We start from the raw sequence: 212,385 nt of genomic DNA, 5'->3' as shown, positions 1-212,385 counted from the left end.
GCGGGACGATCACGGTGTCGATTGGCAGTGCGGATGCCAGCGAACAGCTGACGATTGACAGCAGTGCGCTGCCCACCGGTGTGACGGCAACCGGGGGTGCCAATGGCACCAACCTTGTCATCACGCTTGATAACGACACAACGATAGCCCAGGTCAATGCGATCCTTGATGCCATTCGTTACAGCACGACTTCGGATACCTTCACTGGTGGCGAACGAACCATCACGACGACGCTGAGCGACGGAAACAATGTGCAGCCGGATGGTGGCAGTGGCACGGTGGATGCGGGTGGTCCCAATCCGTTAAGCCAGACGCTGATCTCGAAGATCACGGTTGTGGAAAAGAATGACCCGCCGGTTGGTGGCGATCAGACGGTGACGACGAAGGAAGACACGGGCTATGCGCTGAAGGAAGCGGACTTCCATTACAGTCAGCCAGGTGGGGAAACCGATAGCTTCAAGGCGGTGCGGATTGATACCCTTCCGGCCAGTGGCACACTGACCCTGAACGGGACGGCAGTTACGGCAGGTCAGGTCATTGCGCTGGGCGATATCAGCGATGGCAAGCTGGTTTATACCCCGGCAGAGAATGTGAATGGCGACGGTGTTGCCAGCTTCACCTTCTCGGTTCAGGACAGCCGGGACGGGTTTGATACGAGCCCGAACACGATCACGGTGAATGTGACCCCGCAAAACGATGCCCCGGACTTTAATGACACCACGGGTGTTGTTGATACGGTGAATGAAAGCACGGATGCCAATAAGGGTGTTCCGGCGACAGCGATCATCACGGGTGCGAATGTTGGTGATATCGACCTTTCAACGACAGGCGCGCTTGATAGCGATACGTTTGGCGGCGGGACGATCACGGTGTCGATTGGCAGTGCGGATGCCAGCGAACAGCTGACGATTGACAGCAGTGCGCTGCCCACCGGTGTGACGGCAACCGGGGGTGCCAATGGCACCAACCTTGTCATCACGCTCGATAACGATACGACGATAGCCCAGGTCAATGCGATCCTTGATGCCATTCGTTACAGCACGACTTCGGATACCTTCACCGGTGGCGAACGAACCATCACGACGACGCTGAGCGACGGGAACAATGTGCAGCCGGATGGCAGCAGTGGCACGGTGGATGCGGGTGGTCCCAATCCGTTAAGCCAGACGCTGATTTCGAAGATCACGGTTGTTGAAAAGAATGACTTACCCGAAATTTCGGGGAACCCGGCTGTTACAGCGACCGAAGATACCGATTATGCTTTTGCTGTTTCGGATTTCCATTTCAAGCAGTCAGGTGGTGAAAGCACGGTTGATACCGAGCTTAACAAAATCACAATCAAGACCCTGCCCGATAGCAACAAAGGCCAGCTTTTGTTGCAAACCGGGACCGATGGCAATTCAAACCCGATTTATAGCGTCGTTACGGCGGGACAGGAGATTTCGGCAAGTGATATTGCGTCGGGCAAGCTGATTTATCGTTCGGATGCTAATCTGAACGGGCCGGAAGCGAAAACCGCATTTACCTACACCGTATGGGACAAGGGCCACGCGAGCAGCAATAATGTTGCGGCAGAATCGGCCGTTGGCACCATGGATATCGATGTTAAAGCGGTAAACGATGCCCCGGTGCTGTCGGGAACCGCAGAATCACCGGCAATGGTTATCAAGAAGGACGGAACCGGCACCACTGGCACGGCCGCACTGGCCACCGGTGTTAGCGTTTCCGATATCGATATTACCACTGACGGCGATGTAAGCAGTTATGGTGGCGGATCAATCACCGTCAGCTTTACGGATGGTTATCAGGCAGGCGACCGGTTGACCCTTAATGGAGGGACGCTGGCCGGTATGACGGGCGTTACCGGTGGTAACGGGTCGGCGCTGGTGATTTCGCTGGCGAATGATGCGACATCTGCCCAGGTCAAGGCGATCATTGAGGCGATCCGTTATGGCAGCGTCGATGCCGATCCAACGGCTGCGAAAACCGACACCACCCGGGCCTTTTCGATTGTTCTGAACGATGGCGATAACAACGCCGACGGGGGAACGATTGATGGCACCAATGATGCCGGTGGGCCGGACAGCCTGAATTCGGCGGCATTGACGGGAACCATTTCTTTCCGTTATCCGCCAACGGCGACGGACGATACCGTTACCGTTTCCAAGCTGTCGACCACGGGGACGGGGAATGTCAAAACCAATGACAATGACCCGGAACATACGCTGGACCCGACCCATGAAGCGGATTTCAGTCTGTCGCAGGTGAATGGCGATAGCGGGAATATTGGCAAAACGCTTACCGGTACCTATGGCACGATTACGATCAATGCGGATGGCAGCTATAGCTATCAGCTTGATACGACCAATCCTGCTGTAGTTCAGCAATTGCCAGGCGATGCTGACCTGACAGAGAGCTTTACCTATGAGATTACCGACAATGACGGGCAAAAAGACACTGCCACGGTTCATATCAAGATTGTTGGTAACAATATTCCACCCGAGGCGACCGATAACAGCAATGCCGTCAAGGTTGGCACCAATGAAACTGCAACCGGCAATGTAATTACGGACAATAACGGGCATGGTGTTGATAGCAACGCCGAAAATGTCAGTCAGAACCTTTCGGTAGTGGGCATTAACGGTGGCAACGGCAATATCGGCACAGCCATTGCGGGGGCCTATGGCACAATTCGCGTCAATGCGGATGGTACCTATAGCTATGTTCTAAATTCATCGAACAGTACGGTTAGAAACCTGCCGGTTGGTCAGACCCTGACCGAGACATTTACCTATACATTGTCCGATGGCATCGATACGGATGTTGCGACGGTCAGAATTACGATCAACGCGCCAAATGTGTCAAAGCCGCCAAGCCCGCCGCCACCGCCATTGCCAACCCCGACTGATCCGGGGCCGGGGGAAACACCGGGCACACCTGATCCGGGACCTGGCGGAACCCCCGGGCCGTCAAATGATCCTTATACCCAGGTTGTAAACACGTTTGGTTCGGGCGTTGATTTTCATTCACCGCTAACCAATCCGGTACGGCTTACTCTGGAATTGCAGGATCGTGTGGCAACAGCAACGGGCATTCAGTTGTTCCCGCTGCCGGCAACCGCGTTTCAGCATACGGACCCAACCGAAACCCTGGATATTGATGCGTCCCAGCCTGATGGGTCACCCTTGCCATCGTTTGTGAATTTTAACGCGCAAAACCTGGTGTTTGTGGTGGACGGCGATGCCGCACGTATTGCCGGGGTGAAGAGCCTTGATATCCGCGTGACGGGTCGTGATACCCACGGCAACGAGGCAACGACGACCTTTACCATTTTGTTCACCGACCGAAATGTTGATGCCCCTGACGAAGGCACAACAGACGGAGAAAAATCGGATGAAGACGGTGGGGACAATGCCACACCAGCAGATGGTGACGGCAATACGCCTGTTGATGACAACGACAAAGCCGATGGCAATTCCAATGCAAACGGTGAAGGGGCGGCACAAGGCGATAATAACGCTGATGGTGCAACAGCGGATGCGCGGGATCAACAGGCGGGACTTGCGGCAAAAGAACGAATGTTGAGCCGTATTGCCGTTGATGCCCAGGCAATGAATTACGGACGGCACGCTATTTTGGCGGAACGAGAAGCCTTGCTGGCGGATTTTGCAGCCCTGTTTAAGGGCTAGCATCGGGGAAGCAGCAAGCGAAGATTTTGACCGGAAGCCACGAGGATGGCTTTCGGTGGGACTGGAGTGAAAAACAAGGGGCCGCCAAGGCGACCTTTAGAAGGGGGAATTCCGTAGCACATCGGTAAGCGGCCATTTCGGGATGGCTGCTGGTGTGTTGTGGAACGAGCTTCTTTTAAGGGGGAAAAGAAGCAAATGGTTACGAAAATGAAAATCACAAGAATTACAAAAACGAAAACGGGCACAATAATTGCCAGCAAGACCTTACCGGTTATGGCGGCATTTCTGTTTTTAAGTGGTTGCGCTGTGAAGATGGAGCCGATTAGCGATGCTGATCTGGCAGCCGCGGCGCAAAGCGACATGGCCCTGATTAAATCATCGGTGCCGGAAATTAACGGGCCGTTGACATTGCCAGATGCCATTGCCCGGGCGTTAAAATACAATCTTGCCAATCGGGTCAAGATTATGGAATCGGCGCTGGCGACAAAAAACTTTGACCTGGCCAAGCTCGACATGATGCCGCTTTTTAAAGCGGATGGCGGTTACAGTGCGCGCACTAACAAAAACGCAACCAATAGTCGCGATTATGCAACCGATGTTGAATCACCATCCTATTCCTATTCCGACGATGCCCAGCATTGGGATGGCAATTTACGCTTCAGCTTTAATGTGCTGGATTTCGGGATCAGTTATTTACAGGCCAAGCAGGAAGCTGACCGTGCTGTTATTGCCCTGCACGCACGTACCAAATCAATGGCGCGGTTGATTCAGGAAGTGCGCACATCGTTCTGGCGGGTGGTTTTGCTCGAACGTGTGGCCCCGGAAGTGGACGATTTGCTGGTGCGTGCAGACCAATCGATGAAGGATCTGGAAACAGCCCGGACCGAGGGGTTGCGTCCGCCATTGGCTGTTCTGGAAGACAAGCGTGCCCTGATTGAAATCATTCAGCAGCTTGAAACCATGCAACAATCGATTGGTGCGGCCCGTATCGATCTGGCTTCGCTGATTAACGCGCCAGCAAAAACTGATTTGCAATTAAAAGTCGGCAGCGATTTTCCGCCCTTGCCGCGTAAACAGCCCGATTTTGACAAGCTGGAATTGTATGCGCTGGTTCATTCCTCGGATTACACCGACGAAATCTATAATCTGCGCATCGCCCAGAACGAATCGCGCAAGGCGATTGCCCGCCTGTTTCCGTCACTGGAAGGGTTTGGATCGCTGAATGCCGATACCAACCATTTCCTTGCCAACCGGTCATGGTATGAAGCCGGTGCGCGTGTATCGTGGAACCTGTTTAACGTGTTGCGGATTGGTGACGTCAATGAAACCAACGACGCGCGCCGCAATATGACAGTCGCCCGGCGTATGGCCGCCAACATGGCTGTGATCACCACAGTCCATGTGTCGTGGCAGGAATATGCCGATGCAAATGCCCGCCTGGACCAGGCCAAACGAATTGACGAAATCGACAAGGAAATTTCCAAGCTGACGGACGAGTCTGTTGCGACGGATGCCGTCACCGGGATGGAGCGAATTCGAAGTGAAATTCGGTCCTTGCGCTCGGCTGTGGCCCGTGTGCTGGCTTATTCCGATGCGCAGGATGCCTATGGCCGTTTCCTGTTCAGTCTGGGACTGGTGCCGGATGTCACATCGTCGTTGAATGCACCGGAAGAGGTTCTTGCCGAAAAAATCAAGGAATCGCTTGATAAATGGGAAGGGGGCGACCTGCCGATGATTGAAAATATTGGGACTATTCCTGATTTTGTTGATGAAAAATAACGCGTGAAATGCCGGGATATGGGGTAAAACAGCGCCATGTCCGGGCGGAGTTTATAGAGTGTTCAGTGTGAAGACGGGAATTTTTGGTGTGGTTCTGGCAGCGACAATGGCGCTGTCACAACCGGCATGGTCGCAAGGTGTTGATGCGGGGAATAGGGATTTACCCGCCCTGATACCGGCTCCTATGCCTGATTCTGCCGGAAATTTCCCGGGGGCAGATGTATCGGGTGATCGTTTTCAGGGGTCGGTTCGGGCCAAGATCCGCCCGGTGCAACATGCCATTTTGTCTGCGCCGCTGTCGGCGACACTGGTGCAATTGGGCGCACGCGAAGGCAGCCGGGTTAAAAAGGGCGAGCCCCTGATGAAATTTGACTGCACCCCGCTTGAGGCGCAGTTAATTGTATCGCAAACCAGACGCAAGGCCGCATTAACCAAACTTGATGTTAATGAAAGGCTGGAGAAAATTCACAATGTCAGCAAGCTGGAACTGTCGTTAAGCCGGTCTGAAGTTGAACTGACGGAAGCTGATATCAAGGGGATCCGGGCGCAATTGGCGCAATGTTCGGTTGATGCGCCGTTTTCGGGGGTCGTGACCCAGCAATTGATGCAGGCCCGCGAATTTGTCCGTGCCGGTGACCCGGTGTTGCGGCTGGTGAATATCGAGGATCTGGAAATCGAGATGGTCGTACCCTCAAGTTTGCTCACACGTTTGCATCGCGGGGACCATTTTGATTTGCATGTCGACGAGTTGAATCGCAACATTCCGTCAACCATCAAATATGTTGTGCGCGAAGTTGATCCGGTAAGTCAGACGGTGCGGGTTATTGGTGCCCCGGTTAAACCCGATGACGACCTGTTACCGGGTATGAGTGGTAATGTCAGTTTTGACTTTAGCCAGACACAATCCGCACAAATTGCGCCGGCGACCCGGTAATGACAACACAGGATAATGCTGCGGGCGCACGTGGCCTTGCCAATCTTTTATTGTTGCAGGACCGAATCCGTGATGCCGATAGTCGGGCGGCCCTTGGTGCCGTTGTGGTTAATGACAGCCGGATCATTGTGCCTTACGACATTGCCGTATGCTGGCAGGGCGAACGGGGACGGGGCGATGTGCTGGCCGTATCGAACCTGCCCGAACCGGAACGGCAATCGGCCTTTACATTGTGGAGCAAGAAGCTGTGTGCGCATTTGTCGCGCGCACGCCATGCCCGGCCAACCCGCATTGCTGTTGAGGATATCGACCAAAGCCTTCAGGTCGACTGGCCGCATTATTTGCCATCTCATTCATTGTGGTTGCCATTGCGGGCGCCGGGTGGGCATGAATTGGGCGGCATGGTGTTGTCGCGTGCCAAGCCTTGGCAGGACGAAGAATTGCGGGTTTTGGAACGGCTGGCAAAAACCACGGCCTTTTCACTGGAATTTCTGATGCGCCGTCGCCGCAGGCGTAACCTGTTACGCAATCGTAAGCGGTTTTTGCTGGCCGGTGTGGCAATCGCGGCAATCGCAGCAGCGATGTTTATCAAGGTGCCGTTGACAATTCTGGTACCTGCCGAGGTGGTGCCACTTAACCCTTATGTGGTGCGCGCACCGTTGCGCGGGGTTGTTGATACCGTGGATGTTGATGCCAATCAGATGGTCAAGGCAGGTGATAGCCTGGTGCATATGGATGCGACTCAGCTTGAAACCGATCTGGCCGTGGCACGCCAGGAATATGAAATTGCCATTGCCGAATATCGCCGCAGCCAGCAGGCGGCCAGTTCGGATCGGGAATCATCGAGCCAGATGCAGGTTTTGCTATCACGCGTGCATCAGAAAAATGCTGAACTGGAATATATCACCGGTCAGCTTGCCCGTGCCGATATCAAGGCCCCGCAGGATGGCATTGTGATTTTGCCTGGCCGCACCGAAATGGCCGGGTTGCCGGTATCGCAGGGCGAACGCCTGATGGTGCTGGCAGACCCGAAATCGGTGGAAATGGAATTATGGTTGCCGGTGAATGACCGTATTCCGTTACATGACGATAACCGGGTGGTTCTGTTTTTAAATGTCGAACCCGACCATCCTTATGAAGCGAAAATGCGAATTGTGGATTTTCAGGCCAAAAACTCGCCCGCCGGGGTGTTGTCGTTTCGGGCGCGGTCGGGCTTTGTTGGCACCGACCGGCCAAGGGTTGGCCTGCGGGGGGTTGCCAAAATATACGGCGATGATGTGCCGTTATATGTGATGTTGTTTCGCAGGCCGTGGGCAGCGCTTCGGCCCTGGCTGGAACTGTAGGGGCGATTTATGGCCGCACCGGCGTTATCCTTTGGTCAGCCCGGACGACAGCAGGAACCGCCACCGGTTTTGCGGCGCGACCTTGATATTGTTCCGGGGGAGCCGGAACGTAATGGGCGCCCGGTTTATATTTTGCATGATGCAGCCGCCGGGCGGCATTTTCAGCTTGATCCGGTAACGGTTGATTTGCTGCCGCTGATTGATGGCAGGCCCGCCGACAAAATTTCACAACTGGCAGAAAAGTTTCTGGGCCATACCGTATCGACCGAGGAAATAACCCGGCTGTTTGGCTTTTTGCGCGCCCATAACCTGGTGCTGTGTGATGACGTGCAGCATGGTCGCCATAAAACCCAGCTTAAAATGAAGCCGGGTTTGGCGGCCAAACTGGTGAAATCCTATATTTCATTTCGGTTGCCATTGTTAACGCCGGACCTGTTTTTAAACCGTACGATTGGCTATGTCCGCTGGCTGGCATCCTCGCCAATGGTGTTTTTGCATGTCTGTGCCGCCCTTGCTGGCATTTACCTGGTGTCGCGTCAGCCCGATGTGTTTTTGCATACCCTGCGCGGATTTTTATCGTTCGAAGGCATTGTCGCCTATGGCCTGGCAGTGACAGCGGTAAAATCGGTACACGAGCTGTCACACGCCTATACGGCCAAGGCGCACGGCTTGCGGGTGCCGGTGATTGGTGTGGCTTTCATTGTGTTCTGGCCGGTTTTATATACCGATACCACCGATGCCTGGCGGTTGCCCAGCCGCCGTGACCGGCTGGAAATTGGTGCTGCCGGGGTTATATGCGAACTGGTGATTGCTGCCTGGTCGATGTTGTTGTGGAACCTGTTTCCTGATGGTCCCATTGGGTCCATCCTGTTTCTGTTTGGCACCAGCACCTGGATTCTCAGCCTGTTTGTCAATTTGAACCCGCTGATGCGCTATGACGGATATTACCTGTTTTCCGACCTGGTGCGCGAACGCAACCTTGAAAGCCGCGCCCATGCCGTATGTCGCTGGAAATTGCGCGAAGTGGTTTTGGGCCTGGGCGCAGTTCCGCCCGAAAAGCCGACTTTGCTGTTGATCGGCTTTGGCTTTACCATCTGGGTTTACCGTTTTCTGCTGTTTTTTGGCATCGCATTGGCGGTGTATCATTTGTTCTTCAAAACACTGGGGATCGTCCTGTTTCTGGTCGAAATCTATTTCTTTATTGCCCGACCGATCATAAAGGAAATCGTTGTGTGGTTTTCATTTGGCAAATTGCTGAAATTCAATTTTGCGCTGATGCGATCACTGGCGGTGCTGGGGGTGTTTCTGGCGTGGCTGTTGATCCCGTGGCAGGGCGACGTCAGCGCGCCAGCGGTTTTAACCCTGACTTATAATACCGTTTATGCGCCAATGGCCGCCCGGGTGGAAAAGGTTTTGGTCACAACCGGGCAGATGGTGAAAAAGGGCGATGTTATTGCCCGCCTGCAATCGCCTGAACTCGATGAACAGATTGCGGTTGCCGAACTTAAACGTGCTGAACTGGCATGGGAAAATGCCAGTATCGGCGTTGATGCCTTGCGCCAGAACCGGGCATTGGTGCTTGCCAGCCAGTTTGCCACCCAGGAACGGGTTTTGCGCGGCCAGCAGGCGCAACAACAGCGTCTGGTGCTACGTGCGCCTGCGTCGGGAAAAGTGGTCGATATGAACGACACCATCAATCAGGGCGCATGGATTGGTGTGGATGAACCGGTTTTATCGGTGGTCGAGGACGGGGCAGAAGTTATCGCCTATCTTGATGAATTGTCGCTGCCCAGAATTGAACCGGGGGCCACGGCCACATTTTATTCCGAAGACGGGGTTCAATTGCCGGTACGGGCCACGGTGTCGCGGATTGATGCCACCGGGGTCACCAACCTAACCGAACCCTATATGCGGTCACAAAATGGCGGACCGATTGAAACCGTGGAACAGCCAGATAAAAGTTTCGTGCCCGGCCGCGCGATTTACCGGGTGGTGTTAAAAAACACCACTGGTGCCAAAGTCCCCAGTGCCGTGCGTGGTAAAGTGATCATCACCGCCCGCCCTGAAAGTCAGTTTAGCAAACTGTCACGCCGCATGGTGTCGCTGTTGCAGCGTGAAAGCCAGCTTTAGGCATTTTATTCTATTTTCATCAGGTTTGCTGTTTTTGGGTCATAAATATAGTCGGCAATGGTCCCTGCGCGGATTTTTTCAACCGCTTCGTCAATGACGAATAGCGGTACTAAAAACCATTCGCGCGGCGTAACGGGATTACCAAAACGATCCTTGATTTCAATTTCCAGCCGGGCGGGAGCAAAAACTCGGTGAATCAGGTTTTCCAGTTTGGTGCGGTTGATATTGAAAAGTTCATAGGTGGCAACAATTTCAACATCGGCCAGCAAAAAAGTGGCATCGAGTTTGGCATTGGCAATGCGTTTTTTTACATCACCACTGGTCACGCCAATTTTGTGAACAATATCGCGGTTTGCCGCAACCAGCGGATGGTCCGATTGGCTGCGCAGGATATAGATTTTGCCACTGGCGGCATCGCCATCCTCGCTGATATTGGCAAAAAGCGGCCCGGCAGCAGGGTCCGAAACCATGCGGCTGGTGTCGTCCTTATACAGGGCCCGCTGAAGCGAGCGTAATAACAGGTTGCTTTCGGTGCCATTGGAATAGATCACCCGCAGGCGGGCATCGGATTCGCCATTGGGGGCCTTGATGGTGTCGCCCTTTTCCGCGACATAGGCCGTCTGCCCGCCCAGAATGAAAAACTGCCCCTGGGCAATGTCGGTTTTTAAAAAACCGGCATCGCGGCGAATTTGTCGTGTGACACGCAAGCCGTTATCAAGATCCTCAAAGACGGATTTGAACAGGGGCGAAAATTTTGCAAAGTCCCGGCATTTTTCGCGATTGGCAATTTCCTCGGCTGCCCGGCGTTCGGCGGTGGAGCGCACATGCCGCAATGTGGTGATGTCCTTGCCATCTGTCATATGGGCATCATCAATGCCCAATTCGGCCAACAGGGCATCGTCATCCATTGCCGCAATATCGACCTGGTTTTGAAGATGCGATTCATCAAACAACCCCTGATGATCCAGCGGGGTTAACAGGGTGCGGCAGTCTTCCTGCGCGCGCAGGCGGTCCAGGCGCACGGCATACAGGCGTTCAAAAATATCGCGGTGCTCGCCATGTTGCGGGGCATGGCCGTGTTCCTCGACAAAATGCTGGATGTCCTCGAACCCGGCGATGATCCGTTCCTCGCGCGGGGTGTGAGGGGCGGCCTTTTTGCTTTCCACCTCAACACCCAGTTCGGCCAACAGGGCATCGTCTTCGTCGGTAAAAAGGTTAACCATTGGCGGCCTCGGCCTTCATGCGGGCCAAAAAGGCAATGCCCTCGGCCATTTTTCGTTCCCAGGCATCGGGCGAGTTTATGTCGGGCAAGCGGCCACGCTCCTGCTTGAATTTTAACGCCCGGCGGGCCAAATCGCGGGCTTCTTCCGGGGTCAGCTTTACCTTTTTGGCCGAAATAATGGCTGCGACTTGTTTGAGCCGTTCTTCGTTCATGGCGACGGACAAAATGGCATAGGCCTCGCCAAAGGGGTTGATCCGGTCAATCATGTCAATGTCGAGTTCGCGCACATCCATGGCAAATTTGCGCACCCCAACCACAAAGGCGATGTTGGCGGTTTTGGTTTCCTCGCCGGTTTTCAGGGCGGTTTCCTTGGCCTTTTGCGTCAGGGTCAGGGCGGCAATGGCGTGCTGGCGCACCGCTTCCTGGTCGGCATTATCAAGTTCAGGATATTTATCCTTGATGATCTTTCCCATCCGCACCTGGGTTAATTCCTCTGGCACCAGTTCCTCGTCAAACAGGCCGCGTTCAATGCTGGTTTTATCCTGGACAAAGGCGGTAATCACTTCGTTTAAGTCTTCCTGGCAAATGCGGGTGGCTTCACGGCTTTTGGGTTCGGCCAGGCCTTTGATTTCAATCTGGAACTGGCCGCTATCTTCGTTAAAGCCAACATTGCATTTATCGGGGTCATAGCCGCCTTCGCCATAATCAAACCCGTCAACCGGTCCGCAGGCCTCGTTTTTCGGTTTGAAATTAAAACGCGGGGCCAAAACCTGTTCCATCAGCAGGCTCGCGGCAATGGCTTTTAGGGTATCGTTGACGGCCTCCGTCACGGCCTCGGCACTGGCATCGGGTTCGGCGATCAGGTTGGTGAAACGGGCGCGTGTTTTTCCTGGCGCATCGCGGGTGGCACGGCCAATAATTTGCACCACCTCGACCAGGCTGGAGCGATAGCCCACCGTTAACGCATGTTCGCACCATACCCAGTCAAAGCCCTCCTTGGCCATGCCAAGGGCAATGATGATGTCCACATGGTCGCGATTATGCTTTTGCGCCGGATCTTTTAAGGCGCTTGAAACGCGGTCGCGCTTGGCCGGGTCATCATCGACCAGATCGGCAATGCGCAAAATCCGCCCGTCCGCGGTTTTGACCAGTTGAAAGCCGGTGGCGGGGTCGGTGCCCTGCCAGTCGCCCAGTTCCTCGATGATATGTTCGACCTCGCGGATTTTGTCGCGCGTGCTTTCGCGTGAATTGACCGACGGAATGTGAATGATGGTTTTTTCACCGGGATCAAGAACCTTTAAAATATCCTCGGCATAGGCCCCGGCATAAAAATAATAGCCAATATCAAGCGATTTCAGATATTTATAGCCATTCAATTGCTCGTAATAGGTATAGGTGACAGTGGCAAAGCGGGCCTCGTCCTCGGGTGAGAGGACGGGCACGGCATCGCCGCGAAAATAGGACCCGGTCATGGCGACCATATGAACCTTGTCGCGCCCGATCAAATAGCCCAGATGTGTGCCCAACCGGTTATCGCCATCGGCGGAAACATGGTGAAATTCGTCCACGGCAATTAACCGGTCATCAAAGGCGGCAATGCCAAATTGCTCAACGGCAAAACGGAAGGTGGCATGGGTGCAGACCAGTATCCGGTCTTCACTGTTTAAAAACGCGCCTAATGATTGCACCTTGCCGCCATTTTCCGCGCCTGGCGCGTTGCACAGGTTCCATTTCGGTTCCACATGCCAGTCAGCCCAAAAGCCGAATTGCGATAACGGCTCATCGGCAAAACTTGACCCGATGGATCGTTCCGGAACCACAATAAGCGCCTGTTTCAGCCCCTGATGATACAGTTTATCCAAAGCAATAAACATCAGCGCCCGGCTTTTGCCCGATGCGGGCGGCGATTTGATCAGCAAATATTGCTCGCCACGCATTTTATAGGCGTTTTCCTGCATCGGCCGCATGCCCAGTTCATTGGCCTTGGTTGATTTGCCATTTTGCACATATGTCACCGAAACCGAGGGGACAGATTTGAGACCGGTCATAAAGTCACTTCCTGTTTGTGTTTTTACGTCCTGTTTCCCCCACGTGCCAGAAAGGCCGGTGAAGCGGGCGGCAGGTGAACGGGCAAGAGGCAATTGTGCAATTTTGCAGCCAGAATGCGCAAGGATCAAAACCCGATCAACAAAAAACAGCGACATTAAAATTCTTTAAGGCGTTGATTTTGATGAATTTGTTGACAGAACCGTCAAGAAGGATGCTGCCAAAATCAAAACACGATCAAAACTTTTACCCTGTCGGGTTTAAGCCCAATACGGAACATACCCTGCACGCGGGTGATTGGGATCGGCGGGTTTGATTTGGTTTTTATCAAGTGCCTGACGAATAACGGTAGATGCCTGGGCCGCGTTTTGTGAAATGATACGGAAATTTTTGAAAAGTATGAAATTTTATTCCAATGGTTGTTCTTTTCCATGCGGCAGGAATTGAGGCAGAACTTCGGCGATCGCCTCTATTTCGGTTTTGAAGGATTTTATGGCTTTTTTTAATGCGGCTTCAATTTTTTCAGGATCATGCACATCATCAACGGTGAAAAAGTTCTTCTTGAAAAACTTCGAAGACTTTTTGTTTTTTTCCGATGCTCCACGCTGGAAACCAATTTTATTCAGATTTCTTTCTTGTGCGATTCGTTCAATTTCTTCAATCAACGCTGTTCTGAAGTTGGAATCCTCTAATGGTCCGACTTCTGCATAAAAGCGAATTTTGCCAGACCCATCGTTGCCATCTGATGTCAGCTGAAGCCATACACTGACCGGAAACCCGCCCCCCCAGCTTTCGCAGCCATGCCAGTATTTATAGTCACCGCCAAAGGCCTCAAACCAGCTTTTCGGTAAGAAATTTATTTTCTCCAGATCAGAATAGACGAAGACAAGGTCTTGATCTTCAACAGAAATAACATCGGGATAGTCAAGATTCTCGCCAAAGACTTTTTCACAGGCAATCGAAAAATCTGTGCTCATTCCGTTTTCGACAATAAAGTCAATAACCCGTCGGTGATTACGGTAAAGCTGGCGTGCAAGTTTTTCCAAATATTCCTGCTCTTGGCTCATTCCCGTTGCCTCTTGTATGACGTCCAGATAATGCTTTAAAAACGTTTCAACTTCGGGTGAAATTGGACGCTGACCCTTTAGAACATGCTGTTCAAGCAAATTGCATATGGATGTATATTGAATCGGCGCATAGCGGCCATCTTCCGGTTCTTCGTCCCACAGCGTCAGAAATATTCCGCGAATATATTGATAGCTGTCTTTTTCTTTAAAAACAGATTCAACATCATTCATATATCTTTCCAGCTGGTTGCTGTGTTGCCTGCTATCGAATTTGTTTTCAATCACAAAAATCCAGCCATTGCGGGCGCTAAGAACAAGTAAATCAATATGGTGCCATTCCCGACGGATCTCTGCATCCATCAGATCGGCCTGAGAGACATCCAGGGCGCTTGGTTTTACGGTGCTGCTATGGCCTTGCAACGCCTCTGACAAGAATGCCTTGAGAAAGCTGTCACCAAGGCCGTGCGTTTCCTGAGGGTTCAATAACCACGCGAGAATGGCCGAGTGGCGAATTTCCATTCGCTCCATTGCCATTGTTTTAATCGGGTTGAACCGGCCCAAATACGCGCGGATCTTCTCCAAATCCACATTATTAACAAACAGGCTTTCCAGTTCGTCGAGCGTTGGTGCCGCCGTCTCATTCTTATCATTCATCATGCCGGGGCTTTCTGCGTCATGCGGGTATAAAGCTCAAACAGTTTTTCCAGCCGTTCGGTATCGTTTTTAAAACGACGGCCGATATAGATGCGCTCCAATACCTCGTCATTGCGCTCATGGGCGGCACGAACCAGCGGAAAGTCGCTATCCATCCGTTTGGGGTCATACATCTCGGCAATGGTGGCGGGAAAATACTGCTCACGGGCCAGTAAAATTTCCTCGGCACAGCGGGTCAGCTCCGCCTTGTCATTTTCGGTTAGTTTCGGCACCGGAAAGGTGTTCCAGCCAAGGGTGTTGGAATAGCGATATCGGGTTTCAAGTTTACCGCAGACTGCTGCAATCCAAACCAAATGCAGGCGGGAGGCTATTAACGCCATGTTCCAAAGTGGTGCGTCATAGAGGGCGAATGCCTGATTCGTTGTTCCCGTGCACCCTTGTAAAGCAATCGTAGGCAAATATTCGCGGGTTTCAGATGATACTTGGGGGGCTAAAATAGTTAACTTTTCTGCTAAATTCCGGTCGCGATATTGATGTGAACGGGAAACTAGTGCATTATAGCTTGAATCTTTGCTTTCTGAGCGCGTGATTCTAACATTTTCGATTCTTTTGGCAATTATTGGGATGCTTAGGGCAAAATATAGGTCTTTGTCATCAATCCACAAGCAATAACGCTGCAATCCTTTTATAAATTCTTGGGCTCCATAAAGAGGTAGTATAAGTTTTCTTGCGTTCGGATATGTTTTTAAAAGATTGTCTTTTTCTACTCGAGAGAGAGAAAGATGGTTGCCATCTCCGGGCAAATTTCCATAGTTCATTTTGTGAATTCTGGAAATTGGTTTGCTGCTGGTATTTACCACAATTGGTGATCCAGGTAATAAGTATGGATTAATTTCCGATACTTCTCGAACCATATCACCATCAAATATTTTTTTTGGCTTATCGGTTCGTCCTACACCAACAATAACTACCGTGACGCCAGCGTTATGAGTTGCGTTGTTTGCCCATTTGAATGAATGATGAGCAAAAATGATTTGCAATCCCTTTGCGAACAAGTGAGGCCAGTATATAGGAATTTGAGTGCCTTGAGTTACTGAGTTTGTTGTTACAAATGCAAATTCTCCTCCATAGTCTTTTACGAAATCCGATGCCTTCTCTATCCAGCCAAATACATAATCTAGAGATGCACTGGATTTAATTTTTGAACCTAAAATATTTTTAAGATCTTTTTTTTGCTCTTTATCTTGGTTTCTTCTTCCTATGTATGGAGGATTGCCGCAAATATAGGTTTCGCCACCCTCATTCTCGAAATCGATTTGGGCCTGATCGAGCGGAGAGTTGAATAAATCGTCGCTATGGAGTTTGACGCCTTTGCCGCCGCGGGCATCCATCAGGCTAAGCCAGTCCAGGCGCAGGGCATTGCCGCAAATGATCCAGTTTTGCGCATCCAGCGGCAGGAAGGTGGCCAAGGCCTCCTTTTGGCCGCGATAAAGCACGTCGCACTGATATTCGGCGATGATCAGGGCAAGGCGGGCAATTTCGGCGGGGAAGTCGCGCAGTTCGATGCCGCGAAAATTGGTTAGCGGTATTTCGGATCGGCGGTCGCCCTCGCCCCGGCGTTTGTTGATTTCGGCTTCAATCGCGCGCAGTTCCTTATAGGCAATCACCAGAAAATTGCCGGAGCCACAGGCCGGGTCAAACACCCGGATGCGGGCGATACGGTTGCGCAGATTAAGCAGTTTGCGCGGGTTTTTATCTGCATCTGCCAGTTTGTCGCGCAGATCATCCAGAAAAAGCGGGTTCAGCACCTTCAGGATATTGGGCACGCTGGTATAATGCATGCCCAATGCGCCGCGTTCGTCGTCATCGGCAACGGCCTGAATCATGGAGCCGAAAATATCGGGATTGATCTGTTGCCAGTCCAGCCCGCCAATATGAAGCAAATAGGACCGGGCGAATTTGGAAAAGCGCGGCACCTCGGTACTGCCGGAAAACAGGCCGCCATTGACATAGGGGAAGGCATCGGCCCAGCTTCTGATGCCAGCTTCTTTGCGATAGCGGCCATCGGATTTGCCATTGTGGCGAGTGGGCGTATTCATGGCGCGGAAAATTTCCGAAATCACCTCGTGGGTGTTCGAGGAATCCGGGGCGCTCATTTGGTCAACGGTGGCGGTAAACATGCCGGTACTGCGAAAAATATCGGTATCTTCGGCGAAAAAGCAGAAAATCAGCCGGGCCATGAAATGGTTCATTTCGTGGCGGCGTTCGGCGCTGGCCCAGTCGGGGTTATCGCGAAGCAATTCGACATATAATTTGTTCAGGCGGCTGGTGGCGCGAATGTCAAAGGCGTTTTCGCGAATTTGCGCAACTGTGCTGATGCCCGCCAGCGCCAGGAAAAAGCCGAAATGATTGGCAAAATCGGCATAATCGCACACCACCACTTCGCCGGTGGTCAGATCTTCGGCCTGGAAGTCGCTGCCATCGGTGGCAAGGATGAATTTTGCCCGGGCGCGTTTGGTGGCGGGGCTGTCTTTTAGCGCGGCAAGGGTTTGGGCAGCCTCGTTCTGTTCGCACACCTTAATATGGATATTACTGGTTTGCAGAACGCCGCCCAGGTCGGATTTGTTCGAGGCTCCGCTGCGCAGCTTTTTGATTGTGGTGGCCTTGTTGCCAAAGGCCTCCAGAAAGGCAAAGGGGAATTCCGCTGCATCAAACGGCTGTTCGGCCAGTGTGGAAATCGCTTCTTCGATTTCGACTGCGTTCACCTTTTTCTCTCCCGGTTTCGGTTTGCCATGCGGTTTTTTGTGCCTGTTTAGCGCCTGTCGGGGGCGAAGATGATACAGGTTCAGGGGCTCGCTATTTCTTCCAAATATTCAGCCGATGGCTGGATCGGAAAAAATAGGTTAATTCAGGCCGGATGCAATGAAAAAGGCGGGTTGGTGCGTATATAAAGTAGCGCCCAGATACAACAAAACCCGTCGCTTTAGGCGACGGGTTTTGATTGGTGGAGCCGATCAGGATCGAACTGACGACCTCTACAATGCCATTGTAGCGCTCTCCCAACTGAGCTACGGCCCCATAATCATTTTAGTATCGTCCGCGCTGCAATTTCCAAGTGCTTGTCCGTTGCAGCGCGGGGATATTTAGAAGGTTAGGTGACGGTTGGCAAGACCTAATTTCAAAAAAAATTAGCGGTCTTCGTCGTTGTTTTCGACATGTTCAAGAACCTCGCCGAGATCATCATCGTCTTCGCCCAGATCAGAGGCGTCTTCGAGAAGATCGTCGTCGATATCGGTATCGACATCATCGTCGAGATCCGAAACATCTTCGATGTCGTCGTCCTGTTTCTTCGGCTTGGCTACGGCCACCCGTTTGGGTTTGGCAACCCCGTCTGCCGTGCCACATTTCGGGCAGACAACCGGTGTCCGATTCAGGTCATAATATTTGGTGCCGCATGCGAGGCAATGACGTTTCTTACCGCGGGCTGACATTACGGTAGACCCTCTTTATACCAATTTTTTACAAAAGTGGAACGAAGGACTACGCCCTTCAATCTGATTGGCCCAATTGCCATCTTGTTACAGCCTTGTCAAAAGGAAATTGCACCTGTTTTCACAATGCTTGCATTCGGAATTATTCACAGCGGGTCATCTGGCGATTTGTGCGTCGTTAAATCCCAAGGATGCTGGCCTGTTACGCATTCTCTATGCTAGAAAATGGCCCGGAACGGTCTTGCGTATTTTTACCCGGTTTTCGCAGGGTGAATTTCGTGCATATTGCCGTTTTAGAAATTTCGTTTATCCAAAGTCCGGTCCCCGTCTCGCTAAAGTTCGGCGCCGGTCTTAATTATGGTCCGGCCCCGGCGGCCCGGTTCGCAGCAAAATACAGGCAGATCAGATGAGTTCAGCGCAAATCAAACGTCCCTTGCAATCCGCCAAATGCGGCGCCCTGACAGGCGATGTGCGTGTACCGGGTGATAAATCGATTTCGCACCGGTCGCTGATGTTTGGTGGCCTGGCGGAGGGCGAAACCCGTATTACCGGCCTGCTTGAAGGGGAAGATGTGCTGGCAACCGCCGATGCCATGCGCAAACTCGGTGCGACAGTTACCCGTGATGACGACGGTACCTGGCATGTCCATGGCGTTGGCGTCGGCGCGCTGCGCGAGCCCGATTCTGTGATTGACATGGGCAATGCCGGTACCGGGATTCGCCTGCTGGCCGGGATTGTGGCCACCCACCCGATTACCACGTTTTTTACCGGGGATGCGTCCTTGTGCAAACGCCCCATGGGCCGCGTTGCCGACCCGCTGGCCGAATTTGGCGCAAAGTTCATCACCCGTGACCGGGGCCGCCCGCCAATGGCGGTGATTGGCACTGACGAAGCCGTACCAGTGACCTATACCCTGCCCATGGCATCGGCCCAGGTGAAATCGGCTGTGTTGCTGGCGGGCCTTAATACGGCGGGCACGACCACTGTGATCGAACCCAAACCGTCGCGCGACCATACCGAACGCATGTTGCGCCATTTTGGTGTCGATGTGGATGTACAGGTAAATGACGATGGCGGTCGCACCGTCAGCCTGACCGGGCCGTGCCAGATGACGGCGGCCGATATTGTGGTGCCAACTGATCCGTCTTCGGCAGCGTTTCCGCTGGTGGCGGCATTGATCCACCCCGAATCGAACGTGACGATTCGCGATGTCTGCCTGAACCCGCTGCGTACCGGTCTGATCACCACCCTGATTGAAATGGGCGGCGATATTACCATTACCAATGAACGCGAAGAAGCCGGTGAAACCATTGGCGATCTGGTGGTGACGGGTAAAAACCGGCTGAAGGGCATTGTTGTACCTGCTGAACGTGCGCCTTCGATGATTGACGAATACCCGGTTCTGGCGGTGGCAGCGGCCTATGCCGAAGGGGAAACCCGGATGTGCGACCTGGAAGAATTGCGGGTCAAAGAATCGGACCGGCTGGCTGCTGTGGCGGCCGGTTTGGCGGCAAACGGCATTATTCACCGGATCGAAGGGGACGACCTGATTGTGACCGGCGGGGTTGTGCCCGGTGGTGGCATGGTGGAAACCCATCTGGATCATCGGATTGCAATGTCGTTTCTGGTGTTGGGCCTGCGGGCAGAGAAACCGGTAATGGTTGACGATGCCGCCCCGATTGCGACAAGCTTTCCGATCTTTGAGCAACTGATGGCGGATCTGGGTACAAATTTTGCCCCGGTAAAAAACTGACCATCAGGCTGTGACGGTTGAAGGCTGCTGTTATTTGTATTTTACGGTGCGGCAGGCTTCGTTTTTGTCATTATAAAATCGGGATCGGAAACACGCATGATCATTGCTATTGATGGGCCGGCAGCATCCGGCAAGGGAACTTTGGCCCGCCGAGTCGCTGCTGCTTTGGACTATGCCTATCTTGATACCGGCCTTTTATACCGGGCAACCGGGGCAAAGGTTTTGGCAATGGGGGGCGATCCCGATAACGCCGAAGTGGCGGTCGAGGCCGCGCAAAACTTGCAGCCCGACGATCTGGAAAACGAAGATTTGCGCGGTGAAGAAGTGGGTAATGCTGCGTCTCGTGTGGCGGCAATCCCGCAGGTTCGTGCGGTGTTGCTGGACTTTCAACGCCAGCTTGCAAAGACCCCGCCGGGCAAGCGTCATGGTGCCGTATTAGATGGCCGCGACATTGGCACGGTGGTGTGCCCCGAGGCCCCGATCAAGTTTTTTCTGACCGCCAGTGTTGCCGAACGGGCAAACCGACGGTTCAAACAGTTGCAGGAAAAAAATCCCGCTGCTATATACGAGCGCGTTCTCAACGAGCTTGAAGAACGGGACGCCCGCGACAGTGCCCGCGACGTTGCGCCGCTGAAGATGGCAGACAATGCGATCCATATTGATACGGACCGCTTGAATGCCGATGCAGTGTACAACGCCGTAATGGCGCATATTCGCACCCATATGGGAACGGATGACTGATCGGGGGTTGTTTCAAACCGTCAGGCGATAGAACCAGGCTATAAGGTGAACGACACTGTCGTTCGCCTTTTCGTGCATGTAAAACCCTTTGGGTTTGACAGGTGCCAGCCTGTTACATCATTTGGCAAAACCCGCCGTGATTTTACGGCAAGACCATCGGATACAACCGATTGGCCGGAATAGTGTCGATACTCGAAAGGAAGTCTGCTTAATGGCAACCGCTGAAGAAGCACAATTTACCACCGGCGAAAACTTCGCCGATCTGCTGGCCGAAACCCTTGGTTCTGAAGACGAGGGATTTGTTGGCCGCGTGATGACCGGTACGGTCGTCAAGAAAACCGACGATGATGCCATCGTTGACGTTGGTTTGAAATCTGAAGGCCGCGTACCGCTGAAAGAATTTGGTGCTGGTGAAGTCAGCATCGGTGACACCGTTGACGTTTACGTTGACCGTTACGAAAACAAGGACGGCCTGATCGTCCTGTCGCGTGAAAAAGCCCGTCGTGAAGAAGCCTGGGTCGAGCTGGAAAAACAGTTCAACGAAGGCAAGCGCGTCGATGGTACCATTTTCGGTCGCGTCAAGGGTGGTTTCACTGTTGATCTGTCAGGCGCCGTGGCATTCCTGCCGGGCAGCCAGGTTGACATCCGTCCGGTCCGTGACGTTACCCCGCTGATGAACAACCCGCAGCCGTTCCAGATCCTGAAAATGGATCGTTCGCGCGGTAACATCGTGGTTTCGCGTCGTGCAGTTCTTGAAGAAACCCGTGCTGAACAGCGTGCCGAACTGATCCAGAACCTCCAGGAAGGTCAGGTTCTTGACGGCGTTGTCAAAAACATCACCGATTACGGCGCATTCGTCGATCTCGGCGGCGTTGACGGCCTGTTGCACGTTACCGACATTGCCTGGAAGCGTATCAACCACCCGTCTGAAGCTCTTCAGATCGGCCAGACCGTCAAGGTTCAGGTTATCCGCTTCAACAGCGAAACCCAGCGTATCTCGCTTGGTATGAAGCAGCTTGAAGCTGATCCGTGGGAAGGTGTCGAAGCCAAATACCCGGTCGGTTCCAAGTTTGAAGGCCGCGTTACCAACATCACCGATTACGGCGCATTCGTCGAACTCGAAGCCGGTGTTGAAGGTCTGGTCCACGTTTCTGAAATGTCCTGGACCAAGAAAAACATCCACCCGGGCAAGATCGTTTCGACCTCGCAGGAAGTCGAAGTTATGGTCCTGGATGTTGACAGCCAGAAACGCCGCATTTCGCTTGGTCTCAAGCAGTGCACCTCTAACCCGTGGGACGCTTTCCTTGCCGCTCATCCGGTTGGCTCGGAAATCGAAGGCGAAGTCAAGAACATCACCGAATTCGGTCTGTTCATTGGCCTGCTCGGCGGTATCGACGGTATGGCTCACCTGTCCGATCTCTCGTGGGATCGTCCGGGCGAAGAAGTCATCAAGGAATACAAGAAGGGCGACGTCGTCAAAGCCAAGGTTCTTGACGTTGACGTTGAAAAAGAACGCATCTCGCTGGGCATCAAACAGCTCAACGAAGATCCGTTCAAAGAAGCTGCTTCGGGTATCAAGCGCGGTGACACCGTTACCTGTGAAATCATTGAAACCAATGACGGCGGCATCGAAGTTTCCGTTGGCGAAGGCGATCTGAAGGGCTTCATCCGCAAGGCTGAACTCGCACGTGATCGTTCGGACCAGCGTCCGGAACGTTTCGCTGTTGGCGAAAAAATCGACGCCCGTGTTGTTTCGGTTGATCGTAACTCGCGTAAGGTTTCTCTCTCGGTCAAGGCTCTTGAAGTCGCAGACGAGAAGAAAGCAATGGCGGATTACGGTTCGGCTGACAGCGGCGCATCGCTCGGTGATATTCTGGGTGAAGCACTGCGTAAAAAACAGCAGGACGCTGAATAAGCATCTGACGCTGAATAATTTGCCTCTCGGGGCGCAGAACGGGTCGTGCTTTGCACGGCCCGTTTTTGTTTTGGGATGTTGTAAGGTTTTTTATCTGTCATCATCGTGGATCAAAGGACGCTGCAAAAGCGTTAGCGAAGGTGAAAACGGGTAAAATTTTGCCCGAACAGGTTTTTCTGCTTGCCAAGCGGGGGAAGAGAAACCATTTGAAAAGGCACAGTTTTTGTTTTTCTTTCAATCAGGTAAGTAAACGTCAATGGCCCTTGATGCCGATTTCATTATTGATCGTCGCCGTTTGAAAAAGTCGATTCTGCGGTGGCGTGTGTTGGCTGTTGTTGCAATTCTGATTGCGATTGTGGTGGGCCTGGCCCGAAGCGGCGTTTTTACCGGCGCAACCGGCCCTTATATTGCCGAGGTTACGGTAGAAGGGGTTATCGCATCCGACCCGCTGATGCTGGCAGCACTTGATAAGCTCGAGCGCGATAATGACGCCGTTGGCGTGATTGTGCATATTGATAGCCCCGGTGGCACCATGGTGGGCGGCGAGGAACTTTACGAATCCTTGCGCCGCATTGGTCAAACCCGGCCAATCGTTGCCGAAATGGGCACGGTTGCCGCATCGGGCGGGTATATGACGGCCATTGCGGCTGATCATATTATTGCCCATCGTGGCACCGTTACCGGATCTATCGGGGTTATTTTTCAATCGATGAATGTGACAGCCGCGCTTGAAAAGCTGGGTGTCGAACCTGTGACGGTGAAAAGCGCACCGCTTAAAGCATCGCCAAATCCGTTTGAACCCGCAACCGACGAAGCCCGTAATGTAATGAAAGGCCTGATTTCTGACATGTTTAACGTGTTTGTCAGCATGGTTGCAGAACGGCGCGACATGACAGTGGAGCAGGTAACAACCCTGGCCGATGGCCGGGTTTATACCGGTCGGCAGGCTGTTGAAAATGGCCTGATCGATGAAATCGGCGGTCGTCGCGAGGCTTTGCACTGGTTGGAACAGAAAAAAGGCATTGCAGCGGATACGCCGGTTGTACCGATAAAAATTGAGGATCCCGATAGTTCGATCATTGTGGATCTGTTTAAGGGCAGCATCGGAAATATGCTGTCATCAGAGGGGCTTAAACTTGACGGGTTGCTAACTGTCTGGCACCCTTAAGAAAAGCGCCGACTTTCCAAAGCGTGAACCAAAGGTTGATACCCAACAACTGCGTAACCGAACTGGATGGGGCTTGAATATGACGAAATCAGAACTGATCGCCCGGTTGGCCGAATTAAACCCGCATCTTTACCAGCGGGATGTTGAACGGATTGTCGCCACCATTTTTGATGAAATCACCGAAGCGCTGGCGCGCGGTGATCGTGTCGAATTGCGTGGGTTTGGCGCTTTTTCAGTCAAAGACCGTGAATCGCGTGTCGGGCGTAACCCGCGCACCGGCGAGGCCGTCCCCGTAAGCGAGAAAAAAGTGCCGTATTTCAAAACCGGCAAACAGCTGCGCGAACGGTTAAACTAAAACCGGCTTTAGGCACAAAGCCCGGAATGGCGCGAACCCGTTGATCAAACGGGTTATGCCGCCTTTGCCCCGACATGTGTGTTAAGGTTATGTGGGTGTTGCCGGTGTCACTGGTTTCACCGGTTCCGTTACATGGGCGTTTTCCGGCCATGGTGGTGCCTGCTGTTGTGATGTGCTCCATACTGCAAGCGTAAGGATCTCGCCATTTTTACGATGGATTGTTCCTTAAACCGGCAGGTTCACACAACATCGGTAACAGGCATAAATGGCTGGCTATATGTGCCCATGTGGTGATTATGCGGTTGGTACAGCACCGGTTTTGCCACGAGCCATGCCCGTATGGCTGGCAAAAAGGTTGGCCGTCGTTATTGACGATATATTGAACCGGTCAGGGTGCCGATGACGGTTCTGGCATGTCGCCGTAACCTGGCAGACAGGGCTGGCACCGTAAAGCAGGAGGTTGAGTTGCGCGTTCTTTACTGGATCATCGCCATTCCGTTGACGATCTTGATCACGATTTTTGCTGTGGCTAACCGCCAGGTCACAACCCTGTCGTTGTGGCCATTGCCCTTTGAAATGGACCTGCCGCTGTTTGTGCCGGTCCTGGGGGCGCTGCTGCTGGGCCTGCTGATCGGATTGTTGTTTGAATGGTTGCTGACCGGAAAACATCGCCGTGCCAATCGCAAAATGGAATCGGAACTAACCCGCATTCGTCGCCAGCAGGAAGCTGCCCGTGAAGAAGAGCGTACGGCCATTGCCAGTCAGAAATCATCGGGTTTGCCCCCGGCGGTCAATGCCGACTCGAAAGCGGATAAAACCAACACAGCGCCGGTGCAACCTGCTGGCGTGTGAGTGTAGCCATATCTGGCTGATCACGGCACGGGTTATATCTGGCAGCGTGCTGATTTGCTGGATAGATAATCAAAGGCGGTTTCCGGTAACGGGGCCGCTTTTTTGATTTTGGGCCGGTTTAATCGCCGGAATTGGGCCAAAAGGAATGGTTTTTAAGTACCGAATCGACTAAAGCCTGTGTCACCCGATATCTGTGAAGCGCCAGAGGGCAGGTTCTGAGGATGTGTCGGGGTTCGCTTGGTCAGTTTTCGGTTGTGGTCGGGGCAGCTGTTTAACGGTGTGCCATTTCGTGCGGCCAGATCGCCCGAACGAACTTTCGGCATATTACGCTGCCCCTGTGTAACTCATCACCGCATCGGCCCCGTATCATTTGCCAACCGGAGGATGCCATGACCGCTCAACTTTCCCAGATTGCTGCGAAAGACCGCATTTTTTGCGCCATCGACACTACCGATCTGGATCACGCGATTGATCTGGCGACAAAGCTTTCAGGTGTTATTGGCGGGGCGAAACTGGGCAAAGAATTTTTTGCCGCCCACGGCCCACAGGGTGTGAAGGCTGTTGCCGCCGCCGGTATGCCGGTTTTTCTTGATGTCAAATATCACGACATTCCCAATACGGTTGCCGGGGCCATTCGCGCGGTGACGCCGCTTGGTTTGAAAATCGTCAATGTGCATGCCGCTGGCGGGCAAGAAATGATGAAACGTGCGGGCGAAGCCGCGCGGGAAGCCGCCGACAAGGCCGGGGTGGCGGCCCCGTGGGTGATTGCTGTTACGATTTTAACCAGCCTGGACCAAAACGATTTGGACGAGATCGGTTTGCGCGGCCCACTGGGCGAACGGGTGGTTAAAATGGCCGAGCTGACACAAAAATCGGGTCTGGATGGTGTTGTGTGTTCGGCCCGGGAGATTGAGCCGGTTCGCGCCGCCTGCGGCCCTGATTTTAAACTGATAACGCCCGGCATTCGTCCGGCATGGGCCAGTAGCGATGATCAGAAACGCATCGTTACCCCGTATGATGCCGTGGCACGGGGATCTGATATTCTTGTGATTGGCCGTCCGATTACCACGGCCGATGACCCGGTTGCCGCAGCACAGCGCATTGTTGACGAACTGGGTTAATTAATCCGTCGTACCGAAGACAGTAAACCCGCCGTGATCATGCAGGCCCGCATTACCCGATGCGGGCCTGTTTTTTGATAAAGCCGGGAATATTGGCAGGGGTAATAATGTGAATATCGCTGGGCGGGGCAATTGCGGTTTCGGGCAATAAGCGGTGCCACGCCATGATATGATGGCAGGCGGTACGCATGTCCTGTCGTAAATCGTGATGCAATACGGCGCTTAGCTTGCCTTGTTGCAACAGGGTTATGTTTTCCGAATCGAGATCATGGGCAATATAAACCTGCGGCGTAAGCCCGTGATCGGTCAGTGTTTGTAAAATCGCCCGGTTACCACCCCCCATTGAATAAACTGCCTGAATGTTGCGGCAATCCTCAATCATGCTTTCCATGCGTCGGGCGGTATCGCTATCAAGCCCGGCACCGCCACTGGCATCAATAATGGGTCGGTTAGGGGCCAGCTTTGCCATCGCGGTAACAAAGCCTGCCTTGCGGGATTCCTCGCCCCGAAAATGCTCGTCGCTCATTGTTATAACAACCGGGCCGGTTTGGGCTGTGGCGGCCAATGTGGATGGCAAAAAATGATGGATCAAATAGGCGGCCGTTTCGCCTGCGGCGTAGTTGTTTGCCCCGGCATAGGCCACATGCGGGGCGTCGGGGATGTCAGTGAAAATGGTGACAACGGGAATATTGCGCGCGCCAAGTTCGGCCATTGCGGTGCGAATATCAGGTTGGTCTTGCGCCTTAAGCAACACCCCCTGGCTCCCGCGTTTGCCAATGCGGTTCAGAATGGCAACAATGTCGCCCGCGCGCATCCGTTCCTGCATCATATAGCGCGGGCGGACAACAGCGGGGTGCAGGCTGGGCAGTTCGGCCTCCAGCGCGTTACGAATTTCGCGGCTAAAGCGTGTCGGGGCTTCGACAACCACATCAATAAACAACTGTCGCCCACGTGCGGCCAACTGGCCTTCCAGGGATGTCAGTTCATCAATGGCATCGTGAACCCGGCGCTGCGTTTGCGCGCTGACATTGGCCCGCCGGTTCAATACCCGGTCAACGGTTGCGGTGCCAAGTCCGGCCTGACGGGCAATTTCCTTGATCGGAAAGCGATGGGTCATGGATCCTCCATTGATGTATTTTTGATGGATTCCAAACCTCAACGCAAAGCATTTTCGCAGTAGCCTTCCTGGGTTGGCGGGCGCATGAACGATCCGCCGCTACCCGGAGGAAACAGCGATGACCCCAGTGGAAAAAATGCACCGCCAAATGGCGAACCGGCATCAGGTTGCGGGCTATTACCGTGAAGCGGACTGCAAAACCGACGATTTGTTAGCTTTGCTGGCACGCGAAACCGTTGCCCGTGATGTTCCCCATGCCAGCGACATCATCAAAAACGTGCCGGTTTATGCGGGCGATAGGCTGCGCGAATTGCAAGGCAACCCGCAGGCCCGCCACGCTGTGATGGCGGAATGGGCACGGGTGATGATGGAGGGGGCCGGGGTTTTGGTTATTGCCGGGGCCTATGATGATGGGACCGTGATTGATGCTGCGACTGCTGAGTATGCGGGCATTATTGCCGATGAAAAAGCCGTCAATGGTATCGCCGCTGACCATTTTGCCACGGCCGGTGCCAATGACCGGATCTGGAATTCGTTGCAAAAGCTGTGTTTGCGCGCACCCGATGTGTTTGCCCGTTATTTTGGTAACCCGGTCATTGAAATGGTATGCGAAGCATGGCTGGGACCAAATTACCAGATGACAGCACAGGTTAATCTGGTGCGACCGGGCGGGCAGGCGCAACAGGCGCATCGTGATTATCATCTGGGGTTTCAAACCGTGGATGAATGCGAAAAATACCCGGCTCATGTGCATCATTTATCGCCGGTATTAACCTTGCAGGGGGCTGTCGCCCATTGCGACATGCCGGTTGAAAGCGGGCCAACATTGCTGTTGCCGTTTTCGCAAAGTTACGCCGAAGGCTATCTTGCGTGGCGACGCCAGGATTTTCGCGATCTGTTTCATGCCCGCCATATTCAGTTACCGTTAAAAAAGGGCGATGCACTGTTTTTTAACCCGGCTTTGTTTCATGCGGCGGGAACCAATTTTAGCGCCGACATTCAACGCATGGCAAATTTGCTTCAGGTATCCTCGGCCTATGGCCGCGCGATGGAGGCCATAGACCGCACTGCGATGTGCAAAGCGCTTTATCCTGTTTTACAGGCCACATTGCAGGCAGGAAATGTGGGGCAAGATGGGTTAAATGCCGCCATCGCTGCCTGTGCCGAGGGATATTCGTTTCCCACCAATCTTGATATTGATCCGCCGGTTGGCGGGCTGGCACCGGAAACGCAAAACCGGCTGTTTCATCGTGCCCTGGCCGAAAATATGACGAGCGCACAGTTCGAAAATGCGTTGAGCGCGCAACAGGCCCGCCAGAAACCCTGATTTCATGGCGTGATATTGACCGGGTGTAAAAGCATGAAAAGGACACGTGGAATGAAACGCCATGAACAAAGCTGTGCTGTCATTATTGGGGGCACACAGGGGCTGGGTTATGCGATTGCCAAACGCCTGCTTGCCGAAGGCTGTAGCAAAATGGTGATTGCGGGGCGCAACCGGCATCGCGGCGAAGACGCTGTCAAAAGCCTTGCCTCCCATGCAGGTATTGATGTTGCCTTTGTTGCAACCGATCTTGCCGACCCGGATGCCTGTAAGGCCCTGATTGATGGCGCGGTATCGCGCATGGGGCGGGTAAATGTTTTGTTAAATGCGGGCGCATCAACCGAACGCGGATCGTTGCGCGATACCACCCAGGCCCAGTTCGATGACATGATGGCGATTAATGCCCGCGGTCCGTTTTTTGCCATGCAGGCCTTTGCCAACCATGCCATTGCCGGTGGTTACGCGGCATCGTGTGTGAATATTCTAAGCATGTCGCACTATTGCGGGCAGTCCTTTTTGGCACCCTATGCCGCATCCAAGGCGGCCCTTGCAACCCTGACCAAAAATGCTGCCCAGGCCCTGCGCCACAAACATTTGCGGTTTAACGGCATTGCGTGCGGCTGGATGGATACACCGGGCGAAGATGCCATTCAGCGCCGCTATCATGGTGCGGGGGATGACTGGCTCGCAAAGGCGGAGGCCGAACAACCCTTTGGCAAGCTGGTGAAACCCGATGAAGTTGCCGGGCTGGCGGCATATCTTTTGGCTGCCGAATCGGGTGTGATGACCGGGGCGATCATTGATTATGATCAGTTTGTTTCAGGCGCGTATCCGGAATGAGTGCGTCTTTGGCCTTGATCTGTTTGGCGAACAGATTGGCAGGATGGTTAATTCCCGGGCATGTTTTTGATATTTGCCGAATTTGCATAGATTCTATGCGTAGAAAGCGATAGTTCCCGGCGGTCTTTGCAGGCAAGTTTGAATCGGTTCAGAGATGTTCTGACGGTGCGGTGTTCGCGATCAGCGAGGCACCGCCTTTTTCGTTTTTAGCCGGTTTTGCCGCAATCAGATGGTGTTTGATGTCAAAAACTGAATTTCGTCAGGGCTTTTTTGCCCGCCTACCCATTCTTGCATTGGCGATGGCATCGTTTGGCATCGGCACAACCGAATTTGTGATTATGGGCCTGTTGCCCGATGTTGCCAGTGATCTGGGGGTAAGCATTCCCAGTGCCGGGCTTCTGGTAACCGGTTATGCGCTGGGCGTAACGTTTGGCTCGCCCTTTCTGGCGATTGGTACGGCCAAAATGGAACGCCGGCGGGTTTTGCTGTTTTTGGTATTGTTGTTTCTGGTGGGCAACATCCTGTGCGCCATTGCGCCAAACTATGCCTTCCTGATGGTGGCGCGCGTGATTACCGCGTTGGGGCATGGCGCGTTTTTTGGTTTGGGCTCGGTGGTGGCAGCCGGGCTGGTGCCGCCCCATAAACGGGTGCAGGCCGTCGCCCTGATGTTTTCCGGGCTCACATTGGCCAATGTTTTGGGCGTGCCGTTTGGGACCGCATTGGGCCAGGCCTTTGGCTGGCGTTCTACATTCTGGGCGGTGGTCGCCATTGGGGTGGTTGCTTTTGCTGCCCTTTACATCTTTGTCCCGCGTAACATAAAGGCCGAAGGCAGCAGCCTTCTGGCCGAGGCCCGTGCGTTGGGCAAAGTGCAGGTTATTCTGGCAATGGCGTTAAGTGTTTTGGCATCGGCCAGTTTGTTTAGCGTCTTTACCTATATCACCCCGATTCTGACCCAGATTACCGGCGTTTCAGCTCAAAATGTGACGCTGGTTCTGTTGCTGTTTGGCGTTGGCTTGACGGTGGGTAATTTTGTCGGTGGCCGATTGGGCGACTGGCGTTTGATGCCTGCCATCATCGTCACCTTCATCGCCCTTGTGCTGGTGTTGATGATGCTGACCGAAACGATTTATCAGGTCTGGCCTGCCATTGTGTCGATCTTTGTGTGGGGCGTGGTGATGTTTGCCCTGGTGTCGCCCTTGCAAATCCGGGTGGTAAACGAGGCCACTGGCGCGCCGAACCTGGCATCCACCCTTAATCAGGGTGCGTTTAACCTTGGCAACGCTGCCGGGGCGTGGCTGGGCGGTTTGGCAATTACGGCCGGTGTCAGTTATGCACAAATTCCGTGGATCGGCGCCATTATTGCGGTTGTCGGGCTGGCGGTTGCCATACTGTCTTATATTCTGGATCGTAAAACAGTGATGGGTGGAGAAACGCCTGTTGGTGCGTAATCATTTCAGGCGCTTGATTTTATAAAAACGGCCCGCTGCCATAATCATAATGCGCGGGCCGTTTTTTGTCTGACGCCGACAGGCTAGGGGTGATCAGGCAAATGCAGTTGCCAGGCTGTGCCAATAGGCCCCGATCATATCGCCATATTGTTCGATGATCAGTTTGATTGAAATGGCGATAGAGACAAACACCAGAAGCGGGCGCACCAGTTTGGCCCCAATTTTCATTACCATGTGCGAGCCAATGGTCGCGCCAATGACTTGCCCCACCGCCATGGCAAGGCCGATTTCCCAAACCACCTCGCCGCCAACAATAAAGGTGGCAAGCGATGCGACGTTGGCAACGAAGTTTAAAACCTTGGTGTGGGCGGTGGCCTTGGTCAAATTGAAGCCCAGCAGGGCAACAAAGGCGATGGAAAAAAACGACCCGGTACCGGGGCCAAAAAAGCCGTCATAAAAGCCAATGCCAAAACCCGCAGTAAAGGCAAACAGGGTTTTGCCGATTTTTTGGTGGGCATCAATATCGCTGGCGCGCGGGGAAAACAGAAAATAAAGAGCAATGGCGATCAAAAGCCCCGGCAGCAATGTCATGAGAATGCCGGGATCGATCATCTGGATCAGGGTAGTGCCCAGGACGGACCCAAGCAGGGTCAGAATAATGGCCAGCACCATATCACCGGGATTAACCAGCCCGCGCCGCATGAAATTGATCGAGGCGGAAAAACTGCCGCAGCTGCTTTGCAGTTTGTTGGTTGCCAGGGCCTGGGTTGGGGTAATGCCCGCCCATAACAGGGCGGGGATGCAGATAAGGCCGCCCCCGCCTGCAATGGAGTCGACAAACCCGGCAATCAAAGCCACGGCAAACAGGATCAACAGCAGATCGACGCCAAATTCCATGCGAATGTTCCGATATTTTGTGCGATAGATTGAAAAACGTTGGCAGCATAAGCAGTTCTGCGATTTCTGCCATTTATTCTTTGTCACGATGACAATTCGGGAATTGTTTTTGGTGTGACGTTTGCCAAAACGACCGGGCACGACTAGATATTGCCCTGCCTGATCAGATAACCCGTTACGAGGTCGAAATGCCCGAATTGCCAGAAGTGGAAACAGTTTGCCGGGGCCTTGCCCCGGTTATGGAAGGGCATGTGCTGGCATCTGTTGTTCAGCGTCGGCCAAATTTGCGAACGCCGTTTCCCGATGATTTCGTTGGGCGTTTGACCGGACGCCGAATCGACCAGCTTACCCGTCGCGCCAAATATGTTGTCGCCTATCTGGATGACGGACAGGTGTTGTTGATCCATCTGGGTATGTCGGGGCGCATGACGGTGATTGAACCAGGCGCGGGTGTGTTGCCAGATGCAGGCAAACATGACCATGTCGACTTTGTTATGGAAACCGGTGTTTTGGTCCGGTTTAATGACCCCAGGCGTTTTGGTCTGATGGCCCTTTCGCATGTTGATGAATTGGCGACGCATCCGATGCTGGCGGGAATTGGCCCGGAACCGTTGGGGAACCAGTTTAATTCCCACATGCTGGCCGAAGCCCTGGCAAAACGGAAAAGCCCGATCAAAACCACGCTTTTGGATCAACGCCTGGTGGCGGGGCTTGGCAATATATATGTGTGTGAGGCGTTGTTTCGTTCGCGAATTGATCCGTTACGCGCGGCCAACAGCCTGAGCCTGTCGGAAATAGACCTGTTATATCGCGAGATTCGCGACGTTCTGGAAGATGCGATCAAGGCAGGCGGGTCATCGTTGCGCGATCATCGCCAGGCCAATGGTGAATTGGGTTATTTTCAGCATAACTTTCGTATTTATGGTCGCGAAGGCGAACCATGCATTACCCCGGAATGTGATGGCACAGTGGGCCGGCTGGTTCAGGGGGGGCGGTCGACATTTTTTTGTGGCAAATGCCAGCATTAAGACGGGCGGGCCTGTCATACCGCCGGTGATGCAAGATTGCAGGGCATGATTGTGGCCTTAATGACGATTTTGGGCAGGAATGTTGCCTGTTATCGCTAAAATCGGTAAAACGGTATGTAATTATGGTTTCAGGCGGTGGACCAGCCGGAATGGCAGAAAATCGCAGTTTGAAAAGGATTCCCCATGACGTACGAAAACATCATTGCCGAAGTTAAAGGCAATGTCGGTTTGATCACCCTGAACCGGCCCAAGGCATTGAACGCCCTTTGTGACGCGTTAATTGCCGATCTGGCGGCAGCCCTTGATGATTTCGAATCCGACGAGTCGGTTCGGGCTATCGTCATTACCGGGTCGGAAAAGGCCTTTGCCGCAGGGGCCGACATCAAGGAAATGATCGATCGCGATTATATGGATGTCTATAAATCCGATTTTATCACCAAGGGCTGGACCCGGATGGCGGCCTGCCGCAAGCCGACCATTGCCGCCGTTGGCGGGTTCGCACTGGGTGGTGGCTGCGAACTGGCGATGAGTTGCGATATCATGATTGCGGCGGATACAGCCAAATTTGGCCAGCCTGAAATCACCATTGGCACGATCCCCGGTGCCGGTGGTACCCAGCGTTTGACCCGTGCCATTGGCAAGGCCAAAGCGATGGAAATGTGCCTGACCGGGCGCATGATGGATGCCGAGGAAGCCGAACGTTCCGGGCTTGTAGCCCGCGTTGTACCTGCCGACTCGCTGATTGATGAAGCAATGAAGCTGGCTGACAAGATCGCATCTTTCTCGGCCCCGGTGGCAATGAAGGTCAAGGAAAGTGTTAATAAGGCGTTTGAGACGACTCTGGCGGAAGGGCTGATGTTTGAGCGTCGCGAATTTCATTCGACCTTTGCCCTGGAAGACCGGGCCGAGGGAATGAAAGCGTTTGGCGAGAAACGTAAACCCGAATTCAAGCACCGCTAGACCTGTTTGAACCGGTGATTCTGACCCTTGAGTCAGAAAGTACCGGAAAACGCGGCTTAGGGCGGTATCGGGGGTTGACGACCCCTTGGGACGGAGCTATAAGCCGCGCTCCGAATTACGTAACATTTTTGTTTTAAGAGACAGGTTCGCAATGGCTCATCATAAATCGGCCAAGAAGCGCATTATCCGTAACGAAGCCCGCGCTGTTGTTAACGGTGCACGTATCAGCCGTATTCGTACCTACGTTAAGCGGGTCGAAGTCGCGCTGCAGGTTGGCGACAAGGATGCCGCTCTGGCTGCTTTGAAAATTGCCGAGCCGGAAATGGCGCGTGGCGCGCAACTGGGTGTTCTTCATAAAAACACCGTTGCTCGCAAAGTATCGCGTTTGACCGCTCGCATCAAAGCGCTCTAATTTTATCCTTCGGGATGGCGAGTCGAAGGCCGCGTTTCTTGCGCGGCCTTTTCGCTGCCGGAATTCCGGAAATTCACCTTTCGTTCTTTGATTGCGAAGGTGGAAAAATCGCGCAATTCCGCGAACGTTTTGAGGCCGAAACCCTTTTAACGTTCTGTTAAAGATCGCCTTGCCTGATGCCTGACGCATCAGTACAGTGTTCCGACTTCGATCGCGATTCCACATCGCGAATAATGAAGAACGAAAAACAAGGGCGCGAGTACGCTTCCATTTTCTTGTAGCAATACAGGCGTGTTGGTCATTTTCGATCAACGCGGCAATGCTTTTTACTGTATTGCGTTGGGAAACTGGCGTCGGGATTTTATGCAACAGCGGGGAAAGGTCTTGAAAGTGCAGCACGCCGTAAGGGGAGCACAGTTTAGCGCCGGTAACTCCGAGGGTAATGCTCCCGGCAGCCAGCAGGCAGCACTGGAAGATCATATTGTGGCAACCTGGAAAAATGTGCGCGAGAAACTGCGCGGTGAATTTGGGGCAACGGCCTATCGATACTGGCTGGAGCCGGTAGCACTGATTACGGTCGAGGCAGGTGTTGCCCGCCTTGGTGCGCCCAACCGGGCCATGCGTGACTGGGTGTCGCAGCATTATCTGGACCGGATTCAGGCGTTCTGGCATGCCGAAGATCCCAATGTTCACTTTGTCGAGGTGGTGGTGGCAACACCCGAAGGTGCGACAGAGCAGACAGCAGGCCGGGCAGCCCGGCAGGATGAAAGCACACATGCCGCAACCTCGCCGGTGCATAACGAACCGGCACAGGCCAATCCGCGTTATACAGCCGCAAATTATGATGCCCCCGGCGCGCGCAAGGCCCCGTGCCAGCCTGCACCGGTTTCTGCCGGGCAGCATATGTCGCATCCGCCGGCAGGCCGCGGTGCAATTGGCAGCATGGCCGATGATGGCATCAGCGCAGCCCTTGATCCGCGATATACCTTTGATAACTTCGTGATTGGCAAGCCGAACGAATTTGCCTATGCCGCCGCCCGCCGGTTGGCCGAGGCCGAATCGGTGCCGTTTAATCCGCTGTTTTTGTATGGTGGTGTCGGTTTGGGTAAAACCCACCTGATGCACGCCATTGCATGGCACATTCGCCGTACCCAGCCGCATCGTACCGTTATTTACCTGTCGGCCGAAAAGTTCATGTATCGGTTTATTCGGGCGTTGCGCGATAAAAACACGGTCGATTTCAAGGATCAGTTCCGCTCGGTCGATGTGCTGATGGTCGATGACGTTCAGTTCATTTCGGGCAAGGACTCGACACAGGAAGAGTTTTTCCACACCTTCAATGCACTGGTTGATCAGGGTCGCCAGATTATTGTTTCGGCTGACAAGTCGCCATCTGATCTTGAAGATATCGAAGAACGCCTGCGCTCGCGTCTCGGGTCGGGTTTGGTGGCGGATATTCATGCGACCACGTACGAATTGCGTTTGGGCATTCTTGAATCGAAAGCCGAACGTCAGCGCGTGGAATTGCCCCAGCGGGTGATGGAATTTCTGGCCCACAAAATTACGGCCAACGTTCGCGAACTGGAAGGCGCATTAAACCGCGTTATTGCCCATTCGCAACTTGTCGGCCGCGAGATCGGGCTGGAGATGGTGCAGGATGTATTGCATGACGTGCTGCGCGCATCTGAACGCCGGGTAACGATTGAAGAAATTCAAAAACGTGTTGCCGAACATTTTAATATCAAGGTTTCCGACATGCATTCGGCGCGTCGCGCGCGGGCGGTTGCCCGGCCACGTCAGGTGGCGATGTATCTTTCAAAACAGCTGACCACCCATTCCCTGCCCGAGATCGGCCGTAAATTTGGCGGGCGCGACCATACGACCGTGATGCACGCGGTACGCAAGGTGGAAGAATTGCACACCACTGATCCGTCGCTTTCCGAGGATATCGATTTGTTGCGGCGCATGCTGGAAAGCTGATCTCGCGATACAGGGGTGTATTTTATAAAACCGGCGACAGGGCGTTGGCCCCATTGTGTCGCCGGTTTTTATTTTGCACCAAACTTTGATCGTTGTGATGGGCCTTGTTAAGGAAACCGTGTTTTAAACCGGCCGTCGGGCGAAAGTTTTTTGAGAGGCGGGGATGCGATTTGTGCCCGGTCATGGTGCTGAAAACCGCAGAAAACCGGGGCTTGTTTTGATGGGGTGAAATTTGGTCGGGCCAATGCAACGACTCCGTTCATTTGCTTGGCTTTTTAGCGTAAAAATCCTTCGATTTTGGGCCTCCCATGTTATAATGCGGCCAACCCAGCCAAAAGGGGTGGGGGTAAGTCGAAAAAATGAATAAAAATCAATTCGTTATATAATTGCAGACAGACGGATAGGACGGGCATGAAGCTGACCATCGAACGCGCGGCTCTGTTAAAATCTCTCACACATGTTCAAAGTGTGGTCGAACGGCGCAATACCATTCCGATTCTGTCCAATATCCTGCTGCGGGCCGAAGAAAATACCTTGTCGCTGACCGCAACCGATATGGACCTTGAGGTAATCGAAACCACCACGGCGGAAGTTTCCGAACCGGGTGCAACGACAACTCCCGCGCATACCCTTTATGAAATTGTGCGCAAATTGCCGGAAGGCTCTCAGGTGCAGATTGCGCTGGAGCCAGGTGCAGGGCGTTTAACCCTGTCGGCGGGCCGGTCGAAATTTAATCTGGCTGTTTTGCCGGTTGATGATTTCCCGGTTATGTCGGGCGGGGATTTGCCGGTCAGCTTTGGTTTGGCTGCGGCCGAATTGCGCGGTCTGATTGATCGGGCTGAATTTGCCATTTCGACGGAAGAAACCCGTTATTACCTGAACGGGATTTATTTTCACGCCGCCGATGCCGAAGGCACGAAAATTTTGCGTGCGGTTGCCACCGACGGCCATCGTCTGGCTCGTGTCGAGGCACCGTTGCCCGATGGTGCTGAAAACATGCCAGGTGTGATTGTGCCGCGTAAAACCGTTGGCGAATTGCGCAAGCTGATCGACGAAACCGGCGAGGCCGTGGATATTGCCTTGTCCGATACCAAAATCCGCTTTGGTTTTGGCAAGGCGGTTCTGACATCCAAGCTGATCGATGGCACCTTCCCCGATTATGAACGCGTGATCCCGTCGGGTAATGACAAAAGCCTGGATCTGGAATGCAAACCGTTTGCCGACGCGGTTGACCGTGTTTCTGCCATTTCGATTGAAAAATCGCGTGCGGTCAAAGTGGTAATGTCAGGCAACACCCTGACCTTATCAGCATCCAGCCCGGAACATGGCACGGCGACCGAAGAACTTGAAATCAATTACGATTCCGATGACATCGAAATTGGTTTTAATTCCCGTTACCTTCTCGACATTGCCAAGCAGGTTAAGGGCGATACCCTGAATCTTTTGATGTCTGACGGGCAGTCGCCGACGATCCTGCGCGATACCGACGATTTGTCGGCATTGTATGTTCTGATGCCGATGCGCGTCTGATCTGCGATTTTCCTGTTGTGGCTTTCCTTGCCCATAATCATCTTATGCAAGACGGTGACCCGATGACAAACCGTCTTGCTGTTTCCCGTCTCGATCTTGGCGATTTTCGCTGTTATGCGCGGCTGCGGCTTGATATCGACGCGGGGCCCGTGGTGTTGACCGGCCCGAACGGGGCCGGAAAAACCAACCTGTTGGAGGCGATCTCGCTTTTGGCACCAGGAAGCGGGTTGCGCCGGGCCAAATTGGGTGAAATTGCCCGAAATGTGCCGGCAACCGATGATGGCAGCGTGCGGGCCTGGGCGGTAAGTGCGCAACTTGAAACGCCTGACGGGCAATATCAGGTTGGGTCCGGGCTTGACCCGCAAGCCTTGCGGCAGGGCCGCGAACGCCGGGCGGTGAAAATTGACGGCGAAGCACAGCGCGGGCAGGCATCGTTGGGCCGGGTATGTGCCGCAGTTTGGCTGACGCCTCAAATGGACCGCCTGTTTCTGGATGGACCATCGGCACGGCGGCGGTTTCTGGATCGGCTGGTATACGGGTTGGACCCGGATCATAGCGGCCGTGTTGCCGCTTTTGAACATGGTTTGCGCAGCCGGGCAAAATTGCTCAAGGCCGGCAAGGCCGATGATAAATGGCTAAATGCCATCGAAGATTCGATGGTGCGCCATGGCATTGCCGTTGTGGTTGCACGTGCCGAATTGCTGGATCGCCTGGTTCGGGCGGGTACCATGGCAATTGGTGCTTTTCCGGCAGCACGTTTGGCGCTGGCGGGAGATTTGGAAAACTGGCTGGAACAGTTTCCGGCTGTAGAAGTTGAAGACCGTATGCGTGCTGCCCTGCGTGACGGGCGGGAACGCGATGCGATGTATGGTGGTGCCGCCGTTGGGCCGCAAAGAAGCGACCTGATGGTGTGGCACGAAGCGAAAAACCAGCCCGCCGCACAATGTTCGACGGGTGAACAAAAGGCGCTGTTGCTGTCAATTGTGATGGCAAATACGCGTTTGCAAAGTCGGGCCCGGGGTGCGGGTCCGCTTTTGTTGCTAGACGAAGTGGTTGCCCATCTTGATGCCGAAAGGCGGGGTGACCTGTTTGACGAAATCGTGGCGCTTGGTGTTCAGGCCTGGATGACAGGTACGGACCGGGCGCTTTTTGATGGTCTGATCGGGCGTGCGCAGTTCTTCCGGGTGGAAGATGCCAGCGTGTCGCCCGAGACGATTTGATCCGTGACTGCCGAGGTTGTGACGCTATGACCAACGAAACAGAAGCTCCGATTGCCGCCGGGATTGATCCGCAGGAATACGGCGCCGAATCCATCAAGGTCCTTCGGGGCCTGGAAGCGGTGCGCAAGCGGCCGGGCATGTATATCGGGGATACCGATGACGGAACCGGTCTGCATCACATGATATACGAGGTGGTCGATAACGCCATCGACGAAGCGCTTGCCGGTCATTGCGATACGGTATGGGTGCAGTTGAACGGTGACGGATCGGCGACGATTCGCGACAACGGCCGTGGGATTCCAACCGATATCCATAAGGAAGAAGGTGTTTCTGCCGCCGAAGTCATTATGACTCAGCTTCATGCCGGCGGTAAGTTCGATCAGAATTCCTATAAGGTTTCCGGTGGTTTGCACGGTGTTGGCATTTCGGTGGTGAATGCCCTGTCAACCTTGCTGAAATTGCGCGTCTGGCGTAACGGCAAAGAATTTTACATGGAATTTTCGGGCGGCGACGCTGTCAAGCCGATGGCCATTGTGGGGGATGCCCCGCTAACCGAGGACGGCACGCCGCTGACCGGGACGGAAGTTACCTTCTATCCTGACGCCGAAATTTTCACGATGACCGAATTTAACCTGCCGACCCTTGAGCATCGCCTGCGCGAACTGGCATTTTTGAATTCCGGCGTCATTCTGACACTGCGTGATGAACGCAGCAGTGATCCAACCGAAATTAAATTGCATTATGAAGGTGGTATTCGCGCGTTTGTTGAATATCTGGATCGTTCAAAAACACGTCAGATTGAGGAATGCGTTTCGATTGTGGGTGAAAAAGACGGGATCACCGTTGAAGTTGCCTTGCAGTGGAACGACAGCTATCACGAAACGACGCTGTGCTTTACCAACAACATTCCCCAGCGCGATGGTGGCACTCACATGGCCGGTTTCCGTGCGGCCCTGACGCGTCAGATCAACAGTTATGCCCAGGAAAGCGGAATCGCCAAAAAGGAAAAGGTTGCGCTTTCGGGGGATGATGCCCGCGAAGGTCTGACCTGTGTGGTGTCCGTCAAGGTGCCGGACCCTAAATTCTCGTCGCAGACCAAAGACAAGCTGGTTTCGTCTGAAGTGCGTCCGGTTGTTGAAAATGTCGTTAATGACAAATTGTCGCAATGGCTGGAAGAACATCCCCAGGATGCCCGCAAGATTGTCAGTAAGGTTGTCGAAGCCGCAACCGCGCGTGAAGCCGCCCGTAAGGCACGCGAACTGACCCGTCGTAAGGGTGCGCTTGATATTTCGTCCCTGCCGGGCAAACTGGCCGATTGCCAGGAACGCGATGCGACCAAAGCCGAATTGTTCATCGTCGAAGGGGACTCCGCAGGCGGGTCGGCCAAGCAGGGCCGCGAACGCGGATTCCAGGCGATTTTGCCATTGCGTGGTAAAATTCTAAACGTTGAACGGGCTCGTTTCGACAAAATGCTGTCGAGCCAGGAAATCGGCACCCTGATTACGGCACTGGGAACCGGCATTGGCCGCGATGATTTCAACATCGAGAAAATCCGCTACCACAAAATCATCATCATGACCGATGCTGACGTCGACGGTGCGCATATTCGAACGTTGCTGTTGACCTTCTTCTATCGTCAGATGCCGGAGATGATTGAACGCGGATATCTTTACATTGCCCAGCCGCCGCTCTATCGCGCCAAACGGGGTAATTCTGTTCAGTATCTTAAGGGTGACCGCGAGATGGAACAGTACCTGACCGCGCAGGGCACCGAAGATGCCCTTTTGAAACTGGCTAACGGAATGCAGTATGCCGGTGCCGATTTGATCCGCATCGTTGAACTGGCGCGTAAAGCCAAGGGATTTTTGGAGCCATTGTCGCTGAAATTGCCAATTTCGGTGCTGGAGCAGGCAGTTTTGGCGGGTGCGCTTAACCCGGCTTTGCTTGATGACGACCAGAAACGTCTGGAATCGGCGCAAACCCTGGCAACCCATCTTGATACCCTGGCCGAAGATTTCGACCGCGGCTGGAAGGGCGAAGCGCCGCTTGACCAGTTGATGGTGTGGCGAATGTTGCGCGGTGTTGAGGAACGCTATGTCATTGATGCCAATATTTTGCGTTCGGCCGAAAGCCGGGCCCTGGCGGGCCTGATTGGTGAACTGCGTGAAGTGTTTGAAGCTGGTGCTGAATTTGGGGCCAAGGACAAGGTCTGGAAAATTCATGGCCCGGTTGATCTGGTTAATGCGGTGATGGAATATGGCCGTCGTGGCATTTCTGTTCAGCGTTATAAAGGTCTGGGCGAAATGAACCCCGATCAGCTGTGGGAAACGACACTGGATCCGAATGTACGTTCGCTGTTGCAGGTGAAAGTTGAACATGCCGATGAAGCCGAAGAGGTCTTTTCGACCCTGATGGGCGACATTGTTGAGCCGCGTCGCGAGTTCATCCAGTCCAACGCGTTGAAAGTCGCCAATCTCGACGTTTGATCGGAATTTTCCACAGATACGATTTCACAGGCCCGCCATTTTGTGGCGGGCCTGTTTGCATTTAAGGGATAAAATGAACAAATTACGCGGGATGCCGAATTAACCGGTGCGCCTGAAATGCCCCCCATAACCCCAGTGTGGCCGCAACACCGCCAATCAGAAAAACCGAGGCATATCCCGAACGGTCAGCAAGCAGGCCGACCACCGGGGCCGTTGCACCATAGGCCAGGTCCTGAAAGGCGGCAAAACCCCCAACAGCTGTTCCACGCAAATGAGGGGGAACCTGTTTGACAACCTCGGATCCCATGGCCGGAAACACCATGGAGCAGCCAATACCGGTGAACAGGGCACCAAGAAAGGCCAGTTCCGGAATGGGGGAAAGCCACAGCAGATATTGCCCCGCAGCTTCGATTGCCAGGGATGCCATCGCGACCGGGGTTCCGCCAATGCGGTCAGGCAGGTGGCCGCAAAACAGCCGCATCGCAACAAAACCGGTGCCAAAACATGTTAGGCCCAGCCCGGCATAGGCCCAGCCACGGCTTAGGAAATAAAGCGAAAAGAATGCCCCCAATGCGGCAAAACCAATGCCTTGCAGGCCAACAACAAGGCCCGCTCGCCAGATACGGCCAATGATTTTCCAAAAGGATTCACGCGGCCCGGCATGGGGCTGAACGGCGGGAAGCCCGTGAATGACCAAAAGCCCGACCAGGGGCAGAAGGATGCAAACCGCCATAAGCCCCGCAAAACCGGCATAATCAAGCAAGGCCAACCCCAATGGGCCACCAGCAGCAAATGACCCATACATCCCCATACCGACCAGAGCGATGACCTTGCCCGAACGGGCAGGCCCCATAAGGCCAATTGCCCAGCTGACCATGCCGACCATGCCCAGGCTTTCGCCCAGACCCAGCAATAACCGGCCCAGGATTAGCAGAACATAGGCACCGGTAACGGGGAGTTGGGGCAGAGCGGAGACAAGGCAGATCACCCCGGCCCCGGCATAAATAACAAGACCGCGCTGCATACAGATTTTACCGCCCAGCCGGTCAGCACTGGCGCCGGTCCGGCTGCGGGTAACAATGGTGGATAAAAAGGCGATGCCAACGGCAAGGCCGCCAAAACTGTTGTTTAGTCCCATGCCATGAACCACATGGATCGGCACAGTGGGAAGAGACATGGCAACCGAAAGATATGAAAGAAAAAGCGCCCCTGTCAGCACAAGAACATAACGATAGGCAGGGTCGAAGCGGGTGGGTTCTGTAATCACATAAAATACTCCGGTAAAATCGGTTAGAGCTGTTTTTCGGGGAGTACGATGTGAATATGCAAACGCACCCTCACCGAACAGGTTCGGCAGATGCGTTGGGTAACGTTAACGCTTACGGCGGGGGGGTGTGTGGCCCACGCAAGAATTATGCGAGATGGATCGTTCCGGTATTGCCGGTTTTAAAAACGTGGCAGGCTGGCTATTTGACCGAACGCCTAGCCTAGGCGCACGGATAATTCGACGTCGTCGTCAAACGGAATCGACATGTATCCCAGTGCAGAAGAACGCACGATTTCAAGATAATAGGGGCTGTAATCGGCATTATCGGCAATAATAAGCGCGCCGGGTTTAAGGTGTTTTTCCACCAGATCCAGAATTTCGGGATACAGACCCTTGGCCCCGTCGAGCAAAACCAGATCAATGGTTTCGGGCAGGTCGTCAGCCAGGGTTTTTAGTGCATCGCCCTGTCGAATTTCAACAAGGTCGATCAGGTTGGCCATAATGAGGTTTTCCTGCGCGCGTTCAACCTTGGAGGGTTCGAACTCGGTCGTGATCAGTTTTCCGCCGCCATTGTCGCGCAGGGCTGCAGCAAGATGCAGGGTGGAAATGCCAAACGATGTGCCAAATTCGACAATGTTGCGGGCATTGCACGCACGGGCCAGCATATAAAGCAAGCTGCCGGTGGCGCGTGATACGGCAAGGGGCTGGTCTTTTAATCGGGTATATAAATCCAGATATTCGGTTTTGCTGTGCATTAACCGGTTTTGTTCGGCTGATGACAATTCGGCAATGCCCGGGCTTTGCAGGGGGGATGTATTGGCAGCTTCGTTAAATAGCCGGTCAAGTAATGGTGCTAGCGGCGGGCTGGTCAGGGTATTTAAGGGGGTCATTTCGGTCTCCGGTTTGGGTCTGGTGCATTCTTGCGCCGCGATAAAAATACGATTAATTATTCGTGTTTCCTATTCGCATTGGCAGGTGCAGTGATGACCGACCCCCGACAGGCGCAGATTTCCTTGCGTCGAAAGCCCAAACAGGCCCGCTCCGCCGACCTGGTCGCGGCGATATTGGAAGCCGCTATTCAGGTTTTGGCCAAAGAAGGGGCGCAGCGTTTTACCACCGCCCGGGTTGCTGAGAAGGCCGGTGTTAGTGTGGGGTCGCTTTATCAGTATTTCCCCAACAAAGCCGCCATCCTGTTTCGGCTGCAAAGCGATGAATGGCAGCAAACCAACGGCTTGTTAATGGGAATATTAAAGGATCGTACCTTGCCCCCGTCCGATCGCCTGCGGGTGCTGGTTCATGCCTTTGTTCGTTCGGAATGTGAAGAAGCCGACATGCGGGTCGCCCTTCATGACGCCGCACCGCTTTATCGCGACGCGCCCGAAGCCCGCATTGCCAAACAAGCAGGCACACAGGCGATACAGGATTTTCTGACCGAAACCCTGCCCGATTGTGACTTTACCACCCGTGAACTGGCCGGTGACTTGATAACAACAACGCTCAGCACAGTGGGAAAGCAGTTTTCGGAAAGCCCGCGAACGGCAGATGAAATGGCGATATATTCCGATGCGATGGCAGATATGCTGTGCGCTTATGTGAACAGTCTGAAATCCGCATGATGCCAAAAATGCTTCGATTGGCGGCAGCGTACTCAAATGTTGCCAATACGTGTCAATACGCAGGATTTGCCAAGGGAATAGCGGGTGCGGCGCGCATTTGCTACTATTTGTTAAGGCATTAGGCGTTTACTCAAAAAAGCAAAATAAACCTGCGATATGAGCGGATTGGGACGTGGACGAAAATAACCAGGTGAAACGAAGTGGCGCAATGGCAGCCCAGGCTGCGTTGCAGGAAATCGAAGAACGCCGTCTGCGTGAAATACGCCGGCGTAAACGACGTATCCGCCTGGCGGCTGCATCGGTTGTTTTGCTGGTGTTAGCCGGTGTTTCAACGGTTGTTACATTGTCAATCCAGACCCAGCTGGATTTCAGCCGCAAGTCCGACCGAAGCCCCGATGTTTTGATTGCAGGATTTGATGGCACGGTAATCAAGAACGTTCAGGGGCATTATAGCCAGGACGTTTCATTAATTACGTTTCCGAAACGACTTCAAAATGTCTTTGTTGCGGCCACTGATCCCGGTTTTTACCATCATTTTGGTGCAGGTTTAAGCGACATTACCCGCATTGTATCGGGCGATCCTGAACCTGGATCTACCCTGACAATGAAGGTTGCCCGCAGTTTTTTCGAGGTGCCCGATACGGGGACCGTACGTAACCTTGAAGAGTTGCTGGTTGCTTTGTGGCTGGAAGCCCGGTTTGATAAAACCACAATTTTACGATCCTACCTGGAGCGCACCTATGTTGGTTCAGGCATTTTCGGGGTAACGGCTGCATCGCGCATTCTGTTCGGGGTGCAGGCGCAGAATATGAGTCTGCATCAGGCGGCGGTTCTGGCTGCTGCAATGAATGATCCCAGGACCCTGAACCCGTTGCATTTCCCGACGGCATCGGCGCATGCGGCCAATATTGTGCTTCAGGAAATGGCGACACAAAAAATGATCGAGCCTGAACAGGTTTCGGCGTTATCGCGCACTGTGCCACAACTTTCACCGCGCATCAGCGAAGACGATTATTCGCAATATGTGATTGATCAGGTGATGGACGAAGTTGCAATTCGGGTTGGTTATACCAGCAAGGATTTGCGGGTGGTTACCAGCATTGACGCCCGCCTGCAAATGATGGCGCAGGATGCGGTAACAGATATCAGCAATTTGCGCCTGAAACCGCGGGGAGCAGACCAGGCCGCATTGCTGGCGATAAGCCCGGATGGGCGGGTACGCGCGATGGTGGGCGGAACAAGCTATGATCCGATGTCGCAAAACCGGGCATGGACTGTGCGCCATTATCCCGGGCGGATGATTAAAATTCTGCCTTATTATTACGCCCTGAATGAAAATCCGGATCCGGCCCAGTGGGTACCCGACAGCCGCAAGGAAATTGAGGGTTGGAAACCGGTTAACCCGGACCGTCAATATCGGGGGCAGGTATCGCTGCGCGATGCCTTTGCCCGTGACGTCAACACTGTTCCTGTCGAACTGACCCACAAATTCGGGCTGGGTAATATGCGCGATTTTGCCGCCGATGTTGGCATTGAAAGCCGCCTGTCTGACGATATTCGTACCGTTGTGGGCCTTGACCCGGTGACATTACCCGATATCGCCCGGTTACATGCCCTGTCGTTAAATGGCGGCGTGACACCCAGAATTACGGTGATTAATTCCATTCGTTCCAGCGCCGAAGGGCAGCCCGTTTTATATCAGCGTAAAACAACAGTACGGGAAAAAACCCTAACTGACGAAGCCATGCTGGCAGTTAACAGTATGCTGGCCGGGGTGACTGACCCGCAGGTAAGGCTGGACCGGCCCTTTGTTGGTTTTGGCGCGTTGGCCGGGCGGGGCAGCGATGCCTGGTTTGCAGGGTTTACCGCCGATCTTTATACCGTGGTCTGGGTGGGCAACGATGATAAAAGCCGCGCCCCTGCCATTCGCCCGGATGTTGATGTTGCGTCACTGTGGCGGTTGTTCATGCTTGATGCATCACAGGGATTTTCGATCCGCTCGGTTGCGCGGGGAACAAGCCAGCGACTGGTGGAAGACGATGGTGTTTCCGACATGTGGAAACGCCATTGGGTTGACCCCAACCCGCCCCTGGCAAACGAACCGTAAAAGACAGAAAATATGGAATGTCGCGTGCCGGTTTTGAAAAATGCCGGACGATGACGGGGGGCGCCGGGACTGTTTTGTTTGGTTTATTGCGGTGTTTTTATCGTACCGGGTGGCGTGTTGGCGTGTGAGTATTTCGCATGTTGTTGTGTCAGGGTTTAATTGTTCAAATTTTGAACAACCCCTGGATCGTCTGTGTTAAGCTGCGCACGTTTTGAGGGGTATGGGGCATAAACAGGGGATTTAAAAATCTTCAGGACTTTGGCAGGTGATTATGCCGTTTAAGCCGTCCGGTTTCGGCTTTTGGGGCTTGTCTTCATCAGATGCGTGTTATTGCCTGTCTGAGCGTGTTTATAAAACATGGTTTCTTAGGAAAATGATGTTTTATTGATAGCGCGGTGCGTAATGGTTTACCTATGCTTGCAAAATGCCAAACAGGCGGATTTTCCCCGTTCTGGACGGTAAATTACGTGCCCATCCCCGTGTTTTTCAGGTTTCGAGGACGATTTTGGCGAAGCGACCCACCCGTAATTCATCTCCGGCACCCAGACGTCGGGCATCGCGTAGCTCTTCGGGCCAGTCGTCTTCGCGTAAACGTCGCCGTGGGGGAAAAAAACGGTCTTTTGGCGCGATCCTGATGTCCTTTGTACCCCGTCCGATGTTGTTGGCGCAGATCATGATGGTTCTGGCCGTTTGGGCGGTGGTGCTGTGTGGCGGGCTTACGGCGTATTACGGCTATGATTTAACCAGCAAAATTGATTTTGATGTTGCAACCCAGCGCAAGCCGCTGGTGCGTATCATGAGCCTCGACGGGGTAAATCTGGCGAATTACGGAGATCGTTATGGTCACCCGGTTGAGGTCGGTGATCTTCCCGATTATGTCGGTCAGGCTTTTGTCTCGATCGAGGATCGGCGGTTTTATCATCATTTCGGTATCGATCTTATTGGCATAACCCGTGCGCTTGTAACCAATATCTGGCGGGGGCACATTGCCGAGGGCGGCAGCACCATTACCCAGCAGCTGGCAAAGAACCTGTTTTTATCACCCGAGCGCAGTTATGGCCGCAAGGTGGAAGAAGTTTTATTGTCGCTGTGGCTGGAGGTGAAATTTTCCAAACGGCAAATTCTGTCGCTGTATTTGAACCGTATTTATTTCGGGTCGGGCGTTTACGGGATAGACGCGGCATCACGGCAGTATTTTGGTGTCGATCCTCGACGGTTAACGCTGTATCAGGCGGCTGTGCTGGCTGGGCTGCCCAAGGCGCCCAGCCGCTATAACCCGCTTGTGGCCCCGGCTCAGGCGGCCAAACGTGCCAATCAGGTGATCGATGCAATGCTTGATACCGGCGTGATCAGCAAACAGCAGGCCCGCACCAATCAGTATAAAAGTGTGACAACCGCGAATGTGGCGCGTGGCGGGCCGAATGTGCGCTATTTTACCGACTGGATTTTGGACCGGGTGACCGACTATGTCGGGTATCACGACCAGGATATGGTGGTGTATACGACGCTGGATTCCAACTTACAAAGTTCAGCGGAAGACGCCGTTAACCGGGTGCTGGACAGCAAGGAGGCCGAAAAGCGCAGGGCCGGTCAGGCGGCCCTTGTTGCCATGACGCCGGATGGTTCCGTCCGCGCGATGGTCGGGGGGAAGAACTTTTTTGAAAGCCAGTATAACCGGGTAACACAGGCTAAACGCCAGCCCGGATCGGTGTTTAAACTGTTTGTTTATCTGGCCGCGCTGGAAGATGAAATGCGCGCCGATGACTGGATGCGCGATGAACCCTATAGCGTTAATGGCTGGAGCCCGCGCAACTTTGACCGTCAGCATCATGGTACGATGTCATTGCGTGACGCGGTGGCAACATCGAACAATACCATTGCGGTTGAAGTTGCAATGAAAACCGGCCTGAACAAGGTTATTGATATTGCCCACAAGCTGGGTGTGTCGTCCGACCTGCCAGCCGAACCCAGCCTTGCCCTGGGGACCAGCGAAGTTACATTGCTGGAAATGACATCGGCCTATGCCATCGTGTCAAACGGTGGCTTTAATATTATTCCCCACGCCATCACCAGGATCGTTGGCCAGGATGGCAAGGTTTTGTATGAACGCGAAGGCGGGTATTTAACGCGCGTGTTAAACCCGGTTACCGCTGGTGAAATGAACAATATGCTGGCGGCCGTGATGGCGAAGGGTACGGGGAAAAATGCCCTGCTGGACCGCCCGGCTGCGGGTAAAACCGGTACCACATCGGATTATCGCGATGCCTGGTTTGTTGGTTATACCGCCGATCTGGTGGCCGGTGTGTGGATGGGCAATGATAACGGATCACCGATGGACGAAGTCACAGGGGGTGGTTTACCCGCCCATATGTGGAAATCCTTTATGTTGCACGCCCATCAGGATTTGCCGGTGCGGTCATTGGGCAAGGCGGCCCTGATGCGGGCCATCCGTATGGGCGAGGACGATAGCTGGAAAAAGTTTAATTCCGGCTTTAGCGGCGGGCACAAATAGCCATAGACCTATCGTGATGATAACTTTCCAGCGACAGGTTACATTATTGCCTGTTTTTTAGGGGCAGGATTGTGGCGGGTATGTTTATGGCCTGTGCCGGCACATGTATCGAAAAAAGAGGCCGGATGTCGGTTGGCGACAATCCGGCCCAAGGAAGGCATTAACAGTTCCGAAAGGGAGAATCCGGAACCGCTGGAAAGACCTTGATAAGCGCCTTGATCTGGGGTGGACGCGGGGAGGTGTCGTGCATGCAGATCAAGGGGGTGTCACGTTATCAAAGCCGGATCAGGACGGGGTTTTCACCGCCTGATGACCCAACTTCTCCAGGAAAGCCAGGCATTCGTCGAGTTGGGATATCTCGACAAATTCGTTGCGTTTGTGGGCTTGTGTGATCGAGCCGGGGCCGCAAATGATGGACGGAATATTGCCCTGCTTCTCAAAGATCCCGCCTTCGGACCCATAGGAAACCTTGCCGGAAACTTCGCCGATGATGTTACGGACAAAGGCAAAACTTTCGGCATCGGTGCAGTCACCCATGCCCGGATAATGAAAGATTTCTTCCCATTCAAAACCGGTATCGGCTTCGCGGGCTTTCATTTCGGTTTCAAGCGTTTCCGTCACACGGGCCTTGATCTGTTCAATTACGCTGGCGGCATCGTGGTCGGGCAGGTGGCGAATTTCAAAGGTAAACTCGCAGCAATCAGGCGTCACATTGGTGGCTGTACCGCCAGAAATGGTGGTGGTCAGCATCGTGCTGTGCGGCACGGTAAAATCGGGGTCAAACGGGCCATTGGTTTCAAATTCGCGGGCGACATCGGAAATAAGGGCAATGGCACGCGAGGCATATTCAATGGCATTGACGTGATGGGGCGCAAAGGACGAATGCCCGGCGGTGCCTGTAACGGTCACACGCATGGAATATTTGCCCTTTTGGCCGTTAATCACCTTCATTTCTGTCGGTTCGCCAATAACAGCCAGGCGCGGCGGATGATCAATTTTTGCCAGATGATCCACCATGCTGCCAACACCAAGGCAGCCCACTTCTTCATCGTAAGACAGGCACAAATGAAACGGGATCGCCAGATCCTGTTTGACGAGTTCCGGGATTAGCGCCAACGCGCAGGCGGCAAAGCCTTTCATGTCGGCAGTACCACGGCCAAACAGTTTGCCGTCGCGTTCGGTCATGTCAAAGGCGGGGCTGACCCATCCTTTTTCAAGGGCCGGGACAACGTCGGTATGGCCTGACAAAACAATGCCGGGCACGTCTTTGGGGCCGATGGTGGCCAGCAAATTGGCCTTCTCACCGGTTTCATCATAAAACAGCGTGGTTTCAATGTCGTATTGGGCAAGGTAATCCTGCACATAACGAATGAGACCGAGATTCGAGTTCTTGCTGGTCGTGTCGAACGCCACCAGCTTGCCCAGAATATCAATGGCAAGGTGCAGGCGGGACATGTTTGTCTGGGTCATTTTTTTCAGCTTCTCGTGTCTCGAATTAATTGGCGGCGCGCACAGTGCTGCGCCATTTTTGCCATTCGCGGCGAATGGTCAGGGCCACGAACAGAATGGTCAGGGCAAAGAAGCCCCAGGAAATCCATGACTGGAAGAAAACACCAAGGTCACCGCGCGAAATCGCCAGCGAGCGGCGCATATTGTCTTCAAACATCGGGCCAAGGATAAAGGCGATCAGGAACGGGGCGGCAGGGATGTTCAGCACCATCATGATAAAGCCGACAATCCCCATGACCAACAGCACGGCCACGTCAAACGGGCTGGATGCCACCGAATAGATGCCAAACACGCACAGAATAACGATGCAGGGCAGCAGCAATTGCTGCGGAATGCGCGAGATTTTGGCAAAGCCGCTGGCGGTCAGTTTACCGGCAACAAACAGGAAGACCGAACTAAACAGCATGCCAATAAACAGCGAATAAACTTCGCCGATATTGTTCTGGAATAACAGGGGGCCGGGGGTCAGGCCGTGGATCATGAAGGCACCCAGCATCACACCGGTAATCACGTCACCCGGAACGCCAAGGGCCAGAAGCGGGATCATGGTCGCCCCGCAGCAGCCGTTATTGGCCGATTCAGATGCGGCAATGCCTTCAAGTTCGCCTTCGCCAAACCGGTCGCCATTTTTCGAGGTGCGCCGCGCTTCGCTATAGGAAAAGAACGCCGCCGTTGACGGGCCAATACCGGGAATGGCACCCAGAATAACGCCGATAAAGCTGCCCCGGATGATGGATTTCAGGCTACCGCGAAATTCCTTCATGGTCAGGCGGTTGTCGCCCAGTTTCATGGCCTGAGTGTTTTCCTCGGGGCGGAAAACGGCAAGTTTCAGCATTTCGGGCAGGGCAAACAGACCGATCAGAACCGGCACAACGCCAAGGCCGCTTTTCATATCTTCGGTCATGGCGAAACGGAAGGACCCGTACATATCTTCGCCAACGGTTGCCAGCAACAGGCCAAGGCAGGCCGCAACAATGCCTAGCAGCAGCGAACGCCCGGAAATACTGGCGACAATGGTTAGCGAGAACGCCATCAGCATAAAATATTCCGGCGGGCCCACACGCAGGGCAAAAATCGCCAGCGGGGCGGCCAGAAAGATTAGCGAGATGTTGGAAATAAAGTCGCCAATACAGCTTGAAACCAGCGCCATATTGAGCGCCTTGCCGCCTTTGCCTTCACGGGCCAGCGGGTAACCGTCCAGCACGGTACAGGCCGCCGATGCGGTACCCGGCGTTTTGATCAGGATGGCCGAAATCGAGCCGCCATAGGTGGACCCTTTATAGAGGGCAACCAACAGCAAAAGGCTGGTGACGGGCGGCATATAAAAGGTAAAGGGCAGGGCCAGCGTTACGGCCATTGTGCCGGTCATGCCGGGGATTGCACCAATAATGACTCCACCCCAGATCCCGGCAGCCATAACGATAAAATTGGGCAGGGTTGCGACAGCGGCAAAGGCGCCAAGCAATTCATTCCACATGGTGTTTTCTCGTCAGATCAAATGCAGCAGACGGGCAAGGGAAAACCATTTGCCGTGCGGGAAGGGGGTGTGGGTGATTTCGGTGAAAACCACATACAGAAAAATCGGAAAAATAATACTCAGCCCGATCATCCATGCCTTGCGCGAAAAATCGCCGGTCATGATGAAAAGGAAGGCCAGCAACACGATGGTTGCGGTCAGAAAACCGATTTTCGGCATCAGATAAACAAAGGCGGTAAAGCCAATGATCATGCAGATGAAACGATAGACAAAAATACGGTTGGCATACAGATAGGCACCAATCGATGTAATCTGGTCGCTGGAGCGGCGGCGCATTTTCGGCACCGCCAGACCCAGGGCCAACACCCCCATAACAAGGCCGACCCAGCCAATAACGCGGGGCCACATGTCAGGGGGTGGGGCAAACCCCGGAATAAAGGACGGAACCCGAACATAAACCGGGATCAGAACAAACAGAACAAGGGCAAAAAATGCCGTTGCTACCAGTCCGGTATAAAAATCGCGGTTGGGGATCATGGTTCCGCCTCGCATCCTAAAAACGGGGTAAAATTTTACTGGATATAGCCAAATTTCTTGGCCAGGCCATGATACAGGTTGAACTGCGATTCGACATAGGCTGACGGATCTTCATCACCGATAACCGAGATGGAGCCGCGTTTTGCCGCCAGATCAAGCCATTGTTCGTTGGTCGCAACCTTGCCCAGAATGTCTTTCCATTTGGCAACAACATCTTCCGGCAGGCCCTTCGGCGCGTACAGGCCGCTCCAGCCGCCAACCTGTGCTGCGGTGGCATAACCCAGTTCCTTTGCCGTCGGAACGTCGGGCAAATCAGCCATACGTTTCGGGGCATAAACCATCAGCGGGCGCATTTTGCCGGCCTGGATGTGGGGCATCAGCGAACCGGCCGAAATGGCCAGGAAGTCAACATGGCCACCCAAAAGGGCCGCTGCCAATGCTCCGCCGCCTTTATAGGGCACCAGGGTCGATGCGCTTAACGGGTCAAGACCGGCATCAGAAAGCAGTGCCTGAACCGAAAAACCGTCAATCGCGGTCGGGCCGGATGCAGCATAGGTGGTTGCACCGTTGCTTTCCTTGATTTTGGCAAGCAGGTCATCAACCGTTTTGATATCGGATTCGGCATTAACAGCCAAAATCATCGGGGTTGCTTCGAGAATGCCAAGGAAAGTGTAATCGTTCCAGGCAACCGGGCTGTCGGTATAAACAGCGGGGTAAAGTGCCATGCCAACGCGCGACAACAACAGGGTGTAACCGTCCGGGTCGGATTCGGTGACGAAACGTGCGCCGTTCATGCCGCCATTACCGGTTTTATTCACAACAATGACCGGCTGTTCGTTGGTGTAGTTGCGCGCAGTTTCTGCAAGCGCACGACCAGCAAGGTCAGAGGCGCCGCCAGCGCCATAAGGAACAACAAGAGTAATGGCTTTTTCCGGGTAGGAATCAGCTTGTGCTGCGGACGTGAATGCCGTTGCGGCCGCAAGGGCTGCAACACCCAGTGCAGCTTTCTTCAGATGATGAAACATTTTCATGTCTCCCTGGAGGTGGTGGCGTTATTGCCAAGTGATGCTTTTTGTTTTGTGTCTGAAACATGGCAAACTATAACTATTGAAGCAAAAAATTAATTTCAGTATTACTTATGTAAATACTGAAACCTATGCAGAGGGGGTGGCATGAATTTGCGTGAACTGGAAAGTTTTAATGCTTTCATGACCTATGGCACCGTCAGCAAAGCGGCCGAGGCGATGAATATCAGCCAGCCAATGGTTAGCCGGATGTTGGCGAACCTTGAAAAATCGGTGGGATTTGCGTTGTTTATCCGTAAACGCAACCAACTGGTTGCAACCGAGGAGGCCGTCCAGTTCCATCACACGGTATTGCGCACCCTGAACGGTTTTCGCGACCTTGAAAGCAGTGCGCGGGCCATTGCCAACCAGCAGCTTGGCAGCATTCGCATTGCCGCCCAGCCGATATATGTTGATACCTATCTTTTGGATGTTATCGCCAAATTCAAGGCGTTACACCCTAACGTGTCGGTCAGCATCACCGATTCCGGGATGGAAGGCATACTGGAAATGGTGACATCGCGAAATTGCGACCTGGGTATTGGCATTACGCTGGACCTGATGGATCGCGATGTAGCGATGATGCGCCTGGCCAAATGTCGCGCTGTTTGCCTGATGCCGCGCGATCATCGCCTTGCCGGGTTTGAAACCATTGATATTGATTTGCTGCGCGGCGAAAAATTTATCGAGCTTAGCAACGGCAGTCCGCTACGTACCAAGGTTGATTATATTTTTCAAATTGCCGGGCGCTTGCGCCATATCGCGGTCGAGGCACGCACGGTGCGCACCATTTCCCGGCTGGTAGAACGTAATGTCGGTATCGCGATCAGCGATCCGTTTGCCGCCTTGCTGGTCGATCAGGACCGGGTGGTGGCGCGCCCCCTGACCCCGGAAATTTCGTGGGATGTGGCGGTGTTTCATGCCAACCGCGAATTATCAAACGTGCAGCGCAGTTTTTTGGCGTTTCTGCGCGACGAATTGCCGCATCTGCGCGATGCAGGATGTGTGCTTTAACCACGCCAGTATCGGGTTTTATGCCTTTTGGTCAAAGGCCAGCTTGGCGGCAAGTGTCAGAAAAACGCAGCCGGTAAAAACCTGAAATGTACGGGCGATGCGGGCCGAACGCGCCAAAAACTGCCCCAGCTTTCCGGCAAAGCCACCAACCAGACAGTTAATGATGGTGCCGCCGATATTCAGGATAACCCCCAAAAGCAGGAATTGCAGCAATACCGATCCGCGTGCGGGATCGACGAATTGCGGTAAAAACGCCAGCACAAAAACAATGATCTTCGGGTTCAGCAAATTAACCACGATGCCGTCGCGCCACGCCCGAATGGCCGATCCTTTGCGGGTTTCGGTGGCCTTTAATGTATCGTTTCGGTTTCTAAACGCCTGGAATGCCAGCCATACCAGATAGGAAATGCCGGCCCAGCGCAGCATTTGAAAGGCAACCGGATGGGCCGCAAGCAAAGCCGCCAGCCCTAATCCAGCCAGCAATGTATGTACAAGCGCCCCTGTCGAAATGCCAAAGCTTGCCGCCAGCCCCGCCCGTGGCCCCGATTTAATGCCTTGCCCCAAACAAAACAGCATGTCGTTGCCCGGCGTCATATTAAGGGCAAGGGCCGTTGGGATAAAAACCAGCAATGTTTCAAGCGGAATGAGCACGGTCTGTCCTTAAAGTTGGCCGAGGGATACCGGGTGGGTGATTTTTATAAAAGCAACAGCCTGTCAAAATGCCGCAGGTATAGAAATTTGCCAAGCCGGGGGTTGATTACTCGCCCGCACCAAAACGGTGTAGCCCTGAACCGTTGCGTTTTAACCAGTGTTGCTGTTTGGCCGAGGCCCCGTAAAGGTCGTCAACCACCTTCCAGAAACGTGGGCTGTGGTTAAGTTCCTGTAAATGGGCCACTTCGTGGGCAACGACATAATCCAGCACATCTTCGGGCGCTAAAATCAGCCGCCAGCTAAAGGATAAATTACCCCCCGACGAGCAACTGCCCCAGCGCGTGCGGGTATCCTTGATCGAAATGCGGTTGATTTTTTTGCCGATTTCTTCGGCATAGGCATGGGCGCGCGGGGCTATTTCCAGTTTGGCCTGTTTTTTCAGCCAGTCGGCGACTCGTCGGTTGCTGTGTTCGATGGCACCCGAAACCCAGATGACGCCCGATTCCGCCCAAACCCCGCGTTTGGCATCGGGCACGGCGCGAATGGCATGTTCATTGCCCAAAAACGGCACCCACGCGCCGGGGACAAACAAAACCCGGTCGGGCAGGCGCGACAGGTGCGCTTCGATCCAGTCTATATGCTGGCGCAGCATCGAAAGGGCGGTTTTACGCGATATACCGTTGGGAACGACGACTTCCACGCCATCGAAGCCCGGATCGATCCGCAATTTAAGCCGCGACGCGCGCGCACTGATGCGCAGGCGCACGGGCACAGGCCCCAAACGCGGCAGGTCAATTTCGGTTTCTTCGATGTTATTTGCCATATTGGTGTGGATAATCGCCGAATCTGTTAAAAAAGCACGCCAAATTTACGCGTTTTTACCGGTAGGTGCATCTTGGCCCTTGCCCGTTACATGGGTTTTCCTATACTCCGCGCGCAAGGTCCAGGGTCCAGACCTGTTAATATGGGTACACTGGCAACTGTCATGGTCGCGAAATACAAGAAAAAGCCCGCAGAGCGGGCGCACCCCCGGTCAAGGGATTTGACGCAGGAGGTCGCGATCATAACAGGTGTCCTTCGGATCGATCAGATTTGTACAGGCTGCTTTGTCGCAAAATCTTGAAAGATGTATATCTTCCGGCGATTTTGCTTCGCGCATCCGTACAAATCTGATTGACCAGTGTGCTTATATTAACAGGTCTGGACCCATGGTCCAGATTTGGTGAATGTTTCGTTTGGGTTCCCGTGATGACATGGGATGACGGCGAAACCACGCTGCCCCGGCATAACATCGGAAGAAGAAAGGCGTCACAGCATGAGCAATCCGGTTAAAAAGGTGGTGCTTGCCTATTCGGGCGGGCTGGATACCTCCATTATCCTGAAATGGCTGCGCGAAGAATATAATTGCGAAGTCGTTACGTTTACCGCCGACCTCGGCCAGGGCGAGGAACTGGAACCTGCCCGCAAAAAAGCCGAAATGTTTGGCGTGAAAGAAATTTTCATCGAGGATCTGCGCGAAGAATTCGTACGCGATTATGTGTTCCCGATGTTCCGCGCCAACGCCCATTACGAAGGTGTTTACCTGCTGGGCACCTCGATCGCACGGCCGCTGATTGCCAAACGCCAGATCGAAATCGCTGAAATGGTCGGGGCCGATGCCGTTTCGCACGGTGCGACCGGTAAAGGTAACGACCAGGTTCGTTTCGAGCTGGGCTATTACGCGCTGAAGCCCGACGTCAAGGTGATTGCCCCGTGGCGTGAGTGGGATCTGAATTCACGCACCATGTTGCTTGATTTCGCCAAAAAGCATCAGATTCCGATTTCGGCTGACAAAGCCGGTGGCGATGAACCCCCCTATTCAACCGATGCTAACCTTCTGCATATTTCCTATGAAGGCAAGGCACTGGAAGACCCGTGGGGCAAGCCGGACGAAAACATGTTCGTGCGCACCGTATCGCCGCAAAACGCGCCCGATGCGATCACCACGATTGAAATCGAATTTGAACAGGGCGACCCGGTTGCCATTAACGGCGAACGCATGAGCCCGGCCACCTTGTTGACCGCGCTAAACGACGTTGCCGGTAAAAACGGTATCGGTCGTCTTGATCTGGTGGAAAACCGTTATGTTGGCATGAAATCGCGCGGTGTTTACGAAACCCCGGGCGGCACCATTCTGGCAACCGCACATCGTGCAATGGAATCAATCACGCTGGACCGTAATGCAGGTCACCTTAAAGACGAGTTGATGCCGCGTTACGCCGAAATGATCTATAACGGCTATTGGTGGTCGCCGGAACGTCAGGCCCTTCAGCGCCTGATCGACGATACCCAGAAAACGGTTAACGGCGTTGTTCGCCTTGATTTGTACAAAGGCAACGTCACCGTGACCGGTCGTAAATCGCCTAATTCGATTTACTCCGAAGCCCACGTGACCTTTGAAGCCGACACCGTTTACAACCAGCGCGATGCCGAAGGCTTTATCAAGCTGAACGCCCTGCGTTTGCGTCTTGGTTTTGATCGTAACAGCGTTAAATAATCGCTGCTGGCGACAGGAACCGACTATTTGGAACGAGGGGTGTCTGGCACCCCTCGTTCTGTTTTAAGGACCCGGACACACGCGATGCAAAGATACAAATGCACTGTCGAATATGATGGTCGCCCCTATCATGGCTGGCAGTATCAGGATGAAGTCATTTCGGTTCAGCAAGTGTTTGAAGCAGCCCTTGAAAAGCTGGTGAAAACATTTGTTCGCGTTCATGTGTCGGGGCGGACCGATGCCGGGGTTCATGCGCTGGGCCAGGTGGTGCATTTTGATCTGGAAAAGGTTTATTCCGCCGAAGCGGTGATGAACGCCCTGAACCATTATTTGCAACCTGCCCCAGTGGCTGTGATCAGTGCCGAAATGGTCGATCAGGATTTTCACGCCCGGTTCGGGTCGAAAAAACGCTATTACATGTACCGGATTATTAACCGCCGGCCACCGTTGACCTTTGAAGCAGGGCTGGCATGGGGGGTTTATAAGCCGCTTGATATTTCCGCCATGAATGAAGCCGCCCAACATCTGGTTGGCACCTACGATTTTACCAGTTTTCGCGCCACCGAATGCCAGGCCAAAAGCCCGGTAAAAACGCTGGAGCGATTGGAGGTGGTGGCATGTGCGGATAAAGAAGTGCGCATTTATGCCGAAAGCCGGTCCTTTTTGCATCATCAGGTGCGCAATATGGTGGGGACCCTTGTGCTTGTGGGCAAGGGAAGCTGGCAGCCCGTTGATGTGAAGAAGGCTCTGGAGGCCAAACGTCGAAGTGCGGGTGGCCCAACAGCCCCGGCAGACGGTCTGTATTTTGTTCGGGTGGAATACTAGCATTCGCCGTAAGGCGGGTTTCAGCACCGGACCAGGCAGCTTTTCTGTGGAACCCCTCTAATTTAGAATGGTAATCATTTGAAAAATGGCAATTTTTCGGAAGTTTCTTCTTTTGCGTGTGTGAAATTTTTTCCTTCTCCTGTATTGTGATGCATCTGCCTGATCCCAATAGGTAAAAGAGCCCCGGCAATCTTTTCGTCATTCTTCGAGCAGGTTTCCGTAAAGGGGGGCAAGAATGGGAGAGACCTCTGAGATGAAAAATAGCATTGTCTTTAAAGTCACTGCGGCGTCGGTAGTGATTCTGATTGTGGGGATTATGCTGCTGGGGGGCGTCATCATGCAGCGCGTCCAGCAACAGGTTAGCGATACCAGCCTTCAATCACAGAAATTGAACCTGCGTGTTGCGGCAATGATCTTTCAGAACGAAAGTCCGGACCTTAAGGTTACCATTGATAAATCTGGCGAGACAACGCGGCTGGTGATGCCCGAAATTCCCGATTTGTCGTCCCACGCCATGATCGACAAAATCGGAACCGCAACCGGTGAAACGGCAACCGTGTTTCAGTGGGTTCCCGACAAGAAAGACTTCATTCGTGTTTCCACCAACATCATCAAGCCGGATGGCACGCGCGCCGTCGGCACGTTTCTGGGAAATGGCAGTGCGGCCTATCAGCCTGTAACGTCGGGTAAAACCTTTCGGGGGGAAGCCCTGATTCTGGGCAAGGAATATGTCACCCAGTATACGCCGATCTTTAATACCGCCGGTGCCGTGCAGGGTATTTTGTATGTTGGTATTACAAAGGCCAAAGTAGCAGCGGTATCGGGTTCTATTGGCATGCGAATTGTGATTGCCGGCATTATTGTTGCCGTGATCGCGGCGATTTTGCTGACCATTTTGCTGCGCCGCCAGTTGGGGCCATTTCATGAACTGGGCGAAACGATCGAACAGTTTGTCGGGCGCGATTTTTCGGCCGAAGTGCCCCATACTGATCGTGGGGACGAAGTTGGCGTGATCGCAAAGGGGCTGTTGCGTTGGCGCGAAGCAGCCCAGCGAATTGGGGAGGCCGAAGATGCCAAACTGGTTGCCGAACGCAAGGCGTCGGCTGAACGCCGCGACCAGCGCAATGTGCTGGCGACCGAACTTGATGCATCTGTAGGTGAAATTATTACATCAGTTCGCCAGGCAACAGAAGGCATGGTGCGATCTGCCCGGCAAATGAGTGAATCGGCCAATCATTCGATTGAACAAAGCCGGAATGTCAGCAATGCCGCCACGGATGCCGCGCGTAATGTCCAAACGGTGGCAGCAGCAACCGAAGAGCTTTCGGCGTCGATCAATAATATTGGCGGGCAGGTTGAAGACTCGACCTCGATTGCGACAACAGCCGTAGATGAAGCCTCGCGGGCCAATGAAATGGTTAGCGGCCTTGCCGTTGCCGCCGAGCGGATTGGCGAAGTGGTCAGCCTGATTAATGAGATTGCTGCCCAGACCAACCTTTTGGCCCTGAATGCCACGATTGAAGCCGCCCGTGCGGGTGAAGCGGGCAAGGGTTTTGCTGTGGTGGCACAGGAAGTTAAGAACCTTGCCAATCAGACTGCCAAGGCAACCGATGAAATTGCCCAGCAGATTGGCTCGATCCAAAGTGAAACCCGCCTGACGGTTGAAGCGATTGAAAAGGTCACCCGGACCATTGCCTCGATCAGTGGCATTACCGGCGGCATTTCAACTGCCGTGGCCGAACAGAACACCGCGGTCAATGAAATTGCATCCAGTGCGCAAAGTGCGTCTATCGGATCAACCGAAGTGGTTGAAACGATTGATGCTGTTTTACATGCCGCCAGCGACGGTGGCACAGCCGCAAGTGAACTGGAACATTCTATGTCCGATCTTTCGGTACGGATTGAAACCCTGCAAACCAAAGTTGGCGAGTTTTTGGAACGTTTGCGCGCAGAATAGAATTACCGGACTGCGAATGGCAAAAAGCTGGCAATGGAAACGTTGCCAGCTTTTTGTGCGCCAGTTCACTGTGTAACGGGGGCAAAGTGGGATTGGCGAAGACGCCGTCAAATAAGGGTTGTGGTTACTGTGGTGCGGTCCTATTCCTTTGTTGGCTTTCGCCGTAAACATTTCAGGGAATACCCAGATGCCCTTCGATTTTCCGATTTTTGCTGGCGTTGTTGCTGTGCTGGCAGTCTTTATTATTCTGCAAAGTGTGAAGATTGTCCCGCAGGGGTATCAATACACACTGGAACGGTTTGGCCGTTTTACCCGGAGCCTTAGGCCGGGGCTGCATATCATTGTACCGCTGATCGACCGGATCGGCCGTAAAATGAACATGATGGAAAGCGTGCTGGATGTGCCATCGCAGGAAGTGATTACGTCGGATAACGCGATGGTCACGGTTGACGGTGTGGTCTTTTACCAGGTGATTGACGCAGCCCGTGCCGCCTATGAGGTTAACCGTCTGGAAGTGGCGATCCTGAACCTGTCCATGACCAATGTGCGCACCGTGGTTGGCTCGATGGATCTGGACCAGCTGTTATCCCAGCGCGATCAGATTAACGAACGGCTGCTTTCCGTGGTCGATAGCGCGACTGACCCGTGGGGCCTTAAAATTACCCGTGTGGAAATTAAGGACATTACCCCGCCGCGTGATCTGGTGGACTCGATGGGCCGTCAGATGAAGGCCGAACGTGAAAAACGTGCGCAAATCCTTGAAGCGCAAGGATCACGCGAAGCTGCCATTTTGCGGGCCGAAGGTGAAAAACAGTCCAAAATTCTGGAAGCTGAAGGTCGCCGTGAAGCTGCTTTTCGCGATGCTGAAGCCCGCGAACGTGCCGCCCAGGCCGAAGCAGAAGCCACAATGGTGGTGTCCAAGGCGATTGCCGACGGTGACATTAACGCGATCAATTACTTTGTTGCCCAGAAATATGTTGAATCGCTGTCGCAAATTGCCTCAAGCCCCAACAGCAAACTGGTGTTTATGCCCCTTGATGCGTCGGGTGTTGTCGGTTCCATTGGCGGTGTTACCGAACTGATCCGCAATCTGGGCGGGGATGGCGGTGCTGCCGGCGCAACTGGTGCCTCAAATGCCCGGCCTGGCCCGTGGGGTGGTAAATAACGGTTCTGTTCACTGCTTTTGAGTGGTGATTGCCAATATCGGGGCATCAGGCGGTTTGTTGCGCCATGATGCCCCCATTATCGTCATTGCGTTAACCATGAAAGGCCAATCAAGGTGGATTTTCTGATATCGGCGGGGGTGACGTATTGGCATTGGTGGAGTTTGGCCGCCATTTTGCTAGTGCTTGAAGTGATGGCACCGGGGGTATTCTTTTTATGGGTGGCGTTTGCCGCGGCTCTCACCGGTATTGTCAAACTTCTGTTTGGCGGCATGAGCCTGGAAATCCAGTTGCTGGTTTTTGCCGTTTGCGGGGTGGTTGCGACCTTTGCCGGGCGGCGCTGGGTTATGCGCCGTATCAACGCCAAAGGCGATGACGACAACGCTGAATCAACGGGTTTAAACCAGCGAGAACAGCAATTTCGCGGCCGGATCATTACCCTGCCCCATGATATGACCGACGGTGAAACCCGCGTGGTGCTGGATGGCACTACATGGCGGTTATATGTCGGCCAATTGTTAAAGGCAGGCGATCAGGTGCGGATAACCGCAATTAAAGGCACGATTTTGCAGGGTGAAGTGGTTTCGCGGTAATTTTGCGACTGCTATTGTCCATCCTTATCCAAACAGCCAATGCCACAAAAACGGAACTGTCAGGGCCGTGGCGATGGTGTTTAACCCCATCGATAACCCCGAAAATGCCCCTGCGGTTTGGTTGACCTGAAAGGCACGTGCGGTGCCAATACCGTGGGCGCCCACCCCCATGGCAAAACCACGGGCGCGCCAGTCGGTTAAGCCGACAAGGTTCATTACAGCGGGGCCAAGTGTGGCGCCGACAATGCCGGTCACAATCACACAAACAGCGGTAAGCGCGGGAACGCCGCCAATTTCCTTGGCAATGCCCATGGCCACCGGGGTTGTAACCGATTTTGGCGCCAACGATGCCAGTGTTTCCATACTGGCACCCAGCATATGGGCGATGGCAACGGTGCTGGCGGTGGCCATTAACGACCCGAACAGTACGCCAAAGATAATCACTGGCAGGGCGCGTTTTAGTGTTTCCATCTGGCGAAACAGCGGCACGGCAAGGGCCACGGTGGCCGGGCCAAGCAGGAAGTGAACAAACTGTGCGCCGTCAAAATACACCGAATAGGGTGTGCCGGTGAAATGCAGGATGGCGGCAATAATGGCGATGGCGATGACCACCGGGTTGCAAACCGGGTTACGGTCGCTTTTTTGATACAGCCAGAAACCGATGGCATAGGCAACCAGTGTAATCGTCAGCCCGGTTAGTGGTTTGGTCGAAAGATAAACCCATAATTGTGTCAGATCAGCCGGTTCCATTATTTGGCCCCTTCATTTTGCGTATCGGGCGATGCCGGGGCCCGGGGCAGTAATTTTGACATCAAAAATGCGGTGGCCGCGATGGTTAGCAAGGTGGAAATCACCAGCGACGCCACAATCGGCAGCCAGTCGCTTTTTAACCGGTCTATCTGGGTGATAACGCCAACACCGGCGGGCACAAATAACAACGAAAAATGCATCAGCAAATTATCGGCCGCATCGGTCAGTTCCCTGGGCGGTTTGCGTTTGATCAGCAGGCCAATAAACAACAGCCCCAGGCCAATTACCGGGCCGGGTACCGGCAGGCTGAACAGTTCGGATATGACTTCGCCAAAAAGCTGGCAAACAAGGATCAGGGCAAATGCGGCAATCATCTTTGGCCTCCCGATATTTCGTTTATTGTGATCGTGGTCACGTTTTTCAATTTCTTACTGTGACATACCCTGCTTTGCTGCCGATAACTTTTATTAATAATGAAAAACGCCCGTGCATTTTTGGCACAGGCGTTGGTAACGCGCTAAATCTGTCTCTGTTTCCAAGTCAGCTTATAAAATTGCCAGCACATCTTCGGGCGGGCGGCCAAGGGCGGCTTTGTCGCCATTAACAACAATGGGCCGTTCAATTGCGCGCGGATGGGCCACCAATGCGGCGATCAGATCGGCGCCGGTTAAGTCGGCAATGCCTTCTTCGCGGGCTTCTTTTTTGCGCATAATCTGCTCTGGTTCCTTGCCCAGCTTTGCCAGAATATCGCTAAGTTCGGCTATACCGGGCGGGTTGGACAGATAATCAACCACGGTGGGCGTAATGCCTTTTTCCTCGATCAGGGCCAGTGTCTGGCGCGATTTGCTACAGCGCGGGTTATGGTAAATGGTGACGGTCATGCTCGGTTCCTGTCATCAGGGGATGATGCGGTGAAGGGACATCTCAAATATCATGCCCGGTTAAAGGCCATCAATAATTTGCAAAAGGTTTTCAAGGTCCTCGGTGTCGCTATCAATGATGCGGGTGGCGATATCATATGAAAACCCTTGCCGGGCAAGGGCTGCCAGATCCTTGTCGTGTTTTTCTTCGCGCTGGTCGGGGTGGCGAAACGGGCCAAGGCGGCGGCGGCGGGCATAGGCTGCTGCGGCGGCCAGGTTAGGATCGGTACCGCGCATGTCATTATGACCCGCATCATCGGCCTCGTCGCGCAAATCGGTGATGGTTTGATCGACCAGATTTGATGCAATGCCGCGGGCGTTCAAATCGGCCCCGATTACGCGAATCGCCTTGCCCTTGCGCAACATCGACCGCGCCCGGCCCAGCGCATAGGCCTGATCGTTCAGGAAACCCGCTGTTTCGCAGGTATTTAAAACGCTTTTCATCCAGTCTTCGGCTTCTTGCGGGTCGGTGTCGTATTCGGCAATCGACAGGCGGATTTTACCGCGCATCAGTTTTTCCAGCCGCGCCCGCGATGCGGTAAAGTGTTCAAGATACCAGGTGGCATAATTCATCAAATAGTCACGGGTTACCCGGCGGGGCTTTTTGGGGCCCTGCTTTGCGTCATCCTTTTTGCCAAAACCTTTCGTCTTGCGCGGTTCTGTCGGAGGTTCGGCAAATTCTGTTGCCGTGTCCGTTGCGCTTTGACGGGGCGTTTTCGGCGGGGTCTGGGAAGAAAGTTTCTGTTTTGACATAATCTCTTTGCGGGCTGCCCTTGCGTTTGGGGTGCAACTATCCCTATTTTACCGGCAATTGTCTGTGAATTTCGAGGAAAACCAATGCAAGAGCTTGCTCCGCGCCAAATGGGCGCGATCAACTGGCTTGGCCTGTGGACGCTGTATGCGAAGGAAGTGCGCCGTTTTTTGAACGTGCATCTTCAAACCGTTGGCGCGCCTGTGGTCACCAGTCTTCTGTTTCTGGCGGTCTTCCTTCTGGCCCTTGGCCGGGCCGTTGAAACCGTTAATGGCGTACCGTTCGCCACTTTTCTTGCGCCGGGTCTGGTGATGATGACCATGGCGCAAAACTCGTTTGCCAATACCTCCAGCTCTATCCTGATTTCAAAGGTACAGGGCAATATTGTCGATGTTTTGATGCCGCCACTTTCGGCATTTGAACTGGTTGCCGGTTTTGCCCTGGGGGCTGTAACCCGGGGTATTATGGTGGGCTGTGCCACCATCATTGCCATGGCGTTCTTTGTTGATGTGCAGATCCACAATATCTGGGCGATCCTGTATTTTGGCATTTCGGCATCGTTGATGTTGTCGCTTTTGGGGATTGCCGGGGGCGTGTGGTCGGAAAAATTCGATCATATCGCCGTTGTGACCAACTTTGTCATTACGCCGCTGTCGTTTTTGTCCGGTACTTTTTACAGCGCCGAACATTTACCCGAAGCGGGCCGGGCACTGGCGCATTTTAACCCGTTTTTCTATATGATTGACGGGTTTCGCTATGGTTTTATCGGCATCTCTGACGGCTCTATTACCACCGGCGTTATTGTGCTTTTGTGCGTAAACATTTTTCTGTCGATCCTGTGTTATCGCATGATCAAAACAGGGTACAAACTGAAGGCTTGATGACGGCGGGATAACGCCAGTTTCAGCATTAAATTCCGTTTTTGGGCAGCATTCGGCATCGGATGCTGCCCAACTTATTTGTGCAATGCGTTAAAAACCGTATTTTGCCGCATTGACAGGGGGCGGGAATCTCTTGATACTCCGCAGCTTTCCGGTATTCTGCCGGTGCTGACCAGATGGTCAGGAATGGAATTTTACCCTAATCGAGGACATAAACTGTGATTACACCCGTCATGCCGACCTATGCGCGGGCCGATTTGGCCTTTGAGAAAGGTGAAGGACCTTATCTCTATGCGCAGGATGGGCGACGATTCCTCGATTTCGGGTCGGGTGTGGCCGTGAACTGCCTGGGCCATGCGCATCCGCATTTGGTTGCGGCCATCACCGAACAGGCCAACAAGGTTTGGCATACGTCGAACCTGTACCGGGTGCCGGGCCAGGAAAAACTGGCAAAACGGTTTGTCGAGCATACCTTTGCCGATACCGTGTTTTTCTGCAATTCCGGTGCCGAAGCCAACGAAGCGGGCCTGAAAATGCTGCGCCGTTATCAGTATGTGAATGGCCATTCTGAAAAGAATCGCATTCTGGTTGCCAGCAACGCCTTTCACGGGCGGACCATTGGCACCTTAACTGCCGGTGCCAGCGATAAATACCGCGAAGGTTTTGGCCCGATGCCCGAAGGGTTCGATCGGGTGGCATTTGGCAATTTGAATGAGTTGCGCAATGCCATTAGCGAAAAAACTGCCGGTATTCTGGTGGAACCGATTCAGGGTGAAGGCGGTATTATGCCCGCCCCGAAAGGATACCTTGAAGGTTTACGCAAGGCGGCCGACGAATATGGTCTGCTGGTGATGTTTGACGAAGTGCAAACCGGCATTGGCCGGACCGGCAAGCTGTTTGCCTATGAATGGTCCGATATGCTGCCCGACATTATTTCTTCGGCCAAGGGACTTGGCGGGGGATTTCCGGTCGGCGCCCTTTTGGCCAATGAAAAGGCAGCAGCGGCCTTAACACCGGGTATGCATGGCTCCACCTTTGGCGGTAATCCGCTGGCGATGGCGGCGGCAAATGCGGTGCTGGACGAAGTTTTAAAGCCGGGATTTTTCGATAACGTTCTGGCCATGAGCAAATTGATCCGTGACGGGTTGGCAGCGATTGCCAAAAAACATCCCGGTTTCATTGACGAGGTGCGTGGCACCGGCTTGCTTTTGGGCATGAAAATGGTCCCGAACAATGGTGATGTGGTGGGCAAATTGCGCGATCAAAACCTGCTGACGGTTCCGGCAGGCGATAATGTTGTGCGGTTGTTACCGCCGTTAAACATCACGAAAACCCAGGTGGACGAGGCGCTGGCGGCGATTGATGCCGTGGCGGCTGCCTTTACCTCGTAAGGAATAAGTTAATGACGGATATCAGACATTTTCTGGATATCGAGGGCATGTCCACCGGGACACTGCACGATATTCTGACGTTGGGAGATAACGAAAAGGCAGGCAAGGCCCCATTTGGGGCCAAGCCGCTGGCAGGTAAAACGCTGGCCCTTATTTTTGAAAAACCCTCAACCCGAACCCGCGTTTCCTTTGAAGTGGGCATGCGCCAGCTTGGCGGGGATGTGGTCGTGCTTGATGCCGCCAGCAGCCAGCTTGGCCGGGGCGAAACCATTGCCGATACGGCGCGTGTTCTTTCGCGCTATGTTGATGCCATCATGATCCGCACCACCGATGAATCCAAATTGCTGGAACTGGCACAATATGCCACCGTTCCCGTGATTAACGGTTTGACCGATCAAAGCCACCCCTGCCAGATCATGGCGGATTTGATGACGGTGCGGGAGCATAAAGGCAAGCTTGACGGGCTTAAATTTGCCTGGGTCGGTGACGGCAACAATGTTTCGACATCGATGATTCATGCGACGTCGAAATTTGGTTTCTCGCTTGATATGGCCTGTCCGGTGGGGTTCCGCCCGCAGCAGGGCCTGATCGAGGCTGCGAATTCCGCAGGCGGAAAAGTCCGCCTGACCGAATTTGACGATGCCCTGGCCGGGGCCGATGTGGTTGTGACCGATTGCTGGGTGTCGATGGGCGACAAGGATGCCGATGCCCGCATGAAGGCCCTGGCCCCCTATCAGGTCAATGCCGCGGCAATGGCAAAGGCGAACAAGGATGCCCTGTTCATGCACTGCCTGCCTGCGCACCGCAATGAAGAAGTCACCGACGCCGTCATTGATGGCCCGCAATCTGTGGTGTTTGACGAAGCTGAAAATCGTCTGCATGCACAAAAGGGCATTCTGCTATACTGCTTTAACGGCTTGCCTGCATAAAAATTCGTCCTAGATTAGGGACAGATTTTAGGGCGAACAGTAATGTTCGCCCTTTTGGCATTTGAAACGAATTGCAACCATCGGAATCTGATCATGCAAGTTGCTGTCGATTTTTGTCAGCCCTTTACGTTGGAACATTCCAACATCCGTGGCCGCTTTGCCCGCCTGGGTCCAAGTGTGCAAACCATTGTCGGGCAGCATAATTATCCGCCACTGGCAAACGACCTGCTGGCTGAAATCATAGCGCTGGCGGTGTTGCTGTCATCCGCCCTGAAATATGAAGGGCTTTTTACCCTGCAAACGTCGTCTGACGGGCCGATCAGCATGCTGGTGGTTGACGTGGATAGCGATGGCAACATGCGCGCATGCCTGCGGGTGGACGAAGAACGGCTAAACGCCATGATCGCTGCCGAGGAAGCTGGCGAAGACGCGTTGCGTGGCAAGGTTCATAAACTGATGGGGCATGGGCATATTGCCTTTACCGTCGATCAGGGCGATGACCATGAACGCTATCAGGGCATTGTTTCGCTGGAAGGCGAAACGCTGTCGGAATGCGCAGAATCCTATTTCAGGCAGTCTGAACAGCTTGAAACCGCCTTTAAAATGGAAGTCCATCGTGGTGAAACCGACCGTGACTGGTGGGTTGGCGGTATGTTTGTGCAACGCCTGCCCGGCAGTGCCTCGGGCGATGCCCTAACCCCGGAACAGGATACCGAATGGCAGGATAACTGGAACCGGGCCAAAATCCTGATGGCAAGTGCCACGGCAACCGAACTGGTGGATATTTCGCTATCGGCCCATGATCTGATCTGGCGGTTGTTTCACGAAGAAGAACCGCGTGTATTTGATCAGGACCATCTGCAGTTCAAATGCCGCTGTTCACGCCACAAAATCGAAGGGGCGCTGGCGTCCTATCCGCTGGAAGAATTGCTTGATATGCGCGAAGCCCATACCAATGAGGTTGGCGTGACGTGCCAGTTCTGCAATGCACATTACGGTTTTAACGAAGCCGACCTGCGGGCATTGAAAGCGGATAATACAGCCGAACACGAAGCTGGTTCCGGCGCGTAAGGGCCAAAAAAGCCTTTAATGCCAACATGGTCACAGGCTTGCCTTAATCCTTCTGCATCGTCACCATGACAAACAGCACCAAACCTCATTGATCAAAGCCGATCAATGAGGTTCTTGGTTAGCGTGTAGGCTTTGCCGATGCCTTTGCCTTATGTGGCACAGGTCGTGTAGCGCCGTCGCGATGTCTTGCTTTTGCCGGGATATCTTATAGAGAGCCGGTATAAAAAGCCGGGGGATGACCCCGGTTCGATATGTGATGATAATGTTTTGGAGAACGGGGTCATGATGGGGTTGTCTATGCGTGGCATAAGCCTGGCGTTGGCAGGGGGAATGGCAATGATGACGGCGGCGTGTAGCAGCGCCCCGGTTCAAACGTATCCCGATGTTACATGGCGGCATCTGCAACCAATTGCCTTTTCGGCGGGGCCGGTTGAAAAAGTTGCGGCTTATGGTGTGCCTGCGGCAAATGATTTGCAACCTGATTTGCCCTTTAATCTGGGCCGGATGGCGATGAACTGGCCTGATGACCGGTTACAAACCGTTGGCACCAATGATATTTTGCGCTACAGCGTCACCGATGCTGAAATTACCACGGCCAATCTTAAAACCAAAAGCGGCATAACCGGAATGTTCACCGATGATCAGTCGCAAAAGGTTGATCTTAAGGTCGGTGCGAAGCTGGAACTGATGTCGGAAGATGGCACGCCAAAAGGTGAGGTTGCCGCAGTGGTTGAACGCAGCCGGACCCTGTCAGAATCGATGTCGGTGGCCGAGCGTGAAAAAGCAATTTACAACGAAACCGCCGCCCTTTTGATGGACCTTGACCGTGAACTGGACAAGCAAATCCACAAAAACCTGGCCCGGTACGTTTTGAAATAACCTGGGAGAGGAAAATTGCTCAATCCAGGATGAATTACCGCGCAAGATGTGATGCAATGGCAGGGTAACCCTGATGAACGCCCGGGCGCAGGCTCCGGTTTGACTGGGATTGGTCGATGATTGCGGTGCCCCTGCCATTTGTTGTTGCTCTGGTTCTGGGCATTTATGCCTTGCGGCTTGGCACGCGGTGGCGGCTTGACCGTCGCGTGCGTCGCCCGGTGATCTTTGCGCTGGCCTGTGCCATCTTGCTGGTGGCTGTTGGTTTGCGCTGGCAATTTGACATCGCATTTTTTCGGTTTTTATTGCCGGTTCTGGCATCTGTTTTACCCGTTATTTCCTGGATCTGCTTTGCCAGTTTTGATCCGCCCTTGCTGACATGGCGGCGGGTGGTAACGCATGGCTTTTTTACGGCATTGATTTTGCTGTGTTCGTTGACATGGGATTACTGGCATCCGCCGATTGATTTTTTGTTGTGCGCCCAGTTTGCAGTTTATGGCCTGTTGTTGCTGCGCCGGGCGGGGGCGGGTGATCGTTTTTACGGTGATATCAACATTGGTGAAATTGGTTCGGCCCGGCGCATTGTTGCCGCGGCCGGGGGTGTGTTGATTTTATCAGCCCTTGTCGATGCGGGCATTGCCCTTGATTTTGCCTGGCAAAACGGCCTTCATGTCCGCGAAATTGTTGCCAGTGGCAATGCCGTTATGCTGGCGTTTTGCGTGTTCTTGATTGTGCGCCTTGGCAGGCATGTGGCCCCGGCGCCCGCATATGGCGAACCGATTGAGGCTGAGCAGAAAACCCCAAGCCGGTCACAACACAGTGTGCCCCCCGGCACGTCGGTAAACCTTGAAAATGCAGCATCTGATCGCGATATTGCCGCAGCAATTGACCAGCTCATGCAAACACGCAAACTATACCGTGATCCGGCTTTGACGCTGGACCGGCTTTCGCGCCGGGCGATTATCCCGGCGCGCGATATTTCACTGGCGATCAACCGGTTTTATGGTCGCAATATTTCGTGCATCATTAACGAATATCGAATTGCCGAGGCAACGCAATTACTGGCCGATACGGACAAAACCGTTACTGATATTCAGTTCGATTGCGGGTTTCAGACCAAATCAAACTTCAATCGCGAATTTCGCCGGGTAACGGGCATGAGCCCGCGTGACTATCGTAATCGCAATGCTAACCAGCCCGGCACATTCATGACGCCGTTTAATGCTGTGCCAGAAACGCAAGAATTCGTTGGCTAACGGCGTGATGAATGCGGGTGCGATCCCCGTTAATGCCATCCTTGCATATAATGCCATCCCCCGGTGTATCGTCTTCCAGCAATGCAATGGCGTTTGCCTTGCACAATTGTAAAAAGCTGAAATGGGCGGCGTCTTTAAACACGCTGATTTCCCTGAATTTGGCCGGTAGATGATCAAACAGATAGCGTGACTCAAGTTCTGATGGAACTTTGGGGGTTGGGCTGCCTGCGGCAATAATCAGTACCGGGATGTTAATATGGGCAAGGCTGTCCTCGCTAAAACCCCGTGCCAGCCCAAGATCAAGCGACACAACCCGTTTTATACGTGGATCACGCATATCCTGTGCCAGTTTGGTGCGCTCAGCGGTGGTTTTGCCAATGGCAAAGTCGCGAACAACATCACAGGCGGCCAAATCGGGGTGGGTTTCGCAATCGCGCGTCATTTTATCGGCATCCATGCGTGCGCCTGCTACCTCAAGAGCCGTCCAACCGCCCAGCGAATGGCCAATGACCGTGATGTTTTCCCGGTCGATAAGCCCGGACCACAGGGCGTGGCCTTCCAGTGCTGAAATCACATGTGAAATATCGACCGCCCGCTGCCACAGCAACGCGCCGGTTGCGGGTTCAAGGTCGCCGCTGGTGGTGCCGGGGTGGTTAATGGCGGCAACAATATATCCGGCCCGTACCAGTGTTGTTGCCAGCCACGCCTGATTGCGCCAGTTACCGCCAAACCCGTGCGACACCACAACCAGCGGATGGCGGGTGTTATCGGGCGTGGCATCAACAAGGGCGCGCTGGCCGACAAAGGCCGCGTTATCGGCTATCAGGCTGACGGGGTGGCTGGTTGCAGCGGCAGGATACCAGATAACCCCAGCAAGGGCGCGGAAAGGGCCATCTGCCGGGATTTCAAGTTTTTGAAAACCGGGTTCCTGTGCATGGGCAGGGGAAAACTGAGTGGCTATCAGGCCCAGCACCAGCACAGACATTAAACAAAATTGACGCATCAAAGAAACCTTTCACGGGTAAGAAGATTGCTTTCTTTTGAGGCGAAATTCTTCCCGCTGGCGACCTTGATCGCGATCTGGGTCCTTTTTGGCGAGGTTTTTTGCCCTGAAGGCCATCCCTGTTTTGAGGTGGCAGGTGCATTCTGTTTTGGGTGTTCCTGCGATGGCGTAGAAATGTATTTTTGCCAAAACTAAAAAAATATCACCGCTGATGGAATAATCCGCGTTGCCACCTGTCTAACTATTATCACATCCCGGACAGGAGCTGCCTCGATGACCCTTCCCCGATTTTTAAGCCGCCATATTGGTGGTGCCCTGATGGTCTTTACCCTGCTGGGCGCTGGTGCTGCGTTTGCCCATAATGGTGTTGATCATAGCAAAAAACAGCCCGACGCCGTATCGGGCATGGCTATGGAAAGCCCTGCAACATCCGGGGCGGCGACATCGGAAACCCTGGATCACGAACAGCCGTTTTTGCAGGGTAATGCCGCCGCAATGAACAAAATGATGGCCGGGATGAATGTGCAACCTACCGGCGATATTGACCGCGATTTCGTTGCGATGATGGCCCCGCATCATCAGGGTGCCATTGATATGTGTGTCGCGTTTTTGCCCTATGCCCAAAACCCTCAGCTTAAACGTTTGTGTCAGGAAATTATTGTGACGCAGCAGCAGGAAATTGCCGCGATGCTTTTAGCCATCGGCAAGGATTTGCCACCCTCAAGCCCGGCACCCACGCAGTAGTCGGCACCGTGCAAATCACCTGATTAATTACGGCGCACGCCCTTGCACGGTTTTGAAAACCCCCATCCTGCTGTTTTGCCTGCCCTGAATGTGCCGGGCTTTCCACTGGCGCATTCTGTTTCCGGGGCTAGGTTTGTTTTCCCGCCTGGCCCCGGCTTTTTTCCCCTCACCAGTCTTTCCCGATCTCCCTTCTTCTCCCCCAATCTGTAAATGTCTGGAAACCCATGAAACGTTTATTCGCCTCAACCTTTTTAACCTGTAGCCTGTTTGCCGGGGTCAGTGCGGCATTGGCCGGGCAGGCACCACTGGCTGATACGGCAAAGGATATTCCGATCAGCCACCACGACCGGGTTTATGCCGCCGAACAGTTTTCAAATACGGTTTCGGTGGTGGACCCGGCAGACAATAAATTGCTGGGTGTTATTCGCCTGGGCGACCCGCAACCCCGAAACTTAAGCCCGTTATATCGTGGGCAGGTGCTGGTGCATGGTATGGGTTTTGCGCCCGACCATAAAACGCTGGCCGTTGTTGCCGTGGGTAGTAATTCGATTTCTTTTATCGATACCGCCACCAACAGCGTCAAACACACCACTTATCTGGGCCGCTCTCCGCACGAGGCGTTTTATACCCCCGACGGCAAGGAAGTGTGGGTGACCATTCGCGGGGAAGATTATGTTTCCGTGATTGATGCCGACACCTTCGAGGAAAAGACCCGCATCAAGGTGCCCGCCGGGCCGGGCATGCAGATATTTTCGCCAGATGGCAAATATGGCTATGTCTGTTCGTCGTTTAACCCGGAAACACTGGTGATTTCGGTGGCAGACCATAAGGTGGTCGGCCATATCAAACAGGCCAGCCCGTTTTGCCCCAATATTGCCGCCAGCCCCGACGGCAAACAGGTTTGGTTTACGCTTAAAGATATTGGCAAGGTGCAGGTATTTGATGCACGCCCGCCCTTTGACGTGATCAAAACCATTGATACAGGACCGATCACCAACCACGTTAATCTGGTGCATAATGCCAATGGTACCTTTGCCTATGTCACCATTGGCGGCCTGAACCAGGTTAAGGTTTTTAATGCCAAAACGTTTGAACAGGTGGCAACTGTGCCGGTGGGCAAATTGCCACATGGCCTGTGGCCGTCGGGCGATGGTACGCGCATTTATGTGGGCCTGGAAAATGACGATGCCCTGGCCGCGATCGATACGCTGACCAACAAGGTCGTGGCAACCGTTCCCATCGGGCAGGCCCCGCAGGCGGTGAATTATGTGCCAGGTGCCGTTACCAGTGGTGATGGTATGGCAAACCTGCAACAGTTGGGGGAAACCGACAAGGCGGTACAGTTTGTGCTGCACCCGGTTGGTCATATTGATCAGCACCCCACCAGTGTGTCACTGTTTGATCAGGGCCTGACACAGGTTGTTCAGGCATCGGTAAGCGGGTTGGAACCGAAAAAGGACTATGTGCTGGCCTTGTCCAACCATGCCGATGGCAGTGGGGCCTTGCAGGCGATTGCCGCCTTTAAGGCCAACCCGGTTGGTGCGGGCATTGTCAACGCGCTTGGCCCTATTCGCCAGCTTGTTCAGGGTGAAGAAGGGGTCGCCAAACGGTACCTGGTTATTGCCAATGGCACGGTTGCCAATATTGGCGCGCCTGTGCAGGTGCAGGCGGCGAATTAAGCCTGTTGAGTGATATTGATGCTGCCCGGTGCCAATCATTTTAAACTGGTGCCGGGCAATATGTTTTGGGTGCCGTCATGAAAAACAGGTGTATTTCAACACCAGCCCGGGCCGGGGACCAGCGCGATGCATGATGATATGAGCCGAAAGATCGCGCCGCTTATTCCGGCATTGCGCCGTTATGCGCGCGCCCTGATGAAAAACCCCAATGCCGCCGATGATCTGGTACAGGATTGTCTTGAACGGGCGATCAGCCGCTGGCATCAGCATCGTGTTGATGGCAATACCCGCACATGGATGTTTACGATTTTGCATAATCTGGCGGTCAATAACTGGCAGCAGGCGCGTTTTCGCGGGGTACATGTGGCGATTGACGATGTTGGGGATGCGGCATTTTCCCATCCACCGCAGCAGGATGAAAACCTGCATTTGAACGATGTGATGACCGCCCTTGACCAGTTGCCAGATGATCAGCGCAGCGTTGTTTTGCTGATATCGGTCGAGGATTTATCCTATGCCGATGCCGCAAAGGTGCTGGGGGTGCCGGTGGGTACGGTGATGTCGCGTTTGTCACGCGGGCGCGAACGCCTGCATCAAATCCTTGCCGGGGCCGCAAATGGCACGGTAGAAAAACCCCACGGACCAGCTTTGCGGAGGGTGAAATGAGCAATCGGCCGATCACCGAAGACGACCTTCATGCCTATGTTGATCTTGCGCTGGATGCCGTTCGTCGCGACGAAGTTGAACGTTATCTGGCCTGCCACAAAGATGTAGCTGCCCGCGTGGCCGGTTATCAGAAAGACCGTGATCTGTTGCGTAATGCCTTTGCCAGCGTTGCCGAGGAACCCGTGCCATCCCGTTTGAGTGTGGACAGCATGATGGTCGCACAGCGCCACGTATCGCCCTCTCGGGTGTGGCAACTGGCCGCTGTGGCGATGGTGATGCTGGTGGTGGGGGCGGCAGCGGGCTGGTCGGTCCGTGGACAATGGGGTTTGTCTGACGCGTCTGTGGTCATGGCGACAAATTCTGCAAGCGGCATTGCTGCGCTGGCAAGTGAGGCGGCCGATAGCTATGAGGTTTATGCGCCGGATCGTTTTCGCCCGGTCGAAATGCGCGCCGATGACAGTGCCGATTTTGTGAGCTGGGCATCACAACGATTATCGCATCCGGTTCGGGTGCCCGACCTTGCACCGGCAGGGTACCGGTTTATGGGCGGGCGCATTATCCCAACCGCGCAGGGGCCGGCCGCGATGCTGATGTATGACGATGACAAGGGGGGGCGGATGGTGATGCTGACCCGCCCGATGAAACTGGATCAGAATGCACCCATGACAAGCAGTCACCGGGGTGCCCTTGGCGGGTATAGCTGGGCGGACAAGGGGTTGGGCTATAGTGTGGTGGCCCCGCTAGGGGATGGTCTTTTGCATCCGCTGGCCGATGAAATCCGGCGTCAGTTGGGCCGTGATACCTGATAAGGCAAAGGCGTGCGAACCTGAACGGTTGCACGCCTTATATTATTTGCCGACTGCCGTAGGCGGGCCTAGCGGAACAGCATTACCGGCACATGGCAGGATCGCACCATTTCGGTGGTGGTGCTGCCAATGATCAGGTTGCGAATGCGCGAATGGCCATAGGCCCCCATTACCAGCAAATCATACCCGTCTTTTTCGATCCGGGTTTTGATAATGGTTTCTGCATCGCCTTTTTCAACCGCACTTTCGGTGGTAATCCCGGCATTTTGTAAAATCGCAACCGCGTCATCCAATGTCTGGCGCGCATCGCTGTTTAAATCCCCTGCCGCCAAAAGCAGGCAGGAAAGCCCTTTAAACACCTTGCTTTGGGCAATGTGGTCAATGGCTTTCATTACGCTGGGGCCACCATCAAACGCGATGACAAACTTTTCAATCGGTTTGAATGCGCGCGAGGTTACCAGAACCGGTTTGGTCGCGGCCCGCACCACACGTTCCAGATTGGACCCCAAATGCATTTTGGCAAAATCGGCGGCTTCGCCACGTTTGCCGACAATGATCAGGTTGGTGTCTTTTTCAAATTCGGCAATGGCTTCAATCAAATCACCGTGACGCAGTTTGGTGCCAACCTCGGCAATGCCCTGGCTTTCAAGTTGTTCTTTGGCTTCGGCCAGTAACAGGCGGCCATGTTTTAAGGCCAGCTTGGCTTTTTGTTCGTCAAGATCGGCCAGTTCCTGAAGCAGGGCACTGCGTGCGCCCAGTTTCAGGTTGCCGCTGAAATCGGCATTTTCGCCATTGGTGTGGCGGCGCCCCAGAATGTGCATCAGGTCAACCGAGGCGCCCGCGCGCCCTGCAACCCAGGCTGCATGGTCGCAAACGCTGTGCGAATAGACCGACCCGTCGATCAGTGCGATCAAATGTGTCATTGGATATGTTCCCTTAATGCCCCATCAGACGTTCAAATGCGCCGGGTTTATCGTGAAGGGCCAGTTTATCAACAATGGTTTCACTGGCGTCATTGAGGCCAATCAATTCCACATCGGCGCCTTCGCGGCGGAATTTAAGCACCACCATGTCAAGCGCCGACACGCTGGAAATATCCCAGATATGTGCATGGCTGACATCAATCACGACTTTATCGAGGGCTTCTTTAAAATCAAAGGCCTGGGTGAATTTTTCGACCGATGCAAAGAAGATTTGCCCTTCGACATGATAGGTCCGGGTGGCACCATCGGTTGAAATTTCGCTGCGGATACGGAAAATTTGCGAAATTTTCCAGGCAAAGAAAATACCTGACAGCAAAACACCAACCAGAACGCCAATCGCCAGATTATGGGTTGCAACCACGACAACCACCGTTGCCAGCATAACAACCGATGAACTGCGCGGATGGGTTTTAAGGTTTTTGATCGACGACCAGCTAAAAGTGCCGATGGAAACCATGATCATGATGGCAACAAGGGCCGCCATCGGAATGATCCGTACCAGATCCCCCAGAACCACGATCAGGATCAGCAAGAATATACCGGCCAGAAAGGTCGATAACCGGCCACGACCACCCGATTTAACGTTAATCACGGACTGGCCGATCATGGCACAACCTGCCATGCCGCCAATAAAGCCGGTGCAGAAATTGGCAATGCCCTGGCCGTAACATTCGCGAATGCGGTTGCTGGATGTATCGGTCAGATCATCCACAATCGATGCCGTCATCAGCGATTCAAGCAGGCCAACTGCCGCAACACCTGCCGAATAGGGCAGAATGATCAGCAATGTATCAAGGTTGAACGGCACATTGGGGATCATGAAGGCTGGAAAGGCATCGGGCAATTCGCCCATGTCGCCGACGGTATGGAAATCGGCCGTGATAAACAGCGAAATGGTGGTCAGCACCACAATTGCCACCAGCGGCGAGGGTATAACCTTGGTCAGGCGCGGGAACAGGTAAATAATAGCAAGGCCCCCGGCGACCATGACGTATGTTACCCACGGCACATTGATCAGTTCGGGTAACTGCGCCATAAAAATCAGGATGGCAAGGGCGTTAACAAAGCCGGTCATCACCGATTTGGAAACAAATTTCATCAGGTTACCCAACCGCAAAAGCCCGGCAACCATTTGCAGGATACCGGCCAGAACCGTCGCGGCGAGCAGATAATCCAACCCGTATTCCCGCACCAGCGACCCCATCAATACGGCCGTTGCGGCCGTCGCGGCCGAGATCATGCCGGGGCGGCCACCAAAGATGGCGGTAATCACGGCAATGGAAAAAGACGCATACAGGCCAACTTTGGGGTCAACGCCAGCGATGATGGAAAAGGCGATGGCTTCAGGTATCAGCGCCAGCGCCACAACCATGGCCGACAATACGTCACCCCGGATATTGCCAAGCCATTCGGCGCGTAGTTTCGGTAGGAAATCTGTGTTCACAGGAATATCTCCAGTCGTCCCCCGTCCCGCGGTGGATGCCGTGGGTCGTCATTTTATTGGAATGGGCGAAATCGTGAAATGGTCGGCCGGTCTGGTGCCTTGCCGTTCGGACATTTAAGGTGCGCCGGGAAAACAGGTTCCGTCGCAGTCACATCGCGGCAATGAATGTGTGGCACCTTACATCAAACCAAAATCCGTTATTATTCAAATCAAATGCTGCGGCGCAGCGGCTTGTACCTACCGCAATTTGGATGGAAAAACAACCTTGCCGCCGGTTTATACTGTGTCATTTCATGGCAAAAACCGCGCCTTTTCAATGCAAAGGCGCGGTTTTATATAATGTTATTAAACTGCTATAGCGATCACGCCGTTTTGGCGCTTTAATCGCGATGCTGGATTTCTCCCAGAAAATCGTCAATCTCGCGGCGCAAATTATCGGCCTGTTTTGCCAGGCTGTCGGCAGCACGGGTGACATCGGCGGTGGCGGTTTCGCTGCGTTTGGCGGCATCACCAACCCCGGCAATATTGCGGGTAACTTCATCGGTCCCTTGTGCGCTTTGCTGGGTATTGCGCGCGATATCGCGGGTGGCGGCCCCTTGTTGTTCGACAGATGCGGCAATGGTGGTGCCGATGGTATTGATATCGCTAATCACGGCGGAAATCGCCTGCATCGAAAGCACGGCTTCGCGGGTGGCTTCCTGAATGGTGATAATCTGATCGGTGATTTCACTGGTGGCCCGGCTGGTTTGCGATGCCAGCGATTTAACCTCGCCCGCCACAACAGCAAACCCTTTGCCGGCGTCCCCGGCGCGGGCGGCCTCGATGGTGGCATTCAGGGCTAAAAGGTTGGTTTGCCCGGCGATATCGTTAATCAGGGTTACAACTTCGCCAATGCGATCTGCACTTTGTGCCAGGGTTTTAACCAGATTATTGCTTTCATCGGTGCGGGTAACGGCGCCCTGGGCGATTTCGCTGGATTTATGGGCCTGATCGCTGATTTCATGGATGGATGCGGATAATTGCTCGGCAGCAGATGCAACCGATTTGACATTGCCCGATGCCTGACGCGCAGCAGCAATGACGTTGCTGCTTAACAGGTTGGTTTGGGCCACGGTTTCGCCCATGATACCGGCGCTGGCGCGCATCGATTGCGATGCCTGTTGCACCAGTGTCAGCGCTTCATCGCTGCGGGTACGGAATTTGTCGATCGAGCGGCGAATTTCTTCGGCGCGGTCCAGTTTGCGTTGGCTTTCGGCCTCGCGTTCGGCGGTCAGGCGGGCGTTTTCGCACAAATTGGTGCGAAACAGGGCCAGTGTTTCGAATATGCGGCCCACAGCGTTGCGGCTACCCGGTTCGGGAATGGTGATATCGAGCTGACCGTGCGCCAGACGTTCCATCAGCGATACAGCCTGGGTTAACGGGCGGGTAATGCCGCGCCCCAATGACAGACCAATCAGAACAGCAATTGCCGCCACACCCACCAGCAACATCAGCGAAAAGTTGCGCATCCAGATGGCAGGCGCAAAAATTTCATCGCTGTCAATTTCGGCAACCATGGCCCAACGGGTATTTTCAAATGTCATCGGTACATAGGATGACACCACATTGGCGGCCCGATAGTTTAAATCTTCCATTGTGCCGCTTTTGCCTGCCAGGGCATCGCGCACCTGTTTGGTGTTGATTTCGCGGCTCAGGCTGGTGCTTTCATTGCCCATGCGGCTGTCGTTGCGCATGAGTAAATCCTGGCCGACCAGGTAAATTTCGCCGCTTTGGCCCAACCCTTCGCTTTGTTGCAAAATATCGTTTACGCGCGCTACCGGAATTTCTACGGCAAACACACCCACCCGGCTTTTGCCATCATCGCCAAAAACCGGCGTTGCCAAAAAGGCATTGCTGGTATTGCCTGCCGGTTGATACAGGCTGAAATCCTCGAAGGCGATTTGCCCCGGCATGACCTTGTTCGCGGCGTTAAACACCCGGCCCAAAGCAGTTTTTGCCCCTTCACCGGTGGCAACATTACTGGCAAAATCGTTACGTTTTGCCTCGGAATATAAAACAGCGCCATCGTTGTTGATCAGGAAAATATCGGCATAACCGCGTTCATGCAGTAACTTATCCATCCAGGGATGATACTGGTGATGGATATCAGACCAGGTCGAACCATCCTTGGCCTGTAATAAGCGGTCGCGCTGGTCCACCGGGTTGGGGTTTTGGCTGATATACAGGTTTTGCAGGGTTTTTTCCGGGGTTTCGCCCAGGTCAGACCAGGCAAAGCCAAACAGTTTCATGGCCTGGCGAATGGCGGGGCTGTCGGCCTGAATCAGCAAATCCTGCCGCACTGATCCCAGATATTGCGCAAGCTCGCTTTGCCGTGAATTGGCAAGGGCGTAAAGTTTGTCGGTGGCCCCTTCATTTAAGGCATCGCGGGCAATCACATAACTGGAAATGGCCGTGATGGCAGTGGCCAAAATTGCAATCAGGGCGATAACAGACGGAATGACCCGTCGTAATGACATTCTGGCTAAAAACCCCACGATGCGCCTTTCTGTTTCTTGCAGCGTTGGTCATAGACCAAACGCTCTTTATTACTCAAATATATAGAGTTTTATCTATGAGGCTTTGCAGGTTCGGGGAAATCACAACTGTGTGCTGTTAAGGTGATACAAATGTGAACGATCATTCCAAAATGATGCTTGCCAAAACTGGCCCTGCAAACGCAAAGCACGAATCGTTGCGCCGGGGTCGGTAAATGGAACCGGTTACGCTGGTTCGCAGGGGCGAAGCGAGATAGCGGCTTGGAACCGGGATGCAAAAAGGGCGGCATCGGTTAAGGATGCCGCCCTTGAATGTTACTGCCTGTAAAACCGTTTTGGTTAACGGTTCTGGCGGTTGTCGATCAAATCATTGACCACGCCCGGGTCGGCCAGGGTCGAGGTATCGCCAAGCTGGTCATATTCGTTCGCTGCAATTTTACGCAGGATACGACGCATGATTTTGCCCGACCGGGTTTTGGGCAGGCCCGGCGACCATTGCAGGTAATCGGGGCTGGCAATCGGGCCGATTTCCTTGCGCACCCATTTCACCAGTTCGGCACGCAGTTCTTCGGTGGGTTCCTCGTCGGCATTCAGTGTGACATAGGCATAAATGCCTTGTCCCTTAATGTCGTGCGGAACCCCAACAACGGCGGCTTCGGCGACCTTGGGGTGGGCGACAAGTGCGCTTTCCACTTCGGCAGTGCCCATGCGATGGCCCGAAACATTGATCACGTCATCGACACGGCCTGTGATCCAGTAATAGCCGTCTTCATCGCGGCGGGCACCATCGCCGGTGGTGTAGGTGCCGGGAAAGGTTGAAAAATACGTCTGGATAAAGCGTTCATGGTCGCCGTAAACCGTCCGCATCTGGCCCGGCCAGCTGTATTTGATCACCAGGTTGCCGTCGGTGGCACCCTCAAGTTCCTTGCCTTCATGGTCAAGAAGGGCAGGTTGAATGCCAAAAAATGGCACACTTGCCGAACCCGGTTTTAAATCGGTTGCACCGGGCAGCGGTGTAATCAGGATACCGCCGGTCTCCGTTTGCCACCAGGTATCAACAATCGGGCATTTACGTTTGCCAACATGTTCATGATACCATTCCCATGCTTCGGGGTTGATCGGTTCACCAACCGACCCCAGAATGCGCAGTGATGACAGGTCGGCCTTTTCCACCCATTCGGCCCCTTCACGCATCAGGGCGCGAATGGCGGTCGGCGCGGTATAGAAGATATTGACCTTGTGCTTGTCGCAGACTTGCCAGAAGCGCGATGCATCAGGATAGCTGGGCACACCTTCAAACATCAGGGTGGTGGCCCCATTTGCCAGCGGTCCATAAACGATATAGCTGTGCCCGGTGACCCAGCCCACATCGGCGGTACACCAGTAAACATCACCATCATGGTAATCGAACACATATTGATGCGTCATCGACGCATAAACCAGATACCCGCCCGATGTGTGCAAAACGCCTTTGGGCTTGCCGGTCGAACCCGATGTGTAAAGCACAAATAACGGGTCTTCGGCGTTAACTTCGGTTGGCGGGCAGTCGGGCGATGCGGCATCGCAAACATCCTGATACCAGACATCGCGTGCGTCATTCCAGGGAATGTCCTTGCCGGTATGTTTAACCACAACCAGTTTTTCCACGGTCTTCACACCGGGATGGGACAGGGCTTCGTCGGCATTGCGTTTAAGGGCAACACCCCGGCCGCCACGCAGGCCTTCATCCGATGTAATGACAACCTTGGCACCGCAATCTTCCACCCGGCCCGCCAGGGCTTCGGGCGAGAAACCGCCAAATACGATGGAATGAATGGCACCGATGCGTGCGCAGGCCAGCATTGAAACCGCCGCTGCCGGGATCATCGGCAGGTAGATGACAACGCGGTCGCCTTTATTCACACCCATGGTTTTCAGGGCGTTGGCAAAACGGCAGACGCGTTCGTGCAGGTCTTTATAAGTGATATGTTCGGAAACTGACGGGTCGTCACCCTCAAAAATGATCGCGGTCTGATCGCCGCGCGTCGCAAGGTGACGGTCCAGGCAGTTGGCCGCAACGTTCAGCGTGCCGTCTTCATACCATTTGATATAAAGATTGTGCGGGTCATAGCTGACATTTTTGACTTTGGTGTAAGGCTTGATCCAGTCAATGCGCTTGCCGTGTTCGCCCCAGAAGCCTTCCGGATCCTCGACCGATTGTTTGTACATGGCATCGTATTTGGCCTTGTCGATCAAGGCGTTTTTGGCGATTTCCTCGGAGACGGGATAAACGTTCGCAGACATTGTTAAGCCTCTTGTTCGTTTCCTGTGGTCGGTCACGGGTTTCAGGGGCCATTTGCAATATGGCATCGTGGCCGATGCCAACCCCTGATTTTTCCGGCTAACCGATTGATGTGGCCGTTTTATGTTTCACCGAAATCATTCTGATGCCCGGTTTTACGCCGTCAATCGCTGGCCTTTGTATTGCCCTATGCTAACGATCCGGGCCGTCGCAGGAAATACAACTTAAGACGGGGGCAAACTGCCCGGTCCGGGCGACGCGATGTGAGGCGACAAAATCCCGGACAGCCCGAAAGGTTCTGGCGTCGGTTAATTATCTTGTTGAAACATAGGTGAATTTTACGGAAATTTCCAGTGAAGGTTGCGTCTTTGACAAAGGCAGGCCTGCATTGGGATCCGAGGGGGCGGTTCCATAAGTTTTCTGCCGGGGGGCGAAAAACAGGTTGGAAATGAAAATGCCGTGCCACCCCGCTGGCGGGAATACGAACTTCGTCAAATAACGGGATGGCTGCTGGATTTGACGGAACAAAACAGATACAAGCAGAAGATATTGCAATCAGATGGTGTGGTTATGGATCCGGTTTCTCTTGCCGTGGGCGGCATTGCGGTTTTGGTGGTGTCGCTGATTTTCAGTGTGCAATTGGTTAAACGCGCAAGGGACTCGGCCAAAGCCGAAGCCGAGGCGCATAATGCCCTGCTGGCTGCACAGCTGGAACAAACCGAAGCCACCCGGCGCGAGCTTGCAACCGAACTGGCCCAGTTGCGTGATCGTTTTGACGCCGCATCGGAAAAACGCGCCATTGCCGAAACCACAGCCAACCGGGTGCCGGGGCTGGAAAGCGAAATTCGCGAATTGCGCGTGTCGCTGGAGCATTGGCGCGAAAAAGGGGCCGAGCTTGAAACCTCGCTGGAAAAAGAACGCGAAGCCGCACAGGAAAAGCTGCAAATGCTGGATGATGCGCGGGTCAAGTTGCTTGACAGTTTCAAGGCGCTTTCGTCCGATGCCCTGAAAATTAACAATGATGAATTTATGAAAATGGCGCGTGAAAATTTCTCGCGTCTTCAGGAAGGAGCCAAGGGCGACCTTGAAAAACGCCAGCAGGCGATTGACGGGTTGGTAAAACCGATCCGTGAACGGCTTGAGGCCTTTGATATAAAGGTTAACGAACTTGAAAATTCACGCAAGCAGGCCTATGGCGAGTTGCGTGAACAGGTGGGGTCGCTGGTAACGTCGCAACAGCGCCTGTCACGCGAAACGCAAACCTTAAGCTCGGCCTTGCGGTCCAGCTCATCGGTGTCGGGCAAGTGGGGCGAATTGCAGCTTAAACGCATTGTCGAGCTGTCAGGGATGCTTAATCATTGTGATTTTGAAGAACAGGTTCACTTTAAAACCGACGAAGGCGACCAGAAACCCGATATGGTGATTCGCCTGCCGGGCGGCAAAAACATTGTCGTCGATGCCAAGGCCCCGACATCGGCCTATCTGGAAGCGATTGAAGAAAAATACGATGATGATCGCCGTGAAGCCCTGATGACAACCTATGTTGCCAATGTGCGCAAGGTTATCACGGGGCTTTCCAAAAAATCCTACTGGAAATCTGTTAATTCACCGGAATTTGTGGTGTTGTTTTTGCCCGGTGAAAGCTTTTTTTCGGCAGCGCTGGAGCGTGACCCCAGTTTGATTGAAGACAGTTTTCGCGACGGGGTCATTTTGGCAACGCCCACCACGCTTTTGGGCCTGTTAAAGGCGGTGGCTTACGGTTGGCGGCAGGAAGCCCTGGCCGATAACGCCCGCGAGATTAGCGAAATTGGTCAGCAATTGTTTGATCGCCTTGGCGCGCTGGCCAAAAACTTTACCGCCATGGGTAAATCGCTTGAAGGCACGGTTAAACATTACAACAAAACGCTGGGGTCGCTGGAAAGTTCGGTTCTGGTATCGGCCAAGCGGCTGAAAGATAAGCAAATCGTTGCCGATGATCGCGAAATTGATCAGCCGTTGCAGTCTGAAACCCATGTGCGTCAGTTAAGTAAGCCCGAACTGACAGCCGATTTGCTCGAAGATAGCGGGCACCGATAAGACCATGGTGGTTGTGGTCCATTGCGGACCGTGTGAGATCATCTTTGTTTGGGGGACGGGGACGGACTTCTTGACTCCCATAACTTGCGGTCTTATCTCCAAGCCCGACTTATATTATATTGAAACCGTTCCATAGGGGGCGGTTTCATCTTTTGCATCCGGAAACCTGACATGGCCTTGCGTGAAATACTTATCGTTCCTGATCCCCGCTTAAAGCAGGAATGCGACCCGGTATCCGAGGTGAATGATGAAATTCGCCAGATTCTGGATGATATGCTGGAAACCATGTATGACGCGCCGGGCATTGGCCTTGCTGGTCCGCAGATTGGTGTGATGAAGCGCCTTGTCGTGCTTGATGTTTCCGACGACAAGGAAAAGCCCGAACCCATGAAGCTGGTGAACCCGGAAATCATCTGGGAATCCGAGGATTGCTCGGTTTATCAGGAAGGCTGCCTGTCGATCCCCGATCAATATGCCGATGTTGAACGTCCGCTTGAAGTTGGTGTGCGTTACCTTGATGAAAACGGCAAGGCACACGAGATTGAGGCAGACGGCTTGCTGGCAACCTGCATCCAGCACGAGATCGACCATCTTGATGGCATTCTGTTTACCGATTATCTGAGCGCACTGAAACGCAACATGATCCTGAAAAAGGTTATCAAGCTGCAAAAGAACAAGAAGTCAGCCTGATTTTTCAGATTGCACTTTTGCCATATCAGATGCTGCCCAAAGGACCGGTTTTACCGGTCCTTTGATGTTTTGGGCTTGTCTGTTTTTGTTTTTGCAGGCGCTATTCTCCGCTTGTTTCGGTATTGAGACGGTGCGCAACGGTCTTTTCCGAAAATGTGACGTTGAACTGGCGAACGCTGCCAAATCCCGCTCTCTCCCTACCTCAAAATGGATGCTTTCTGCGCGTCCGAAAAATTCGATGCTGTCATATCTTTCGCTCCATTTGCTAACCAGAAATCTGGCGCGGAAAATTCAAATCAAAAACGATCCAATTTAAAGGGTGCAGAGCAAAAGGGTTAACGAAACTCTCACGAGCGCCCAACCAGGACCGCACTTGCAATGACATCAAAAAGGTATTCGGCTCGTGGCTTGAACGACTGTTGGTCGCCAATCCAGCCAAGCGCACCGATCAGAGCAAACAAGTCGCTTCCCTTCATATCTTTGCGCGCAGTCCCTTCTTCCTGAGCGCGTTTAAGAAGTCGCTCGCCTGCATTGCGTAAGTTTTCGCAGGAGGCATGAAGTGCGGAGTCAGGGTCGGTTATCGCTGTCGCCATCATCGTCACCACGCCACTGTAAACCTGCACGAAGCCGACAGCGTCACGGAGCCAATCCAACAGGGCCTCCCCTGGCAAAGTCGAAGGTTCCAATTCGTCGGCCTTTGCCGTCAGCTCTTCGAGACTCTTTCGGAGCAGGGCATCAAGCAACGCCTCACGTGTCGGAAAGTGGCGCAAAAGCGTTACGTGGCTCACTTCGGCCCTGCGCGCGATGTCGCGTAGGGACGCGTTAGCTCCTTGCTCCGTGACGACGTCCCGGGCCACGACCAGCAGGTGATTATAATTTTCCTTAGCGTCGGCGCGCATTGCTAATCCTTGACAAGTGTAACACTGGTACTTTTATATGTACCAGTGGTCCGATAATTATAGCGATCACGATAGCAAGCACAAGAAGGAATGATCGTTTTGCGCTACAAACTATTTGGAAAGCATACGGGACTGCGGGTCTCCGAACTCGTTCTTGGAACCGCCAATTTTGGTACAGCATGGGGCGGGCATGGAGCCGAACCGGAAGAGGCCCGTCGAATTTTAGATACCTATGCCGACGCAGGCGGCAATTTCCTCGACTCGGCGAATGGGTATCAGGAGGGCCAGTCGGAGACGGTTCTTGGTGACTTGCTCGGCGGGCGGCGCGACGAGTTTGTCCTGTCGACAAAGTTCGCAGTCAAGACGAATGCCGACTCCGGTCTGCTCGTCACCGGAAACAGTCGGCAGGCAATGGTTCGCTCGGTCGAAGCGAGCCTGAAACGCCTTAAAACGGATCGCATCGACCTGTATTGGGCACATGTTTCCGATGGCGTGACGCCGCTCGAGGAAATAGTCCGAGGCTTTGACGATCTCGTACGGGCGGGCAAGATCCTCTACGCGGGGCTTTCCAATTTCCCGGCTTGGCGGGTCTCGCGTGCCGCGACAATTGCCGAAATCAGGGGAGCGGTCCCCATTGCGGGAATCCAGGTAGAGCACAGCCTCGTCCAGAGGGCGACCGAACAGGAACTCATTCCGGCCAGCCAGGCGCTGGGCCTCGGGGTTGTGGCTTATTCACCGCTCGGTGGGGGCGTACTAACGGGCAAATACCGTTCGGGGAAGTCCGAAAACAGACGAGACGAAGCTTGGGCCGGCGCGGGTTTCCAGCCTGAAAATTCACAGCAGCGGACAGCGATCATTGATACCTTGATTGATGTTGCCGACGAGGCCGGCGTAACACCCGGCGAGATAGCCATCGCCTGGGTGGCTGCCAAGGGCTCGCTCCCTATTATCGGGCCACGTACACTTTCCCAACTTCAATCCAACCTGGCCGCGGCCCAGGTCGTTTTGTCGCCAGAGCAGGTATCGCGCCTTGACGGCGTCAGTGCGATAGCGCGGGGATATCCCTACACTGTGCTTGATGACCCGCGGATCCAGGACCTCATCACAGGTGGGAAGTTCGACCAGATAGATTTTCCAGCGGAACCTGCCGCATGACCTAAAGGCTAACCTGCGGCAATGGCGGCAGGTTCGTTTTCAAACATCTGCTCACACATTCAAATCCCAAGTTCCAAGTCCCAAGTCCAAACAAGCGTGTCTCGTTGTTCCGGTATTTTTGCACTTGGGGTTTGATCAAATCATTCAGTCACTTAAACCTGATTTGGTGAAGGATGTTACCGAATGCCGTTGAGGTGCGTGCGGTCGTCGTAAATGTTAAAAAAGCGATGTCCGTCCGCACTTTCAAGCCATTCCAGCACGGCAGTGAAGTTTTTGAACCCGGTTTTTCATACCACGCTCGGCACAAGCCCATTGGGAAGTAGAACCCCAGCCAGATCGCCCGGTTTTGTGCCTTGTTTGTCAGGGTTTGGATGAATGCCGGGATATCGGACATATCATCAATCAACCAGCCATTATCATTACGCCGGGCATGGGCCTTTCAACGCCCTTTGCCGCGACGGACCGGTCGGCATGGTAAATTTCATCGATCTTATAGGGTGTCTTTGTTTGGGCGGCAGGGCGATGATGCGGGTAAACCGACACGCGGCTTGTATTTTGTCGATCATAACGCCAAATTGCCCGCATATCAGTTTGCCCTTTACGATGAAATGGTTTGGTCATGACGAAATTGCGAATTGCCTTTATGGGAACGCCGGATTTTGCCCTGGTAGCACTTCAGGAACTGGTCAAGGCAGGTCATGATGTGGTGTGCGTATATTCCCAGCCGCCGCGCCCTGCCGGTCGCGGGCATAAGGAAACACCCACCCCGGTTCATGCCTGGGCTGCCGATCACGGGATCGAGGTGCGGACACCCGTTTCATTGAAATCCGATGCCGAAAAACAGGCCTTTGCCGATTTGAACCTGGATATCGCCGTGGTTGCGGCCTATGGCCTTATTTTGCCAAAGGCGATTTTGGATGCGCCCAAAATGGGCTGCCTGAATATTCATGCCTCCCTGTTGCCGCGCTGGCGCGGGGCCGCCCCGATCCAGCGGGCGATTTTGGCCGGCGATGCCAAAACCGGTGTCACCATTATGCAAATGGATGTTGGCCTGGATACGGGCGATATGCTGCTGATGGATGAAATCGCCATCACCCCGGAAACCTATGCCAGCGGTTTGCATGATGATTTGGCCGAAATGGGCGGACGGTTAATTGTCGAAGCCCTTGAAAAACTGCCTGCCGGGCAGCTTTCGGCCACGGTTCAGCCCGAGGACGGCGTTACCTATGCCGCCAAGCTGGAAAAAACCGAAGGCAAACTGGATTTCACCGACGATGCCGCCCTGCTGGAACGCAAAATTCGCGCTTTCACGCCCTGGCCCGGGGCCTATTTTGATTTTGGCAAGGAACGCATCAAGGTGCAGGCCGCAAGGCATATTGTCGATGCCAGCGGCCAGCCCGGCGAAATTATCGATGATCAACTGACCATTGCGTGTGGTGCCGGTGGGGGATTGCGGCCGACCCGCATTCAACGCCCGGGCAAGGCGGCAATGGATACCGAAGCGGTCTTGCGCGGTTATGACAAGCTGGCAAAAGGCGTTATCGTTTCCTGATTTTGCCGTTATCGTGGAGGCAAAGCCTTAAAGCACTTTTCCTTTAATATGCCAATTGTCTCCACCAGCCCCACAGGAATGACGCATGACGGAAATTCGCCTTGCCACCAATCACGATGGCGAGCAGATCAGCGATCTGATTGCCAAAGTATTTGCCGAATATCCCGGTTGTGTTTTTGACCGGGCGGCTGAATTTCCCGAATTGGATGCCATCGCCGATGATTTCGCGCCATTGGGGGCGATCTGGGTGGCTGAAAACGCGGAGGGGCAAATTATCGGCTGTCTTGGCATTAAGCTTTCCGATGATCAGACAGTCGCCGAACTGCACAAGGTTTATCTGGATAAATCCAGCCGCGGGCAGGGCCTTGCCCAGCGTCTTTTATCCCGTGCGCGGGACTGGCTTTTGGCGCAATACCCCGCTTGCCAGGAACTGGTGCTTTGGACAGATACCCGCTTTGTTGTCGGGCATCATTTTTACCGTAAATGTGGTTTCATCGAAACCGGTCAGACCCGCATCCTTGATGACCTGAGCAAATCGGCAGAATTGGCCTTTCGCGCCGAACCGGCAACGGTGTTGGCGGCGACTTATAACAACTTGCACTGATCGAAACCGATCCGTGCAGCCCTCAATCGGCGGGCGGGTTTCTTCGAACCCCTTGCCTTTCACGGCATAAGCCGTGCGGCGCTGTCGCGCCTAACCCGTTCTCAATGCGTTTCACTCATAGAGAACGGGTATTAAAGCTCTTTGCGCTTAATTGTGTGGCTTTGGCCGGTCATCCATCTGAAGGTTTTAACCCCGGATACACAAACAGCCTGACCAGATTGATCAGGCTGTTTTTTATTATCCTGTGTCGGAGGTCCCGGTCTAGCTTGCCTGGCCTTTGGCAGCGGCTTCGGGGTTCAGCGCCTTTTGGCTGGTTTGTGGCAGGCTGCCATCTTCGCGGCGCACGGAACGGGCATCCCGCATGCCCAGCTCCCACGGCGGGACCGGGGTGAATTTCTCGGCCAAAAAGTCGACAAAGGCGCGGACCTTGGGCGACAGGTGCCGTTTATGCGGATACACCGCCGAAATCCAGGCGCGATCATGGATAAAATCGGTCAGAACCGGGGTCAAGCGGCCCGCACGGATGTCTTCATGGACCAGATATTCCGCCAGTCGTGCCATGCCCAAACCGGCGACAACGGCGGCATGCAGGGCATCGCCATCATTTGCCGAAAAACTGCCCTGGGCGCGAAAGGACATATGGCCTTCGGGGGTTTCAAAATGCCAGTCATTGAAGCTTTCGCGCGAGGATAGATGCAGGCAGTTATGGTTCACCAGATCCTGCGGCTTGCGCGGAATGCCATTCTTTTCCAGATAATCGGGCGATGCGACGATAAAGCGCCGGTTCACCGCATATTTACGCGCAATCAGCGAGGAATCTTCAAGTTCGGATAACCGGATCGCCAAATCGTAACCATCGTTGACCAGATCGGTAAATTTATCATCCAGGGTGAGTTCGATCCGCACATCGGGATACATATTGAGGAATTCCGGAATCAGCGGCACCACCTGGTATTTGGTAAAAGCCACCGATGCGTTGATGCGCAATGTGCCGCGGGGCGCGGCATAAAGCTGGGTTACAACTTCTTCGGCTTCTTCAATTTCGTTAAGGATGGTGCGCGCGCGTTCATAAAAAGCGCGGCCTTCCTCGGTCAGGCTCAACTGGCGGGTGGTCCGCATCAGCAAACGTGCCCCTAACCGGTCCTCCAGCCTTGATATGTATTTTGATACCGCCGATGGCGACAGGCGCAAGGCCCGGGCCGCTGCGGAAAAGCTGCCTTCTTCAACAGCATAGACAAAGATTTCCATTTCTGCAGCGCGATCCATCAGCGTTTCCTCAGATCATTTTCGTGATTTGTGATCATTGTTCATAAGTAATGTGCATATTGAGGTAATTCCCCTTCGCAGTAAAGAGAATTAGATTGTTTTTCAGACGAGGCGGCGATGGTGCCGCAGAAAACGAAATTCAAGGAGGTCCATTATGAGGACGTTTGCTGACATCAAATTGCTGACGATTGAAACCAGCGAGATCGAAGCTGGCGTACGTAAGGGCCAGCAGCTTCGCGCTGAATATATCAGCAGCTTTTTCCGTAACCTGTTCAAGGGTTCCGATGCAAAAGCTGGCCACAACGCGACCCCTGCCGGTACCGTTGGCGGCGCAGCCTGATCACTGATGACGACCTTAACCGTGAGCGCGTTGCCCGCGCTCCGGTATCTACCCGAGTTCTACTATAGCGTCCTTCCTCCCAAGTTATGACGCTGTTTTCCCGACTGGCCCGGACACTTTTGTGTTCCGGGCCATTTTTTTGTTCATCGACACCTGTTTGTGCCGAAATGTGCAAGATGGCCGTGATTTAACCTGTTTGATACCGGGTTGGTCAAAATTGGCCTTTGTCTTTGGATCCTTGATAATTTTGCAAATGCTATCGCTTGGTTCAAGCTGGCACCGTTGCAAAACGTCAGGCGGTATGAGGGTGCCTGAAATGCGGAGGTACATAAAATCCTGGCCGTTCTGCCAGCCATGATAACAGGGTGGCAATGGCCATACCCGCCACCGAAGCCATCAATATTGTTGGTAAATTCACATGAGCGGCAAACAACCAGCCATATATGGGTGGCCCCGCCGAGGAGGCCAGCACCATAATTGCTGTCAGGCTGGAACGTATCGAGCCGATTTCGTGCATCGGTACCAGTTCGGGGACAATTGCTGTGCGCAGCGTTGTGGCAAACCCGGTGGTAAAGCCAGCCAGGGCCATATAAACCGGAATAAACTGTGCCTTTTCGGTCATTGCCAACACCATGACCGCGATCATCAAGGGTACCAAATGATAGGGAAACAGTTTTCGTGCGCCCAGTTTGTCAATCAAGGGACCACTGCCAAAGGCCCCCAGTACCGATGTTATGGCAAAAAGGGTGAAACCCGCCGCAAACCAGCCCAGTTCGATGCCTTTTTGACTGGCAATAACGGCCTGATGAAAAAACAGCGCGGTTAACACCAGGGGTTGCCCCGCGATCATGGGCATTGATAACCAGATATAGGCCGATTTAAACAGGCGTGGATGGGGCTGACTGCGGCTGTCATCTTGTTGTGGCAAGGAAACGGCGGGTTGATCGTGCCGATCAGGCCGGTTTTGTGGGGCAGCGTTGCCTTGTGTGCCGGTTTTTGCCGCTGGTTCGGGTGTTTGAGGGGGCAATTCAGCCATCGCAGGAATGGCGCGAAAGTTGCTATTTCCATGCACAAGCCAGGCTGCAAGCGGCATCATCACCAGCAAAATGGTAATGCCTGCCGCAATATAGGCCCCGCGCCAGCCAAGGGCGGCAATCAGGGCCAGAAAAATTGCAGGCATAATCGCCTCGGCCATGGGAAAGCCAAAAGCGGCAATGGCAAGGGCGCGCCCCCTGTTACGGTCAAAATAACGCGCGACGCTGGTCATGCTGACATGGCTCATCAGGCCTTGCCCGGCGAACCGCAACATAAACAGCCCGCCAACCAGAACAATAACATTGCTTGCAACCGACATCACAAAACAGCCAGCAGCCAGAAATATCATGACGATCAGGCTGTAGCGCAGCATGTCGATCCGGTCGATCATGCGACCGATAAAAGGCAGGGCTGCTGCACTGGCAATGGTGATGGCCGCATACATATTGGCAAAGCCGGTTTCGTTAATACCCATGCTTTGCGAAATGAACGGTACGAACAGGGCGATCAGAAATGTTTGCCCAAAGGCCGAGCCGAAACTATGCAAGGCACCAAAAGCCAACGGGCGTGGTGCCTGCCGCAAAAGGTGAAAAAATGCCATTGAATAACTTGCAGGTTTGAATGTTGATCGTGAATATGGCGGTAATTGTATCGATTCAAGGCAGTGGCGTCTACCCGCCCCGCTGGATAGGTCCATATGACCAAATAGGCGGTTAAGATGGCTGCTTATGAAAAAACGGCATTGCATCAAGGCAATGCCGTTTGAAATTTGAGCCGGGTTTTGCTGCCCGATATTGGTATATCGGGCCGGTTCGGCATTGATTACCCGTGCGAGGTTACTGTTCCGGGCGGGCCGTCAACATCGCATGGTGTGACCTTGATGCTGGCCTGTGCCTGTTCGCCCAGATCAAGGCAGTCCTTTAATTGTGGACTGCATACATGCCAGCCACCCCCGGTGGCCCCCGATGCTGCAAGGTTAAGTTCGGGCAACGGTTGCAGATGCGGGGTGTAAACCCACCAGTCGTTTTTTAGAATCGCATCAGGTGGTGGTTCCATTCCGGCGCCGCTACCCTTGACGCGGGCTTGCACAAGTTCAAGGCCCGCCGGGGTAATTTGGTAATCTTCCTGCCAGCCGGTATGTTCCACCGAATGCATCCACGACAATGTAAAGGCGGTGATGGCAAGGCTGATGGCTTTACCGGCTGTCAGTATGCAAAGTCCCACCGGTTCAGGCCCCCGCCGTGTCGCTGATTTTGCGTAAGCGCAACCAGTGCATAACGCAAAAGAGGGCAAACAGGGCAAAACCCAGAATATCGGTTACCGGGTATGCCGCAATCAGGGTGAAAGCCGCTGCCACGGCAATCAACCGTTCGGGCACGGTCAGGCGGATGTTAAGCGCACCAATCACGGCCATGCCCCATAGGCCAATGGCAATGGTGGTTTTGATAAAGATATAGGCCACTGCCGGCCAATAACCGATTTCATCGGCCATGGGGCCGCCATCCTGAAGCATCAGTGCCGGGGTATAAACCGACATGAAGGGAATCAGGAAACCTGCCGCCGCCACCTTTATCGCCTCGAACGAGATTTTAAGCCCGCTTGCCCGGGCAATTGGCGCTGCGGCAAAGCAGGCCAGTGCCACCGGCGGTGTCAGATCGGCAAGAATGCCGAAATAAAACACGAACATGTGGCTGACAATCAACGGCACGCCCAGTTGCAACAGTGCAGGCCCGGCAATAGACGATGTGATGATATAGTTGGGAATGGTCGGAATGCCCATGCCCAGCACGATGCAGGTGATCATGGTCAGCACAAGCGATAAAAACAGGCTTTGCGAGCCGACATGCACGATGAAAGCACCAAAGGTATTGGCAACCCCGGTAAGGGTCATGGTGCCAATAATGATGCCGACAATGGCGCAGGCCACGCCAACGGGCAGGGCCGTTTTCGCCCCTTCGGCCAGCGAATCACGGCAGATCAGCAAGGTTTCGCGCCCGCCCCTTGAAAGGGCACACCATGCCATTAATGCGACAATGGCGGTGACAATAACGTAAATGCCAAATTCAAGGAAAGCTGCGGCAATCAGACCAAGGCCGATCCAGAAAATTGTGCGGATCGTTCCCTTGGGCAGGCCCAGAATAATTGAACTTCCCAAAATCAGCAGAACGGTAAGCGACAGGCCGACGGTACCCGCAAAAAGCGGGGTGTAACCGGTAAACAGCAAATAAACCAGTACAGCGAGAGGCAGGAGCAGATACCAGCTTTTGCGAATGGCCGCGCGTGGCGATGGCAGTTCGGATTTTGCAATGCCCGACAGGCCATATTTGCCTGCTTCGAGATGGACCATCCAGAAAACCGACGCAAAATACAGAATGGCCGGGATTAACGCCGCCTGCACAACCTCGTAATATTCAACGCCCAGGGTTTCGGCCATGATAAAGGCCACAGCCCCCATCACCGGCGGCATTAACTGGCCACCCATGCTTGATGTGGCTTCAACCCCGCCAGCAAAGGCCGGGCGATAGCCAAAACGTTTCATCAACGGGATGGTGAACTGGCCGGTTGTCACCACATTGGCAACGCCCGACCCGGAAATGGTGCCCATCAATCCCGATGAAATAACGGAAACCTTGGCCGGTCCGCCGCGGGCATGGCCGACAAGACCCATGGATACATCGGTAAAAAGCTGAATCATCCCGGCCTTTTCCAGAAACGCCCCAAACAGGATGAACAGGAAAATATAGGTCGATGACACATAAATCGGAATGCCGTAAATACCCTCGGTGCCATAGGTCATATGGTCGATCACCTGGGTGAAGTCGTAACCGCGATGATTAAGAGGTGACGGCAAATACTGCCCAAACAGGCAATATCCCAAAAAACACGCCGCAATGATCGGCAGGGCCGGGCCCATCAAGACATAAGCCCCGACAAAAACCCCGATCAGGGCAATAATGCCAAAGACAATATCGGTGGTAACCGGATCACCCGCACGCAGGATCAGGTCGTTATATTCGACCCATTGATACCCTGCGACAGCAACACCGGACAGCGCAAGGATCCATGCCAGTGTTTTAACCGGCAGGCTGGATTTGCGGCCAATCGCGATGAGCGGAAAAATCAGCAGCATCAGGAACCCGACATGGATGGCGCGGGTAACCTGGCTGGGGAAATCGATCAGATGGGCGGCAGTTGAAATCTGGAAGGCCGAAAAAACAAACGCGATCCAGAACAGCAAACGCCCTTCGAATGTCGGCGCAAAGCTGTCGACCAGCGGGTCATGGATGGCCAGGTCAGGGGAATCGGCAGGTGCGTGGTGGGCGGATTGGTCTTGCGACATTTAAAGCATATTTCCTTTAACAAGATCCATTTTGCCAGCGCATTCTGCCGCCTGGCAAGGAGAAGTCCGCAGAGCGTAATGGGTTTACGGGCATGGATTTTGACGCGGCCAGGCGGCAGAATGCACTGGCCCGCAGAGTTTGTTTTTGGCGGTGTTTGGTCGTGTTGTATCGCTCGCCCGATGCGCCGTAACGTGCCGCACGCAGTGCCTTGTCAAACGACCCGCCAAAAACAAACAAAATGGGTCTTCTCAAAGGAAACATGCTTTAGGGTCCCCGGCAACGTCGGCAACAGGCAGAAAAGGGATTTCGAATGTGCGGCTAAAACGGCGCGGCACAAAAGCAATCCCGGCCGGAGCATTGCACCCCGACCGGTGAAAAAGCAGCATCAGGCAGGTTCCCTGTGGGCGGTTTCCTGCCTGTGCAAGGCGATTACATGATGCCTTTTTCTTTGTAGTAACGTTCTGCACCCGGGTGCAGCGGCAACGGCATGCCTTTAATGGCATTTTCCAGCTTGATCGCCTTGGCTGCATTGTGGGCAGCTTCCAGGGTCGGCAGGTTTTCAAACAGCTGTTTGGTCATCTGATAGGCGATTTCATCGGAAACGCCGGAATGACTGACCAGGAAGTTGACGATGGCGACAGTCGGAACATCATCGGCCTGGCCTTCATAGGTGCCAGCCGGAATTTCGCGAGCAACATAAGGTGCGCCCAGTTTTTCGGCGACTTCGGCAGGAACCGATACAATGGTTACTTCCATTGAAGCCGACAGATCCTTAAGCGATGCAACGCCAAGACCGGCCGACTGCAAGGTCGCGTCAAGCTGACGGTTTTTCATCAGTTCAACCGATTCTGCAAACGGCAGATATTCAACTTTGCCAAGGTCTTCATAAGACATGCCAGCGGCTTCGAAAATCTTGCGGGCATTCAGTTCGGTGCCTGATTTTGGCGCACCAACAGAAACGCTTTTGCCTTTCAGGTCGGCCAGCGACTTGATGCCCGATTCCTTGGAGGCCACGATCTGGATGTAGTTCGGATAAATGGCGGCAATGCCCCGCAGTTTATCAAGCGGCTTTTTAAAGCCGACTTCTTCGTTGCCTTCCCAGGCCAGTTTAACCGAATCGCCCAGCGCAAAGCCGATTTCGCCACGACCTGCCTGCAACAGGTTCAGGTTTTCAACCGATGCCTTGGTGGACTGGACCTGTGTGCGGGCCCCGTCAATTTTCTCGCCATAGACGTTGGCAAGCGCCGCGCCCAACGGGTAATACACACCCGAAGTACCGCCGGTCAGAACATTGATAAATTCGTCGGCTTTGGCCATAGAGGCTGTGCCAAAGCTCAGTGCTACCGCCATTGCCCCTGCAAGTACGGATTTCGCACGAATGGATGTCATCAGGTCTTCCTCCCTTGAAGATATGAATTCGTTTGCGCCCCGGTGCCGCATCATTCACGGTTCTTACTTCACGCCAGCGTGAAGGCAGCTTAGGGGACTTCCAAAGAATAGGCTAGCCTATATCTGTGGCGGATATACATATTGTCGTACCGGAATTTGTTTGGCATTGCATGCGTTGTATTGCAACAGTGTTTAGTGGGTATGAAAAACCTCAAATATGCCGCATCTGGTTATTTTTTCGCCACAAAGCAGTGTTTTTTGTATAGTCCACGTTAAGTAGTTCAATTTTTGAAACGAGGATCCAGGTGAGTAAGATAGCGCTTGTGGATGACGACCGGAATATTCTGACATCGGTTTCGATGGCATTGGAAGAAGAAGGTTATGAAGTTAGCACCTATTCCGACGGGTCCGAAGCTCTGCACGCCCTGACCAAGGAAGAGCCGGATTTGGCGGTTCTCGATATTAAAATGCCGCGTATGGACGGGTTGGAGCTTTTGACGCATTTGCGCAAAAAAACCCAGATGCCGGTTATTTTCCTGACATCAAAGGATGACGAGGTTGACGAATTGACCGGCCTGCGTCTTGGGGCGGATGACTATATCAAAAAGCCGTTTTCCCAGCGTTTGCTGATTGAACGTATTCGGACCCTTTTGCGCCGGGCTGAAATTATTCGTGCGGGTGGTGTTCGCCCCAGCGGGTCGGACGATGTTATCCAGCGCGGCGATCTGGTTTTGGACCCGTCGCGCCACATGTGCAGCTGGAAAGGCCAGCATGTGAACCTGACTGTGACCGAATTTTTGTTGATTCAGGCCCTGGCAAAACATCCCGGCCACGTCAAAAACCGCGATCAACTGATTGATGCGGCCTATGGTGAACATATTTACGTCGATGACCGTACAATCGACAGTCACATCAAACGGCTGCGTAAAAAATTCCGTGAAACCGACAAGGAATTCAAGGAAATCGAAACGCTGTATGGTGTGGGTTACCGGTATCGCGATACCGCCGCAGCCGTGGTTCCCGGTGCTGTGGGCGTTTCGACCGACTAAACGACAACGACGAATCAACAACCCGGCCAGCGCAAATATGCCGGGATAAAGTACGGATTGCATGAGCGATAAAACTGCTTCGGCACCCCAACAGGGCGGAAACCAGACCGATTCCCGATCCGGCGAGGCGCGTTCTGTGCGCCTCGAGGAACGGCATGGCCTGTTTTCGCCGCTGACATGGCGAATACTGGCCGTCAATGCGCTAGCGCTTTTTGTGCTGGTGGCGGGTATTTTATATCTGGGGCGCTATAAGCAGGAACTGATCCATTCCGAACTTGAAGCGATGGCAGTGCAGGCGGAAATGTATGCTGCTGCCTTGTCGACCGCGGCTGTTGGCCGCGGCGATGATGCCACCGAACGGGTGAAACTGGAAACAGCCCGCGAAATGGTGCGGCGTCTGGTGGGGATCACCGGCGCGCGCGCCCGCCTGTTTGGGGCTAATGGGCAGCTTATTGCCGATAGTCGTAATATCCAGTCCTTTGGTGCTGGTGCGGTGCAGGCCGAAGAATTGCCTGCCCCGGGCGATGATGACGAACTTGCCGAAATCATGCGCAATCTGACCGAAGGGGTTTTATCGCTTTTCGAAGGTGATCAACCCTTGCCGCTTTATGTGGACCCGCCCATTGCCAGCGCATCGGATTACCCCGAAGTGCGTGCCGCCCTTGCCGGGTATTCGCGCGGGGTTGTGCGGGTGGATGGCCGCGGGCGCCGGGTTTTGTCGGTTTCGGTGCCGGTTCAGCGCTTTAAGCAGGTTTTGGCATCGATCATGCTGACCAAAAATGGCGACACGATCGAAAGTGCGCTTCATGCGGTACGGCTGGATATTTTAAAAATCTTTGTGTTTGCTTTTGGCATCACGGTGTTGCTGTCCATTTATCTGGCGGGCGTTATTACCCGGCCCCTTAACCGTCTGGCGCGGGCAGCGGAACGGGTACGACGCAGTAAAAATCGCCAGTTCACCATCCCGGATCTGACTGATCGGAACGACGAAATTGGTGATTTGTCGGGCACCTTGCGCGATATGACGGAAACCCTGTGGGACCGGATGGACGCCATCGAGCGCTTTGCTGCCGACGTGGCCCATGAAATTAAAAACCCGCTGACATCGCTGCGCAGTGCGGTTGAAACCGCCACCCGGCTAAAGGACGCCGAACGCCAGCGTCGCCTGATGGAAATCATTGCCGAAGACGTGCAGCGCCTGGACCGGCTGATTAGCGATATTTCCGATTATTCGCGGATGGATGCCGAATTGTCGCGCGCCGAAAGCGAAGAAGTTGATTTGCGTGTTTTGCTGCAAACCCTGTCCGAGCTTTATAACGCGGGTGGCAACGGCCCGCAGGTAAAGGTAACTGCCCCTGAAAACCTGGTGGTGCCCGCTCTTGAAAGCCGACTGGTACAGGTGTTTCGTAATTTGATTTCCAACGCCCTGACCTTTAGCCCCGAACATGGTGAAGTGCGGGTGCGGGCATGGCGCGATAAAAACCAGGCCGTGATTACCATTGAAGATGACGGCCCGGGCATACCGGCTGGCAAGGAAAAAGCAATTTTTAACCGGTTTTATACCGAACGTCCGTCAAGCGAGAAGTTTGGGCAGCATTCCGGGCTGGGGCTTTCTATTTCGCAGCGAATCGTCGCGGCGCACAATGGTCATTTAAGCGCATCGAACCGAACCCTGGATAGCGAAGTTAAAGGGGCAGTGTTTACGGTGCGTTTACCCCTGGAAACCAGCGGTCGTTAATCCGGTAAAGATGTTTTTTGTGCAGTGCGGGCAGTTTGGGGTAAATCCCCGTTTGACAAGCCGCCTTCGCCCGCGCATCGTTTTGCCCGATATGACACAGCTTCACGCAAACTGTGTCGCGTTTGACGGGCACGGCATTTTGGTGCGTGGTGCGTCAGGCAGCGGCAAATCAGATCTTTCCCTGCGCCTGATTTCGCGCGGGGGATATCTTGTATCTGATGATCGCACCAATATTTCCCTGCAAAACGGGGTGCTGGTGGCGTCTGCCCCCGATGAAATTGCCGGATTGATGGAAATACGCGGATTGGGAATTGTTAAGGGGATTGCGCATTGCCGCCATGCCGAAATTCGCGTGATTGCCGATCTGGTCGAACCCAATTCAAATGATATAATTGATCGTATGCCAGAGCTTGCAAATGATACCCTTTGCGGGGTTTCACTGCCGGTCTGGAAAATCAATGCGTTCGAGGCCAGCGCCCCTGACAAGGTCGAGACGGCTTTGGCTTTGGCTATCGGAAAAATGCGGATTGTATCATGATTGACCTGCCCCGAAATTCCAGCATGGCGCAAGGCGATGCGCGCCGGCCAGACGACACCGACGAGGGGGGTGTTGCCCCTGACGGCACAAGCACAAATGCACGCCTGGTCCTGGTTACCGGGGTTTCAGGGGCCGGTCGCACCACCAGTCTTAAAATTCTCGAAGATTTCGGCTTTGATGCGGTGGATAATTTGCCCCTGCGTTTGTTGCCTAACCTGTTAAGTGGCGATGCCGAATTAAAGGTGCCTGTTGCCATTGGTCTTGATATCCGAACGCGTGATTTTGGGGTGGACCAGTTTGGCGACATTATTGCATCCCTGCGCGCGCAGCCGGGGCTGGATTTAACGGTGGTATTTGTCGATGCCGAAAGCACAGTGTTGCAGCGACGCTTTACCGAAAGCCGCCGTCCGCACCCGCTGACGCAGGATCGGCCGCTGGTGGATGCGATTGCCCATGAAAAACGCCTGATGGCCCCGATTGCCGCCATCGCGGATATGCAAATTGATACCTCGCGCTTAAAGGCAACGGAACTTCGCAAAATTTTACAAGACCAGTTCGCCAGCCCGACATCGGGGCAGATGGCGATTTTTGTAAAAAGTTTTTCGTTTCGCCAGGGGGTGCCGGGCGAAGCCGACCTGGTTTTTGACGTGCGTTTTTTGCGCAATCCGCATTATGATCCCGACCTTCGCAATTTGACCGGCATGGATGTGCGGGTTGGTGAATATGTTGCGCAGGATCGTGATTTTGCCGGTTTTATGGACCGGTTAAAGGCCCTGATCGGGCCGGTACTGCCCCGCTATGCCGAAGAAGGCAAAAGCTATTTGACCATTGCTGTCGGTTGCACTGGCGGGAAACACAGGTCCGTGTATATTGCGCGCCTGCTTAATGACTGGATATCAACACTGGGATATGACGTTCATCTCAGTCATCGTGACAAACCGGCAGAGCCGGATGAAACCAAGCCGGGGGAAATGATTTGATGGAGAAAACTGCATGATCGGGATGGTGCTTGTCACCCACGGCGATCTCGCACGGGAATTTGTTGCGGCGCTGGAACATGTTGTTGGCGCCCAGGACAAGATTGCCGCTGTGTGCATCGGGCCGGATGACGACATGGAACAGCGGCGTGCGGATATTCTGGCTGCGGTCGAAAATGTCGATAGCGGGCAGGGTGTTGTTTTGTTGACCGACATGTTTGGCGGTACGCCGTCCAACCTGGCCATTTCCATTATGGAACAAGCCCATGTCGAAGTGATCGCCGGGGTTAACCTGCCATTATTGATCAAACTGGCATCGGTCCGGGTTGAGGGGACGCTGGCCCAGTCGGTGAATGCCGCACAGGATGCCGGTCGTAAATATATCAATGTCGCTTCGCGTTTGTTAAGCGGCGAAGAATAAGACCATTAAAGGCGCGGCAGACAGGATCCGATTTCCTTCTGTCGACGGGGAACAGAATGTCGCAAACTGAAAAGCGTATCGTTACCATCGTTAATCAGCGCGGATTGCACGCGCGGGCGGCGGCAAAATTTGTTAAACTGGCGGGCGAGTTCGAGGCCCGTGTTATGGTTCGCAACCGGGGAACCGAGGTTTCCGGTGTTTCAATCATGGGGCTGATGATGCTTGCGGCATCGACTGGCACCGAAATTGAAATAGAAGCAACCGGACCTGATTGTAATCAGGCGATTGCGGCATTAAGTGAACTGGTCGAGGCCAAGTTCCACGAAGAATAAAACGGTAAAAACCGATCAGGAAACGTTTGCAAGTTACACCGCAGCACACGACCGACCAGAGCAAGGACGCCTCGGTTACGGGGCGACGTATGATTGTGGGCCTTGGGGCCTCTGGCGGTATCGTCATTGGCCGGGCCTTTGTGCTGGACCGGCAATATATTCATGTTGTCCGCCAGACCATTTCCAGTGACTGCATTGAAGATGAAGTCACCACCCTTCATCAGGGGGTGGATGACAGCATTGAACAATTGCGGCGGTTGAAATCGCAGTCCGGTGCGCTGGAAGCATCGGCATCCGATGAGTTGGGCTTTTTGCTGGATGCCTATATTCAGATGCTGACACAGTCGCGTCTGTTGCGCGGGGCCGAAGACCGCATTCGTCAGCAAAAAATGAATGCGGTTTGGGCCGTTAGCGATGTGATTGACAGCATCGCCCAGCAATTTACCGGCATCAAAGACAAATATATTGCTGCCCGTGCGGCCGATATTCGCGAAGTCGGCCTGCGCCTGATGCGGTGCCTGACCGGCGAAACCGACCGGGCGCTGGATAATGCGCCCCCCGGCGCCATTCTGATTGCCGAAGAATTAAGCCCGGCAGATATGGCCCGCCTGCAACCGGATAATGTGGGGGCCTTTGTTACCGCAATTGGCGGGGCAGAGGGGCATACCGCAATTATGGCCCGCGCCCTTGGCATTCCCGCAGTTTTGGGGGCGGCCGATATCATTCGTGGTATTTCGGGCGGTGATACCATCATTGTCGACGGGCTGCGCGGCGAAGTTATTTTGCGGCCCAACGACGCAGATTTGCGTTTGTATGGCAAACGGCGCGAAGACTGGCTGGCCTCGCGCACCAAATTGTTGGGTTTGCGCAGCCTGCGATCTGAAACCAAGGACAATGTCCTGGTCGATCTGCATGCCAATATCGAATTGCCGGTAGAGGTTTCAACGGTTTTACAAAACGGTGCATCGGGCATCGGGCTTTTGCGTAGCGAGTTCATGTTCATGAACAAAAGCTATCTGCCTGATGAAGAAGAACAATATCAGGAGCTTGCCGGTATTGTCAGCCAGATGAAAGACCTGCCGGTTACCATTCGTACCCTGGATATTGGTGGTGAAAAACTGGCTGTTGCCTTGCAAAATGAAGTTGGCAGCGGGCCGAACCCGGCATTGGGGTTGCGTGGTGTGCGGTTGTCATTGCGCCGCGAGGATTTGCTGGAAACCCAGCTTGCCGCCATTTTGCGCGCATCCTTGCATGGCAGGGTTCGGGTATTGGTGCCAATGGTGGTCACCGTGGGCGAAATGACACGGGTACGCCAGATTTACAACAGGGTGGCAGACCGGCTGCGCGGGGACGGACACCCGCTGCCTGCAACCCTGCCGCCGTTAGGTGCCATGATTGAAATACCGGCCGCTGCCCTTAGCATTGATGCACTGGCCCGTGAATGTGAATTTTTTGCCATCGGGACCAACGATTTAACCCAGTATACCCTGGCAATTGACCGCAGTGACGACCAGGTGGCGCATTTATACGACCCGCTGCATCCTGCCATTTTGCGTTTAATCAGTGATGCGGCAAAGGCCGCAGTTCGAACTGGCATCCCCATGAGCGTGTGCGGTGAAATGGCCGGTGACCCGCGCTATACACCGCTGTTTCTGGGCATGGGGTTGCGCAATTTATCGATGTCGCCGGGAAGTTTGTTACAGGTAAAGCAACGGGTGCGACGCCTTGATAGCCGCACTTCGGAATATCAGACCCAGCAAATTCTGGAACAATGGGACCCGGACCGTATTGCTGTCATGTTGGATGATTTTAACGATCTTGCGTGACGCCGGGCTGGTTTAATCAGGCGATCAGTATTTTCTTTGGGGGATGTGCCACTGGTTATCGGGGGTGCGCATCCCGATATGTGGCAGGACGACGGGCAGAGCGGCGAACAGGCATGTTTGTCGTTACATTTGTTGATGCTGTAAGAAAACACTTGATGTCGATATAAACATATCTTTATATATGCACCAAGCGAGGTTGGCGTTGCCAGCCATATGCATGGATTTCACGGCGGTTTCATTTCCTTTTTCGGTGCAAATCGGCAAAGGATATGAAAGCGCCATATCTGATTGATGGAGACGACATGTCGAACTTTACCGATTGCAAGGTCGCAGACCTTTCGCTTGCTGGCTGGGGCCGCAAGGAAATTGCGATTGCCGAAACCGAAATGCCGGGCCTGATGGCGCTGCGCGAAGAATTTGGCACGACCAAGCCGCTGGCCGGTGCCCGCATTGCCGGTTGCCTGCACATGACCATCCAGACCGCCGTTCTGATGGAAACCCTGATTGCTTTGGGTGCCACGGTTCGCTGGTCGTCTTGCAACATTTTCTCGACCCAGGATCAGGCGGCTGCCGCGATGGCTGCTGCTGAAATCCCGACTTTCGCCTGGAAAGGTGAAACCGAGGAAGAATTCTGGTGGTGCATCGAGCAGACCATCGAAGGGCCGGACGGCTGGAAGCCGAACCTGATTCTGGATGATGGCGGCGATTTGACCCAGCTGATCCACGAAAAATACCCGGAACTGCTGGCCGACATTAAAGGTCTGTCAGAAGAAACCACCACGGGTGTGCATCGCCTGTATGAAATGGCGAAAAAAGGCACCCTTAAGGTTCCGGCCATCAATGTGAACGATTCGGTTACCAAATCGAAATTCGATAACCTGTATGGCTGCCGCGAAAGCCTGGTCGATGGCATCAAACGCGCCACCGACGTGATGGTTGCTGGCAAGATTGCCGTGGTTGCCGGTTATGGCGATGTGGGTAAAGGTTCGGCGGCGTCGTTGCGCAGCCAGGGTGCCCGCGTTCTGGTTACCGAAATTGACCCGATCTGCGCCCTTCAGGCCGCAATGGAAGGTTATGAAGTGACCACGATGGAAGATGCCGCCCCGTTTGGCGACATTTTCGTCACGACCACCGGTAACATCGACATCATCACGCTCGACCATATGCGTGCGATGAAAGACCGTGCGATCGTTTGTAATATTGGCCATTTTGATTCTGAAATTCAGATCAATTCGCTGCGCAATTACAAATGGGATAACGTCAAGCCGCAGGTTGACGAAGTTGAATTTCCCGATGGCAAACGCCTGATCGTTCTGGCCGAAGGCCGCCTGGTCAACCTTGGCTGTGCAACCGGTCACCCCAGCTTTGTGATGTCGGCATCTTTCACCAACCAGGTGCTGGCCCAGATCGAACTGTGGAAAAACCACGCCAATTACGAAAACCAGGTTTATGTCCTGCCCAAACATCTTGACGAAAAGGTTGCTGCCCTGCACCTCGAACGTCTTGGTGTGAAACTGACCAAACTGTCCGCTGAACAGGCTGAATACATCGCCGTTCCGCAGGCCGGTCCGTTCAAGCCGGATCATTACCGTTACTAATTGCGCTGTCTTTTACGGCACAACAAGCAACCGGCCCGCATTCACGTGCGGGCCGGTTTTTGTTTGGAAAAACCGGCCCGCACGTGAATGCGTAAAAGAATGGGGTTCTTTGTATCCGTTGATCCTGCCGGAGGTTTCTTTGCCCCAGATCGAAATTGAATATTCTGCCCGTTTGCCGATCGAAGATGCCCTGCATGATCTTGCCCTTGCCCTGCATCACGCCCTTGCCCTGATTGCGGACACAGAGGTTGCCAGTTTTAAAACCCGGTTATCGCGCCTTGATCATCTGGTGATTGGCGATGGTAACCCGCAAAATGCGATGGTCCATGTTGATGTGCGCTTGCTGTCGGGGCGGACGGATGCGGTGAAACAGGCTGTTGGGCAAAAGGTGCAGGAATTGCTGCTGACCCATTTAAAAGACCGTGTTGGCGATTTCAGTGTTCAGTTCACCACTGAAATTCACGACCTTGATCGCGGGAATTACCACAAAATCGTTCTTTGACTGGCAGTATAGCGGCCTGTCCTGGCCGGGCCGTTATCTGGACGGGACAGGCAGTTTGAACATTTTGCCCGCAGGGCCAAGATTATGGATCGGCGTTTGTCCAATCGTGCCGCTTTGCCCCCAGGCCGCGTGAATATGCCCGCATACATGCAAAAGCGGCTGTTTCTGCATGATGGCGGCATATATGGCGTGGCTGCCCGCGTGGAAGCCGTTCTTTTGCTGGTCGGCAATGCCATGTGGCGGGGCATGGGTGACCAGTACGGCCCGTTCCGGGCAGGCCGATAACAGGATGTCGGCTTCGTCTTCATCCAGGGCGCGGTTCCAGCTTTCATTGTTTGATATTGGGCATTCATAGCCCAGGCCGAAAAATTCCAGGCCCAATAGGCGTATGCCCGTGCCATGCAGCACATATATGTGGGGCTGCTTCGCACAGTGATGGCGCAGTTCGCCAATATCATCATGGTTGCCCGCGACGATGATGATCGGGCAGGGTATTTTGCCAAAAAGCGGCATAAAACCCGCAAGACCATTGCCCTTTTGGGCGAAATCACCCGCGCCAATGACAATATCGGCCGATTGGGCCTGATGGATGATGTTTTCAGCGGCCTTGTGGTTCAAATGTAAATCACTGAAGGCGAGAATCGTCACAAAATGCGCGACATTTGTGGTGTTTGGGGAAACCGGGATGGTTGGAGTGTTTTGCATGATAGTGTCCTTGCAAATTTAATGACCCAGTCGCGACAGGATGACGCCCGTTGCGATCAGCGATACGGCCAGCACGCGGAGGCGGGTGATTTCTTCTTTTAAGACAAAGCGTGCAATCACAATGGCAAACAGAATGCTGCTTTCGCGAAGGGCGGAAACCAGCGCAATCGGGGCTTGCGTACAGGCCCAGATGACAATGGCATAGGCACAAAAGGACCCGGTTCCACCAATAAGGGTATGGACCGGTGAAACCGTGCGCAACGCGCCAATCAGGCCGGGTTTGAACAGGGTGACATAGGCCAGCATCAGGATAGCGTTTAAAATGGACAGCCAACTGTAAAAACCCAGAGCAGAGCCGGCAATGCGCGCCCCGGTCCCATCAACCAGGCTGTACCCCATAATGAAACAGCCCGTGCCAAAGGCCAGCAGGAAGGACTGGATATTTTGACTTTTCCAGGCGGATTGCGCCTGCATGGCAATGCCGGTGGCAATTATCGCAATAGCAGCAAGTTCGATGCCATTTAGGGAGACATCGAGAAAAACCAGCGAGATCATAGTGATCAGCACCGGCGACAGGCCGCGTGCCAGCGGGTAAATTTGTGACAGATCGCCGTGCATATAGCTTCGGATCAAAAACAGTTGATACCCGACATGCAAAAATGCCCCGAAGACCAAATAACCCAGGCTCGCCATATCGGGCGCGGGCGCAAGTATGACCCCGATGAGGGCGACGGGTATATGGGCGAGAACAATTGAAAAAGTGGTAAGATCCTTTCGGGCGGAGCCTTTGACAAAACTGTTCCAGCCGGCATGAAGCAGCGCGGAACACAAAACGGCGAAAAATACGGCAGGCGACATTATTCTCCCCTTCATGAATGCGGCAGGAGAATTGCACCCTTTTAAAAGATGGAATAACTTGTATTTATAGTTTTATTCGTAAGGAAATATTGCGTTGGATACGCGGTTTTTGGAAAGCGTGATCATTGTCGCCGAACAGGGGTCGGTCGCGGCAGCGGCACGCCAGCAGGGTTTGACGGCGGCGGCCATATCGCAACGGTTAAAAACGCTGGAAACCGACCTGGGGGTGGCGCTGTTTCGTCGCAATGGTAAAACAGTGCAACCCACGGCGGAATGTTCACGTTTGTTGCCCTATGCACGCAAATTGGTGGATGAAGCGGCCTTGCTTACGGGGGCACTCGATGAGGAAAGCCTTTCAGGAACATTGAAGATTGGCGCCATTTCATCGGTGATGACCAGCCTTCTGCCGCTGACTCTAAAGCAATTGCGCAAAACCGCCCCCTTGCTGGTGCCCGAAATTTACCCTGGCACGTCAGTGTCCCTGCATGACCGCATCAGCCGCCAGGAACTGGATGTAATTGTTGCCATTGCCCCGCCTTTTGAGCGGTCCAAAGCACTGGAGGCCCGTAATTTGCGTGCTGAACCCCTGATGCTGATGACGCCATCGAACATCATGTTGCAAGATGTGACCGATCTGGCATCCGTTGCTCGCGTTTTAGCCCATATGCCCTATATCCGTTACGATCCGTCGTCGTGGGGCGGGCGGCTGGCAGAACAGTTTTTGGCGCGGCACGGCATTGCATCGCGGCTTTTCTGTACCATTGATTCGCAGGAAACAATGGCCCGGATGGTGCATGAAGGGTTGGGAGTATCGCTGGTACCCGGCTGGATGCAGGTTTATGACACCGGCCTGGATATTCACTGGCACCGTGTTGCCGGTGATGATTTCAACCGCAATATTGACCTGGTCTATCCGGGTGTTTCGCCCAAATCCCGGTTAATTGCCGCCTTTTGCCAGGCGATTATCGATATTCATGACCAGTTGTCATCTGGTATGTCTACATCAGCAGGGCTTCATGGATCGGATGATCCGGGTTATAGCGATGTTTTAAAAGATTGATCAGTTCGCGCGAGAATTGTTTGCCGTCATCAAGCAGTTTGCGCAATTCCGGGTGGTTACGGTCATTCTGGTCTATTTTTTCCAGCCGTTGGCGAATTTCCGGGTCATTCAGGCGCGATAGGAAATGGTCATACAGTTCCAGAGCCGCCAGACTTTTATCGCCAAAGACTGTTTGCAGGCGGGTAATGGGTGGTAATTGCAACAGCTCGGATAGTTTGGCCCGTTTGCCAACATAGTCAAACCCGGCGGTTTCGGCCGCGGCGATAATACCGCCGAAATACAGCATCTTGCGCGAAAAAACCAGTTTCAGGCGGCGCGGTGCCCATGCCTTGGCCCGGCCTTCGCGGGTTTTAATTTCAAAATCAACGCTGATGGTGCGGTAATAACGGATCACATCGTTAACCAGAAACCGGGCAATGGAATCGCGTGTGACATTTTCGGTCACGTAATTGGCGATCAGTTCGTCAAAAAAGGCGCGTTTGGCCGGTTCGTTATACAGCCATTCGCATTCCAGTAAAAACAGCAACCGGCGTGTCGTGATCGAATTTGTATCGCCGTCCAGTCCAATGCGATTGACCAGTTCTTCCGCCGGGACATAGGCCGAAAAAGGCCCGCCAACTGCCGGTTTTTTAGCAACCATTGCCCCTAGAATATCGCCAACCTCGCGATAGGGGGCCAAATTGCGGTCAGCCTCGCGACCGATCAGGAAATAATCCAGATCAGACTGGTTCGATGCTTCGTGGCGGCCAAACGACCCGGTGACAACCACACAAAAAGCACTGCCATGCAGGTGTTCAGCCAGTGCCTGACGCATATCGCACAGGTGCCGGGCAGAATATTCCTGATTTTGGGCGATACAATCGGGCAGCACAGCCGGTTCCGTCTTATCCGTTTTGAAAGGTTTTACTTTTGATATTATTGGCATATCGCCGCGCAATTAAAAACCGGCATTGCAGGATTTGTTACGGTATTGCGTGCAAATAATGCGAATAATTACCAGTAGCCGACTGGCAATTTAACCAATAGGGGAATAAATACCCCTTATAACAATATCGAGACCACCAAACGTGGCCGCAATAATGATACCGGCAGGCACCCGGTACAGAAAAATTGGTTGTTGGACCCTGCAAACAAAGGAGTGCCTGTTAAAGTGCAGCTTCGTAAATTTTTGATGGTGTTGCCCGTGATCGCAGGTCTGGGGGCAACGCCCGGTTATGCTTATGGCGAAACGGAACCGACCTTTAATGATATGACAGCCGAAGAAATTCGCGATCATATCGAAAACAAACACCCTGCAGCCTATTATATTCTGGCGCAAAAACTGTTTAACGATGAACAGCGCCAGGAGGCGGTTTTCTGGTTCTATGCCGGGCAGTTACGTTATCGGGTATATTTGACCTGCCACCCGGATTTGGCACCCGACGGCGACCCGGCCCTGTTTGGGTCGTTAAGTGAACAAATTGGTCGGCCGTTAAACGTATATGCCTTTGGCGATGTGGAAGCCCTGGTTGCGACAATTGACCAGGTGCTGGATTGGGACCGGGAAACACCAAATGGTTTTACGCCAAAACTCCAGTGCGAGGATGCGGTTAAACTGCAACGCGCCGGACTGGATGATTTGCGCCGTATGGTTACCAGCCGGGCAGAAGATATTCGTCAGACACGACGTGAAAATGGCCTTCCAAATCATTAGGAATGCTTGGTTTTAAAAATGATATTCACAAATTTTCCCAATGTTTCTCCACAGGGAAAACGCTGTTTTTGTGCTGTTTTGCACAATCTGCCCACAGAATTTTCCACAGGGTTTGCGGGCGAAAAACAGCCGTGATGACGGCCTTAAAAACAGCCCACGCGAAAAGCAAAAGAACGCAATGTTCAAAAGACTTTCCGGGTAGGCTGTGATGGAGCGGAATTAAGGCTGACCCTAACGCGGCCCCCTTATTTGGCGATGCAGGCAGCGTTACGGCGGCGAATTTGTCCGATAAGCGCAATGCCAGCCAGGGCGATTAGGGCCATGCCATAGCCGTTGGCCGTTGTGATCAGGCCCACCTGACGGACCATCGTGCCTGCCATCAGGGCCGGGACGCTAAAGGCCAGATACGACATGACATAAAAGGCCGACATCAGACCGGCGCGCTGATGCGGAGCGGCAAGTGGTACCAGGGTACGGACCGACCCCAGAAAGCTGCCGCCAAACCCGGTACCGGCAATTAAAAAGCCAAGGAAAAACAGCCATAGCTGCCCGCTATTGATCGCAACGAGAAAAACCGCAACCCCGCAAGCTTGTGTCGCCGTTCCCAGCCGCAGCACCCATGCGGCATTTTTGGTACGCAAGGTTACCACCGATAATGCACCGGCAAGGGTTAGAACCGCAACTGCAATGCCGCCGTTTAACGAAGACGTTAACCCGGTTGCCGCCGCAATAAGAGAGGGTGCTAGCGACAGGGTAAACCCGCCCAGGGCCCAGGCGGCAATGTTGGCCGGGGCAATTTCCAGCATGGCCCGGCGGGCCGCAACTGGCACGGCAATGCGCGGATACAATGATTTAAGCGCACCGGCTTGGCGTTTGGCAGTTTCGGGCAGGCCCCACACCATCAGTGCCTGGATGACCATAATGCCCGCCATGCCCCAATAGGTCAGATGCAGGGGCATTGGGGCATATTCAACCAGAATGCTGGCAATAAGCCCCCCGGCAGCAAGGCCTATGAGGGGGGAAATACTGTTAAAAAGCGGCCCTTTTTCGTGGTCGCTGTCAAACAGGGCAGCGGCAAGGACACTGGTGGCGATACCTGTGGCTAGCCCCTGTAAAATACGGGCAAAAAGAAGCCCGACAATGCCATCGGCATTGATAAACAGGGCCATCGATAATATTTCCAGGATCAGGGCTGCAAAAATAACCGGTTTGCGGCCAATATGGTCGGAAAGTGACCCCAGAATTAGCAGGGAGACTAAAAGTGTGAACGGATAAACCGCAAAAATCAGGGTCAGCATTGGTGCCGAAAAATGCCATGCCTGCTGATAGAGGTGATACATTGGTGTTGGTGCTGCCGAGGCCGCAAGAAAGGTCATTAATACCAGTGACAGAAACCAGCGCACAGCCGGGTGGGGCGCATCGGTAATAGTGATATGAGATGGGGAACTCATCGGCACCTCCATAAAAGCGAATTATTTGCGTTAAGTGCAGTGTGATGTAAAATCTCGCTTAACGCAAATAATTTGTGTTAAGGTGTTTTTTATGACGATTCACAAAGGCATACGCACCGGTGGCCGCAGCGCCCGTGTGCAGCAATCCATCCACACAGCTGTTAAAAGCCTTCTGGATTCCCATGACCGCGCCGATTTGACGGTGCCGATGGTTGCGCAAAGTGCAGGGGTTACACCATCCACGATTTACCGGCGCTGGGGCGACTTGCCAGCGTTGCTGGCCGATGTGGCGCTGGAACGGTTTGAACCCGACGAAAAACTTGCCGACACCGGCAGCTTTCGCGGTGATGTGCTGGCATATTCCGAACAGTATCTTGATGAAATGAGTTCGGAACTGGGCCGGGCCATGTTGCGTGATGTGGTGGCGACGGGCGATAATTGTTGTACGGCGCGCTGTGCCGAAATGATTACGACCCGTCTTGCTGTTTTATCCGAACGTGCACAGGCGCGCGGCGAAAACCACCCCCCGATCGATTTTCTGATCGACGGTATTTTTGCGCCGATGGTTTATCGCATCCTTTTTTCGGCCTCAAACCCGGATAATGCCTATATTCACCGGCTGATCGATCAGTGCCTGCCGGTTCCGGAATAACGGCATAAAGGCGTGTTAGGGAAACATGCATTAAATTGCGGGGCGCACGAAGGGATTTTGCAATGCAAGGTAAAGGCGAAAAGGGTGGTGGCACAAAACCGGCGCAAATACCTATGCAGGCGATAGCGCCGTTGATGTGGCAAACCCCGCGGTTGACCTTGCGTCCGCCGGCACAATCCGATCTTCCTTTTTTAACTGATATGTTTTCCCGCCCGGAGTTAACCCGGCATCGGCCCGACCCCACGCCGGATGATGCCCGGGCCAGTCGCGAAAGGTTGGCCCGCGATATGGCGCACTGGGCAGAACATGGCTTTGGCCGCTGGGCGGTTTTACGTGATGGACAACTGGTCGGTTTTGGGGGTGTGGCGCGGTCGCTTCATTATGACGCGCTTAATCTTTCCTATCATTTGCATCCCGATTACTGGGGGCAGGGGTTCGCCAGCGAAATCGCCCGTGCGGCGGTGGCGTTTGCCTTGCATGATTTACAGGCACCCTTGATCATTGGCCTGGCCCGCGCGATTAATCCGGCCTCGCAACGGGTGCTGCTTGGGGCCGGGTTGGTATATCAGCGCGATGTTTTGCTGTATGGCGAAATGACCGGGCTGTTTGAATTGCGATCATCAATTCAGGAACGGGTGAAAAACCACCAACCTGTGTGACGTTATATCAAATCCCGTTGATTAAAACCGATCAACCAGCCCGTCTATTGGCGGGCGGGCTCGACGAAGCCCGTGTGCCTTTCGCGGCACTGGCCGCACGGCGTCGCGCCTATCAAATTGTCGATGAGTTCCTGTCATCGGCAATTGGTATTAGCCCAGATAAATCTGGCTTGACGGGTAACGAATGCGCGGTGGCATTCGGGTGGCCAGGAAAAAACCCAGCGTAAGCGGGCCAACCCGGCCAATAAACATGGTGATGATGATAATGGTACGGCCCAGTGTATCAAGCTCGGTGGTAATGCCGCGTGACAGGCCAACAGTCCCAAAGGCCGAAGCAACCTCGAACATCAGGTCAAGAAAATCGCCGTCATGGGAAATGGTAATTAAAAACAGGGCGGCTGCCACAATCAGCATGCTGATCATGGTAAGTGCCAGAACCTTCAGGACTTCTTCCAGGCCGATGGCGCGGCCAAAGGCATGAAGTTGCTGACGACGTTTAAAAAACGCCACCGTTGCCAGCAACAAAACAATAAAGGTCGTGACCTTGATACCCCCTGCCGTTGATGTGCTGCCCCCGCCAATCAGCATCAATAAAATAAAGGTCAGGGTCGTGCTGTCATGCATCCCGGCAATATTAATTGTGTTAAACCCTGCTGTACGGGTTGTGGTGCCCTGAAACCAGCTGATCTGTAATTTATCAAAAATACTGGCGATATGGCCCAGCGTGGCAGGATTATTCCATTCCAGAATGGCAAATGATGCAACAGACCACAGGATCAGGGCTGCGCTGCCACTAAGCATTAATTTGCTGTGCAGGGAAAATTTTTGCCAGTGACGCACATAATAAATGTCGGACAGCACGCTAAAACCCAGCCCACCAATCAGCAACAAACCAGGCACAGTCAAATTGATCAGCGGGTTGGTGGCATAGCGGGTTAAACTATCGGGAAACAGGGAAAAACCGGCATTGTTGAAGGCGGAAACCGCATGAAACAATGCCTGCCAAATGCCTTCGGACCAGCCTGCATCGGGGACAAACACAAACGCCAGCAAAATGGCCCCGATCAGCTCGCATAGCAAAACAACCCGCAAAATAACCTTCACCAGCCGGATCAGGTCCGCGACAGAGGTCTGGTTTAAATCCTCGCGCAAATAGGTGCGGTGTGGAATATCAATTGGCAGGCCGAGCACCGAAAGTACCAGTGCCGCAAAGGTCATTAACCCCAGCCCGCCCAGCTGGATCAGCACCAGAACCACAATTTGGCCGAACAAATTAAAATGACTGCCCACATCCACAACGGACAGGCCGGTAACCGTCACGGCCGATGTGGCGGTAAACAGGGCATCTGACCATGCCAAAGGCTGCGAAACGCCGGGAACCTTCAACAGGCAGGTGCCCATAATGATCAATATGGCATAGGTTGCTGCCAGCACCGCCGGCGGCGGGACACGAAACTTTTTCGATGATATTTGCGGCAGCGAAATTTGCATGGGCAGGAACTATAACCTTAAATTCGGGGGCGGCCTATTATAACGGGCGGCAAATATAGTTACGAAACCGTAATGGATGGATGTGCTGTTATTGGGACCAGGGCCGGCTTGTGAAAATGGTCTATAGTCGAAAGGGAAGCCGAACATGTCCAGGTGTTTGCGGGTTTGAAACCGGCTGGTTACCCGTTTTATAACCCGTCGCCAAACAGGCGCAATTCATCCCGGCGACCCAGGACCATCATTTTATCGTCCTTTTTCAGGCGAATATCCCCTTCGCAGCCCAGATATTCGCTGCCACGCATCACGCCAAGGCAGCGGGTTTCGTGTTTTTCACCGATTTTAAGATCGCTTAGGGGGGTGTCTTCCAGTTCTTCGGGGACGTTGATATTGATGACATGGAAATTGTTGCCAAGGCTTAGATAGTCGCGGACAACCGGGTTATGCAGCATTTGTGCAATATGCTGCCCCATTTCCTGTTCTGGCAGGATGACGCGATCTGCGTCCATTTTGCTAAGGATGCGATGATGGGTTTTACTAAGCGCTTTAACCCATACCGTTTTAATGCCCAGCAACTTTACATTCATTGTACATAAAATATTGGCTTCCAGGTCTTCGCCAATTGCGACAACGGCCACATCGTAGTGGTCAGCACCTGCCTGGCGCAGGGCTTCTTCATCACGTCCGTCGGCAATAACGGCCTCTGCCACTGTATTGGCAAGGTCGCTGACGTTTTTTTCATTCACATCAATGCCTAAAACACGGTTGCCAAACCGGGCCAGTTCGGTGGCAATAGTGCCCCCAAAAGTCCCCAGGCCAATAATGACAAAGCTGCGTTTTATCTTGTCTTTTTTTTGCGCCATGAAATGGACCATCCCGGTTTTAAGGTAATATGCGCCAATGTCGGCGTGATGAAAAATAACAGGCAACAAACCGTGTGATGTGATCACCCTTGGGTTTCACAGTCAACGTTGGGTTTGTGCGCTTGTTCCGCCCGCCATGCACAGGCCGGGGCGTAAGGTGGGTTTAGCGATGGCGGGTTTGCACCCTAATCAAACAGGCTGGCAGCGGCAGCTTGTTGTGCCGGGTCTGCCAGATTGCCAACACGGCGTAAAAAACTGTGTTTTTCTTCATAATAGCGTTTTCCAAGGTCGGCAAAGCTGGTGACCGCGACCTTGGTATTGATATGAAATTCGCGTTTGGGCACTTTGGTGGCCTGTTCCGCCCCGATCAGGTTGGCAAGGTCGGCATCGATCACGTCGGCAACCCCGTCCAGTTCGATACGGTTTTTCAGGCTGTGCAGGAATTTGCGAAAGGCGGGGTGGCGGCGCATAAAGGCCGGTTCGGTCAGCAAAAAGTCATTGGCGGCAAAGTCCGGTGCATTATCCACCACAAATTCGCGACATAGATGGTCGGTGGCAAAGCACATGGGGCCGAAAATGAAATTGCGATAGATATCTTCCTTAAGCTGCCAGAATTTATCCAGGCGCTGAAGCGATTCGTCATCCAGTTTTACCGCCGCTTCAAGCAGCAGGCGCGGATGGCAATGTACATAGTGCGGATGCACATATGTTTTTGTGCGGCTGATCCCTTCGAGTGTATCGATATTGACCGGGCCGGTAAAAAGGGTGGCATGCGGGTGGTCGGATTTTTTTGATAAAATCGCAATTACGGCCTCGGGGTCGACATTGTGCTTTTCCAGCAAATGGCGCACCGATAAATCCAGGTCCACTTCACCCATAATGATTTTGTTGGTTAACTGATGGTGGTTCAGGTTAAAGCGCCGGGCGAATTCGGGTTCCAGCGTGTGCGAAAATGGCCCGTGCCCAATATCGTGCAGCAGGGCCGCCGCGCCCAAAAGGTCGCGGTCAGCCTCCGGCAGGCCGTTTAACCGGCAATATTGTTGCGATAGCAAAGCAACACCAATGCTGTGGTCATAGCGGGAATGACGAATATTGGCCGGTTTGCCGTTGGGATGAAACAGATAGTCGATCGCGCCCAGAAACGAAATTTCGCGCAACCGTTCAAACGCGTGCGATGCGATCAGGCGTTTGTGTAACGGGCGGTCAAAGGCCGAGCTGATCTGTGCGCGTTTGAAATGATAACTATATTGCGGCGCATTGGGAAAAAGCTGGTTCCATTCGCGGATGTCTTCGGCGTTAAAGTCGCTGTCAAACAGGTCCTGGGCGATCGGAGTTTGTGGTGCCGGGGGCAGGGCGGGCGAATCCTTGCGGGGCGCTGCCGGTTTTGGCGTGGCGCGCGGTGCAAAAAGATCCAGCTGCGGTTTGACACTCATTCTGATACTAACTGCGTCGATTTTTGATCAAGGTAACGGCAATGGCAGACATAGCCCGATTTCCCCCTTATGTCATTGCGGATTTTCCGAAAATCATCGAAACTGCCCCCAAGGTCAGGACCTGTTAATATGACCGTAATTGTTTTAAAAGCCCGCCTAAACGCGCACAAAATATAAATGGATGATTGGTTGTAATTACGTGACAGGGGTTAGGTCCACATACCGTAAGGCATGTCGGCGTCTTCGTCGTTTAACGATGAAACAGGACCCGTTTGTCATGTCTAAATTATGGCGATTTTCTGCGTTTTCAGCGGGTTATGCAATTTTTTTTGACATCATGCTGCCCGGCATTTCCCGTGCGCAGGCGCAAAGCACCACCTTGCAGGGGAACCCTGAAATTACGGTTCCTGCCGGTGGGTTCCTTTCGGCGCTGGGCGATCTTGGCGTGCGGGATTTAACCGTAATTGGTCTGGCGACATTGGGCGGGGCGGCCATTGCCGGGGCCATCGGCTGGCGGCTGGCTGTGCGGATGCGCCGCCATCTTGAGGAAGCTGAAGACCTCGAATCGCAAATGGAAGACACGGCTGCGCTGTTTACCCATTTGTTTTATGCGGCCCCGGACCCGGTTTATTATTGGGCCCATAAGGGATTTGTCGATGGGGGCAGCCCTGCCCTGATGCGCAGTTTCAGCCTGGCCGTGGATGCGCGTTTTCCCGATTTGCTGGAACAATTGCGCGAAGAAGATGCCCGTACGCTGCAAGACCGGGTACGAACCCTGAAATCCAGCCATGAACGGTTTGAAATCTGGGTTGGTGCGGTGGATGGCCGCAAATTTCATGTTACGGGCACAGTTGCAAGGCGGGACCGCAAATCGTCGGTGCTGGGCCATGCTGTGTGGTTTCGCGATGAAACCCGCCATACCCGCGAACGCGAAAGCCAGATTGGCGATTTTGCCGCCCTTCGCCACGATGTTTCCAGCCTGCGCCATGTGATGGACGAATTGCCATTTCCGGTGTGGCGGCGCGATAGCGACCTGAACCTGGTGGATTGTAACGCCGCCTATGTCGAGGCGGTTGAACAAAAAAATGCTGCCGATGTTATCAGTGCTGGCAGTGAATTAGGGGCGGGTGTGATCCCCGATCATGGCAGGGCGCTGGCGGCGTCTGCCCTTCGCAATCATGAAACCACAACACGGGATTACCACGTTGTCATGCTGGGGGACCGGCGTTTGCTGCGTATTACCGAATCCCCGGTTTTACAGGGCGACGATGTCGGCGGCATGGTGGGGTTTGCCATTGATTGTACTGATCTTGAGGAAAAACAGGCTGATCTTTCGCGCCATGTCCGCGCCCATGCCGAGGTTCTGGAAAATCTGGGTACGGCCATTGCCATTTTTGGCGGTAACAAACGGCTGATTTTCTTTAATGCGGCTTTTGCCGCGCTGTGGGATCTCGACGAGGAATGGTTGCTGGGCGAACCCGCCCTGGAAGATTTGCTGCGCCGTTTGCGCGATGAACGTAAATTGCCCGAGGTCACCGACTTTGGCCAGTTCCGCGATCAGGAAAACCAGCGTTTCACGGATCTTTTAAAGCCGGTTGAAGATCTTTTGCATTTGCCAAGCGGCGTAACATTGCGCCGGTTCGTTTCGCCACATCCGTTTGGCGGGCTGATGTTTGCCTATGAAGATGTTACCGACAAACTGGTTCTGGAAAGTAGTTATAACACCCTGATTGCGGTTCAGCGCGAAACGCTGGAAAACCTGCATGAAGCGGTGGGTGTCATTAGCGGCGATGGCCGCCTGCGTCTGTATAACCATGGTTTTGGCGATATGTGGGCGCTCGATGATGTGTTTTTGGCGGCCGCCCCGCATTTATCCGATGTTATTGAAAAATCGCGCGATTTCTGGTCTGTCCCTGGTGACTGGGGCAAGTTTAAAAGCCGGATGGTGGCGCGCATTACCAACCACGAACCGATGTCGGGGCGCCTCGAACGCAGCGATGGCAGCATCATCGATTTTGCTGTGGTGCCCTTGCCCGACGGGGCGGTGATGATGTCCTATCTGGATGTTACCGACAGCATTCGGGTTGAACGCGCCCTGCGCGAACGGAACGAGGCCTTGCGCACCGCCGATCAGATGAAGTCTGACTTTATTTCGACCGTATCACGCGAACTGACCCGCCCGCTGGACCATATTAACGGGCTGGCCGACCGGATGTTGCCACATCTGCACGGTAATGTGTCGCAATCGGTGGAAATTATCCGTACCGAAGCCCAAAGCATGTTGGCCCTGGTTGATGATATGCGCGACCTGGCGACTCTTGGGTCTGGTCAGGTTGCACTGGAGCTTGATACCGTTGATCCGCGCCGGTTGTTGCGTTCGCTTGAAGCATTAACACGGGCGCGTCTGGCGGAATTGAATGTGTCGTTGCGGCTGTATTGTTCGCGCAATATCGGCTGGATGGTGGCTGATGAACGCCGGTTGAAACAGGCGTTGTTTATTCTGGTGACCAATGTTCTGCGTACAGCACCCGAAGGCAGCGAAGTTTCGGTTGTGGCGCGGCGGCGTGGCGATGATATCGACATTACGATTGGTCTGACCGACGAAACACCGCAACCGATGCTGTTTGAAGGCTTGCGTGACGGCGAACCGGCATCGGCACGGCGTGCTTTGGGTATGGCGATGGTCCGCGCCGTGGTCGAAATTCATGGCGGACGGGTCAAAATCAGTCGCGATGGTCGTGAAATTTCCTGCATTCTTCCGGCGGGCGAAGAAAGTGACCTTGGGTAAGAACCCGGCGGTGAATACATCCCTAAACACAATAAAGCCGCCGTTCCGAGAGGGAACAGGCGGCTTTGCTATTTGGTAAGTGGCGTCGCTGCCCTCAGGCAGTCACGCGAAACGGCACATCGGCTCCGGCCATGCAGGCATCGATATTATCAAGCGCACGGGTGCCCATTGCGGTGCGGGTTTCGGCGGTGGCCGATCCCAGGTGGGGCAGCAAAAACGTGTTGGGCAAATTACGATAGGCGGGCGCAATATTGGGCTCGCCTGCAAATACGTCCAGCCCGGCCGCCGCCAGAGGGCCCGATTTAAGGGCCGTAATCAAATCGGTATCATTGACCACGTCGCCGCGGGCTGTGTTGATCAGGATGGCCCCCTTGGGCAGTTTTTGCAGCAAAGTGGTATTGACCATGCCCCGTGTTTCGGCGGTGGAAGGGCAATGAAGCGACAGGAACTGGCAATGGGGCAGCAAGGCATCGATGCTGTCATGATAGGTGGCACCATTTTCCTGATCAGCGGGCAGGCGTGTGCGGTTAAAATAATGGACTTCCATATCAAATCCGCGTGCCCGTTTGGCCACGGCCTGGCCGATGCGACCCATACCGATAATGCCCAGTTTTTTGCCGGTTACCTGTGTGCCGATCATGTGGGTGGGCCGCCATCCGCGCCAGCTGGCGGTGCGAATTTCGGCTTCGCCTTCACCGGCACGGCGGGCTGCCCCTAAAATCAGCAGCCATGCAATATCGGCGGTGGCGTCGGTTAAAACGCCCGGTGTGTTGCCAATGATCACGCCTTTTTGGGCGGCGGCGGCCAGGTCGATATGGTCGGTCCCCACCGAAAAGGTGGCGATTATTTTAACTTTGGCGGGCAGGGCCTGGAAAAAATCGCGATCAATCGGGTCGCCGACTGAAACCAGTATCGCATCTGCATCCTGTGCCAGCGCCAGAATTTCTTCGCGGGTAAGCGGATTGTCGTTTTCGTTAAGGCGCACATCATAGCTTTCATGGGCGCGGGCTTCGATATCGGCAGGCAGGCGGCGGGTAATGGCAAGAACCGGTTTCATCTTTTCAATCCAGATCATTGGCAGGTATCGATGGTCAGAGTATCGGCGGAACTGCTTTAGAACAATTGATGCATCGCCAGGCGAATGCCGATAACCGTAATTGTCAGTGATAACAGGAAATCCAGCATGACAATGGCGACGGCGTTAAACACGGGCACAGACAGGGTTATCATCACGATGTAACCGCCATAAACCATCATGGCGACGACGGAAATCAGGGCAAATCCACCCGCCCCCAGGCCGGGAAAGGCGGTGCCCAGCAACAGCGCCAGCAAATAGACCCCCATTTGCAGCACGCTTGACCAGTTATAAACCGTAATAAACGCAATATAGCGTGACTGACGTTCCAGCACGGCGGTGATGTGATGCATCACCAAGGGAAAAGCCAGCCATTTGATGACAAAGGCAATGGTTTCAATGCTGAGATAGCGCACCACTGGAAAATCATCGGGTGCGCTGCCCAGATCGTGCCAGCGCAACAGGGCAAAGGCCGGGAAAACAATGACGGCGGCGATAAAAGATCGCCAGAAGCCGTTAATTGTAAAATTAAAATAGCCCACGCCACGCGCATCGCCGTGGGCAATGCGCCATGTGCCATAAAGGGCGCGCAGGGTTTCGGTGGCGATCGTCATGGTAGCGACTGATTTCCGGTTTTGGGCCAACGATATGGCCGTTTTCAAGATTGCATCCAACATAGGGCGTTTTGATCCCGGTTGGAAAGAGGCAGGCTGTGAAATATAACCGGTCAGGCTTTGCACATATGCTGTTTGAGCGGAATGCAGCGACGATGCGCAGATATCTTCGCCATAAAAAATGACGGGCCTTTTGCAAGGAACCCGCCATTTTCATTACATTCCGGTGTTGGCACCTAGCTATCGGGTGCGGATGCCGAACCTGGTTTTATTCGTCACTGTGAACAGACCAGCGCAGAGTGGTTTCCTTGCCCGCAGGCAGGGTGATTTGCCATTTAACCTGCCCTGCCTCAAGATCCTGATGCGGGTTGTTTTCGTCGATAATTTTCCAGTTGGCAGGCAGCGTTTCTTCAACACTCACCGTTTCATCACGCGGACCACTGTTTTTTAAGGTCCATTCCAGGGTTGCGGCAACTTCGTCGGGCAGGTTTTTACGTGCCTGGCGGTCATAGGAAACCACATGGCGGCTGCCAGTAATGTCGCTTGCCTGGCCCAGTGTCAGGTGGGCTTTTTCGCCCGCCGGGGTCAGGTTGATCTGGTCTTCGCCCAGAAATGTCGCAATGCCATCGGTATCGTTGGCATAAATGCGAATTTGTCCTGCCGGCCACGGGCTTTGTTTGTCCGTTCCGCCATCATTTTCGATGGTTAACTGCAATTCTGGCCGGATAAAATCCTGACTTGTGCCTTTGCCGCTGTAATAAATGGATGTGTTGCCATAAAAGGTCATTTCGCGCTGTGCCTTGATCTGGCGGTTATCAAGCAGCGGCAGGGTAACGGCATCGCCGTTTTTCATGTTCAGGCCGTTATAGGGGCCATAAACATGCAGGTTTTCAAATTTGCTGCGGTCGGCTTGCCCGCCCATGCTGTCGGCGCTGGATGACATCAGCATTTCGGTACGCATGGCTTTCGCCATTGGCCGGGGTGAATTCTGGTTGGGGTCACCGGCGATCAGTTGCAGGTTGGCATTTTCAATGTCGCCGCCGCTGTTATTAACGATGCGCGCGCGTGCGCCAAGGTCCAGTGTGCCGGTTTTGCTGTCATAATGCCCGACATAGGCGGTTTGCCAGCTAATGCCGCCAATCAGATAAGCCAGCGATACATGGTCGGTCGCGGCTGATGTGCGAATGGTGGCATCAAGGGACGGGCGGGTTGTATAATCATCGGGAAGGGCAGGCATGACGATGTTTTGCGTTGGCACATATTCAATGCCATCGGCGGTTTTAACCAATGCCTGACCATCAAGAGCAACCAGTGTTGCGCTAATCAGGTCATCATCCCGGCGGATTTTAATATCCTTGCCAATAAACTGCTGCAACAGGGCATACCCGCCGCGGGGGCCGGTTGGCTCGGTTGTGGTGATGAGTTGCAGATTGGCAGTTTTATCTGCCCCGATCAGCAAGGAATCATCAAGCAGGGTTTCTGGCAAATCCATGATTTTAAGGGTCTGACGACCTGCCGAAAGTGATGCCTGGCGTTGTTCGGCGATCATGGTCAGATTGCCGGGGTAAACCGTCATGCGCAATTTTGTGCGATCAGACGCAGCCAGCGGCACCGAGGTTTCGGCATTGTCGGCTGCATCGGCAGCCTGGGCATCGGAAATGGACAAATCGGGCGCCCCGAACAGGGTTGCGCCCAGAATGGTTGCAAGAACAAGACGATTGCGCAGTTCTGATGCCATGAAAGGGTCCTTTTGACGTGTGACAGCCGTTTGGGCCTGAATGGGTTTTAATAACAGGCAGTGTGGCGGGCAAACATGGCATCAAAAAGGAAAACAGCATTTATTTTGCCCGATACCCGGTAACAAGTTTTTGAAATGTTTGCAGCAATTGGTGTTGATACGATTAAAAAACGAATTTCCATCTATCACAAAAAAGGAAGATCCCGGGCTGGATCTTCCTTTTTGGGCGACATATGGCCTGGTTGTGGCCGTACGCGATTGTGGTGGGCGGCAAAAGTGGATTTACACCGTTAACGGATGGCGGAAATCATATTGTGGCTGGTTTAGTCGCACCTGAAAGGCTGTTTGGCGGTTTGTGTCGATCAGGATAGGCGCGCGCAAATTAACGGTCATTTCCACGTCTTGCGCCCCTTCGGCTTTTTGCAGGGTTATGATCAGGATAATGGCCAGATTTTCCTGCGCAATGCCGTGGGACGCGGCAAGCGGATCAATATCTTCATGCGCAATCAGGCCGCTTTCGGCATTATAGGGCGCAACGATAAAGGCAAGTTCCGGATCGGTCAGGCATTGTAACAGTTTGAACGAATTGGATATTTCGCTTGGGAAATTAGCAAGGGCAAAGACGTTGTTATCAGAAAAACCGCTTAGCCCGGCAGGCATGTAAATTGCTTTGTCCCAGCGAAATTCGCGATCCCCCATCAGGGTCGAGATGGTAATTGTCTGCGGTATATTGTTTTCGTTCAATTCATCGCGGATGATATTTTCTAACATGCCTCGCTCCAATACCGTTTCCTGCTGTCTTTTCGTGGCAGCTATTCAAGCATATATTGGCGTGCGGTGCGTGCAGGTAAAGCAACCAGATCAATTTTTATGAAAATAAAATGTGAAATTGCACCAAAACCGGGTGTGCCCTTAAACAGGGCAAGGTGGTAGCGCCCTTGGGCGGGTTGATGGGCTTAACCACAACGCCCCGCTATTGCAGGTTCCGCCAACCAGGCCCTGTTTTGAGATGAAATTCCTGGGCAGGTGCCTATATCACACGGCGAGGGTTGATTTTGTGCGTTTACGCGATTGAAACCGGACTGGGATCGGGGCGGAAAACCCTTTGACGCGAATGGTATCCCGGCTTGGCAGGGCATTTAGAAACATGTGACCGGTGCGGGGTAACTCTTTTTCAAGCTGGCGGGCGAAATCCTCGCTCATGACAAGTTCGGCATTGAGGGTGCGGGTTGCCCGTTCCAGTCGGCTGGCAAGGTTAACCGTTGCGCCAATTACCGCAGGCGTAACCGATTCGCCTTCGCCAATATCGCCAACCACCGCCGGGCCATAATGCAAACCTACGCCAATGCGCAATGGCAAGGTGCTATCGGCGGGGTCCTGTGCGTGCCAGTCGCGAATACGTTCAATCATCGCCTGGGCCGCCGACAGGGCATTGGCGGTGGGGCACGACATGGCATCAAAGGCACCAAAGCTGGCCATCATTGCATCGCCGATATATTTTTCGACAATCCCGCCATAGGACGCAACCTGCGTGGTCATGGTGCCATGAAATCGGTTCAGAAGGCGCATGACATCTTGCGGGTCACGGTTTTCGGCATAGCTGGAAAAGCCGATAATATCGGCAAACAGCACCACACATTCGCGCCGTTCACCAATGCGGATCGGTTCGTCGCGTTCGGCCAGCTGGTCGGCCAGGGCCGCAGGAAAATAGCGCGCAAGATTGCCGTGTGCGCGTTCGGCGGCGGCAAACTGACGGATCAGAATACGCAGCCTTGCCACCATCACAGCACAGGCCAGGGTAAAGACAACAACAATCACCACCTGTTCTGCGAGTGCGGAAACATCCAGATATTCCGGCCGGTTATAAAGCGGCACCTGGCCGTTTTCTCCGGGGCTCCATTGGTCGCCAAAATGCTGCGAAATCAGGATGCCGGGCCGATTAACCAGCCAGATAATGCCGATGACCCAAGCATTGAACAACCATAGGCCGAACCATAAAATCAGGCGTGGTGAAAAGGTCAGAATAACCAGCGCCATCATGATCATGGAAAAGACGATGCCACGATCACGCGCAACAAAACTGTACACCCATGCTTCGTGGTCGATCAGCGGGTGGCGCGGGTCTGGCACGACCGAGACATACACAATCAGCAAGGCATCGGTAATGGCCAGCACATAGAGCAGCCAGCGCCAGTTATGCCCGCGATAGGCGACAAATATTTGAATGGCAACGCCGGGAATAAACCACGTCAACACCTCCAGCAGCGAATACAGCTCGCCGCTGGGGGTGTTGGATTTGCTAAACAGCAACAGGATGAAAGCCAGCATGGCGATGCGCAAAAACGCAACGACAAACAACCCCCGCCGTTCTTCACGGTCGACCAGGCGGTCAAACAGGGTTGGTTTTTCAGGACTTGCTTGCATTGGCCAGTAATTCAGCCAGGCCATCCTTGTCACGTATGACCAAACGACCATCGCGGCGTGTAATCAGGCCGGCTTTTTCCAGTTCCCGCAGCTTTTTGTTTACGGCCTCGCGGGTGACGCCCAGCATATAGCCCAGTTCCTGTTGTGAAAGTGGCAGCGCAATTCGAATGCCTTCCGGGTCCGGCCCGCCATGACGTTCGGCCAGCCATAGCAGGCGTTTGATCAAACGGGCGGTTAAGTCCAGGAAATTGGCATCTTCCAGCAGTGCACTGACCCAGCGCAGGCGACGGCACAAAAGGGCCGTGATATGGCGGCGCAATTCGGTTTCGCGGTCAAAAATCTCGAAGAAATTATCCCGCGAAATATAAAGCAGCCGCGTAGGGCCAACCGCACGCGCACTTGCCGTGCGTGGTTCGCTGTCAAGCAAGGCGATTTCGCCAAAAACAGCGCCGGGTGCCAGCACGTTAAGGACAATTTCCTTGCCCGAACCTGACAGGCTGGAAATACGGATTTTGCCTGCCTCAACGGCATAAAGCCCATCGGCAGGGTCACCTTTTTCAAACAATAAATCACCGTCCGCCAACCGTTTGATGGTGGCGGATTCTGATAATTGCTCCAGCAGGGCCGGATCAAGGTCTTCGAATAAAAAGCTACCTGCGAGAATGCGCGAGGCGACTTTTGCAAACTGTGGTGGTGTTGTGAAACTGTTCACTGCGTCCTCAGGGGAGAAGGCGTAACGTAAGGATCGGAGACTACCGAAGTTCCAACGTATCACGAAAAGGTACATAAGCGGCAAGCCTTTTGCCCGGTCTTTCTGTGGCTTGCACAAAAAAGTGTGCTTTTTGCGTGATATTCACCCGGATACTGGTGTCTTTTGGCGGCAATCGGACTCCCCGGATTGTCGCCATGCCGGAATATCGTTGCCAGTTGCGTTTTCCCCGAGATGTGATTGGCATAAATATCGTTCCGGTAAGCTCGATGTTATCAATCTTGCTTTTTCCGGTCTCGCTGTTCGCAGTGGGGCCGGATTTTTTTGATGGCAGGTTATTGCACCAGGGCACAACGGATAAAATACCGTTATTTATGTGGCGATATTGACTTGTTAGCTGCGCGCACGCAGGGCGGCAGTAAGGGTGCCGTCATCAAGATAATCGAGTTCACCACCGACCGGTACGCCATGCGCCAGCCGGGTGACTTTAACCCCGGTTTCAAGCAGACGTTCGGTAATATAATGGGCAGTGGTTTGTCCATCGACGGTCAGGTTTGTGGCTAGAATCACCTCATTGACGCCGGTATCGACCACGCGTGATACAAGCTGGTCTATGCGCAAATCTTCGGGGCCGATGCCATCAAGCGGGGATAATGTGCCGCCCAAAACATGATACAACCCCTTAAACGATGATCCGCGTTCCAGCGCCCATAAATCCTGCACTTCCTCGACCACGCAAATCATGTCGCGCTGGCGATTGTGGCTCGCGCAGATATGACAGGGATCTGTCACATCGACATTGCCGCAAACGGCGCAGTTGGTCATGGCACGTGCTGTTTCTTCAAGGGCGTGGGCCAGCGGTATCATCAGGGTTTCGGGTTTTTTCAACATCTGCAATACCGCGCGTCGGGCCGAACGTGGCCCAAGGCCGGGTAACCGGGCCAGCAATTTGATCAGATTGTCTATTTCCCGTCCTGTCATGATTTTCCTGTATCACAGATGGCAATGCGTCATTTCTGGCACAAAAATAAAGGGCGGCGCAATGCCGCCCTTATATGGTGTCGTTTCCCGGTGTCATTCGCACCGGTAACGGCCCGTTTTAAAATGGCAGTTTGAAGCCTTCGGGCAGGTTCATGCCCCCGGTTACGTCTTTCATTTTTTCCGAAACCGTGGCTTCGACCTTAACCTTGGCATCGTTATAGGCCGCAACGATCAGGTCTTCGAGGACTTCGACGTCATCCGGATCGACAATGGTTTTATCGATGCTAAGGCCGCGCATTTCGCCTTTGCCATTCAACATTACCTTGACCATGCCGGCACCGGACTGGCCTTCAACTTCCAGCTCAACCAGTTTTTCCTGCATTTCCTGCATTTTGGACTGCATCTGCTGGGCTTGTTTCATCATCCCTGCAAGGTTCTTCATAGCTCGTCGTCTCCTTCGAGATAAAACGCATCATCATAAACCGACCCACTGTCATCGCCTTCGGCCAGTTCCGGGGTTTGATTTACCGGTAAATGCACCGCGACGATTTTTGACGATGGAAATCCTTCAAGAACAGCCTTCACCAGCGGATCAAGTGACGCATCCGCCTTGCGCTGTTCAAGTTCTTCAAGTTCCTGTTCTTTCAGGGTAGCGGCACCCTGTTCGCGCTCGGAAACCGATACAATCCAGCGCTGCCCGGTCAGGCCGTTAAGCGCCTTGATCAGTTGGCTTGATAAATCGGCATTTGCGCCGCGCGCGGGCCGAAAATCAATTCGGCCTTTCTCAAATTTCACCAGATGAAGATAGTTTTTCACCTGAATGGCAAGGCCGGTGGTTTCCCGGTCTGCCGATAGCAAGGCCACCACGTCTTCAAGGCTTTCGGGCATTTTGGCATAAACAGGCTGGTCGGCCTGCTGGGGGGCCGGGGCATGTTGGTGTGAAATGGCCCGTGCGGCATTGCCGCCACCATTTACAACCTGCATCCGTGGCCCACCACCACCACCGCCATTGCCGCCGCCGGCGGGGCCGTTATTGCCTGCTGCCGGGCCATTCAGGCCCGATTTCAGCTTTTTAATCAAATCACCTGGAGATGGCATTTCCGCGGCATAGGCCAGGCGGATCAAAATCATTTCGGCAGCCTGAATCGGCGATGGGGCAATCCGGGTTTCTTCCAGCCCTTTAAGCAGCATCTGCCACGCGCGGGTCAATTGCGGCATTGCCAGCTTGGCGGCAATTTCGCGGCCCCGTTCACGTTCAATTTGTGAAACACCTGGGTCGTTTGCGGCATCAGGTGCCAGTTTTACCCGGGTTAACCAATGGGTCAGGTCCAGTAAATCCTGCAACATCACGGCCGGGTCACCGCCCAGTGCATATTGCGCGCCGAGCAATTCCAAGGCTTCGTTGATTTCACCCTTCATGGTCAGATCAAACAAATCAAAGATCCGTGACCGGTCCGACAGGCCCAGCATGTCACGCACCTGCTGGGTGGTGACCTTGCCCGCGCCATGCGAAATCGCCTGGTCGAGCAGGCTCATGCCATCGCGGACCGAACCATCGGCGGCACGTGCAATTAACGCCAGAGCTTCGTCTTCAATCTCGGCATTTTCCAGCCCGGCGATGCGCTTGTAATGGGCGACCAGTTCGTCGGTTTGCACCCGGCGCAAATCAAACCGCTGGCAACGCGACAGCACCGTGATGGGAATTTTGCGAATTTCGGTGGTTGCGAAAATGAATTTCACATGCTCTGGCGGTTCTTCCAGCGTTTTCAGAAGCGCGTTAAACGCACTTTTCGACAGCATGTGCACTTCGTCGATGATGTAAATCTTGTAACGTGCCGATGTCGGGCGATAGCGCACCCCTTCAATCAACTCGCGAATGTCATCAACACCCGTGCGCGACGCGGCGTCCATTTCCATGACATCGACATCGCGGTCTTCGGCAATGGCGCGGCAATGCTGGCAAACCCCGCAGGGCTCAATGGTGGGGCCACCAGTCCCATCGGGGCCAACGCAGTTAAGTGCGCGCGCAATGATACGTGCCGTGGTGGTTTTACCAATGCCGCGCACCCCGGTCAGAATAAAGGCATGGGCCAGCCGCCCGCTTTCCAGCGCATTGGAAAGGGTCTTGACCATCGGCCCGTGCCCGATCAGTTCGTCGAACGATTTGGGCCGATATTTGCGAGCCAGTACCTGATATTCGCTTTTGGGCGTATCTGGGCTGGCGGTCTGGATCTGATCCGTCATTCATCCGGTCCGGCATGTTTGTGGTACGCGCATGATATGGTGCGCGATTGTGTTTTAACAGCATCGGGCATCACGGGCAAAGGCCGATCTCTGCATTGATGCAGCATTTGCGCCCGTGATCCCATATATCGGTTTGTTTCCTGTCAATATATGGGGTGATACCGGGTGCCGGCCACTTGCATTTGCACATAAATTTACCCAACGCATGACAACGCCAGCGATAAATAAGACAAACCAATATGTGAATATGGAGAAACGCAACCGGAATGGACCGTTGTTGCAAGGGTGAGAGACTGGACCGCGACCCGGAAAAACTCGTTACGGCTGCTACCTTCCGGTCCTGACCGGGTTGGCGAGCGGTCCGTCCACGACCAGCCTCTCGCCCCCTATATCGCGCAGGGCGTTTAAAAACGCAAGGGCCGATTGGGAATTTTTATAAAGTCCATGTTCGGCCTTTGCCTGGGCGGGGTTGGCGGTCTAATCTCTGGCAAATTTAAATGTACGGCTGGCGCACAACATGGGCTGCGGCGGTCATTATTTGCAGGTAGGAAATGGAACAGTTGTTTTATGCGTCTGTCGGGTTTGATCGCGACGCAGAAATTCGCGGTTCATCGCGGTGGCGGCAACAGGTTTTGCGCGAATCCGATGTACGTATTCTGATATGCCATGGCGGTGACCCGCTATTTGTCCAGCCCGAGGAAAGCGGCGAACATGATATTGTCATGCTTGATGCTGCCCGGCTGTTGCAGCTTGATTTTGATCACGAGGCGGCAAACTGGGCTTATCTTGGGCGCCATGCCAGCGGGCCGGTCATCGCCCTTGATGTATCGCCACTCGAAACCGATCGCGATCAGGCAGCCAGCGCGCTTAACGGGGCCTTTGGCGATATGCGCACCCGCATGGCGGCCTTGCCCCACGAGGAAGCCGCCCTTGCCGCACAGGCGCGTGCTTTGTTTTTATGGCAGGCACGGCACCGGTTTTGCGGGGTGTGCGGTCATCCTAATCATATCGCCGAGGCGGGCTATCGGTTGCAATGTTCCAATCAGGCTTGTGGCACTGCGCATTTTCCGCGGACCGACCCGGCGGTGATCATGCTGGTGCATCATGATGACCATGTTTTGCTGGCACGTTCGCCGCAATTTCTACCCGATATGGTGTCGGTGCTGGCTGGTTTTGTCGAGCCGGGCGAAACCCTGGAGCAGGCGGTGCAGCGAGAAGTGTTTGAAGAAGTAGGCATTCGCACAAAAATGCCGCGTTATATTGCGTCTCAACCCTGGCCTTTTCCGGGTTCTTTGATGTTGGGTTTTGTGTGTGAAGCCGAAGATACCAACATCACAATCGATAATAACGAAATTGAATATGCGATGTGGGTGCATCGCAATGATGTGCATGATCTGGGCAGCCGGGGTATCAAGTTACCGCGTGAAATCTCGATTGCACGTTATTTGCTGGAAAACTGGACGCAGGGTCGTATTTGAATTTAACTTTCCCAAATATAGTCAGATCACCAAAATAAACTGACCTTATATGTGAGGAAAATGGACAGGATGATATGTCGGCTATTATGTTTTTTAGCCTTGGTCTTTGCCTCAAGTCCGGCTGTCGCCCAACACAGAACCGATGTTATGGTTGGGGTTTATGAATACAGCGTGGTGCATTTTTACCTGCACGACAAGGAAACAGGGTTTGCCCACGATCTGGTCCGCCGCCTGAATGAAGTGCAGGGCGATTATCATTTTGTGACCGTCGAAACATCTTCCCGTCGTCGTTATAACGATCTGGCGTCGGGACGGATCGATATGATCCTGCTCCAAAATCCGGACTGGAACTGGCGTGGTCGCGATGTCGGGTTTTCGACACCGATTGTCTGGGAATACGATATTCTGGTGGCGGGTCGTGCGCGGGTACCCGGTCCCTCATATTTCAATAATGTGCTGGAGCGTTCCATTGCCGGGGTGTTGGGGTTTCATTATAAGTTCGCCGATTTTCGCGACGACCCCAAACAGCTGACCCGGCTGCTTGATATTTCATTGCTGTATAATGAACCCGAAGTGCTTGAAGCCGTGATTCGTGGTGATGCTGAAATTGGTGTGGTGTCCGCCGGGTTTATGTCGCGCAAATTTAGCCATGTTGCCGATTTGGCCGACCGCATTGCGATGGGGCCGCGTGCCGATAACAGCTATCAGCTTGCATCTGTTATATCGCGCAATGCCCCGATTACGGTTGAACGATATAACAGTTACCTTAATGATTTGCGGGCCGAAAATGCCATTGCCCCGGTTTGGTCGCGGTGGCATCGCGGTGTGTTACCCTGATGCGGATGGCGAATTGCTAATTCCCGATTGGCGGGATGCGGGCGATAACATTGCGCCGAACGGTTTCAGGGCGTTCACGCCATGCAACTAGGCCGGCTTCCGCATTGGCATAGGCCTCGGCCAGTTTTAAAATATCGGCGGCATGATCTTCGATTGTCAGGTTGCCGTAAACATACCCCCATTTTCCCGCCGCGCTCAGGGCGACAGAACATCCCGATTTGCAATTGCTCAGGCATTCAACCGGCACAATATCGAACGATGCCGGGTCGGTGCGGGTTGCCATTTCGTGCGATAAGGCATCATAAAGCCGTTTGCCATCACGATGGCGGGTTGCGTCTGTTTCGCTGTTGCCGGCGGTATCAGAAGCACCGGCGCTGGCACGGCAGGTAATGCAAATATTAAGTCGGGCCTTGGGCGGATTGGCGGTATTGGCAGTCATTATGCGGTGTCTATCCGGGTTGGGGGTCATGCGGTCTGGCGGATGGTTTTGGCCGGTTCGAATGCGTCACTTACACGAAGTTGAACGTTGCTTGCAAGTTGGCGGTTGATCATCGGGTGGGCGGCCTCGTTGATCAGCAAGGCAATGCCGACCGCCGGAAGAGGGGGGAAACCGTCGCTATGGTCAAGGATTTGCAAGCTGTCATTCACTGTAATCGCGGCCAGGGCCGCCACACCAAGCCCGTCGCGCACCAGATGCAAAAGCGATGCGGCCTGCCGGGTCGTTGCCAGCAATTGAAACGCCCGGCCTGATTTTGAAATTGCGTCAATTGCCCAGGCGTGAAATTTGCAATCTTCGGCAGGCAGAACCAATGGTAGCGGATTTTTGAGGTGCTGTTGATGTTGTGCCGATGTGGCCCAGACACCGGCCTCGCGACGTAAAAAATACCCTTCCTCGCCTTTTTCCGACCGGCTGATAATGGTTAAATCCAGTTCGCCCTGATCAAGCATCCGGCGCAAAATGATGGTCGGGTTGATCGAGATGAAAAACTGTACAGCCGGGTGAATGTCACGAATGGCACGCATCACCACAGGCAGGATTTTTTCTGCATAATCATCGGGGCAGCCGATACGAACGGGGCGTGATATGGTTTCACCCCGGATACTTTCCCGTGCTTCATCCTGTAACGAAAGAATACGCCGGGCATAACCTACCAGGGTAATGCCTTCGTTGGTCAGGGTGACATTGCGCCCTTCGCGGCTAAACAGTTTTTGGCCCATGGTTTCTTCCAGCCGTTTCATTTGCATGGAAAAGGCCGATGGCGTTCTGCCCACGCGGTCAGCTGCCCGGTTAAAACTGCCGCATTCGGCAAAGGAAACAAAACTGCGCAAAAGGTCGGCATCCATAAGACGATGTCCTGTCTGTCAATTGGGGCTGTCCGGATATGATAGCGGTAGATCGATCAGAAATAATCATCAATAAAATTGACCAATAACATCAAAACTATTCGATTGTTTGCCACGGTACCAGTGGCAAATATAGCCAGGCGGGGCCGGCCCGATCGCCAGAGTTCATGAAAACAGATAGATATTCAGGAATGAAACCATGATTTTGCATGATTTTTTGCCGTCGGGTAATGGCTATAAGATCCGGCTGCTTTTACGTTTTTTGGGGCAGAAATTTTCCCTGACCGAATACGACCTGACAAAGGGTGAAACCCGCACCGGGGATTTTTTAACCCGCATTAATCCGGTTGGGCGTATTCCGGCACTGGAATTCGAGGATGGGCACGTATTGGTGGAAAGCAATTCTGTTTTGCTTTTCCTGGCTGAAGGTACGCAATGGTTGCCTGAAGATAAATGGCAACGTGCAGCGGCCATTCAATGGCTGTTTTTTGAGCAATACGAACACGAACCCAATGTTGCTGTGTTGCGGTCCTGGATGAGTGTGAAGGGCATGCCTGACTACGGACAGGTCATGTTGCCATTTAAGCAGGCCGGAGCACAAAATGCACTCGATGTGATGGAAAACCGCCTGAAGGACCATGACTGGCTGGTGGGCGCGCAATGTTCGATCGCCGATATTTCCCTTTATGCCTATACCCATGTAGCGGACGAAGGCGGAATTGATATGAGCCGGTTTCCCGGAATTAATCGCTGGATTGCGCGGTTTGCAGCCTTGCCGGACTATGTGCCGATCACGTGGAAACCGTGATACTGGCCTGTGAGTGAAAACAGGCCGGGGGCTAACAGTATTTCCCGGCCTGTCTTGATGTGCGCGTGGGTAAAAGGCTGATTTTGGCGGTCATTTTTTCATGCTGAGCGGCTGAACCGTACCGCGATGTTTGGCAATCATTTCCTGTTCGTGACGTGCCCCGGCTGCATCGGTCAGAAAAGTGAAAATACCAAAACGTTCGCCTTTGGTAACCGGCATGGCTTCGTGCAATAACGAGCATGAAAAAATCAAGGCACCCCCCTGGGGCGGCGCATAAAGCGCCTGGCCATATTCGGGGAAATTGACCTGCCCGCCTTCGTAGGTCAGCGGGTTTAAATTAAGCGACACGGCAAAACGGCGATGGGCAGTAAAGGTGGTTTTATTATCGCGGTGGCGGCCAAAAAACCCTTTGTCATTGCTATGATAATTACCAATGCGCAGGGCTTCCATGCTGGCGGTCTGAAACTGGAATGCCTTGAAAATTTCGGGCAGTACCCGTTTGACGATGCGGTTTTTGACCGCAGTAAACAGTTTTTCATCAAGCAATACGACATCGTTGCGCACCTTGATGGCGGCATCGCCGCTTTGGTTGGTTTCCCCACCTTTGGAAACGCCATTGGCCTGTTTGTCGCCTGTGCGCCAATACGCCAGCAACTGGTCACACAATGCCGGTTCCAGCACATTATCGATGACCAGAACCGGGGCCTGACGCTGAATAATTGTAAAGGGTGTTATGTCGTGGTTGGCCTGGCAATAGCCCATCGCCATTTCAAAGCCGTTCATCGGTGTGTGCGATGTAAAAACGCCGCCCAGACGCCCATCGGGCCGAATAACAATAAAGCTGGTTTTGGTAATGTCAAATACCGGCATCAGGCGGTTTTCGGGATCAAACAGGATGGTCACAAAATCGGGGATTTCTGCCAGAAAATCGTCGCTTAAGCTGGCTTTTGTGCCGACAATTATCCGATATAACCGAATATGGGCGTCAGACATTTGTTCGGCAAAGCCACGGGCGATTTTAAAATCATCGTGCGACGGCAGCTCCGGCCCCACCCATAAAACCAGGCTGTCGCCTGCGATGCGCTGATCGGTCAGGTCAACCGGTTTGCCATCCAGGCCGGGCAGGGAAATACGCGGCACCGGGTCGCCTTTATAACAGGCAAGAACGGTTTGAGGAGTGGCCTTGGCCGCCGGGGCAGCCGATGCAGCGGCAGGAACGGGTTTTTTCATGATTTGGGGAATCCGGCAAAAACAGGCGGGACAAAAGGCATTACAGGTCGGGCATCATAAATTTATGCCCGGCCTGATCATAGCGGTGTCGGCGCGTTATTGGCAAGCGACAGCAAAATATCGCTTAATCACACGTTTTCTGCTTTTGGCTTGTGCCGGGCATATCAACAGATTTCAGTCGAAAAACCGGGTTAGTAATTCTTCATAGATCAGAACCAGATTGTCGATATCCTCGACCATGGCATGTTCGTCGACTTTGTGCATGCTTTGCCCGACCAGGCCAAATTCGGCCACTTCGCAATATTTGTGAATAAAGCGGGCATCGGATGTGCCCCCTGTGGTTGACATTTCAGGGCGGTGGCCGGTGATTTTTTCGGATGCATCGGCAATCAGCCCGGCCAGTTTGCCCGGCTCGGACAAAAAGGCTTCGCCCGATATTTTAACCTTCAGGTCATGTGCCCCTGCGTGCGCGGCACAGGTATCACGGATCCATTTTTCCAGCTCATAGCCCTGATGGGTGTCGTTAAAGCGGATGTTAAACGCGGCACTGACCTTGGCTGGTACGATATTGGTTGCCGGGTTGTTGGCATCAATGGTGGTGATTTCCAGGTTGCTGGGCTGGAAATGATCGGTACCGGTATCAAGTTCGCGCGATGTCAGGGCATCTAGCACGCGGATCAGGCGTGGGACCGGGTTATCGGCCAAATGGGGATAGGCCACATGCCCTTGCGCACCATAAACCGTGACCCAGCCGGTGATAGATCCGCGTCGGCCAACCTTCATCATCTGGCCCAGATATTTGGGGTTGGTTGGCTCGCCGACCAGACAGGCATCAAATTTTTCGCCGTGCGCGTCACACCATTCAAGAAGTTTGATGGTACCATTCACCGCATCGGCTTCTTCGTCGCCGGTAATCAGCAGGCTGATGCTTTCGTCAAAATCGGGGTTGGCTTCCAAAAAACGGTCCAGCGCACCGACAAAACAGGCAATACCTGTTTTCATGTCCACCGCACCGCGGCCAAAAAGGCGTCCGTCAACGATTTCGCCGCCAAAAGGTGCAACCGTCCATGCTGCTTCATCGCCGGCAGGTACGACATCCGTATGTCCGGCAAAGCAAAAATTACGGCCTTTGCTGCCCCGGCGGGCATAAAGATTATCGATGCTGTCCCAGCCGTCTTCTTCAAACAGTTTGCGTTTAACCTCGAACCCGCGCTGTTCAAGGGCGGTTTGCAAAACATCCAATGCGCCGGCATCAGCCGGGGTAACAGACGGGCAACGGATCAGCGACTGGGCAAGGGACAGGGCAGCGGAGGACATGGGGCAATCTCTTTTGCGGGGGGGGGGCGGGGAACAAACATGCAGGGCACAAACATGGCAAGGGACGAAAACGCGATGTGCGCTTTCGTCCCTTTATAATCAATCACATCATCGGCTGACAGCGATCAATCGCGCAGCAATTCGTTGATCGAGGTTTTGGAACGGGTTTTTTCATCAACGCGTTTGATGATCACCGCACAATAGAGGCTGGGGCCAGGCTTGCCGTTGGGCAGCGGCTTGCCAGGAAGTGAGCCCGGAACCACGACCGAATAGGCCGGAACACGGCCGACAAAGATTTCACCGGTTTCACGGTCGATGATCTTGGTGGAGGCACCAATGAAAACACCCATCGAAATGACGGCACCTTCTTCGACAATCACGCCTTCAACAATTTCCGAACGTGCGCCGATAAAGGCATTGTCTTCAATAATGACCGGGCCGGCCTGCAGGGGTTCCAGCACGCCACCAATACCGGCTCCGCCCGAAAGATGCACGTTTTTGCCGATCTGGGCACAGGACCCAACGGTTGCCCAGGTATCCACCATCACGCCGCTATCAACATAGGCACCCAGATTGACAAAGCTGGGCATTAAAACCGTACCCGGCGCGATATAGGCCGAGCGGCGCACAATGCTGCCCGGAACGGCACGAAAACCGGCGGCTTTAAATTCTTCATCACCCCAACCGGCAAATTTCGACGGAACCTTGTCCCACCAGTTGGTGTTTTCGCCAGGACCACCAGGAATGGTGGTCATGTCGTTAAGGCGGAAAGACAGCAAAACCGCCTTTTTCGCCCACTGGTTCACGGTCCACTGGCCGTCGTTTTTTTCGGGTGATTTTTCAGCCACGCGCAATGTACCGCTATCAAGGGCAGCCAGGGTCTGCTCGACAGCTTTGCGGGTTTCGCCCTTGGTGGCCGAGGTGATCTGGTCGCGGTTTTCCCATGCGACATTGATCACGCCTTCAAGTTCCATCTTGTCCATCTATGGTCGTCCTTGCGGTGTGGCTGGTTTTTTCTTCGCGGCGGAGAATGGGCAAAGCAGACCGTCAAGTCAACTCTGCCTGTCTGCGTATTTTGACTGATTATATCTTTCAACCGTTCCTGCGTCAGTGCAGGAAGGTGAAATAATTATGGCGATGGTGGTTTTCCTGCCCGATCAGCGGGCCGATTTTGCCACCAGCATTTCCAGAAACGCGGGCAGGTCATCTGTTTCATGGTCGATGCGCGGGTCGTCGCGGCCTTCATGTGCCCAGTCGGAATCGCTATGCACCCAAACAGTGGTCATGCCCATGTCCTTGGCTGGCAACAGGTTTTTGGCCATATCCTCAAAATAGATCGCGTTTTTGGGGTTAATGCCATCGCGCGCCAGCATGCGGTCATAGGGTTGTTGTTCGGGTTTGGGAATATAGTCGGCATCGACAATATCAAAGATGGTTTCAAAATGATCGGCAATGCCAAGGCGTTCCATGACCCGCTGGGCGTGGTTGCGTGATGCATTTGTGAAAATAACCTTGCGGCAGGGAAGCGCGTTTAGGGCATTGGACAAAACCGGCGCAGGTGCCACCACTGACAGGTCAATGTCATGGACCTTGTTGAGGTAATCGGCCGGGTCGATTTTATGTTCCAGCATCAACCCGCGCAGGGTGGTGCCATATTGACGAAAATAGGTTTTCTGGATCAGATATGCCTGCTCGGGTGGCAGACCAAGATAATCGCTGACATATTTGCCGATCAGCACGGAAACCTGCGAAAAAAGGTCGCAGCTTGACGGATACAATGTGTTGTCGAGGTCAAAGATCAAGACGCTTTCTTCGGTGACAACCGGCAATGTGGCAGGATCAATCGGCAAGACAGCTTTATTCATCAAATATGTTCCATATTAACAGGTCCGGATCCTGAGGGTGTAGCATCAGATCATAGGCGAATATATGCGGGTTTGGACCCATAAAACATACATAGCGCGACCTGGCCCGATGAAGAAGACCCAATCAGGATTGGGCAAAAGGTGGCAAGATGCCCTTAAATGTCTGGTTGCAGGACGAATTTATGTCTGCATAATTGCATAAAATAAGGTTTTCATTTGGCTATTGCAGATAAAATTCGACAAATAGGCCTAAAGCCGGTTTTAATTGTCAGATTGACGGTCAGGGATTAAACCGTTGCAGGAATGCAAAGACCGCCATGACGGGGGCTTTCGTAGAGAGGCATATTTCTACGAATTAAGCGAAATGACAGTGCCTTTCAGGCATGCGAGGGGCAATTGAATAACAGCCTTAAGAAACACGCATCGTCCTTGCGCAATGAACGGAACCGTTTTGCGGCGCTGGCGTTTGTGTGGGGTGATCTGTTGCTGGAACTTGATGAAGAGTTCCGAATCGTTTTTGCATCAGGGGCATCCGAGGGCATATTGGGCCTTGGCACAGAGCAGATCGAAGGTATCCGTTTTGTGGATTTTCTGGCCTCCAACTTTCGGCCGCTGGTCAGCGAGATGTTACGTGTTGCGCGGCGTCGTGGCCGGATGGACAATGTGCTGGTGCGATTTAACCGCCCGGACGAACGTATTAGCCCGCCGGTATCCATGACCGGATATTTCCTGCCCGATCTGGGGGGGCATTTTTTTGTGGCCTTGCGGGTCACGGTTAATTCGTTGCCTCATGATGTGTTGCAATCCATTCGTCGCGACGGCCCCACCGGCCTGCTTGATGAAGAAAGCCTGTCGCGCGTGGTAACCGAACGGTTGATGGCGCAGCGCGAAACCGGGCAGAATCAGAAATTTTCGCTGTTTACCTTAAATGCGTTTGAACCATTATGTGACCGCATGGAACATGTGGCCCGGGATGAAATGCTGGCAACCATCGGGTCGTTTTTCCGGGCCCATTCGATTGCGGGGGATACGGCCGGGCGTATTAATGCCAACCAGTTTGGTATGTTGCATAATCCCGAAGTGCGCATTGGCGATCTGGAACAGCGTATTGCCGAATGCGCCCTGGATGCCGACCCGCAGGGTAAAGGCATTATTGTTCGCACATCCGAAACCGATTTTACCGCCCATGCCATGCCGCCGGGGGATCTGGCGCGCGGTGTGCTTTATTCCATTCGTCGTTTTTGCGACAAACAGGAACATAATTTTACCTTTTCACGGCTGACAGGGCATATGCCCAATCTGGTCAATGATACCTTTGGTGCGATGCGCGATTTTGGTCAGCGCGTGGACCGCCTGGAATTTGACGCGGTTTATCAACCGATTGTCAGGCTGCCATCGGCCGAAATTCATCATTTTGAAGTGCTGGTGCGATTTTACCGTGAAGATGGCGAATTGATCCCGACCGATCAGCTGATCATGTTTGCCGAACAGGTTAATATGATTCACCGGCTGGACCTGGCGATGATGCGCCGAACCCTGAAATGGATTCGCCAGCAGCTTGACGAAGGTATTGATGCCCGGGTGGCGGTGAATGTTTCGGGGCGCAGCCTGGCCAACCCCGATTTTTGTCGTTCTGTGATTGCTCTGTTTGAACGCAGCAAGGAATCGCTGCCGCAGCTTATGATAGAAATTACTGAAACCGCCGAAATTACCGACCTTGATCATGCCGCAACCTGGCTGGCAAGGTTTCGCCAGTATGGCGTTGAAATCTGTCTGGATGATTTTGGTACCGGAGCGGCAAATTTCAATTATCTTAGCGCGCTTGAGGTTGACTACGTCAAGATTGACGGTCCGTCGATCCATCAGTCGTTAAAAACCCAGAAAGGGCGGGCGTTTTTGCGCTCACTGGTCGGGTTGTGCCATCAGCTTGGTGTTGAAGTGGTGGCCGAAATGATTGAAACCGATGACATGCGCGATCTGGTGACCAAAGCCGGGTTTGATTTTGCCCAGGGCTATTTGTTTGGCAAACCGGAAAAAGACATTACCAGCTATTGGCGCAAGTTGCGCTCAAGACGCGGACGCAAAAAATAATTAAAAAAGATAATCGCCTGGTATGACGGCTTACCGCCGGTTTTGATGTGCAAATGACGACCCTTTTTCAGGGTCGTCATTTTTTTTTGAAAAAAACTGCGCCAGTTTTCCCTGTCCCGCGCGTGGATATCTGTACCGGCCGGCATTCCGGTCGGCTGGCAGGTATGTCAAATCCACAATATCCATATAGGAGACAGGGTCATGCCCAGTATTAACACCAATATGTCGGCCACACTGGCGGTATCGAACCTGAACAAGACCAACGATGAAATGTCGTCAGTCCTGACAGCGATGTCGAGCGGTAAAAGCATCAACTCCGCGTCGGATGATGCATCAGGGTTGGCTGTTTATACCGCAATGTCGGTTGACTATGCCGCATGGGAACAGGCAGGCGATAACGCGGAAGTTGCCAATTCCATTCTGGAAACGGCAGATGGCGGTTTGTCGGCAATCTCGGACATTCTTGAACGCATGTACGAACTGGCATCCGAAGCTGCATCAGGTTCGGTTACCGATACCGAACGTGGTTATCTGGACTCGGAATATCAGGATCTGATTACACAAATTTCCTCGACTGTGGCATCAACCACCTATTTTGATACTCAGTTGCTTGATGGTGCCTATGATGAAGGCTTTCTGGTGTCAGCTGATTCGTCTGATGCGAATGCCACCATCCAGGTTACTCTTTCAACCGATTTCAGTGCGTTGACCCTGGTGGGGACGGACCTTACCGATTCAACCAATGCCACTGCCGCGTTAACAGCTCTTGATGCAGATATTCAAACCGTTTCTTCAGGCCGTGCTGAAATCGGAGCGCTTGAATCCCGGTTTGATTTCGCCTCCGACGTGATTGATACGGCATCGACCAATCTGGAATCGGCAATGGGCGTTTATATGGATGCTGATGTGGCTGAACTCAGTGCGCAGCAAACAGAACTGGGTGTGAAACTTGATTCCGCGATTCAGGCGTTGTCTGTCTCCAATTCCAATCTCGAAAAACTTAGCCGTCTGATGCAATAGGCGCCGCTTTGACAGGATCGCGCCTTGCGCGCGATCCTGATTAATCTGGCTATTTCCCATGTGCGTTGCCAAGGAAACCGGTTATGTCGACCGTTAATTCTGCCACATCGTCAAGCTATGTCTCGTCTTCCTACACATCAGGACTGACCGATATTGATACGGCAGCCCTGGTGCAAGATGCCTATGACGCAAAAATGGAACAGGCCGATGTTATTGATGCCAAAATCGATGACATTGACCTTCAGATAGCTGCATATGAAGAATTGCAGGATTTACTGGGCGCGTTGGAAGACGCTGCCGAAGCCCTGACTGCAGATGCCGAACTGGCCAGTACCCGGGACGACGTATGGGTGGAGAAAACGGCCTATCTTTCATCCTCGGACGGGTCGGTGACCGCCAGTGATGTTGTTGGTGTGCTGGTCGATGATGCGGCAACGACGGGGACTTATGAACTGGAAGTCACCCAGATTGCCACGGCCCATAAAATTGCAGGCGATGTTGCGACAAGTGCTACTGAAGCAGCCGGGATATCGGGCGATTTAAGCCTGGCCCTTGGCGATAGCGACAGTGTTGAGATTACCGTTAATACGAATATGTCGCTGAACGATATTGCCGATGAAATCAACAAGCAGAAATCTGCCAGCGGCGTGTCGGCATCGGTTCTGCAAATTTCAGATAGCCAGTTCATGCTGGTTTTATCGGCCGCCGATACCGGCGAGGAAATTAATTTTTCCACGGGTGGAGCTGATACATCTTTGGCCCAGTCATTGGGGCTGATTGGTACGGATGGCAGTTACAGTAACGAACTGATTGCCGCTCAACCGGCAATTTTTTTGGTCGATGGTGTGGAAGTAACCCGTAATAGCAACACAGTTGATGACGTTATTAGCGGGGTGACGCTGTATCTTTATGATGCTGAAGAAGGCACGACAATTACTCTTGAAGTCGATGATGACGCCAGTTCTGCGTATGATGCGATCGAGGCCTTTGTCGACGCCTACAACGATTTCCGCAGTTTTGTTCTAACCAATCAGGCCTATACCGTCGGCACCGGGGCGGACGAGGACGCTGTTTTATTTGGTGATAACCTGCTGTCGTCGGTATCGCGTGATGTTTATGACGCACTAGGGTTTCGTAGTGATTCCAGCCTTTATCAGTCGCTGTCATCGATTGGCATTTCCTATGATGACAGCAACTATCTTGTCATTGACAGCGAGGAGCTGGAAAACGCGCTGGTGTCGGATTTTGACACGGTTTCGGCGCTGTTTTCTCTGCAAACCGACACCAGTTCGGATGATCTGCTGGTTTATGATGCCGACGGCACTTATAGCGGCAGTTTCACTGTCAATATCACGATGAACGATGACGGCAGTATCGCATCCGCCGATGTCGACGGGGATGACAGCCTGTTTACCGTAAGTGGTAACAAAATCACCGGGGCTGAAGGGTCGGTATATGAAGGGGTGACACTTTATTTTGGCGGCAGTGAAAGCAAGTCTGTTGATGTCACCGTCACACCTGGTTTGGCATACGGTCTGAAAAATAGCATCGACACCTATACTAATACATCGGACGGATTCCTAAGCGACCGGATCGACCGACTGGGAAAGCAGACCGACGACCTTGAAGACGAAGTTTCCGACATCACCCAGGATGCAGAAGATTACGCGGCCAAGCTGATTGATCGTTATTCCGTTCTCGAAACAAAAATGTACCAGTTGGAATTATTGCGTGACCAGCTGGAAGCCCTATGGGGAAATGACGATGACTAAAATGAAACTTCGTAACAAATCCCGATCTCGTGATGCCCAGCACCCTCCGCACCCGGCATTAAGCCAGTTTGTCGGGGCCAGTAGCCTTTATAACAATGCGCTGCGCACGACTTCACCCGTGACCATGATGGTACTGGCGATTACGCGTGTACGTCAGCATTTGCGACAGGCCGCCAAACACCGGGCAGAAGGCCAGTTTGAAGAAGAGATTCGGGAACGGTCATTGGTGTTGGGCAAGCTGCGCGGCTTGCGTGCGGTGGTCGCCCCGAATGACGCACCAGAACTATCGCGTGATTTGATGGCTTTTTATACGCGCATGTTGCGAGTTCTGACCCGTGCTGGCCGTGATATTCCCCGGGAAACCAGATATTCTTATGTTGATCGCCATCTTGAGGCTATGGCGCGACAGTGGAATCAGATAGCTTTGGGCAATACGGAAACGGCCAGTTCATTGCAATCCCCGGAAAAATCCCGGTTCAATCAGGTTTTGTGAGGCATCGTTGAACGCAGGCCTTAGCCAGAATATGACAACAGCAAACCATGCCCGCGAAGCGATATCGCGCAGTGCCGGGTTATCAGGGCTGAGCGATGAGGCATTGGTCGAACGCGTTGTCGCCGGTGACAAGGCGTCATACCGTGTGCTGGTTGAACGATATTACCGGGCGATCCAGGGGATCGCCCGGCGCATGGGCCTGCCCTCGGGGGACTGCGAAGATGTCGCGCAGGACGTTTTCGTGCGTGTCTGGCTGCATCGGGAACAATGGCGTCCTGATGGGGCAAAGTTTAAAACCTGGCTTTATCGAGTGGCCGTTAACCGGGTAATTGATTTTAAACGTCGTCCGCGTCCGGTTGAAAATGTTGAAATAGAAGAAACACCCGACGATGCGATGTCACCGGTTGAAAAACTGGCCCGGCATCAGGAATTTGTCCGGCTCCGGGTGGCAGTAAAAAAGCTGTCTGAACAACAACAAATTGCCATCAATCTGTTTTATGATCGCGAACTTTCCAATGCAGAGGCGGCTGAAATCGTTGGAATATCGGTTAATGCAATGGAATCTTTGCTAAAAAGGGCACGAAAGCGGTTAAGGGAAGAATTGAAGAATATCCTTTAGGCGCTATTCTTATTGAATTGTTCGAACAGGTAAGTTCGTCCTATGGAAAAAGCGGTGGCCAGTGAATATCAGCGAATTTGAAAACTTGCTGGATCAATATGGATGGGACATAGCGTTCTGGCCAGAGCCGTTTCGCCAGGAAGGCAACAGGTTCGTTGCACAGAATGGCGAAGCTGCTGAACTGATCCGGCATTTGCACAGCCTTGAAGACGATTTTGCCGCCGACCCGGTACCTATGGGGCGGCATAAGGCGATTGACGATATTTTTGGCGCAATCGAAGCCGCCGAAAATGACAGTTCCATCCCGGATGAGCGGGAAATATCCAGCCGCTCAACGGGGAAACAAACCCCTTTTGACACAGGTGATAACGGTGTGGACGCAGATTATCGCGCCCCGCTTTCTGACGACATGGTGAGTGAGAAACCGCGTCGCTATGTACCTGTCGGGTCGCCTCGTAACGCAGGCGAGCGTAATAATACACAAATGACCGCCGGCACAGGCGGCCAAACCGGGCACGACAGAACAAACCAGGGTGCGACAAACGTGAGTGCGGCCCAGCCCGTCCGTACGGCTATTCCGCGTAGCTATATGATTTCTGCGGCGGCAATGTTGCTTTGCATGGTTTTCGGTTTTGTTTTCGGGGTGACGTTTACCGCCCGTCAGGGGTTTTCAAATACGGCCGAAGCCGATGAACTTCCCGTTGCCAGGATTGTAGACAGGCATCTCTATGATCTGGCTATGCCAGATAATGACACAACCGGTGATCAAACCGGGCAAGATGCCGTCGAGGAAAAACCAAATGATAAATGATCGTCGCAAACCGACATCGACTGCCATATTCCTGATGGCATCTATGGCATTGAACCTTTTTATTCTGGGTGCGTTGGCTGGTAATTATTTTGCAGGTAGCGGTACGATGCTGCCTTTTGAGCGTTCGGGACCAAAGCTTGAGGGTCACCCTTCGGGGCCGCCCCCTTTGCGCATGATGATTAATCTGCGCGAAAACCTGTCCCCCGAAGGACAGGCCGTGTTTGATGAGGAAATGGGACCGGTGATGGATCTGATTGGTCAGAACCGGGACGCCGGCATGTTCAAGCACATGGCAACGGTTTTGTTAAAGGAACATCCCGATGATCGCGAAATTACCGATACCTTCCACAATTTTGCCAGAACAGTAAGCGGCGAGGTTGAAATGGTGCTGGACCATATGGCGCGTATGGCTGTGCGACTATCTGCTGATGACCGTTACCAACTGGCGATCAACACACCACCTCTTTCACGTCAGGGGCCGCCACCTGGTCGGTAATCGAATTGTTCGGGTTTTGAAAAAGGGCGCTTTGGCGCTCTTTTTTTGTGCCAGATACAAATAATTGAATTTTGTGCGCCAGTTTTTGCCTGCCCAACCGTGAAATCAACAAAGCGATCCCTGATCATGTTATTTCCCGGAGGCGATGATGAGTTTCCTAAGCGGTCTGACAACCAGCACTTTAAGTGCTGCCTCGTCAACAAGCAGCACGACAGCGTCGAGCACAACCAGTTCGACCGATACCGATAGCAGCACATCATCGACCTACGACACCTATATGACGCTGTTGTTAACCCAGCTTCAAAACCAGAACCCGACCGATCCCGAAGACACATCGGAAATCACCACCCAGCTTGCCACCTTTGAGCAGCTTAATCTGGCCGAGCAGAACAATTCCCTGCTGACCGATTTAAGCAGTTCGTTGCAGTCACTTCAGGGGGTGGTCGAAAACTCGGCAGCGCAATCGTATCTGGGCACCGACATTGTTGCCCTTGGCGACAGCGCCCCCCTCGAAGATGGCGAAGCCGAATGGTATTTCGTCCTTGATGACGATGCCGCCAGCGTCAATTTGAAAGTGACCGATGAGGACGGCAACGTGGTTTATCAAACCACGACCACCGGGGACGAAGGATCAAACAACTTTGTCTGGGATGGCACACAAAGCGACGGATCGGTGGCGACGTCGGGTGTTTATACCCTGTCGGTTACAGCCGCAGATAGCGACGGTAACTCGGTTGATTCCCAAATATTGATGACCGGTGTGGTGTCCGCCCTGGACCTGACCGGGGATGACGCCGTTTTGTACGTGAATGGCGTTGATGTCGATCTGGACGATGTCCAGGGCACGCAAACCGTTTCCTGATGTGAAGGATTGATATCATGAGCCTGAGCAGCGCACTGAGTTCAGCCGTTTTGGGGTTAAACGCCCAATCCACCTCGTTAGGGGTCATATCGGGTAATATCAGCAACAGTGGCACCGTGGGGTACAAGGACAGTGCCGCGTCGTTTTCCTCGCTGGTCACAACACCGGGATCAACCACACAGGGGTATTCCAACGGTGTGACCACAACGACGCTGACCAATATCAGTTCCCAGGGGTTGATCCAGTCGGATTCCGATGTCACCAGCCTTGCCATTTCCGGCGACGGATTTTTCGTTGTGACCGATGAAAGCGGCGATGTCTATTACACTCGGGCCGGTGATTTTGACACCGACGACGAAGGCAACCTGGTTAACAGTGCCGGTTATTACCTGATGGGCTATGCGGTTGATGAAAATGGTGACCCGGCATCGGGCACCGTGCCCAGTTCGACCTCTGCATTGACCACCATCAACCTGAACGAATTGACCGGCACTGCCGATGCCACATCAAATATCTCGACTGTCATGAACTTGCCTGCCGATGCGGCAGTTGGTGACAGTTTTTCGGTTGATGTCGAGGTTTTTGACTCGCTGGGTACCAGCAATACCGTGACCTATAATTATGAAAAAACCGGCACCAATGAATGGGAATTGACCTATGGCGACCCGGTTCTGACATCGGATGGCACCACGGTTACCGGTACATCATCGGGCGGGCCGCTGACCATTACATTTGATGGCAATGGCAACCTTTCGGGCATAACCGATACCACCGGTACCGATGTTACCAGCACATCAACATTGACGATCACGGGTTGGACATCGGGTGCCAATGACAGCACGATTACCAACGATCTGGGGACCTCAGGCAGCACCGATGGTTTGCAGCAATCGGCATCAAAGGATGGTGATGGCGACATGACGCTATATTCAGTTTCCAGCGACGGCAGCAATTATAGCGAAGTTGAATCAATTTCGGTGTCGGCGGATGGCGTTGTGTCGGCAACCTTTGAAAACGGTACAACCAAATCAATTTACCAGGTTGTTCTGGCCGATTTTACCAATCCCAACGGGTTAACGGCCTATTCCGATACGGTTTTTAAACAAAGTAATGTGTCGGGCGACTATGTGCTGAACACGCCGGGCAGCGGCGGCACGGGCGATATTTCCAGTTATTCGCTGGAAAGTTCCACCGTCGATACCACGACCGAATTTTCCAAAATGATTATTGCCCAGCAGGCCTATTCAGCGGCGGCCCAGGTGGTTTCAACCACCTCGGATATGTATGACACCCTGCTTTCGGCAGTGAATTAACCTAGGGAAGAATGATGGGTAAAATAGTCAAAACCGAAGCAGTCGCACCTGTGGTACTGGCTGACATTATGTCCCGGCTTGATACGCTGCTAGATGTTGAATGGCGTATTCTGGAACAGGCGCAATACGCCTTGCTGCCCGATATCACCGCCGAAAAGGTTGAATTGCAACGCAATTTGCAAGCAGCGATGCAGAGTGAACTTGCCGCAAGTTCAGCCCGTGGGCCGTTTGCCTGCTTTAACGACAGTTATTTTATGGTCAACGAATTGAAAAAGAAGCTGGATCGCAATAACACCCGGCTTCTGGCGCGCAGGGATGCCTGTTTAAAGCGCATTCGTGCCGGCTGGCTGGCTGTTCGCCCCGATAGCGCAACCCGCTATGACCGTGATGGCGACCTTGCCAGCGACTTTTCCCATGTTTTGTTGAACATGAAACTTTAATCCCGCCCCGAAACCAACGATTGAAAGGCCGTTTCGATGTCCATTCGTGCCGCCCAGACAGCCGCGTTAAGCGCGCTTCAGGCCAGCCAGTCCGGCATTGCGGTGGCGTCGAACAATATTGCGAACGCCTCGGTCGATGGCTACACCGCGAAAACACAAAGCCTTGCCACCAATACGCTGGCCGGTGCGACAACCGGGGTTAATGTTACCGCCACCGGGTCCACGGTTGATAATTATTTACTGAAATCGATCAGCAGTTCCGCAACCGATAGCGGCTATGCCGATGTTTTTACCAACCCGTTAACCACGGTCAGTTCGGCTTTTGGAACGGTGGGCGAGGATGATTCACTTTCCACCCTGATAACCGACCTTGAAACATCGCTGGCGACATTGGCGTCAAATGCCAGCAGCACATCGCAAAAATCACTGGTTCTGGCCGATGCCGAAAATATTGCCGATAACCTCAACACATTGTCGCAAACCGTGCAAAGCGAACGGGGCAATGCCGATCAGCAAATTGATGAAACGGTCGAACAGGTTAATACCCTACTATATCAGATCCAGTCCTATAACGAACAGCTGACCGGGCTTGCTGCCAGCACAGTTGCTGCCAGCGAACTAACCGATGCGCGCAACCAGGCCATCAATGATTTGTCTGAACTGGTCAATGTTACCTATTTCACCGATTCCACCAACCAGACCCAGATTTATCTTGGTGGCACCCAACTGGTAGGAAGCCAGGTAAACGAACTTTCCTACACCCCGTCAGGGGCGGTCAGTACCGACACCACCTTTGGTGACATTACAGTGAATGGCAATGCGGTAACATCATCAATTGATGCTGGTACGCTGGGCGGGCTGATCGAACTGCGCGACGAAACCTTGCCCGATATTCAGGCCCAGCTTGATAATTTGGCGGTCACCCTGATGGATAGTGTCAATGCGATTACCAATCTGGGGACGGCTTATCCCGGTGTTGACGAACTGACATCCAGCCAGTTGGTATCGGCGGGCGATGCCGTGTCGGGCAGCGGGACGGTTCGGCTGGTAGCAACCGATGATAATGGCGATGCCAGCGAAATTGTTGATATCGATCTTTCAACAATCTCAACCGTGCAGGACCTTGTTGATACCATTAACGCCAGCACCAGCCTGAGTGCGACCCTTAATGATGACGGCACCCTGACCATTGCCGCCACCAGCGACGATGCAAATGTTGCGATCATTAATATGGATGCCGCCTTGGGCAGTGACGACCAGGGATTTTCCGATTATTTCGGATTGAACGACATGTTCACCGGCACATCTGCCGCGAATATAAGCCTTAACAGCGCCTGGCAAGATAACCCGTCGCTGCTGCCGACCGGCAGTGGTGTCTTGGATGCCACCCTTGCCGTGGGTGACAATGTTATTGCGGTTGGCAGTGCCGATATCGCCACCAGCCTGTCGGCCATGTTTGATGAAAACCAGTCTTTTGCGGCTGCAGGCGGTATGGGTGCCACCACGTCGAGCCTGTCAAACTATGCGGCTGAACTGTTGTCTGATGTTGCCCGCCAAACATCGGATGCCCAGACAAATGCCGATGTCGCCGATGCCGCTTATAGCGACCTGGTTGAAAGTTTTTCCAATCAGTACGGGGTCAATCTTGATGAAGAGGCCCTGACCCTTACCAATCTTGAAAGTGCCTATAGCGCCGCCGCCTCTGTTATCGATATTACTAAATCGATGATGGATACCTTGTTGGAAATGGTTCAGTAACGGTTTGATTTCATGAGAGTTTCCACATCTGCCATGCAACAATCCCTGATCACCCAGATGCGTAACGTCCAGACGCAGCTTAATTCTGCGTCAGAGCAAAGCACAACCGGGATCAAATCCACTAATTATGCAGGTGTTGCTGATCAGGCTTATGTTTTGACCAGTCTGTCGTCGGAAATTTCACAGGCATCGAGTTATGCCGATCTGGCTGAAAGCATTCAGGGCCGGGTGGATGTTTATTATGACAGCCTGACCAGCATGACCGAAGTTCTGACCGACATGTTAACCGATATTTCAGCCGCGCAAAGCAGCGGCACCGGGTCGGTCATTGGCCTTAATGATTCGGCACAGTCAGCCCTTGATACAATAGCAACCCTGTTAAATACCCAATATGAAGGTCGTTATCTTTATGCCGGTTCCGCAACTGATACTCTGCCGGTTTCGGTTGATAGTACCACCTATGGCGCAATCACCGTACCGTCATCGGCAGATACATCCTATTATGCGGGCAATAGCGATATGTCATCTGCCCGCGTGGCCGATGGCATGACCGTGGATTATGGCATGACTGCCGATATGGATGCCTTTGAAAATGCGTTACGCGCGCTAAACATCGTTGCCAATGCCAGCACTGACCCGATTGATACTGATGCCCTGTCCGAAGCCACCAGTTTGTTGAATTCGGCCCTTGATGGTATCGGCGAACAACAAACCCGGATGTCGTCCGTGCATTCAGAACTGGAGGCCGTGGTCGATATGCATACCGATTTTCAACTGACTGCCGAAAGCATGGTTTCGGATCTGTCCGAAGTCGATATTGCCGAGGCCATGGTGCGGCTTGATACGCTGTCGGTACAACTTGAGGCATCCTATTCCGCCGTCGCAAAGGTTAGCGATTTGTCGTTGTTTGATTATTTGCGTTGATATGGTGTGGCAGGTGGCATGGCAAATGGTCAAATAGCCAAACATTAAATGAGCTGCCGGTATAGTGGCGCTAGTTAATCCAGGCAGTTGGCTGTTTGATATTCATCGCATCGGCAACGCCGTATTTTTCAAGGATGCTGTTGTAAACACCGTTGGCGCGGATGGTTTTGATGCCCTGATTTAAACTGTCAAGCAAAGTGCGGGCGTCGTCAATCTTGCGGGAAAGACAGCTGTAATACGGGGCCTGGCTGATTTCATGATATTGCAGAAAAATCAGGGTGCTGCGATGTTTGTGGGCCACCAGTACCGGTTCGCGAAACGAATAGATGGCATCGATGCGGTTGTTATACAGCATGCCCAGCAAAATTTGTTCACTGCTGGCCGTTATCACGTTTAATCCGGCATTCACGGCGGCAGTTTCCAGGTTATAGCCGGCAACAACGCCCACCCGTAAATCCCGCGCATCGGCAAGTTTTGCAATGTTTTGCGGTACATGTCCGGCAATGGAAAAAAAGCCAATGCGAACGCGCCCCAGTTCTGCCGAATACAACATGTCGCGTTCGCGCTCGAGGGTATAGGAACATGAACAAAGCCCGTCAACACGGCCTTCTTCTGCCAGAAGATAGGCGCGCTTCCACGGGTAAAACGGGGTGTTAACGGTTAAATTGTTAACGGCAAATGCAGCCCGTAATATTTCGACGTCATAGCCAGGCAGGCGAGCATTTCCGTCGATTTTAGAGGGTGGGAAAGGGTTGCAGGCCAATGTAACCGAGCGACGCGCATCCTCCGCACGTGCCGGTTTTACAGACATGTAGCAGGTAATTGCCAGCAAAATGGCAATTGCCAGTCTGAAAGGCCCAAATTTCATTTTCCCGATCCCCCGGATTCAACGTGTCGGTCGTTTTGTTTAGCCAGTCCCTGGTTGCTGGTTTCTTACTGAACCGTTTGGCATTTTTCGTTTATTGTGGCGGCATAAAAAAAGGGCCGACCCGAACCAGGGCCGACCCTTTCGGAAACAGATGGAAACAGGCGTTATTCGGCAGCTTTTATTTCAGCGCTATTCCGAATGGCAATTTCCTTAACTGCATCATCTACATGTTCTTCGAACTTGGCAAAGTTCTTTTCAAAACGTGCGGTCAGGTTTGCTGCTGCTTTGTCATAGGCTGCCTTGTTGGACCAGCTTTCACGCGGGTTCAACACATTGGCCGGCACATCGCCACATTCGGTCGGGTAGGACAGGCCGAAATACGGGTCAGTTGCAAACGGAACATTCCCCAGTTCGCCGTTCAGGGCTGCGTTTAACAGCGCGCGGGTATAACCGATTTTCATACGCGCCCCTTCGCCAAAGCCACCACCGGACCAGCCGGTATTGACCAGCCAGCAATCGGCACCGTGCTTTTCGATCAGCTCGCCCAGAAGTTTGGCATAAACCGAGGGATGACGCGGCATGAAGGGCGCACCAAAGCAGGCTGAAAATGCCGCAGTCGGTTCCTTGACACCTTTTTCGGTGCCGGCAACCTTGGCGGTGTAACCCGACAGGAAGTGATACATCGCCTGGGCCGAGCTAAGCTTTGCGATCGGCGGTAAAACGCCAAAGGCATCACAGGTCAGCATGACAATGTTTTTCGGGTGGCCGCCACGGCCATTTTCCGACGCATTGGGGATAAATTCGATCGGATAGCACGAACGGGTATTTTCGGTGTGGCGCTGGTCGTCAAGGTCAAGCTCGCGGGTTTGCTTGTTCATGACAACGTTTTCCAAAACCGTGCCAAAGGTTTCGGTGGTGGCGTAAATTTCCGGCTCGGCCTCGCGCGAAAGTTTGATCACCTTGGCATAGCAGCCGCCTTCAAAGTTAAAGACGCCATCTTCGCCCCAGCCATGTTCGTCATCCCCGATCAGGGTGCGCGATGCATCGGCCGACAGGGTGGTTTTACCCGTACCTGACAGGCCAAAGAAAATGGCGGTGTCGCCGTTCGGGCCAATATTGGCCGAACAATGCATCGGCAGAACGTTTTTGGCTGGCAGAATGTGATTAAGAACCGAGAAAATCGATTTCTTCATCTCGCCCGCATACCAGGTGCCACCGATCAGCACCATTTTACGTTCAAAGCTGACCATCACGAAGATTTCGGAACGGGTGCCGTCCACTTCGGGGTCAGACTGAAGGCCAGGCGCATGCAGGATGGTAAAGCCGGGGTCGAAATCGCGCAGGTCTTCTTTGGGTGGCTGAATGAACATGTTGCGCACAAACAGGTTGTGCCAGGCATTTTCATTGATGATGCGCACCGGCAGGCGGAACTGCGGATCGGAACCGGCGTAACAATCCTGTACGAACAGTTCGGTACCCTGAAAATATGCGCGCATTTTTTGATACATGCGCTCAAATACTTCCGGGGAAACCGGGCGGTTTACATCGCCCCAGTCAATATCGGCTTTGACAGAATCTTCTTCGACGATATAGCGGTCCTGTGGGGAACGGCCGGTATGTTCGCCGGTCAGGGCGACAAAGGCACCACCCTTGGCAATTTTGCCTTCCGAACGACGGATGGCGTGTTCATAAAGTCCGGCAGCGTCCAAATTCCAGTGAACGGCGCCAAGATTTTTGAGGCCATGTTTTTCAAGGCCTACACGGCTGACAACGGGTCCTGATTGCAGCACAGATCTCTCCTAGTGGGATCAAGAAGTCTGGGGTTTATGTCTTGATATGCAAGGGTCCCGTGGGGTGGGTCCCTGACATTGCGACATATTGTTACAATGACATGGCAAAAGCAACCGCTGCTTTGGGCAAATAACCCGCATTTTGCCCCCCGTTTTCCGAATGTGAAAATGCCATGTTCGTATATGCAAAAAAGGCCGGAAATCTGCCGTTTTATGTCGGTTTTTTGTGCTGTTTCTGACCCATTTCTACCAGAATCTTTTGCCCCTCGATCATGCTGCTTATTGTATGAGGAAAATCGATTCGCAAGACTGTATCGTTACAGGTCAAATTCATGCCGTCACAGTCGATTGTGATCACTTTCCAGCCGGTGGCGGAGTCGTCGCTGGCGGGGGCTTTTTGCATTGCAATTTTGTCAATCAGGCCTTGCTGGCTGGTATTAAGGTGCTGAACCAGGGCGTCGTGGTGTTGGGCAAGCTCCCGGGCGTTACCAAAAACCAGCTGGTCGCCTCGTAACCGCCGCTGTTTGCCAAAACCGCCCACCCAATATGCCGCCACGACATTGACCCGGTAAAACCCGAAATCACCGAAACCGGCATAAAGGGCGGCATCGGGCTGACAGGCCAGATAATAACGTCGCAAAAAATCGTCGTCAGTACGTGTGGCGGTGCCAAATACGGTTAATCGTTGGGTATCGGTCAGGGGCGGGGATGGCGGGCAGGGTGCAGGCGGCGTTGGCGAAGATGCCGTGCCCGGGTTAACGGGCGATGCAGAGGCCACGGGGTCTGCGGGCCTGAATAACAGTGAAACCCTTGGATCGTTATGAATATGGCGGGTGTGATCAGCCAGTTCCGAAATCAGGATGATCGGGGACCCGTCGATATAAATTACCGGATGCACAAAGGATGCGACGGGCCAGCCATTTTCAACCTGGCCATGCTCGCAAGCCAGGGTGGCAAGGGTTGCCCCGGGCGCATTACGCATCAGGCGGCGTAAACTGGTTGTGTCATTTCCAGGCTGGTCGGATGGCTGTTTCACGGCTTGCTTTCCCGGTTACGGTGGCAAAAGGTATGCGCAATTTTAAAGCGTTTATTTAAAATTTTAATCTATCGAATGGTTGTTAAACCGTTGATGCGTCCCGATCTCCATATAAGTAAATTTTTATACTGGGTTTAAGGGGAATATTCGCAGCTGAAATGTCGTAAAAAGTATAGGGATTGCAGATAAATTATACGCAAGGTTGGTTTTCGCTAGCTTAAAGATGTTTTGCATCCCTCTTTTCCCGGCATAGTATCGAACATAGGGGATACTACGGATTACAATGTATTTAGACAGGCACCGACAATGCACAGGCGCCTGTTTGAGTTGAATGTTTGACAGACTGCCGATGGCAGTGTGTTGGTGGCTTGAAGGGGAACGGGATAAGTGACCAGCGAACACTACGATGTTATTCACATTTTAGATGAACCGGGTGAGGAAGGCGTCTTGCAGGAGGACACGGTTGTTTATCCTGCAAGTGTATCTGCGGCACCCTGGAAAATTCTGGTTGTGGATGATGATGTTGATGTTCATGAGGCGACCGAATTTGCCCTGCGCAAGATTACAATTCTGGGCCGCAAACTGGAGCTGATACACGCCTATTCGGGTGAGGAAGGCAACCGCGTTTTTAATGCAAACAGCGACATTGCCGTGTTGCTGCTTGATGTGGTGATGGAAGAAGAACATGCCGGTTTGCAACTGGTACGTCAGTTGCGTGAGCAGGGCCATCATAAACCGCGCATTATTTTGCGAACAGGGCACCCTGGTTATGCCCCCGAAAGCCGCATTATCCGCGACTACGACATCAATGATTACCGCACCAAGGACGAGCTAACCCGCACCCGCCTGATTACAACCCTGACGGCCTCTATTCGTGCCTATGATTACATCAATATGCTGGAACAAACCCGTTCCGGGCTGGAACTGATTATTGAAAGCACGCGCGATCTTTATCATCGCCGCAGCTTTGATCTGTTTGCCCAAGGGGTGCTGGTCCAACTGGCAGCGCTGTTGCGTCTGGAACCGGAGGGGGCGATTTGTGCTATCGGTCCGTCCCAGGATGAAAACAATCCCATTCATGCCTTGCCGATTATTGCCGGTCTTGGGCGGTTTAGCGAGCAGATCGGTCTTGATATTGCCAGTCTGCCCGGGATTGATATTGATGCCCTGAGCCGTCTTCCGTTTAATCATCATGAACCGGTGCTGATTGGCAAAAGCATTGCCATGCGGTTTGCCGCTAACAAGGACCGGGAATTACTGGTGTATTTTGAGCATGCCGGTGGCATTGAAAAAGATGCGATTTCCCTGTTGCGGCTGTTTTCAGGCAATCTGGCCCTGTGCTTTGAAAATCTGGCCCTGATCAAGCGGCTTGATGAACTGGCCTTTGTCGATCAGAAACTTGGCATTCCCAACCATAACGCCTATTTCCGCAAACTTTCCGATATCATCGATATTCATAACAAGGATTGCCATGTCGCCCTTGTCTCGATTGATGAAGCCCCGCAATTTGCCGTGGCTTTCGGGATGGAATTTATCGACCGGTTGATTCTGGCGGTTCATTCCCGGATGAAAGTCATGATTGGCAAGGACATTTTTGTTGCCCGTCTGGGGGAGTTCCGCCTTGCAGTTATCGATGAAAACTGTGTGATTGGCGAAGCGATTTTGTCGTCGGTGTTTGATCACGCATTTATGATCGAAGACAATAACATTGCTTTGTCGGCCACCATTGGCGTGGTCCGCGAAGGGGTGAAAAACCATGAATCGGTTGCTGTGGATCGGGCCGTGCGCACCACATTGTTGCGTGCGACGCAAAAAACACCGGGCCGGGCCATGCTTTATACCCCCGATCTTGAAGATAACATTGCCCGTTCTGTTCAGTTACGGGCCGGACTTCATGATGCTTTGCAAAATGGCGATATCGCATTTCATTTTCAGCCCCAGTTGGCGCTGGGCACCGGTGCCTTGATCGGGGCCGAGGTGCTGGCGCGATGGACATTTAAGGGTGCTCCGGTTTCGCCGGCCTATTTTATTCCGGTGGCGGAAAAAAGCGGGCTGATTTCAGAACTGACATTTCAGGCATTACGGGCGGTGGGGCTGTTTGTGGCCAAACGCAAGGCGCAGGCGTTGCCCGAAATTCGCGTTTCCCTGAACCTGTCGGTATCCGATATCAATCAGAAAGAATTTATTCCGCAATTGTTGAAAAATGTGCGTGACGCGGATTTAACGCCCGCGACATTGCAGTTTGAAATCACCGAAAGTTTCGCAGTGCAAGGGGCCAGCGATGCGCTGGTGGCGATAAACAAGCTAAAAGATGCCGGTTTCCGGTTGTCGCTCGATGACTTTGGTACCGGTTTTTCATCGCTTAGCTATCTTGATCATTTGCCGATTGATGAAGTGAAAATTGACCGGTCTTTTGTCAGCCCGCTTCAGGTTGTGACAGCACGGCAAAGTATTGCCGCATCGACCCAGACAATTGCCGATAATCTGGGGCTGGAGGTTTTGGCTGAAGGTGTGGAAACGGTTGAACAGCACCAGATATTGCGGTTCATCGGTGTAAAGTTTGTGCAGGGGTTTCTGTATGGGCGCCCCATGCCGGAGGCCGATTTTATGACCTGGGAACAAAATTGGGATATGGCAAAGGTTGTTAATCAATGACAACCGCCCGTCGGGGAATGATCAGACGCGCCCAGGAAGGTGTTCTGTCAAGGGCGGTCAGCTTTCATTCGTTGCTTCTGTCACTGCATTTCTGGTGGCTGTTCAGCCTTATTTTCACATTATGTTCCGTGATAATGGTCGCGGGCGTTTTCTTTTGGACACAGGCAGAGCAAAATTCCCTGCGCGAGGATAGGGAACTGGTACTTGAGCGTATTACCAACCGCCGCGAAAACGTGCTTTTCAATGCGTTTATCAGTTTCGAACAACAATTGCTGATTGCTGCAGAAACAGATGACATTCGAAAGTTCCGGACAGAGGAAAACAGTGCTGCGTTCCATTTGTCAGTTATTGTCAATCAGCTGCCAAATATTTTTCAGGCTCGCATCCTTTCAAAGGATGGCATGGAAGTTATTCGGGTTGATCGCATTGGTAATCGTGCTGCCTATATCCCGGCAAACAAATTACAAAATAAATCTGACCGTTATTATTTTAAGCGTGCCCGCAAACTTATGGCAAACGAGATTTATATCTCGCCTCTGGACCTGAATGTTGAAAATGGCACGATCGAACTGCCCTGGCGACCGACTGTTCGGCTGGTTACACAGATTTCTGATAAAAACGGTGATACAGAAGGTTACCTGATTTTCAATATTGATGCTGCGGATATGCTGACCGAGTTTGGGCATTTTGCGCCGCGTAATCTTGATACTGCTCTTCTTAACGAGGACGGATACTGGCTTGCAGGAAAAGAAACCAGCGAACTTTGGGGGTTTATGACGGGCAGCGGCAGGTCCTTGGCAACCGATGATCCTGCTTTGTGGGAACTGCTAAAAAAACAGAAAAGTGAAGGCGTTTTTGAGTATGACGGCCAGCTTCTTACCGTTCGGCGTCTACCGCTGGCGGGTATTGTTGCGGGCGGTGGATTAACCAGCCGCAGGGTTGAAGATAAAAACCTGATTATTTTGGGCAGTACCAGGGTGGAAAGCCGTTTGTTCTCCCCCGAAACACGCGATTTTATTTTTATCGGGATCTGGTTTTTGCTTAGCGGGGCCTTGTCATGGATATTGGCCTATCACGTTATAAAACGTGAGCAATCCCGCGAAATTCAGCAACGCGTAGACGTGCAATTGCAGGAAGTACAACGTATGGCATCGTTGGGACGCATTGTGGCGGGGGTGGCGCATGAATTGCGTACGCCAATTGGCAATGCCCTGACCACGGTTTCTGCCCTGTCCGAAGATGTCGATGACCTGACGGCAGCGTTTAAATCGTCGGAAATAAAACGCAGTACACTGGATCAGCATCTGGCCGACCTTAAAGACGGATGCAAGATTGTTCAGTCCAATATTGAACGTGCCATCGCCCTGATTGGCCATTTTAAACGGACGGCCACCGACCAAAGCACGCAAAAACGGCGGCAGTTTGATTTGAGAAATGTGCTAAATTCGTTGCTTGAAACAGTACGCCCGGAATTTCGCAAAGCCAGCATTGTGGTGCGCAAGGATTGCCCGGCTGGTTTGCAAATGGAAAGTTATCCCAGTGCGATTGATCAGATTATTTTAAACCTGCTGCAAAATGCCAAAATTCATGCTTTTGCCGGGCGTAAATCAGGAACGATATCGGTTCGGGCTTTTAAACTGTCAGAAAAAACGATTTGCATTGAAGTGGCCGACGATGGCGTTGGCATTCCCGAAGAATTCCGCGAGCGCATTTTTGAACCATTCTGGTCAACCAGATGGAACAGTGGCGGCAGTGGTTTGGGGTTAAGCGTGGTGGCAAATGTGGTTAATCGCGTGTTGATGGGCGAAATCACGGTTAACAGCGTGCTGGATGAGGGAACAACATTTCGAATTGTTGTGCCGATAACCGCAAGCCAGGCCAGCATTGCCACCGATGTGCAATATAATGCGGATTAAAGGTCATGCCTTTTAAAGGAAATATACTTTAGCCTTTGGCGTTACCGTCGCCCGGCGGGGGGGGCCCTGTTCCGATGTCAGGTGGTCAGGCTTTTTTGCCGGATCCGGTTTTGGCCTGGCGGTCCCGTGCTGTTTTCAAGATGCGTTTTTTCAGGCCGTCGCTGGCGGTGCGCCATTGGCCGATTTCATCAATCGTGCGAAAACAACCGGTGCAAACCTTGCCGTTTGTGTTTAGCTGGCAAATGCCAACACATGGGGATGATACCGACATTTTTGATGACGCCTGACTTTAGGATATGAACCGGAGAGCGTTGATTTTATCGTCGTCACGCTGACCGGTAGCACGGGTTTTATCGGGCATGTAAAACATGCTGTAAATGCCCGAATGCGTAAAAACCCCCTTTTACGCATGAGGAAACACGCAAAAGGGGGCTTAAAACTGTGATGTCAGTGCAGTTTTGTTTTACGACCCCGTATCAACACCAGGGTCGGGCCTGTTACAGGCGATCAAACCATTGGCTGACCTGCCGGTCGGCTTCTTCGCGTTCGATCCCATAGGCTTCCTGAATTTTTCCGACAAGTTTGTCGCGGCTACCATCGACGCGATCAATGTCGTCATCGGTCAGTTGGCCCCATTGCTGTTTGACGCTGCCGCGCAATTGCTTCCATTTGCCTTCAATTTGATCCCAATTCATTGTGGATCTCCTGTCCTGTCATTTAGGATTATGCGTTTTTAGGCGTCAGACCGCAGGGAATTTTGCGTCGGGCAAGAGCATCTTTTCCCACCGGGCTAACTGGTAATAGAACGGTTGGGCGGGGCAGATGTTCCGCATCTGGGCTGGTACTCTCCTTGTGTCAGTCAGGGGTGTTTTGGTGGAAATGCCAAATTATCGTTGTCCCTCACAGGGATAACGGGCTGGCAAAGGCGGGTTATTTTACCCGGTTTTCGCGTTTGAACCGTTTGGCAGGAAGATGGGAAAAGGCCTTGATCGCCCCTTGCCAGGAAGGTCGAAATTGGCGGTTAGCTAGACATAACTGCGCCCCGGCTTGATCCGGTCGCCCCTTCGGGCTATAGCCGGACAACAAATTATATTTTGGAGTGTGTGAAAGCGCACAAGGCGTGCAGCACGGAGGAAAATGATGCGCGGTTATTTCGGGATCGGGATCGAGGGGGCCAGCAAACCCTTGAATGTCGGCACCCTGTTTCGGTCGGCCCATGCCTTTGGTGCCAGTTTTGCCTTCACCGTTGATGCGGATTTTGAAGACGAAACCAACAATGCCACCGATACCTCAAAGGCATCCGAACAGATGCCGTATTATCATTTCCCCGATCTCGACAATATGATGCTGCCCACCGGCTGTTCGCTGGTGGGCGTGGAACTGACCCCCGATGCGATCGAGTTGCCCAGTTTCAAACATCCGTCGCGTGCGGCCTATGTTTTTGGCCCCGAACGCGGTGATTTGTCGCCGGAAACCCAGGAACATTGCGACTTTATCCTGAAAATCCCGATGAAATTTTGCATCAATGTGGCGATTGCCGCCAATATCGTGATGTATGACCGGTTGATTACGCTGGGCCGTTTTGCCCCGCGGCCCATCCGCGCCGGCGGCCCGACCGAGGAAAAACCGGTGCCATTTCATGGTCGCCAGTTGTTTCGCACCTTGAAAGACAAAAAGAAAGCCAATCCCGAAACGTTCCGCCGTGCCCCGCCGCCTGATTACAGTGTGGTTGATGGTGCGCTGGTCGAAAATGATGACGACGATTGATTGATCGCTGTTTCGGCCTGCCTTTTGGGTGGGTGACATAAAAAAACAACGACCATGCGGGAGGCAACATGGTCGTTGTAAGGAACCACCGGGTATCAGGGGATGCCGGTGGTTGGGGTAAAAGGCACCGCGCAGGCGGAAATATGCGCGATGCTGTAATGACTGGGTCAGGCAGCTTTGCTGCTGCCTGCTGTGCTTGTTTCGCTCTCGCTTTCGCTTTGAATTTCACCTTTATCTTTGCCACTGGGGCTGCCTTGAGGGTTGCGCAGCAAATTGGCAATCATGTGCATCCCGGCATCGCCTTGAAGGGTTAACAGGCTTTCGGGGTGAAACTGCACCGCACTGATCGGCAATGACGTGTGGCGAATGCCCATAATCACCCCGTCACTGCTTTGGGCTGTCACAATCAGGTCCTTGGGCAGGCTGTCAGGGTTGGCAAACAGCGAATGATATCGCCCCACCACAATGTCTTCGGGCAGGCCGGTAAATAGCGGGTCATTGGCATCAAGCCGTACTTTCGACGGTTTGCCGTGCATGGGGGTTGCCAGTTGCCCCAGGTCACCGCCGAAAAATTCAACAATGCCCTGAAGGCCAAGGCAAACGCCAAAAACCGGCAGGCCATGTGCCAGCGCACGTTCGATATTGCCCTTTAAATTGTAATCATCGGGGCGTCCGGGGCCGGGCGATAAAAACACCAGATCGGGTTTGTAATCATCAAATACGGCATCGGGGAAGCCGGGCCGCATGGTCAGGGTTTCGGCGCCGGTGGCGCGGATATAGCTGGCAAGGTTTTGCACAAAGCTGTCTTCATGGTCGATCAGCAACACCCGCTTGCCAATGCCCGACCGGGTCGGGTCATCGACCACAATATTGCTATCGGGCCGGGTGATGGCATCAATCATTGCCGATGCCTTCAGCACGGTTTCAGCTTCCTCGGCGGCGGATTGCGAATCATATAGCAATGTTGCTCCGGCGCGGACTTCGGCAATGCCCTGTTTCAGGCGCACGGTGCGCAAAGTCAGGCCAGTATTAAGATCGCCATTGCACAAAACCGCGCCAATCGCCCCGCCATACCAGGCACGCGGGCTGCGTTCGACATTTTCAATATGGGTCATGGCGGCCCGTTTGGGCGCACCGGTTACGGTAACGGCCCAGCAATGGGTTAAAAATGCATCAAGGGCGTCAAACCCGGTGCGCAGGCGGCCTTCTACATGGTCCACAGTATGGATCAGGCGTGAATACATTTCGATTTGGCGACGGCCAATAATGCGGATCGAACCGGGGTTGCATACCCGTGCCTTGTCGTTACGATCCACATCGGTGCACATCGTAAGTTCGGATTCTTCCTTGGCCGAATTTAACAGGGTTCGAATGTTTTCGGCATCCTCGATGGCATCGCGTCCGCGGGCAATGGTGCCTGAAATGGGGCAGGTTTCCACCCGTTTGCCGCTGACGCGCACATACATTTCGGGCGAGGCACCAATCAGATGTTCACCGTGGCCCAGATTGATCAAAAAGCCATAAGGGGCCGGGTTGCGCCGTTTTAAGCGGCGGAAAATTTCGGACGGGGCAGTTGTGCACTCGGTGCGAAAAACCCGCGATGGCACGACTTCAAACAATTCGCCGCGGGCAAAACGCGGTTTTGCATCATCAACGATTTTGGCGTAATCCCCCTCGGGCATATCATTTTCAGCCAGCTGGTTACTGCCGCGTGAAGGCGGGTGTGCGGCACCGATGCGTGCCATTCCATCCGTTGTGTCGCCATTCGGGGTGCTAAATTCATAATCAAACCGCATGGCGTGGTGCGCGGCGTGGTCAACGGTGATGATGCTGTCGGGCAAATACAGGTGGATGTCCTTATGATCTGCCGGGCGGTCCTGCTTTAAGGCAATCTGTTCAAATTGCAGGGCCAGATCATAGCCAAAACTGCCATATAGCCCCAGTCGTTCATCGCCTTTATGGGCAAACAGGTCGCGCAAGGCACGCACGACTGAAAACAGGCTGGGCTGCTGGCTGCGTTCTTCTTCGGCAAACCATTTGGCGGGCTGCCCTACCGTGCCATAAATGCCATCATCGCCTGCAGTAACACCTTCGATATGCGGATGGTTTTCCAAAACCGGAATGATTACGGGTAATAATACCCGGCCCCGGTCATTTAACGCATGAATGGCAAATCCGCGATCCCGCCCGGTAAATTCCAGTGGCGGCTGGGCAAACCCCATATCCCAGCGCGAATATCGCCCCGGAAATTCATAGGACGATGACAGCAAAACACCCTTTGCCGTATCCAGACTATCAATCAGCCCGGCGGTGGCATTTTCGTAATCAATGTCGATCTGGCGGCGCAAAATGGCAACGCCACCATCGCTGACATATCGGTATTCACCGGTGGGGGTGTCGTCGTTTGTGGCACTGTTTGGCGAAGTCTGGAACGGTGTGGTCACGGGAAGTCTCCTGTTGTGGGGCACAGCCACAGACGGAGAATGTTTTTCAGCTAGATAAAGGGAGTGCCTGAAAACAAAAAACCGCCTGCAAAATCAGGCGGCCGGAATATGGTCAAGACATGGGGTTGGCCGCCCGCTTTAAGCGCGCCACCACCAACGATTTGCAATGCGGATCGGGGTCATGTCTTGTGTTTTCATGGGTAAAATATGCGCGGGCTATCGGGTGACGTCAAGCCTTTTGATCGGATCAGCGAATTTGGTGGCGTTACCGGCCACGGACGCGGTCGGTAACCTCGATCCGCAGGGCCTTACGGCAGTGGGGGCAAAACAGGGTATCATCCACAATATGGCCACGATGAACCTCGCGCACATCATTGATAATCAGTTCGGCCTGTTCATCGGTCAGGCCCAGTTCTTCCTGGTGCGATTGTAGCCGGGTGCGCATGGCATCGGTTAAATGTGCCCCGCCTTGCAAATGTTGTGCGGCGGTCTGACGATAGGTTTCTTCGCGGCGGCGCAATTCACTGCTAAAGGCCGAAGCCAGAATACCGGCAGGTACGGCAACCATGACAATGCCGCTAAGTGCGATGAAAGCAGCCAGAATTTTGCCGCCGACCGTAACGGGCACCACATCGCCATACCCTACCGTCGAGAGGGTAATGATCGACCAGTACAGGGTTTTGGGCAAATTGCCGAATGTTTCAGGCTGTATCTGGTGTTCGAGCAGATAAATCGCGCCTGAACTGAAAATCAGAAAACAAGCCAGCCCGGTGCTGGCCGCCCCCAACATGCCGATTTGTTGGCGCAGAACCGTTGTCAGCAGGTCCATCCCGTGGGAATAGCGGGTAAATTTCAACAAACGCAGTAAACGCATGATACGGATGAAGCGCAAATCGATGTTGGTGAGCAAGAGCAGAAAAACTGGTAAAATCGATACCAGATCCACAAGGGCCATCGGGCTTGCAATATAGCGCAACCGGCCGAACCGACCGGCAAACCGTTCGTCATCCGGCGCGCTCCAGATGCGCAGCAGATATTCCAGGGTAAAGGCCGAACTACAAACAATTTCAATGGCCCAGAACCAGTCGATATGGTTGCGGGCAAAGGGTTCGACGGTGTCCATCACCACCGATGCAACATTGATGACAATCAGCAGCGACAATGCCCCATGCACGGCCATCGTTACCGGTTCGCGGCGCTCCTTGGCGCGCAAAATATCCGAACAGCGTTGGCGCAGGGTTTGGCTCATGAAGAAAGGCTCCGTCTATGACTTTTATGTCGCACCAAAATGCGATCAGGTCGTCATAGTGCGCATCGCTATTTCAGAAAACAGTAATTTATCGATGATGGCAATGACCTGTGCTGTATCTCAATAAAAAACCGTGCCCCGGCCTCATCGGGCCAACGCACGGCATGTTGTTTGTGCAACGGGTTAATAACCCTTGGCTGCACGAATAAAGGCATTGATTTTGCGGGCGTCTTTGACACCGCGCGTACGTTCCACCCCGGATGACACATCGACCCAGGGGGCATTGGAAATTTCAACGGCCTCGGCGATGTTGTCGGGGTTTAGACCGCCGGCCAGCATCCAGTTGCTTGTCCAGGTGCGGCCTGCCAGCAAGGTCCAGTCAAAACTGACGGCATTGCCACCGGGAAGGGTACTGTCTTTGGGGGGCTTGGCATCAAACAGCAAAAAGTCGGCGATACCGTCATAGGTTTTTTCTGCGCTGTCCAAATCTGCGGTAGTGCTTACCGAAATGGCCTTCATTGTTTTGAGGCCAAACACGTCCTGCACTTCTTTTACCCGGTCAGGTGTTTCGCTGCCATGAAGCTGAATCATATCAAGGTTGCCTGCCTTGACGGCGTTGGCGATGGCTTCGTTTCCGGCATCGACAAACAGGCCGACTTTTAAAATGCTGCCGGGGACGCGTTCGGTCAGGGTTGCGGCCCCGTTAAGCGAAATGTGACGCGGGCTGGGCGGGAAAAACACATATCCAAGGGCATCAGCACCTGCACTCATGGCCGCGATGACAGCATCCTCGCTGTTAATGCCGCAAATTTTAACCATACAGCTCATGGCAGATCCTGTTTGTAATGATTTCATATAACAGCGTGTTGATATTTTTCCTTACCAGAAACCAACCATCTTCAACAGGATATTTCTAAAAACTGCTGCTTTCCACTGGCGGGTTGGCGGTTGCTGCGCTATTTTCCGGCCATGAGCAAACATCAAGGCCCAGCCGCGGGCGAAACCGGCGATAAAACAACCCACTTTGGTTTCCGCGATGTGCCGGAAAACCAGAAAGCATCCATGGTGCGCGAGGTGTTTGACACGGTCGCGTCCAAATATGATGTGATGAACGATCTGATGAGCGGCGGTATCCACCGTCTGTGGAAAGACAGTTTCATCAACGAACTTAAACCGCGCCCCGATATGCGTTTGATCGACGTTGCCGGGGGCACGGGCGATATCGCCTTTCGCTTTTTAAAACGTGGCGGCGGGGCGGTAACGGTATGCGACATTAACTATGAAATGTTGCATGTTGGCCGCGACCGCGCGGCTAATCACGGGCTGTTGAAAAATATCGACTGGATGGTGGGGGATGCGCAAAAATTGCCGCTGCCCGATCAGTCGATGGATGCCTACACCATTGCCTTTGGCATTCGCAATGTCACCCGCGTGGACGAGGCTTTGCGCGAGGCGTACCGCGTTCTTAAGCCCGGTGGCCGGTTTTTGTGCCTGGAATTTTCCAAAGTCGTCGTGCCGGGTTTTGACAAGATTTACGATATGTATTCCTTCAAGCTGCTGCCTGAAATTGGCCGGTTTGTTGCGGGTAACCGCGAGGCTTATCAGTATCTGGCTGAAAGCATCCGTCAGTTCCCCGATCAGGAAACATTCGCCCAGATGATCCGCGATGCCGGGTTTGGCCGGGTGCGGTATCGCAACCTGTCTGGCGGGATCGCCGCTATTCATTCCGGCTGGCGAATCTGAGGGCGATTTCACATGATCCGCTTTGTTCGTAACAGTTTCCGCCTGATCACCATGGCGCGCACTTTGGCACGCCATGATGCCCTGTTTCCGTTGGATCTGGTGCCAGGTGGCAAGGCACTGGCCATTCTTGCCCGATTGACGGCGCCGTTTTCGGGTGGGTCAACCCTGCCCAAGGGGCGCAGGCTGGCGCGCGCGCTTGAGGAGCTTGGCCCGGCTTTTATCAAGCTGGGGCAAACCCTGGCTACCCGTGCCGATCTGATTGGCGATGACGTTGCGGCCGATTTGTCATCCTTGCAGGACAGGTTGCCGCCGTTTCCAGCCAGTATCGCCAAGCGGGTGATTTCAACCCAGCTTGCCGCGCCGTTTGACGACCTGTTTATTGAATTTGATGAAACGCCAGTGGCGGCCGCATCGATTGCCCAGGTGCATTTCGCCAAAACACCTGATGGCCGGGAAGTTGCGGTTAAGGTGCTGCGTCCCGATATTGCCGTGCGCTTTGCCCGCGATCTGGACCTGTTTTACTGGGCGGCCGAAATTGTTGAATGGACCCAGCCGCGCTTGCGCCGGTTAAAGCCGGTTGAAACCATTAAAACCCTGGAAGACAGCGTTAAACTGGAAATGGATTTTCGGTTCGAGGCATCAGCTGCGTCGGAGTTTCGCGAGAATTTCAAGGACGACCCAACCTATTATATCCCGGAAATTGACTGGGAACGCACAGCACAACATGTTGTGACGATGGAGCGGGTAAAAGGAGTTCGCATTGATAATGTGGAAGCCCTTGAACAAATGGGCATCAACCGTACCGAATTGCTGGCAAAGGCGGCGGCAGCCTTTTTCCAGCAGGTTTTCCGCGATGGCTTTTTCCATGCCGACATGCACCCTGGTAATTTATTTGTCGATGCCAATGGCCGTGTCAGTGTGGTTGATTTTGGCATTATGGGCCGGGTAGACCGGCAAACGCGGCTGTATCTGGCCGAAATGCTGTTGGGCTTTTTGACCCGCGATTATCGCCGGGTCGCCGAAATTCATTTTGAAGCCGGTTATGTGCCGCGCAACCAGTCGCTGGAAAATTTCCAGCAGGTGTGCCGCTCTATCGGCGAGCCGATTTTGGGCAAGGAACTGGCCGATATCTCGGTTGGGCGCTTGTTGGGGCAGTTGTTTCAGGTGACCGAAACATTTGGCATGGAAACCCAGCCACAGCTGTTGATGCTGCAAAAAACCATGATTGTGGCCGAAGGCCTGTCGCGCATATTAAGCCCGAATGAAAACATGTGGAACCTGTCGCGCCCGCTGATTGAAGAATGGATGCGCGAAAACCTGGGCCCCGAAGCTAAAATTGCCGAAGCCACCCGTCAGGCCGGTTCGATGTTGCGCCGGTTGCCCCGCGTGATTGAAGCGGCCGAGCGGGCATCGGGCGTGCTAACCGAACAGGGCCTTAAATTGCACCCTGATACCGTGGCTGCCATGCGGGGCCGTAATGGCAAGGGCGGCGGTGGCGGCATTTTTAAGAATGGCGTGTTGCTGTGGCTGGCCATTATCGCCCTGACGGTGGCGGTTGTTTTAAAATAGTGCCACCGGGCTTTTGTTTTTTGGTTTTCGGTGCCGATTTTACGCTGAAACACAGGATGGAAACGGTCATGCAAAATCAAAGTCAGATTGACATCAGTTGCGATCAAAACCGCATCGACCTTGATTATTGTTACGGGTTTATTGGCCAGTCCTATTGGTCGATGAACCGGTCACGGGCCGAGTTTGAAAAGTCGGTTGAAAAATCGTTATGTGCCGGTGCCTATTGTGCGGGACAACAGGTTGGTTTTGCCCGCGTTGTGACCGATCATATTTCCATCGCCTATATCGCCGATGTTTTTGTTGATGAAGCCTTTCGCCGCCGCGGCATTGCGGCAGAATTGCTGAATGCCCTGCATGATCACGCCGATATGCGGCGGGTTAAACGCTGGATGCTGGCAACCCGCGACATGCACGCGGTTTACCGCACCCTGGGGTATCGCGAAATTGACGACTTGATGATGATGCGCATCAACGAAGACGCCATATCGCATCCGCCCCTGAAATAGGCCTGTTTGAAGATAAATGTCGCCTATTCTTGCGTTTTAAGTGCTGCCCCCCGTGCCTGATTTTTCCCAAATTGCGCATTTAGGTGTTCGACAAATCGTCGGAGCTTGAGCGAGGCGTGACGTTTTGTTGGATATACAGCATGAATTGCCAATTCCGCTGTTTTATGGTCGTCCAGCACAGAATGAAGCGCACCGCTTGCGATAGATGCGCCAAACACAAAATCCGGGCCATATGCAATGCCTGCACCTGCCAAGGCAGATGCCAGTAACATTTGCATGTTGTTTGCTGCTAAACGGACAACACCGCTGATGACATGTGTTTGGCCACCTGGGTCCGTAATATTCCAGTCGCCCGGCGAAATGGCGTCTGTGAAAGCCAGCCTCGGTGCATGTTGTAAATCTTCTATGGTTCTGGGGATACCAAATCGCTTCAGATAGGAGGGGGCGGCGCAGTAAACCATTTTGCACGGAGCAAGGCGCTTGGCGATAAGGTCGGAATCCTGAAGGTTGCCGATCCGAATTGCCAGATCCAGGCCTTTTTCTATTACGTCGATATAGTGATCGCTTAACAGCGTTTCGACGGAGACATCGGGATAGGTTTCAAGGAAGCTGGCTATCACGGGGCCAAGATGCATCGCGCCGAACGTTGTTGGTGCGGTAATACGTAATGTTCCACGCACAGTGGTTTGGGCTTGCTGCGCCTCATTATTTGCATCCTCCACTGTTTCAAGGATTTGCTTGCAACGCAGATAGTAGGCCGTTCCCGCCTCGGTCAGGTTTAACGTGCGCGTACTTCGTTGTAGCAAGCGAACCTGCAACTGTTCTTCAATTGCCGAAACATGCTTGCCTGCCATGGATTGCGAAAGCCCGAAGCGACGGGCCGCGCCGACAAGGCTGCCTTCCTCAATTGCGGCAACAAACACAGCCATGCCTGTTAATCGATCCATATTTCAATCCATATAATCACCAAACTATCAGATGATGATAAAAATAACGGAATTATATCGCAAGAGGATTGAATTTAAAGTGCCTGCATCAGCCGCGAAAGGCTGCTTAATTGAAAGGCAGGTCAATGAAAGTTCAATCAAACGGGATAACGTTACATGTTGAAGATCAGGGAGCAGGGGACGTCGCACTGATTTTTCTGCATTATTGGGGCGGTTCGTCGCGAACGTGGAAATATGTAACTTCTGAACTGGCGACCGATCACCGCACAATTGCCATTGACCAACGGGGATGGGGCCAATCTGCTGCAGCCAATGATGGCTATGACCTTGCAACCCTTTCCGCCGATATTGCAGGCGTGATAAACGCGCTAAATGTGCGCCGTTATGTTCTGGTTGCTCATTCAATGGGGGGCAAGGTTGCGCAGTTGATGGCATCGCGTCGCCCTGCCGGTTTGGCGGGGCTGGTTCTTGTTGCGCCGTCGCCGCCGACACCTATGGCCCTTCCCGTGCCAGCCCGCGAGGCAATGGCAGGCGCATATGACAGCCGGGCGACAATCGAGGCAACAATCGATAATGTACTGGTTGCAAAGCCTCTTTGCCGGGCGGATCGTGAACAGGTCATAGAAGATAGTCTGAAAGGCGCCCCCGCTGCGAAAATTTCGTGGCCACGCAACACCAGTCAGGAGGATATTAGCCGACATGTCGGGAATATAGATGTTCCGACACTTGTCATTGCCGGGGAATTGGACCAGGTCGATACCCCCGAGATTTTAAAAGGCGAACTAAAGGCGCGTTTGCCGCGGGCTGATTTGCATATTTTAAAAGGTACCGGGCACCTTTCAATGCTGGAATCGCCGGGTGAAGTCGTTGGCCTTGTACGTTGCTTCTGCAAACAACTTGTTGGATTGGCTGGTTAACGCCGGGTTTTGGTTTGGCAATTCACCCCGGGAATATCTTTGTGCCCTTCAGTGTGAAATGCATCTGTCCCTGGTTGGTCGGCGGTTCATGAAACCTGTCACAGTGACTTATTGCCGACAAGCTCGTCGCGACGTCGCACCTATTCAGGTTGCTTGCTCGTAAAGAGATGGTTGTCGCTGATAAAATTGGGCGCATTTACGATCTTAACTTAAAAGGCACCCCGTGTGATGCGGGGTGCCTTTGATGTGACCGGTCTGTCGGGGGTGGGGCTTCAATCAGCTTTCGCGCACATCTTGCAAAAAGTTGCTAACTTCATCGCGCAATGTGCCCGACTGTTTGCCCAGTTTTTCAGACGCATCAAGAACTTGCCGGGCCGCAAGGCCGGTTTGACCGGCTGCATCTTGCATTTCCTGAATGTGGGTGGATACCTGCTGGGTACTGCTAACTGCCTGTTGTACCGAATGCGAAATTTCGCTGGTAGCAGTTCCTTGCTGGCGGACCGCGGCGGCAACCTCGGCCGAAATCGAATTCAGGTCGTTGATTATCCGGGTAATGCCATCAATTGCGCCTACCGCATCCTGGGTGGATCCCTGAATGCCGGAAATTTGTGCTGAAATGTCCTCGGTTGCGCGGGCCGTTTGATTGGCAAGGTTTTTAACCTCGTTGGCAACCACGGCAAAACCCTTGCCTGCATCTCCGGCGCGGGCGGCTTCGATGGTAGCATTCAGGGCCAAAAGGTTGGTTTGTTCGGCAATGGCCTGAATGATCTGCACCACTTCGCCAACTTTCTGGGCGGAAACATCCAGTCCCTGAACCATTTCATTGGCGCGGTTGGCTTCGGTGGCGGCCCGTTCGGTGATGTTTGATGTGTCATTCACCCGCGCGCTGATTTCCTGAATCGACATTGCCAGTTCTTCGGCGGCGCTGGCAACGGTTTCAACGCTGCTATTGGCCTGATCCATGGCCGCAACAACGGCCTGCGAACCCGATTCGTTCTGGTGAACTGCGGCAACCATGCTTTGGGCCACTTGCTGCATTTCGCCTGATGCCCCGGAAACACCGTCAACAACCCCCATAACCGTGCGTTCAAACCGTCCGGCAAGGTTTTGCATGGCATCGTGACGTTGCTTTTCTGCCTGTTCACGTTCTTTTTCACGTTCGCGGCCCAACTGGCTTACCCGGATGGCATTGTCTTTAAAGACCTGTACCGATCCGGCCATTTCGCCAATTTCATCGCGCCGTTGCAGGCCCGGAATAGTGACGTCAAGGTCACCTGTTGCAAGCTCGGTCATGACACCGTTGATCTTGCGAAGCGGGATTAATATCTGGCTACGCAGCACATACCAGGTCGCACCCAGCAGCACGACCAGGATCGCCGCAGCCAAAGCCAGCTGCATAATCACGGCGGTGACGACCGATGCATTGACGTTTTCCAGGCTCCAGGCTGTTAACAACATGCCGCGGTAAACGTCTTCGTCCTTGCGCTTGGAATATTTGGTAATCGGGGCGGCGACAATTACCGCGCCATTGGCAACAAAGCTGACCAGTTCCTTGTTTTCCAGTTGGGCCATATAAGGTTCAACCAGTGTTTTAAGGTCATAGGCCTTCATGGTTTCGGCCTGAAATTCGGCAATATTGGTGCCATCGGGCATATTGGTTTGCAAGGTGGCCAGTTCGGTGTCTGACCGGTCGGTCAGTTTGCGAAATTCCTTTTCAATGGAATTGGCATCCATTGCAATGAAACCGGCCTGTACGGCGGTTGATAGCATTTCTGTTTTTTTGACCGATTCGCGATACATCAAATCAATCATGGCGTCGCGTTGCGATACCGCCTGAATGCTCATCATTGCGGCGAAACCCACCACCAGCAATGCCACAAGCACCACAATCACTTTACGTCCGACTGATGCGCCGGACTTTCCCTTTGCGGCCATAGATGTCTCCCGGTCCATTTAAGCCTTGCCTGTTTTGTTTCCTCCCGGTCGGTTCCCGATATTGCCCGTTCATTAAGTGTGCCGGGATATATCCGTCGTCCGGGTTAGCATTTTATGCCTGCCCCTTTTTTCCGGGGCATTTGGTCGTTCTGGTTGGTCGGCAGTTCCCTGTTTTACGCAAAAAACTCGCCGCCAAAGCGTCCGGCTTCTTGCGTATTCTACCGCCCTTATATGAAAGGCTAGCCGATGGTTGCGAATAACTGAAACGTTTAAAGCAAACGTGGGAAAAATTGTTTGAAAGGCCGCGTTTGGGTAATTTTACGCTGAAAATGATCTTTTATACCGATGTTTATTCGGCCCGGCTTGCTACTATCATTGGGGGATGCGAATCGGTATGACAGTTTACCGACAGCTTTATCTGGTTTGCGGTTACGCCATGAGAGGGTATTTTAAGGGCGCGATTGCGAACTGCATGTGCGCGCGAAGGGTATATTGCCAGCTTGGGGGACGATGGTGTGGCAAAATCGAAAACAAAAGCCGGAAAACGGCCGGTCGCCAGGGTGAGAACACCCGCAGGATATGCTGCAAGAACCGACCGGAATGCAAAAGTTTCCGATGTCATGACCAACAGCGACACCACGATACCGGTACCCGTTCCGGGCCGTAAAGCCGTGATTGCGTCGCAATTAACGCCCTCGCCCTTATCACGGGAAACAGCGCTACCTGCACCCGATATCACCCGGCGCAACGATAATTCAGCACCTGAAGGGATGACTGCCAACATGCCAACGCCGCCGCGCAAATTGACCGTTCACCGGGCCGGCGTGCCAAGTGAAAGCCTGTTTTCGCGCGCCGTTGCCGCCCATCAGGCCGGCAAGCTGGACGACGCCATTACCCTGTATGGCGCCATTTTGCGGGCCAGCCCGGATCAGCCAGATATTTTAAACAACCTTGGTGTGGCGCTTCGTCGCCGCAAACAGTTTGATGCTGCATTGGTGTCCTATCGCCGGTCGGCGGCTTTGCGCCCGGAAAATGCCGGTTTGTGGTCCAATATGGGTAATTGTCTGCGCGAAATGATGCGGTTTGACGATGCCATTGCCGCGCATGAACAATCCCTTGCACGCAGCCCGGATGATAAATCGCATCTGTTTAATGCCGGGCTGGTATATCGCGATATGAATCGCTTTGATCAGGCGGTCGCGTATTTTAACAAGGCGCTGGCGCGCGACCCCGATTATATCGAAGCCCTATGGGACCGGTCATTGGCTCTTCTGGCACTGGGGCAATATGACGCGGGCTGGAAGGCTTATGAGGTGCGCCGCCGCCTGGCCGATAACCCCATTCGCCCGCTGCCCGGTGTTCCCGAATGGGATGGCAAAGCTGATTTACGCGGTAAAACCTTGCTGTTACGCGCCGAACAGGGCTTTGGCGACATGATCCAGTTTGCCCGGTTTATTCCCCTGGTGGCGCAAAAGGCAGCCCATGTCATTGTTGAATGCCGAAAGGAAATGCTGGGCGTAATGCAAACTGTGGCCGGTGTTGGCCAGGTGATTGCCAAGGGGGCAACACCCCCCCCGTTCGATATTCATGCACCTTTGTTAAGCCTGCCGCATTTGCTGGGCATCGGGGCAGGGGAACTGCAGCGGGCATCGGCCAGCCCCTATATGCGGGCACCCAAACAAATGGCACTGGCCGGTATTGCCGGGGATGTTGTTTTGAAGGTCGGGCTGGTATGGGCCGGTAAATTAAACCCGCGTGACCGGTCATGCCCGCTGGAAAAGTTCATGGGCCTGATGGGGGCACCGGGCGTGGCTTTTTTCAGTTTTCAGGTTGATGACCGCCGGGCTGACATTGCCCGTCTTGGCGCAGCGGCCTTTATCCATGATCTTGGCGACCGGATCGGTGATTTTGGCGACAGTGCCGGACTGATGTGTGAAATGGACCTGATTATTACCATCGACAGTGCCCCGGCCCATCTGGCTGGTGCGCTTGGCCTGCCGGTCTGGATGCTGCAACTTTACACCACCGACTGGCGCTGGATGGTGGATCGCAGCGATAGCCCCTGGTACCCGACCATGCGCATTTATCGCCAACAGGAACCAGCAAGCTGGGATGCCCCGTTTGCAGCCCTGAAACACGATTTCGATAATCTGGTGGCCGCGCGCAAGGCTTGACAGGTCAAAATGGTGCCCCCGAACATCGCCTTTCTGGGCAATTCGGGTGGGTGGATGATGTTTAAAACCCTCCATTGGCTAGGTTTTATAATGCCAACGGACAGTATTAAATAGTACGAAATTCATGCAAAAATTGAAATAGGTTGCAAGGGGCTGCAACCTTTAGATAAGGGGTTTGCATGAAAATCAAGATTGCCGTTTTGGCACGCGGTAGGGGACCGTCCTACTTAAAGATGCTGCTTGGGGCTGCATTTGTATGTGTGACGATGTCTACTCTCATCATATTACCATCGCAGGTTTACGCTTCTGGTGGCGTACGTTCTACGGTGGAAGTTCAGTTGCCAATGCTTGATGTCGAGTTGTTCGATACGCCAGGGCAAACGCGAAAATCAGTCAAATCTATTCCAGGAACGGAATTTCCGGCAGAAGTAGAATATATCGAGACAGAAATGGCGGCAGGCCGAATGCATCATATTCGGCTGGATGGGGAAAGCCGTGATTATTGGGTGGATGGCAACGAAGTCTGGATAACCGCCTATGATGGCGTGATTGAAGTTTTTTGCGATGCGGATCAAAGCCGTGCGTTGGGGAATACCGGCCGGGGGGCTGGTGGGCGTTCTACCTGCCGCAAAAAATAATTGCCGGGGGGCATAATCATGAAGTTTTTAAAATGGTCGCTGCCAGCTGCCATGCTGATGCTGGCCGGGTGTGTAACCAATCAGACGGGGGTGCCAATTCCATTCCTGTCACCCATTCCAGACGATGCGAAATATATTGAAACGGTCAAATTACCGACAACTACCCTTGAAAAGGCCGAAGGTTTAAAAAAGGCCCGGACCAAAGTGCTGACATCTTCGGTGGGGCTTGCCGATTTTCCGCAATTACAATCCTATGCCCAATCGGTGTTGGACAGGATCATTGCAACGGCCCCTGCGGGCGCACCTGATGCAAAAGTTTATTTGCTGGCCAATGTTGGCCCTGGCGCGATGGCCGTGCCTGAAGGGGCAATTTATATTCATTTTTCTGCGTTTCAATATTTGCAATCAGAAGACCAGTTGGCATTTTTACTGGGGCATGAATACAGCCATGTAGCCTTGCAGCATTCACCTGAAAACCTGTTGCGCAGTTTGCGGCCATACCTCGTTACGGCGATGGATTTTGCCGTTTCGCGCGCAAGTAGCGATAGCAAACTTCGCAAATCATTGCAGTTATACGGCAGCGATATTTTGTCGCGCGACGTGTTATTACCTGTTTGGGATCGGTCAGCCGAAAAACAAGCCGACTTTCTTGGCCTGGATCTGATGACGAAGGCGGGTTACAACCCGTCCGAATCGCTTCGTTTTCTGGCGATTGTCGGCAAATATGACGACAGTTTCGAGAGGCTTCATCTTGCCACGCGTAATCAGCTGGAAAAACAGCTTGATGCTCAACTGGCAACAACAACTGATAGCCCGCTTTGGAACAGGTTCACCAGTGAATTTCGCGACGCCATTGGCACAATTCAGGAACAGATTTCCAGCCGCCACGAAGACGCGAAGGACCGCATGGTGGCATTGGTGGGATATATGAAGCGTGAATATGCCATGGAGCGACGCCGCCCGATTAATAATGCGATCTATGTTAAAACGGTTGATCAGAATGCCGATGTTCTCGACCATTACCTTGATGCCCACAAAGTGATTGCTGCCTTGCAGGAAGCAAAATTTGAACCGGGTAAAAAAATCAACATTGGCAAGCTGGAAGGTCTGGCTCGCAGGGCGGTGAGTGGCAAGACATCGGATCACGCCTACACCCGGTATGCTTTTTCCAAGTTGCGGACCTATCAGGGAAAATACAGCCTGGCCCTTAAAAATATCGATCTTATCGCCGGTCAGGATGGCGACGATGTTTTACCCTTTCAAATATCGCTGGAACGAGCCGAATTGCAACAAAGCACGGGGAACAACAAGCTTGCGATCAAGCAGATGGAAGTTGCTGCGGCCCATTATGACTGGCCAGTGGAAGCCTATCATTTTTTGATACCGATGCTTGCGGGGCAAGGAGACAAAGGACGTGTCAACGAGCTAAAGATCGGCTGTGTTGCCCGGTATCCGCAGCAGCGTGAATTGTGTGCTACGCCGCAATAAACATGTCGAAACGAGCAATCGCCCTGTCACTGCACCCGCGCTGACAGGCCGATTACTTTTGGGGCAATTATCGGGGCGAATTCCCTATGTCTGAATATGACCAGCCGGATGCACCAGATCTGTCGGGGGCACCCGGGCCAGATAAGAATAATGCATTGGTGAAAAAAAGACCTCGCCCGGTGAAGGCCGGGCCAGGGCTGGCCTATTTTAACTGGGCGTTAATTACGTTTATGTTGGCTGCGCTGGTGATCATTTTTGAACCCGACGAATTTACCCGGCCCGTCGACGAATATAGCTACGAATTGTTTAACCGCCTGTTCGGGGCTGCTGTATATGATGCGCCAAACAAGGACGATATCGGCATTGTGCTGTTTGATCAGAAATCATTGCATGATCTTGATGCCAGCTGGCCGCCGCTTTTTCTGATTCACAGCAATGTTTTAAAATCCGTTTTGCGGTCCAGGGGTCCGTTCCCTTTGGCTGTTTTTATGGATTTTACCTTGCAGGATGCACGCAGTAGCGAAGTAACGATTGAGGATGATGCGACTAAGTCCCCCCGGTTTGTATTGCGTGATGACACGCTTGGTGAATTGGTTAAAACCGTCGAAAACTATGGCCAGCTTGGCATTCCGGTTTATGTGGCAGCGGGAAAACTTACCGATGACCGTTTCCCCGAGATTTTGTCGCGATTGAAAGGCAAGGTAAAACTTGTTGCCGGGTGGGGGGATGCCCTTTCAAATGCTGATATTCGCGCCCTGAATTACAGTTTGTTTCCCAATCGTCCTGGCAAGGATGAGACAAATAATAATATCGCCGGGCTGGCACAAACTGCTGCGCGTGCACGCGATTATTATCCGGCGCCAGCTTTGCAGATTTATCTTGATCTGTGTCGTCGCCGGGCTGAAGCCTTGGCTGACGGGCGTATCGAAGATTCTCCCTTTTTCGGGCGAAACTGGAACTGCGACGGGGCCCTTGGCGGCCCGGTGCCCAAACCTGATGAACGCGATTCCTGGCAGCTTGATACAGTCGATTTATGGCGGGGTTATGCACAGGAACGGCCTATGTCGCTGATTTGGCCCGATAGCCAACCTGATTATTCCGGTTGGCCGGTCATGATTACGATGGACAAGGCGGAGGACGGCAGGGAAATTTCAACACGGCATTTTCCATCGGCCTGCCCGGCAAGTGATGAAAAAGACTTTTCGTTTCTAGTCGGTTTTTTTCATCGCCTTGGGACCCACCTTATCGGCCATAAAGGTGTTGCTAATCATTGCGGCCCGTTTGACGTGGTGACAGCCGGGCAGGCTGTAAAATCAACACCCGATGCGGCAAACAGCTGGATCAGCAAACTTGGTGGACGGGTAATATTTTACAGTTTCAATTTGCAGGGGTTGCAGGATGTGGTTCACCCGCCAACTCTTGATGACGATATTGCCGGGGTCAATGTTCATGCTATGGCGTTGGAAAACCTGTTGCATTACGGGCCGGACTATCTGTCAGATACGTCACGACAGGCGGGGCCTGTTCTTTCCCGGGTTACAGGTTTTCTGACCTCGGATAATCTGGAATTGCTGACCATGGCCGGGCTGTTTCTTGTGCGGCTGGTTTTTTTGCTGTTTGTTCGGAAGTGGGGGGTAAAATCCCCCGTCATGGTGCAATCAAATGAAGTGCCTGACGGGCAAACATCAGATCCGATTGTATGCAAGCTTGGTTGGGATATGGTGCTGTATTATCGCCAATGTCTTTACGATCTGATAGTGTGGTTTGGTAATTTTCCTCGTCGGCAGCGGATCGGGTTTATCAACACCACCAATGCCTTGCGCCAGTATCGTTTTCCGATCAGCTTTTTTCTGGTTGTTGAATTCATGTGTGTCGTGGTTTTTGTATTTGGCGTCGCTTTCTGGCTGGAATTTAGCGTGTTGCGGATTGCCCCTTCCAACTGGTTGTCAATTATGGGGCTTGCGGGGGTGACATATCCGTTTTACATCCGGGCACTTTTTTCCCAGCCCGACACAGAAAACGTAGTGAACAAAGAAGGTTCCGGAAACGAGTCTCCGGTCAGGTCTCCGTCATTGTGACAGTACATGTGTATGATGTAAGGATTATCATATAAGCCGCATGGGTTTGTCGGGGCCCGTATTGCCCGGACAGTAAAATTTCGCATCAATTACCTCTCCTCAAGTCCGAAGGCTTGTGTTTCAATCGGACAAGGCGTAGGAAAGCGCCTTGATATTTTTGGGGTACCTGTTTCGCCTTTCTGTGCGGATCGGCCCTGTGGATTTTGCAGGAGAAACGGTGTGAGCGAAGCCGCATATAACAAGGGATTCCCGGTGTCCTGGGAACAAATGCATCGCGATGCCCGCGCATTGGCATGGCGCCTGTTGGAAAAAGGCCCTTATAAGGGCATTGTTGCCATTACCCGTGGTGGTCTTGTGCCTGCTGCGATCATTGCACGCGAACTTGATATTCGTTTGATTGATACGGTCTGCGTTCGCAGCTATTCTGACAAAAGCCGTGGCGATCTTGAATGGTTGAAAGACGTGGAAGGTGACGGCGAAGGTATGCTGATCATTGATGATCTGGTTGATACCGGCAAAACTGCCAAAGCCGTACGCGAAAAACTGCCCAAGGCCCATTTTGCCACCGTCTATGCCAAGCCGCTGGGCCGCGAAGTCGTTGACAGCTTTGTAACCGAAGTATCCCAGGACACCTGGATCTATTTCCCGTGGGATATGGAACTTTCGGTTAACGCACCGATTTCCGAACGCGCACGCTAATCTGCCTTGGGGCGGTGATGTTCCCAGGGTCATCAGTGACCAAGGGGAGTATACAATGCCCAAAGTCCGTAAATTACGCCCGCTTTTCGCCTTTCTGTTCGCACTGTTTCGTGCGCCTGGGGCGGGCGGGCGTTTTTTGTTGTTATCCGTTTTACGGGGGTGTTTTGCCCCGATACAAAAAAGCGGGCACCGGCTTTATGCCGGTTTGGTTGTGCTCACCCTGGTGACGGTTGTTGCACCTCTTACCCCGTCATTTGCTGCCGATAAATCGGCAATGCTGGAAAAAACCCGCTCACAGCTTAATGTGGCTGACGGGTTCGCGCTTTCGGTTTTTGCCGCTGTGCCCAATGCCCGTTCCATCGCTGTGGCACCGGAACTGGGTGGCATTTTTGTTGGGACGCGTGAAAGCAGCTTATATTTCGTGACCGATCCGGGGGCAGACGGCACAAAGGCCACCGTCACCCGGATTTCGTCGGATTTTACCTCGGCCAATGGCGTGGCTTATAAACCCGGTACTTTGTTTGTTGCCGATCAGGACCGGGTGGTGTCGTTTGATCTTTCCGGGTTTGATGGCAAAAAACTGGCGGCGCCTGCGGCTGTTTTGTTTGATGGCCTGCCAGATAAAAGCCATCATGGCTGGCGTTATCTTGCCCTGTCCCCGGATGGGGAAACCCTGTTTGTTGCCGTGGGCGCCCCTTGTAATATTTGCAAGGTTTCCGGCCTTGAAGGCACCATCATTACGCTTCCGGTCACAGGCGGAACCCCGCAAATTTATGCATCGGGTTTACGCAATTCGGTAGGGCTGACTTTTGATCCCGATAGGGGTGATTTGTGGTTTACCGATAATGGCGGTGACGGGCTGGGTGATGATGTTCCGCGTGAAGAGCTGAACCACGCCACCCGTGCCGGAGATTTTTATGGTTACCCGTGGTTTGCCGGCAATAAAACCCGCGCGCCAGATTTTAAAAATGAAGCTGTCCCCCACGAGGTAACTTTTCCAGCCTTCACCTTTAACGCCCATAATGCACCATTAGGCATACATTTTTATAAGGGCGATGCGCTGGTGGCACTGCATGGATCATGGAACCGTACGGTACCCGATGGGTATAAGGTCGTTCGGGTAAAATTTACCGATGGCAAACCGGTTTCCGCCAGTCCGTTTTTATCAGGGTTTTTATTGGCGAATGGCGCCGTTCTGGGCCGCCCTGTCGATATCAAACCCTATGGCGATGATGGCAGCATATTGGTTTCCGATGATCATGCCGGGGCGATCTGGCGGTTAACACCGGGTTCGTGATGGTTGGAAAATTATTTGCGGCATCTCTTGCGCGAATTTGTTGCGCAGGCTGATCAGTCAGGCTATAAAGCGTGCCGCAAAGCGGGTGTAGCTCAATGGTAGAGCAGAAGCTTCCCAAGCTTACGACGAGGGTTCGATTCCCTTCACCCGCTCCAGCTTTCCCCAATCAGATATGATTAAGTCTAAAGCTTGTGTGAACCGTCACAGGTGATTTGTCTTTGTGGGATATTCTCATATAATTAAATTGAGAATGATAATCATAATCTATATGGTGTCTATTCCTTGCGGTTGGTTTTCCCGGAGGCCGCAGGTGTTTAGGAATGGATTTACAGCGTGTCTATATGACCAGGCGACGTTTCACCAGTTTGGCGCAAGTCGTTGAAGAATATTATGACGAGTTACTGACCTTTGTCGTCCGTCGAACCGGGTCACGCCCCTTGGCAGAAGAGATTGTTCATGAAACATGGATTCGGGCCTGCATAACCACGGTGGTAATGCCGGGCAATCCGCGTGCTTATGTGTACCGAATGGCCAGTAATCTGGTTGTTGATCATCATCGCAGTCATTCCGTGCGCAAGCATGTTGAACTTTCACAACCACAGGACTATGAAAGCACGGAACCGGATGCGCCGTCGCACCTGCATGATCTTGCTGTGCCATCGCATGAAGATATGGTGTCGGCCCGTCAGGAATTGGCGTTGATTTCCGATGTGGTGGCAAGGTTGCCGCAAAAATGTCGTCAGGTTTTTTTGATGTATCGCGGTCAGGAACTTTCAATGTCGGAAATTGCCGAAACGTTGGATATTTCGATCAGGACGGTCGAAAATCATGTCGCCCGGGCAATGGTCGAATGTCGCCGTTGCCTGCAAGATGCAAGACGTGACCTGTGATTAAACACCCTCGAAATGGCAGCATAAGTTTGTTTTCCCAATGTTTTAGTGATTGCGAGAACAGGTTGAACGGCGCCCGGATGTTCTTTGCATTTAATGTTGGGACAAAAGGTGGCGCGGTTTTTATCGCGAAAAACGATGGCTGGGGCAGATTGGGATGAATGAGCACGATGCGGATTTTTCCGCAGACATTTCGGACGAGCTGTTTCAGGAGGCCGTTCTTTGGCACGGACGCCTGCGCGATTTACCGGCCTCTTATGGGCGTTATGAAATGGTTGTTGCTGAATTTGAAAGCTGGCGCGAACAGTCTTCTTTGCATCGGGCTGCTTTTTGCGAGGTCGAGCTTTTATGGGGCAAACTGGAATTACCAATTAAGCGCATCTGGCGGGCGCAAACGCAGGTTTCGCAAGGCGAGTTCATAACACAGGACGGAAAATCAAAGGGTGCCAGCCAAATGCATTTTTCCTGGCGGCGAGCTATGGCCCTTGCTGCGGTCATAGTGGTGTGTGTTGTGATGGGGCATTACGTCAAAAATGACGTCGAACAATATTTTAACCCTGATCTTTATATCACGACCCAACAGCCGATGACCCGGACCTTGCCGGATGGTTCCAAGGTCATGATGAATGTGCAAAGTCAGTTGGAAGTTGCTTTTTCCTCCGATAAGCGACTGGTGAAATTGCAGGAAGGTGAAGTGTGGTTTGATGTGGCCCACAATGCGAAAAAGCCGTTTGTGGTGGAAACCGCGTTGGGAAATATTACAGTTTTGGGGACACGATTTAACGTTCGCAAAACGGCGGATGCTGTTTTTGTCAGCCTGGTAAAGGGCAGGGTCGAATTGCGGGACAATGCCGCGCCGCGCATTCGCACAACAGTGCTGGCGCCAGGGATGGAGGCCAGCTTGACGCGTCAGGGCGTTGCCGCCGCCCACCCGTTTGATGTGTTTGCAACTACCGCGTGGCAAAATGATCAGATGGTTTTCTATGACTCACCGGTTTCAGAGGTGGTTAACGAGCTGAACCGTTATTATCCGGGTAAAATTGTTATTGCGAACAGTAGTCTGCGCGATTTGCATATCAGTGGCGTTTTTCAAACCGACAATATAGGCCGTGTTCTTGGCGCGATTGAAAATACGCTTCCCGTGCGTGTGATCAGGTTGACGGATTATTTTGTTTTTCTTGTCTGGCGGGGCGACGCCTGATCACGTAAGGCTACACGCCTTGCGGATATTTCCAGAAAAATATATGTAAATCAGTTAGTTATGGTTATTTTCCGGATTTTTTTGTTGGAAATCAGTTTTTCTTAAAAAAGAGGTATTGGACTAGGGGGTAATCGTTTCTGGCCCGTCTTACTTATATGTCGCGAATGCGCCGTATTCGCAATTTGATGATGTATAGAGTTGGGGAACTGAATTGGGAACGCTGGGCAGATCAAAAACAGGCATGAGTATGTGCCTTATGGTGTCGTTTGCGGCACTTATGAATAGCCACACGGCATGGGGCGACGAGGTAAAGAAAAACCAGTTCGCGGATGAAAATCAGACAAAATATCAGTTTGATATTGCGTCGCAGCCTTTACCTCAGGCGCTTGCGGCATTTTCAGCTATGACCGGTATTCAGGTTCTTTACACCGAAAAATCGATTTATTCTTATCGTTCTGCGGCCCTGCAAAGCGAATTTGGGGCCAGTGACGGATTGCAGGCCTTGTTGGGTGGGACCGATTTGCAGTTTCGCTATACAGCGGATCGTTCTGTTACGATTGAAAAGCGCTCGGCGGCTTCAAGCCTTAACGATGAAGTTGAAGTCGGTGCAATTACCGTTATTGGCACCCGCCAATCGCGTTATGACAGCCGTTATTCCGAGACGGGCACGTTGGTTGCCAAGGATGTGACAGACATTCCAAGGACGGTTGATGTTATTCCCGAACAGCTTTTGCTAGATCAGCATGCCCGCGAACTGGAAGATGTTTATCGGTTGTCACCTAATGTGGTGAATGTTGACGGTTATGGCGGTAGCCGCGAGGATTTTCTGATCAGAGGGTTTCGCCGCCGGGATGATATTTACCGGAATGGTGTTCGCCTGAAAACCAATGGCCGCGTGAACCCCGATACGGTCGATAGCGTGCAGATTGTAAAGGGGCCGGTTGCCGAAATCGGGCAGATGACACCAGGTGGTTTGGTTAATATCATTACCAAAAAGCCCCAGTTCATCCGTGAAAACCATATCGCGACCGATTTTGATGAATATGGTGAACGCGAGGTCCAGGCGGATTTTACCGGGCCACTTAATGAAGAAAAAACAATTGCTTATCGTTTGACAACTTCAGCAGAAAACAGCCGAAATTTTCGCAAATCCGACATTGATCGCCAGTTCTTGTCGTCCTCTTTCTATTGGGAGGCCGATAATGGCGCGAATGTTAACTTCAATTACGAATATACGCATGATGAGCGGCCGATTGATCGCGGTGTTATTACTGTTCCGGGAAACGGGACGCAGCGCAACATCGTCAACACATCGGTTGAGACCCGGTTTGATCAGTCTAATTTGAATAATCGGGACGTATCGACCCATATTTTGGAGCTCGATACCGCGATACCTGTTTTCAACGATAACTGGACGTTTGAAAACAAGCTGTTTTATGCCTACGAGCAAGTTGATGAAATTCGCAACGAAGTTGTTAATGTTTCGAATACGGGCATTTTGACGCGCCGGGTTCAGGGCAATGATGATCGCGAATTGAGCACGGCCTTTGTTCGGATGCAATTGCGCGGTGAATTTGACGCCGGGCTGCCTGTGGATCTGGTTTCAGGTGTTGAATTGCGTCATCAGGACGAAAGCTGGACCAACTTTGCCGGGGCGAACCAAACGGGCGGAACCGTTTCAAACCCGTCGTCCTTTACCCTGATTGACAATACCGACAGCAATCCGATCCTGCGTCGATATACCGAGGTCAAACAGCTTTCCTATGGTCCTTATGCCCAGGGCGACATTCATCTGACCGATGCGGTCACCATGACACTTGGTGCGCGTTACGAAGTTGTCGCGAACGAATATAATCAGGTTGATCGCCTGACCGATACAGCCAGCGGTTTTGATCCGGACTCAGATGGACATTTGACCAAATCTGCGGCCCTGGTTTGGAAACCGGTCGAGGAATTGTCACTTTATGCATCCTATGCCGAAACTTTCCAGTCTCAGAATATCTATTCCGGCAACGAAACCACTGCCGTGTTTGCCCCCGAGAAAGGTCGGCAATATGAAGTTGGCGCAAAATGGTCAGGGTGGAACGATCGCCTTTTATTAAGCGGCGCGCTTTTTGATATTCATCAGAAAAATGTTGTTGAAACGGTCAATGGGACGCCTGAAATGACAGGTGGTATTCGGTCACGTGGGGCCGAAGCCGTTATTACCGCCAATCCGGTTCAAGGGTTGAACTTGCGCGCCGGGGTCGGGCTGCTGGATGCTGAAATTGTCAGCGAGAATGCGAATAATGGCAACACACCAACCAATACACCAGATATTACGACCAGCCTGTGGGCCAGCTATGAGTTTCAAAAAGCCGAAAGCAGTTTGAAGGGCCTGGGGTTTGGGGCCGGACTTTACCATGTTGGCAATCGTTATGGAGACAGTGCGCACAGTTTTGAACTGGGGGATTATACGCTGCTTGATGTCGGCATGTGGTATTACTTGCCGGTCCGAAACGAGTCTCGGGCAAGATTTGACCTTGGGGTCAAGAACGTGACGGACGAACAATATTATGTTGCCTCTGGTGGGACATATCGCGTGAGCGTGGGCGCACCGCGGACGTTCTTCGGGAGCATCCGGTTTGAGTTCTGATCCTGCACGCTATGGCAGGAAGCAGGCAGGTAAGCCAGTTAAACCCTTGTGGTTTGACTGGCATAGCTGGATTGGTGTCTGCTTTGGTCTGATGCTGTTTACCATTTGCTGGAGCGGCGCTTTCGCCGCTCTTTCGCAGGAATTCGACTGGCTGGTAACGCCTTCGGCACGCATTGCGTCCTTTGCCGGGGATGTCGATTTTTCAGGCATTTTTGCCGCGGTTAAACAGCAGTTTCCAAATGCCCGGATCGAGTTTCTGCAACAACCGCTTTATTCGGTTTTTGCCGCTACGGTTGATATCATTACGGAGCAGGGGGAGCGGCGGATTGTTCACGTTGACCCAGCAACGTTGAAGGTTACCGGCAGTCAGTCGATTTTCACCATCGAAAGGTTTTTTCGCGAATACCACGAAGCCCTGTTTGGCTTTTACGGTGCAGGAAAATTCATCATAACGGCGTGTGCCGTGCCGCTCATCCTGGCAATGATCAGTGCATTATTGTTTTACCGACGCTGGTGGCGCCGGTTTTTTGCGCTGCGAACGGGGAAATCATCGGTCAGCTTCTGGAGCAGCCTGCACAAGCTGGCAGGTCTTTGGAGCCTGTGGTTCGTTGTGCTGATATCCCTGACCGGTAGCTGGTATTTGTTTGAAGAAGGGCGCTACAAGCTGGGCGATGGAAAGTTTGCCTATGTCGATTCCTTTCCGTTGGCGGTAAATGTTTTGCCCCGGCTTGAAACACTGTCAGATCAACGCCTGCCCTTTCACGATTTACTGGTTCGTGCACAAACAACACGGCCGGATATGCGCATTACCGGGATTTACCCCAATCGCGGCGGGTATTTTTACGTGATCGGGCAGGCCGGTGATATTCTGGTGCGTGATCGCGCAAACAAAATCTATCTCGATCCGCATACCGGCGAGGTTGTTTTTAATCAGCACGCAGATGACTTGTCCCCTTATTGGCGGTGGTCGGACATGGCCGATCCGCTGCATTTTGGCGCGTTTGGCGGTTTGCTAACCAAAGTTTTGTGGTTTGTCTTTGGGCTGACCCTATCTGGTTTGGCTCTAAGCGGTGCCTGGCTGCATATGAAAAAACGTCAAAGATCACGCAAAACCGGCCCAAAGCGGCGTGGAACATTGATGTTGGCGGGCGTATTCACCCTGTTGCCATTGGCTTCTTTGCCTATCATGTGGGTGTATCTGGTTCGCATTGGCCCGAAGATCGACGGCCACAGACAACTGGCTGAATTGCCAATCGGGGTGACGGTCTTTGTTGGTCTCTGGCTTTTGACGACATTCAGTATCAAACTGATCTGGCTGTGGTCTTGTTATCGTTTAAATAAGGTGCCACCGGAATGAAAGGTGCCGCCAGAGCATTTTGCTAAAAACAGATGGCTTATTCACGCGGCAAATATTCCAGCCCGGATTTGCGGGCTTCTTCGTCGCTGCAGGGGGTGACGGGGGCATCTTTGCGCACGAAATTGACAAAGCGCGAATCAAGCGGGCTGACATAGTGGCCCTTGCCATCACCCACAAACAGGCAGCGCTGTTTTTCACCCTTCAGACGTTTGCCCTCGCGCCATTCGGCAGGGGGCACCATTTTGGCACCATAAAGGCCGATGCCGGCATTGGCGGCCTGTTTGGCCTGGTCATCATAATCCAGCGAGAAACCAGGAATCGGCAGGGCTTCGCCATCTGCGATCATGGCTGATCCAATGTCGCGATCACCAATCGAGCATTCCACCCGGGGCCAGTTTTTGCCATCCAGCCCGCTATCCTTGCTGCCATCATTGCGCTGGTCATCGGCCAGCACGCATTCGGCGGGAAAGGGGGACATGATAAAGTATTTCTGCAACTGCATCCCGGCGGACAGGCCACAATCTTGCAAATTATCGTCATGCAGGCATTGCTGGCCCAGTTCGGGTGCGTCAATCCCGGCAATGTCAAACACATGCCCGTCAATCAGGATGGTGTCGCCATCAATGGCAAAAACCTTGTGCCCGTCGGCCTTAAAGGCTGTCTGGTTATTGACATCGGGTGGGGTTGCCGGTTTGGCGGTTTGTGCTGTTTGCGCCGTCTCCGCGTTTTGGGCATTGGCAGGCTGGCCCAAAGCAAGCGGGGCGGCCAGCAGGCCGATAGCCAGAACCGGAATATAAACACGCGATTGCAGGAATTTTCGCCAGAAAGCAGCGGGCAGGATCATGGGTGTTCTCTTTGCTTTTATCTTTGCTTTGGCCGCATCGTTTCATCAGGCCTGTCTGGCACCCACCATAGGAAGGCACCGGGAAAGGCACGATGGTTCCGGGTTAACGGGCAGGGACAGGCCCGGTAAACCCCCGGAAAGCAGACCATAGCACTGATGATGCGAAAACACGGCGAAAAGATGCCAGTTTAAGGCCCTGATTGCGAAAACCATGCGATAACGGGATGCACCCGAAGCAATTTACGGTTATAGAGCATAGGATAAACAGGGATCGGGGAAAGGTGCGTGGTATAAAATGGCCGCGCAGGCGTTGCCCACGCGATAACGGGTAAATCAGATCGTCTCCCGGACCAAACGCCCCGGCATGGTTAATGCCGATTGTACAAACTTGCATGGATGCCGCCTTGTTACGACTGCAACCGATCTTTTTTGTTGTTGGGCTGATGGTAATTATCATCGGTGCTGCGATGTTGATTCCGGCAAGTGTCGATTTGTATTTCGGAAATCCCGACTGGCTGATTTTTACCCAGGCATCGTTTACCAGCATTGGTCTGGGCGGTATGACCTGTCTTGCCTGCCGGTCTGATATCGGGCCGCGGGTAACTGCCCGGCAGGGCTATGTTCTGACCGGGTTTTCCTGGATCGCGGTAAGTGTAACCGGTGCGTTGCCATTATGGTTTTCCTCCCTCGATATCAGCTTTTGCGATGCGGTTTTTGAAACCATTTCCGGGCTGACCACCACCGGGTCTACGGTTTTATCCGGGCTTGATACCATGCCACCGGGCCTGCTTTTGTGGCGATCCATCCTGCAATGGCTGGGTGGGATTGGCATTATTGTGACGGCCCTTGCCCTGCTGCCGATGATGCGGGTGGGCGGTATGCAGCTGTTTCAGATGGAAAGTTCGGACAGGTCGGAAAAGCTCAGCCCGCGTATGCGCGACATGTGCCTGCAAATCGTGGTGATTTATGCCATGCTGTCGCTGACCTGCATGGTGTTGTATCGCATTTTCGGTATGACGTGGTTTGAAGCCATCAATCACGCCATGACGACGCTGGCCACTGGCGGGTATTCCACCACCGATCAATCCTTTGGCAAATTTGCCGGAAACTGGCCCTTGCACTGGGTCGGCACTGTTTTCATGTTTGCCGGCGGGTTGCCCTTTACCGCTTATGCGGTGATGGTGCGTAAACGCAGCATTCGCGCCCTGTTTGACAACCAGCAAATTCGCCTGTTTTTGTTGGTATCGACCTTTTTTACCCTCTTGCTGACCATCCGCCTGATGCAGGTTTCAAACGATGGTTTGTGGGCCAGCTTTACCCTGGCTTCGTTTAATCTGGTGTCGGTCATTACCACCACCGGTTTTGCTTCGGGCGATTACCTGCAATGGGGCCCGGTTGCGGTTATGCTGTTTTTCTTTGCCACTTTTATTGGCGGCTGTTCGGGGTCTACTGCGGGCGGGTTTAAAATGTTCCGCCTTTATGTTGTGTTTAGCGGCCTGCGCGCGCATTTCCTGCGCCTGCGCAGCCCCAGTGCCGTTACGGTCAGCTATATTGACCGCAACGAAATCACCAGCGACATTTATAGCGCGGTGACGGTTTTTGTTTTCCTGTTAACCATCAGCTATATCGGCGTTACCGTGGCCCTGGGCTTTACTGGGCTGGATCTGATAACCGCCATGAGCGCATCGGCCACAGCCCTGGCCAATGTCGGCCCCGGCATGGGGCCAATCATTGGCCCGGCGGGGAATTTTCAAAGTCTGCCGGACGGGGCGAAATGGGTTCTGGATATTGCCATGGTGCTGGGACGGCTGGAATTTGAAACCTTGCTGGTATTGTTGATGCCCGCCTTTTGGCGTGATTGATCGCGGATTGGCTGCCGCGCGATCAACAGGTCTTTGCCCTGTTTTCGCCCCATCGTCGTTTTAGCGTTAAGGTTAAGAATAACCAGAACGGAGGATGACGATGGGAATGATACGTAAAATTATCATCGCCCTGGCCGCCATGATGGTAACAATGACGCTGGTTGCCTGTGCTCCTGAAATTGGCAGTAAGGACTGGTGCAACAATATGGAACATACGGCCAAAAGCGACTGGACGGCCAACCAGACCAGTGATTTTGCCAAAAATTGCATGCCCTGAAAAATCGGGCTTTAAGCAGACTGACACACCCTGAATGAAGAACATTTGTTTTGTGTTGCGGATGCAACAGGGAACATTGAGGGATGTTTTGCGTTTTAACGGGCAATCATAGTGCGGGATAACCCGCACGAACCCTGATTTGCGTTATAGTTGGAAATCCCTATAATGCACGGCCCGTGAATGATCGCGGGGGTCGAAAAACGACACAACAAATTACGAGGATAGTCAGATATTATGAGTGCCGAAAATCTCCATGTCGGTGTGATCGGCGCAACCGGTGCGGTTGGCGTCGAGCTGATCAACGTTATGTTTGATCGCAATTTTCCTGTGGGTGAACTCACCCTTTTCGCGTCCGAACGCTCGGCAGGAAAAACATTGGAGACTAAATACGGCACTAAAACCGTGACCCTGTTTTCGGTGGAAGATGCCAAGAAATGCGACATCGTGTTTTTGGCGGTATCTGGCGATTTCGCCAAGGAATACGGCCCGCAAATCGCGGAAGGTGCCCTTGTGATCGATAATTCATCGGCTTTCCGTCTGCGCGACGATGTGCCGCTGATTGTGCCTGAAATCAATGGTGGCCTTGCCAAAACGTCAAAACTGATTGCCAATCCGAACTGCACCACCGCCATTGCGGCTGTGGCCCTGTGGCCGCTGCATAAGGCGTTTGGTTTGAAAAAGGTGTTTGTTTCGACCTATCAGGCCGCATCGGGTGCTGGTCAGCCGGGCATGAATGAATTGCGTGAAGGTTTGGCATCAGGCCTGAAGGGCGAGGAAATCAAGGCGGAAGTATTTTCACATCCGCTGGCTTTCAACGTGATTCCGCATATCGATACCTTCCAGGAAAACGGCTATACCCGTGAAGAAATGAAGGTCACCTGGGAAACCCGCAAGATTTTCGGTGTGCCGGATCTGGCGATTTCCTGTACCGCCGTGCGTATCCCGACGGAACGGACCCATTCGGAATCAATCGTGGTTGAAACCGAAAAGCCGGTCACCCCGCAGGCTGCCCGCGATGTGCTGGCAACAGCCCAGGGTGTGAAGCTGGTGGATAATCCTGAAAAACTGGAATATCCGATGCCGATCAACGCGACTAAAAAATACGATGTCGAAGTAGGCCGTATTCGCACCAACCTGATTTTCGGGGATCACGGGCTGGAGCTGTTTGTCGCTGGTGACCAGCTGCTGAAGGGCGCTGCCTTGAACGCCGTGCAGATTGCCGAAGCGTCGATTGCCTAGGTTTTATATTTTGGTGCCTTGGCACTGTTGATACGGAAATGGTCCCGCAAATTGATTGTCGGGGCCATTTTTTTATCTTCAACCATGCAAGATGACTGATTGATTGGTATGGAAGCGAGGCTTTGATCAGGCCTGTGAAATATGGTCGCGCCCCGCATTCTTGGAACTGTAAAGTGCCTGATCAACGCGATTAATGATCGAGGAGAGCGTTTCACTGTCGCGATATTCGGTTACACCGGCGCTGATGGTAAGCTGAATGTTTTCCCGGCCAAACCGTACCCCGTTCTGACGGATCATGTCGGCGATGGCACGTGCAAGCTGCATGGCGCTACTTCTGTCACGGCCAGGCAACAGAATGACAAATTCGTCACCGCCCCAGCGGCACAGGGTATCTTCCTCGTGAATAAGGCTTCGGATCATGCTGGCGACATCGCGCAGCGCGGCATCCCCGCCGGGGTGGCCAAAGGTGTCGTTGATTTCCTTGAACTGATCCAGGTCCATACAGATCATGGAAAGGGGGTCTTTGCGGCGGCGGCAAACCTTGGTTACTTTTTCAAATACCAGATCAAATACCTGCCGGTTACAGGCTGATGTCAGCTTGTCATAGGATGCCAGTTCTTCTAACCGTCGCTGGTAGCCCCGAATGGTGAAATAGGCCGTAAAACCAACCAGAACAGTAATAAAAAGCGAAATGGCGATATTGATCAGCAGGGTATTTTCAATGCGCTGATCGCCAAGCTGTTCGTGTTGTTCGACCAATAATAACCAGCCAAATTCCGGCACCAGTCGGCTATTGACGAAAATGGTCTGGGTGCCATCATTGTAACTAACCGATGTGCCCGGTGATGTCAGGATCTGGGTTGCCAGCGGGCGAATACTTTTATGGGCCTGTAAGGTGCGGTCGTTGCCAAAATCGCTACCATGCAGGGTGATGTTGCCTTCGCGATCGGAAAAATAAATCGTACGACCATAGCGCTGCTGATAGGTTTCGATCAGGTTGGTGACAGAATTGACTGCCAACCCAACCCCGGTCACACCAATAACCTTACCTTCGTAATCACGCACCTGATAATTGACGAAAATTGTTAACCGCGATTGATCTGCCGTATCGTGGTCAACATTGATTTCGTAAGGGTCTTTCATGTTCAGGGCATGGAAATACCATGAATCATCGGGGTTATCCGCCGATACCTGCTTTAGGATGCCACTGGTATGATAATAGTTTTTGGTTTTATCCGAGACAAAAAACGCCGTTACCGTGCCATAGCGTTTCTGGATTTCGCTTAAATACCTTGTGACCAGTTTGGAATCCTGTTCGCCATTCAGCGTCCAGTCGCGAAAGAACGTGTCATGCGCCATCAGGGACGAAATGAAGATCGGCTGCAACAAATCACGCTGGATTTCGGAATAGATATTATCGCTGGTAAGCGGCAGTGTGCTTTCAGCGATTTGTTCTTGCAGGGAATCGCGGGCAACATAAAAGCTGACAAAGCTGGTTGTTAGAAACCCAATCCCCAACAGGACACACAGGATAAGGGCAAAATGTAGCTTTCTTCCCGGCACTTCGGATTCCATCTGGTTACAAAACGGGCGCGCAAACCATAAACGCAGCACCAATATTTCGCGGATTTGTAATGTATTTGAAAATGCTACTTAACACCATCGTCGTTTTATTATTCGTAATGATAGCACAGCGTTTTTTTTGGATGGAAAAATCCCGGCACAGTTGTTTTGCGCCGGGATTTTTCTACTTTTCTTAAAGGCCGGGCCGAATTTTTCCTTAGCGCCGGAAAATAACGGTTTTGCTGTCATTGCGAAAAACCCGGTGTTCGCAATGCATTTGAATGGCACGTGAAAACACGACAGATTCAATATCGCGTCCAATTTCAACCATGTCTTCGGCCGTCATGGTGTGGTCGACACGTTCTACTGCCTGATGAATGATCGGGCCTTCATCAAGGTCGGCAGTTACATAATGTGCGGTCCCGCCAATCAGTTTGACCCCGCGTTTATGCGCCTGATGATAGGGCTTTGCCCCTTTGAAGCTGGGCAGGAATGAGTGATGGATATTAATGCAGCGCCCTTCAAGTTCGCGGCACAGGTCGGTTGAAAGCACTTGCATATAGCGCGCCAGCCCCACCAGGTCGGCCTTGTGTTCGCTGATCACGTCGATCAGTTTGTTTTCCTGCTCGGCCTTGTTTTCACGGTTGACCGGCAAATGGTAATAGGGAATGCCGTTCCACTCGACAATGCCGCGCATGTCTTCGTGGTTGGAAATAATTGCCGGAATTTCGATGTGTAAATTATTTGAGGCAACCCGGTGCAACATGTCATTCAGGCAATGGCCGAATTTGGATACCAGCAAAATAACGCGCGGTTTGCGGAAATAGTCGTGCAGTTGCCAGTTCATTGAAAAACGGGCACCAATCGGGGCGAATTTTTCTTTAAATTCGGCTTCGGTGCGAAGGGCGCGACCGGCCTCAAACTTTACCCGCATGAAAAAGCGTTTGCTTTCAGGGTCGCCAAACTGTTCCAGTTTGGTCACAAAGGCCCCTTCATCAGCCAGAAAACTGGTGACATTGGCAACGATGCCAAAGGTGTCGGGGCAGGTAATGGTCAGAATAAAGGTTTTTGAAAGTTCGGACATTTCCGCTGCGGCTTTCGGTTGGTAATGCTGTGTGACCTTGCGATATAGCGGCTGGCTGACCTGCTGCCAACCCGCTATTGGCGCGAAAGTGTTTTGTCCGGCAGCGAAACCGGCATTCTGTATGTGAATAACGTATGATCAGGGGCGAAATGATGCTTTTTTATGTGTTGCGGGGTTGGAATGTTGCAATGCGGGGCAAAACCCGACCGATGTGCAGGTAAATGGCCTGTGATGGCGGCAAGGCCGGGGAAAAAACTGGACATTGCCGGGACTTTGCCCAAGAATCCGCCGCCGGAAAGCGCGGAACCATGCGCCATGAAGCCCGCTATGGCCGAGGTACCCCAACCGGAGCACCAGAATGGTCCGAAACGAATTTGAGCCAAAACTTGCCTCGCTTGTGCGGGACACATGCGTTGACTGTGTTGTCGGGCACAAGGGCTGTGTTGGCTGATTTTGTGATGTCCGGGATGGTGAGCCAAACTGGTTGTTCTGGCCCTGCCAAATTTTGTGCAGGAATGTGGGCAGTGCCCGGACGGGCGGGATTTAAACGGGCATTGCACCAGACGGTGTAATGTGCGCAAAACAGGGCGGCATGTGCCAACAGGGGAAGACGGGGCTGTTCATTGATCGATTTTCGACCAATCCTTTTTATTATTGGCATTTTGCTGGCAACCCTTGCCATTGGCATGATTGTTCCGGCCCTGGTCGATCTGTATTACGGGCATCCCGACTGGTTGGTATTTTCGGCGGCCTCGGCTGTTTCGCTGTTTATTGGCGGGGCGCTGGTCATGATGAACCGCACTGAAAAACTGCGCATGACATCGCGTCAGGCCTTTATCCTGACCACGGCAAGCTGGCTGGTTCTTACCGCGGTATCCGCCCTGCCATTTTCATTTTCAAATATGAATATGAGCTATACCGACGCCTTTTTCGAGGCGATGTCGGGTATTTCCACCACGGGTTCGACGGTGATGGTCGGGCTTGATACGGCGCCGCCGGGCATTTTGCTGTGGCGCGCACTTTTGCAATGGCTGGGTGGGATCGGTATTATCGTGATGGCAATTGCCGTTATGCCGATGTTGCGGGTGGGCGGCATGCAGCTTTTTCGCATGGAGAATTCCGATAAATCGGACAAGGCCTTTCCCCGCGCCACACAGATTGCGATGGGTATTTTCACCCTGTATGTCGTCTTTACCGTGATCTGGACATTTTTGTTGTGGTGGGCGGGCATGTCATTTTTTGATGCGATTGCGCATGCCATGACCACCATCGCCACTGGCGGTTTTTCGACCAAGGATGCATCGGTCGGATATTACGATAATCCGTTGATCGATGTGATTATCACGCTGGGCATGACGACCGGGGCGCTGCCGTTTTTGCTGTATTTGCAAACCTTGCGCGGGCGGCCCTTGTCGCTGTTTCGTGATTCCCAGGTGCGCTGGTTTGTCACCCTTGCCCTGACCATTATCCTGAGTGTCGCGTTCTGGCACAGCGAGGTCAATGGGGTCGGGTTCTGGACAGCTTTGCGGTTTTCATCGTTCAATATCATTTCGGTAATGACCGGGACCGGCTTTGCGACAACCGATTATGGTTTGTGGGGGGCCTTTGCGGTTGCTGTGTTCTTTTTTGTGATGTTCGTTGGCGGCTGTGCAGGGTCGACGACCTGTGGTGTTAAAATTTTTCGGCTACAGGTTCTTTATGAAATTGCCAAAATTCAGCTGAACCACATGCTGCGTCCGCACGGGGTTTTCATTGCCTATTATAATGGTAAACCCCTGACCGAAGATGTCACCGAATCGGTGCTAAGCTTTTTCTTTCTGTTTGTATTTTGTTTTGTGGTTCTGGCCGCAGGCCTTGGGGCAATGGGGCTGGATTTTGTGACGGCTATTTCCAGTGCCGGTACGGCAATTGCCAATGTCGGGCCGGGCCTGGGGCCAATTGTCGGGCCATCGGGCAATTTTGCGACATTGCCTGACGGCGCAAAATGGATGATGTCGGTCGGGATGCTGATTGGGCGACTGGAAGTTTTCACTGTGCTGATTTTGCTTTCGCCCGATTTTTGGCGCGACTAGGCTGTGGCCTGTTAATGGCAGTCATCTATTCGTCTTTATGGTCAAAAATCCTAATGCCTTTGTGTGTCGCAATATGCCGTTTTTGTCTTGGGTATGCTTTGAATTTCAAATAATGAAATTTACATGCGACTATGAAAATCAAGAAAACCTCGCCAGATTGCCCGGCGAGGTTTTTCTTTTGGATGCCTGTCGGGGAGCGAACAGACATCCGACCAGTTGGGGGCTGGTTTTTGGGGCAGTATTACGCGGGGTGTATATTAATTTTCACGGGTGTCAAAAATTTAACGGGCGATACCAAACCCAGGGTCAGGAGCGGATCGGGGATCGGGATAAAGGCCCGGTATCGCCTTGAGATAACTATGCCAAATCGAAGCCCGGCGGTTAAATCGAATAAAATGTTATTTTCGATAGTTTAAAACTATTTATCGAAGGGGATAATTTTATTGCGCCGATACCGGGACCAGGCAACGTTCGGGAATGATCGGTATATTGCCCAGTCTGGCCAGAAACCAAAGCTGAGGGCGGCCGGCGGGATCAGGCGGTAGGGGATGAGGACGGCGAGGGAGCTGCATTAACCGGCAAAATGGCACAAAAGGTTGTGCCCTGTGGCCCCGAGGCTCTAAGTCGCAAACTGCCGCCATGGGCCATTATTAATTCGCGCGCAATCGCCAGCCCCAGCCCCGTTCCGCCTTTGCGCGCGGTCCCGGCAAAGGGCACAAACAGGTTTTTGATGGTTTTTTCGGGCAAGCCGGGTCCGTCATCGGCAATCAGAATTTGAACGGCTTTTACGTTAAGCGGAACGGGCAGTTCGTCAGTATCCATGGTTTTTGCGGCTGGCGATACCAGGTCAAGCGGACCGGCAATATCGTCGCTGTTACCAATTCGGGTGCTGTCGCATGTGCTGGCCGTGATGATGATTTTACTGGCCCCGGCCTCAAACGCATTGCGAATTAAATTGCCAAAAACCCGCAGCAACTGGTCATAATCCGCCTCGACCACCAGTTCGTCGGCAATGTTCAGCTCCATATCGTGATGCTGTATCGAGGAGTCCGGCAAGGTTAGGGGGCTTTGTGTCAGGTCGGTTTCATCAAGGGTATCGCCGTAAATTTGTTCCAGCATGGTGTCGCTGCATTCTTCAAACAATTCGCGCAACGTGAAACGGGAAATATCAAGTACGGGCGGGGCTTCGCGGGCATAGGACAAGGTTTGTTCACTGATATAGACCGCGCGTTCCATCGAGGCGAGCAACCGCGGTACAACCGCGCGGACTTCCTTGTCCTCGCTGCTGGCAAGGCGTTCGGTCATCAGCATTGATGTTGCCAGGGCGTTGCGCAAATCATGACTGATTTTGGTGGCTGCCGTGCCAAGGGCTGCGAGGCGGCGGCGCTGGTTTAGCATGGCGTGCAGGTCTTGCTGCATGTTGGCCAGTTCCTGCTGGGCAATGCCAATTTCGTCTTCGCGGTGGTCGGGGATGATGATGTTGGCGCTGTCTTGCGGGTTACGGCGAAACCGGATCATTTCGCGGGTGAAGCGCCGCATGGGCCGCACCAGCAATAAATTCAGGGAAAAATAAACCAGGGCTGCCGTGCAAAACGAAATCACCAGCGACAGGCCCAGCACCCGCCAGCCAAATTCGTACATTTCGTGGGCCAGCTTGTGTTCATGCACAAGAATTTCAATTTCAAAGGTCGGCGCCATTGATGGCATGCCGATAACACGCAACATGCGGTCCTTGGGCTGGATCAGGGTTTCAAAGGCTTCTGACAGGGCAGATGCGATGCTGAAGGCCCCAAGATTGACGTTGTGGTCAATCTTTGCGGGCATATCGTCGCGCTGTAAAAGAAGTTTACGGTCTTCGCGGCGTAAAACCACGGCTTCAACACCGGCATTGGATAACAATTCGCGGGCCAGGTCTTCGGAAACCATCTGATCGGGGGTGGCTTCGAGGGCGAGCGCGGCCAGATAGGCGGAATCAAGATGCGCCCGCAACCAGTCGATGCGAAATCGCGCGACCGAGGGCGCAAACACAAATATTTCGGCCAGCATCACAAACCCGACGGTTAAAAACAGCAAGCGGGCTGACAGCGATTTGGTCCAGGGTGGCAGGCGAAGATGTGGTCTATCCATATGGCCGGATCATGGTTGGTGGTGCGGGTGGCAAAATGGCCCGGGTGGCCCTGCGAAATGGAAGGTCGCCACGCGAACGATACTTCCGATCCGGACACTAGCCCAAGCGTAACAGCAATCGTACAATTTTACGGGTTTTTTTACTAAACAGGCTGGGCGTATACCACGCCCCGGCCACCCGTTTGGAAATTTCGCCCAATGTCGGGTAGGGGGCGATATGCCCCGCGATCGCGCCAATTTTTAGTTTGCGGCTAATCGCCAGTGACCATAGGCCAATTAACTCGCCCGCCTGATGCCCGGCAATACCGGCACCTAGAATACGGCCTGACGGTGTGGTGATAACCTTGATCAGGCCCTTTGTTTGCCGTTCGGCGCGTGCACGGTCGTTTTCGGCATATTCCCAGGTGACAACACGAATATCGTTGCCATGAAGTGTACGGGCGGCCTGTTCGGTCAGGCCGACCTGGGCAATTTCAGGGGCGATATACGTTACCCACGGCACGGCACTGTGATTGATTTTTGCCGGCAGGCGAAACAGGGCATTACGAATAACAATACCGGCATCATAAGCTGCCATATGGGTAAATTGCAGGCCCCCGGTTACATCGCCGATGGCAAATATCTTTTTGTTGCTGGTCCGCAAGCGGGCATCAACCGAAATTGCCCCGTTGGCGCATTCCACACCCGCCAGATCCAGCCCCATATCGTCGATATTGGCATGGCGGCCTGTGGCAATCAGCAAATGGCTGCCATCCAGCGTCAGATCCGCGCCTTTATGTGTCATTGTCATCCGGCAGCCATTTCCATGTGGTTCCACATGTTTTGCCATGGCATTTTCATACAGGCTGATGCCGTCTTCTTCCAATGCGTGCCGGGCAACGGCCACCAGGTCGGGGTCATCCTTGGGCAGGATGCTGCCTTGTTCAATTATGGTAACGCGCGCGCCAAGGCGGCGATGCGCCTGCGCCATTTCAACGCCGATCGGGCCAGCGCCAATAATAATCAAATGGTCGGGGCAGGTGGTGTGTTCAAAAACGGTTTCGTTGGTCAGATAATTTACATCATCAAGCCCCGGTATGGGCGGGACGGCCGCACGTGACCCTGTTGCGATGACAAAGCGGCGTGCGCGCACGGTTTGCCCGCCGGCAACCAGTTCGCCCGGACCGGTAAAACGGGCGTGGTCGGTGATAACGCTACAGCCCAGTCGTTCAAACCGTTCAACCGAATCGTGCGGGGCGATACCGGCAATTACATCGCGCACATGGGCCATAACCCCGGCAAAATCAATGTTGGGCGGGCTTGCATGAATGCCAAATTCGGCGCTGCGCGATATGGCATGTGCATGGTGGGCCGCCGCCAGTAATGCCTTGGATGGAACGCAGCCCGTATTTAAGCAATCGCCCCCCATGCGGCCTTTTTCAATTAAAACAACGCGTGCGCCCATTTGCACGGCCCCGGCCGCCACCGATAACCCGGCTGACCCGCCGCCAATGATGCAAATGTCGGTATCGATTGTTTTGGTCATGATGTGGGGCTTCCGCCATTGTGTTTGCGATATTTTTTATAGCCCACCGGGATCAGGGCCAAAATGGCCAATCCGATAATCGGGGTCAGGATGCGGGGTTCAAAAATGATGCCAAAATCGGGCGTTTTTCCCTGGTCAAACAATGCCCCCAACCCATCGCCTATCGAAACATAAACAAAGGTTCCGGGGATGATGCCGATCAGGGTGCCAAACAGAAAGGCGCGCAGTTTTACACCCAGCAAAGCAGGCACCAGATTAACCAGCCAGAAAGGAAATAACGGCACCAGACGCAGCACCATCAGATAACACAGGGCATCTTCGGCAAAGCCTTCCTGCATTTTGCGAATGGCATTGCCTGCCTTGGCGTGCATGTAGTCATAAAAGGCATAACGGGCCGCCAAATACACAATCATTGCGCCAATTGTTGCCGCGGTAACGACATAGATTGTGCCAGCCGTTATTCCGAACAGAAAACCGCCAACAATGGTTAACATGGACCCGGCAGGCAGGGACAGTGCGACAACCAGAATATAAATCAGGATAAAGCCAAACACGCTGCTGACCGGGTTTTGCATGACCAGATGTTGTAAATCTGTCCGGTGGGCGCGCAATGTTTCAAATGACAGAAATTCTGTTGCCCCAAAATACCAGGCCACACATAAACCCAGCACCAGAACAGCCATGGGCACCAGTCGTTTTATCGCAATCCGGGCATAACTTTTGCTGCCTCCGGCACCAGAGGCGCAGGTGGCAGGTTGAGGGTTGCTTTGTGGTCGCCGGTTATGTGGTGGCATCAAATCGCTCGTTGGTCTTCCCGGCAATGAAACGTTTGGCACGGGGCGTGGTTTCCGGGAAATGTTTTCCATTCTGTCAGGAACATTAAAATCCTTGTTGCCTGACAAGATGCCAACGGCAACATGGCTTGTATCACCCTGAGAATAGAGCCGGAATTGCAATTTGACATATGAACTGCTTTCACCATTGCGTGATGTCCATACGCGGCCTGCCATTCGGTTTTTTACAGTTTGGGTGCGACATACCGTTTGAAGCGATGAACCGCGCGGATAAAGCCGGGTATCGGTTTATTGCACCAGAAGACGGGGTTAGGGAAAAAACGGGCGTTTTTGTGCGGTTTTGGCATTGTCGATGTCTTGACGTTGGCAAATAGCGGGCGTAGTCTGCGTGTTCGTGGGATTTGTAGACCGGCTTGCGGCCACGTTAAAAACCGCTAAAGAGGACAGGATGGCATCGCCGCCCTGACCTGATCATTTGCCGGTCGGGTTTTTTTATGTCCGGTATGTGAAATGCACCGGGCACAGGAGCAAGACGATGACGACCGAAAAAAAGGCTTCCGATACATGGCGTGCAGCAACCCGTTCTGTGCGCGGGGGCACCAAACGTAGCGGATTTAACGAAACATCCGAAGCCATTTTCATGAATTCCGGCTATGTTTATGATACCGCCGCCGAGGCCGAAGCCTCGTTTGACGGCAGTGGGCCGGAACGTTTCGTTTATTCGCGTTTTGCCAATCCGACCGTTGCCATGTTTGAAGAACGCCTTGCCCTGCTGGAAGGCGCACAATATTGCCGTGCGACCGCATCGGGCATGTCGGCGGTATGGAATGCGCTGGCCGCCTGTACCAGGGCGGGGGGCCGTGTTGTTGGGTCACGTGCCCTGTTCGGGTCCTGCGAATTTATTCTGACCACCCTGTTGCCGCGCTTTGGTGTTGAAACCGAACTGGTCGATGGCACGGATCATGATGCGTGGGAAAAGGCACTGTCCAAACCGGCCGACGCCGTATTCCTTGAAACCCCGTCAAACCCGACCCTTGAAGTCATTGATATCAAATTTGTTGCCGACCTTGCCCACAAGGCCGGGGCCAGGGTTGTTGTCGATAACGTGTTTGCCACGCCAATTTTGCAGCACCCGTTTGAACTGGGTGCCGATGTGGTGGTGTATTCGGCCACCAAACATATTGATGGTCAGGGGCGCTGCCTTGGCGGGGCGATCCTGTTTAATGACAAGGAATGGCACGACGATCATTTGACCCAGTTCCTGCGCCATACCGGCCCAAGCATGAGCCCGTTTAACGCCTGGACGCTGCTAAAGGGGCTTGAAACCCTGAGCCTGCGTGTTGATGCGCATATTCGCAATGCAACGGAACTGGCCAATTTCCTGTCTGCGCAGCCCCAAATTTCCAAAGTAATTTATCCGGCACTGGCCAGCCATCCGCAGCACGAAATTGCAATGAAGCAAATGTCGGGCCGGGGCGGCGGGTTGATCGCGCTGGAACTGGCAGGTGGCAAACAGGCGGCGTTTTCGTTGCTGGACAATCTGCAACTGATTGATATTTCAAACAATCTTGGCGATGCCAAAAGCCTTGCCACCCATCCCTGGACTACAACCCATCAGCGTGTACCGGGCGAAGACAAGCTGACAATGGGCATTACCGAGGGCATGTTGCGCCTGTCGGTTGGGCTGGAAGATATTGATGATCTAAAAGAAGATCTGTTTGCGGCGTTGAACGTATAAAAAAGAGCACAACATTAGCTAATGCCAGGACGGCCTGCCTTGTGCAGGCCGTTTCTTTTTACGGATTTATGGCACAATTATGAGACTCTCCGCGTTTAGATGGGTAGCGGTTTAATTCGAGACTGTCTAAATGTTGCACTAATGAGAAACAGGTTTCCTGTATTGTGCGGGAAAAGCTGGTCTGGAGTTCAGAATGTACAAAGCTGTGACACATAATATCAGGGTGTCGGTAAAGCCGAGTTTTCTTGATGAGCAATCAGACCCGGATCGCCATCGTTATGTCTGGGCCTATCGTGTTCTGATCGAAAATCAGAGCGAAAATACGGTCAAATTATTACGCCGTCACTGGCGGATAACGGATTCTCGCGGGGGCACCCAGACTGTTGACGGCGATGGCGTGGTTGGCGAACAGCCCGTAATCCCGGCAGGCGAAAGTTTTAACTATACCAGCGGTGCGCCTTTGGCGACGCCGGGGGGGTTTATGGTCGGACATTATGTGATGGCCGATCTCGACGGGAACGAGTTTAACATTGATATTCCTGCGTTCTCGCTCGATAGTCCGCATAGTGTTGCGACATTGAACTAATGTAAAAAAACATCAGGGATGCTTTGCCGGGGTCAGGTGCAAAGAACCGTTCAGGACAGATAAAGAAGGATAGACCATGTGCAACGACGAAACGGCAGCAAACCGCCCCAGCCGTGAAGAAGCTGAGGAAGCGGTACGCACATTGCTGCGCTGGGCGGGGGATGACCCTGACCGCGAAGGATTGCGCGGAACACCTGATCGCGTTGTGCGATCCTATGGCGAATTTTTTGCCGGTTATCAGCAGGACCCGGCAGAGGTTTTGCGCCGGACGTTTGATGAAACCGATGGCTATGATGAAATCGTGTTATTGCGCGATATTCGCATCGAAAGTTATTGCGAGCATCACATGGTGCCGATCATTGGGGTTGCGCATATCGCCTATCTGCCGAGAAAACGCGTTGTCGGCATTTCCAAACTGGCCCGTGTCGCTGAAATTTATGCCAAGCGCCTGCAAATTCAGGAAAAGATGACGGCACAAATCGCCAATACCATTCAGGAGGAACTCGATCCCCTGGGGGTGGCGGTGGTGATTGATGCCAACCATCAATGTATGAGCACGCGCGGCGTTCATAAAACCGGTGTGTCGATGGTAACCAGCCGTATGCTTGGCGCCTTCCGGGATGACCCGGGCACCCGGCGCGAGTTTTTCTCGATGATCGGCAAATAACCGCTATCACGGTTGCTGATGGCTGATAATTTTGGGTCGCACATCACCATTGTGCGGCCCTTTTTTTGATAACGTCTAAAATTGCAACTGGCGCAGGGTACGGTCAATGGCGTGGATATAGGACCCGCCAAACAAACGGGCATGCACCAGTAACGGATACAGGTTATATAAATCGCGACGATTGACGAAAAAATCCGGATCAATTTTGCGATGTTGCTGATAGTGCTGGAAAAAGTCCGAAGTCAGGTCGCCAAACAGTGTGCCGAAAGCCAGTTCAGTTTCTGCATCCCCAAAATAAACGGACGGGTCAATCAGTGCTGCCAGCCTTCCCTGATGATACAGGATATTGCCACCCCATAAATCTCCATGCAGCAAGGAAGGTTTGGTATCAGGCGGAATGAATTCACCCAGTTTGGTGCATAGTTTTTCCAGGCGATGATGCAGGCTACCCGGCAGGTTGCCATTTTTTCGGGCGCGATTTGCCATGAATAACAGGCGATGCTCGCGGAAAAAATCACACCAGTTATGTGTTGCAGGGTTGGGCTGGGGCAAGCCACCAATCAGGGTGTCAAAGTCAAAACCAAAATCCGGCGCGGTGACATTGTGTTGGGCTGCCAGTAATGCGGCCAGGTCGCGCAATCCGCTTTGGCCTGCATTGCCGTTCGCTGCAATATATTCCATCACCAGCAGGTTATCATCGCAAAACAGGACGGCTGGATAAGGTATTGGTGAAATTTTCGCCAAACGACGCAGCATTAACCCTTCGATACCGGCATCTCCATTTTGCGATTGTTTGGCAATGACCCTGTTGTGGGGCGGGCTATTTTCTGTCGGGTGGGCAGAAAGGGGTGTCGCCCTGTCCAGCTCTAGCAAATCAACCTTGGCCATCGCACTCTCAGACAGCGTTTTGGTCCGAACGACAGTGCATCCGGTAATGTCGGCAATGCGGGGTGCCAGCAGGTTTGAGTGTTCCATGCTCATCATCCTGTATTTTTATAAACCATGATATTCGCGCAAATGATCCAGCAGGCTTTGCGATGTTTCCTCGATCAGGTCGAACACATGGGTAAAGCCACCGGCCCCGCCATAATAAGGGTCGGGCACGCTTTGCCCGCTGCGTGACGGATGAAAATCAAGAAACAGTTTTAACCGATCCTGCCGGTTTTCCGGGCAGGATCGGTGCAAAACATCCAGATGCCCGTCATCCATGGCAATCAGGTAATCAAACGTATCAAAGTCGCCCTTGGCAAGTTGCCTGCCACGCAAATGCGACAAATCGTAGCCCCGCTTGCGGGCCTCCTTAACCGCGCGCCGGTCGGCAGGGTCGCCAACATGGTAGGATGTTGTGCCGCAACTATCGACGTGGATTTGGCGGCTTAACCCGGCCTGGGCAACCATATGTGCGAAAACGCCGTCGGCGGTCGGTGAACGACAGATATTTCCGGTACAAACGAACAAAACACTAATCATGTCGATAAGCCTTTTTTGATCCTATCGTGATAAATTAGGAGCAGCATGACACGGTATGTGCAGGCATAGAAGCCTGCGTATCGGCAAATGGGGCAGCGTCCGCCACCCTGTGTCTTTTGAGCCTTTTGTAACAGCTTCGTGATATTTATTCTCGCAAGGTGACCGGAACGCAAGATGCTTGTAAGATTACGCCATCAACAAGGGGTGCTTTGCATTAATGCAGGAATTTGTTTCGTTTGGTCTTCAAGGTGCGTTAATTCGCCAACTGGCATGGCTACCGCAGGGATATGAACTTGTCCCTGAAGGGACGGTCATGACAGCAGGGCGGTTACGTTCTGTTATGTTGCGCCTTGAAGAAGCGGCAGGGTCATATGTTCTGGTTAAGCTGGGGCGGCATCTGGCGTTAAAGGAACAGGCCCCTGTCCTGACCATGTTGCGTTATGGCGGGTCGCCGGAACTGATTGTGGAACGCTGGCGTCGGCTTGAAAGTTATTCCCATGCCCGGGGGCGAACCGAACACACCATTACCAGCCGGTCGATCACGCTGCATCGCGGGGCTGTGCGCGGGCAGGCACCGTCGCGGGTGGAAAACCTGCTATTGCACGGTTTTATTGTCGGCCTGCTGGAAGCCATTGGTGTTGAAGGCATTACCAGTGTTATTTTACCGTCGCACGGGTCGGGTGTGACAATGGTGCGCAATGGCAAACTGGTAAAAGTACGCGATTTTCCCGGGCGCGGTCTGCGCTGGCGTATCAGCTGGCAAAGTTTTGTTCCGGTGTCGCCGGGCTATCCGTTTATGGCCAATATGCCTGCGACCGCGCCATCGGCGATGGCGGGGCAGCCGGTTATTCGCAAACTTGCGGCCATTCTGGAAAATGACGTTGGCCGTGGCTGGACAATTGACGAGGTTGCATCCCGGCTTGATACATCCGCCCGTACTTTGCAGCGGCGCTTGCAAAATTCCAATACCCGCTTTTCCGATTTACTGCGTTTGACCCGGGTGCGTGAAGCCTGCCGATTGATTGGTGGCACGCAAATGTCGATAGGCGAAATCGGCTATTGGTGCGGTTTTACCGACAATGCCCATTTCTCACGCGATTTTCGCCGTCTTGTCGGAATGCCGCCATCTGTTTATCGTGAGGCCCAACTGGGGCATGCGGGCCTGACCCGCGTCTGATGATGACGGGTAGATAAGCAGGATGGCGGATCGCGTTCTTGAAATTTCCAATCTGGTGGCGGGGGATCTTCCTCCGGTTAGCCTGTGTTTGCATGTTGGTGAAATTGTTACCCTGCGCGGGCCGTCGGGCATTGGTAAAAGCCGCCTTTTACGGGCCATCGCCGACCTGGAACCCGCACGTTCGGGAACCGTAAAATTGCGGGATGCCGATCTTTCAGCCACACCGGCCCCCAAATGGCGCGACCGGGTGCGATACCTGGCAGCGGAACCAGGGTGGTGGGCGGATACCCCAGCCGCCCATTTTCGTGAAATATCGGCAGTTCGAACCCGCCTGGCGGCCCTGTTGCTGGCTGATGATATTATTGACCGCCCTGTCGCCGAACTTTCCACCGGTGAACGTCAAAGGCTGGCTTTGCTGCGTGGTATGGAAGGCGCGCCGGCGGTGTTGCTGCTTGATGAACCAACATCGGCGCTGGACCCTGCCAGCAGCGAGGCGGTGGTGGAAATGTTACGTGGCTATGCCCGGCGTGGTGGTGCGGTGTTGCTGGTAACCCATAACCTGCAACAGGCCCAATTGCTTGGCGATCGTCATTTTCATCTCGATCACGCCGGGTGTTTTGAAATATCCCGTGACGACATGGCGGAAAGCAGCAAATGATCAATCAGTTTGTTCGGCTGGATATTTTCGATGTCGGGTTGGCTGCAATATTGCTGTTGGCGCACGGGGTGGTGTCGGTGGTTTACCGGTTGGGCCTGGGCCGCAAAATTGTGGTTGCGGGCGTGCGCATGGTGGTGCAGTTGCTGCTGCTGGGTCTTGTGCTGCAATATTTGTTTGCACTAAATGCCCCGGCCTGGACCATTCTTTTAATCGTGATCATGGTCGTGTTTGCCGGTCGCGAAGCCACAGCCCGGCAAAAATACCGCTTTACCGGCTGGTGGGGCTTTGCCTTTGGTACCGGGGCGATGGCAGCGGCCTCAATTCTGGTGACGGTTTTTGCTCTGGCGACCCAGTTTCGCCCCGACCCCTGGTATGATCCGCGCTTTGTTATTCCCTTGCTGGGCATGGTGTTGGGCAACAGCCTGAACGGGGTTTCGCTGGGCCTGATGCGGCTTGGCGAAGCTGCGCGTGACATGCGCCCGGCAATAGAGGCGCGGCTGGCGCTTGGCGGCACCCGGAATCAGGCCTTTGCCCCGGCAATGCGGGTGGCTATGCAAAATGGTCTGACCCCGGTGTTAAATTCGATGTCGGCTTGTGGCATTGTTTTTATTCCCGGCATGATGACGGGGCAAATCCTTGCCGGGATTGACCCCTTGCAGGCGGTTCTTTATCAGCTACTTTTGATGTTTCTGATTGCCGGTGCCACCGGGCTTGGTGTGTGGCTGGCGGTGCGATGCGCGGTATGGCGCTTAAGCGATCCGCGCCACCGTCTGCGTCTGGACCGGCTGATTGCGCATTAGGTGTCTATTCCTGCATGCGGCGGTATCTTTGCTGTCAGCATGTCTTTTGTTTGATCGATGAAAAGCGAGTTTGTGATGTCCGCCGATGATTATGCCGGTTTTTTGCCCCCGGTTTTTGCCAACCGGCCCGACGGGGAAGATATCATCGTTCGGACCTTTATTGTTGGCGATCCGTTGCCGGATCATCAAATGGCAGACATTCCCGCACCGGTGCAGATGTTTCTTGATCTGGTCGCACCGGCAATGGACCGCGCAGGCGCCCACGGGTTTGCCCATCTTTGGCTGGATCATCACCCCCATGAACAACCGGGCTGGCGATTGTCGCTGGTGCATATTGGCACGGTGGATGATTTAAACACCGCAGTTGCCAAACCATTGGCGCGCCTGGCGCAGGCCATGACATTAACCGAATTTGAAACCGCCAGCTGGGATGAAACCCGCCCGCTTTGGCGCAAACGTGCGCAACCGGTTCGTCTGGTTTACTGGGGGCGGCTCGGGCGTCATGTGCGTGCTGTAATCGGGCATGGGGATGCACCTTCCTTTTACCTGCCCGCCGGGGCCGGGGTTCGCAGCGACCAGGCGGTGGCCAGTTTACCCCTGCTTGAAGATATGCTTGGTGTGCGTTCCGGTTTGCAACACAATGGTCTTGGTTTTGAAAATGCCCTGCAAATTGGCATTGCTCTTGGCCGCAGCCATTTGATCGAAAGCTGGATCGAGGCAGGTGGTCATGAAAAAGAACCCTATTTTCGTCCGATGCAAATCTGGCATCAGGCATGGTTGACCCATGCGGTGCTGGATCTGGCGATTGCGGCCCTTGCCATGCCGGGGCAACCGCCGATGCCAACGCTTGATTATGGTGTTAATGCCACCCCTCAAAGCCGCAAGGCCGCCCTTGATGATCTTTCTGCGTGGCTAACGGGGTTGTTTTTTTCCGAAAACAACCCGGCACACCGCAATGCCTTTATTGCCGGGGTGCAAAATGCCGTCTGGCTTGACCCCGATTTGCAGCAATATGTGCAACCTGGGCAGCGCGACGAAATTGTCCAGGGCCTGTTACCCTATTGTCGCTGGTTTCTGGCGATGGCGCTTTATAACCATTTGGGTAATCTGGCCGATAACTGTGCGACGACCGATCAGCTTGCTTTTTATGATCTGTTGATTGCCAGTCTCCCCGAATTGGCCAGCCTTAAAAGCTTTTCAACCCAACGCGATATTGAACAGCATATCATTCGTATTGATGCCGCCCGGGCAGCAGCGGCATTTGATGCACTGGTGATACCCTTTTGTGATCTGTTAATGCCGCGACTGGCTCTTGCTGCCTCGCGCCATTAGAAAATGGCGGGGTCAGGGCGCTTCACCACCGTTCGGACCCCAGAAAATAACCCAGGTGACAAAATCGTCGCTGAAATCTTCAAATCGATGTGCCATTCCGGCAGGTACAAATAAAACGTCACCCGCCGCGCAGGCACTATATGATCCATCCCGGTAAAACATCCCCGACCCGGACTGGATAATATAAAGCTCATCCTGGCGGTGGGGTGTCTGATGGTCGATTTTGTCGGGTGCATAAACTTCAACCGACATGCTGCCCTGGGCCAGCAAAATTTCAAAACGCGGGTCACTGCGCCCGCGCAGGGCCTGCATTGCATCCATCAGGTTTGCACGCCATTTTTCCGGCGGGTTTTGCTGTGGTGTTTTCTGTGTGTCCGGGGCGTTTGTCATGTCGAAATACTCCTGTTTTCTGCCCCAGCTTTGCGCCGCACCCACCTATTAAAAAGGCCCGCCTCGAAAATATCGGGCGGACCATTTTGTCAGGCTACAATTTTGCGATCGCTACTACGGGTAAGACGGCAATTCCCGCTTTGAAACAATTCCAAACCTGATGGCAAGTCCGCTAACCGCGACCAGGCTGGCAATGGCAATGCCCCAAAACAGGCCCGAAACTCCCATATCGCGGACAAACGCCAGATAATATCCTGCCGGGATCATCACACAGATATAGGAAAACATGTGCAAAACCGTGGGGGCCCATTTATCTCCCGTCCCGCGCAGGGCACTCATGGCGGCATTTTGTCCCCCGTCGGTGGGAAAAATAATTGGCATCAAAATCAGCAATCCCGACGTCCCGGCAATAACCGCGACATCTTCGCTAAACAGCTCGGCGACCCAGGCGGGAAAGAAATAAACCGGCAGGCTCAGGCAAAACATCACCACCATGGTGGTGGTCAGGCCAATCCATCCGGCCAGCGCCATATCGGGGCGGTCGCGTCGGCCATAGGCAATACCCACCCGGACGGACGTTGCCGAGGCAAGGCCAAGGGCAAACATAAACATCAAGGCCAGAATGGTCATGGTAATGCCATAGCTTGCCGCACCGATAATCCCGATCCGTCCGGCAAATAATTGCATGGCCGCAAATGCCGCTGTTTCCATGCCCTGGCTGGCGCCCGATGCATATCCCATTGATCTGGCATCGCGTGAATGGTGCCACCAGCCCGAAAATCCGTCTCGCAGTCCAAACAGAACATGGTCGCGCATCAGCAAAATATAGGCCAGCATGGTTCCGGCCATCAGCCAGCGAATGATGGTGGATGTCCACGCTGCTCCGGCAGCACCCAGTTCCGGCAGGCCGAATGCCCCATGCACCAGCCCGTAATCAAGCACCAGATTAACGATATTCGCTGCAAGCATCAGCATCATGCCGGGCAGGGGCCGTTGCAATCCTTCCATAAAGAAAGAACACGAAATATAAATCAGCGCAGCGGGCATCCCAATAGCAAGAATATGGGCCAGTTCGCTTGAATGAATAATGATCGCTTCGGGCTGATCGCTCAGGACGAAAATCCACTTTGACTGCCAGGCAACCACGGCAAGCGCAAACCCCAACATAACAGCATAGGGAAAACAGGCCCGCCAGACCTGCCCTGCTGCCTGGTGATTTTTTCGGCCAAAGGCATGCGACGTCATAATCATGATGCCGGTCAAAAGGCCAATGCCTGTCACCAGCAATGATATGAATGGCGCGTGGGCGATATTCAGATAGGCCAGGCTGGAACTGTCGTAATTGCCGACAATAATCGTATCGACAACCGACATGACCAGCATGCCGATACGGGCAATGACCACCGGCAATGCCAGGCGGAACAATTCGGACAAATGCCGCCTTACCCGGTTATGAGGATAAAGCGGTTGCGGCGATATGTTGGGTGTCAGGTCATTTTCAGGCGTCGTCATAGGTTGGGGCGTTTCCGAAATGTATCCCTGTTTGATATGCCCGTGGGTGGCAGCGGCATATCAACTGGCAGTGGGATATCTTGTTAAATGAAGGCACGTTTACCGAATGGGGGGGATGGCCGTTGTCATCAAGGCGGGATTATCTGTAATAATCGCGCGAACACCCCAGGACAGCAATGTGCGTGCCCGATCCGGATCATTGACCGTATAGCAGATCAAAGGCACATTTTCGCCTGTTATTTCAGCGCATTTTTCAGCCGTAAGTTGCTCTTGATCCACATGCAGGGCGGCGGCTTTCAGGGCGGTATATTGCGCTTTCCAGTCCGCCGGCACGTCTTCAACCAGCCAGCCACAATCAAGCCCGGGGCATAGCTCGGCCATTATGGCTACAACTTGCGGATCAAAGCTCGACAATAAAATTGGCACATCGCGCCGATTGCCGATTGTTGCGGCAACCTTGCGCGCCAATACCATCGCATCACAGCCCGATGGTTTGATTTCAAGATTGACCCCCATATACAGGGCCGCCAGCGTATCAAGGGTTTCGTCCAGGGTTGGTATGCGTTCCCCTTTATATATGTCTGAAAACCATGCTCCGGCATCAAGGGTGCGCAAGGTGCCCAGGTCCTGCTGATGAATGGGGCCCGTGCCATTGGTGGTGCGATCAAGGGTATCGTCGTGGATCAGCACACATTGGTCATCGGCACTTAATGTCACATCGCATTCAATCCAGTTCACACCGCGAACCTGGGCAATCCGAAATGCAGCAATGGTATTTTCCGGGGCTTCAATCGATGCGCCACGATGGGCAATAATGTGGGGAACGCGGATCATGATATGTGCTTTACCTGTCTATAGGGGAAACCGGCAATCGGAATGGCGATAATGCCTGTTGGTTTGTTCCGTTGTGCCTGGCGGGTCTCTAATATGGCTAAAACCTCTTTACGCTGCCTGCAAAATTTACAAAAGCGAAAATACTGTGTCGGTCAAAGGCCCGTTTTCTTCGTTTATATAAAGAAATCCCCGGACTCCAATGCAATAGCCCCGGTTTTTTTGCCCGGGCATTTGTCATAAAACCGACATCGGCGAAGGTTTTGCATTGCGGTTGGAAAAAATGCTGCACCCGCGATGTCCGCAAACCCCAGTGTTTATGCGGACTGTTTCGGGGGTGTACCTAACATTAGGCAAAAAACTCGTAAATTCTGCAAAAAAGGTGTTTACAGGTGGCGGACTGGGGCCTATAACCCGCCTCCACCGACGGGGTGCGGCGCTGGTAACTAGGGCGACGCGGACTGGTCGGGGCGGGGATTTTCCCCGGAGTTCTTTGACATTG

Annotated in this window: 177 protein-coding genes, 2 tRNA genes, 1 other RNA gene and 1 riboswitch; of the genes, 105 read left to right on the top strand and 75 right to left on the bottom strand. The window is 53.3% G+C overall.

What is annotated here, in order from left to right; genetic code table 11:
• The 5 genes from J4E05_RS22785 to J4E05_RS22765 form a co-directional block, all read left to right on the top strand.
• On the top strand, nucleotides 1–3,689 hold a 3,689-nt coding region (locus tag J4E05_RS22785; RefSeq protein WP_349600486.1), incomplete at its 5' end, for a cadherin-like domain-containing protein.
• A 207-nt stretch (nucleotides 3,690–3,896) separates the two neighbouring features.
• Nucleotides 3,897–5,468, top strand: a complete 1,572-nt coding sequence (locus tag J4E05_RS22780; protein ID WP_168184804.1) for a TolC family protein — start codon at nucleotides 3,897–3,899, stop codon at nucleotides 5,466–5,468.
• Nucleotides 5,469–5,526: 58 nt separating this feature from the next.
• The gene (locus tag J4E05_RS22775) at nucleotides 5,527–6,402 is read left to right on the top strand and encodes an efflux RND transporter periplasmic adaptor subunit (protein ID WP_085587599.1); all 876 of its coding nucleotides are present in this window, start codon (nucleotides 5,527–5,529) and stop codon (nucleotides 6,400–6,402) included.
• Nucleotides 6,402–7,745, top strand: a complete 1,344-nt coding sequence (locus tag J4E05_RS22770) for an efflux RND transporter periplasmic adaptor subunit (protein WP_349600482.1) — start codon at nucleotides 6,402–6,404, stop codon at nucleotides 7,743–7,745. The genes J4E05_RS22775 and J4E05_RS22770 overlap by 1 nt, the downstream gene beginning before the upstream one ends.
• Before the next feature lie 9 nt (nucleotides 7,746–7,754).
• The gene (locus J4E05_RS22765) at nucleotides 7,755–9,875 is read left to right on the top strand and encodes a site-2 protease family protein (RefSeq protein WP_349600479.1); all 2,121 of its coding nucleotides are present in this window, start codon (nucleotides 7,755–7,757) and stop codon (nucleotides 9,873–9,875) included.
• Between the two features lie 5 nt (nucleotides 9,876–9,880).
• Here the strand turns inward: J4E05_RS22765 and J4E05_RS22760 are convergent, their stop codons facing one another.
• From J4E05_RS22760 to J4E05_RS22735, 6 genes are all read right to left on the bottom strand, one after another.
• Nucleotides 9,881–11,098 (bottom strand): GIY-YIG nuclease family protein, encoded by a 1,218-nt coding sequence (locus tag J4E05_RS22760; RefSeq protein ID WP_349600476.1) that lies wholly within the window; start codon nucleotides 11,096–11,098, stop codon nucleotides 9,881–9,883.
• On the bottom strand, nucleotides 11,091–13,145 hold the full coding sequence (locus J4E05_RS22755) for a DEAD/DEAH box helicase (protein ID WP_349600473.1): 2,055 nt from the start codon (nucleotides 13,143–13,145) through the stop codon (nucleotides 11,091–11,093). Before J4E05_RS22755 ends, J4E05_RS22760 begins: the two co-directional genes overlap by 8 nt.
• 405 nt (nucleotides 13,146–13,550) lie before the next feature.
• The gene (locus J4E05_RS22750) at nucleotides 13,551–14,867 is read right to left on the bottom strand and encodes a PDDEXK-like family protein (protein WP_349600470.1); all 1,317 of its coding nucleotides are present in this window, start codon (nucleotides 14,865–14,867) and stop codon (nucleotides 13,551–13,553) included.
• Nucleotides 14,864–17,629, bottom strand: coding sequence for a class I SAM-dependent DNA methyltransferase (locus tag J4E05_RS22745; protein ID WP_349600467.1), 2,766 nt, complete (start codon nucleotides 17,627–17,629; stop codon nucleotides 14,864–14,866). The genes J4E05_RS22750 and J4E05_RS22745 overlap by 4 nt, the downstream gene beginning before the upstream one ends.
• Nucleotides 17,630–17,866: 237 nt before the next feature.
• Nucleotides 17,867–17,942: transfer RNA gene (locus tag J4E05_RS22740), tRNA-Ala, on the bottom strand.
• A 110-nt stretch (nucleotides 17,943–18,052) separates the two neighbouring features.
• Nucleotides 18,053–18,355, bottom strand: a complete 303-nt coding sequence (locus J4E05_RS22735) for an FYDLN acid domain-containing protein (protein ID WP_085587611.1) — start codon at nucleotides 18,353–18,355, stop codon at nucleotides 18,053–18,055.
• Between the two features lie 406 nt (nucleotides 18,356–18,761).
• Between J4E05_RS22735 and aroA the strand changes: the two genes are divergently transcribed.
• The 7 genes from aroA (at nucleotide 18,762) to pyrF (ending at nucleotide 26,260) form a co-directional block, all read left to right on the top strand.
• Nucleotides 18,762–20,108: a 3-phosphoshikimate 1-carboxyvinyltransferase gene (gene aroA / locus J4E05_RS22730; RefSeq protein WP_349600464.1), complete on the top strand. Its 1,347-nt coding sequence runs from the start codon at nucleotides 18,762–18,764 to the stop codon at nucleotides 20,106–20,108.
• A 96-nt stretch (nucleotides 20,109–20,204) separates the two neighbouring features.
• Entirely contained in the window at nucleotides 20,205–20,849 is a 645-nt protein-coding gene (gene cmk, locus J4E05_RS22725; protein WP_349600461.1) for a (d)CMP kinase, read from the top strand.
• Between the two features lie 211 nt (nucleotides 20,850–21,060).
• Nucleotides 21,061–22,764, top strand: a complete 1,704-nt coding sequence (rpsA, locus tag J4E05_RS22720) for a 30S ribosomal protein S1 (RefSeq protein WP_085587615.1) — start codon at nucleotides 21,061–21,063, stop codon at nucleotides 22,762–22,764.
• A 256-nt stretch (nucleotides 22,765–23,020) separates the two neighbouring features.
• The gene (gene sppA, locus J4E05_RS22715) at nucleotides 23,021–23,932 is read left to right on the top strand and encodes a signal peptide peptidase SppA (protein ID WP_349600458.1); all 912 of its coding nucleotides are present in this window, start codon (nucleotides 23,021–23,023) and stop codon (nucleotides 23,930–23,932) included.
• A 49-nt stretch (nucleotides 23,933–23,981) separates the two neighbouring features.
• On the top strand, nucleotides 23,982–24,287 hold the full coding sequence (ihfB, locus tag J4E05_RS22710) for an integration host factor subunit beta (RefSeq protein WP_256376729.1): 306 nt from the start codon (nucleotides 23,982–23,984) through the stop codon (nucleotides 24,285–24,287).
• Nucleotides 24,288–24,686: 399 nt separating this feature from the next.
• Nucleotides 24,687–25,139: a lipopolysaccharide assembly protein LapA domain-containing protein gene (locus tag J4E05_RS22705; RefSeq protein WP_246832810.1), complete on the top strand. Its 453-nt coding sequence runs from the start codon at nucleotides 24,687–24,689 to the stop codon at nucleotides 25,137–25,139.
• A gap of 389 nt (nucleotides 25,140–25,528) precedes the next feature.
• Complete coding sequence (gene pyrF, locus J4E05_RS22700) at nucleotides 25,529–26,260, top strand: orotidine-5'-phosphate decarboxylase (RefSeq protein WP_349600453.1); 732 nt, start codon at nucleotides 25,529–25,531, stop codon at nucleotides 26,258–26,260.
• Between the two features lie 52 nt (nucleotides 26,261–26,312).
• Here the strand turns inward: pyrF and J4E05_RS22695 are convergent, their stop codons facing one another.
• The gene (locus J4E05_RS22695; RefSeq protein WP_349600450.1) at nucleotides 26,313–27,377 is read right to left on the bottom strand and encodes a LacI family DNA-binding transcriptional regulator; all 1,065 of its coding nucleotides are present in this window, start codon (nucleotides 27,375–27,377) and stop codon (nucleotides 26,313–26,315) included.
• 118 nt (nucleotides 27,378–27,495) lie between these two features.
• On the opposite strand from J4E05_RS22695, the gene J4E05_RS22690 reads away from it, so the two are divergent.
• The 3 genes from J4E05_RS22690 to J4E05_RS22680 all read left to right on the top strand — a co-directional run bounded on the left by J4E05_RS22690 (nucleotide 27,496) and on the right by J4E05_RS22680 (nucleotide 30,989).
• Nucleotides 27,496–28,704, top strand: a complete 1,209-nt coding sequence (locus J4E05_RS22690; protein ID WP_349600447.1) for a phytanoyl-CoA dioxygenase family protein — start codon at nucleotides 27,496–27,498, stop codon at nucleotides 28,702–28,704.
• Nucleotides 28,705–28,755: 51 nt separating this feature from the next.
• Complete coding sequence (locus J4E05_RS22685) at nucleotides 28,756–29,541, top strand: SDR family oxidoreductase (RefSeq protein WP_349600443.1); 786 nt, start codon at nucleotides 28,756–28,758, stop codon at nucleotides 29,539–29,541.
• 239 nt (nucleotides 29,542–29,780) lie between these two features.
• Nucleotides 29,781–30,989 carry an MFS transporter gene (locus J4E05_RS22680; RefSeq protein ID WP_349600440.1) on the top strand — a complete coding sequence of 403 codons (1,209 nt, stop codon included), beginning with the start codon at nucleotides 29,781–29,783 and terminating at the stop codon, nucleotides 30,987–30,989.
• A 93-nt stretch (nucleotides 30,990–31,082) separates the two neighbouring features.
• Here the strand turns inward: J4E05_RS22680 and J4E05_RS22675 are convergent, their stop codons facing one another.
• Nucleotides 31,083–31,886 carry a TSUP family transporter gene (locus tag J4E05_RS22675; protein ID WP_349600437.1) on the bottom strand — a complete coding sequence of 268 codons (804 nt, stop codon included), beginning with the start codon at nucleotides 31,884–31,886 and terminating at the stop codon, nucleotides 31,083–31,085.
• A 188-nt stretch (nucleotides 31,887–32,074) separates the two neighbouring features.
• On the opposite strand from J4E05_RS22675, the gene mutM reads away from it, so the two are divergent.
• The 7 genes from mutM to gyrB all read left to right on the top strand — a co-directional run bounded on the left by mutM (nucleotide 32,075) and on the right by gyrB (nucleotide 41,502).
• A complete protein-coding gene (gene mutM, locus J4E05_RS22670; protein WP_085587624.1) occupies nucleotides 32,075–32,914 on the top strand; it encodes a bifunctional DNA-formamidopyrimidine glycosylase/DNA-(apurinic or apyrimidinic site) lyase in 840 nt (279 codons plus the stop codon).
• A 183-nt stretch (nucleotides 32,915–33,097) separates the two neighbouring features.
• Nucleotides 33,098–33,874: an enoyl-CoA hydratase gene (locus tag J4E05_RS22665; protein ID WP_349600434.1), complete on the top strand. Its 777-nt coding sequence runs from the start codon at nucleotides 33,098–33,100 to the stop codon at nucleotides 33,872–33,874.
• A 151-nt stretch (nucleotides 33,875–34,025) separates the two neighbouring features.
• Complete coding sequence (gene rpsT, locus J4E05_RS22660; RefSeq protein WP_085584349.1) at nucleotides 34,026–34,286, top strand: 30S ribosomal protein S20; 261 nt, start codon at nucleotides 34,026–34,028, stop codon at nucleotides 34,284–34,286.
• A gap of 390 nt (nucleotides 34,287–34,676) precedes the next feature.
• Nucleotides 34,677–36,266 carry a chromosomal replication initiator protein DnaA gene (gene dnaA / locus J4E05_RS22655; protein WP_503012363.1) on the top strand — a complete coding sequence of 530 codons (1,590 nt, stop codon included), beginning with the start codon at nucleotides 34,677–34,679 and terminating at the stop codon, nucleotides 36,264–36,266.
• Nucleotides 36,267–36,677: 411 nt separating this feature from the next.
• Nucleotides 36,678–37,796: a DNA polymerase III subunit beta gene (gene dnaN / locus J4E05_RS22650; protein ID WP_085587629.1), complete on the top strand. Its 1,119-nt coding sequence runs from the start codon at nucleotides 36,678–36,680 to the stop codon at nucleotides 37,794–37,796.
• 62 nt (nucleotides 37,797–37,858) lie between these two features.
• Nucleotides 37,859–39,016 carry a DNA replication/repair protein RecF gene (recF, locus tag J4E05_RS22645; protein ID WP_085587631.1) on the top strand — a complete coding sequence of 386 codons (1,158 nt, stop codon included), beginning with the start codon at nucleotides 37,859–37,861 and terminating at the stop codon, nucleotides 39,014–39,016.
• 26 nt (nucleotides 39,017–39,042) lie between these two features.
• Nucleotides 39,043–41,502, top strand: a complete 2,460-nt coding sequence (gyrB, locus tag J4E05_RS22640) for a DNA topoisomerase (ATP-hydrolyzing) subunit B (protein WP_085587633.1) — start codon at nucleotides 39,043–39,045, stop codon at nucleotides 41,500–41,502.
• Between the two features lie 82 nt (nucleotides 41,503–41,584).
• On the opposite strand, the gene J4E05_RS22635 is transcribed toward gyrB, so the two are convergent.
• Together J4E05_RS22635 and J4E05_RS22630 are read right to left on the bottom strand one after the other, a co-directional pair.
• Nucleotides 41,585–42,769 (bottom strand): arabinose transporter, encoded by a 1,185-nt coding sequence (locus J4E05_RS22635; RefSeq protein ID WP_349600429.1) that lies wholly within the window; start codon nucleotides 42,767–42,769, stop codon nucleotides 41,585–41,587.
• A gap of 215 nt (nucleotides 42,770–42,984) precedes the next feature.
• Entirely contained in the window at nucleotides 42,985–43,659 is a 675-nt protein-coding gene (locus J4E05_RS22630) for an O-methyltransferase (RefSeq protein ID WP_349600426.1), read from the bottom strand.
• Nucleotides 43,660–43,752: 93 nt separating this feature from the next.
• On the opposite strand from J4E05_RS22630, the gene J4E05_RS22625 reads away from it, so the two are divergent.
• The 3 genes from J4E05_RS22625 to J4E05_RS22615 all read left to right on the top strand — a co-directional run bounded on the left by J4E05_RS22625 (nucleotide 43,753) and on the right by J4E05_RS22615 (nucleotide 49,004).
• A complete protein-coding gene (locus J4E05_RS22625) occupies nucleotides 43,753–44,385 on the top strand; it encodes a TetR/AcrR family transcriptional regulator (protein WP_349600423.1) in 633 nt (210 codons plus the stop codon).
• A 172-nt stretch (nucleotides 44,386–44,557) separates the two neighbouring features.
• Complete coding sequence (locus J4E05_RS22620; protein WP_349600420.1) at nucleotides 44,558–46,492, top strand: transglycosylase domain-containing protein; 1,935 nt, start codon at nucleotides 44,558–44,560, stop codon at nucleotides 46,490–46,492.
• Between the two features lie 634 nt (nucleotides 46,493–47,126).
• Entirely contained in the window at nucleotides 47,127–49,004 is a 1,878-nt protein-coding gene (locus J4E05_RS22615) for a transglycosylase domain-containing protein (RefSeq protein ID WP_349600417.1), read from the top strand.
• A 285-nt stretch (nucleotides 49,005–49,289) separates the two neighbouring features.
• Here J4E05_RS22615 and argE read toward each other — a convergent pair whose 3' ends face one another.
• The 4 genes from argE to J4E05_RS22595 are packed head-to-tail and all read right to left on the bottom strand — an operon-like array spanning nucleotide 49,290 to nucleotide 53,552.
• A complete protein-coding gene (argE, locus tag J4E05_RS22610; RefSeq protein WP_349600414.1) occupies nucleotides 49,290–50,474 on the bottom strand; it encodes an acetylornithine deacetylase in 1,185 nt (394 codons plus the stop codon).
• A gap of 25 nt (nucleotides 50,475–50,499) precedes the next feature.
• The gene (locus J4E05_RS22605) at nucleotides 50,500–51,990 is read right to left on the bottom strand and encodes a tripartite tricarboxylate transporter permease (protein WP_349600411.1); all 1,491 of its coding nucleotides are present in this window, start codon (nucleotides 51,988–51,990) and stop codon (nucleotides 50,500–50,502) included.
• Nucleotides 51,991–52,002: 12 nt separating this feature from the next.
• Entirely contained in the window at nucleotides 52,003–52,527 is a 525-nt protein-coding gene (locus tag J4E05_RS22600) for a tripartite tricarboxylate transporter TctB family protein (RefSeq protein WP_085587647.1), read from the bottom strand.
• Nucleotides 52,528–52,562: 35 nt separating this feature from the next.
• Nucleotides 52,563–53,552 carry a Bug family tripartite tricarboxylate transporter substrate binding protein gene (locus J4E05_RS22595; RefSeq protein ID WP_085587754.1) on the bottom strand — a complete coding sequence of 330 codons (990 nt, stop codon included), beginning with the start codon at nucleotides 53,550–53,552 and terminating at the stop codon, nucleotides 52,563–52,565.
• Nucleotides 53,553–53,699: 147 nt separating this feature from the next.
• Between J4E05_RS22595 and J4E05_RS22590 the strand changes: the two genes are divergently transcribed.
• Entirely contained in the window at nucleotides 53,700–54,605 is a 906-nt protein-coding gene (locus tag J4E05_RS22590) for a LysR family transcriptional regulator (RefSeq protein ID WP_085587649.1), read from the top strand.
• Nucleotides 54,606–54,623: 18 nt separating this feature from the next.
• On the opposite strand, the gene J4E05_RS22585 is transcribed toward J4E05_RS22590, so the two are convergent.
• Together J4E05_RS22585 and J4E05_RS22580 are read right to left on the bottom strand one after the other, a co-directional pair.
• The gene (locus tag J4E05_RS22585; RefSeq protein WP_349600407.1) at nucleotides 54,624–55,256 is read right to left on the bottom strand and encodes a LysE family translocator; all 633 of its coding nucleotides are present in this window, start codon (nucleotides 55,254–55,256) and stop codon (nucleotides 54,624–54,626) included.
• 106 nt (nucleotides 55,257–55,362) lie between these two features.
• Entirely contained in the window at nucleotides 55,363–56,079 is a 717-nt protein-coding gene (locus tag J4E05_RS22580) for a M48 family metallopeptidase (protein WP_349600404.1), read from the bottom strand.
• A 492-nt stretch (nucleotides 56,080–56,571) separates the two neighbouring features.
• Between J4E05_RS22580 and J4E05_RS22575 the strand changes: the two genes are divergently transcribed.
• The 5 genes from J4E05_RS22575 to J4E05_RS22555 all read left to right on the top strand — a co-directional run bounded on the left by J4E05_RS22575 (nucleotide 56,572) and on the right by J4E05_RS22555 (nucleotide 62,330).
• Entirely contained in the window at nucleotides 56,572–57,792 is a 1,221-nt protein-coding gene (locus J4E05_RS22575) for an argininosuccinate synthase (RefSeq protein ID WP_085587654.1), read from the top strand.
• 84 nt (nucleotides 57,793–57,876) lie between these two features.
• Nucleotides 57,877–58,617: a tRNA pseudouridine(38-40) synthase TruA gene (gene truA, locus J4E05_RS22570; RefSeq protein WP_349600401.1), complete on the top strand. Its 741-nt coding sequence runs from the start codon at nucleotides 57,877–57,879 to the stop codon at nucleotides 58,615–58,617.
• A 253-nt stretch (nucleotides 58,618–58,870) separates the two neighbouring features.
• Complete coding sequence (locus J4E05_RS22565; RefSeq protein WP_349600399.1) at nucleotides 58,871–60,574, top strand: methyl-accepting chemotaxis protein; 1,704 nt, start codon at nucleotides 58,871–58,873, stop codon at nucleotides 60,572–60,574.
• Between the two features lie 187 nt (nucleotides 60,575–60,761).
• On the top strand, nucleotides 60,762–61,739 hold the full coding sequence (locus tag J4E05_RS22560; RefSeq protein ID WP_085587659.1) for an SPFH domain-containing protein: 978 nt from the start codon (nucleotides 60,762–60,764) through the stop codon (nucleotides 61,737–61,739).
• A 114-nt stretch (nucleotides 61,740–61,853) separates the two neighbouring features.
• A complete protein-coding gene (locus J4E05_RS22555) occupies nucleotides 61,854–62,330 on the top strand; it encodes an NfeD family protein (protein WP_349600397.1) in 477 nt (158 codons plus the stop codon).
• Between the two features lie 24 nt (nucleotides 62,331–62,354).
• On the opposite strand, the gene J4E05_RS22550 is transcribed toward J4E05_RS22555, so the two are convergent.
• The 4 genes from J4E05_RS22550 to J4E05_RS22535 form a co-directional block, all read right to left on the bottom strand.
• Nucleotides 62,355–63,080 (bottom strand): LrgB family protein, encoded by a 726-nt coding sequence (locus J4E05_RS22550; protein ID WP_085587662.1) that lies wholly within the window; start codon nucleotides 63,078–63,080, stop codon nucleotides 62,355–62,357.
• A complete protein-coding gene (locus J4E05_RS22545; RefSeq protein WP_085587663.1) occupies nucleotides 63,080–63,454 on the bottom strand; it encodes a CidA/LrgA family protein in 375 nt (124 codons plus the stop codon). The genes J4E05_RS22550 and J4E05_RS22545 overlap by 1 nt, the downstream gene beginning before the upstream one ends.
• 171 nt (nucleotides 63,455–63,625) lie before the next feature.
• The gene (gene arsC, locus J4E05_RS22540) at nucleotides 63,626–63,961 is read right to left on the bottom strand and encodes an arsenate reductase (glutaredoxin) (RefSeq protein ID WP_349600394.1); all 336 of its coding nucleotides are present in this window, start codon (nucleotides 63,959–63,961) and stop codon (nucleotides 63,626–63,628) included.
• A 60-nt stretch (nucleotides 63,962–64,021) separates the two neighbouring features.
• Complete coding sequence (locus tag J4E05_RS22535) at nucleotides 64,022–64,753, bottom strand: regulatory protein RecX (RefSeq protein WP_349600391.1); 732 nt, start codon at nucleotides 64,751–64,753, stop codon at nucleotides 64,022–64,024.
• A gap of 84 nt (nucleotides 64,754–64,837) precedes the next feature.
• Between J4E05_RS22535 and J4E05_RS22530 the strand changes: the two genes are divergently transcribed.
• From J4E05_RS22530 to J4E05_RS22505, 6 genes are all read left to right on the top strand, one after another.
• Entirely contained in the window at nucleotides 64,838–65,632 is a 795-nt protein-coding gene (locus J4E05_RS22530; protein ID WP_168184805.1) for an ABC transporter permease, read from the top strand.
• Nucleotides 65,633–65,850: 218 nt separating this feature from the next.
• Nucleotides 65,851–67,023 (top strand): aspartate aminotransferase family protein, encoded by a 1,173-nt coding sequence (locus J4E05_RS22525; RefSeq protein ID WP_349600388.1) that lies wholly within the window; start codon nucleotides 65,851–65,853, stop codon nucleotides 67,021–67,023.
• 11 nt (nucleotides 67,024–67,034) lie between these two features.
• The gene (gene argF, locus J4E05_RS22520) at nucleotides 67,035–67,952 is read left to right on the top strand and encodes an ornithine carbamoyltransferase (protein ID WP_085587669.1); all 918 of its coding nucleotides are present in this window, start codon (nucleotides 67,035–67,037) and stop codon (nucleotides 67,950–67,952) included.
• Between the two features lie 93 nt (nucleotides 67,953–68,045).
• Nucleotides 68,046–69,023: an Hsp33 family molecular chaperone HslO gene (hslO, locus tag J4E05_RS22515; protein WP_349600385.1), complete on the top strand. Its 978-nt coding sequence runs from the start codon at nucleotides 68,046–68,048 to the stop codon at nucleotides 69,021–69,023.
• Between the two features lie 282 nt (nucleotides 69,024–69,305).
• Nucleotides 69,306–69,902: a hypothetical protein gene (locus J4E05_RS22510; RefSeq protein WP_349600383.1), complete on the top strand. Its 597-nt coding sequence runs from the start codon at nucleotides 69,306–69,308 to the stop codon at nucleotides 69,900–69,902.
• Nucleotides 69,903–70,018: 116 nt separating this feature from the next.
• Nucleotides 70,019–71,155, top strand: coding sequence for a helix-turn-helix domain-containing protein (locus tag J4E05_RS22505; RefSeq protein WP_349600380.1), 1,137 nt, complete (start codon nucleotides 70,019–70,021; stop codon nucleotides 71,153–71,155).
• Here the strand turns inward: J4E05_RS22505 and J4E05_RS22500 are convergent.
• Entirely contained in the window at nucleotides 71,118–72,158 is a 1,041-nt protein-coding gene (locus tag J4E05_RS22500; protein WP_349600378.1) for an alpha/beta hydrolase family protein, read from the bottom strand. The genes J4E05_RS22505 and J4E05_RS22500 overlap by 38 nt on opposite strands.
• Nucleotides 72,159–72,431: 273 nt before the next feature.
• Here J4E05_RS22500 and J4E05_RS22495 point away from each other — a divergent pair, with 273 nt between their 5' ends.
• The 4 genes from J4E05_RS22495 to J4E05_RS22480 all read left to right on the top strand — a co-directional run bounded on the left by J4E05_RS22495 (nucleotide 72,432) and on the right by J4E05_RS22480 (nucleotide 76,053).
• Nucleotides 72,432–72,902, top strand: coding sequence for a DUF305 domain-containing protein (locus J4E05_RS22495; RefSeq protein WP_349600375.1), 471 nt, complete (start codon nucleotides 72,432–72,434; stop codon nucleotides 72,900–72,902).
• 224 nt (nucleotides 72,903–73,126) lie between these two features.
• Nucleotides 73,127–74,581, top strand: coding sequence for a YncE family protein (locus J4E05_RS22490; RefSeq protein WP_349600372.1), 1,455 nt, complete (start codon nucleotides 73,127–73,129; stop codon nucleotides 74,579–74,581).
• Between the two features lie 138 nt (nucleotides 74,582–74,719).
• Entirely contained in the window at nucleotides 74,720–75,247 is a 528-nt protein-coding gene (locus J4E05_RS22485; RefSeq protein WP_349600369.1) for a sigma-70 family RNA polymerase sigma factor, read from the top strand.
• Nucleotides 75,244–76,053: an anti-sigma factor family protein gene (locus tag J4E05_RS22480; RefSeq protein ID WP_349600367.1), complete on the top strand. Its 810-nt coding sequence runs from the start codon at nucleotides 75,244–75,246 to the stop codon at nucleotides 76,051–76,053. The genes J4E05_RS22485 and J4E05_RS22480 overlap by 4 nt, the downstream gene beginning before the upstream one ends.
• 68 nt (nucleotides 76,054–76,121) lie before the next feature.
• On the opposite strand, the gene J4E05_RS22475 is transcribed toward J4E05_RS22480, so the two are convergent.
• From J4E05_RS22475 to acs, 4 genes are all read right to left on the bottom strand, one after another.
• Nucleotides 76,122–76,976, bottom strand: a complete 855-nt coding sequence (locus J4E05_RS22475; protein ID WP_349600365.1) for a universal stress protein — start codon at nucleotides 76,974–76,976, stop codon at nucleotides 76,122–76,124.
• 13 nt (nucleotides 76,977–76,989) lie between these two features.
• Nucleotides 76,990–78,480, bottom strand: a complete 1,491-nt coding sequence (locus J4E05_RS22470) for a SulP family inorganic anion transporter (RefSeq protein ID WP_085587683.1) — start codon at nucleotides 78,478–78,480, stop codon at nucleotides 76,990–76,992.
• Between the two features lie 380 nt (nucleotides 78,481–78,860).
• A complete protein-coding gene (locus J4E05_RS22465; protein ID WP_349600362.1) occupies nucleotides 78,861–80,996 on the bottom strand; it encodes a methyl-accepting chemotaxis protein in 2,136 nt (711 codons plus the stop codon).
• Between the two features lie 357 nt (nucleotides 80,997–81,353).
• On the bottom strand, nucleotides 81,354–83,297 hold the full coding sequence (acs, locus tag J4E05_RS22460; RefSeq protein WP_085587687.1) for an acetate--CoA ligase: 1,944 nt from the start codon (nucleotides 83,295–83,297) through the stop codon (nucleotides 81,354–81,356).
• A 568-nt stretch (nucleotides 83,298–83,865) separates the two neighbouring features.
• On the opposite strand from acs, the gene J4E05_RS22455 reads away from it, so the two are divergent.
• Both J4E05_RS22455 and def read left to right on the top strand, forming a co-directional pair.
• On the top strand, nucleotides 83,866–85,371 hold the full coding sequence (locus J4E05_RS22455; RefSeq protein WP_349600359.1) for a DNA recombination protein RmuC: 1,506 nt from the start codon (nucleotides 83,866–83,868) through the stop codon (nucleotides 85,369–85,371).
• A 171-nt stretch (nucleotides 85,372–85,542) separates the two neighbouring features.
• Complete coding sequence (gene def, locus J4E05_RS22450) at nucleotides 85,543–86,061, top strand: peptide deformylase (protein ID WP_085587691.1); 519 nt, start codon at nucleotides 85,543–85,545, stop codon at nucleotides 86,059–86,061.
• 347 nt (nucleotides 86,062–86,408) lie between these two features.
• Here def and J4E05_RS22445 read toward each other — a convergent pair whose 3' ends face one another.
• Nucleotides 86,409–86,960, bottom strand: a complete 552-nt coding sequence (locus J4E05_RS22445) for a TetR/AcrR family transcriptional regulator (RefSeq protein ID WP_349600355.1) — start codon at nucleotides 86,958–86,960, stop codon at nucleotides 86,409–86,411.
• 90 nt (nucleotides 86,961–87,050) lie between these two features.
• Between J4E05_RS22445 and J4E05_RS22440 the strand changes: the two genes are divergently transcribed.
• The 3 genes from J4E05_RS22440 to J4E05_RS22430 all read left to right on the top strand — a co-directional run bounded on the left by J4E05_RS22440 (nucleotide 87,051) and on the right by J4E05_RS22430 (nucleotide 90,271).
• Nucleotides 87,051–88,115 carry an aldo/keto reductase gene (locus tag J4E05_RS22440; RefSeq protein WP_349600352.1) on the top strand — a complete coding sequence of 355 codons (1,065 nt, stop codon included), beginning with the start codon at nucleotides 87,051–87,053 and terminating at the stop codon, nucleotides 88,113–88,115.
• Between the two features lie 619 nt (nucleotides 88,116–88,734).
• Entirely contained in the window at nucleotides 88,735–89,667 is a 933-nt protein-coding gene (fmt, locus tag J4E05_RS22435; RefSeq protein WP_349600349.1) for a methionyl-tRNA formyltransferase, read from the top strand.
• Nucleotides 89,668–89,752: 85 nt separating this feature from the next.
• Nucleotides 89,753–90,271: a GNAT family N-acetyltransferase gene (locus tag J4E05_RS22430; RefSeq protein WP_349600346.1), complete on the top strand. Its 519-nt coding sequence runs from the start codon at nucleotides 89,753–89,755 to the stop codon at nucleotides 90,269–90,271.
• Between the two features lie 261 nt (nucleotides 90,272–90,532).
• On the opposite strand, the gene J4E05_RS22425 is transcribed toward J4E05_RS22430, so the two are convergent.
• Complete coding sequence (locus J4E05_RS22425) at nucleotides 90,533–91,537, bottom strand: LysR family transcriptional regulator (protein ID WP_246833103.1); 1,005 nt, start codon at nucleotides 91,535–91,537, stop codon at nucleotides 90,533–90,535.
• A 154-nt stretch (nucleotides 91,538–91,691) separates the two neighbouring features.
• On the opposite strand from J4E05_RS22425, the gene J4E05_RS22420 reads away from it, so the two are divergent.
• Nucleotides 91,692–91,877 carry a hypothetical protein gene (locus J4E05_RS22420; RefSeq protein WP_085595564.1) on the top strand — a complete coding sequence of 62 codons (186 nt, stop codon included), beginning with the start codon at nucleotides 91,692–91,694 and terminating at the stop codon, nucleotides 91,875–91,877.
• 292 nt (nucleotides 91,878–92,169) lie between these two features.
• Here J4E05_RS22420 and J4E05_RS22415 read toward each other — a convergent pair whose 3' ends face one another.
• The 4 genes from J4E05_RS22415 to J4E05_RS22400 form a co-directional block, all read right to left on the bottom strand.
• Nucleotides 92,170–93,513, bottom strand: coding sequence for an MFS transporter (locus tag J4E05_RS22415; RefSeq protein ID WP_349600342.1), 1,344 nt, complete (start codon nucleotides 93,511–93,513; stop codon nucleotides 92,170–92,172).
• A 221-nt stretch (nucleotides 93,514–93,734) separates the two neighbouring features.
• Entirely contained in the window at nucleotides 93,735–94,136 is a 402-nt protein-coding gene (locus J4E05_RS22410) for a DUF1850 domain-containing protein (protein ID WP_349600339.1), read from the bottom strand.
• Between the two features lie 4 nt (nucleotides 94,137–94,140).
• Complete coding sequence (locus J4E05_RS22405; protein WP_085595570.1) at nucleotides 94,141–96,252, bottom strand: TRAP transporter permease; 2,112 nt, start codon at nucleotides 96,250–96,252, stop codon at nucleotides 94,141–94,143.
• A 430-nt stretch (nucleotides 96,253–96,682) separates the two neighbouring features.
• Nucleotides 96,683–97,642, bottom strand: a complete 960-nt coding sequence (locus J4E05_RS22400) for a TAXI family TRAP transporter solute-binding subunit (RefSeq protein WP_085595572.1) — start codon at nucleotides 97,640–97,642, stop codon at nucleotides 96,683–96,685.
• Nucleotides 97,643–97,947: 305 nt separating this feature from the next.
• On the opposite strand from J4E05_RS22400, the gene J4E05_RS22395 reads away from it, so the two are divergent.
• The 9 genes from J4E05_RS22395 (at nucleotide 97,948) to J4E05_RS22355 (ending at nucleotide 106,623) form a co-directional block, all read left to right on the top strand.
• A complete protein-coding gene (locus tag J4E05_RS22395; RefSeq protein ID WP_085595333.1) occupies nucleotides 97,948–98,691 on the top strand; it encodes a response regulator transcription factor in 744 nt (247 codons plus the stop codon).
• A gap of 61 nt (nucleotides 98,692–98,752) precedes the next feature.
• Nucleotides 98,753–100,429 carry a sensor histidine kinase gene (locus J4E05_RS22390; protein ID WP_349600334.1) on the top strand — a complete coding sequence of 559 codons (1,677 nt, stop codon included), beginning with the start codon at nucleotides 98,753–98,755 and terminating at the stop codon, nucleotides 100,427–100,429.
• Between the two features lie 52 nt (nucleotides 100,430–100,481).
• Nucleotides 100,482–100,967: an HPr kinase/phosphorylase gene (locus J4E05_RS22385; protein WP_246833098.1), complete on the top strand. Its 486-nt coding sequence runs from the start codon at nucleotides 100,482–100,484 to the stop codon at nucleotides 100,965–100,967.
• Nucleotides 100,964–101,947 carry an RNase adapter RapZ gene (gene rapZ, locus J4E05_RS22380; protein ID WP_349600331.1) on the top strand — a complete coding sequence of 328 codons (984 nt, stop codon included), beginning with the start codon at nucleotides 100,964–100,966 and terminating at the stop codon, nucleotides 101,945–101,947. The genes J4E05_RS22385 and rapZ overlap by 4 nt, the downstream gene beginning before the upstream one ends.
• Before the next feature lie 13 nt (nucleotides 101,948–101,960).
• Nucleotides 101,961–102,365: a PTS sugar transporter subunit IIA gene (locus J4E05_RS22375; protein ID WP_085595329.1), complete on the top strand. Its 405-nt coding sequence runs from the start codon at nucleotides 101,961–101,963 to the stop codon at nucleotides 102,363–102,365.
• A gap of 56 nt (nucleotides 102,366–102,421) precedes the next feature.
• Nucleotides 102,422–102,697, top strand: coding sequence for an HPr family phosphocarrier protein (locus tag J4E05_RS22370; RefSeq protein WP_085595327.1), 276 nt, complete (start codon nucleotides 102,422–102,424; stop codon nucleotides 102,695–102,697).
• A 26-nt stretch (nucleotides 102,698–102,723) separates the two neighbouring features.
• Nucleotides 102,724–104,523, top strand: coding sequence for a phosphoenolpyruvate--protein phosphotransferase (gene ptsP / locus J4E05_RS22365; RefSeq protein WP_349600328.1), 1,800 nt, complete (start codon nucleotides 102,724–102,726; stop codon nucleotides 104,521–104,523).
• Between the two features lie 302 nt (nucleotides 104,524–104,825).
• Complete coding sequence (gene ahcY / locus J4E05_RS22360) at nucleotides 104,826–106,121, top strand: adenosylhomocysteinase (RefSeq protein ID WP_085595341.1); 1,296 nt, start codon at nucleotides 104,826–104,828, stop codon at nucleotides 106,119–106,121.
• A gap of 139 nt (nucleotides 106,122–106,260) precedes the next feature.
• On the top strand, nucleotides 106,261–106,623 hold the full coding sequence (locus tag J4E05_RS22355; RefSeq protein ID WP_349600325.1) for a 5-carboxymethyl-2-hydroxymuconate Delta-isomerase: 363 nt from the start codon (nucleotides 106,261–106,263) through the stop codon (nucleotides 106,621–106,623).
• Between the two features lie 33 nt (nucleotides 106,624–106,656).
• On the opposite strand, the gene J4E05_RS22350 is transcribed toward J4E05_RS22355, so the two are convergent.
• Both J4E05_RS22350 and J4E05_RS22345 read right to left on the bottom strand, forming a co-directional pair.
• Nucleotides 106,657–107,328, bottom strand: a complete 672-nt coding sequence (locus J4E05_RS22350; protein ID WP_349600323.1) for a metallophosphoesterase family protein — start codon at nucleotides 107,326–107,328, stop codon at nucleotides 106,657–106,659.
• Between the two features lie 18 nt (nucleotides 107,329–107,346).
• Complete coding sequence (locus tag J4E05_RS22345; protein WP_349600320.1) at nucleotides 107,347–108,186, bottom strand: DMT family transporter; 840 nt, start codon at nucleotides 108,184–108,186, stop codon at nucleotides 107,347–107,349.
• Nucleotides 108,187–108,280: 94 nt separating this feature from the next.
• On the opposite strand from J4E05_RS22345, the gene J4E05_RS22340 reads away from it, so the two are divergent.
• Nucleotides 108,281–109,246 carry a LysR family transcriptional regulator gene (locus J4E05_RS22340; RefSeq protein WP_349600317.1) on the top strand — a complete coding sequence of 322 codons (966 nt, stop codon included), beginning with the start codon at nucleotides 108,281–108,283 and terminating at the stop codon, nucleotides 109,244–109,246.
• On the opposite strand, the gene J4E05_RS22335 is transcribed toward J4E05_RS22340, so the two are convergent.
• Nucleotides 109,185–110,171, bottom strand: a complete 987-nt coding sequence (locus J4E05_RS22335) for a DUF294 nucleotidyltransferase-like domain-containing protein (RefSeq protein ID WP_349600314.1) — start codon at nucleotides 110,169–110,171, stop codon at nucleotides 109,185–109,187. The genes J4E05_RS22340 and J4E05_RS22335 overlap by 62 nt on opposite strands.
• A 225-nt stretch (nucleotides 110,172–110,396) precedes the next feature.
• On the opposite strand from J4E05_RS22335, the gene J4E05_RS22330 reads away from it, so the two are divergent.
• On the top strand, nucleotides 110,397–110,939 hold the full coding sequence (locus J4E05_RS22330) for a hypothetical protein (RefSeq protein ID WP_349600312.1): 543 nt from the start codon (nucleotides 110,397–110,399) through the stop codon (nucleotides 110,937–110,939).
• Between the two features lie 245 nt (nucleotides 110,940–111,184).
• Here the strand turns inward: J4E05_RS22330 and J4E05_RS22325 are convergent, their stop codons facing one another.
• Entirely contained in the window at nucleotides 111,185–112,390 is a 1,206-nt protein-coding gene (locus J4E05_RS22325; RefSeq protein WP_349600310.1) for an MFS transporter, read from the bottom strand.
• Nucleotides 112,391–112,481: 91 nt separating this feature from the next.
• Here J4E05_RS22325 and J4E05_RS22320 point away from each other — a divergent pair, with 91 nt between their 5' ends.
• Nucleotides 112,482–113,042, top strand: a complete 561-nt coding sequence (locus J4E05_RS22320) for a TetR-like C-terminal domain-containing protein (protein WP_085595314.1) — start codon at nucleotides 112,482–112,484, stop codon at nucleotides 113,040–113,042.
• Between the two features lie 62 nt (nucleotides 113,043–113,104).
• The gene (locus J4E05_RS22315; RefSeq protein WP_349600308.1) at nucleotides 113,105–113,701 is read left to right on the top strand and encodes a GNAT family N-acetyltransferase; all 597 of its coding nucleotides are present in this window, start codon (nucleotides 113,105–113,107) and stop codon (nucleotides 113,699–113,701) included.
• A 150-nt stretch (nucleotides 113,702–113,851) separates the two neighbouring features.
• Here J4E05_RS22315 and J4E05_RS22310 read toward each other — a convergent pair whose 3' ends face one another.
• The 3 genes from J4E05_RS22310 to J4E05_RS22300 form a co-directional block, all read right to left on the bottom strand.
• Complete coding sequence (locus J4E05_RS22310) at nucleotides 113,852–115,192, bottom strand: TrkH family potassium uptake protein (protein WP_349600306.1); 1,341 nt, start codon at nucleotides 115,190–115,192, stop codon at nucleotides 113,852–113,854.
• A gap of 188 nt (nucleotides 115,193–115,380) precedes the next feature.
• Nucleotides 115,381–116,139: a potassium channel family protein gene (locus J4E05_RS22305; RefSeq protein ID WP_349600304.1), complete on the bottom strand. Its 759-nt coding sequence runs from the start codon at nucleotides 116,137–116,139 to the stop codon at nucleotides 115,381–115,383.
• Nucleotides 116,140–116,237: 98 nt separating this feature from the next.
• Complete coding sequence (locus J4E05_RS22300; protein ID WP_085595663.1) at nucleotides 116,238–117,485, bottom strand: HD domain-containing protein; 1,248 nt, start codon at nucleotides 117,483–117,485, stop codon at nucleotides 116,238–116,240.
• A 529-nt stretch (nucleotides 117,486–118,014) separates the two neighbouring features.
• Between J4E05_RS22300 and J4E05_RS22295 the strand changes: the two genes are divergently transcribed.
• A complete protein-coding gene (locus J4E05_RS22295; RefSeq protein WP_503012362.1) occupies nucleotides 118,015–120,273 on the top strand; it encodes a PAS domain-containing sensor histidine kinase in 2,259 nt (752 codons plus the stop codon).
• Between the two features lie 94 nt (nucleotides 120,274–120,367).
• Here the strand turns inward: J4E05_RS22295 and J4E05_RS22290 are convergent, their stop codons facing one another.
• The 10 genes from J4E05_RS22290 to ffs all read right to left on the bottom strand — a co-directional run bounded on the left by J4E05_RS22290 (nucleotide 120,368) and on the right by ffs (nucleotide 130,438).
• Nucleotides 120,368–121,330, bottom strand: coding sequence for a 2-hydroxyacid dehydrogenase (locus J4E05_RS22290; protein WP_349600300.1), 963 nt, complete (start codon nucleotides 121,328–121,330; stop codon nucleotides 120,368–120,370).
• A 56-nt stretch (nucleotides 121,331–121,386) separates the two neighbouring features.
• Nucleotides 121,387–121,962, bottom strand: coding sequence for a hypothetical protein (locus J4E05_RS22285; RefSeq protein WP_085595667.1), 576 nt, complete (start codon nucleotides 121,960–121,962; stop codon nucleotides 121,387–121,389).
• A gap of 268 nt (nucleotides 121,963–122,230) precedes the next feature.
• Nucleotides 122,231–123,700, bottom strand: a complete 1,470-nt coding sequence (locus J4E05_RS22280; RefSeq protein ID WP_349600298.1) for a DUF4139 domain-containing protein — start codon at nucleotides 123,698–123,700, stop codon at nucleotides 122,231–122,233.
• A 282-nt stretch (nucleotides 123,701–123,982) separates the two neighbouring features.
• Nucleotides 123,983–124,471: a flagellar assembly protein FliW gene (gene fliW / locus J4E05_RS22275; RefSeq protein ID WP_349600296.1), complete on the bottom strand. Its 489-nt coding sequence runs from the start codon at nucleotides 124,469–124,471 to the stop codon at nucleotides 123,983–123,985.
• Nucleotides 124,472–124,735: 264 nt separating this feature from the next.
• The gene (locus J4E05_RS22270; RefSeq protein ID WP_085592768.1) at nucleotides 124,736–126,148 is read right to left on the bottom strand and encodes an adenylate/guanylate cyclase domain-containing protein; all 1,413 of its coding nucleotides are present in this window, start codon (nucleotides 126,146–126,148) and stop codon (nucleotides 124,736–124,738) included.
• Entirely contained in the window at nucleotides 126,108–126,836 is a 729-nt protein-coding gene (locus J4E05_RS22265; protein WP_085592770.1) for a Crp/Fnr family transcriptional regulator, read from the bottom strand. Before J4E05_RS22265 ends, J4E05_RS22270 begins: the two co-directional genes overlap by 41 nt.
• Before the next feature lie 390 nt (nucleotides 126,837–127,226).
• Nucleotides 127,227–127,814: a recombination mediator RecR gene (gene recR / locus J4E05_RS22260; protein ID WP_349600293.1), complete on the bottom strand. Its 588-nt coding sequence runs from the start codon at nucleotides 127,812–127,814 to the stop codon at nucleotides 127,227–127,229.
• A gap of 118 nt (nucleotides 127,815–127,932) precedes the next feature.
• Nucleotides 127,933–128,256, bottom strand: a complete 324-nt coding sequence (locus J4E05_RS22255; RefSeq protein WP_085592774.1) for a YbaB/EbfC family nucleoid-associated protein — start codon at nucleotides 128,254–128,256, stop codon at nucleotides 127,933–127,935.
• Nucleotides 128,253–130,058: a DNA polymerase III subunit gamma/tau gene (locus J4E05_RS22250; protein WP_349600291.1), complete on the bottom strand. Its 1,806-nt coding sequence runs from the start codon at nucleotides 130,056–130,058 to the stop codon at nucleotides 128,253–128,255. Before J4E05_RS22250 ends, J4E05_RS22255 begins: the two co-directional genes overlap by 4 nt.
• 285 nt (nucleotides 130,059–130,343) lie before the next feature.
• Nucleotides 130,344–130,438: signal recognition particle sRNA small type (gene ffs, locus J4E05_RS22245), an RNA gene on the bottom strand.
• A 171-nt stretch (nucleotides 130,439–130,609) separates the two neighbouring features.
• On the opposite strand from ffs, the gene nudC reads away from it, so the two are divergent.
• Both nudC and J4E05_RS22235 read left to right on the top strand, forming a co-directional pair.
• Entirely contained in the window at nucleotides 130,610–131,536 is a 927-nt protein-coding gene (gene nudC / locus J4E05_RS22240; protein WP_349600289.1) for an NAD(+) diphosphatase, read from the top strand.
• A gap of 147 nt (nucleotides 131,537–131,683) precedes the next feature.
• A complete protein-coding gene (locus J4E05_RS22235) occupies nucleotides 131,684–132,373 on the top strand; it encodes a transporter substrate-binding domain-containing protein (protein ID WP_349600287.1) in 690 nt (229 codons plus the stop codon).
• A gap of 16 nt (nucleotides 132,374–132,389) precedes the next feature.
• On the opposite strand, the gene J4E05_RS22230 is transcribed toward J4E05_RS22235, so the two are convergent.
• Nucleotides 132,390–132,812, bottom strand: a complete 423-nt coding sequence (locus tag J4E05_RS22230) for a DUF1636 family protein (RefSeq protein ID WP_349600285.1) — start codon at nucleotides 132,810–132,812, stop codon at nucleotides 132,390–132,392.
• Nucleotides 132,813–132,838: 26 nt separating this feature from the next.
• Nucleotides 132,839–133,717, bottom strand: coding sequence for a LysR family transcriptional regulator (locus tag J4E05_RS22225; protein ID WP_085592784.1), 879 nt, complete (start codon nucleotides 133,715–133,717; stop codon nucleotides 132,839–132,841).
• A 199-nt stretch (nucleotides 133,718–133,916) separates the two neighbouring features.
• Here J4E05_RS22225 and J4E05_RS22220 point away from each other — a divergent pair, with 199 nt between their 5' ends.
• On the top strand, nucleotides 133,917–134,525 hold the full coding sequence (locus J4E05_RS22220) for a glutathione S-transferase family protein (protein WP_349600283.1): 609 nt from the start codon (nucleotides 133,917–133,919) through the stop codon (nucleotides 134,523–134,525).
• Nucleotides 134,526–134,615: 90 nt separating this feature from the next.
• On the opposite strand, the gene J4E05_RS22215 is transcribed toward J4E05_RS22220, so the two are convergent.
• The 4 genes from J4E05_RS22215 to J4E05_RS22200 all read right to left on the bottom strand — a co-directional run bounded on the left by J4E05_RS22215 (nucleotide 134,616) and on the right by J4E05_RS22200 (nucleotide 138,937).
• On the bottom strand, nucleotides 134,616–135,755 hold the full coding sequence (locus tag J4E05_RS22215; RefSeq protein WP_349600281.1) for a 2OG-Fe(II) oxygenase: 1,140 nt from the start codon (nucleotides 135,753–135,755) through the stop codon (nucleotides 134,616–134,618).
• A 174-nt stretch (nucleotides 135,756–135,929) separates the two neighbouring features.
• The gene (gene dapE, locus J4E05_RS22210; protein WP_349600279.1) at nucleotides 135,930–137,072 is read right to left on the bottom strand and encodes a succinyl-diaminopimelate desuccinylase; all 1,143 of its coding nucleotides are present in this window, start codon (nucleotides 137,070–137,072) and stop codon (nucleotides 135,930–135,932) included.
• A gap of 125 nt (nucleotides 137,073–137,197) precedes the next feature.
• Nucleotides 137,198–138,055: a 2,3,4,5-tetrahydropyridine-2,6-dicarboxylate N-succinyltransferase gene (gene dapD / locus J4E05_RS22205; protein ID WP_085592794.1), complete on the bottom strand. Its 858-nt coding sequence runs from the start codon at nucleotides 138,053–138,055 to the stop codon at nucleotides 137,198–137,200.
• A gap of 174 nt (nucleotides 138,056–138,229) precedes the next feature.
• Nucleotides 138,230–138,937, bottom strand: coding sequence for a pyrimidine 5'-nucleotidase (locus tag J4E05_RS22200; protein WP_085592796.1), 708 nt, complete (start codon nucleotides 138,935–138,937; stop codon nucleotides 138,230–138,232).
• Nucleotides 138,938–139,333: 396 nt separating this feature from the next.
• On the opposite strand from J4E05_RS22200, the gene J4E05_RS22195 reads away from it, so the two are divergent.
• The 12 genes from J4E05_RS22195 (at nucleotide 139,334) to J4E05_RS22140 (ending at nucleotide 151,536) form a co-directional block, all read left to right on the top strand.
• Entirely contained in the window at nucleotides 139,334–141,028 is a 1,695-nt protein-coding gene (locus J4E05_RS22195; RefSeq protein ID WP_349600276.1) for an EAL domain-containing protein, read from the top strand.
• A 201-nt stretch (nucleotides 141,029–141,229) separates the two neighbouring features.
• Nucleotides 141,230–142,048, top strand: coding sequence for a flagellin (locus tag J4E05_RS22190; RefSeq protein WP_349600274.1), 819 nt, complete (start codon nucleotides 141,230–141,232; stop codon nucleotides 142,046–142,048).
• 83 nt (nucleotides 142,049–142,131) lie between these two features.
• Complete coding sequence (fliD, locus tag J4E05_RS22185; RefSeq protein WP_349600272.1) at nucleotides 142,132–143,820, top strand: flagellar filament capping protein FliD; 1,689 nt, start codon at nucleotides 142,132–142,134, stop codon at nucleotides 143,818–143,820.
• Nucleotides 143,813–144,313 (top strand): flagellar protein FliS, encoded by a 501-nt coding sequence (locus tag J4E05_RS22180; protein WP_349600271.1) that lies wholly within the window; start codon nucleotides 143,813–143,815, stop codon nucleotides 144,311–144,313. Before fliD ends, J4E05_RS22180 begins: the two co-directional genes overlap by 8 nt.
• A gap of 31 nt (nucleotides 144,314–144,344) precedes the next feature.
• Nucleotides 144,345–144,932 (top strand): sigma-70 family RNA polymerase sigma factor, encoded by a 588-nt coding sequence (locus J4E05_RS22175; protein ID WP_349600269.1) that lies wholly within the window; start codon nucleotides 144,345–144,347, stop codon nucleotides 144,930–144,932.
• A gap of 61 nt (nucleotides 144,933–144,993) precedes the next feature.
• Nucleotides 144,994–145,743 (top strand): hypothetical protein, encoded by a 750-nt coding sequence (locus tag J4E05_RS22170; protein ID WP_349600267.1) that lies wholly within the window; start codon nucleotides 144,994–144,996, stop codon nucleotides 145,741–145,743.
• A complete protein-coding gene (locus J4E05_RS22165) occupies nucleotides 145,733–146,239 on the top strand; it encodes a hypothetical protein (RefSeq protein WP_349600265.1) in 507 nt (168 codons plus the stop codon). Before J4E05_RS22170 ends, J4E05_RS22165 begins: the two co-directional genes overlap by 11 nt.
• 148 nt (nucleotides 146,240–146,387) lie before the next feature.
• The gene (locus tag J4E05_RS22160; RefSeq protein ID WP_349600263.1) at nucleotides 146,388–147,101 is read left to right on the top strand and encodes a flagellar hook assembly protein FlgD; all 714 of its coding nucleotides are present in this window, start codon (nucleotides 146,388–146,390) and stop codon (nucleotides 147,099–147,101) included.
• 17 nt (nucleotides 147,102–147,118) lie between these two features.
• On the top strand, nucleotides 147,119–148,414 hold the full coding sequence (gene flgE, locus J4E05_RS22155; RefSeq protein ID WP_349600261.1) for a flagellar hook protein FlgE: 1,296 nt from the start codon (nucleotides 147,119–147,121) through the stop codon (nucleotides 148,412–148,414).
• Between the two features lie 11 nt (nucleotides 148,415–148,425).
• Nucleotides 148,426–148,854 carry a hypothetical protein gene (locus tag J4E05_RS22150; protein ID WP_349600259.1) on the top strand — a complete coding sequence of 143 codons (429 nt, stop codon included), beginning with the start codon at nucleotides 148,426–148,428 and terminating at the stop codon, nucleotides 148,852–148,854.
• 36 nt (nucleotides 148,855–148,890) lie between these two features.
• Nucleotides 148,891–150,612: a flagellar hook-associated protein FlgK gene (gene flgK, locus J4E05_RS22145; RefSeq protein WP_349600257.1), complete on the top strand. Its 1,722-nt coding sequence runs from the start codon at nucleotides 148,891–148,893 to the stop codon at nucleotides 150,610–150,612.
• 12 nt (nucleotides 150,613–150,624) lie between these two features.
• The gene (locus tag J4E05_RS22140; RefSeq protein WP_349600256.1) at nucleotides 150,625–151,536 is read left to right on the top strand and encodes a flagellin; all 912 of its coding nucleotides are present in this window, start codon (nucleotides 150,625–150,627) and stop codon (nucleotides 151,534–151,536) included.
• Nucleotides 151,537–151,606: 70 nt separating this feature from the next.
• On the opposite strand, the gene J4E05_RS22135 is transcribed toward J4E05_RS22140, so the two are convergent.
• The 3 genes from J4E05_RS22135 to J4E05_RS22125 form a co-directional block, all read right to left on the bottom strand.
• A complete protein-coding gene (locus J4E05_RS22135) occupies nucleotides 151,607–152,404 on the bottom strand; it encodes a substrate-binding periplasmic protein (RefSeq protein WP_349600254.1) in 798 nt (265 codons plus the stop codon).
• A gap of 164 nt (nucleotides 152,405–152,568) precedes the next feature.
• Complete coding sequence (locus J4E05_RS22130; protein WP_085592803.1) at nucleotides 152,569–154,194, bottom strand: phosphoenolpyruvate carboxykinase; 1,626 nt, start codon at nucleotides 154,192–154,194, stop codon at nucleotides 152,569–152,571.
• Between the two features lie 211 nt (nucleotides 154,195–154,405).
• Nucleotides 154,406–155,230 (bottom strand): HugZ family pyridoxamine 5'-phosphate oxidase, encoded by an 825-nt coding sequence (locus tag J4E05_RS22125; protein WP_349600252.1) that lies wholly within the window; start codon nucleotides 155,228–155,230, stop codon nucleotides 154,406–154,408.
• 387 nt (nucleotides 155,231–155,617) lie between these two features.
• On the opposite strand from J4E05_RS22125, the gene J4E05_RS22120 reads away from it, so the two are divergent.
• Both J4E05_RS22120 and J4E05_RS22115 read left to right on the top strand, forming a co-directional pair.
• The gene (locus J4E05_RS22120; protein WP_349600249.1) at nucleotides 155,618–157,885 is read left to right on the top strand and encodes a putative bifunctional diguanylate cyclase/phosphodiesterase; all 2,268 of its coding nucleotides are present in this window, start codon (nucleotides 155,618–155,620) and stop codon (nucleotides 157,883–157,885) included.
• A complete protein-coding gene (locus tag J4E05_RS22115; RefSeq protein WP_349600247.1) occupies nucleotides 157,882–159,801 on the top strand; it encodes a sensor histidine kinase in 1,920 nt (639 codons plus the stop codon). The genes J4E05_RS22120 and J4E05_RS22115 overlap by 4 nt, the downstream gene beginning before the upstream one ends.
• Nucleotides 159,802–159,886: 85 nt before the next feature.
• Here J4E05_RS22115 and J4E05_RS22110 read toward each other — a convergent pair whose 3' ends face one another.
• Together J4E05_RS22110 and J4E05_RS22105 are read right to left on the bottom strand one after the other, a co-directional pair.
• Entirely contained in the window at nucleotides 159,887–160,072 is a 186-nt protein-coding gene (locus J4E05_RS22110; protein ID WP_349600245.1) for a DUF1289 domain-containing protein, read from the bottom strand.
• 226 nt (nucleotides 160,073–160,298) lie between these two features.
• Complete coding sequence (locus J4E05_RS22105) at nucleotides 160,299–160,496, bottom strand: CsbD family protein (RefSeq protein ID WP_085584542.1); 198 nt, start codon at nucleotides 160,494–160,496, stop codon at nucleotides 160,299–160,301.
• 445 nt (nucleotides 160,497–160,941) lie between these two features.
• Between J4E05_RS22105 and J4E05_RS22100 the strand changes: the two genes are divergently transcribed.
• Nucleotides 160,942–161,568 carry an RNA methyltransferase gene (locus J4E05_RS22100; protein WP_085592812.1) on the top strand — a complete coding sequence of 209 codons (627 nt, stop codon included), beginning with the start codon at nucleotides 160,942–160,944 and terminating at the stop codon, nucleotides 161,566–161,568.
• 167 nt (nucleotides 161,569–161,735) lie between these two features.
• Here J4E05_RS22100 and J4E05_RS22095 read toward each other — a convergent pair whose 3' ends face one another.
• The 3 genes from J4E05_RS22095 to J4E05_RS22085 all read right to left on the bottom strand — a co-directional run bounded on the left by J4E05_RS22095 (nucleotide 161,736) and on the right by J4E05_RS22085 (nucleotide 166,089).
• Nucleotides 161,736–164,012 (bottom strand): anthranilate synthase component I, encoded by a 2,277-nt coding sequence (locus J4E05_RS22095; RefSeq protein WP_349600243.1) that lies wholly within the window; start codon nucleotides 164,010–164,012, stop codon nucleotides 161,736–161,738.
• A gap of 265 nt (nucleotides 164,013–164,277) precedes the next feature.
• Nucleotides 164,278–165,261 carry an ion transporter gene (locus J4E05_RS22090; protein WP_349600241.1) on the bottom strand — a complete coding sequence of 328 codons (984 nt, stop codon included), beginning with the start codon at nucleotides 165,259–165,261 and terminating at the stop codon, nucleotides 164,278–164,280.
• 183 nt (nucleotides 165,262–165,444) lie between these two features.
• Entirely contained in the window at nucleotides 165,445–166,089 is a 645-nt protein-coding gene (locus J4E05_RS22085) for a phosphoribosylanthranilate isomerase (RefSeq protein WP_349600238.1), read from the bottom strand.
• A 141-nt stretch (nucleotides 166,090–166,230) separates the two neighbouring features.
• Between J4E05_RS22085 and ubiE the strand changes: the two genes are divergently transcribed.
• The 3 genes from ubiE (at nucleotide 166,231) to J4E05_RS22070 (ending at nucleotide 169,079) form a co-directional block, all read left to right on the top strand.
• Nucleotides 166,231–167,004, top strand: a complete 774-nt coding sequence (gene ubiE / locus J4E05_RS22080) for a bifunctional demethylmenaquinone methyltransferase/2-methoxy-6-polyprenyl-1,4-benzoquinol methylase UbiE (RefSeq protein ID WP_349600236.1) — start codon at nucleotides 166,231–166,233, stop codon at nucleotides 167,002–167,004.
• 12 nt (nucleotides 167,005–167,016) lie between these two features.
• On the top strand, nucleotides 167,017–168,573 hold the full coding sequence (ubiB, locus tag J4E05_RS22075; RefSeq protein WP_085592820.1) for a 2-polyprenylphenol 6-hydroxylase: 1,557 nt from the start codon (nucleotides 167,017–167,019) through the stop codon (nucleotides 168,571–168,573).
• A gap of 68 nt (nucleotides 168,574–168,641) precedes the next feature.
• Nucleotides 168,642–169,079, top strand: coding sequence for a GNAT family N-acetyltransferase (locus tag J4E05_RS22070; protein ID WP_085592895.1), 438 nt, complete (start codon nucleotides 168,642–168,644; stop codon nucleotides 169,077–169,079).
• 23 nt (nucleotides 169,080–169,102) lie between these two features.
• Here the strand turns inward: J4E05_RS22070 and J4E05_RS22065 are convergent, their stop codons facing one another.
• Nucleotides 169,103–170,026: a LysR family transcriptional regulator gene (locus tag J4E05_RS22065; RefSeq protein WP_349600234.1), complete on the bottom strand. Its 924-nt coding sequence runs from the start codon at nucleotides 170,024–170,026 to the stop codon at nucleotides 169,103–169,105.
• A gap of 125 nt (nucleotides 170,027–170,151) precedes the next feature.
• On the opposite strand from J4E05_RS22065, the gene J4E05_RS22060 reads away from it, so the two are divergent.
• Nucleotides 170,152–170,943: an alpha/beta fold hydrolase gene (locus tag J4E05_RS22060; protein WP_349600232.1), complete on the top strand. Its 792-nt coding sequence runs from the start codon at nucleotides 170,152–170,154 to the stop codon at nucleotides 170,941–170,943.
• A 276-nt stretch (nucleotides 170,944–171,219) separates the two neighbouring features.
• Here the strand turns inward: J4E05_RS22060 and J4E05_RS22055 are convergent, their stop codons facing one another.
• A complete protein-coding gene (locus tag J4E05_RS22055; RefSeq protein ID WP_349600230.1) occupies nucleotides 171,220–172,878 on the bottom strand; it encodes a methyl-accepting chemotaxis protein in 1,659 nt (552 codons plus the stop codon).
• Nucleotides 172,879–173,438: 560 nt separating this feature from the next.
• On the opposite strand from J4E05_RS22055, the gene J4E05_RS22050 reads away from it, so the two are divergent.
• The 11 genes from J4E05_RS22050 (at nucleotide 173,439) to J4E05_RS22000 (ending at nucleotide 187,335) form a co-directional block, all read left to right on the top strand.
• Nucleotides 173,439–175,052 (top strand): tetratricopeptide repeat-containing glycosyltransferase family protein, encoded by a 1,614-nt coding sequence (locus tag J4E05_RS22050; RefSeq protein WP_349600227.1) that lies wholly within the window; start codon nucleotides 173,439–173,441, stop codon nucleotides 175,050–175,052.
• Nucleotides 175,053–175,231: 179 nt separating this feature from the next.
• Nucleotides 175,232–175,690 carry a hypothetical protein gene (locus J4E05_RS22045; RefSeq protein ID WP_349600225.1) on the top strand — a complete coding sequence of 153 codons (459 nt, stop codon included), beginning with the start codon at nucleotides 175,232–175,234 and terminating at the stop codon, nucleotides 175,688–175,690.
• 18 nt (nucleotides 175,691–175,708) lie between these two features.
• Entirely contained in the window at nucleotides 175,709–177,178 is a 1,470-nt protein-coding gene (locus J4E05_RS22040) for a M48 family metallopeptidase (protein WP_349600223.1), read from the top strand.
• A 158-nt stretch (nucleotides 177,179–177,336) separates the two neighbouring features.
• Nucleotides 177,337–179,256 (top strand): hypothetical protein, encoded by a 1,920-nt coding sequence (locus J4E05_RS22035; RefSeq protein ID WP_349600221.1) that lies wholly within the window; start codon nucleotides 177,337–177,339, stop codon nucleotides 179,254–179,256.
• Nucleotides 179,257–179,475: 219 nt separating this feature from the next.
• Entirely contained in the window at nucleotides 179,476–179,955 is a 480-nt protein-coding gene (gene gpt, locus J4E05_RS22030) for a xanthine phosphoribosyltransferase (protein WP_085592838.1), read from the top strand.
• A gap of 55 nt (nucleotides 179,956–180,010) precedes the next feature.
• Nucleotides 180,011–181,252 (top strand): PQQ-dependent sugar dehydrogenase, encoded by a 1,242-nt coding sequence (locus tag J4E05_RS22025; protein ID WP_349600219.1) that lies wholly within the window; start codon nucleotides 180,011–180,013, stop codon nucleotides 181,250–181,252.
• Between the two features lie 81 nt (nucleotides 181,253–181,333).
• Nucleotides 181,334–181,407, top strand: a tRNA-Gly gene (locus J4E05_RS22020).
• A gap of 165 nt (nucleotides 181,408–181,572) precedes the next feature.
• Complete coding sequence (locus tag J4E05_RS22015) at nucleotides 181,573–182,142, top strand: RNA polymerase sigma factor (RefSeq protein ID WP_349600217.1); 570 nt, start codon at nucleotides 181,573–181,575, stop codon at nucleotides 182,140–182,142.
• A gap of 157 nt (nucleotides 182,143–182,299) precedes the next feature.
• Nucleotides 182,300–183,343 (top strand): FecR family protein, encoded by a 1,044-nt coding sequence (locus tag J4E05_RS22010; RefSeq protein WP_349600215.1) that lies wholly within the window; start codon nucleotides 182,300–182,302, stop codon nucleotides 183,341–183,343.
• Between the two features lie 241 nt (nucleotides 183,344–183,584).
• Nucleotides 183,585–185,978: a TonB-dependent siderophore receptor gene (locus J4E05_RS22005; RefSeq protein ID WP_349600213.1), complete on the top strand. Its 2,394-nt coding sequence runs from the start codon at nucleotides 183,585–183,587 to the stop codon at nucleotides 185,976–185,978.
• A complete protein-coding gene (locus J4E05_RS22000; RefSeq protein ID WP_349600211.1) occupies nucleotides 185,968–187,335 on the top strand; it encodes a PepSY-associated TM helix domain-containing protein in 1,368 nt (455 codons plus the stop codon). Before J4E05_RS22005 ends, J4E05_RS22000 begins: the two co-directional genes overlap by 11 nt.
• A gap of 37 nt (nucleotides 187,336–187,372) precedes the next feature.
• Here J4E05_RS22000 and J4E05_RS21995 read toward each other — a convergent pair whose 3' ends face one another.
• A complete protein-coding gene (locus J4E05_RS21995; protein WP_349600209.1) occupies nucleotides 187,373–188,179 on the bottom strand; it encodes a thermonuclease family protein in 807 nt (268 codons plus the stop codon).
• Nucleotides 188,180–188,550: 371 nt separating this feature from the next.
• On the opposite strand from J4E05_RS21995, the gene J4E05_RS21990 reads away from it, so the two are divergent.
• The 3 genes from J4E05_RS21990 to J4E05_RS21980 all read left to right on the top strand — a co-directional run bounded on the left by J4E05_RS21990 (nucleotide 188,551) and on the right by J4E05_RS21980 (nucleotide 191,557).
• Entirely contained in the window at nucleotides 188,551–190,041 is a 1,491-nt protein-coding gene (locus J4E05_RS21990) for a TrkH family potassium uptake protein (protein WP_349600207.1), read from the top strand.
• Between the two features lie 106 nt (nucleotides 190,042–190,147).
• Nucleotides 190,148–190,318 (top strand): DUF3012 domain-containing protein, encoded by a 171-nt coding sequence (locus tag J4E05_RS21985; RefSeq protein ID WP_210402925.1) that lies wholly within the window; start codon nucleotides 190,148–190,150, stop codon nucleotides 190,316–190,318.
• 234 nt (nucleotides 190,319–190,552) lie between these two features.
• Nucleotides 190,553–191,557, top strand: coding sequence for an aspartate-semialdehyde dehydrogenase (locus J4E05_RS21980; RefSeq protein ID WP_349600205.1), 1,005 nt, complete (start codon nucleotides 190,553–190,555; stop codon nucleotides 191,555–191,557).
• A gap of 126 nt (nucleotides 191,558–191,683) precedes the next feature.
• Here J4E05_RS21980 and J4E05_RS21975 read toward each other — a convergent pair whose 3' ends face one another.
• On the bottom strand, nucleotides 191,684–193,171 hold the full coding sequence (locus tag J4E05_RS21975; RefSeq protein WP_349600203.1) for a sensor domain-containing diguanylate cyclase: 1,488 nt from the start codon (nucleotides 193,169–193,171) through the stop codon (nucleotides 191,684–191,686).
• Nucleotides 193,172–193,337: 166 nt separating this feature from the next.
• Nucleotides 193,338–194,204 (bottom strand): formyltetrahydrofolate deformylase, encoded by an 867-nt coding sequence (purU, locus tag J4E05_RS21970; RefSeq protein ID WP_085592858.1) that lies wholly within the window; start codon nucleotides 194,202–194,204, stop codon nucleotides 193,338–193,340.
• A gap of 623 nt (nucleotides 194,205–194,827) precedes the next feature.
• On the opposite strand from purU, the gene J4E05_RS21965 reads away from it, so the two are divergent.
• A complete protein-coding gene (locus J4E05_RS21965) occupies nucleotides 194,828–196,276 on the top strand; it encodes a TrkH family potassium uptake protein (RefSeq protein WP_349600201.1) in 1,449 nt (482 codons plus the stop codon).
• A gap of 534 nt (nucleotides 196,277–196,810) precedes the next feature.
• On the opposite strand, the gene J4E05_RS21960 is transcribed toward J4E05_RS21965, so the two are convergent.
• The 3 genes from J4E05_RS21960 to J4E05_RS21950 form a co-directional block, all read right to left on the bottom strand.
• Entirely contained in the window at nucleotides 196,811–198,403 is a 1,593-nt protein-coding gene (locus J4E05_RS21960; protein WP_349600199.1) for an ATP-binding protein, read from the bottom strand.
• A 97-nt stretch (nucleotides 198,404–198,500) separates the two neighbouring features.
• A complete protein-coding gene (locus J4E05_RS21955) occupies nucleotides 198,501–199,928 on the bottom strand; it encodes a dihydrolipoyl dehydrogenase family protein (protein ID WP_349600198.1) in 1,428 nt (475 codons plus the stop codon).
• A complete protein-coding gene (locus J4E05_RS21950; RefSeq protein ID WP_349600196.1) occupies nucleotides 199,925–200,722 on the bottom strand; it encodes a TVP38/TMEM64 family protein in 798 nt (265 codons plus the stop codon). The genes J4E05_RS21955 and J4E05_RS21950 overlap by 4 nt, the downstream gene beginning before the upstream one ends.
• A gap of 384 nt (nucleotides 200,723–201,106) precedes the next feature.
• Nucleotides 201,107–201,181, top strand: a riboswitch (SAM riboswitch).
• Nucleotides 201,182–201,257: 76 nt separating this feature from the next.
• Here J4E05_RS21950 and metZ point away from each other — a divergent pair.
• From metZ to folE, 3 genes are all read left to right on the top strand, one after another.
• Nucleotides 201,258–202,460: an O-succinylhomoserine sulfhydrylase gene (gene metZ / locus J4E05_RS21945; RefSeq protein WP_085592869.1), complete on the top strand. Its 1,203-nt coding sequence runs from the start codon at nucleotides 201,258–201,260 to the stop codon at nucleotides 202,458–202,460.
• A gap of 193 nt (nucleotides 202,461–202,653) precedes the next feature.
• Nucleotides 202,654–203,046, top strand: coding sequence for a Co2+/Mg2+ efflux facilitator ApaG/CorD (gene apaG, locus J4E05_RS21940; protein ID WP_085592871.1), 393 nt, complete (start codon nucleotides 202,654–202,656; stop codon nucleotides 203,044–203,046).
• 76 nt (nucleotides 203,047–203,122) lie between these two features.
• Nucleotides 203,123–203,713: a GTP cyclohydrolase I FolE gene (gene folE / locus J4E05_RS21935; protein WP_085592873.1), complete on the top strand. Its 591-nt coding sequence runs from the start codon at nucleotides 203,123–203,125 to the stop codon at nucleotides 203,711–203,713.
• A gap of 75 nt (nucleotides 203,714–203,788) precedes the next feature.
• Here the strand turns inward: folE and J4E05_RS21930 are convergent, their stop codons facing one another.
• The gene (locus tag J4E05_RS21930; protein ID WP_349600193.1) at nucleotides 203,789–204,688 is read right to left on the bottom strand and encodes a fructosamine kinase family protein; all 900 of its coding nucleotides are present in this window, start codon (nucleotides 204,686–204,688) and stop codon (nucleotides 203,789–203,791) included.
• Between the two features lie 18 nt (nucleotides 204,689–204,706).
• A complete protein-coding gene (locus J4E05_RS21925) occupies nucleotides 204,707–205,183 on the bottom strand; it encodes a low molecular weight protein-tyrosine-phosphatase (protein ID WP_349600191.1) in 477 nt (158 codons plus the stop codon).
• A gap of 217 nt (nucleotides 205,184–205,400) precedes the next feature.
• Here J4E05_RS21925 and J4E05_RS21920 point away from each other — a divergent pair, with 217 nt between their 5' ends.
• The 4 genes from J4E05_RS21920 (at nucleotide 205,401) to J4E05_RS21905 (ending at nucleotide 209,150) form a co-directional block, all read left to right on the top strand.
• Nucleotides 205,401–206,360, top strand: coding sequence for a helix-turn-helix transcriptional regulator (locus J4E05_RS21920; RefSeq protein WP_085592879.1), 960 nt, complete (start codon nucleotides 205,401–205,403; stop codon nucleotides 206,358–206,360).
• 22 nt (nucleotides 206,361–206,382) lie between these two features.
• Nucleotides 206,383–207,018: an ABC transporter ATP-binding protein gene (locus J4E05_RS21915; protein WP_349600188.1), complete on the top strand. Its 636-nt coding sequence runs from the start codon at nucleotides 206,383–206,385 to the stop codon at nucleotides 207,016–207,018.
• Entirely contained in the window at nucleotides 207,015–207,818 is an 804-nt protein-coding gene (locus J4E05_RS21910; RefSeq protein ID WP_349600186.1) for an ABC transporter permease, read from the top strand. The genes J4E05_RS21915 and J4E05_RS21910 overlap by 4 nt, the downstream gene beginning before the upstream one ends.
• 75 nt (nucleotides 207,819–207,893) lie before the next feature.
• Nucleotides 207,894–209,150 carry a hypothetical protein gene (locus tag J4E05_RS21905; protein WP_349600184.1) on the top strand — a complete coding sequence of 419 codons (1,257 nt, stop codon included), beginning with the start codon at nucleotides 207,894–207,896 and terminating at the stop codon, nucleotides 209,148–209,150.
• A 12-nt stretch (nucleotides 209,151–209,162) separates the two neighbouring features.
• On the opposite strand, the gene J4E05_RS21900 is transcribed toward J4E05_RS21905, so the two are convergent.
• From J4E05_RS21900 to J4E05_RS21890, 3 genes are all read right to left on the bottom strand, one after another.
• On the bottom strand, nucleotides 209,163–209,540 hold the full coding sequence (locus J4E05_RS21900) for a cupin domain-containing protein (RefSeq protein ID WP_349600182.1): 378 nt from the start codon (nucleotides 209,538–209,540) through the stop codon (nucleotides 209,163–209,165).
• A 114-nt stretch (nucleotides 209,541–209,654) separates the two neighbouring features.
• A complete protein-coding gene (locus J4E05_RS21895; protein WP_349600180.1) occupies nucleotides 209,655–211,052 on the bottom strand; it encodes an MATE family efflux transporter in 1,398 nt (465 codons plus the stop codon).
• A gap of 99 nt (nucleotides 211,053–211,151) precedes the next feature.
• A complete protein-coding gene (locus tag J4E05_RS21890) occupies nucleotides 211,152–211,886 on the bottom strand; it encodes a glycerophosphodiester phosphodiesterase family protein (protein WP_349600178.1) in 735 nt (244 codons plus the stop codon).
• Nucleotides 211,887–212,385: the final 499 nt, after the last annotated feature.

It is taken from the genome of Thalassospira sp. NFXS8, from assembly GCF_040148805.1.
Classification (GTDB): domain Bacteria; phylum Pseudomonadota; class Alphaproteobacteria; order Rhodospirillales; family Thalassospiraceae; genus Thalassospira.
The sequence above is the reverse complement of the archived record's forward strand: the minus strand, read 5'-3'. Positions and strand labels throughout refer to the sequence as shown.

Bases quoted from the DNA above. Each gene is read 5' to 3' on its own strand.
- J4E05_RS22045 (WP_349600225.1), top strand. From the start codon at position 175,232: ATGAAAATCAAGATTGCCGTTTTGGCACGCGGTAGGGGACCGTCCTAC.
- dapE (WP_349600279.1), bottom strand. From the start codon at position 137,072: ATGTCCTCCGCTGCCCTGTCCCTTGCCCAGTCGCTGATCCGTTGCCCG.
- J4E05_RS22290 (WP_349600300.1), bottom strand. From the start codon at position 121,330: ATGAAACCGGTTCTTGCCATTACCCGCCGCCTGCCTGCCGATATCGAA.
- J4E05_RS22605 (WP_349600411.1), bottom strand. From the start codon at position 51,990: ATGTGGAATGAATTGCTTGGCGCCTTTGCCGCTGTCGCAACCCTGCCC.
- J4E05_RS22065 (WP_349600234.1), bottom strand. From the start codon at position 170,026: ATGGATCGATTAACAGGCATGGCTGTGTTTGTTGCCGCAATTGAGGAA.
- J4E05_RS22425 (WP_246833103.1), bottom strand. From the start codon at position 91,537: ATGGATCGCGCTGCAGAAATGGAAATCTTTGTCTATGCTGTTGAAGAA.
- J4E05_RS22445 (WP_349600355.1), bottom strand. From the start codon at position 86,960: ATGCGCGCCGACGCTAAGGAAAATTATAATCACCTGCTGGTCGTGGCC.
- J4E05_RS21930 (WP_349600193.1), bottom strand. From the start codon at position 204,688: ATGGAACACTCAAACCTGCTGGCACCCCGCATTGCCGACATTACCGGA.
- J4E05_RS22750 (WP_349600470.1), bottom strand. From the start codon at position 14,867: ATGATGAATGATAAGAATGAGACGGCGGCACCAACGCTCGACGAACTG.
- J4E05_RS22565 (WP_349600399.1), top strand. From the start codon at position 58,871: ATGAAAAATAGCATTGTCTTTAAAGTCACTGCGGCGTCGGTAGTGATT.
- J4E05_RS22160 (WP_349600263.1), top strand. From the start codon at position 146,388: ATGAGTTTCCTAAGCGGTCTGACAACCAGCACTTTAAGTGCTGCCTCG.
- hslO (WP_349600385.1), top strand. From the start codon at position 68,046: ATGCAAGTTGCTGTCGATTTTTGTCAGCCCTTTACGTTGGAACATTCC.
- recF (WP_085587631.1), top strand. From the start codon at position 37,859: ATGACAAACCGTCTTGCTGTTTCCCGTCTCGATCTTGGCGATTTTCGC.
- J4E05_RS22440 (WP_349600352.1), top strand. From the start codon at position 87,051: ATGATCGTTTTGCGCTACAAACTATTTGGAAAGCATACGGGACTGCGG.
- J4E05_RS22190 (WP_349600274.1), top strand. From the start codon at position 141,230: ATGCCCAGTATTAACACCAATATGTCGGCCACACTGGCGGTATCGAAC.
- J4E05_RS22085 (WP_349600238.1), bottom strand. From the start codon at position 166,089: ATGAGCTGTATGGTTAAAATTTGCGGCATTAACAGCGAGGATGCTGTC.
- J4E05_RS22015 (WP_349600217.1), top strand. From the start codon at position 181,573: ATGGATTTACAGCGTGTCTATATGACCAGGCGACGTTTCACCAGTTTG.
- J4E05_RS21980 (WP_349600205.1), top strand. From the start codon at position 190,553: ATGAGTGCCGAAAATCTCCATGTCGGTGTGATCGGCGCAACCGGTGCG.
- J4E05_RS22225 (WP_085592784.1), bottom strand. From the start codon at position 133,717: ATGGATGCCGACCTTTTGCGCAGTTTTGTTTCCTTTGCCGAATGCGGC.
- J4E05_RS22420 (WP_085595564.1), top strand. From the start codon at position 91,692: ATGAGGACGTTTGCTGACATCAAATTGCTGACGATTGAAACCAGCGAG.
- J4E05_RS22490 (WP_349600372.1), top strand. From the start codon at position 73,127: ATGAAACGTTTATTCGCCTCAACCTTTTTAACCTGTAGCCTGTTTGCC.
- J4E05_RS22230 (WP_349600285.1), bottom strand. From the start codon at position 132,812: ATGACTGCCAATACCGCCAATCCGCCCAAGGCCCGACTTAATATTTGC.
- J4E05_RS22325 (WP_349600310.1), bottom strand. From the start codon at position 112,390: ATGAGTTCCCCATCTCATATCACTATTACCGATGCGCCCCACCCGGCT.
- J4E05_RS22415 (WP_349600342.1), bottom strand. From the start codon at position 93,513: ATGGCATTTTTTCACCTTTTGCGGCAGGCACCACGCCCGTTGGCTTTT.
- J4E05_RS22770 (WP_349600482.1), top strand. From the start codon at position 6,402: ATGACAACACAGGATAATGCTGCGGGCGCACGTGGCCTTGCCAATCTT.
- J4E05_RS22090 (WP_349600241.1), bottom strand. From the start codon at position 165,261: ATGAGCCAAACCCTGCGCCAACGCTGTTCGGATATTTTGCGCGCCAAG.
- J4E05_RS22735 (WP_085587611.1), bottom strand. From the start codon at position 18,355: ATGTCAGCCCGCGGTAAGAAACGTCATTGCCTCGCATGCGGCACCAAA.
- J4E05_RS21990 (WP_349600207.1), top strand. From the start codon at position 188,551: ATGCCGATTGTACAAACTTGCATGGATGCCGCCTTGTTACGACTGCAA.
- J4E05_RS21915 (WP_349600188.1), top strand. From the start codon at position 206,383: ATGGCGGATCGCGTTCTTGAAATTTCCAATCTGGTGGCGGGGGATCTT.
- fliW (WP_349600296.1), bottom strand. From the start codon at position 124,471: ATGTTAGAAAATATCATCCGCGATGAATTGAACGAAAACAATATACCG.
- J4E05_RS21950 (WP_349600196.1), bottom strand. From the start codon at position 200,722: ATGCCACCACATAACCGGCGACCACAAAGCAACCCTCAACCTGCCACC.
- acs (WP_085587687.1), bottom strand. From the start codon at position 83,297: ATGTCTGCGAACGTTTATCCCGTCTCCGAGGAAATCGCCAAAAACGCC.
- J4E05_RS22135 (WP_349600254.1), bottom strand. From the start codon at position 152,404: ATGAAATTTGGGCCTTTCAGACTGGCAATTGCCATTTTGCTGGCAATT.
- purU (WP_085592858.1), bottom strand. From the start codon at position 194,204: ATGTCCGAACTTTCAAAAACCTTTATTCTGACCATTACCTGCCCCGAC.
- J4E05_RS22560 (WP_085587659.1), top strand. From the start codon at position 60,762: ATGCCCTTCGATTTTCCGATTTTTGCTGGCGTTGTTGCTGTGCTGGCA.
- J4E05_RS22625 (WP_349600423.1), top strand. From the start codon at position 43,753: ATGACCGACCCCCGACAGGCGCAGATTTCCTTGCGTCGAAAGCCCAAA.
- J4E05_RS22250 (WP_349600291.1), bottom strand. From the start codon at position 130,058: ATGACGGATCAGATCCAGACCGCCAGCCCAGATACGCCCAAAAGCGAA.
- J4E05_RS22665 (WP_349600434.1), top strand. From the start codon at position 33,098: ATGACGTACGAAAACATCATTGCCGAAGTTAAAGGCAATGTCGGTTTG.
- J4E05_RS22220 (WP_349600283.1), top strand. From the start codon at position 133,917: ATGATTTTGCATGATTTTTTGCCGTCGGGTAATGGCTATAAGATCCGG.
- J4E05_RS22025 (WP_349600219.1), top strand. From the start codon at position 180,011: ATGCCCAAAGTCCGTAAATTACGCCCGCTTTTCGCCTTTCTGTTCGCA.
- J4E05_RS22680 (WP_349600440.1), top strand. From the start codon at position 29,781: ATGTCAAAAACTGAATTTCGTCAGGGCTTTTTTGCCCGCCTACCCATT.
- J4E05_RS22235 (WP_349600287.1), top strand. From the start codon at position 131,684: ATGGTTGGGGTTTATGAATACAGCGTGGTGCATTTTTACCTGCACGAC.
- gyrB (WP_085587633.1), top strand. From the start codon at position 39,043: ATGACCAACGAAACAGAAGCTCCGATTGCCGCCGGGATTGATCCGCAG.
- J4E05_RS22480 (WP_349600367.1), top strand. From the start codon at position 75,244: ATGAGCAATCGGCCGATCACCGAAGACGACCTTCATGCCTATGTTGAT.
- J4E05_RS22320 (WP_085595314.1), top strand. From the start codon at position 112,482: ATGACGATTCACAAAGGCATACGCACCGGTGGCCGCAGCGCCCGTGTG.
- folE (WP_085592873.1), top strand. From the start codon at position 203,123: ATGTGCAACGACGAAACGGCAGCAAACCGCCCCAGCCGTGAAGAAGCT.
- truA (WP_349600401.1), top strand. From the start codon at position 57,877: ATGCAAAGATACAAATGCACTGTCGAATATGATGGTCGCCCCTATCAT.
- fliD (WP_349600272.1), top strand. From the start codon at position 142,132: ATGTCGACCGTTAATTCTGCCACATCGTCAAGCTATGTCTCGTCTTCC.
- J4E05_RS22545 (WP_085587663.1), bottom strand. From the start codon at position 63,454: ATGATTGCCGCATTTGCCCTGATCCTTGTTTGCCAGCTTTTTGGCGAA.
- J4E05_RS22590 (WP_085587649.1), top strand. From the start codon at position 53,700: ATGAATTTGCGTGAACTGGAAAGTTTTAATGCTTTCATGACCTATGGC.
- rpsT (WP_085584349.1), top strand. From the start codon at position 34,026: ATGGCTCATCATAAATCGGCCAAGAAGCGCATTATCCGTAACGAAGCC.
- J4E05_RS22755 (WP_349600473.1), bottom strand. From the start codon at position 13,145: ATGACCGGTCTCAAATCTGTCCCCTCGGTTTCGGTGACATATGTGCAA.
- rpsA (WP_085587615.1), top strand. From the start codon at position 21,061: ATGGCAACCGCTGAAGAAGCACAATTTACCACCGGCGAAAACTTCGCC.
- J4E05_RS22005 (WP_349600213.1), top strand. From the start codon at position 183,585: ATGAGTATGTGCCTTATGGTGTCGTTTGCGGCACTTATGAATAGCCAC.
- J4E05_RS22270 (WP_085592768.1), bottom strand. From the start codon at position 126,148: ATGGCCTGGCTGAATTACTGGCCAATGCAAGCAAGTCCTGAAAAACCA.
- J4E05_RS22165 (WP_349600265.1), top strand. From the start codon at position 145,733: ATGATAAATGATCGTCGCAAACCGACATCGACTGCCATATTCCTGATG.
- ahcY (WP_085595341.1), top strand. From the start codon at position 104,826: ATGTCGAACTTTACCGATTGCAAGGTCGCAGACCTTTCGCTTGCTGGC.
- J4E05_RS22055 (WP_349600230.1), bottom strand. From the start codon at position 172,878: ATGGCCGCAAAGGGAAAGTCCGGCGCATCAGTCGGACGTAAAGTGATT.
- J4E05_RS22295 (WP_503012362.1), top strand. From the start codon at position 118,015: ATGCGCCGCCATCTTGAGGAAGCTGAAGACCTCGAATCGCAAATGGAA.
- J4E05_RS22550 (WP_085587662.1), bottom strand. From the start codon at position 63,080: ATGGAACCGGCTGATCTGACACAATTATGGGTTTATCTTTCGACCAAA.
- J4E05_RS22345 (WP_349600320.1), bottom strand. From the start codon at position 108,186: ATGTCGCCTGCCGTATTTTTCGCCGTTTTGTGTTCCGCGCTGCTTCAT.
- apaG (WP_085592871.1), top strand. From the start codon at position 202,654: ATGTACAAAGCTGTGACACATAATATCAGGGTGTCGGTAAAGCCGAGT.
- J4E05_RS22690 (WP_349600447.1), top strand. From the start codon at position 27,496: ATGACCCCAGTGGAAAAAATGCACCGCCAAATGGCGAACCGGCATCAG.
- J4E05_RS22600 (WP_085587647.1), bottom strand. From the start codon at position 52,527: ATGATCCCCAACCGCGATTTTTATACCGGACTGGTAGCAACGGCATTT.
- J4E05_RS22615 (WP_349600417.1), top strand. From the start codon at position 47,127: ATGTCCTTTGTACCCCGTCCGATGTTGTTGGCGCAGATCATGATGGTT.
- J4E05_RS22630 (WP_349600426.1), bottom strand. From the start codon at position 43,659: ATGACCCCCTTAAATACCCTGACCAGCCCGCCGCTAGCACCATTACTT.
- J4E05_RS22100 (WP_085592812.1), top strand. From the start codon at position 160,942: ATGCGCGGTTATTTCGGGATCGGGATCGAGGGGGCCAGCAAACCCTTG.
- sppA (WP_349600458.1), top strand. From the start codon at position 23,021: ATGGCCCTTGATGCCGATTTCATTATTGATCGTCGCCGTTTGAAAAAG.
- J4E05_RS21960 (WP_349600199.1), bottom strand. From the start codon at position 198,403: ATGGATAGACCACATCTTCGCCTGCCACCCTGGACCAAATCGCTGTCA.
- J4E05_RS22300 (WP_085595663.1), bottom strand. From the start codon at position 117,485: ATGAGTGTCAAACCGCAGCTGGATCTTTTTGCACCGCGCGCCACGCCA.
- flgK (WP_349600257.1), top strand. From the start codon at position 148,891: ATGTCCATTCGTGCCGCCCAGACAGCCGCGTTAAGCGCGCTTCAGGCC.
- J4E05_RS21890 (WP_349600178.1), bottom strand. From the start codon at position 211,886: ATGATCCGCGTTCCCCACATTATTGCCCATCGTGGCGCATCGATTGAA.
- J4E05_RS22115 (WP_349600247.1), top strand. From the start codon at position 157,882: ATGACAACCGCCCGTCGGGGAATGATCAGACGCGCCCAGGAAGGTGTT.
- J4E05_RS22040 (WP_349600223.1), top strand. From the start codon at position 175,709: ATGAAGTTTTTAAAATGGTCGCTGCCAGCTGCCATGCTGATGCTGGCC.
- J4E05_RS21955 (WP_349600198.1), bottom strand. From the start codon at position 199,928: ATGACCAAAACAATCGATACCGACATTTGCATCATTGGCGGCGGGTCA.
- J4E05_RS22350 (WP_349600323.1), bottom strand. From the start codon at position 107,328: ATGCAAAACACTCCAACCATCCCGGTTTCCCCAAACACCACAAATGTC.
- J4E05_RS22310 (WP_349600306.1), bottom strand. From the start codon at position 115,192: ATGCAAATTTCGCTGCCGCAAATATCATCGAAAAAGTTTCGTGTCCCG.
- J4E05_RS22685 (WP_349600443.1), top strand. From the start codon at position 28,756: ATGAAACGCCATGAACAAAGCTGTGCTGTCATTATTGGGGGCACACAG.
- J4E05_RS22255 (WP_085592774.1), bottom strand. From the start codon at position 128,256: ATGAAGAACCTTGCAGGGATGATGAAACAAGCCCAGCAGATGCAGTCC.
- J4E05_RS22485 (WP_349600369.1), top strand. From the start codon at position 74,720: ATGAGCCGAAAGATCGCGCCGCTTATTCCGGCATTGCGCCGTTATGCG.
- J4E05_RS21920 (WP_085592879.1), top strand. From the start codon at position 205,401: ATGCAGGAATTTGTTTCGTTTGGTCTTCAAGGTGCGTTAATTCGCCAA.
- J4E05_RS22405 (WP_085595570.1), bottom strand. From the start codon at position 96,252: ATGTCGCAAGACCAATCCGCCCACCACGCACCTGCCGATTCCCCTGAC.
- J4E05_RS22200 (WP_085592796.1), bottom strand. From the start codon at position 138,937: ATGAATAAAGCTGTCTTGCCGATTGATCCTGCCACATTGCCGGTTGTC.
- nudC (WP_349600289.1), top strand. From the start codon at position 130,610: ATGGAACAGTTGTTTTATGCGTCTGTCGGGTTTGATCGCGACGCAGAA.
- recR (WP_349600293.1), bottom strand. From the start codon at position 127,814: ATGACAGGACGGGAAATAGACAATCTGATCAAATTGCTGGCCCGGTTA.
- J4E05_RS21900 (WP_349600182.1), bottom strand. From the start codon at position 209,540: ATGACAAACGCCCCGGACACACAGAAAACACCACAGCAAAACCCGCCG.
- flgE (WP_349600261.1), top strand. From the start codon at position 147,119: ATGAGCCTGAGCAGCGCACTGAGTTCAGCCGTTTTGGGGTTAAACGCC.
- J4E05_RS22140 (WP_349600256.1), top strand. From the start codon at position 150,625: ATGAGAGTTTCCACATCTGCCATGCAACAATCCCTGATCACCCAGATG.
- ubiB (WP_085592820.1), top strand. From the start codon at position 167,017: ATGATCCGCTTTGTTCGTAACAGTTTCCGCCTGATCACCATGGCGCGC.
- J4E05_RS22465 (WP_349600362.1), bottom strand. From the start codon at position 80,996: ATGTCATTACGACGGGTCATTCCGTCTGTTATCGCCCTGATTGCAATT.
- aroA (WP_349600464.1), top strand. From the start codon at position 18,762: ATGAGTTCAGCGCAAATCAAACGTCCCTTGCAATCCGCCAAATGCGGC.
- J4E05_RS22400 (WP_085595572.1), bottom strand. From the start codon at position 97,642: ATGACATCCATTCGTGCGAAATCCGTACTTGCAGGGGCAATGGCGGTA.
- dnaN (WP_085587629.1), top strand. From the start codon at position 36,678: ATGAAGCTGACCATCGAACGCGCGGCTCTGTTAAAATCTCTCACACAT.
- J4E05_RS22780 (WP_168184804.1), top strand. From the start codon at position 3,897: ATGAAAATCACAAGAATTACAAAAACGAAAACGGGCACAATAATTGCC.
- J4E05_RS22500 (WP_349600378.1), bottom strand. From the start codon at position 72,158: ATGCGTCAATTTTGTTTAATGTCTGTGCTGGTGCTGGGCCTGATAGCC.
- J4E05_RS22335 (WP_349600314.1), bottom strand. From the start codon at position 110,171: ATGCCAATAATATCAAAAGTAAAACCTTTCAAAACGGATAAGACGGAA.
- J4E05_RS22175 (WP_349600269.1), top strand. From the start codon at position 144,345: ATGACAACAGCAAACCATGCCCGCGAAGCGATATCGCGCAGTGCCGGG.
- J4E05_RS22390 (WP_349600334.1), top strand. From the start codon at position 98,753: ATGAGCGATAAAACTGCTTCGGCACCCCAACAGGGCGGAAACCAGACC.
- pyrF (WP_349600453.1), top strand. From the start codon at position 25,529: ATGACCGCTCAACTTTCCCAGATTGCTGCGAAAGACCGCATTTTTTGC.
- J4E05_RS22580 (WP_349600404.1), bottom strand. From the start codon at position 56,079: ATGGCAAATAACATCGAAGAAACCGAAATTGACCTGCCGCGTTTGGGG.
- J4E05_RS22150 (WP_349600259.1), top strand. From the start codon at position 148,426: ATGATGGGTAAAATAGTCAAAACCGAAGCAGTCGCACCTGTGGTACTG.
- cmk (WP_349600461.1), top strand. From the start codon at position 20,205: ATGATCATTGCTATTGATGGGCCGGCAGCATCCGGCAAGGGAACTTTG.
- J4E05_RS22455 (WP_349600359.1), top strand. From the start codon at position 83,866: ATGGATCCGGTTTCTCTTGCCGTGGGCGGCATTGCGGTTTTGGTGGTG.
- J4E05_RS22280 (WP_349600298.1), bottom strand. From the start codon at position 123,700: ATGGCATCAGAACTGCGCAATCGTCTTGTTCTTGCAACCATTCTGGGC.
- J4E05_RS22575 (WP_085587654.1), top strand. From the start codon at position 56,572: ATGAGCAATCCGGTTAAAAAGGTGGTGCTTGCCTATTCGGGCGGGCTG.
- J4E05_RS21905 (WP_349600184.1), top strand. From the start codon at position 207,894: ATGTCCGCCGATGATTATGCCGGTTTTTTGCCCCCGGTTTTTGCCAAC.
- J4E05_RS22430 (WP_349600346.1), top strand. From the start codon at position 89,753: ATGACGGAAATTCGCCTTGCCACCAATCACGATGGCGAGCAGATCAGC.
- J4E05_RS21910 (WP_349600186.1), top strand. From the start codon at position 207,015: ATGATCAATCAGTTTGTTCGGCTGGATATTTTCGATGTCGGGTTGGCT.
- J4E05_RS21895 (WP_349600180.1), bottom strand. From the start codon at position 211,052: ATGACGACGCCTGAAAATGACCTGACACCCAACATATCGCCGCAACCG.
- ubiE (WP_349600236.1), top strand. From the start codon at position 166,231: ATGAGCAAACATCAAGGCCCAGCCGCGGGCGAAACCGGCGATAAAACA.
- J4E05_RS22760 (WP_349600476.1), bottom strand. From the start codon at position 11,098: ATGGTTAACCTTTTTACCGACGAAGACGATGCCCTGTTGGCCGAACTG.
- J4E05_RS22315 (WP_349600308.1), top strand. From the start codon at position 113,105: ATGCAAGGTAAAGGCGAAAAGGGTGGTGGCACAAAACCGGCGCAAATA.
- J4E05_RS22510 (WP_349600383.1), top strand. From the start codon at position 69,306: ATGATGGGGTTGTCTATGCGTGGCATAAGCCTGGCGTTGGCAGGGGGA.
- dapD (WP_085592794.1), bottom strand. From the start codon at position 138,055: ATGGACAAGATGGAACTTGAAGGCGTGATCAATGTCGCATGGGAAAAC.
- J4E05_RS22705 (WP_246832810.1), top strand. From the start codon at position 24,687: ATGACGGTTCTGGCATGTCGCCGTAACCTGGCAGACAGGGCTGGCACC.
- argE (WP_349600414.1), bottom strand. From the start codon at position 50,474: ATGACCCAGACAAACATGTCCCGCCTGCACCTTGCCATTGATATTCTG.
- J4E05_RS22180 (WP_349600271.1), top strand. From the start codon at position 143,813: ATGACTAAAATGAAACTTCGTAACAAATCCCGATCTCGTGATGCCCAG.
- J4E05_RS22105 (WP_085584542.1), bottom strand. From the start codon at position 160,496: ATGAATTGGGATCAAATTGAAGGCAAATGGAAGCAATTGCGCGGCAGC.
- J4E05_RS21995 (WP_349600209.1), bottom strand. From the start codon at position 188,179: ATGATCCTGCCCGCTGCTTTCTGGCGAAAATTCCTGCAATCGCGTGTT.
- arsC (WP_349600394.1), bottom strand. From the start codon at position 63,961: ATGACCGTCACCATTTACCATAACCCGCGCTGTAGCAAATCGCGCCAG.
- metZ (WP_085592869.1), top strand. From the start codon at position 201,258: ATGACGACCGAAAAAAAGGCTTCCGATACATGGCGTGCAGCAACCCGT.
- J4E05_RS22060 (WP_349600232.1), top strand. From the start codon at position 170,152: ATGAAAGTTCAATCAAACGGGATAACGTTACATGTTGAAGATCAGGGA.
- J4E05_RS22535 (WP_349600391.1), bottom strand. From the start codon at position 64,753: ATGTCAAAACAGAAACTTTCTTCCCAGACCCCGCCGAAAACGCCCCGT.
- J4E05_RS22370 (WP_085595327.1), top strand. From the start codon at position 102,422: ATGTCGCAAACTGAAAAGCGTATCGTTACCATCGTTAATCAGCGCGGA.
- fmt (WP_349600349.1), top strand. From the start codon at position 88,735: ATGACGAAATTGCGAATTGCCTTTATGGGAACGCCGGATTTTGCCCTG.
- J4E05_RS22530 (WP_168184805.1), top strand. From the start codon at position 64,838: ATGCAAGAGCTTGCTCCGCGCCAAATGGGCGCGATCAACTGGCTTGGC.
- J4E05_RS21925 (WP_349600191.1), bottom strand. From the start codon at position 205,183: ATGATTAGTGTTTTGTTCGTTTGTACCGGAAATATCTGTCGTTCACCG.
- J4E05_RS22285 (WP_085595667.1), bottom strand. From the start codon at position 121,962: ATGACGATCGCCACCGAAACCCTGCGCGCCCTTTATGGCACATGGCGC.
- J4E05_RS22010 (WP_349600215.1), top strand. From the start codon at position 182,300: ATGAATGAGCACGATGCGGATTTTTCCGCAGACATTTCGGACGAGCTG.
- rapZ (WP_349600331.1), top strand. From the start codon at position 100,964: ATGATTGACCTGCCCCGAAATTCCAGCATGGCGCAAGGCGATGCGCGC.
- J4E05_RS21985 (WP_210402925.1), top strand. From the start codon at position 190,148: ATGATACGTAAAATTATCATCGCCCTGGCCGCCATGATGGTAACAATG.
- mutM (WP_085587624.1), top strand. From the start codon at position 32,075: ATGCCCGAATTGCCAGAAGTGGAAACAGTTTGCCGGGGCCTTGCCCCG.
- J4E05_RS22505 (WP_349600380.1), top strand. From the start codon at position 70,019: ATGATTGCGGTGCCCCTGCCATTTGTTGTTGCTCTGGTTCTGGGCATT.
- argF (WP_085587669.1), top strand. From the start codon at position 67,035: ATGACGGATATCAGACATTTTCTGGATATCGAGGGCATGTCCACCGGG.
- J4E05_RS22495 (WP_349600375.1), top strand. From the start codon at position 72,432: ATGACCCTTCCCCGATTTTTAAGCCGCCATATTGGTGGTGCCCTGATG.
- J4E05_RS22675 (WP_349600437.1), bottom strand. From the start codon at position 31,886: ATGGAATTTGGCGTCGATCTGCTGTTGATCCTGTTTGCCGTGGCTTTG.
- def (WP_085587691.1), top strand. From the start codon at position 85,543: ATGGCCTTGCGTGAAATACTTATCGTTCCTGATCCCCGCTTAAAGCAG.
- J4E05_RS22695 (WP_349600450.1), bottom strand. From the start codon at position 27,377: ATGACCCATCGCTTTCCGATCAAGGAAATTGCCCGTCAGGCCGGACTT.
- J4E05_RS22765 (WP_349600479.1), top strand. From the start codon at position 7,755: ATGGCCGCACCGGCGTTATCCTTTGGTCAGCCCGGACGACAGCAGGAA.
- J4E05_RS22595 (WP_085587754.1), bottom strand. From the start codon at position 53,552: ATGTTTCATCATCTGAAGAAAGCTGCACTGGGTGTTGCAGCCCTTGCG.
- J4E05_RS22475 (WP_349600365.1), bottom strand. From the start codon at position 76,976: ATGACACATTTGATCGCACTGATCGACGGGTCGGTCTATTCGCACAGC.
- J4E05_RS22375 (WP_085595329.1), top strand. From the start codon at position 101,961: ATGATCGGGATGGTGCTTGTCACCCACGGCGATCTCGCACGGGAATTT.
- J4E05_RS22215 (WP_349600281.1), bottom strand. From the start codon at position 135,755: ATGAAAAAACCCGTTCCTGCCGCTGCATCGGCTGCCCCGGCGGCCAAG.
- J4E05_RS22110 (WP_349600245.1), bottom strand. From the start codon at position 160,072: ATGTCGGTATCATCCCCATGTGTTGGCATTTGCCAGCTAAACACAAAC.
- J4E05_RS22070 (WP_085592895.1), top strand. From the start codon at position 168,642: ATGCAAAATCAAAGTCAGATTGACATCAGTTGCGATCAAAACCGCATC.